This window comes from Pontibacter deserti, assembly GCF_023630255.1.
GTDB classification, from domain to species: Bacteria; Bacteroidota; Bacteroidia; order Cytophagales; family Hymenobacteraceae; genus Pontibacter; species Pontibacter deserti.
On sequence record NZ_JALPRS010000001.1, the window covers coordinates 1,787,812 to 2,018,497 of the forward strand.

At 44.2% G+C, this 230,686-nt stretch carries 216 protein-coding genes and 2 tRNA genes (2 of these 218 running past the window's edge); 118 read left to right on the forward strand and 100 right to left on the reverse strand.

Going from position 1 to position 230,686, the window contains the following annotated elements; translation table 11 throughout:
• From MJ612_RS07675 to MJ612_RS07685, 3 genes are all read right to left on the reverse strand, one after another.
• Positions 1-673, reverse strand: the 5' portion of a protein-coding gene (locus MJ612_RS07675; RefSeq protein ID WP_187032917.1) for a pirin family protein. 182 nt of this gene lie to the left of the window's left edge; only the first 673 of its 855 coding nucleotides appear in the window; the start codon lies at positions 671-673; the stop codon falls past the left edge of the window.
• A 198-nt stretch (positions 674-871) separates the two neighbouring features.
• Positions 872-1,570: a type 1 glutamine amidotransferase domain-containing protein gene (locus MJ612_RS07680; protein WP_187032918.1), complete on the reverse strand. Its 699-nt coding sequence runs from the start codon at positions 1,568-1,570 to the stop codon at positions 872-874.
• A 214-nt stretch (positions 1,571-1,784) separates the two neighbouring features.
• Positions 1,785-2,621, reverse strand: a complete 837-nt coding sequence (locus MJ612_RS07685; protein ID WP_187032919.1) for an oxidoreductase — start codon at positions 2,619-2,621, stop codon at positions 1,785-1,787.
• Between the two features lie 183 nt (positions 2,622-2,804).
• Between MJ612_RS07685 and dinB the strand changes: the two genes are divergently transcribed.
• The 12 genes from dinB to MJ612_RS07745 all read left to right on the forward strand — a co-directional run bounded on the left by dinB (position 2,805) and on the right by MJ612_RS07745 (position 15,361).
• Complete coding sequence (gene dinB / locus MJ612_RS07690; protein WP_222619724.1) at positions 2,805-3,887, forward strand: DNA polymerase IV; 1,083 nt, start codon at positions 2,805-2,807, stop codon at positions 3,885-3,887.
• Between the two features lie 76 nt (positions 3,888-3,963).
• Positions 3,964-5,025 carry a PA0069 family radical SAM protein gene (locus MJ612_RS07695; protein ID WP_187032920.1) on the forward strand — a complete coding sequence of 354 codons (1,062 nt, stop codon included), beginning with the start codon at positions 3,964-3,966 and terminating at the stop codon, positions 5,023-5,025.
• 330 nt (positions 5,026-5,355) lie between these two features.
• On the forward strand, positions 5,356-5,556 hold the full coding sequence (locus MJ612_RS07700; protein ID WP_187032921.1) for a hypothetical protein: 201 nt from the start codon (positions 5,356-5,358) through the stop codon (positions 5,554-5,556).
• 295 nt (positions 5,557-5,851) lie between these two features.
• Positions 5,852-7,465: a CTP synthase gene (locus MJ612_RS07705; protein ID WP_187032922.1), complete on the forward strand. Its 1,614-nt coding sequence runs from the start codon at positions 5,852-5,854 to the stop codon at positions 7,463-7,465.
• 29 nt (positions 7,466-7,494) lie between these two features.
• Positions 7,495-9,333, forward strand: coding sequence for a membrane protein insertase YidC (gene yidC / locus MJ612_RS07710; protein WP_187032923.1), 1,839 nt, complete (start codon positions 7,495-7,497; stop codon positions 9,331-9,333).
• 113 nt (positions 9,334-9,446) lie between these two features.
• Positions 9,447-10,034, forward strand: a complete 588-nt coding sequence (locus tag MJ612_RS07715; protein ID WP_187032924.1) for a hypothetical protein — start codon at positions 9,447-9,449, stop codon at positions 10,032-10,034.
• A gap of 120 nt (positions 10,035-10,154) precedes the next feature.
• Positions 10,155-10,652: a DUF6438 domain-containing protein gene (locus tag MJ612_RS07720; RefSeq protein WP_187032925.1), complete on the forward strand. Its 498-nt coding sequence runs from the start codon at positions 10,155-10,157 to the stop codon at positions 10,650-10,652.
• Positions 10,653-10,826: 174 nt separating this feature from the next.
• Positions 10,827-11,987: a hypothetical protein gene (locus tag MJ612_RS07725; RefSeq protein WP_187032926.1), complete on the forward strand. Its 1,161-nt coding sequence runs from the start codon at positions 10,827-10,829 to the stop codon at positions 11,985-11,987.
• Between the two features lie 273 nt (positions 11,988-12,260).
• Positions 12,261-12,602, forward strand: coding sequence for a zinc ribbon domain-containing protein YjdM (locus MJ612_RS07730; protein WP_187032927.1), 342 nt, complete (start codon positions 12,261-12,263; stop codon positions 12,600-12,602).
• A 197-nt stretch (positions 12,603-12,799) separates the two neighbouring features.
• Positions 12,800-13,522 carry a VIT1/CCC1 transporter family protein gene (locus tag MJ612_RS07735; protein ID WP_187032928.1) on the forward strand — a complete coding sequence of 241 codons (723 nt, stop codon included), beginning with the start codon at positions 12,800-12,802 and terminating at the stop codon, positions 13,520-13,522.
• A 389-nt stretch (positions 13,523-13,911) separates the two neighbouring features.
• Complete coding sequence (locus MJ612_RS07740) at positions 13,912-14,439, forward strand: YsnF/AvaK domain-containing protein (RefSeq protein WP_187032929.1); 528 nt, start codon at positions 13,912-13,914, stop codon at positions 14,437-14,439.
• A 64-nt stretch (positions 14,440-14,503) separates the two neighbouring features.
• Positions 14,504-15,361: a YsnF/AvaK domain-containing protein gene (locus MJ612_RS07745; protein ID WP_187032930.1), complete on the forward strand. Its 858-nt coding sequence runs from the start codon at positions 14,504-14,506 to the stop codon at positions 15,359-15,361.
• Between the two features lie 65 nt (positions 15,362-15,426).
• Here MJ612_RS07745 and MJ612_RS07750 read toward each other — a convergent pair whose 3' ends face one another.
• The gene (locus MJ612_RS07750; RefSeq protein WP_187032931.1) at positions 15,427-17,103 is read right to left on the reverse strand and encodes an ABC transporter substrate-binding protein; all 1,677 of its coding nucleotides are present in this window, start codon (positions 17,101-17,103) and stop codon (positions 15,427-15,429) included.
• An 81-nt stretch (positions 17,104-17,184) separates the two neighbouring features.
• On the opposite strand from MJ612_RS07750, the gene MJ612_RS07755 reads away from it, so the two are divergent.
• From MJ612_RS07755 to MJ612_RS07790, 8 genes are all read left to right on the forward strand, one after another.
• The gene (locus MJ612_RS07755; protein WP_187032932.1) at positions 17,185-17,865 is read left to right on the forward strand and encodes a metal-dependent hydrolase; all 681 of its coding nucleotides are present in this window, start codon (positions 17,185-17,187) and stop codon (positions 17,863-17,865) included.
• Positions 17,866-17,872: 7 nt separating this feature from the next.
• On the forward strand, positions 17,873-18,655 hold the full coding sequence (locus MJ612_RS07760; RefSeq protein ID WP_187032933.1) for a ParA family protein: 783 nt from the start codon (positions 17,873-17,875) through the stop codon (positions 18,653-18,655).
• Between the two features lie 12 nt (positions 18,656-18,667).
• A complete protein-coding gene (locus MJ612_RS07765) occupies positions 18,668-19,582 on the forward strand; it encodes a ParB/RepB/Spo0J family partition protein (RefSeq protein ID WP_187032934.1) in 915 nt (304 codons plus the stop codon).
• 9 nt (positions 19,583-19,591) lie between these two features.
• Entirely contained in the window at positions 19,592-20,230 is a 639-nt protein-coding gene (locus tag MJ612_RS07770) for a DUF5683 domain-containing protein (protein WP_187032935.1), read from the forward strand.
• Positions 20,227-20,940, forward strand: a complete 714-nt coding sequence (dapB, locus tag MJ612_RS07775) for a 4-hydroxy-tetrahydrodipicolinate reductase (protein WP_187032936.1) — start codon at positions 20,227-20,229, stop codon at positions 20,938-20,940. The genes MJ612_RS07770 and dapB overlap by 4 nt, the downstream gene beginning before the upstream one ends.
• A 16-nt stretch (positions 20,941-20,956) precedes the next feature.
• Positions 20,957-22,063 (forward strand): signal peptidase I, encoded by a 1,107-nt coding sequence (gene lepB / locus MJ612_RS07780; RefSeq protein WP_187032937.1) that lies wholly within the window; start codon positions 20,957-20,959, stop codon positions 22,061-22,063.
• A 210-nt stretch (positions 22,064-22,273) separates the two neighbouring features.
• On the forward strand, positions 22,274-23,251 hold the full coding sequence (locus MJ612_RS07785) for a glycosyltransferase family 9 protein (protein WP_187032938.1): 978 nt from the start codon (positions 22,274-22,276) through the stop codon (positions 23,249-23,251).
• Positions 23,252-23,295: 44 nt separating this feature from the next.
• Positions 23,296-24,078, forward strand: coding sequence for a LolA-like protein (locus MJ612_RS07790; protein WP_250419092.1), 783 nt, complete (start codon positions 23,296-23,298; stop codon positions 24,076-24,078).
• Between the two features lie 76 nt (positions 24,079-24,154).
• Here MJ612_RS07790 and ung read toward each other — a convergent pair whose 3' ends face one another.
• The gene (ung, locus tag MJ612_RS07795) at positions 24,155-24,817 is read right to left on the reverse strand and encodes a uracil-DNA glycosylase (protein ID WP_187032939.1); all 663 of its coding nucleotides are present in this window, start codon (positions 24,815-24,817) and stop codon (positions 24,155-24,157) included.
• A 100-nt stretch (positions 24,818-24,917) separates the two neighbouring features.
• Between ung and apaG the strand changes: the two genes are divergently transcribed.
• Both apaG and MJ612_RS07805 read left to right on the forward strand, forming a co-directional pair.
• Positions 24,918-25,304, forward strand: coding sequence for a Co2+/Mg2+ efflux protein ApaG (gene apaG, locus MJ612_RS07800; protein WP_187032940.1), 387 nt, complete (start codon positions 24,918-24,920; stop codon positions 25,302-25,304).
• A 122-nt stretch (positions 25,305-25,426) separates the two neighbouring features.
• Positions 25,427-26,212, forward strand: coding sequence for an O-methyltransferase (locus MJ612_RS07805; RefSeq protein ID WP_250419093.1), 786 nt, complete (start codon positions 25,427-25,429; stop codon positions 26,210-26,212).
• Between the two features lie 80 nt (positions 26,213-26,292).
• Here the strand turns inward: MJ612_RS07805 and kdsA are convergent, their stop codons facing one another.
• Both kdsA and MJ612_RS07815 read right to left on the reverse strand, forming a co-directional pair.
• Positions 26,293-27,102, reverse strand: coding sequence for a 3-deoxy-8-phosphooctulonate synthase (gene kdsA, locus MJ612_RS07810; RefSeq protein ID WP_187032941.1), 810 nt, complete (start codon positions 27,100-27,102; stop codon positions 26,293-26,295).
• Between the two features lie 56 nt (positions 27,103-27,158).
• Positions 27,159-27,746, reverse strand: a complete 588-nt coding sequence (locus MJ612_RS07815) for a class I SAM-dependent methyltransferase (RefSeq protein WP_187032942.1) — start codon at positions 27,744-27,746, stop codon at positions 27,159-27,161.
• 96 nt (positions 27,747-27,842) lie between these two features.
• Here MJ612_RS07815 and MJ612_RS07820 point away from each other — a divergent pair, with 96 nt between their 5' ends.
• Positions 27,843-28,784 carry a hypothetical protein gene (locus MJ612_RS07820; protein WP_187032943.1) on the forward strand — a complete coding sequence of 314 codons (942 nt, stop codon included), beginning with the start codon at positions 27,843-27,845 and terminating at the stop codon, positions 28,782-28,784.
• A gap of 199 nt (positions 28,785-28,983) precedes the next feature.
• Here MJ612_RS07820 and cphA read toward each other — a convergent pair whose 3' ends face one another.
• The 9 genes from cphA to tsaD all read right to left on the reverse strand — a co-directional run bounded on the left by cphA (position 28,984) and on the right by tsaD (position 38,652).
• Positions 28,984-31,611, reverse strand: coding sequence for a cyanophycin synthetase (cphA, locus tag MJ612_RS07825; RefSeq protein WP_187032944.1), 2,628 nt, complete (start codon positions 31,609-31,611; stop codon positions 28,984-28,986).
• 359 nt (positions 31,612-31,970) lie between these two features.
• Positions 31,971-32,041: transfer RNA gene (locus tag MJ612_RS07830), tRNA-Cys, on the reverse strand.
• An 88-nt stretch (positions 32,042-32,129) separates the two neighbouring features.
• Positions 32,130-32,621, reverse strand: a complete 492-nt coding sequence (locus MJ612_RS07835; protein WP_187032945.1) for a cupin domain-containing protein — start codon at positions 32,619-32,621, stop codon at positions 32,130-32,132.
• A 231-nt stretch (positions 32,622-32,852) separates the two neighbouring features.
• Positions 32,853-34,733, reverse strand: coding sequence for a 30S ribosomal protein S1 (gene rpsA / locus MJ612_RS07840; protein WP_187032946.1), 1,881 nt, complete (start codon positions 34,731-34,733; stop codon positions 32,853-32,855).
• Between the two features lie 517 nt (positions 34,734-35,250).
• Positions 35,251-35,754 carry an HNH endonuclease gene (locus MJ612_RS07845; protein WP_187032947.1) on the reverse strand — a complete coding sequence of 168 codons (504 nt, stop codon included), beginning with the start codon at positions 35,752-35,754 and terminating at the stop codon, positions 35,251-35,253.
• Between the two features lie 79 nt (positions 35,755-35,833).
• A complete protein-coding gene (locus MJ612_RS07850) occupies positions 35,834-36,613 on the reverse strand; it encodes a C40 family peptidase (RefSeq protein ID WP_250419094.1) in 780 nt (259 codons plus the stop codon).
• Between the two features lie 114 nt (positions 36,614-36,727).
• Positions 36,728-37,195, reverse strand: a complete 468-nt coding sequence (gene smpB / locus MJ612_RS07855) for an SsrA-binding protein SmpB (RefSeq protein WP_187032948.1) — start codon at positions 37,193-37,195, stop codon at positions 36,728-36,730.
• Positions 37,196-37,591: a thioesterase family protein gene (locus MJ612_RS07860; protein ID WP_187032949.1), complete on the reverse strand. Its 396-nt coding sequence runs from the start codon at positions 37,589-37,591 to the stop codon at positions 37,196-37,198.
• Positions 37,592-37,644: 53 nt separating this feature from the next.
• Complete coding sequence (tsaD, locus tag MJ612_RS07865; protein ID WP_187032950.1) at positions 37,645-38,652, reverse strand: tRNA (adenosine(37)-N6)-threonylcarbamoyltransferase complex transferase subunit TsaD; 1,008 nt, start codon at positions 38,650-38,652, stop codon at positions 37,645-37,647.
• A 3-nt stretch (positions 38,653-38,655) separates the two neighbouring features.
• On the opposite strand from tsaD, the gene MJ612_RS07870 reads away from it, so the two are divergent.
• The 17 genes from MJ612_RS07870 (at position 38,656) to MJ612_RS07950 (ending at position 59,354) form a co-directional block, all read left to right on the forward strand.
• Entirely contained in the window at positions 38,656-43,185 is a 4,530-nt protein-coding gene (locus MJ612_RS07870) for a translocation/assembly module TamB domain-containing protein (RefSeq protein ID WP_449580851.1), read from the forward strand.
• Between the two features lie 102 nt (positions 43,186-43,287).
• Positions 43,288-44,184 carry a cell division protein FtsX gene (locus MJ612_RS07875; RefSeq protein ID WP_187032952.1) on the forward strand — a complete coding sequence of 299 codons (897 nt, stop codon included), beginning with the start codon at positions 43,288-43,290 and terminating at the stop codon, positions 44,182-44,184.
• 1 nt (position 44,185) lies between these two features.
• Positions 44,186-44,401 (forward strand): DUF3098 domain-containing protein, encoded by a 216-nt coding sequence (locus MJ612_RS07880; RefSeq protein ID WP_187032953.1) that lies wholly within the window; start codon positions 44,186-44,188, stop codon positions 44,399-44,401.
• Entirely contained in the window at positions 44,402-45,235 is an 834-nt protein-coding gene (locus MJ612_RS07885; protein WP_187032954.1) for an undecaprenyl-diphosphate phosphatase, read from the forward strand.
• 1 nt (position 45,236) lies between these two features.
• Positions 45,237-45,932 (forward strand): tRNA pseudouridine(55) synthase TruB, encoded by a 696-nt coding sequence (gene truB / locus MJ612_RS07890; RefSeq protein WP_187032955.1) that lies wholly within the window; start codon positions 45,237-45,239, stop codon positions 45,930-45,932.
• On the forward strand, positions 45,916-46,848 hold the full coding sequence (locus tag MJ612_RS07895) for a bifunctional riboflavin kinase/FAD synthetase (RefSeq protein WP_187032956.1): 933 nt from the start codon (positions 45,916-45,918) through the stop codon (positions 46,846-46,848). The genes truB and MJ612_RS07895 overlap by 17 nt, the downstream gene beginning before the upstream one ends.
• A gap of 176 nt (positions 46,849-47,024) precedes the next feature.
• Complete coding sequence (locus tag MJ612_RS07900; RefSeq protein ID WP_187032957.1) at positions 47,025-47,723, forward strand: CoA transferase subunit A; 699 nt, start codon at positions 47,025-47,027, stop codon at positions 47,721-47,723.
• An 11-nt stretch (positions 47,724-47,734) separates the two neighbouring features.
• Positions 47,735-48,391, forward strand: a complete 657-nt coding sequence (locus MJ612_RS07905) for a CoA transferase subunit B (RefSeq protein WP_187032958.1) — start codon at positions 47,735-47,737, stop codon at positions 48,389-48,391.
• A gap of 160 nt (positions 48,392-48,551) precedes the next feature.
• Entirely contained in the window at positions 48,552-50,111 is a 1,560-nt protein-coding gene (locus MJ612_RS07910) for a carbon-nitrogen hydrolase family protein (RefSeq protein ID WP_187032959.1), read from the forward strand.
• Between the two features lie 169 nt (positions 50,112-50,280).
• A complete protein-coding gene (locus tag MJ612_RS07915) occupies positions 50,281-51,660 on the forward strand; it encodes a lipopolysaccharide biosynthesis protein (protein WP_187032960.1) in 1,380 nt (459 codons plus the stop codon).
• Positions 51,661-51,766: 106 nt separating this feature from the next.
• The gene (locus MJ612_RS07920) at positions 51,767-52,954 is read left to right on the forward strand and encodes a glycosyltransferase family protein (protein ID WP_187032961.1); all 1,188 of its coding nucleotides are present in this window, start codon (positions 51,767-51,769) and stop codon (positions 52,952-52,954) included.
• Between the two features lie 2 nt (positions 52,955-52,956).
• A complete protein-coding gene (locus MJ612_RS07925; RefSeq protein ID WP_187032962.1) occupies positions 52,957-53,964 on the forward strand; it encodes a glycosyltransferase family 4 protein in 1,008 nt (335 codons plus the stop codon).
• A 135-nt stretch (positions 53,965-54,099) separates the two neighbouring features.
• Complete coding sequence (locus MJ612_RS07930; protein WP_187032963.1) at positions 54,100-54,942, forward strand: glycosyltransferase family 2 protein; 843 nt, start codon at positions 54,100-54,102, stop codon at positions 54,940-54,942.
• Between the two features lie 40 nt (positions 54,943-54,982).
• A complete protein-coding gene (locus MJ612_RS07935) occupies positions 54,983-56,173 on the forward strand; it encodes an O-antigen ligase family protein (protein WP_187032964.1) in 1,191 nt (396 codons plus the stop codon).
• Positions 56,139-57,191 carry a glycosyltransferase family 4 protein gene (locus MJ612_RS07940; RefSeq protein WP_187032965.1) on the forward strand — a complete coding sequence of 351 codons (1,053 nt, stop codon included), beginning with the start codon at positions 56,139-56,141 and terminating at the stop codon, positions 57,189-57,191. Before MJ612_RS07935 ends, MJ612_RS07940 begins: the two co-directional genes overlap by 35 nt.
• The gene (locus MJ612_RS07945; RefSeq protein ID WP_187032966.1) at positions 57,181-58,020 is read left to right on the forward strand and encodes a glycosyltransferase family 2 protein; all 840 of its coding nucleotides are present in this window, start codon (positions 57,181-57,183) and stop codon (positions 58,018-58,020) included. The genes MJ612_RS07940 and MJ612_RS07945 overlap by 11 nt, the downstream gene beginning before the upstream one ends.
• Positions 57,999-59,354, forward strand: a complete 1,356-nt coding sequence (locus MJ612_RS07950; RefSeq protein ID WP_187032967.1) for an O-antigen ligase family protein — start codon at positions 57,999-58,001, stop codon at positions 59,352-59,354. Before MJ612_RS07945 ends, MJ612_RS07950 begins: the two co-directional genes overlap by 22 nt.
• Before the next feature lie 28 nt (positions 59,355-59,382).
• Here the strand turns inward: MJ612_RS07950 and MJ612_RS07955 are convergent, their stop codons facing one another.
• The 7 genes from MJ612_RS07955 to MJ612_RS07985 form a co-directional block, all read right to left on the reverse strand.
• Positions 59,383-60,876, reverse strand: coding sequence for a sugar transferase (locus MJ612_RS07955; RefSeq protein WP_187032968.1), 1,494 nt, complete (start codon positions 60,874-60,876; stop codon positions 59,383-59,385).
• 409 nt (positions 60,877-61,285) lie between these two features.
• Positions 61,286-62,191 (reverse strand): alpha/beta hydrolase, encoded by a 906-nt coding sequence (locus MJ612_RS07960; RefSeq protein ID WP_187032969.1) that lies wholly within the window; start codon positions 62,189-62,191, stop codon positions 61,286-61,288.
• A 139-nt stretch (positions 62,192-62,330) separates the two neighbouring features.
• Positions 62,331-62,831 carry a hypothetical protein gene (locus MJ612_RS07965; protein WP_187032970.1) on the reverse strand — a complete coding sequence of 167 codons (501 nt, stop codon included), beginning with the start codon at positions 62,829-62,831 and terminating at the stop codon, positions 62,331-62,333.
• A 98-nt stretch (positions 62,832-62,929) separates the two neighbouring features.
• A complete protein-coding gene (locus MJ612_RS07970) occupies positions 62,930-63,511 on the reverse strand; it encodes a hypothetical protein (protein WP_187032971.1) in 582 nt (193 codons plus the stop codon).
• Positions 63,512-63,589: 78 nt separating this feature from the next.
• Positions 63,590-64,027 (reverse strand): DUF7683 domain-containing protein, encoded by a 438-nt coding sequence (locus tag MJ612_RS07975; protein ID WP_187032972.1) that lies wholly within the window; start codon positions 64,025-64,027, stop codon positions 63,590-63,592.
• A gap of 98 nt (positions 64,028-64,125) precedes the next feature.
• Positions 64,126-64,440 (reverse strand): hypothetical protein, encoded by a 315-nt coding sequence (locus MJ612_RS07980; protein ID WP_187032973.1) that lies wholly within the window; start codon positions 64,438-64,440, stop codon positions 64,126-64,128.
• 120 nt (positions 64,441-64,560) lie between these two features.
• Positions 64,561-64,932 carry a hypothetical protein gene (locus MJ612_RS07985; RefSeq protein WP_187032974.1) on the reverse strand — a complete coding sequence of 124 codons (372 nt, stop codon included), beginning with the start codon at positions 64,930-64,932 and terminating at the stop codon, positions 64,561-64,563.
• 489 nt (positions 64,933-65,421) lie between these two features.
• Here MJ612_RS07985 and hisS point away from each other — a divergent pair, with 489 nt between their 5' ends.
• From hisS to MJ612_RS08000, 3 genes are all read left to right on the forward strand, one after another.
• The gene (hisS, locus tag MJ612_RS07990; RefSeq protein WP_187032975.1) at positions 65,422-66,825 is read left to right on the forward strand and encodes a histidine--tRNA ligase; all 1,404 of its coding nucleotides are present in this window, start codon (positions 65,422-65,424) and stop codon (positions 66,823-66,825) included.
• 1 nt (position 66,826) lies between these two features.
• Entirely contained in the window at positions 66,827-68,317 is a 1,491-nt protein-coding gene (gene hutH / locus MJ612_RS07995) for a histidine ammonia-lyase (protein ID WP_187032976.1), read from the forward strand.
• A gap of 159 nt (positions 68,318-68,476) precedes the next feature.
• Positions 68,477-70,387 (forward strand): T9SS type B sorting domain-containing protein, encoded by a 1,911-nt coding sequence (locus MJ612_RS08000; protein WP_187032977.1) that lies wholly within the window; start codon positions 68,477-68,479, stop codon positions 70,385-70,387.
• Between the two features lie 50 nt (positions 70,388-70,437).
• Here MJ612_RS08000 and MJ612_RS08005 read toward each other — a convergent pair whose 3' ends face one another.
• Positions 70,438-74,061: an outer membrane protein assembly factor BamB family protein gene (locus MJ612_RS08005; protein ID WP_187032978.1), complete on the reverse strand. Its 3,624-nt coding sequence runs from the start codon at positions 74,059-74,061 to the stop codon at positions 70,438-70,440.
• A 472-nt stretch (positions 74,062-74,533) separates the two neighbouring features.
• Here MJ612_RS08005 and MJ612_RS08010 point away from each other — a divergent pair, with 472 nt between their 5' ends.
• Both MJ612_RS08010 and MJ612_RS08015 read left to right on the forward strand, forming a co-directional pair.
• Positions 74,534-74,869 (forward strand): YbaB/EbfC family nucleoid-associated protein, encoded by a 336-nt coding sequence (locus MJ612_RS08010; RefSeq protein WP_187032979.1) that lies wholly within the window; start codon positions 74,534-74,536, stop codon positions 74,867-74,869.
• Positions 74,859-75,881, forward strand: a complete 1,023-nt coding sequence (locus MJ612_RS08015; RefSeq protein WP_187032980.1) for a glycosyltransferase family 2 protein — start codon at positions 74,859-74,861, stop codon at positions 75,879-75,881. The genes MJ612_RS08010 and MJ612_RS08015 overlap by 11 nt, the downstream gene beginning before the upstream one ends.
• Here the strand turns inward: MJ612_RS08015 and MJ612_RS08020 are convergent.
• Entirely contained in the window at positions 75,876-76,094 is a 219-nt protein-coding gene (locus tag MJ612_RS08020; RefSeq protein ID WP_162426921.1) for a PspC domain-containing protein, read from the reverse strand. The two genes, MJ612_RS08015 and MJ612_RS08020, sit on opposite strands and share 6 nt — an antisense overlap.
• A gap of 133 nt (positions 76,095-76,227) precedes the next feature.
• On the opposite strand from MJ612_RS08020, the gene MJ612_RS08025 reads away from it, so the two are divergent.
• Both MJ612_RS08025 and MJ612_RS08030 read left to right on the forward strand, forming a co-directional pair.
• Complete coding sequence (locus MJ612_RS08025; RefSeq protein WP_187032981.1) at positions 76,228-78,003, forward strand: tetratricopeptide repeat protein; 1,776 nt, start codon at positions 76,228-76,230, stop codon at positions 78,001-78,003.
• Between the two features lie 85 nt (positions 78,004-78,088).
• A complete protein-coding gene (locus MJ612_RS08030; protein WP_187032982.1) occupies positions 78,089-79,072 on the forward strand; it encodes a pyruvate dehydrogenase complex E1 component subunit beta in 984 nt (327 codons plus the stop codon).
• Between the two features lie 30 nt (positions 79,073-79,102).
• On the opposite strand, the gene MJ612_RS08035 is transcribed toward MJ612_RS08030, so the two are convergent.
• The 3 genes from MJ612_RS08035 to MJ612_RS08045 all read right to left on the reverse strand — a co-directional run bounded on the left by MJ612_RS08035 (position 79,103) and on the right by MJ612_RS08045 (position 81,452).
• Positions 79,103-80,059 carry a YihY/virulence factor BrkB family protein gene (locus tag MJ612_RS08035; RefSeq protein ID WP_187032983.1) on the reverse strand — a complete coding sequence of 319 codons (957 nt, stop codon included), beginning with the start codon at positions 80,057-80,059 and terminating at the stop codon, positions 79,103-79,105.
• A 135-nt stretch (positions 80,060-80,194) separates the two neighbouring features.
• Positions 80,195-80,527, reverse strand: a complete 333-nt coding sequence (locus MJ612_RS08040) for a hypothetical protein (RefSeq protein WP_187032984.1) — start codon at positions 80,525-80,527, stop codon at positions 80,195-80,197.
• Between the two features lie 211 nt (positions 80,528-80,738).
• A complete protein-coding gene (locus tag MJ612_RS08045; protein ID WP_187032985.1) occupies positions 80,739-81,452 on the reverse strand; it encodes a class I SAM-dependent methyltransferase in 714 nt (237 codons plus the stop codon).
• A 234-nt stretch (positions 81,453-81,686) separates the two neighbouring features.
• On the opposite strand from MJ612_RS08045, the gene MJ612_RS08050 reads away from it, so the two are divergent.
• Both MJ612_RS08050 and MJ612_RS08055 read left to right on the forward strand, forming a co-directional pair.
• Positions 81,687-82,220: a DinB family protein gene (locus tag MJ612_RS08050; protein ID WP_187032986.1), complete on the forward strand. Its 534-nt coding sequence runs from the start codon at positions 81,687-81,689 to the stop codon at positions 82,218-82,220.
• Positions 82,221-82,285: 65 nt separating this feature from the next.
• Positions 82,286-82,894 (forward strand): DUF429 domain-containing protein, encoded by a 609-nt coding sequence (locus MJ612_RS08055; protein WP_187032987.1) that lies wholly within the window; start codon positions 82,286-82,288, stop codon positions 82,892-82,894.
• Here MJ612_RS08055 and MJ612_RS08060 read toward each other — a convergent pair.
• Positions 82,891-83,496, reverse strand: coding sequence for a hypothetical protein (locus tag MJ612_RS08060; RefSeq protein ID WP_187032988.1), 606 nt, complete (start codon positions 83,494-83,496; stop codon positions 82,891-82,893). The genes MJ612_RS08055 and MJ612_RS08060 overlap by 4 nt on opposite strands.
• 379 nt (positions 83,497-83,875) lie before the next feature.
• Entirely contained in the window at positions 83,876-85,051 is a 1,176-nt protein-coding gene (locus MJ612_RS08065; protein WP_187032989.1) for a thioredoxin family protein, read from the reverse strand.
• Positions 85,052-85,265: 214 nt separating this feature from the next.
• On the opposite strand from MJ612_RS08065, the gene MJ612_RS08070 reads away from it, so the two are divergent.
• On the forward strand, positions 85,266-85,739 hold the full coding sequence (locus MJ612_RS08070) for a nucleoside deaminase (RefSeq protein ID WP_187032990.1): 474 nt from the start codon (positions 85,266-85,268) through the stop codon (positions 85,737-85,739).
• Between the two features lie 57 nt (positions 85,740-85,796).
• Here MJ612_RS08070 and ffh read toward each other — a convergent pair whose 3' ends face one another.
• Positions 85,797-87,134, reverse strand: a complete 1,338-nt coding sequence (ffh, locus tag MJ612_RS08075) for a signal recognition particle protein (protein WP_187032991.1) — start codon at positions 87,132-87,134, stop codon at positions 85,797-85,799.
• 261 nt (positions 87,135-87,395) lie between these two features.
• Here ffh and MJ612_RS08080 point away from each other — a divergent pair, with 261 nt between their 5' ends.
• Entirely contained in the window at positions 87,396-88,721 is a 1,326-nt protein-coding gene (locus tag MJ612_RS08080; RefSeq protein ID WP_187032992.1) for a glycosyltransferase family 4 protein, read from the forward strand.
• Between the two features lie 554 nt (positions 88,722-89,275).
• Here the strand turns inward: MJ612_RS08080 and arsC are convergent.
• On the reverse strand, positions 89,276-89,617 hold the full coding sequence (gene arsC, locus MJ612_RS08085) for an arsenate reductase (glutaredoxin) (RefSeq protein ID WP_187032993.1): 342 nt from the start codon (positions 89,615-89,617) through the stop codon (positions 89,276-89,278).
• 133 nt (positions 89,618-89,750) lie between these two features.
• On the opposite strand from arsC, the gene MJ612_RS08090 reads away from it, so the two are divergent.
• The gene (locus MJ612_RS08090; protein WP_187032994.1) at positions 89,751-90,542 is read left to right on the forward strand and encodes an FRG domain-containing protein; all 792 of its coding nucleotides are present in this window, start codon (positions 89,751-89,753) and stop codon (positions 90,540-90,542) included.
• A gap of 187 nt (positions 90,543-90,729) precedes the next feature.
• Positions 90,730-91,689, forward strand: a complete 960-nt coding sequence (locus tag MJ612_RS08095) for a hypothetical protein (RefSeq protein WP_250419095.1) — start codon at positions 90,730-90,732, stop codon at positions 91,687-91,689.
• 221 nt (positions 91,690-91,910) lie between these two features.
• Here MJ612_RS08095 and MJ612_RS08100 read toward each other — a convergent pair whose 3' ends face one another.
• Positions 91,911-93,287 (reverse strand): alpha/beta hydrolase family protein, encoded by a 1,377-nt coding sequence (locus tag MJ612_RS08100; RefSeq protein ID WP_187032996.1) that lies wholly within the window; start codon positions 93,285-93,287, stop codon positions 91,911-91,913.
• Positions 93,288-93,555: 268 nt separating this feature from the next.
• Between MJ612_RS08100 and MJ612_RS08105 the strand changes: the two genes are divergently transcribed.
• Positions 93,556-94,449, forward strand: coding sequence for a transglutaminase domain-containing protein (locus MJ612_RS08105; protein ID WP_187032997.1), 894 nt, complete (start codon positions 93,556-93,558; stop codon positions 94,447-94,449).
• Positions 94,450-94,564: 115 nt separating this feature from the next.
• Entirely contained in the window at positions 94,565-95,731 is a 1,167-nt protein-coding gene (locus MJ612_RS08110; protein ID WP_187032998.1) for a sigma-54-dependent transcriptional regulator, read from the forward strand.
• A gap of 177 nt (positions 95,732-95,908) precedes the next feature.
• Here MJ612_RS08110 and MJ612_RS08115 read toward each other — a convergent pair whose 3' ends face one another.
• Positions 95,909-96,901 (reverse strand): acyl transferase, encoded by a 993-nt coding sequence (locus MJ612_RS08115; RefSeq protein WP_187032999.1) that lies wholly within the window; start codon positions 96,899-96,901, stop codon positions 95,909-95,911.
• A 76-nt stretch (positions 96,902-96,977) separates the two neighbouring features.
• On the opposite strand from MJ612_RS08115, the gene MJ612_RS08120 reads away from it, so the two are divergent.
• Positions 96,978-97,544, forward strand: coding sequence for a hypothetical protein (locus MJ612_RS08120; protein WP_250419096.1), 567 nt, complete (start codon positions 96,978-96,980; stop codon positions 97,542-97,544).
• 78 nt (positions 97,545-97,622) lie between these two features.
• On the opposite strand, the gene MJ612_RS08125 is transcribed toward MJ612_RS08120, so the two are convergent.
• Entirely contained in the window at positions 97,623-100,031 is a 2,409-nt protein-coding gene (locus tag MJ612_RS08125; RefSeq protein WP_187033000.1) for an alpha-ketoacid dehydrogenase subunit alpha/beta, read from the reverse strand.
• Between the two features lie 197 nt (positions 100,032-100,228).
• On the opposite strand from MJ612_RS08125, the gene MJ612_RS08130 reads away from it, so the two are divergent.
• From MJ612_RS08130 to MJ612_RS08140, 3 genes are all read left to right on the forward strand, one after another.
• Entirely contained in the window at positions 100,229-101,011 is a 783-nt protein-coding gene (locus MJ612_RS08130) for a DUF1573 domain-containing protein (protein WP_187033001.1), read from the forward strand.
• A gap of 210 nt (positions 101,012-101,221) precedes the next feature.
• Entirely contained in the window at positions 101,222-102,334 is a 1,113-nt protein-coding gene (gene ald / locus MJ612_RS08135) for an alanine dehydrogenase (RefSeq protein ID WP_187033002.1), read from the forward strand.
• Between the two features lie 351 nt (positions 102,335-102,685).
• Positions 102,686-102,937 carry a hypothetical protein gene (locus tag MJ612_RS08140; protein WP_187033003.1) on the forward strand — a complete coding sequence of 84 codons (252 nt, stop codon included), beginning with the start codon at positions 102,686-102,688 and terminating at the stop codon, positions 102,935-102,937.
• A 207-nt stretch (positions 102,938-103,144) separates the two neighbouring features.
• Here MJ612_RS08140 and MJ612_RS08145 read toward each other — a convergent pair whose 3' ends face one another.
• Positions 103,145-103,594: a type I restriction enzyme HsdR N-terminal domain-containing protein gene (locus tag MJ612_RS08145; protein ID WP_187033004.1), complete on the reverse strand. Its 450-nt coding sequence runs from the start codon at positions 103,592-103,594 to the stop codon at positions 103,145-103,147.
• Positions 103,595-103,683: 89 nt separating this feature from the next.
• Here MJ612_RS08145 and MJ612_RS08150 point away from each other — a divergent pair, with 89 nt between their 5' ends.
• Together MJ612_RS08150 and MJ612_RS08155 are read left to right on the forward strand one after the other, a co-directional pair.
• Positions 103,684-104,457, forward strand: a complete 774-nt coding sequence (locus tag MJ612_RS08150; protein ID WP_187033005.1) for an AMP nucleosidase — start codon at positions 103,684-103,686, stop codon at positions 104,455-104,457.
• Between the two features lie 8 nt (positions 104,458-104,465).
• A complete protein-coding gene (locus MJ612_RS08155; RefSeq protein WP_187033006.1) occupies positions 104,466-106,127 on the forward strand; it encodes an amidohydrolase in 1,662 nt (553 codons plus the stop codon).
• Positions 106,128-106,208: 81 nt separating this feature from the next.
• Here the strand turns inward: MJ612_RS08155 and MJ612_RS08160 are convergent, their stop codons facing one another.
• From MJ612_RS08160 to MJ612_RS08170, 3 genes are all read right to left on the reverse strand, one after another.
• On the reverse strand, positions 106,209-107,540 hold the full coding sequence (locus MJ612_RS08160) for an MFS transporter (protein ID WP_187033007.1): 1,332 nt from the start codon (positions 107,538-107,540) through the stop codon (positions 106,209-106,211).
• A gap of 62 nt (positions 107,541-107,602) precedes the next feature.
• On the reverse strand, positions 107,603-109,078 hold the full coding sequence (locus MJ612_RS08165) for a hypothetical protein (RefSeq protein WP_187033008.1): 1,476 nt from the start codon (positions 109,076-109,078) through the stop codon (positions 107,603-107,605).
• A gap of 8 nt (positions 109,079-109,086) precedes the next feature.
• Positions 109,087-110,559, reverse strand: coding sequence for a hypothetical protein (locus MJ612_RS08170; protein ID WP_187033009.1), 1,473 nt, complete (start codon positions 110,557-110,559; stop codon positions 109,087-109,089).
• 324 nt (positions 110,560-110,883) lie between these two features.
• Between MJ612_RS08170 and MJ612_RS08175 the strand changes: the two genes are divergently transcribed.
• The 5 genes from MJ612_RS08175 to MJ612_RS08195 all read left to right on the forward strand — a co-directional run bounded on the left by MJ612_RS08175 (position 110,884) and on the right by MJ612_RS08195 (position 115,474).
• The gene (locus MJ612_RS08175) at positions 110,884-111,039 is read left to right on the forward strand and encodes a hypothetical protein (protein ID WP_187033010.1); all 156 of its coding nucleotides are present in this window, start codon (positions 110,884-110,886) and stop codon (positions 111,037-111,039) included.
• A 65-nt stretch (positions 111,040-111,104) separates the two neighbouring features.
• Complete coding sequence (locus MJ612_RS08180; RefSeq protein ID WP_187033011.1) at positions 111,105-112,820, forward strand: ABC transporter substrate-binding protein; 1,716 nt, start codon at positions 111,105-111,107, stop codon at positions 112,818-112,820.
• A gap of 6 nt (positions 112,821-112,826) precedes the next feature.
• Positions 112,827-113,918, forward strand: coding sequence for an ABC transporter permease (locus tag MJ612_RS08185; protein ID WP_187033012.1), 1,092 nt, complete (start codon positions 112,827-112,829; stop codon positions 113,916-113,918).
• A complete protein-coding gene (locus MJ612_RS08190; RefSeq protein ID WP_187033013.1) occupies positions 113,915-114,988 on the forward strand; it encodes an ABC transporter permease in 1,074 nt (357 codons plus the stop codon). Before MJ612_RS08185 ends, MJ612_RS08190 begins: the two co-directional genes overlap by 4 nt.
• Before the next feature lie 237 nt (positions 114,989-115,225).
• The gene (locus tag MJ612_RS08195; RefSeq protein ID WP_187033014.1) at positions 115,226-115,474 is read left to right on the forward strand and encodes a hypothetical protein; all 249 of its coding nucleotides are present in this window, start codon (positions 115,226-115,228) and stop codon (positions 115,472-115,474) included.
• Positions 115,475-115,574: 100 nt separating this feature from the next.
• On the opposite strand, the gene MJ612_RS08200 is transcribed toward MJ612_RS08195, so the two are convergent.
• The 11 genes from MJ612_RS08200 to MJ612_RS08250 form a co-directional block, all read right to left on the reverse strand.
• A complete protein-coding gene (locus MJ612_RS08200) occupies positions 115,575-116,009 on the reverse strand; it encodes a SpoIIAA family protein (protein ID WP_187033015.1) in 435 nt (144 codons plus the stop codon).
• Between the two features lie 184 nt (positions 116,010-116,193).
• A tRNA-Ser gene (locus MJ612_RS08205) sits at positions 116,194-116,281 on the reverse strand.
• A 63-nt stretch (positions 116,282-116,344) separates the two neighbouring features.
• Positions 116,345-117,412, reverse strand: coding sequence for an asparaginase (locus tag MJ612_RS08210; RefSeq protein WP_187033016.1), 1,068 nt, complete (start codon positions 117,410-117,412; stop codon positions 116,345-116,347).
• Between the two features lie 2 nt (positions 117,413-117,414).
• On the reverse strand, positions 117,415-118,185 hold the full coding sequence (locus MJ612_RS08215; protein WP_187033017.1) for a TatD family hydrolase: 771 nt from the start codon (positions 118,183-118,185) through the stop codon (positions 117,415-117,417).
• Positions 118,186-118,314: 129 nt separating this feature from the next.
• Positions 118,315-119,406: a glycosyltransferase gene (locus tag MJ612_RS08220; RefSeq protein WP_187033018.1), complete on the reverse strand. Its 1,092-nt coding sequence runs from the start codon at positions 119,404-119,406 to the stop codon at positions 118,315-118,317.
• On the reverse strand, positions 119,403-120,011 hold the full coding sequence (locus tag MJ612_RS08225) for a polysaccharide deacetylase family protein (RefSeq protein WP_187033019.1): 609 nt from the start codon (positions 120,009-120,011) through the stop codon (positions 119,403-119,405). The genes MJ612_RS08220 and MJ612_RS08225 overlap by 4 nt, the downstream gene beginning before the upstream one ends.
• 179 nt (positions 120,012-120,190) lie before the next feature.
• Complete coding sequence (locus MJ612_RS08230; RefSeq protein WP_187033020.1) at positions 120,191-121,414, reverse strand: GAF domain-containing SpoIIE family protein phosphatase; 1,224 nt, start codon at positions 121,412-121,414, stop codon at positions 120,191-120,193.
• Complete coding sequence (locus tag MJ612_RS08235) at positions 121,407-122,585, reverse strand: ABC transporter permease (protein ID WP_187033021.1); 1,179 nt, start codon at positions 122,583-122,585, stop codon at positions 121,407-121,409. Before MJ612_RS08235 ends, MJ612_RS08230 begins: the two co-directional genes overlap by 8 nt.
• The gene (locus MJ612_RS08240) at positions 122,586-122,843 is read right to left on the reverse strand and encodes a hypothetical protein (RefSeq protein WP_187033022.1); all 258 of its coding nucleotides are present in this window, start codon (positions 122,841-122,843) and stop codon (positions 122,586-122,588) included.
• Positions 122,840-123,988, reverse strand: coding sequence for a glycosyltransferase family 2 protein (locus MJ612_RS08245; protein WP_187033023.1), 1,149 nt, complete (start codon positions 123,986-123,988; stop codon positions 122,840-122,842). Before MJ612_RS08245 ends, MJ612_RS08240 begins: the two co-directional genes overlap by 4 nt.
• The gene (locus MJ612_RS08250) at positions 123,985-124,974 is read right to left on the reverse strand and encodes a lysylphosphatidylglycerol synthase domain-containing protein (RefSeq protein WP_187033024.1); all 990 of its coding nucleotides are present in this window, start codon (positions 124,972-124,974) and stop codon (positions 123,985-123,987) included. Before MJ612_RS08250 ends, MJ612_RS08245 begins: the two co-directional genes overlap by 4 nt.
• A gap of 25 nt (positions 124,975-124,999) precedes the next feature.
• On the opposite strand from MJ612_RS08250, the gene ruvC reads away from it, so the two are divergent.
• The 5 genes from ruvC (at position 125,000) to MJ612_RS08275 (ending at position 128,947) form a co-directional block, all read left to right on the forward strand.
• Entirely contained in the window at positions 125,000-125,572 is a 573-nt protein-coding gene (gene ruvC, locus MJ612_RS08255) for a crossover junction endodeoxyribonuclease RuvC (protein WP_187033025.1), read from the forward strand.
• Positions 125,573-125,834: 262 nt separating this feature from the next.
• A complete protein-coding gene (locus MJ612_RS08260) occupies positions 125,835-126,050 on the forward strand; it encodes a hypothetical protein (RefSeq protein WP_187033026.1) in 216 nt (71 codons plus the stop codon).
• Between the two features lie 282 nt (positions 126,051-126,332).
• Positions 126,333-127,148, forward strand: coding sequence for an MlaE family ABC transporter permease (locus tag MJ612_RS08265; protein WP_187033027.1), 816 nt, complete (start codon positions 126,333-126,335; stop codon positions 127,146-127,148).
• 12 nt (positions 127,149-127,160) lie between these two features.
• A complete protein-coding gene (locus MJ612_RS08270) occupies positions 127,161-127,934 on the forward strand; it encodes an ABC transporter ATP-binding protein (RefSeq protein WP_187033028.1) in 774 nt (257 codons plus the stop codon).
• On the forward strand, positions 127,934-128,947 hold the full coding sequence (locus tag MJ612_RS08275; RefSeq protein WP_187033029.1) for an MlaD family protein: 1,014 nt from the start codon (positions 127,934-127,936) through the stop codon (positions 128,945-128,947). Before MJ612_RS08270 ends, MJ612_RS08275 begins: the two co-directional genes overlap by 1 nt.
• A 736-nt stretch (positions 128,948-129,683) precedes the next feature.
• Here MJ612_RS08275 and MJ612_RS08280 read toward each other — a convergent pair.
• The 6 genes from MJ612_RS08280 to rsmA form a co-directional block, all read right to left on the reverse strand.
• A complete protein-coding gene (locus MJ612_RS08280; protein WP_187033030.1) occupies positions 129,684-130,082 on the reverse strand; it encodes an HIT family protein in 399 nt (132 codons plus the stop codon).
• Positions 130,083-130,086: 4 nt separating this feature from the next.
• A complete protein-coding gene (gene greA / locus MJ612_RS08285) occupies positions 130,087-130,560 on the reverse strand; it encodes a transcription elongation factor GreA (RefSeq protein ID WP_187033031.1) in 474 nt (157 codons plus the stop codon).
• Positions 130,561-130,815: 255 nt separating this feature from the next.
• A complete protein-coding gene (locus tag MJ612_RS08290) occupies positions 130,816-131,244 on the reverse strand; it encodes a GNAT family N-acetyltransferase (protein ID WP_250419097.1) in 429 nt (142 codons plus the stop codon).
• A 15-nt stretch (positions 131,245-131,259) separates the two neighbouring features.
• Complete coding sequence (locus tag MJ612_RS08295) at positions 131,260-132,216, reverse strand: NAD(P)-dependent oxidoreductase (RefSeq protein WP_250419098.1); 957 nt, start codon at positions 132,214-132,216, stop codon at positions 131,260-131,262.
• A gap of 117 nt (positions 132,217-132,333) precedes the next feature.
• On the reverse strand, positions 132,334-133,686 hold the full coding sequence (mgtE, locus tag MJ612_RS08300; protein WP_187033033.1) for a magnesium transporter: 1,353 nt from the start codon (positions 133,684-133,686) through the stop codon (positions 132,334-132,336).
• A gap of 3 nt (positions 133,687-133,689) precedes the next feature.
• A complete protein-coding gene (gene rsmA, locus MJ612_RS08305; RefSeq protein ID WP_187033034.1) occupies positions 133,690-134,469 on the reverse strand; it encodes a 16S rRNA (adenine(1518)-N(6)/adenine(1519)-N(6))-dimethyltransferase RsmA in 780 nt (259 codons plus the stop codon).
• 149 nt (positions 134,470-134,618) lie between these two features.
• Between rsmA and MJ612_RS08310 the strand changes: the two genes are divergently transcribed.
• The 6 genes from MJ612_RS08310 (at position 134,619) to MJ612_RS08335 (ending at position 140,058) form a co-directional block, all read left to right on the forward strand.
• Positions 134,619-136,052: a leucyl aminopeptidase family protein gene (locus MJ612_RS08310; protein ID WP_187033035.1), complete on the forward strand. Its 1,434-nt coding sequence runs from the start codon at positions 134,619-134,621 to the stop codon at positions 136,050-136,052.
• 3 nt (positions 136,053-136,055) lie between these two features.
• Complete coding sequence (gene pdxA / locus MJ612_RS08315; protein ID WP_187033036.1) at positions 136,056-137,075, forward strand: 4-hydroxythreonine-4-phosphate dehydrogenase PdxA; 1,020 nt, start codon at positions 136,056-136,058, stop codon at positions 137,073-137,075.
• Between the two features lie 63 nt (positions 137,076-137,138).
• A complete protein-coding gene (locus MJ612_RS08320; protein WP_187033037.1) occupies positions 137,139-137,684 on the forward strand; it encodes a YceD family protein in 546 nt (181 codons plus the stop codon).
• 50 nt (positions 137,685-137,734) lie between these two features.
• Positions 137,735-137,932 carry a 50S ribosomal protein L32 gene (gene rpmF / locus MJ612_RS08325; RefSeq protein WP_163913685.1) on the forward strand — a complete coding sequence of 66 codons (198 nt, stop codon included), beginning with the start codon at positions 137,735-137,737 and terminating at the stop codon, positions 137,930-137,932.
• A gap of 51 nt (positions 137,933-137,983) precedes the next feature.
• A complete protein-coding gene (gene plsX / locus MJ612_RS08330; RefSeq protein ID WP_187033038.1) occupies positions 137,984-138,925 on the forward strand; it encodes a phosphate acyltransferase PlsX in 942 nt (313 codons plus the stop codon).
• Positions 138,926-139,059: 134 nt separating this feature from the next.
• Positions 139,060-140,058, forward strand: coding sequence for a beta-ketoacyl-ACP synthase III (locus MJ612_RS08335; protein WP_187033039.1), 999 nt, complete (start codon positions 139,060-139,062; stop codon positions 140,056-140,058).
• 89 nt (positions 140,059-140,147) lie between these two features.
• Here the strand turns inward: MJ612_RS08335 and MJ612_RS08340 are convergent, their stop codons facing one another.
• Positions 140,148-140,585, reverse strand: coding sequence for a tRNA (5-methylaminomethyl-2-thiouridylate)-methyltransferase (locus MJ612_RS08340; RefSeq protein ID WP_187033040.1), 438 nt, complete (start codon positions 140,583-140,585; stop codon positions 140,148-140,150).
• A gap of 112 nt (positions 140,586-140,697) precedes the next feature.
• Between MJ612_RS08340 and MJ612_RS08345 the strand changes: the two genes are divergently transcribed.
• The 5 genes from MJ612_RS08345 (at position 140,698) to MJ612_RS08365 (ending at position 144,809) form a co-directional block, all read left to right on the forward strand.
• Entirely contained in the window at positions 140,698-141,363 is a 666-nt protein-coding gene (locus tag MJ612_RS08345; protein WP_187033041.1) for an RNA polymerase sigma factor, read from the forward strand.
• 290 nt (positions 141,364-141,653) lie between these two features.
• Positions 141,654-142,217 carry an elongation factor P gene (gene efp / locus MJ612_RS08350; protein ID WP_187033042.1) on the forward strand — a complete coding sequence of 188 codons (564 nt, stop codon included), beginning with the start codon at positions 141,654-141,656 and terminating at the stop codon, positions 142,215-142,217.
• A gap of 3 nt (positions 142,218-142,220) precedes the next feature.
• On the forward strand, positions 142,221-142,712 hold the full coding sequence (gene accB / locus MJ612_RS08355; RefSeq protein ID WP_187033043.1) for an acetyl-CoA carboxylase biotin carboxyl carrier protein: 492 nt from the start codon (positions 142,221-142,223) through the stop codon (positions 142,710-142,712).
• A gap of 124 nt (positions 142,713-142,836) precedes the next feature.
• The gene (gene accC / locus MJ612_RS08360; protein WP_187033044.1) at positions 142,837-144,183 is read left to right on the forward strand and encodes an acetyl-CoA carboxylase biotin carboxylase subunit; all 1,347 of its coding nucleotides are present in this window, start codon (positions 142,837-142,839) and stop codon (positions 144,181-144,183) included.
• 188 nt (positions 144,184-144,371) lie between these two features.
• The gene (locus MJ612_RS08365) at positions 144,372-144,809 is read left to right on the forward strand and encodes a hypothetical protein (RefSeq protein WP_187033045.1); all 438 of its coding nucleotides are present in this window, start codon (positions 144,372-144,374) and stop codon (positions 144,807-144,809) included.
• A 78-nt stretch (positions 144,810-144,887) separates the two neighbouring features.
• Here MJ612_RS08365 and MJ612_RS08370 read toward each other — a convergent pair whose 3' ends face one another.
• Both MJ612_RS08370 and MJ612_RS08375 read right to left on the reverse strand, forming a co-directional pair.
• Positions 144,888-145,463, reverse strand: coding sequence for a DUF3109 family protein (locus MJ612_RS08370; protein ID WP_187033046.1), 576 nt, complete (start codon positions 145,461-145,463; stop codon positions 144,888-144,890).
• A gap of 196 nt (positions 145,464-145,659) precedes the next feature.
• Positions 145,660-147,312: an ankyrin repeat domain-containing protein gene (locus MJ612_RS08375; RefSeq protein ID WP_187033047.1), complete on the reverse strand. Its 1,653-nt coding sequence runs from the start codon at positions 147,310-147,312 to the stop codon at positions 145,660-145,662.
• A 303-nt stretch (positions 147,313-147,615) separates the two neighbouring features.
• Between MJ612_RS08375 and MJ612_RS08380 the strand changes: the two genes are divergently transcribed.
• From MJ612_RS08380 to MJ612_RS08405, 6 genes are all read left to right on the forward strand, one after another.
• Positions 147,616-149,868: an ATP-dependent helicase gene (locus MJ612_RS08380; protein ID WP_187033048.1), complete on the forward strand. Its 2,253-nt coding sequence runs from the start codon at positions 147,616-147,618 to the stop codon at positions 149,866-149,868.
• A 169-nt stretch (positions 149,869-150,037) separates the two neighbouring features.
• On the forward strand, positions 150,038-150,706 hold the full coding sequence (locus MJ612_RS08385; RefSeq protein WP_187033049.1) for a DUF4290 domain-containing protein: 669 nt from the start codon (positions 150,038-150,040) through the stop codon (positions 150,704-150,706).
• A 3-nt stretch (positions 150,707-150,709) separates the two neighbouring features.
• Entirely contained in the window at positions 150,710-152,014 is a 1,305-nt protein-coding gene (murA, locus tag MJ612_RS08390; protein WP_187033050.1) for a UDP-N-acetylglucosamine 1-carboxyvinyltransferase, read from the forward strand.
• A 204-nt stretch (positions 152,015-152,218) separates the two neighbouring features.
• A complete protein-coding gene (locus MJ612_RS08395) occupies positions 152,219-152,767 on the forward strand; it encodes a hypothetical protein (RefSeq protein ID WP_187033051.1) in 549 nt (182 codons plus the stop codon).
• 91 nt (positions 152,768-152,858) lie between these two features.
• Positions 152,859-153,287, forward strand: a complete 429-nt coding sequence (locus tag MJ612_RS08400) for a DUF1810 domain-containing protein (protein WP_187033052.1) — start codon at positions 152,859-152,861, stop codon at positions 153,285-153,287.
• Positions 153,288-153,551: 264 nt separating this feature from the next.
• Complete coding sequence (locus MJ612_RS08405; RefSeq protein ID WP_187033053.1) at positions 153,552-154,394, forward strand: 1,4-dihydroxy-2-naphthoyl-CoA synthase; 843 nt, start codon at positions 153,552-153,554, stop codon at positions 154,392-154,394.
• A gap of 144 nt (positions 154,395-154,538) precedes the next feature.
• Here the strand turns inward: MJ612_RS08405 and MJ612_RS08410 are convergent, their stop codons facing one another.
• A complete protein-coding gene (locus MJ612_RS08410) occupies positions 154,539-155,744 on the reverse strand; it encodes a THUMP domain-containing class I SAM-dependent RNA methyltransferase (RefSeq protein ID WP_187033054.1) in 1,206 nt (401 codons plus the stop codon).
• Between the two features lie 249 nt (positions 155,745-155,993).
• On the opposite strand from MJ612_RS08410, the gene murB reads away from it, so the two are divergent.
• From murB to MJ612_RS08425, 3 genes are all read left to right on the forward strand, one after another.
• Positions 155,994-157,010 (forward strand): UDP-N-acetylmuramate dehydrogenase, encoded by a 1,017-nt coding sequence (gene murB / locus MJ612_RS08415; RefSeq protein WP_187033055.1) that lies wholly within the window; start codon positions 155,994-155,996, stop codon positions 157,008-157,010.
• Positions 157,011-157,249: 239 nt separating this feature from the next.
• Positions 157,250-157,678 carry a lipocalin-like domain-containing protein gene (locus tag MJ612_RS08420; protein WP_187033056.1) on the forward strand — a complete coding sequence of 143 codons (429 nt, stop codon included), beginning with the start codon at positions 157,250-157,252 and terminating at the stop codon, positions 157,676-157,678.
• A gap of 174 nt (positions 157,679-157,852) precedes the next feature.
• Positions 157,853-158,269 carry a lipocalin-like domain-containing protein gene (locus tag MJ612_RS08425; protein ID WP_187033057.1) on the forward strand — a complete coding sequence of 139 codons (417 nt, stop codon included), beginning with the start codon at positions 157,853-157,855 and terminating at the stop codon, positions 158,267-158,269.
• Between the two features lie 65 nt (positions 158,270-158,334).
• On the opposite strand, the gene MJ612_RS08430 is transcribed toward MJ612_RS08425, so the two are convergent.
• On the reverse strand, positions 158,335-160,734 hold the full coding sequence (locus tag MJ612_RS08430; RefSeq protein ID WP_187033058.1) for an endonuclease MutS2: 2,400 nt from the start codon (positions 160,732-160,734) through the stop codon (positions 158,335-158,337).
• Between the two features lie 173 nt (positions 160,735-160,907).
• Between MJ612_RS08430 and MJ612_RS08435 the strand changes: the two genes are divergently transcribed.
• From MJ612_RS08435 to MJ612_RS08445, 3 genes are all read left to right on the forward strand, one after another.
• Positions 160,908-161,366, forward strand: a complete 459-nt coding sequence (locus MJ612_RS08435) for a YhcH/YjgK/YiaL family protein (RefSeq protein WP_187033059.1) — start codon at positions 160,908-160,910, stop codon at positions 161,364-161,366.
• A gap of 70 nt (positions 161,367-161,436) precedes the next feature.
• Positions 161,437-162,393 carry a tetratricopeptide repeat protein gene (locus tag MJ612_RS08440; RefSeq protein ID WP_187033060.1) on the forward strand — a complete coding sequence of 319 codons (957 nt, stop codon included), beginning with the start codon at positions 161,437-161,439 and terminating at the stop codon, positions 162,391-162,393.
• A gap of 67 nt (positions 162,394-162,460) precedes the next feature.
• Entirely contained in the window at positions 162,461-163,300 is an 840-nt protein-coding gene (locus MJ612_RS08445) for a sulfurtransferase (protein WP_187033061.1), read from the forward strand.
• A 26-nt stretch (positions 163,301-163,326) separates the two neighbouring features.
• Here MJ612_RS08445 and MJ612_RS08450 read toward each other — a convergent pair whose 3' ends face one another.
• Both MJ612_RS08450 and MJ612_RS08455 read right to left on the reverse strand, forming a co-directional pair.
• Positions 163,327-163,632, reverse strand: a complete 306-nt coding sequence (locus tag MJ612_RS08450; protein WP_222619727.1) for a hypothetical protein — start codon at positions 163,630-163,632, stop codon at positions 163,327-163,329.
• An 11-nt stretch (positions 163,633-163,643) separates the two neighbouring features.
• Complete coding sequence (locus MJ612_RS08455; RefSeq protein WP_187033062.1) at positions 163,644-164,450, reverse strand: CPBP family intramembrane glutamic endopeptidase; 807 nt, start codon at positions 164,448-164,450, stop codon at positions 163,644-163,646.
• 201 nt (positions 164,451-164,651) lie between these two features.
• On the opposite strand from MJ612_RS08455, the gene MJ612_RS08460 reads away from it, so the two are divergent.
• Complete coding sequence (locus MJ612_RS08460) at positions 164,652-165,107, forward strand: cupin domain-containing protein (RefSeq protein ID WP_187033063.1); 456 nt, start codon at positions 164,652-164,654, stop codon at positions 165,105-165,107.
• 100 nt (positions 165,108-165,207) lie between these two features.
• Here the strand turns inward: MJ612_RS08460 and fabD are convergent, their stop codons facing one another.
• From fabD to MJ612_RS08475, 3 genes are all read right to left on the reverse strand, one after another.
• Positions 165,208-166,089, reverse strand: coding sequence for an ACP S-malonyltransferase (gene fabD / locus MJ612_RS08465; RefSeq protein WP_187033064.1), 882 nt, complete (start codon positions 166,087-166,089; stop codon positions 165,208-165,210).
• A 146-nt stretch (positions 166,090-166,235) separates the two neighbouring features.
• Positions 166,236-166,658 carry a thiol-disulfide oxidoreductase DCC family protein gene (locus tag MJ612_RS08470; RefSeq protein ID WP_187033065.1) on the reverse strand — a complete coding sequence of 141 codons (423 nt, stop codon included), beginning with the start codon at positions 166,656-166,658 and terminating at the stop codon, positions 166,236-166,238.
• Positions 166,658-169,417 carry a T9SS type B sorting domain-containing protein gene (locus tag MJ612_RS08475; protein WP_250419099.1) on the reverse strand — a complete coding sequence of 920 codons (2,760 nt, stop codon included), beginning with the start codon at positions 169,415-169,417 and terminating at the stop codon, positions 166,658-166,660. Before MJ612_RS08475 ends, MJ612_RS08470 begins: the two co-directional genes overlap by 1 nt.
• A 222-nt stretch (positions 169,418-169,639) precedes the next feature.
• On the opposite strand from MJ612_RS08475, the gene MJ612_RS08480 reads away from it, so the two are divergent.
• From MJ612_RS08480 to MJ612_RS08495, 4 genes are all read left to right on the forward strand, one after another.
• Positions 169,640-170,311 (forward strand): succinate dehydrogenase cytochrome b subunit, encoded by a 672-nt coding sequence (locus tag MJ612_RS08480; protein ID WP_187033066.1) that lies wholly within the window; start codon positions 169,640-169,642, stop codon positions 170,309-170,311.
• Between the two features lie 21 nt (positions 170,312-170,332).
• Entirely contained in the window at positions 170,333-172,267 is a 1,935-nt protein-coding gene (locus tag MJ612_RS08485) for a fumarate reductase/succinate dehydrogenase flavoprotein subunit (RefSeq protein ID WP_187033067.1), read from the forward strand.
• Positions 172,268-172,377: 110 nt separating this feature from the next.
• Positions 172,378-173,133 carry a succinate dehydrogenase/fumarate reductase iron-sulfur subunit gene (locus MJ612_RS08490; RefSeq protein ID WP_187033525.1) on the forward strand — a complete coding sequence of 252 codons (756 nt, stop codon included), beginning with the start codon at positions 172,378-172,380 and terminating at the stop codon, positions 173,131-173,133.
• A gap of 145 nt (positions 173,134-173,278) precedes the next feature.
• Positions 173,279-173,803: an NADPH-dependent FMN reductase gene (locus tag MJ612_RS08495; RefSeq protein ID WP_187033068.1), complete on the forward strand. Its 525-nt coding sequence runs from the start codon at positions 173,279-173,281 to the stop codon at positions 173,801-173,803.
• A 90-nt stretch (positions 173,804-173,893) separates the two neighbouring features.
• Here the strand turns inward: MJ612_RS08495 and ftsZ are convergent, their stop codons facing one another.
• From ftsZ to mraZ, 13 genes are all read right to left on the reverse strand, one after another.
• Positions 173,894-175,420 carry a cell division protein FtsZ gene (gene ftsZ, locus MJ612_RS08500; protein WP_187033069.1) on the reverse strand — a complete coding sequence of 509 codons (1,527 nt, stop codon included), beginning with the start codon at positions 175,418-175,420 and terminating at the stop codon, positions 173,894-173,896.
• A 26-nt stretch (positions 175,421-175,446) separates the two neighbouring features.
• The gene (gene ftsA, locus MJ612_RS08505; RefSeq protein WP_187033070.1) at positions 175,447-176,751 is read right to left on the reverse strand and encodes a cell division protein FtsA; all 1,305 of its coding nucleotides are present in this window, start codon (positions 176,749-176,751) and stop codon (positions 175,447-175,449) included.
• A gap of 11 nt (positions 176,752-176,762) precedes the next feature.
• Positions 176,763-177,410, reverse strand: coding sequence for a cell division protein FtsQ/DivIB (locus MJ612_RS08510; protein WP_250419100.1), 648 nt, complete (start codon positions 177,408-177,410; stop codon positions 176,763-176,765).
• Positions 177,411-177,525: 115 nt separating this feature from the next.
• Positions 177,526-178,920: a UDP-N-acetylmuramate--L-alanine ligase gene (gene murC, locus MJ612_RS08515; protein WP_187033072.1), complete on the reverse strand. Its 1,395-nt coding sequence runs from the start codon at positions 178,918-178,920 to the stop codon at positions 177,526-177,528.
• The gene (murG, locus tag MJ612_RS08520; RefSeq protein WP_187033073.1) at positions 178,917-180,029 is read right to left on the reverse strand and encodes an undecaprenyldiphospho-muramoylpentapeptide beta-N-acetylglucosaminyltransferase; all 1,113 of its coding nucleotides are present in this window, start codon (positions 180,027-180,029) and stop codon (positions 178,917-178,919) included. The genes murC and murG overlap by 4 nt, the downstream gene beginning before the upstream one ends.
• Positions 180,022-181,185, reverse strand: a complete 1,164-nt coding sequence (locus MJ612_RS08525; protein ID WP_187033074.1) for an FtsW/RodA/SpoVE family cell cycle protein — start codon at positions 181,183-181,185, stop codon at positions 180,022-180,024. Before MJ612_RS08525 ends, murG begins: the two co-directional genes overlap by 8 nt.
• Before the next feature lie 25 nt (positions 181,186-181,210).
• Positions 181,211-182,554 (reverse strand): UDP-N-acetylmuramoyl-L-alanine--D-glutamate ligase, encoded by a 1,344-nt coding sequence (gene murD / locus MJ612_RS08530; RefSeq protein ID WP_187033075.1) that lies wholly within the window; start codon positions 182,552-182,554, stop codon positions 181,211-181,213.
• Between the two features lie 12 nt (positions 182,555-182,566).
• A complete protein-coding gene (mraY, locus tag MJ612_RS08535) occupies positions 182,567-183,787 on the reverse strand; it encodes a phospho-N-acetylmuramoyl-pentapeptide-transferase (RefSeq protein WP_187033076.1) in 1,221 nt (406 codons plus the stop codon).
• A 42-nt stretch (positions 183,788-183,829) separates the two neighbouring features.
• Positions 183,830-185,293, reverse strand: coding sequence for a UDP-N-acetylmuramoyl-L-alanyl-D-glutamate--2,6-diaminopimelate ligase (locus MJ612_RS08540; RefSeq protein ID WP_187033077.1), 1,464 nt, complete (start codon positions 185,291-185,293; stop codon positions 183,830-183,832).
• The gene (locus MJ612_RS08545; protein ID WP_187033078.1) at positions 185,293-187,392 is read right to left on the reverse strand and encodes a penicillin-binding protein; all 2,100 of its coding nucleotides are present in this window, start codon (positions 187,390-187,392) and stop codon (positions 185,293-185,295) included. The genes MJ612_RS08540 and MJ612_RS08545 overlap by 1 nt, the downstream gene beginning before the upstream one ends.
• The gene (locus MJ612_RS08550) at positions 187,382-187,798 is read right to left on the reverse strand and encodes an FtsL-like putative cell division protein (RefSeq protein ID WP_250419101.1); all 417 of its coding nucleotides are present in this window, start codon (positions 187,796-187,798) and stop codon (positions 187,382-187,384) included. The genes MJ612_RS08545 and MJ612_RS08550 overlap by 11 nt, the downstream gene beginning before the upstream one ends.
• A 54-nt stretch (positions 187,799-187,852) precedes the next feature.
• Positions 187,853-188,767, reverse strand: a complete 915-nt coding sequence (gene rsmH / locus MJ612_RS08555; RefSeq protein ID WP_187033080.1) for a 16S rRNA (cytosine(1402)-N(4))-methyltransferase RsmH — start codon at positions 188,765-188,767, stop codon at positions 187,853-187,855.
• Complete coding sequence (gene mraZ, locus MJ612_RS08560) at positions 188,767-189,234, reverse strand: division/cell wall cluster transcriptional repressor MraZ (protein ID WP_187033081.1); 468 nt, start codon at positions 189,232-189,234, stop codon at positions 188,767-188,769. Before mraZ ends, rsmH begins: the two co-directional genes overlap by 1 nt.
• Positions 189,235-189,587: 353 nt before the next feature.
• Between mraZ and MJ612_RS08565 the strand changes: the two genes are divergently transcribed.
• The 3 genes from MJ612_RS08565 to MJ612_RS08575 all read left to right on the forward strand — a co-directional run bounded on the left by MJ612_RS08565 (position 189,588) and on the right by MJ612_RS08575 (position 192,658).
• Positions 189,588-189,992: a hypothetical protein gene (locus MJ612_RS08565; protein WP_187033082.1), complete on the forward strand. Its 405-nt coding sequence runs from the start codon at positions 189,588-189,590 to the stop codon at positions 189,990-189,992.
• A 79-nt stretch (positions 189,993-190,071) separates the two neighbouring features.
• Positions 190,072-192,276, forward strand: a complete 2,205-nt coding sequence (locus MJ612_RS08570; protein ID WP_187033083.1) for a TonB-dependent receptor plug domain-containing protein — start codon at positions 190,072-190,074, stop codon at positions 192,274-192,276.
• Positions 192,277-192,307: 31 nt separating this feature from the next.
• Positions 192,308-192,658: a heavy-metal-associated domain-containing protein gene (locus MJ612_RS08575; RefSeq protein WP_187033084.1), complete on the forward strand. Its 351-nt coding sequence runs from the start codon at positions 192,308-192,310 to the stop codon at positions 192,656-192,658.
• Between the two features lie 72 nt (positions 192,659-192,730).
• Here the strand turns inward: MJ612_RS08575 and MJ612_RS08580 are convergent, their stop codons facing one another.
• The 11 genes from MJ612_RS08580 to MJ612_RS08630 all read right to left on the reverse strand — a co-directional run bounded on the left by MJ612_RS08580 (position 192,731) and on the right by MJ612_RS08630 (position 201,526).
• Positions 192,731-193,378, reverse strand: coding sequence for a hypothetical protein (locus MJ612_RS08580; protein WP_250419102.1), 648 nt, complete (start codon positions 193,376-193,378; stop codon positions 192,731-192,733).
• Between the two features lie 70 nt (positions 193,379-193,448).
• Complete coding sequence (locus MJ612_RS08585) at positions 193,449-194,138, reverse strand: fatty acid desaturase (protein WP_187033086.1); 690 nt, start codon at positions 194,136-194,138, stop codon at positions 193,449-193,451.
• A 5-nt stretch (positions 194,139-194,143) separates the two neighbouring features.
• Complete coding sequence (locus tag MJ612_RS08590) at positions 194,144-194,989, reverse strand: 4-hydroxy-3-methylbut-2-enyl diphosphate reductase (protein ID WP_187033087.1); 846 nt, start codon at positions 194,987-194,989, stop codon at positions 194,144-194,146.
• A gap of 5 nt (positions 194,990-194,994) precedes the next feature.
• Positions 194,995-195,693, reverse strand: coding sequence for a lycopene cyclase domain-containing protein (locus MJ612_RS08595; RefSeq protein WP_187033088.1), 699 nt, complete (start codon positions 195,691-195,693; stop codon positions 194,995-194,997).
• 17 nt (positions 195,694-195,710) lie between these two features.
• Positions 195,711-196,244, reverse strand: a complete 534-nt coding sequence (locus tag MJ612_RS08600; protein ID WP_187033089.1) for a hypothetical protein — start codon at positions 196,242-196,244, stop codon at positions 195,711-195,713.
• Complete coding sequence (locus MJ612_RS08605) at positions 196,244-197,077, reverse strand: phytoene/squalene synthase family protein (protein ID WP_187033090.1); 834 nt, start codon at positions 197,075-197,077, stop codon at positions 196,244-196,246. Before MJ612_RS08605 ends, MJ612_RS08600 begins: the two co-directional genes overlap by 1 nt.
• A gap of 21 nt (positions 197,078-197,098) precedes the next feature.
• A complete protein-coding gene (locus MJ612_RS08610; RefSeq protein WP_187033091.1) occupies positions 197,099-198,589 on the reverse strand; it encodes a phytoene desaturase family protein in 1,491 nt (496 codons plus the stop codon).
• A gap of 23 nt (positions 198,590-198,612) precedes the next feature.
• Positions 198,613-199,128, reverse strand: a complete 516-nt coding sequence (locus MJ612_RS08615; RefSeq protein ID WP_187033092.1) for an RNA polymerase sigma factor — start codon at positions 199,126-199,128, stop codon at positions 198,613-198,615.
• Positions 199,129-199,355: 227 nt separating this feature from the next.
• Positions 199,356-200,231, reverse strand: a complete 876-nt coding sequence (locus tag MJ612_RS08620; protein WP_187033093.1) for a MerR family transcriptional regulator — start codon at positions 200,229-200,231, stop codon at positions 199,356-199,358.
• On the reverse strand, positions 200,212-200,703 hold the full coding sequence (locus MJ612_RS08625; RefSeq protein ID WP_187033094.1) for a sterol desaturase family protein: 492 nt from the start codon (positions 200,701-200,703) through the stop codon (positions 200,212-200,214). Before MJ612_RS08625 ends, MJ612_RS08620 begins: the two co-directional genes overlap by 20 nt.
• A gap of 49 nt (positions 200,704-200,752) precedes the next feature.
• Positions 200,753-201,526 (reverse strand): enoyl-CoA hydratase/isomerase family protein, encoded by a 774-nt coding sequence (locus MJ612_RS08630; protein ID WP_187033526.1) that lies wholly within the window; start codon positions 201,524-201,526, stop codon positions 200,753-200,755.
• Between the two features lie 833 nt (positions 201,527-202,359).
• Here MJ612_RS08630 and MJ612_RS08635 point away from each other — a divergent pair.
• The 5 genes from MJ612_RS08635 (at position 202,360) to paaD (ending at position 205,889) form a co-directional block, all read left to right on the forward strand.
• The gene (locus tag MJ612_RS08635) at positions 202,360-202,926 is read left to right on the forward strand and encodes a TetR/AcrR family transcriptional regulator (RefSeq protein WP_187033095.1); all 567 of its coding nucleotides are present in this window, start codon (positions 202,360-202,362) and stop codon (positions 202,924-202,926) included.
• Positions 202,927-203,010: 84 nt separating this feature from the next.
• Positions 203,011-203,997 (forward strand): 1,2-phenylacetyl-CoA epoxidase subunit PaaA, encoded by a 987-nt coding sequence (gene paaA, locus MJ612_RS08640; protein WP_187033096.1) that lies wholly within the window; start codon positions 203,011-203,013, stop codon positions 203,995-203,997.
• A 10-nt stretch (positions 203,998-204,007) separates the two neighbouring features.
• Positions 204,008-204,646: a phenylacetic acid degradation b gene (locus MJ612_RS08645; RefSeq protein ID WP_187033097.1), complete on the forward strand. Its 639-nt coding sequence runs from the start codon at positions 204,008-204,010 to the stop codon at positions 204,644-204,646.
• Positions 204,646-205,401 (forward strand): 1,2-phenylacetyl-CoA epoxidase subunit PaaC, encoded by a 756-nt coding sequence (gene paaC / locus MJ612_RS08650; RefSeq protein WP_187033098.1) that lies wholly within the window; start codon positions 204,646-204,648, stop codon positions 205,399-205,401. Before MJ612_RS08645 ends, paaC begins: the two co-directional genes overlap by 1 nt.
• Before the next feature lie 2 nt (positions 205,402-205,403).
• Positions 205,404-205,889: a 1,2-phenylacetyl-CoA epoxidase subunit PaaD gene (gene paaD / locus MJ612_RS08655; RefSeq protein WP_187033099.1), complete on the forward strand. Its 486-nt coding sequence runs from the start codon at positions 205,404-205,406 to the stop codon at positions 205,887-205,889.
• 65 nt (positions 205,890-205,954) lie between these two features.
• Here the strand turns inward: paaD and MJ612_RS08660 are convergent, their stop codons facing one another.
• The 3 genes from MJ612_RS08660 to MJ612_RS08670 all read right to left on the reverse strand — a co-directional run bounded on the left by MJ612_RS08660 (position 205,955) and on the right by MJ612_RS08670 (position 209,754).
• Complete coding sequence (locus tag MJ612_RS08660; protein WP_187033100.1) at positions 205,955-206,740, reverse strand: copper resistance protein NlpE N-terminal domain-containing protein; 786 nt, start codon at positions 206,738-206,740, stop codon at positions 205,955-205,957.
• Positions 206,741-206,838: 98 nt separating this feature from the next.
• Positions 206,839-208,569 (reverse strand): M3 family oligoendopeptidase, encoded by a 1,731-nt coding sequence (locus tag MJ612_RS08665; protein ID WP_187033101.1) that lies wholly within the window; start codon positions 208,567-208,569, stop codon positions 206,839-206,841.
• Positions 208,570-208,674: 105 nt separating this feature from the next.
• Positions 208,675-209,754, reverse strand: a complete 1,080-nt coding sequence (locus MJ612_RS08670; protein ID WP_187033102.1) for a ferredoxin--NADP reductase — start codon at positions 209,752-209,754, stop codon at positions 208,675-208,677.
• 267 nt (positions 209,755-210,021) lie between these two features.
• Here MJ612_RS08670 and MJ612_RS08675 point away from each other — a divergent pair, with 267 nt between their 5' ends.
• The gene (locus MJ612_RS08675) at positions 210,022-210,576 is read left to right on the forward strand and encodes an HNH endonuclease (RefSeq protein WP_187033103.1); all 555 of its coding nucleotides are present in this window, start codon (positions 210,022-210,024) and stop codon (positions 210,574-210,576) included.
• Between the two features lie 47 nt (positions 210,577-210,623).
• Positions 210,624-211,325 (forward strand): peptidoglycan DD-metalloendopeptidase family protein, encoded by a 702-nt coding sequence (locus MJ612_RS08680; protein WP_187033104.1) that lies wholly within the window; start codon positions 210,624-210,626, stop codon positions 211,323-211,325.
• A 105-nt stretch (positions 211,326-211,430) separates the two neighbouring features.
• On the opposite strand, the gene MJ612_RS18405 is transcribed toward MJ612_RS08680, so the two are convergent.
• Positions 211,431-212,645, reverse strand: coding sequence for an ABC transporter permease (locus MJ612_RS18405; protein WP_187033105.1), 1,215 nt, complete (start codon positions 212,643-212,645; stop codon positions 211,431-211,433).
• 35 nt (positions 212,646-212,680) lie between these two features.
• Between MJ612_RS18405 and MJ612_RS08690 the strand changes: the two genes are divergently transcribed.
• The 3 genes from MJ612_RS08690 to MJ612_RS08700 are packed head-to-tail and all read left to right on the forward strand — an operon-like array spanning position 212,681 to position 215,354.
• Positions 212,681-213,928: an exo-beta-N-acetylmuramidase NamZ family protein gene (locus MJ612_RS08690; RefSeq protein WP_394802021.1), complete on the forward strand. Its 1,248-nt coding sequence runs from the start codon at positions 212,681-212,683 to the stop codon at positions 213,926-213,928.
• A gap of 4 nt (positions 213,929-213,932) precedes the next feature.
• Entirely contained in the window at positions 213,933-214,862 is a 930-nt protein-coding gene (gene fmt, locus MJ612_RS08695) for a methionyl-tRNA formyltransferase (protein WP_187033106.1), read from the forward strand.
• A gap of 3 nt (positions 214,863-214,865) precedes the next feature.
• Entirely contained in the window at positions 214,866-215,354 is a 489-nt protein-coding gene (locus MJ612_RS08700; RefSeq protein ID WP_187033107.1) for a dihydrofolate reductase, read from the forward strand.
• Between the two features lie 53 nt (positions 215,355-215,407).
• Here the strand turns inward: MJ612_RS08700 and porU2 are convergent, their stop codons facing one another.
• Together porU2 and MJ612_RS08710 are read right to left on the reverse strand one after the other, a co-directional pair.
• Positions 215,408-220,477 carry a putative type IX secretion system sortase PorU2 gene (porU2, locus tag MJ612_RS08705; RefSeq protein WP_187033108.1) on the reverse strand — a complete coding sequence of 1,690 codons (5,070 nt, stop codon included), beginning with the start codon at positions 220,475-220,477 and terminating at the stop codon, positions 215,408-215,410.
• 11 nt (positions 220,478-220,488) lie between these two features.
• Positions 220,489-221,586, reverse strand: coding sequence for a putative type IX sorting system protein PorV2 (locus tag MJ612_RS08710; protein WP_187033109.1), 1,098 nt, complete (start codon positions 221,584-221,586; stop codon positions 220,489-220,491).
• 270 nt (positions 221,587-221,856) lie between these two features.
• Here MJ612_RS08710 and MJ612_RS08715 point away from each other — a divergent pair, with 270 nt between their 5' ends.
• The gene (locus tag MJ612_RS08715; protein ID WP_187033110.1) at positions 221,857-222,201 is read left to right on the forward strand and encodes a PadR family transcriptional regulator; all 345 of its coding nucleotides are present in this window, start codon (positions 221,857-221,859) and stop codon (positions 222,199-222,201) included.
• Positions 222,198-224,684 carry a PspC domain-containing protein gene (locus MJ612_RS08720; protein WP_187033111.1) on the forward strand — a complete coding sequence of 829 codons (2,487 nt, stop codon included), beginning with the start codon at positions 222,198-222,200 and terminating at the stop codon, positions 224,682-224,684. Before MJ612_RS08715 ends, MJ612_RS08720 begins: the two co-directional genes overlap by 4 nt.
• 219 nt (positions 224,685-224,903) lie before the next feature.
• Here MJ612_RS08720 and MJ612_RS08725 read toward each other — a convergent pair whose 3' ends face one another.
• From MJ612_RS08725 to mce, 3 genes are all read right to left on the reverse strand, one after another.
• Positions 224,904-226,331, reverse strand: a complete 1,428-nt coding sequence (locus tag MJ612_RS08725; RefSeq protein ID WP_187033112.1) for a CCA tRNA nucleotidyltransferase — start codon at positions 226,329-226,331, stop codon at positions 224,904-224,906.
• Between the two features lie 147 nt (positions 226,332-226,478).
• Entirely contained in the window at positions 226,479-227,057 is a 579-nt protein-coding gene (locus tag MJ612_RS08730) for an L-threonylcarbamoyladenylate synthase (protein ID WP_187033113.1), read from the reverse strand.
• An 89-nt stretch (positions 227,058-227,146) separates the two neighbouring features.
• The gene (mce, locus tag MJ612_RS08735; protein WP_187033114.1) at positions 227,147-227,548 is read right to left on the reverse strand and encodes a methylmalonyl-CoA epimerase; all 402 of its coding nucleotides are present in this window, start codon (positions 227,546-227,548) and stop codon (positions 227,147-227,149) included.
• A 115-nt stretch (positions 227,549-227,663) separates the two neighbouring features.
• Between mce and MJ612_RS08740 the strand changes: the two genes are divergently transcribed.
• From MJ612_RS08740 to MJ612_RS08755, 4 genes are all read left to right on the forward strand, one after another.
• Complete coding sequence (locus MJ612_RS08740) at positions 227,664-228,878, forward strand: IscS subfamily cysteine desulfurase (protein ID WP_187033115.1); 1,215 nt, start codon at positions 227,664-227,666, stop codon at positions 228,876-228,878.
• 97 nt (positions 228,879-228,975) lie between these two features.
• Positions 228,976-229,389 (forward strand): Fe-S cluster assembly scaffold IscU, encoded by a 414-nt coding sequence (iscU, locus tag MJ612_RS08745; RefSeq protein ID WP_185197531.1) that lies wholly within the window; start codon positions 228,976-228,978, stop codon positions 229,387-229,389.
• A 17-nt stretch (positions 229,390-229,406) separates the two neighbouring features.
• Entirely contained in the window at positions 229,407-229,814 is a 408-nt protein-coding gene (locus MJ612_RS08750; RefSeq protein WP_187033116.1) for a hypothetical protein, read from the forward strand.
• Positions 229,815-229,826: 12 nt separating this feature from the next.
• Positions 229,827-230,153, forward strand: coding sequence for a HesB/IscA family protein (locus tag MJ612_RS08755; protein WP_187033117.1), 327 nt, complete (start codon positions 229,827-229,829; stop codon positions 230,151-230,153).
• An 81-nt stretch (positions 230,154-230,234) separates the two neighbouring features.
• Here the strand turns inward: MJ612_RS08755 and MJ612_RS08760 are convergent, their stop codons facing one another.
• Positions 230,235-230,686, reverse strand: the end of a protein-coding gene (locus MJ612_RS08760) for a T9SS type A sorting domain-containing protein (RefSeq protein WP_187033118.1). 853 nt of this gene lie beyond the right edge of the window; 452 of the gene's 1,305 nt are visible here — the last part of the coding sequence; its start codon lies beyond the right edge, outside the window; the stop codon is at positions 230,235-230,237.

Sequence of the window (230,686 nt, forward strand, 5' to 3'; positions counted from 1 at the left end):
CAAACTCAACCAGGTGTAGTTTTTCAGCTGTTTCGCCATTCACTTTTACAGCGCCGCGAACTACATAAAAGAAAATATTACGATCCGAGGCTATACGTGTGGTAAAGCTGCCACCGGCTTTTAGTTCTATACTTGCCATGTGTATGTCGCTCAGCGACGGGATCGGACCTTCAGTAGCACCCCAATTACCAGAGATCACATTCACTTTTACATTGCCATTATCTTCTGTAACTACAGGTATAGCATCTTTTTGCAGGCCTATGTAATTTGGTTTGGCCATTTTATACTTTGCGGGTAGGTTAAACCATAACTGCAGAATCTCCAGCGGGCCTCCCTCCTTTTTAAACTTCTCCGAAGACACCTCTGCATGTATCAACCCTGAGCCGGCTGTCATCCATTGTACACCACCTGCCTCTATCACATCCTTTCCACCGCCGGTATCCTGGTGCATAATGTCGCCGTCAAGCATAAATGTAAGAGTTTCGAAGCCACGGTGCGGATGCGGCCCGAAAGGTAGCCCACGGTTACCCGGCTTATATACCTGCGGCCCATGGTGGTTCAGGAACAGGAACGGATCAATATATTCTACTTCCCGGGTTGGCAACGCCCGATACGTTACCAGGTCATCCATCGGGGCATAAACGGCTTTATATTTCTTTTTGATCTTTCTCATAGATTCTGATGTCAACTTATTCAATGTAGGTACATAAAACTAAGCATATTGTTTAAGATTGTTACGCGTCAACTATAAATTTATACTTGAGTGATGCACAAAACAGTAGCTATAGTTACCATAAAAAAATCCCACCAAAACTAAAGTAAGCCTGATGGGATTTTTCGCTACACTGATGTTATAGTATACGTTTATAGTTTATTTAGTGCTAACCTGCCGTTGCTGCAGCATTTTTAGCAGTTGCTCCGCAGCCGGCTCCGACGATGCCGGGTTCTGCCCTGTAATCAGCAATCCATCTGTTACCACATAAGGTTTCCAGTCGTCAGCTTTGCTATAGTTGCCGCCCAGTTCTTTTAGCCTGTCTTCTACCAGAAAAGGAACAATGTTGGTCAACTGCACTGCTTCTTCTTCGGAGTTTGTAAAGCCTGCTACTTTCTTGCCTTTTACAAGTGGTTCGCCACCCGGCGCTTTGGCTTCTGCCAATACAGCGGGTCCGTGACAAACAGCAGCTACTGGTTTCTGCAGTTTGGTAAACTCTTCAATCAGCCTGATAGAGTCCTTGTCCTTAGCCAGGTCCCACAGCGGACCATGTCCACCCGGATAAAAAACAGCATCATAATCTTCGGCGCGTACTTCGCTTAACTTTTTGGTACGGGATAGTTTATGCTGTAGGTCTTCGTCTTCGTAAAAGCGTTTGGTGGCAGGTGTCTGGGCATCAGGTTCGGTACTTTTAGGATCGATGGGCGGCTGACCACCTTTAGGCGAAGCCAGGTCGATCTTAACCCCTTCGTCGGCTAAGGTATAATAAGGAGCCGCAAATTCTTCAACCCAGAAGCCAGTTTTCTTACCGGTATCGCCAAGTTTGTCGTGCGAAGTCAGAACAAATAGTACTTTCATAGCTTATAGTTTTTAGTTGATATAAAAGAGCGTGTTTACTTATTATCTAACCCGTGTGCCTGAAATAAGTTTTACAGCTGTATCTGATTCTATTGCTTTTCAGCTGCCATACTTTACTTGCCGATATGCAGGCCATGTTTTGCACTTTAACTCACATCCTGCTAAACAATAAAGAAATAAATACAGGCGTAGCCACCGGAGTATTATACTTGCCTTACTGACTATATGAGGTATTGGCAGCTACTTCTTCCCATGCACTCAGATCCTGTTCTACCTGTTTTAGTTTGTTTCTTACAGCTGTGAATGCGGTGCTGCCAAGTGGCAGGCGCAACGGCGGGTTTTCAGCATTTACAACCTGAAGTATAACCTGTGCTGCTTTCTGAGGGTCGCCTTCCTGCTGTCCGGCATAGCCTAAAATGTTATTCTTGAACACACGAGCCGAAGCATCGTATTCCGGCATTTCCTGTTTTGCAGCCTTTATACTTGATCCGGCAAAGTTTGTGCGGAACGGGCCGGGCTCTACTATGGTAACGTGTATGCCCAACGGTGCAACTTCCAGGGCAAGGGCTTCGCTCATTCCTTCCAGGGCAAACTTACTGGCATTGTACACCCCAAACCCGGCAGTAGACCTGAACCCAGCCGCCGAAGACATCTGTATGATCCGGCCACTTCCCTGTTTTCGCATGTAAGGCAGCATAGCCTGCGTTACCTGAAGCGCCCCAAAAAAGTTAGTTTCCATTACCTCCCGGAAGTCCTTTATGGTTGCTTCTTCTACGGCTCCCAGAAACCCGAAACCAGCGTTGTTGACCAGCACATCCAGGCGGCCAAAATGGTTAAAAGCAGCGTCTATAGTTGCCTTTATACCGTCAGGGTTAGTTACATCCATCAGGTAAGCAAATGTGTTACCCGGCGATATGTCATTAAACTCCGCCAGTTGCCCGAGTTGCCTTACAGTGCCAATTACTTTATCGCCGTTGCGGGCAACTTCTTCGGCCAGCGTTCTGCCAAATCCGCTTGATACTCCTGTTATAAACCAGACTTTATCACTCATAATTAGTTAATTTATACTTCCGCAAACTATAGCTATACGATGAAGCTATGGTTATAGTAGTAGCAGATAGCAATAGTTAAACCTTGCTTAAATCAGTATAAAGTTTAATACAGAATCTGCCTGTTTTTAAAGCACATTTCTACACAGGATATTGTTAAATTTGTAGTTACAATCCACATTACCTTGAGCCAGCCCATCCGCAAGATTATTCATATAGATATGGACGCCTTTTTCGCGTCGGTGGAGCAGCGCGATAACCCGGAACTGCGCGGCAAACCGGTGGCAGTTGGTGGTTCCCGGGCGCGTGGCGTGGTGGCTGCGGCGAGCTACGAAGCCCGCAAATTTGGTGTTCATTCTGCCCTGGCATCCAAGATTGCAGCGCAGCGCTGTCCGCAGTTAATATTCGTAAAAGCACGCTTTGATGTGTATAGTGCCATATCCAGGCAGATCAGGGAGATCTTCTTTTCTTATACCGACTTGGTGGAGCCGCTTTCGCTGGATGAAGCTTACCTGGATGTGACGGAGAACAAGATCGGGATGCCATCGGCTACTATAATTGCCAACCAGATACGGCAGCGCATTTTTGAAGAAACCGGCCTCACGGCATCTGCGGGTGTGTCTTATAATAAATTCCTGGCCAAGATCGCTTCGGACATGAATAAGCCCAATGGTTTCACGCTCATCACCCCTGATAAAGCTGAAGAACTGGTTGCGAGCTTGGATATCGGCAAGTTTCATGGCATCGGTAAAGTAACGGCAGCTAAGATGCAAAACATGGGTATACTTACCGGTGCTGATCTTAGGGAGCGATCTGAAGAAGAACTGGTACGCAACTTCGGCAAGGTTGGCCGCTATTACTACCGCATTGCCCGCGCCCAGGACGACCGCGACGTACAGCCGCACCGCATCCGTAAATCTATTGGCTCGGAGCGTACTTTCGAAACCGACCTTGCCGAAGAAGAAGCCATGCTGGAACAGTTACAATACCTGGCTAAAGAAGTAGCCCATGATATGGAACGGCTAAAAGCCACTGCAAAAACTATTACCCTCAAAATCAAATATTTCGACTTTACCCTGAACACCCGCAGCAAAACGTTCCTCAGTGAGTTTAGTACCGAAGATGCGATCTTTACTGTTGCCCGCGACCTGCTGCGCACTCCACAACTACCACCATATCCTGTTCGCCTGCTCGGAATATCTGCTAGTTCCCTCCTCTACCAGCACGACCGCTTGCAGGAGGGTTATCAACTGACTATAGATTTTTAATTTCTTTTCTCGGTTTTCATTTTCAAAACTAATTTATTTAGTAAAACTAATTATATTAGCACAAGTATAACTAAGAATGAAACCGGAAGAATTTTTAAAAGGCCGAGGAGCGCAGTATAATCCGGCTAACAAATACCTGAAGCAGGAGTATGTGGCTGAACATATAGAAGGATTAGATGAGCCCATGCTTACAGATGCCAGAACTGAGTTTCTGCCAACACACCCTAAAACTATAGTTAACAATATTAGTAGCCCGGATTTGGGAAACGGTTATTCTTTAAACCCATATCAGGGCTGTGAGCATGGCTGCGTGTATTGTTATGCCCGCAATACCCACCAGTACTGGGGCTATGGCGCCGGTCTGGATTTTGAGCGCAAAATTATAGTTAAAGAAAATGCCCCGGAGTTACTGGTAAAACAACTCGAAAGCAAAAACTGGCAGCCCATGCCTATCATGCTCGCCGGCAACACCGACTGCTACCAGCCCATAGAAGCCAAAAAAAAGATCACGCGCCGTATCCTGGAAGTGCTGCTGAAGTATAAACATCCGGTCAGTATCATTACAAAAAATGCCCTTATCCTCCGAGACCTCGATATCCTGACGGAATTAAATAAACTGGATTTGGTGCACGTCAACATCAGCATTACCACCCTGGAAGAAAAGCTGCGCCAGAAATTGGAACCGAGAACTGCCACCGGTGCCAAACGCCTGGAAGTAGTGCGCCAGCTAAGCGCAGCCGGATTGCCAGTAAATGTTATGGTTGCGCCAGTAATTCCGGGTCTAAACGATTCCGAGATTCCACAGATTATAAAACAGGCCGCAGAAGCCGGAGCTAAAAATGCAGCTTATACTATAGTTAGGTTAAATGGCGAGGTTGGCCCTATTTTCGATGACTGGATAAAACAGGCTTTTCCGGACCGGGCTCAGAAAGTATTGAACCAGATAGCCGACTGCCACGGCGGCCAACTGAACGACAGCCGCTTCGGCACCCGCATGAGCGGCGAAGGTAAATTTGCCGAAACAATAGCTAAGCTGTTTAAGATGAGCAAGCAGAAGTACATGGCCGGCCGAAGCATAAAACCCTACAACTATAGCCACTTCTGTACTTCTAAGGGCAAACAATTGGGGTTGTTTTAATTTTGGATGAGTGATATTTGTCTGAATCTTTAAGTAGAGCCACTACCTAGGGATTTACAGGGTTTATGGATTGGCAGGATAAAGGCTTAGTTTTGTTTTATAGTTGCTGTGGTCCAACCACCCCTAGCCCCTCCTTATCTAAGGAGGGGAGTTTTTATTGTTACTGCTATAGTTGCTGTTATAGTTCTATAGTTGCTGTTTTAACACCCCTATAGTCCCCTCAAGGGGACAATTCTGTCATTGCTATAGTTTTGGTTATTGTTTTATAGTTACAGTACATGAGCAGACAGCTCGCGACCTGTCCCTACAGAAATACATTGCTGGAAAGCTATGACAACTATAACAGTTCTAATAACTAAGGTAGCAGCTATCGAAAGATCTCAGTCTTTGGGTGGAGCGCCTCGAGAGGTTCCGGTGCCGCTAAGGCATTGCGAGGCAGGAGCAAAGGAAGCGAAAGCAGCGCGATGCCCGAAGACGGGGCCTCCCGGCCATGAGGGCACCAAAGTCAACTATAGAACTGTAGGTGAGTAAAGCTCCTAGGATTAGAAGCAACTATGAAAGTATAGCTTGGTTATGAAAGTAAAACAACGCCAACTATAGGACAAATAAGATCTCTCGCTGTGGCTCGAAATGACACAGAAAAGGAATTTCAACTATAGCTTAGGTAATAGCAAGAGTTGATTATGTTGCCAGATTAAACTCTGCTAATCATAAACTCCCATTCAGACAAACCGACTCCATTAAAATTCATAACTATACTTTCCCTGTTTACCGGATAATCAAATAAATCCCGTACCTTTGTAGCCCATAAAGTTTAACCTAACTTATGGCTACTAAATATATCTTCGTTACCGGTGGTGTAACATCCTCGCTTGGAAAAGGCATTATTTCCGCTTCACTCGCTAAGTTGCTGCAGGCAAGAGGGTTCTCTGTAACCATCCAAAAATTCGACCCATATATTAATATCGATCCGGGTACCCTGAACCCGTACGAACACGGCGAATGCTATGTAACCGAAGATGGCGCTGAAACCGATCTGGACCTTGGCCATTACGAAAGATTTTTAAACGTACCTACCTCGCAGGCTAATAACGTAACCACCGGCCGCATCTACTATAACGTGATCATGCAGGAACGCGAAGGCGCGTACCTTGGCAAAACTGTACAGGTTGTGCCACACATCACCGATGAGATCAAGCGTCGTATGTTGCTGCTGGGTCAGTCGGGTGAGTATGATATCGTGATTACAGAGATTGGTGGCTGTGTGGGTGATATTGAGTCTCTGCCGTTTATTGAGGCCCTGCGCCAGCTGCGTTGGGAACTTGGTGTAAACGAGACATGTGTCATTCACCTGACGCTGGTACCTTACCTGAAAGCTGCCGGCGAACTTAAGACCAAGCCAACCCAGCACTCTGTACGTGACCTTTCAGAAGCTGGTGTGCAGCCGGATATACTGGTGTGCCGCTCTGAGTACCCAATCCCATCTGATCTTCGCAAAAAAATAGCCCTTTTCTGTAATGTTAAGGTAAATTCAGTGATCGAATCGCTGGATGCCGAGACGATTTACGATGTGCCGTTGCTGATGCGCAAAGAAAAACTGGACGAGCGCGTGATCAGCAAACTGAAGCTTGCCCAGAAAGGTGAGCCGGAACTGGAAAGCTGGAAAGAATTCCTGGGCAGACTTAAAAACCCTACTGCCGAAGTAAAGATAGGCCTGGTAGGTAAATACGTTGAGTTGCCGGATGCCTATAAATCTATAGTTGAGTCTTTTATACATGCAGGCGCAGCTAACGAGTGCAAAGTAAACCTGAAGTGGTTCCAGTCGGAAAACATTAACGACGAGAATGTGGCAAATACACTGCAGGGGCTAGATGGCATATTGGTAGCTCCTGGCTTTGGTGAGCGTGGCTTCGCAGGTAAACTGGAGGCTATCCGTTTTGCCCGTGAGTCTAAAATACCATTCTTCGGCATTTGCCTGGGTATGCAGTGCGCTACTATAGAGTTTGCCCGTAACGTGCTTGGCCTGGAGCGTGCCAATTCAACCGAAATGGACCCTGAAACGCCGCACCCGATCATCGACCTGATGGAAGACCAGAAGGAGATAACACAGAAAGGCGGCACCATGCGACTTGGCTCATACGCTTGTGAACTTAAGAAAGGCTCAAAAGCGTATTCTATATACGGTAAGTCAAAAATCACGGAGCGTCACCGTCATCGTTATGAGTTTAACAACCAGTACCTGCAGGCTTTTGAAGAAGCAGGCATGTTGGCTACTGGCAAAAACCCGGAAACAGGACTTGTAGAGATAGTTGAACTGCAGAACCACCCTTGGTATGTGGCAGCACAATACCACCCTGAACTGAAAAGCACTGTGCTTAACCCACACCCGTTATTCACTAAATTTGTGAGGGCGGCCATGAACTATACACAAACCAAATAACACCAATAACACTTTACACACTTTATTAAATGGATAGAAATCAAGCTATTGGCTTCGGACTGATTGCCCTCCTGCTACTGGCATATTCGTTCTTTTTTACCGGAACGGACGAAAAAGCAGCTACAAAACAGGCAACAGAACAGGTAGCCAAAGTAGAGCAACTGCAAAATACACCCGCAGTTGCAGACGATTCGCTGGCGCAGACGCGTAAGGCCGCTACGTTGGGCTCTTTTGCCACAGCCGCAACAGGCACAGCCAGCACAACTACTCTGGAAAACCAGAACATCCGCATCTCTTTTAACTCTAAAGGCGGACAGGTAGAAGAAGTTGTACTGAAGAACTATAAAACCTACCAGGGCGACCCGCTTATACTTATAGATAAGGAAAGCAGCAAAACTGATGTAGCTTTTACAACTAAAGATGGCAAAACCATTAAGCTGTCGGATCTGTACTTTACGCCTTCTGCTATCAGAAAAGGTACCGATAAGAATGTGAGCACGCAGGTTATCACTTTCCGTGCAAACGTGGGCAATGGTCAGTACATCGACCAGATCTATACTTTGTATGATGAGTCTTTCCAGTTAGGGTATAAGCTTGATTTTGAAGGCTTACAGGGCCAGATCAGTGGCAATAACCTGACCTTTACCTGGACTGACCGCATTAAGCAGTTGGAGCGCGACATTAAGCAGAACCGCGCTAAAACAACTATAAATTACGCAACTGTTGAAGACGGGCACGATTATCTGTCAATCTCGGAAGAGAAAGAAGAGCTTGCCTTGGAAGAGCCTGTAAAATGGATCTCGAACAAGCAGAATTTCTTTACAGCAGGTATTATTGCTGACAATAGTTTTGCAAGCGCTAAGCTGGAGTCGTCTTCAGACCTGGCTGATTCTACAATCGTAAAAACGCTGGCATCGCAGGCCCTTATTCCGGTGCAGGATGTACTAAATGATAAGGCTTCGTTTACGTACTACTTCGGTCCTAACGATTATAAAATACTGAAGCACGTTGGAGAGGACTTTGAAAAGAACCTGGACCTGGGCTGGGGTATTTTTGCGTGGGTAAACAAGTGGCTGATCATCCCGGCATTCGACTTCCTTGAAAACTACTTCAGCAGCTATGGTATCATCATTATTTTGCTGGTACTATACATCAAAACCATCCTGTTCCCGCTTACTTACAAGTCGTTCTACTCGATGGCAAAAATGAAGGTGCTGAAACCTGAGATTGATGCCATTAAAGAGCGTAACGGCGGCGACATGCAGAAAACGCAGATGGAGACCATGAAGTTGTACAACGAAATGGGCGTGAATCCATTGAGCGGCTGTATACCAATGCTGCTGCAGATCCCGATCCTGTTTGCGATGTTCAACTTCTTCCCGAACTCCATTGAGCTTCGCCAGGAGCCGTTTTTGTGGGCTACTGACCTTTCGACGTACGATGTATTTGCAAAACTGCCATTCACGATTCCGTTCTATGGCGACCACGTAAGTATGTTTACCTTGCTGATGACGGCTTCTACAATACTTTATACCTGGTCTAACAACCAGATGAACGCCCAGATGCAGGGTGCTATGAAGTTCTACAGCTACCTGATGCCGGTTATCTTTATGTTCGTTCTGAACTCGTTCCCGGCAGGTCTTTCTTTCTATTACTTTGTATCTAACATGGTAACATTTGGCCAGCAGGCTATCATCCGCAGATTTGTGGACGAAGGTAAAGTGCGCGCCAAACTTGAAGACAACAAAGAGAAGCGCAAAGACAAAAAGAAGACCAGCGGTCCATCTTTTACAGAGCGTATGCAGGAAGCAATGCGCGCAGCCGCTGAAAAAGAACAGCAGAAACGTAACAAAGGCGCTAAGAAATAAGCTTTCGTTATAGTTAAAAGTTATACTTAAAAAGCCTGTCCATAGTCCGGACAGGCTTTTTTGTTTAGCTATACTTGCTACAACTGCGTATGTAGGATTATAACAAAAAAGCTATGTATAAGAACCTGAAGTACCCGCTCCTGCTGCTCTTAACCATTTCTTTTCTGGGTTGCAACTCTGGCACCAACGAAGACAAAAGTATAAGCAGCACCCACCCTAAACTGGAGAAACAACTAGCACGCGATACTGCAAATCTTGCTATGCGCAACGAAGAGAATGCAGACCTATACCAGCGTTACCGCATTACCACCGAAGAATATGAGAAAAGCGGCAACTATAACGTGCCCAACATGTACCGGGGCAAGTTGGCCTCTGTAGATGAAAGCAGCCACACCGATGCCCGCACCTTTAAAACAGCCCTACGCGAAGGCTTAGCCAAAGGCGTTAATTTTGCCGGAAAGTATACTGTAGTTACAGTTGGTTGCGGAACCGCCTGTCAGCAACATTTTATAGTTGATCGTGAGAGCGGTAAAATTGTAGAGAAGATACAAGGAAGTGCCGGAGCCAGGTATAACGCAAACAGCCGTGTATTTATACTTAACCCACCCGACTCTACTATAAACTATAGAGATTGCCGGAACTGCACACCCCAGGCTTATGCAATGGAAAATGGTAAACTGAAAAGGATAGAAAAGAAATAGCTCAACGGCTGCTACTTGAGGTACTGATGTTTAGCTCAGCAAAGTATAAACAGCACCTGCAGCAGCTTTTATTGAAGATAACTTTATAGTCAGCATACTTTAATACTTATACCTGCTACCGTGAACAGCTTTATACTTAACATAACAAAACAACTACTGCTATTAACTATAGTGGTAGCAGGTATAAGTTTGTTAAGTTGTAAGAGTACAGGTGCAAAGGCTGCATCGGTTTCAGGAGGTGATGTCCCCCTGCTGATGTTCCAGAAAACTCCCTGCTTTGGTACCTGCCCCTCCTACGAAGCGTTGATCTACACAAATGGCCACGTACGGTTTATACCCTGGGAGCATGTACCAGTTACCGACACCCTCACCTTTCAGCTAACCGGCAAAGAACTAAATGAGCTAACAGCAGCTATTGTTGACCTAAACTATAAAACCCTGGAAAACCTGTATAAAACTGAGTGGACCGACATGCCTGCTACCCATTTATACTTTTATGAAGCCGGCAAAGAAGTAAAACACATCAAACACGAAGAAGGCGGACCCGAAAAGCTGATTAAGTTTAACGACAAAGTGCATCAGTTGATCTGGAAATATGTGGCTACGCCAGCTAAGTAACTATAGCTTCCAAAACCTTTATTTTCCATGATTATCTGGGTCTTGGTTATGGTAATAAATTCGATCAATCTCCATTTAAAGCTATAGTTCAGCGAAGCATTTGTTTCACTGCTGTCGAGTAGTTGGCGTTAATGAATAATTGACAAATTCTCAATCAGTTATGTTGCAACAAGGATGAAAAGAAAGAAGAAACATAGTTTTATTCTAACAATGCTTTTTGCTTTAGTGATAACCGTGGCAGTACTTACTCATTTTCTCACGCAGTACAAACATTTGGTCTGGATATCTATAGCCTTTGTTCTGCAGTTACTTGCTGGCATTTACTGCATTGTTAAAACGGCTAAAACAATCGGTGCGGTTTCACAATCGCTGAAATATCAGACTGGCATTGCAGCAGGGGTTCTGCAGGCTATCGGCACTGCCCTTCCTGATATGGCCATCGGTATATTGGCCGCTATCCTTAGCGTACGTGAAGCATCGGGCGATTATTACCGATCTATACAATATGGAATGGTTGCTGGCAGCACAACCCTGGGTTCTAACATTTACAACATCCTGTTCGCCTCTTGGTGTGTTTGGAGACAAGACAAATCGGACAGGGTAAAGCGGGAAGTATTAATGTTCCCCTTGATTAAAAAATGGGGAAGACTCACACCATTGTCACAACAGGAACTTAAACCAACCCTGAGAGAAATATCATCTTCATTAACGTTGCTTTTAATTCTTTCTGCAATTACAGCCCTGGTTGCCATTAGCGTAGTTTTCTCAGGAATCATTGAAAGCAGCCCCGAATTATTTCAGCAAGACATATATAAATTCGATAAAGGTATGGCATTGTTCATATTGATGGCCTGCCTTTTTCTCATATACGAATTCCGGAAAGCACAATCAAGCAGCAATGTTAAAGAAAAAACAAATCTAGAAGATACTGGCAATTCTGTGATCAGAAACTGGTTCTTTTTATTAGTTGCCACATTTATTCTTTTTATATCTGCATATATGGTTATCGAGGCAATTACCCGTATTTCAGAGCTTACCAATATCCCTATCGAAGTACTGGGAATGGCAACCGCCCTTGTCGGATGTCTGGGAGAAATGACTGTTATTTACGATTTTTCCATACATCAAAGCGGCACAATCATTGACGCAATTACTGGTGTGACTATGGATAATTTTTTTACGATTGTCGGTACATGTCTTATTGCCCTAATTGGTGGAATCTACTTAGGAAGTAGTACTGCCATTATAATTTTTATATGTATTATGCTGGCCAATACAGTTCTGATCGTGCAAACAGCCAAACTTAAAGATGAATATCTGGCCTTCAATGAATAAAAATAAAACGATAGGATAAAAACGTTGCCACTTATACTGTATTAGCGTTAGTAGGCTGACTCTAGGAATATAAACATTTGAGCAAGAAATTAACTTTGGTGTTGGTAGACGTTTACAGATATAAAGCCCCGACACATTGCCAAAACCATTAGCTACTCCCCCACTTCACCTACATAATTTATCAAATAAGCCTACCTTTGCAAGAGTAATACTTCTGATAGCAAGTATAACTACCAGTATCTAATTAGCTGTAAATTTAAACTGTACAACACGATGTCAGAAGAAATGAAACAATGCCCGAAATGTAATTCGCCTTATGGTTACGCGATGGGTGATGAACTATACGCTTGCCCGGAATGCGGAAATGAGTGGAACCCGAATGAAGTGGAAGAAGAAACCGGTCTGAAAGTAGTAGATGCAAATGGCAATATACTTCAGGATGGGGACTCAGTTGTTGTAATCAAAGACCTGCCGGTAAAAGGTGCTCCAAAACCAGTAAAGGCTGGCACCAAAGTAAAAAACATACGCCTGACAGACGGAGACCATAACATCGACTGTAAAATTGACGGCTTCGGCTCTATGGGGCTTAAATCTGAATTTGTAAGAAAGGCTTAGTAATTCATTAAAGTCTTATAGTTTGCTAACAGCCTGTCACTATTCTGTTCCCAGAAGCTCAGCAGATACTATAGGCTCAGTTTAAAAAACTGAAAGTATAAACTATACTTTCTAACCTGGAACAGCGCTGAACAACCAATGTTCAGCGCTGCTGCTTTACAGAGAGCAAATCGGTATAAGATGCGTATGTAAAAACTATGGCGCACAACGAAGACACTGCTCATAATCTCTTCTCAAAGTTTCAGGAGTACCTGGGTCAGTTCGTATATGGCGGCATCGATGGCTGCGTAACCACCTTTGCAGTTGTTTCAGGGGCTGTGGGCGCCAACCTCGATAGTTCTATCATTATTATACTTGGCTTTGCTAACCTGCTCGCCGATGGCTTTTCTATGTCGGTGGGTGCTTACCTTTCTGCCAAATCGGAGCGCGACAGCTACGACAAACACAAACGAACCGAATACTACGAGATAGAAAAGTATCCAGAAATTGAGGTGCAGGAAGTACGCGACGCTTACCGGGCCAAAGGCTTTGATGGAGAACTGCTGGAACAGGTGGTTGCTGTGATTACCAAAGATAAAGACCGCTGGGCCGATGATATGATGGCCAATGAATTACAACTAATTAAAGATTCTAAATCACCAATGGCTATTGGCCTGGTAACATATACTTCCTTCCTCCTGATCGGGATGATTCCTTTGTCGGTTTATGTCTGGGATTATATTGTTGGTTTTCCGGGGCAGGTATTTCTCTGGGCTTGTGTGCTCACTTTTACTGGTTTTGCCATTATCGGATTTCTTAAAAGCTATGTAACAGGCGTTAATCGTTGGCGCGGCATTCTGGAAACTTTAGCACTTGGCGCGTTGGCAGCAGGCGTCTCGTTTATAGTTGGCGATGTGCTGGAACGCTGGATCAGTAATTAACTTTATACTTCTCCTTTTTTACAATACTTTATCAAGTCATTACCAACTCATCCTATAAAAACACAACTACATAGTTAAACCATGTGACAAAAAATCATCATTTATTATACTTCAGAAAATATATAAGCAGGCACAGAGGCTCCTTCTTTCAGTTACCTGGAAAGAATTTAATTAATATATTTTAAATATTTTTAATGTCTGTGAATGCTTCCTTTACACAGGCTGTTACGCCTTTTCACTAAAATCTACAGCTTTATCTTCCCGCTTTTGTAGCTTCTTCAATTGCTTTTTATATAACCCCTCACCTGTGCTGCCGTAAAACAAACGAGTTATTTAAGAAGATTGCAATCTTAAAAAAAACATATTTAAATATATCATATTATACAAATATGAGCAAACAGTCTAAAAAAGTGCAACTATCCGAATTTGAAGAAAAGCTTCAGGAAAGCAGGTTGCAGGCAGAGAGAGCCGGGACACAGCCTGGTGCTCCTAAAGAGCCTTTCAGGATTGAGCGGGATGATGTAGCTGACAGGGAAGAGAAAGTTATACCAGTGATAGAAGAGCAGGTGCATGTAGAGAAAAGAACAGTAGAATCAGGTAAAGTTCGGATCTCTAAAAATGTGCGTGAAGACGAAGTAATGGTTGATATCCCGGTTGTACACGAAGAAGTGGACGTACAGCGCATACCTGTTGACCAATACGTTGAGCAGGCCCCTCCCGCTGTTCGCTATGAAGGCGATAAAATGATTATTTCAGTGCTGCGTGAAGAGCTTGTATTAGTTAAACGCATAAAGGTGGTAGAAGAACTGCACATAACAAATCGGCGGGTAGAAGACCATAAAACACAACCAATTAACCTGCGCCGTGAAGAAATTAACATAGAACGGTTACGGAATGATGATTTAAACACACCATAAGTATACTGATGAAACACAGCTACCCAACACATTAATCAATTTTTAACACAAACAATTTAAAACTATGGCACAAACAGTGATAGGAATTTTCGAGAAAGGTATAGATGCGCAAACTGCTGTGCAAAAGTTGGAAAGCAACAGAATTCCTTCAGATCATATAGATATTTCAAACCAGAGTTCTGCTTCGCAGGTAAGCGGTACTACTCAAACACACAGTTCAGATAAAGTAAGCAGCTTCTTTGGCTCTTTGTTCGGAAGCGACAAAGATGAAACAAGAAAGTATAGCGATGTGGCTCGTAAAGGCTGGGTTGTAACCGTACACGCAGACTCAAGACAGGAAGCTGAAAAGGCAGCCCAAACACTGGATGCATGTGGCGCAGTGGACGTGGATGAGCGTGCAAACCAGTTCCGTAGTGGAGCGACAGGCACAGCAACCGATACAACTGCACGCACCGGAAACATGAATACAAATCAGGCTATCCCGATTGTGGAAGAGCGCATGAATGTGGGTAAGCGTGAAGTAGAAACAGGTGGCGTAAGAATGCGCAGTCGTATAGTTGAAAGGCCAGTTGAAGAACATTTACGTTTGCGTGAAGAGCATGTAAACGTAGAGCGAAGACCGGTTAATCGACCTGCTACAGAGCGTGACTTCCAGAACTTTAAAGAAGGAAGTATAGAAATGACAGAGCATGCCGAAGTACCTATTGTAAATAAAGAGGCACGTGTGGTAGAAGAAGTTCGACTGAATAAAGAGCAGACACAACGCGAAGAAACTGTACGTGGCACGGTGCGCAAAACGGATGTGGAAGTAGATAAACTGAATCCGAAGAACAGGAACATCAGACCAAAAGATAATCTTCGAAACAATGATCCAAACAGAATGGATCCTAACAGAAACAATCCATCAGGCAGAGGCTTGTAATTAACTATAGTCCAACAAAAAAGCCCGACTGAAGAATCAGCCGGGCTTTTTTTATAAAGTATAAACTAAAGTTTCCGCACCCGCTCCAGTTTGAGCATGTTCATCGGGTTTGGCTCCAGGCCCTGTATGTTGTTCTGGGTCAGGCGCAGCACTTCGTCATAGTATAGAACGATAACCGGGCTCTCTTCCACCACTATCCTATCCATAGCCTGGTACATTTCCCAGCGCTTTTTAACGTCACGCTCTAGTTTTGCCTGCTCGTATAGTTTGTCAAATTGCTTGTTAACAAAGTGCGTCTTGTTCGGGCCAGCCGGTGAGAAATTCTTGCTATAGAACAGCGCCAGGTAATTTTCAGCATCCGGGTAATCGCCCAGCCAAGATTTCATGAAGAATGGTGCTCGGCCATTGTCCACAGTTTCCTGATGCGCCGGCCCCTGGTTAATGTCAATCTCTACCTGTACGCCTAGTTCGGCCCATTTCTTTTGCATGTATTCTGCCAGTTCTTTGTGCTCCGCTACCGTGCTCAGGCGCATTTTAAGTGGATTTTGTGAAGTATAGCCAGCCGCAGTTAGCAGTTCTTTCGCTTTTTGGGGGTTATAACTATAACCCGGCACTTTCTCTTCGCTAAACGATGGCAGCGATGGTGGCACCATTCCCGAGTGGCCCGGTATTCCTATGTTGTTCCGGAAATAGGCTACCATTTCCTTTTTATTGATCGCATAGTTCAGCGCCTGCCTTACACGCTTGTCCTGCACGGCCGGGTTCGGGTCTTTCAGGTTGGTTGGGTCGAGCTGGAAACCAATGTATTCTGTGTTAAGGTAAGGCTCTTTGCGGACAGTAAATTTGCCTTTAAAATCGTCCTGGACGGTTCCGTCGTTGTTCAGAATCAAATCACGGGAACCTTCTCTTACACCCGAAAGGAAATCCAGCTTGCCCTGCATAAAGGTCAGGAACTCCGACTTCCGGTCGGTTATGAAGGATATTTGTACGGCATCCAGGTATGGTAACTGCACTCCTTTTTCGTCTTTCTTCCAGTATTTCGGGTTGCGGTGCATGATGATCGCGTTGCCTTCGTCCCACTGCTTAAACACAAAAGGCCCTGTACCCACCGGGTTTGCTCTGAAGTCTTTGCCATACTTCTCAACAGCTTCCTGCGGAACTATAAAAGCATACGGCATCGTCAAAATCTCCAGGAATGCAATGAAAGGCTCGTTAAGGTAAATCTTAAACGTAGAGTCATTCACAGCCAGAAAAGCGGTATCGGAAATTACACCGTTTTTATCAGAAAGTACCTTGTCGTTAAAGATCCAGGCGCCGGTACTGGCTGTGGCGGGGTCTATGATGCGTTTAAAACTATAAGCTACATCCTGCGCTTTTACTTTACGGCCTTTACCACCTTTAAAAACTTCATGGTCGTGGAAGTATACATCATCCCGAAGTATAAAAGTATAGGTTCTGCCATCCTCCGAAACTTCCCAGCTTTTAGCTATGCCCGGCCCTATTTTCAGTTCCTGGTCCAGCTCTACCAGTCCGTTGTACAATTGCGTTGTAGCCCAGATGTTAGCCTGGTTACGGGCAAAAGCGGGGTCCAGCGACGAGAGCGCCTCTGGCTGATTATACCTGAAAACAGTTTTGTTCGTTCCATTTTTTCCGGCTTCAGTGCAAGACTGGCACAGGAGCAAAACGGTGGATAACAGGGCAAAAACGGTGGATAAATAATGGCGTTTTGTTGTGATTTGCATCCGGTAAAGTGGTCAAAAAAATGTATCTTTGTGCAAGATAAAGATAACTTGCGTAGATAAGTAAGCACTAATCAGTAAATCATGGAAATAACATACTACGGACAGTCTTGCTTTTTAATTAAGATCGGGCAGCACAGCATTTTGTTCGATCCGTTCATTTCGCCTAACGAACTGGCAAAGGATATTGATGTAGACAGCATCAAGGCAGATTACATTCTGTTGTCGCATGGCCACCAGGACCACGTGCACGATGCGGAGCGGATTACCAAAAACAATGGCTCAACTATAGTTTCTACTTTCGAGATTGCTACCTGGTATGGCGAGAAAGGTATTGAAAAGACTCACCCGATGAACGTAGGGGGTAAAGTAACCCTGCCTTTTGGAACGGTAAAAATGGTAACAGCAGTACATTCGAGCTCTTTACCGGATGGTACCTATGCTGGTGTAGCATCTGGTTTTGTGGTAGAAACCGAGGATAAAGCCTTTTATTTTGCAGGAGATACAGCTCTTACCTACGACATGAAGCTGATACCGGAGCAGTTCGACCTGGATTTTGCGTTGCTGCCGATCGGTGATAACTTTACAATGGATATACATGATGCTCTTATCGCTGCCGATTTTGTACAGGTAGATAAGTTCATCGGAATGCATTACGACACATTTCCATATATTGCCATAGACCACGAAGAAGTGAAGGAAGTAGCGCAGATGGCTGGTAAAGAGTTAATTTTGATGGAGATAGGTCAAACTATAAACCTATAAGTATAGAATGGGAAAAATAATAGCGGTTGCCAATCAAAAAGGCGGCGTGGGCAAAACCACCACAGCCATAAACCTGGCGGCAAGCCTGGCAGCCTTAGAATATAAAACATTACTGGTAGACGCTGATCCGCAGGCTAACGCCACATCCGGTCTTGGCTTCGACCCGGCTAGCATTACCTCCAGCATTTACGAGTGCATGGTAGAAGACGTAAAGCCGGAAGAAATCATACTTGCGTCTCCTAACATCGAATTCCTGGATCTGATCCCGTCGCACATCGACTTGGTTGGTGCTGAGGTGGAGATGATCAACCTGGATAACCGTGAAGAGAAGATGCGTGAGGCCCTGAAGCCGCTGCGCGATAAATATGATTTCATTATCATCGACTGTTCTCCTTCGCTGGGTCTGATAACGGTTAACTCGCTTACCGCTGCTGATTCTGTAGTTATACCTGTGCAGTGCGAGTACTTTGCATTGGAAGGTCTCGGTAAGTTGCTGAACACGATCAAGATCATACAGTCGCGCTTGAACACGGAACTGGCCATAGAAGGTATACTTTTAACCATGTATGATGTGCGCCTGCGCCTGAGCAACCAGGTAGTGGAAGAAGTAAAAACACACTTCCAGCAAATGGTTTTTGAGACCATCATCCCAAGAAATGTGAAGTTGAGTGAGTCGCCAAGCTTTGGTTTACCGGCTATACTTCATGACGCTGAGAGTAAGGGTGCGCTTAGCTACCTGAACCTGGCCCGTGAAATTGCCGAGAAAAACAGCGTGGCACTGGAGAAATAACCCTACCCTTACATGTCTGATAACAACAATAAAGCACCTAAACGCACAGGCGGTCTCGGCAGAGGCCTTGGCTCTCTTCTGGAGGGTAACAAGTACACAGGTAAAATTGATTCGAACACCATTAATGAAGTCAATACTATCGCAGATATAGCCATAGACCAGATCCAGACGAACCCATACCAGCCGCGTACCCACTTTGATCAGGGCGCACTGGAAGAATTGGCGGAGTCTATCAGAATACAAGGCATTATTCAGCCTATTACCGTTCGCCAGCTCGACCAGAAAAGCTACCAGCTGATTTCAGGTGAGCGCCGTTACCAGGCTGCTAAAATGGCCGGTCTTACAACTATACCGGCTTACATCCGCAAGGCTGATGACCAGCAGATGCTGGAAATGGCCCTGATCGAGAACATTCAGCGTGAAAACCTGAACGCCATCGAGATTGCCCTCTCCTACCAGCGACTTCTATCAGAGTGTAGCCTGAAGCAGGAAGAGTTGGGCGACCGTGTTGGTAAAAAGCGTACGACTGTAACCAACTACCTGCGCCTGCTTAAACTGCCACCAGATATCCAGATCGCCCTGCGCGACAACGTCATCTCGATGGGCCATGCACGTGCCTTGATCAATATCGATACCGTTGAGAACCAGCTTGAAGTTTTCAAGAAAGTGGTAAATGAAGAGTTGTCGGTGCGTAAGGTAGAAGAACTGGTACGTAACCTGCAGAATGCTAACAAAAAGCCGGATCCACAGCAGAAACTTGTATTTAACAAGTACGAAGAAGAAATAAAACAAGTAGAAACACGTTTGTCTTCTCAGTTTGGCACTAAAATTCAGGTTAAGGCAAACAACGATGGCAAAGGTGAGATCAAGATCCCTTTCATCTCTGTGGAGGAGCTGAACCGTATTTTAGAACTACTTAACTACTAATAAGCTGTAATGAGGCTAACCGTTAGCATTGCTCTACTTATAAGTATACTTGCATTTGCCGCACCCGCCCGGGCGCAGGTAATTACGGCTGGCCCCGATTCTGTTGAAGTTGTTGACACGGATACCATAAATGCGGATGATAACAGCTTCTTCCTGAGCAAATGGAACAGGCCTGCCAAAGCAGCCCTGTTTTCTGCAGTTTTACCAGGTCTTGGCCAAGCTTATAACAAAAGCTACTGGAAAATGCCCATCATTTATGCAACAGGTGGTGTTTTAGCTTACTTCTACATCAGCCATAACAACAATTATCAGGATTACCGGGAAGCACTTCTTATTCGTGTAGATGATGATCCGAACACTGTCGATAAGTTTGCAGACAGCAACATTTATGGGGAAAGCCGCCCGAACGGAACAGCTAACTTAAAACGAGCCCGCGACTTTTACCGCCGCAACCGCGACCTTACCATTCTGTTATCTATCGGGGCATACGGGCTGCAGGTAGCCGAAGCATACGTGCACGCACACATGAAAGAGTTTGACATCAGCGATGAGCTTTCGCTACGTGTTCAGCCAAGTATAATACCAGTTACAGCACACAGAGCTTTCACCCCAGGTGTAAGCTTAACTTTATACACCAAGTCAAAATGAGAATACTATTGATAGGCTATGGCAAGATGGGTAAAACCATTGAGCAGATGGCCTTAGCCAAAGGCCACCAGATTGCTGGCACTATAGACCACACTAACCTCGAGACATTAAGCAACTATACTTCTGATAATGTTGATGTTGCCATTGAGTTCACACACCCAGAAGCCGCTTTCGGAAACATTACTTACTGCCTTAACAACAACATACCAGTAGTAGTTGGCTCAACTGGTTGGCTGGACCGCTACCAGGATGCCGTCGCGCTTTGCGAAGAGAAGAATGGTGCTTTCTTCTATGCATCTAACTTTAGTGTAGGCGTTAATTTGTTTTTCCACTTTAACGAGTATATTGCAGCTAAAATGCAGGCTTACAAGGAGTACAGCGTAGGTATACGTGAGATACATCACCTGCAGAAAGTTGATAAACCAAGCGGTACAGGTATAACTACCGCCGAAGGTATACTTTATCATTATGCCGACCTGAGTGGTTGGGTGGCAGATGAAGAAAAAGAAGGCAAATTGAATATTATTTCGGAGCGTGAACCGGATGTAGTTGGCACACATATAGTTACTTATAGTTCCGAAGTTGATAAGATCGAATTATCGCATGTGGCGCATAGCCGCGCCGGTTTTGCCGAAGGCGCCCTGATGGCAGCTGAATGGCTGAAAGACAGAAAAGGCGTTTACGGCATGAAAGACATGCTGAACCTGTAAAACATAGCTAACCTGCATGAAAGTTAAGTTCTGGGAGAAGAAACCAGTTACCAAAGAGCCTAAAAAGAAGAAAAGCTTCGCCCGCGAATGGGGTGATGCTATACTTTTTGCTGTTGTGGCTGCAAGTTTAATTCGTTGGGCTACTTTTGAAGCCTATACCATCCCTACTCCTTCTATGGAAAAGTCGCTGCTGGTAGGTGACTTCCTGTTTGTGAGCAAGCTGCACTACGGCCCTCGTACCCCAATTACACCTTTGCAGGTACCGCTAACCCACCAGACCATCTGGGGCACTAACATTCCATCTTACTCCGATGCTATTCAGCTGAAGTCGTACCGTTTGCCGGGTTTTTCAGAGGTAAAGCAAGGCGATGTGGTTGTTTTTAACTACCCGCCGGAGGAGCAGCACCCTGCCGACCTGCGCACCAACTATATAAAACGGTGCGTAGCAGTAGCCGGCGATTCTATTGAGGTGCGCAACAAGCAGGTTATCGTAAACGGCAAGCCGATGAACAACCCTGAAAAGTTGCAGTATGCCTACTTTATGGGTACATCAAATGTCCTGAACGAGAACTTCTTTTTATCTCATGAATTGGATCTTACTAGTGTTTATACTTGGGAAGGAGGCTATAGATTTAATGCTACTTCGGAAAAAGCAGCTGAGCTTGCTAAACTGGACTTTGTAAAAGAAGTTACGCTTCTGGAAACGAAAAAAGGCGAAGAAGATACTCAGATCTTCCCGCATGTGCCAAGCAAGTATAAATGGAACCAGGATTTCTTCGGGCCGCTCTATGTACCTAAGGAAGGTGCAACTGTATCGATAACTCCAGAAACACTGCCCCTTTACGAAACTGTTATTCTGAAGTATGAGCACAACGAAAATGCTGAAGTACGCGATGGCAAACTATACCTGGATGGTAAGCAGGTAAACCAGTATACTTTTAAGCAGAACTACTATTTTATGATGGGTGATAACCGCCATAATTCTATGGATTCCCGCTTTTGGGGCTTTGTGCCTGCCGACCATATAGTTGGTAAAGCCGTTATGATCTGGATGTCTACAGACCCATATGGCAGTTTCCTGAATAAAATTCGCTGGAGCAGAATATTTGATATTATCGATTAAGGTATTTGAAACTATAAAAAGAAAGAGCCGGAGTAACATCCGGCTCTTTCTTTTTATAGTTAGATCTTTCCTAAAGTCTTGCCTCTCTGAATAGAACAGAGTTGATCTGATAATTAATTTTAAAACCTTTAGGTGTGGTTTCTGCAATTATATTAAAATTGTATATCTTAAATTTGCTTAAAATTACCCTTAACTAATTAACAACCTCAGTTGAATAAAGAAATAGTAAAGCGTATTGTAGTACTTGCTCCTAACAAACCTTTTTTTGGGGCAAACATTCTGCAACTCCCATTCTTCCAGCACCTTCGACACAATTTCCCCAATGCTGAAATCATCATCTGGTCTCCGGTAAAATCTTCGGCAATGATGCTGAACCAAGGCTTGGCGGATAAGCTCTATATTTATAAAAACTGGAAAGACTACTTTAAGATCATCACTCACTTATGGCGCTATTCACCTGATATTGTTTTTAACCTGCGCTGGTTCTCCGAAGGCCTTAACTTTACCACAGCTATCTCGGGCGCTCGCTTAAGAGCGGGTTTTAAAACAAGCTCTCTGTTTGTGAAGTTCTTTAATCGTACAGTAAAGTACAACGACGACATATATATGAGCCTTCGGTACCTTGAGCTGCTTAAAAATACCGGTGCCGATACTTTCTTTGGGTTTGATGAGATAGCAACTTTAGACAGGTCCTCAGAACTTGCTATACCTTCCGGTAGAACTATATTTTGTCTGATGCCTGCCGGCGGCGAAGGCGAGCACAAGCGCTGGGGAATTGATAACTATTGCGGCCTCGCTAATCTTATACTTCAGCAAGTTCCGGATGCATATTTTTACTTCGTTATAGGCCCCCAGGAAAACGATTACATAGAAGTCATCAAGCAAACATTACCTAATAATACCTATCATATATTGCAGGGTGGAAGCCTGGGCGATATAGTTAAGGTATCTAAAAAATCTAAACTGACAGTTGCCAACGATTGCGGTCCTTCTCACCTTGCCCAGATGAGCGGGGTAAACTATATAGGCGTGTGGGGCTGGAAAGAACAAAACCCCATAAAGCGGATAAATACCTGGACCATGGTAAGGCCAAATGCCGTTCATGTTGTTGCTACGTTAGGCGAAGATATTAAAACCGTTACTCCTGCTGAAGTAATGAAAGTAGCAAAAGGCTTTATCACTGAATAAATCGTCCTTGTAAGTATAGCTAACTGAACTCCAAACCTATAACTATGATAAAAACCATTTTAATGAACAGGGTACTTTTTGTTGCTCTCTGCATTTGTATGTCTATTTTCACCTTATCCTGTACAAACAGTAAACTTCCGAAAGCCACAGCTCCACAAGATGGCGCTGCAGTAGTACGAGCCATGTACAACCGCTGGCAGAACAAGTGGTATCCTAACTTTGCTTTTGAGCAGAAAGCCATTTTCTATAAAGACGGTGCCGTAACTAAAGAGGAAGTATGGCAGGAAATTTACAGCCAGCCAGGTAACCTGCACATCCGTTTCAATGGTTTTGAGAGCGGTAAAGGGGTAATCTTTAAATCAGACTCTGTTTATACTTTCGATAACAACCAGCTAAAGGCTAAGCAACGTACCATTCATCCGCTGGTATTACTCAGTTTTGATGTATACTTCTTCTCCCCTGACACAACTATAGCTAAACTAAAGGAGCTGAATTTTGACCTTAGTAAGCTAACTGAAGCCAAATGGCAGGGACGAGATGCTTACGTAGTTGGCACTACCAGCCCCGATGATAACAGCATCAGCCAGTTCTGGGTCGATAAAGAGCGATTGTACGTGGTAAGGGTTTTAACAAACAACAAAGGTGTAACCCGCGATGTGGAGATGAACAACTATCGCCAAATAGAGAACAATTGGGTGGCAACTGAGATCTTATTCAAAACCGACGGTAAGCTAACACTCAGAGAAGAGTACTTTAATATCTCTTTCCCGAAAACAGTTGATTTAAGTATCTATGACCCTGTAAACTTTACCACTGCACGTTGGTAACGAAGTATAACTAAAGCAAAACAGCCTCTGCAAAGTATAAATGCAGAGGCTGTTTTGTTTATACTTTAAACATAACTTACCAATCTATCGGTTCTTTGCCATGTTCAACTAAATAGGAGTTAGCTTTGCTGAAATGCCGGTTACCAAAAAAGCCACGGTCGGCAGCAAACGGTGATGGATGCGCTGACTGCAACACCAGGTGCTTTTGAGTATCTATAAATGCTCCTTTTTTCTGGGCGTAAGCTCCCCAAAGCATAAACACTACATTTTCCTTTAGGTCGTTTACTTTTTGCACTACGGCATCTGTAAACTCCTCCCAACCCTTTTTCTGATGCGAGCCTGCATTACCGGCCCGTACGGTGAGGGTCGCATTTAACAACAATACCCCCTGCTTTGCCCAGCGCTCCAGGTTACCGGTTGGTGGCAGGTCTTTGCCCAGATCGCTTTTAATTTCCTTAAATATATTGATCAGCGAAGGCGGCGTACGTACCTCATCGCTTACTGAAAAAGCCAGCCCATTTGCCTGGTTTGGCCCGTGGTAAGGGTCCTGACCAAGTATAACCACTTTTACTTCATCAAAAGGGCACATTTTAAAAGCATTGAAGATCTGGCTGCCCGGCGGATAAACTTTTTGGGAATTGTATTCGTCTTTAACAAAAGCTGCAAGGTTTTTAAAATATGGTTTTTCAAACTCATCTTGCAGCACATTTTGCCAGCTTTCTTCTATCTTTACATTCATAAACGATGGATGAAGGGTGTGAATAATACCTGAAACTTAGCCAAGGGTGGCAACACTTTTGCTCCCGGACAGTTTCTAAATATACAATAATCTCTGTAACATGGATACAAAAACGACAGAAGGAGTGAAAGTAACAGTCACGACCAACTACCTTCCAGATTATTCCAGTCCGGTACAGCAGCACTATGTATTTGCTTACAAGATAACGATAGAAAATAACAGCGAGTTTACTGTAAAACTACTCCGCCGCCACTGGTACATACACGATGCCACCGGCACGATGCGCGAAGTAGAAGGCGAGGGTGTTGTAGGCCAGCAGCCAACCCTGGAGCCCGGAGAATCGCATGAATATGTGTCGGGGTGTAACCTGAAAACGGGAGTTGGAAAGATGCTGGGCACTTACCTAATGGAGCGCCTGGTAGACGGGAAACAATTTCATGTATCTATACCTGAATTTACCCTGATCGTGCCTTACAAGCTTAATTAAGGGTTTAATTGCTAGATTATTTGTTGATTGATTAGTTATACTTTATGGTCTCATCCACAATCAGTTAAAATTAACCTGCAGCAGTTTAGCCATTCAATAATTTAAAGATTCAGCTCCACCCAGTGTCTATCACCCAACAAGCCTTGGAGTACCTGCTTTACAGGGTCAGATCATTTAAGCTGCATGGTGTGCATTCCCCTTTCGTGTTTAACCTGTACAACCAGGTTATACTTCACAATGGCGCTTTTTATGCTTATCCGCGGGTAGAAGCCGTTCGGGAGGATCTCCTTTTAGATAACAGAACTATAGAAGTAACTGATTTGGGTGCTGGTTCTAACACTATAAAGTATAAAAATCGAAAGATTTCTGACATTTCCCGCACATCTCTAAAGCCTGCAAAGTATAGTCAGTTACTGTTCCGGCTGGTTAATTATTATCAACCCAAGTATGTATTTGAATTAGGCACCTCGCTGGGAATTACAACTGCTTATTTAGCTGAAGCTGCCCGTAAAGCGCATGTTTATACTTTCGAAGGATGCCCTAACATCGCAAAAGAAGCAAAGAAGAACTTCGATTACCTGCACCTGCGCAACATTACCCAGATTAGCGGCAACCTGGATGAAACGCTTAAGCTGCAGTTAGAACAAATCCCGCAACTCGATTTTGCTTTTTTTGATGGTAACCACCGCTACGAGCCAACCATGTACTACTTTGAACAATGCCTGGCTAAAGCGCATGAAAAAAGTGTGTTCGTGATAGATGATATTTATTGGTCTTCTGAAATGAAGCGTGTCTGGCAGGAAATCAAAAAGCATCCGCAGGTTGGGCAAACTATTGATCTATACTTTGTGGGATTGGTTTTCTTCCGGACCTCTCAGCCTAAAGAGCATTTTACCTTAGCTTTTTAGATATTAGTACTTAGATATTAGTAGTTAGACTCTTTTATGCGCAAACTCTAATTACTAACATCTAAGTACTAAACTCCAATTTATATTACAGCCTGACGAATTCTGATTAACTTCAGTAGCAAGTCTTCCAGTTGGTCTAACGGCAGCATGTTCGCGCCATCAGATTTAGCTATACTTGGCTGCGGATGCGTTTCGATAAATAGGCCATCAGCGCCTACTGCAATGGCAGCTTTCGCTATTGTCTCTATTAACGCTGGCTTGCCACCTGTAACGCCTGAGCTTTGGTTAGGCTGCTGCAACGAGTGTGTTACATCCATCACTACCGGAGCGCCTGTCGCTTTCATTTCCGGCAGGTTACGGAAGTCTACCACCAGGTCAGAATAACCAAAGCTGTTACCACGGTCGGTAAGTATAACCTTATCATTTCCTGATTCGCGTACTTTATCAACAGCATAGCGCATCGACTCACCAGACAAAAACTGGCCCTTCTTGATGTTTACTACTTTACCTGTATTAGCAGCAGCTACTAAAAGGTCTGTCTGTCGGCACAGGAAAGCTGGTATCTGAAGCACATCCACGTACTCGGCAGCCATTGCAGCCTCATCCGATTCATGAATATCCGTAACAGTAGGTACATCAAAAGTCTGGCTTACTTTCTTAAGTATACGCAGTGCCTTTTCATCACCTATGCCAGTAAAAGAATCCAAGCGGGAGCGATTTGCCTTGCGGTAAGAACCTTTAAAAATAAGCGGAATCTCAAGCCTGTCAGTTATATCTTTCAGGCGTTCTGCAATCTGTAGTGCCATTTCTTCACCCTCAATGGCACATGGGCCAGCCATTAAAAAGAAGTTGCCGCTTAGTGTATGGTGTAGTTTTGGTATCTCGAACATAGTATAAGTTGATTGGTAACTATAGTACAAAAGTACACAATTAGAACCTGATGCGCTTACTTCTTTTGCAGGTTAATAAAAAGCTCACGCCCCTGCCGGGGTGTAATAGAGTTATATGCCCGCTCGAAATGTATAAACTTAAAGTATGGCTCAAAGTACTTTTTATACTCATCTGCCGATCCGCCAAACGGAGGGCCATCCTGGGTAAAAGTGGTATCGAACAGCAAACCCACCAACTTGCCGCCGGACACCAGTAACACCGCACATTTACGGGCATAAGCAGCACGCAGGTCCGGGTCCAGTGCACAGAAAAAGGTTTGCTCTATAATCAGGTCATACTCCCCTTTCAGATCAAAGAAATTCTGCAGCAACAAATGGTCTTTCGGGAAATCTGGCACCCGACCGGCAAAATGCTCTAAAGGTGCCGGTGCTACATCCGCAACGTATACGTGTGTAAAGCCCTGCTCAAATAAATATTCAGCTTCATAAGCATTGCCACAACCCGGAATAAGTATCCGCAGCTCTTTGTTTGTCAGCTGATCAAAATATGTCTTCAGGGGAGTCGTTATACTTTGGGTATCCCAACCAGTCTGTTTATTCTGATACCGTTGCTGCCAGTAATTTGCGTTAAAATCTTGTTTCATGAGGTTGAGATATATAATGCAAAAGTCTTATATTTGATACTTATAGAAAGCCTAAAGTATACACATTGGCTTAAAAACAAAAAACAATCTATACTTATGTCGACGAACACACCCGAGAACAGAGGTAACAAAAAACTCTTGATTGTAGGTTTTATCGTAATCCTGACCAGTATAAATGGTATCCTGCTTTACATGAACTACCAGAAAAAGGAGAAAGCGGAAGAGCAGGAGGAAGTGATTCGGGTGAAAAACACGGAGTTAGAGAACCAGATTAAAGTATACGAAGCCCTTAAAGCTGATTTTGAACGCCAGAGCCAGGAACTACAGGCGATGGGTCTTGAGAATGATTCGCTTGAGTCTAAGATTGCTGCCATTACCGCCGACCTGGAAAAACTACGTGGTTTCCGTACCAGCAGCTACAGCCTGGCCGACCAGCGAAAGTTCCGAGAGAGAGCTAAAGCTTTTGAGCAGCAGCTGGTTGAAAAAGACAGAGAGATTGTGAAGCTGAAAGAGGATAATGAGGTATTGTTTACAGAGAATACTTCCCTGAAAACAACACAGAACAAGCTTTCGGATAGCCTTACCACCATGAAGTCGACAAACCAGAACCTGACAGAAAAGGTAAAACTGGCATCGCGACTGGAAGCCAAGAACATCAGCGTAAACGTGGTGAACCAGCGTGGCAAAGAAAAAGACGACAACGATAATGAGTTCAGAGCCAAAACTGTAGACAAGATAAAAGTTGCTTTTAACCTGGGCCAGAACGACGTAGCTCCTAAAGAGCCTAAAACCATTTACATGCGCCTGATAGAACCAGACGGAGCAGCTTTATATAACCTTGCTACGGGTGCAGGTACGTTCCAGATTGATGGCGAAGACATGTACTATACTGCCAAGCGTGACATCGTTTTCGATAACACGCAACAGCAGGTAAGTTATGTATATGATAAAAATGCTGCTTATAAGAAAGGTCAGCATACTATAGAACTCTATGCTGATGGTTTCCTGATTGGCAGAACGTCTTTTATACTGAAATAAGAGACAGTTTAACTTATAGAAAAGCCCCTGCATCAGTAGGGGCTTTTTTATTTTAATGGACTTTATACCTTATTTCCTGCTAAGCCTTTAAAGTATAGCTATACTTCCCGGTAAGCGTACAGGTATAAAAAAAGCCCCTTCCTCAGGAAGGGGTCTTAGTCCATCGTTCACAAGTCAATAGCGCTAACAAACGTATAGTTTATTCAACTAGCATTTTTCTGTCCTGAATTACTTTAAAGCTTTCTACCATTCTCACCGATTCTGAGATGTCTTCTGTAAAGATGGCTACAAAAGAATCAGGTTGGGCATGCTCCAGAGCATAGGCAATAGCACGCATCTCTTCAGGTATAAGCTTAACTGGTTTTCCCGGGCTGGCATCTTCTATACCACGCATCAGGGGCTCAATTATCTCTTCGGCAGTTCTGCCACGCAGGTCGTTATCTAAACGCACAATTACTTCATGAAAAATATTTCCGGCTACCACACCTAACTCATAGAAGTCTTCTGTACGGCGGTCGCCTACCCCGGCAATAATCCCGACTTTATGGGTGGCTTCCAGGCTATCTACAAACTCTCCAATAGCCTTCATGCCACCTACGTTATGAGCGTAATCAACCAATACCTCGAAATGTGGGAACTTGAACAAGTTCATTCGACCCGGTGTTTTAGAAGGCGATGGAATAAATGTTCTGAGCGAAGTTTTTATTTCCTCAATCTCGAAATGAGAGATATAGCCTGCCAGCGTTGCCGCCAGAATGTTTTCAATATTGAATTTAGCACGTCCGCCAAAAGTTAACGGTACATCGGCTACGCGATCGATACGGATCTTATAGCTGTTCTTAAAGATGGAAATATACCCATTCTCAAACACAGCAGCCAGACCGCCCTTTGCAATATGCTTTAAGATGCGCGGGTTGTTCTCATCCATACTAAAGAAAGCCACTTTACACTGTAGCCCTTCAGCCATTGCATAAACCAGGTCATCATCGGCATTTAGTACAGCATAACCATCCGGGCTTACACTTTTCGGTATTACCGCTTTCACCTGTGCCAGCTCTTCTAACGTATGAATATCACGCAGACCAAGATGGTCGGAACTTACGTTGGTTACAATACCTATATCGCATTGCTGGAAGCCCAGCCCCGAACGGAGTAGGCCACCACGAGCACACTCCAGAACGGCAAAGTTTACAGTAGGGTCTTTTAACACAAATTCTGCACTAAAAGCACCAGTTGTGTCGCCTTTCTCCAGCAACTTATCCTGAATGTATATTCCATCGGTGGTAGTATACCCTACCTGATACCCTTTGTGCTTTACCATGTGCGCAATGAGGCGCGTAGTAGTTGTCTTACCGTTTGTTCCGGTTACTGCGATTATCGGGATTCGGGCTGGCCTGCCATGCGGGAACAGCATGTCTACAACAGGCTCTGCCACGTTACGAGGTAGGCCATATGTTGGAGAAATATGCATTCTGAAACCTGGGGCAGCGTTTACTTCCAGCACAGCACCCCGGGTTTCATTCAGGGGTATGGCAATGTCTGTAGTCATTATATCAATACCACAAATATCCAGACCAATGATTCCGGCTATGCGCTCAGCCATCAGTATGTTGTAAGGATCAACCAGGTCGGTAACATCAGTGGCTGTGCCCCCGGTGCTTATATTAGCTGTACTTTTAAGATAGATCTCCTCTCCTGCCGGCACCACTGATTGTGTGGTAAGGCCCATGTTCTTCAGCAGATTCTTGGTATGCTGATCGATCTTGATTTTGGTTAGTACTTTCTCGTGACCAATACCACGTCTCGGATCTTTATTCTCTTTATCTATAAGCTGTTTTATAGTTGATACGCCATCGCCTGTAACCATAGCAGGTGTGCGCTTGGCAGCTGCTACAAACTTGCCATTGATCACCAGTAATCTGAAATCGAAGCCGGTTACAAATTGCTCTACTATAACACCCTGAGAATACTTACGTGCTTCTGCAAAGCCTTTTTTTGCATCAACCAGATTTGTGATATTGATGGTGGCACCTTTACCATGATTACCGTCCAGTGGTTTAGTTACCAACGGGAAGCCAAGCCAGGTGGTAGCACGGCGTAGTTCTTCGTGTGAATAAACGGTAGTACCTTTTGGTACAGGTATACCGGCATCGCTTAACAGATCTTTAGTGGCATTCTTATCACCGGCAATTTCTACAGCAAAGCAGGCAGTGCTACACGTCATGGTAGCCTGTATACGCTTCTGATACTTTCCGTATCCTAGTTGTATCAGCGAGTGCCGGTCCAGGCGGATATAAGGTATCCCGCGGCTTACTGCTTCTGAAACTATAGAGTAAGTACTTGGCCCGAAATATTCGTCTTCACGTATCTGGTGCAGGCGCTCCAGGTCATCCCATAACCTATACTTATCACCTTTTATAAGTGCCTCTGAAATACGAACGGCTGCATGGGCCGCATGTTCTCCTGCCCTTTCTTCCTGGTACGAGAAAATTACAAATACATGGTTCTCGTCGCGTGATGGGTAGCAGCGGCCGTATCCACTTTCCATACCGGCCATTGTTTGTAGTTCCAGGGCAATATGCTGTACCACATGCCCGAAAGTGGTACCTTCTTCCACCATTTTAAAGAATCCACCTTCCACTCCTTCTAAAGACCGGTGGCTTTGCATGCCCGGAAACATTTTGCGAAGGCGGTTATTAAAGTTAGGGATATCAGAAGTTAATGTGTTTCCCAGTTCTACCAGATCGAGTTTGAGAACAATGATTTTAGGGTGTTTAACGGACCAGTAATTCGGGCCGCGCATTACACGTAGGTCTACTATTTTCATGTATGTGGTACTCGTAAAGTAGTTTTAGTTATATCAGCAGAAGTAACCTTAATATCACACCTTATTGTATTACAAACTCCTGTGCTTATTTCACGACTCAGAAAATGCAATTATGTGATCACTTGCATGGCCTCTGAAACTTATTTTGAAGGTTTATTTTGGTTTATGGCTTAGTTCATTACGATGAAACAGTACAAAAGATTAGCTTATAAATAAAAAAAGAATACTATATTTTATACTTACAGTTAAGTAACAGACATAGAGACAGATAAAGCAGGAAGGTGCTAAAACAGCAGATGGGTAGAGATAAAAACAAAATGCCCCAGCTACTTTAAGTATAGCTGGGGCATTCTAGTAAGAGGTAACGAGCGGATTCGAACCGCTGTAGCAGCTTTTGCAGAGCTGAGCCTAGCCACTCGGCCACGTTACCGTGATTGGGAGTGCAAATATACAAATCTGAGTATACTTGTCAAACTATAGAAGGTTATTTTTTAACATTAATAAATTTTTAGTCATGCTTATACTTCCAACCGTCTTGCTTTACCAATTAAGTTAAGTAACGAGACTATAAAATCAGGTGGGCTAACAGACACAATCTCCTTCGGATACTTTTTCATGAGCATCGACATGTAGGTGATTGTATTAAAATTTGGCTCAAGCTTTTGATGCCCTTGGGCCGACAGCCTTGCTACAACTTTATTTAAGTCTTTAAAATAGTTATCAAACTGCATGGCAGGAGAATGGGTATTGTATACTTTAGTGATATAATCGGTTGGGTTTCGAAAAGTATGGGGTATACCTGCAGGCACTGTTATTTCTTCGCCCTGGTGCAAATGATGCCATTCACCGTTAACATTAACCTCTATCTGCCCTTCAAGTACACGGTATGTTTCCTGCGCTTCAGGATGCAGATGCACGGGCGTACCATCAGCTTGTGGCAATATCTCCCACTCCATCTCCAACGACTGTCCCTTGGTTTCTTCTGCCGTACGGATTATCCGAAGAATCATTCCGATAGGGGTAAGATCTAGCGTTTGAGTAGGGTGCGGCATAGGCTCAGGTCAAGGGTTTGCAGAGTTAAAGCATAGTGCTGGCCTATAAGTATACTTTAAAGTATAAACCCTATATACCACTTCCTTAAATATACTATTTTTTATATAAATTGTTACAAAATATAAATTATAGGTATAAAAAAAGCCCCGGATCGCTCCGGGGCTTTTTGCTATGTAACAAGCTTATTACTAAGCGTTGCTCTCTTCTTCAGAAGCTTCTTCGTCAGAACCTTTTGCTTTTTTAGCAGCAGCTTCTAACTTTTTAACACCAGCTTCTTTCTCATTCTCCATCATTTGCTCTTTCAGGGCAGAAAGGGCATCCAGGTCGCCAAGAGTAGATTTGTTTTCTACTTCTTTTGGAGCCTTAGGAGCTTTCTCTTTCTTCTCACCAGCAACTGGAGCTTTCTTAGTAGCTTTCGCTACACGGGCTGCATCAGCGCTTTCAGTGTGAGTAGCTGTATGAGAAAGGATGATCTTACGATCTTCTTTAGAGAACTCAGTTACTTTAAAGTCAAGGCTCTCGCCTGCTTCAACCTGAGAACCGTCTTCTTTCGTTAACGCTTTAGGGAAAGCAAAACCTTCGATACCGTAAGGCAACTCAAGAACTGCACCACGCTCAGACTTCTCGATTACAGTAGCTTTATGTACTGAACCGATGTTGAATACTGACTCGAAAGTATCCCAAGGGTTCTCTTCAAGCTGCTTGTGCCCTAATGCAAGTCTTCTGTTAGGAACATCAAGCTCCAGAACAACTACATCAAGGTTTTCACCAACTTTAACAAACTCAGATGGGTGCTTGATCTTCTTAGTCCAGGAAAGGTCAGAAACGTGTACAAGACCGTCAACACCTTCTTCAAGCTCTAAGAACAGACCGAAGTTAGTAAGGTTACGAACTACGCCAGTGTGCTTAGTGCCTACTGCATATTTCGTTAACACATCTTCTTTCGTCCATGGATCTTCAGTAAGCTGCTTAATGCCCAGAGACATTTTGCGCTCTTCTCTGTCAAGTGTCAATACAACTGCCTCAACCTCGTCGCCTTGCTTAATGAAGTCTTGTGGGTTGCGCAGGTGCTGAGACCATGACATTTCAGAAACGTGGATCAGACCTTCAACGCCTGGCATAAGCTCAAGGAACGCGCCGTAGTCAGCAACGTTAACGATCTTACCTTTAACTCTAGAACCAACTTCAACCTCAGCAGGAAGCGCATCCCACGGATGTGGAGTAAGCTGCTTCATACCTAGAGAAATACGCTTCTTGTCATCATCAAAGTCAAGTACTACTACCTGTACTTTCTGATCAAGATTCAATACTTCTTCCGGATGGTTGATACGGCCCCATGAAATATCTGTAATGTGAAGCAGACCGTCTACGCCACCAAGGTCGATGAACACACCGAAGTTTGTCATGTTCTTGATAACACCTTCCAGTACCTGACCACGCTCTAAGTTGTTCAGGATAGCTGCACGCTGCTGCTCCAGGTCTTTCTCGATAAGTACTTTGTGAGATACAACCACGTTGTCGAAAGCGGCGTTGATTTTCACAACTTTCACTTCCATTTTCTTACCTACAAACACATCGAAGTCGCGGATTGGCTTAACGTCGATCTGAGAACCTGGTAAGAACGCTTCAACACCATAAAGGTCCATGATAAGACCACCTTTGGTTCTTCTCTTAACAATGCCTTCAAGAATAGTATCATTCTCAAGTGCATCGTAGATTTTAGCCCAGGCAGAAACGATTTTCGCTTTCTTGCGAGACAAGATAAGCTGACCGTTTGGATCTTCCTGGTCTTCAATAAATACTTCAACTTCGTCACCAATTTTCAGATCAGGCATGTCTCTGAATTCTGAAGTAGCAACCAAGCCGTCAGATTTGAAACCGATGTTCAGGATCACGTCACGATCAGTGATACCAACAACAGTTCCTTTAACAACCTCCTGCTCCTGTACGGTAGTCAGGGTGTCGTCATACATTTTTTCCATTTCGGCTTTCTCTTCTTTGCTGTAGCCACCGCCGAAACCTTGAGACTCAAACTTGTCCCAATCGAAATTTTCTGGAGAATTACTCATATTGTTCTGTTGCTCTGGAGAAGCCACCGGCTTAGAGCAATGGGCCGGTTTGGTTTAGTTTTACATTTCCTGCTGATTTACAGGTCCATTCACCTGAATGAGCCGCAAAAGTAACTCTTTTTCAGATTAAAAACCAATGCTTATTAAGGGAAAGTATAAGTACTGTTAGCTAAAAGAAGTATAAGCTTAGGGAAAGTATAGATTTTATCCCCATCCCGGCTTCCTGATTATAGTTCTATAGTTGGTGTTTTACTTACCCCACTCCTCTCTTGAGATGCGACTTACAGCAAGACCATGATTGCATTTATAGGTCTATAGTTACAGTCTATGGGGAACAAGTCACGGCGTTTACTTTCAGTATTTTGCCAGGATCATTAAGCGAAATGGCTGGTTTAGAATTTAATCATCCGCTTATAATTTTACACTAAAGCTATACTTTACACCAACAAGTAATACTTACTGGTTTACTATACTTTATATATAGCAAACTAAATATTTTAGCACAGCTATAGTTACATTATTCCTTCACACCCAGGTACATTCCCCAATCCTGATTAGCTGGTGTTAGCTGCATTTTAAGGAAATACTGAAGGGATGGCTTTATAGGTTTTTGCATCAGTTTCAGCCCCGCCTCTTCCGGGGTTCTGTCGCCTTTCCGGATGTTGCAGCGGGAGCACGCCGTAACCAGATTCTGCCAGTTACTCCCTCCTCCCCTGCTTCTGGGCAACAGGTGATCTAAGGTCAGGTTCTTTACAGTACCGCAGTACTGGCAAGTATAGTTATCCCTACGCATGATGTTATGTCGGCTTAAGGCAATACCATGGTAAGGCACATGCACATAGCGCTGCAACCGGATAACAGACGGAACGGGATATACTTTGGAAATAGTGTGGAGCTGCTCAGTTTCCGATTTAGTCACCATTTCAGCTTTATCGAGGTATACGAGCAGGAAGGCCTTGTGCACCGAGCACACTGCAATGGCACTGAAGTCCTGATTAAGGATGAGAACTTTGTCTTTCATAGGTTGCACACTGTACTGAACTATAAGCTTCTACGGAAAAAACCGGCAGCTTACGGTAAAGTTCAATGGAAATAGCAGCCTATGCCTGAAAAATCCGTTTTATGATGCGAAGTTTATGGGAATAGCGTTTGCGGTCGGCGTTATAAATGCCATTATGATCCAGGGTATCAATACGCACTTCGCCACTGGCATGCATTATCTTCTGATCTTCTAAAACGATGCCTACGTGTATAATACGCCCTTCCTCATTATCAAAAAAGGCAAGATCGCCGGGTTGGGTCTGGTTCACAAAATGTACTTCTTCGCCACTAGTAACCTGCTGGTAAGCATCGCGGGGCAGCTGCACGCCACAGATACCATATACCTGTTGGGCAAAGCCTGAGCAGTCTATCCCGAACACTGATTTACCACCCCACAGGTAAGGTGCCTTCATAAAATTATGGGCTACTTTAACCAGTTGGGCAGTATTAGACTCTACGCCAGGGTTAGAAGCACGGCCGCTATAATGGTACATCTGTTCGCCAATGCGCACGTTGATACCATCAAAAAAAGGCAGATAAGCACCTATACCTACTGGTATGCGCCCATCAGCATTACTTACTATCTGCACCAGGTCCAGAGCGCGCGGGTGTTGTGCTTGTTTCCACTCCTGGTAATATTCTTTTGAAACCGGCGTATGCTGATTCTGGTCAACCCAGCCTTGGTAACCATCTGTGGCTAGCTGTATGCGCACCCATTTCTCCTGGCGACTTATGATCTCATAGCACTCCCCAAAGAGCAACTGTGTTACCAGTTCGGCCCTGTTAGATGGTTCGGCGCGCATCGGCACCAGGCTCAGCATACTTATTCCGTAGTCCAATTTCTTTAATTTTGAATGAGTGAATTTTGAATAACTGAATATCTAGGAATTGAATTCTGAAGGTGTGTAGGAATTTAAATATTCACTCATTCACTCCGTCAAAATTCAAAATTATTAATAGCCACTTCTGTCCAGCTCGCGTTTGATGTCTTTGGCTTTGATGTCTTCGCGCTTGTCGTATAGTTTCTTACCGCGTGCAAGGGCAATCTCTACTTTGGCAAAACCTCGGTCGTTAATGAAAAAACGAGTTGGGATGATGGTTACCCCCTGCTCTTCGGCACCTTTCTCCAGTTTGCGCAGCTCCCGTTTGTTAAGCAACAATTTGCGCGGGCGCATGGGTTCGTGGTTATAGTGCGTACCTTCGGTGTAGGTAGAGATATGCGTGTTATGCAGCCACAACTCTTCGTTATGGAAAACACAGTACCCATCCTGCATGTTCACTTTGCCTTCGCGTATCGATTTGATTTCGGTACCCATCAGCATAATACCGGCGGTATACTTCTCCAGGAACTGGTACTCGAAGGAGGCCCTGCGGTTAACAATGTTTACGTGTTTCTGTATTCTGTCCTTGTCTTTGGCCATTTATACTTGCTTTGGTGCCAAAACTTTGGCTAATTTTTCTTTTTTCAAAATTTTCTGACCGGTTTCTCCGTCTGCTACTAACCTGTCTCCTACGCGGGCTTCATAACTGCAGATCACTTCGTGGCCGTTCACTTCTTTTAAAGTGGCAGTTATAGTTATAGTTTCACTTTCAAAAGCAGGTCCTTTATGGTTGATCGTCAGAAAAGTACCTATCCCTTCTTCATCCTTTTCTTTCATCTCCAGCACAAACAATCTACCGGCCCACTCCGCAGCCTGAGCCAGCGAAAATGTAGAGCAAACAGCATGTACCAAGCCATCCTCAAAACGGGCAAAGTCCGCAGCAGTTACAAGCTTCTGGTATACTTTGGTGTCGCCTAACTGGAAAGGGTTATGCATTTTTTATGAATCTGGATTTACAGGATGAATAGATTTCAGTTACTATCCTAAAACTATAATTTCATTCTCGGATCAGGGCTGGCATACTGGTCAGCGAAGTCTCCTTTAAGGTACTGGTAATGGGCAGCCATCGCAATCATACCTGCATTGTCGGTACAGTATTGGAAGGCGGGGATATACACATTCCAGTTATACTTCTTGGCATAGTCCTGCAGGGCAGCACGCAAGCCAGAGTTAGCCGACACCCCACCGGCAATCGCTACTTCTTTTATACCTAAGTCCTTTGTGGCCTGCACCACTTTCTTCAGCAAGGTCTTGATTAACGTATGTTGCACACTGGCGCAAATATCGTTTATGTTTTCCTGTACAAAGTTCGGGTTCTCCTTCGTTCTATCTCTCAGGAAGTATAACACAGAAGTTTTGATACCACTGAAAGAGTAATCGTAGCCGGGCATGTTACCCACCGGGAACTCGAACGCTTTCGGGTTACCCTGGGCAGCTGCTTTGTCCAGCATCGGTCCGCCCGGGTAAGGCAGGCCTAGCATTTTGGCAGTTTTATCGAAGGCCTCTCCTACTGCATCGTCGGTAGTTTGCCCGATGATCTCCATATCCAGGTGGTCTTTTACCAACACGATCTGGGTATGGCCACCGCTAACGGTCAGGCACAGGAACGGAAAGTTTGGTTTCGGGTCTTCTATAAAATGGGCCAGAATGTGTGCCTGCATGTGGTTTACATCGATCAGCGGGATGTTTAAACCCAGTGCAAACGACTTGGCAAACGAGCAGCCAACCAGCAAGGCACCTAAAAGGCCGGGGCCACGCGTAAAAGCCACTGCACTTAACTCATTTTTAGTTACATTTGCTGTGTTTAAGGCTTCGGTTACAACAGGTATAATGTTTTGCTGATGTGCTCTGGAAGCAAGTTCTGGTACCACGCCGCCATACTTTTCGTGAACGGCCTGAGTAGCAATTATATTCGACAAAACTTTGCCGCCGCGAATAACGGCTGCCGAGGTCTCGTCGCAGGAAGATTCAATAGCTAAAATTGTAGGTTCGGTCATCTTTTGGAAAAAGAACAGTCCATAAATTACTTCAAAGTTATAGGAAAAGCTATTCTTAAAATAGTTTTGGGGCTGTTTGCATTCCTTTTGTTGCTATTTATACTTGTTTTTTTTGCTATCCGCATACCTGCCGTTCAGACTAAAATAGCCCAACGCGCCGCTACCTGGCTCTCCGAAGCTACAAATCATGATGTATCAGTAGGCCGTGTCGACATTGAGTTTTTCAGTAACGTGATTCTGGAACGGGTACAGGTACGCGACTATAAACAGAACGAGCTCTTCTACGTTGGCCGCATCGAAGCCGATATTGCCGCTTTCTCAATCCTGAACCCGAACTCGCTGAGTATAGCCACCCTGGAGCTGCAGGAGCCACGCGCCAACCTGGTATACTATCAAGGATCAGATACCCTGAATGCCGGTGCCTTCTTCAGCGCTCTCAGCGATCTGTTTGTAAAAGACACCACCAAAGTTTCCAAACCCTTTAAGTTCGACCTGCAGGAGCTTATACTTAAGAACGGCCGCTTTACTTACGACGATTTTAACAAGCCACTATCTGAGCATGGCATGGACTATGCCCACCTGACCGTGGACAGCATTTACGGCCATTTCGATGAGCTTGTACTTGCTGATACGTTAAAAGCCAACATCTCCAACTTCAGCGCCATCGAGACACGCTCCAATACCAACCTGCGCCGCCTCGATACAAAGATGACCTATTCCGCCACGTTCTGGGAATGGGCCGACCTGAATTTAAGGGTGCAGGATAGCCATGTGCGGGACTATGTGCGTTTCGACTTCAAACGGTTTGGCAACTTCAGGAATTTTAACGACAGCGTTACCATGACGGCCAACCTGCACGATTCGTACGCCTACGCCCGCGACATCTCCATATTCACAACGCTGCTGAAAGGTTATGAGAACGAAGAGATACAAATAAACTCCATCAACTATAAAGGAAAGGTATCAAACTTTAAAGCTGATAGTGTTGATCTTAAGTATGGCCAGAACACGCATATAGTAGGAAGTATAAGTGCCGATGGATTACCAAACGTACGGGAAACTTTCGCCAACCTGAAACTGCAACCATCCACGATAGATGCCGACGACATTAAACAGTTCCTGCCACGCGATGCTTATGAAGTTGTAGATCGTTTGGGAATCGTAAAGCTGGATGGCCGTTTCCTGGGTTTTTACAACGACTTTGTAGCCAACGGTAGTTTTGTAACGGCTCTGGGCAATGTTCGTTCCGACATCAACTTAAAAATAGACGACGACAAGCGCAGCTCCTCTTATAAAGGATTTGTAAGCACCAACGGCTTTAACCTGGGCAAACTCATTAACCGCACCGACCTAATCCAGACCATTTCGATGAGCGGTAAGGTGGCCGGATCGGGCTTTACCCTGGAGGACGCCAACGTAGATATGGATGCTACTATCCGGCAGCTATACTTTAAGAACTATAACTATCAGAACATAGTAGCCAACGGCAACCTGAGCCGGCAGAAGTTTGTAGGTGAAGTCTCTGTAAACGATCCGAACCTTGTAATAGCTGCTGATGGTGAAATTTTCCTGAACGATGGCGAGCAGGCTTTTAATGTTATGGCGAACCTGCAGAAGGTAGACCTTAGAGCTCTCGGCTTATCCAAAGATCCGTTTACCGTCAGCGCCAACGCTAACCTCGATTTCAAAGGCCTGCGCCTGGATGACTTTGTAGGTGTAGCCAGCTTTGCCAACGCAACTATAAATTATAAAGGAAAAGAGCTGGCCTTAGATTCACTTTATATTAACTCAGAAATTGTGGAAGGACAACGGGCGCTAAATCTTGTTTCAGATCTGGTAACCCTGAACCTGGATGGCAACTTTGCTTACTCTACGCTTATAGATGACCTGACCCAACTGGCAGAAGAGTATAAACTCAATTTTGAAAGTATAGATGCCGCCACCCAAGCCTATTACCGACGCAAGGCAAAAGGCGATGCAAAGGATTATGCCCTGAACTATACTTTATACCTGAAGGATGCCAACCCGCTTCTTCAGCTATTTGTGCCTGACCTGGCCATATCTAAGAATACAAATATTGAAGGTTCGTTTACGCATGGCAACACGGTTATAGTTAACATGTTCGGCACAATAGATACCATCTCCTATGCCGACTATAACCTCTACCGCAATACGTTCGACATTACTTCTTCTAAATTACAGCACAGCCCTGATGTGCTCGCAAGTATAATTTATACTTCGGAGCAGCAACAATTGCCAACTGCCGGCCAGACACAGGATTTTTACCTGGAAGGCATCTGGAGTGAGCGTAAGATAGACTTTGCCACCAGCGTGCGGCAGCCAGAAGAAAACAACCGCGCTACCATTACCGGCGACCTCAATTTCCTGGAGAACCAGATACAGCTGGTATTTGATAAATCTAACATTGTGCTCCGCGATATGCCCTGGGCCTTTACACCAGGCAACACTATAGTTATCGGTGATGCGGGCAGAACCATTAACTTCGAAAACTTTGCAGTAACCAACCAGGAGCAGGTAGTACGAGCAGCAGGCACTATTTCCGAAGACCCGAACAGCAGGCTTACCTTAAATGTAGAACAGTTTGACCTGCGCAACCTGAATACCCTGATGACCGAAAAGATTGCCGGAACGCTTAACGGGCAGATTGTGGCACAGGATATTTACAACCGTGCTCTGCTCAACATTACCGCACGTGTTGATTCCTTTCATTTGGATGACTTCCTGATTGGGAATATTGACGGCACAGCCAACTGGAACAATACACTGAAGCAAATGGTGGTAGATGTGGGCATCGACAGGAATAACAAAAAGGTGCTGACAGTAACAGGTAACTATAACCCTAATGCCACCGAAGACCAGCTGGACCTGCTTGCCGTGATGGACCAGGCACAGCTCAAAATGGTAGAGCCACTCATCAAACCTATACTTTCTGACCTTGAGGGAGACATGGAAGGGCGTGTGCGTATACTTGGCAGGCTCGGTGCACCAATTCTGAAAGGCTCGGTGATGGTATCAAACGGGCAGTTTAAATTCGATTACCTGAACACCACTTACCACTTTAACGATCGTGTTTACCTTGGCCCGAACAGTATCAGTTTCCGGAATGCTCAATTGAAAGACCTGTTTGGCAACTCTGCAACTGTTACAGGCGGCATTGCCCACGACGGGTTCGAAAACATGGTAATAGACCTGAGCGCCCGCTACCGCAATTTCATGATACTGAACACAACGGCTGAGCACAACGAATTATATTACGGAACTGCCTTTGGAACAGGAACTGCCAGTATACTTGGTCCGGTAGATAACCTGCGCATAAACGTGGATGCCCGCAGCGAAGAGAACACCCGTCTTGTTATTCCCTTGGATAACCAGGAAAGTATAGCCCGCAAAGACTTCATTAATTTTGTTACCCGCACCCCGGATAGCCTGGCAGTGGCCGTAGATGATCAGAAAGTGGACCTGTCAGGCATCAACATGAATTTCAACCTGGATGTGACCGATGATGCTTATTTCGAGATCATTATAGATAGAACAACCGGTGACGTAATTCGCGGATCCGGCAGCGGCGATATAAGAATGACCATCGACACACGCGGGGACTTTAACATGTTTGGCGTGTTTGAGATCTCGAAAGGGGCATATAACCTGAATTTGCTGGAAGGACTGGTAACCCGCGAATTTAACGTACAGCCTGGCAGTACCATCACCTGGAACGGAGATCCATTGGGCGGCATCATGAACATTACAGGTAACTATACCCAGATGGCATCGCTGCCGGTACAGGAAACAAGCACCTTGCAAGGCCGCTACCCTATAACTGCCGTTATTGACCTGGATGGACCATTGCTTACGCCGCAGATTACTTTGGGGTTAAATTTTGACCAGGTACCTCAAACTGCAGAAACCGAAGCCTTGACGAGCGCCATACAAAGTGATGAAGCCGAGCTGAACCGGCAGGTATTCAGTTTAATGGTTTTGGGCAGATTATCACCACAAGGAACATTTAGCACAGTAGATGCGGGCTCCACGGCGGTAGGTGGTAGTTTGGGTAGTTTGCTCTCAGGCCAGCTAAGCAGCTTCCTGAACAGTATAGACAGTAACCTTGAAATTGATATAGGTCTGGGAAATATTGACCAGGATGCACTTTCGTCGTTACAGGTACGTTTAAGTTATTCGTTTTTCCAGGGCAGGCTGCGTGTAACAAGCGAAGCAGGTTTAGGTACAAGTAACGTAGTGGGCACCACAAGCGACAATAGTTACCAGGGAGACTGGTCACTGGAGTATTATATAACAAAAAGCGGTGAGCTACGCGGACGTTTAGAGTATAACACCATTCCGCGCGGGCTGGTAGACAGGCGAACAAACCGCCAAAGTTTTAGTTTACTGCATACCAAGCGCTTCGATAACCTGAAAGAACTGTTTATGAGCAACCGACGCCAACGAAGGCTCGAAGAACAGGAACGAGAGCAGATCATACTTGACTCCGACCCAAGACTGAACCTGGAACAATAAATAAAAGCCCTGCCAGTTACTTGTGCAGGGCTTTTTGTTTTACCACTAACTCCTTTCCTTATTTTTAAAATATATTCCTAATTTTGTATGGAAGGAGTACCTATGGCAAAGCAACACAAATCTGTTAAAAAGAAGAAGCTCGGAAATTACCCACATACCATGGTGGTGTTTAGTATCTCACTCGCCCTGTTCGTGATCGGGCTGTTTGGGTTGCTGCTCATCCACGCCAGTAAATTATCCGAAAAAGTGAAGGAAAGTATTGAAATGCAGCTTTACCTTGACAAGAACTTAACGGGCGTACAGCTTGCCAATATCCAGAAAAAATTAGCCGCTAAAGAATACGTGGCAGTAAAAGGCGATACGGCTCAGGTTCGTTTTGTTTCGAAAGAAGAAGGCGCCAAAGCCTTTTTAGAAGAAACCGGCGAAGATTTTATGTCCTTTTTAGGGGAGAACCCGCTGCGCGATGCCTATGTGCTTAAAATAAATGCTGATAATGCGACCTCTGCCCAGCTTAAGGGTATAAAAAACGACCTGGAAGGAATAGAAGGCGTGCACGAAGTACAGTATGTAGAAAGCCTGATCGAATCCATCAACACCAACATTAAAAAGATCAGTATTATACTGCTTGGCTTTGCAGCGATACTTTTATTAGTAGTAACTATACTTATTAATAATACAATAAAACTGGCCTTATACTCGCAACGCTTCCTGATCCGAAGTATGCAGTTGGTTGGTGCTACCGGTTACTTTATACAGCGCCCTTTCCTGAAGCGGGCAGCATGGCAGGGCGTTATGAGCGGGGTCATAGCCTCTCTACTTCTTTTTGGCCTGATGCAATACGCTTATACCCAGATCGAAGAACTGAAACTGCTCCGCGACGACGAGCAGACCTATATCCTGATGGGGGCACTACTCGTAATTGGCTGCATTATCGGGTTCCTGAGCTCTTACCGCTCGGTGCGCAAATACCTGCGCTTATCACTAGATGAACTATATTAACATGGAAAATAAAGACAGACTTGCCTTTGGCAGAAAAAATTACATCCTGATGCTGGTTGGCATTGTGGTACTGGCAATCGGTTTCATCATCATGACACTGGATACTGAGCAGTACGGACTTGGCTTTATGGGAATTACCTTAGGCCCTATCGTTGTATTCACCGGATTCATCATCGAATTTTTTGCCATCCTTGTAAAAGACAAAAACCACCACTAAATGAGCGTTTGGCAGGCTATACTTTTAGCCATTATTGAAGGACTTACCGAGTTTTTACCTATTTCCTCTACCGGGCACATGATCATTGCATCAGCCCTGATGGGAATAAATGAGTTACCGATTACCAAAATCCTGACAGTTAATATCCAGTTTGGGGCTATACTTTCGGTGGTGGTGCTGTACTGGCGCCGCTTTCTGCAAAGCTTCGAGTTTTATAAAAAGCTGCTGATTGCCTTTATACCTGCTGCCGTAATTGGCTTTGCGCTAAATGATGTGGTAGATGCCATGCTGGAGAGCGTAGTGATAACTGCTGTTTCACTGGTTATAGGTGGTGTGGTGCTGTTATTTGTAGACAAGTGGTTTGCTTACGCTGAAAAGACCTCTGTAAACTATAAAAATGCCTTCCTGATAGGTTTAGCGCAATGTGTGGCTATGATACCAGGCGTTTCGCGCTCGGCTGCATCTATTATAGGTGGTATGGCACAGGGCATAGATCGTAAAACAGCTGCAGAATTCTCCTTTTTCCTGGCGGTGCCTACTATGCTGGCTGCAGCTACGTACAAACTTCTCACAGACCTGTTGCAACTGGAAATATCCGATATCGTGAAATTCGATTGGGAGAAAATTCAGAATAGTTTTGAAATAATTACTCCTAACGACCTAAAGCTGCTGTTGATCGGTAATTTTGTAGCCTTTATAGTTGCCATGCTGGCTATCCGCTTTTTTATAAGTTTCCTGACCAAGTATGGCTTTAAGATGTTTGGCTACTACCGAATAGCATTAGGTATTCTGCTGCTGGCGCTGCTGGCATTGGGAGTAGATTTAAAAGTATAAAATGGCCTATAACTTTGAGGCAGGCGAAGTTCTGCTAATAGATAAACCGCTGACCTGGACATCGTTTGATGTTGTAAAGAAGGTGCGTAATACATTAAGGGTTAAAAAGATCGGCCATGCCGGCACGTTAGATCCGCTTGCCAGCGGTTTGCTTATACTTTGCACCGGTAAATACACCAAACGCATCGATGAGATACAGGCACAGGAAAAAGAATACACCGGCACCATTATACTTGGCCAGTACACCCCATCCTACGATAAAGAAACCGAGGTAACCGAAACTAAGGACATCAGCCACCTTACCCCTGAAAGTATAAAAGCCGCTGCCGAAGGTTTTGTTGGAACTATAGAACAAGTGCCTCCTATTTACTCTGCGGTGATGGTGGATGGCAAACGTGCCTACGACCTGGCGCGCCGTGGAAAAGCTGCTGAACTGAAGCCTCGTACTATAACCATAAAAGCATTTGATATCACTGCCATTGAAGGCGATGTAGTATCGTTCCGGGTAGTTTGCACCAAAGGCACCTACATCCGTAGCCTGGCTTATGACTTGGGTGTAAAACTGAATGTTGGCGGTCACTTGGGTTCTTTGGTTCGTACGCGCATTGGCGAGTATAAACTGGAAGATGCTTTGACCATAGAAGATATTCAGGAAATCAGAAAAGCACAGCTGGAAGCGAATGGAAGTAATTCGTGATATAGCCGAATTTCCGCAGCTTAGCTATCCGGTGGTTACCAGCGGCACTTTTGATGGCGTGCACGTAGGTCACCAGAAAATTCTTAAGCGTGTAATCGAGCGTGCCCGCCATAGCAATGGCCAGAGTGTGGTCATTACATATTGGCCGCACCCGCGCCTGGTTCTTTTCCCCGAAGACAACGACCTGAAGCTGCTTTCTACTATAGATGAACGCATTGAACAGCTACGCAGCTTTGGAATTGACTACCTGCTTATCATTCCGTTTACCAAAGACTTTTCGCGTACCAGTTCACGCAGCTTTATTACCGATATTCTGGTAAAAGCATTGCATACCAAAGTACTTGTGATAGGGTATGACCATAGGTTTGGCAAAAACCGAGAAGGCAGCTTTGAACACCTGAAATCGCACAGCAGCAAGTATGGCTTTGAAGTAGAAGAGATACCCCGCCAGGATGTGGACGACGTGGGGGTGAGTTCAACCAAAATACGCAAAGCATTGGAAAGTGGCGACCTTGAAACAGCTTCCAGCTACCTGGGCAGAAACTATACGTTAAGCTCTGTTGTGGTAGAAGGCAACAAGCTTGGCCGCACCATTGGTTACCCGACTGCAAACCTGGCCTTACCAGGCCCTCATAAACTGATTCCGGCTAACGGAGTGTATGCTGTATGGGCAACTATAAATGGCGAGCGCCACCCTGGCATGATGAACATCGGCATGCGCCCCACTGTAGATGGCACTCACCTTACATTGGAAGTTCACCTGCTCAACTTTAACCGCGACATCTATGGCGAAACGCTTACTGTAGATTTTGTAGCTCAACTACGCCAGGAAGAAAAGTTCAGCAGCTTGGATGCTCTGAAAGCACAGTTAGCCAAAGATAAAGAAGCAACTGAGCGTATCCTTTCTACTGTATAATTTCACCTGTTCTGTAACCGATTTCACCCAAAAAAGTAAAGCCATATTTCCATATGGCTTTTATTATATATAACTTACCTACCTATAGAACTATATTATATCGCTGTTTTGGGTATGGTGCTTATGTGTAGCAAAGCGAGGCATGACTAACCAAAGTAAAAGCTCATTAAATAACTATGATCAATAAAACTGTAAAAAATGCTCAGGAAGCCTTACAAGGTGTTCAGGATGGCATGACGCTGATGTTGGGTGGGTTTGGTTTGTGTGGCATTCCGGAAAACTCTATCCAGGAGTTGTTGCGCCTTGGCGTTAAAGACCTGACTTGTATTTCTAACAATGCGGGTGTTGACGATTTCGGAATTGGTTTGCTGTTGCAGAAGCGCCAGGTGAAAAAAATGATTGCCAGCTATGTTGGTGAAAACGCTGAATTCGAACGTCAGCTATTGTCAGGTGAGCTGGAAGTAGAACTGATACCACAAGGTACATTGGCAGAACGTTGCCGAGCTGGTGGTGCTGGTATACCTGCTTTCTTTACGCCGGCAGGATATGGTACCGAAGTTGGCGAAGGAAAAGAGAGCCGTGAGTTTAATGGCAAGATGTACCTGATGGAGACCTGGCTAAAAGCTGACTTCGCGTTTGTAAAAGCATGGAAAGGCGACACGGCCGGTAACCTGATCTATAAAGGTACTGCCCGTAATTTTAACCCGATGATGGCAACAGCTGGCAAAATAACTGTTGCCGAAGTAGAAGAACTGGTGCCTGCCGGCGAACTGGACCCGAACATGATCCATACGCCAGGTATTTATGTGCAGCGCATCTTCCAGGGCGAAAAGTACGAGAAGCGCATTGAGCAGAGAACGGTAAGACAGGCTTAAATCAGAAAGACATGGCTTTAGATAAAAATCAGATAGCGAAACGTATTGCAAAAGAAGTTAAGAACGGCATGTATGTAAACCTGGGCATCGGGATACCGACACTCGTGGCAAACTATATTCCGCAAGGTATTGAGGTAGTGTTGCAGTCGGAGAACGGGCTGCTGGGTATGGGTCCCTTTCCTACCGAAGACCAGGTGGATGCCGACCTGATAAACGCTGGTAAGCAAACTATAACTACACTGCCGGGTTCCTCTATTTTTAGTTCTGCCGATAGTTTTGGCATGATACGCGGTGAGCATGTGGACCTGACTATACTTGGCGCGATGGAGGTATCAGAAGACGGCGACATAGCCAACTGGAAAATTCCGGGTAAAATGGTTAAAGGCATGGGCGGTGCTATGGACCTTGTAGCATCAGCTAAAAATATTATTGTAGCGATGCAGCACACCGCCCGCGACGGATCATCAAAACTCTTAAAAGAATGTACCCTGCCTATAACCGGCCTGAAATGTGTGAAGAAAATTGTGACTGACTTGGCAGTATTGGAAGTAACCGATAAAGGTTTTAAGCTACTGGAACGGGCACCAGGCGTAACCGTGGAAGACATTCAGAAAGCAACAGAAGGCACTCTCATTGTAGAAGGCGAAATCCCGGAAGTGCAACTATAGTTGTTATTAAACCTATACTTTATAAAGCGCAGCCTACCATAGCTGCGCTTTCTTTTTTAACTTTGGTACTGCATGTGCATCAAGTATTCAGGTTCATAAATTATATCGAAACTATACTTACTGCACGTATACCTGTAGCATAAAAGCGAAAAACTTACCTATGAGCGATAAGAACGAAGAAAGTACAGAACATACAGAACACAAATTATTACTCCGCCAGCTCCAGCTCAAAGACTACAACGAAGTAAAGGAGATCATGGAAACGGTTTACTCCAATATGGGGGGCACCTGGACCAGGAAAGAATTCTCAAACCTGCTAAAAAAGTTTCCGGAGGGGCAGATATGTATTGAAGATAAAGGACGTGTAGTTGCCGGAGCGCTAAGCCTTATTGTAGATTACTCTGAGTATGGTGATAAGCACACATACGAGCAGATCGTAGACCGCGGTACCTTCAAGTCACACGACCCGGAGGGTGATACATTGTATGGGATAGACGTGTTCGTGCACCCTGACTACCGGAACCTGCGCCTTGGTCGTCGTTTGTATGATGCACGCAAAGAGATGTGCGAAAACCTGAACCTGCGTGGCATTATTGCCGGTGGCCGTATACCTGGTTATAAAGACTATGCCAATAAGCTAACGCCTGCCAAGTACATTGAGATGGTGCGTAACAAGGAGCTTTCAGACCCGGTGCTCTCTTTCCAGCTGAGCAACGAATTCCATGTGCGCAAAATCATGAAGAACTACCTGCCCGATGACAAGGATTCGCGTGCCTATGCCACATTACTGGAGTGGGTAAACGTATACTTTGAAGAGAAAGAAAAGCTAATTGGCGGTAAGAAAACCGTTGTGCGCATTGGTATTGTGCAGTGGCAGATGCGTGCTGTAAAGTCTCTGGATGATATGATGCAGCAGATCGAGTTTTTTGTAGATACGGTGAGCTCTTATAAATCTGATATAGTGGTGTTTCCGGAATTCTTTAACGCACCGCTGATGGCGCTAACCAAGGAAGATTCTCCGTCGGAAGCGATCAGAAGTATGGCCGAATATACCGATGAGATTCGGGAGCAGATGATACACCTGGCGCTGTCGTATAACATCAACATTATTGCCGGAAGTATGCCGGAGTACTACGATAATAAGCTATACAATGTAAGCTACCTTTGCCGCCGCGATGGTACTTATGACAAGCAGTATAAACTACACGTTACACCGGATGAGTCGCACTACTGGGGTATGCGTGGAGGCCATAAACTGAAGATCTTCGACACGGATATTGGTAAGATCGGTATCCTGATCTGCTACGATGTGGAATTCCCGGAACTGGCGCGTATGCTGTCGGATATGGACATGAAGATACTTTTTGTGCCCTACTGGACAGACACCAAGAACGCTTACCTGCGTGTGCGCCGTTGTGCCCAGGCACGTGCCATCGAGAACGAATGTTATGTAGCCATTACCGGTAGCGTAGGCAACCTGCCGAAGGTAGAGAACATGGACATCCAGTACTCGCAGTCTGCGGTCTTCTCCCCTTCTGACTTCGCATTCCCGCACGATGCTGTGGTAGCAGAAGCCACACCTAACACGGAGATGACCCTGATCGCTGACCTGGACCTGGACCTGCTGAAGGATCTGAACACGGCCGGCAGCGTGCGTAACCTCCGCGACCGCCGCAAAGACCTGTACAACCTGAGCTGGGTTACCCGCAAAGAGGATTAAAAGTATAAATTACTTTAAAACAAATAGTGCCACCTGCAGAATCTGTAGGTGGCACTATTTGTTTTAGGCACTTTCTGTTGCAATTATACTTCTGTAAAAAACATAGAGCCTATACAATATCGTTCGGTAATGCTTAGTTTTGCAAATTAAAGTTACCATCACCACATCTATGAGGGCATCCCTTGATCAACTTATCAGAGCAACAAAAAGCAGGTTCTTTTCTGATCAGGATGAACTTACCTGGCGGGCTTATAAAAACATTTTCCTGTCGTTTCTTTACAAGGGTTTTGGCGTTATAGTTGGCTTGTTGCTTGTGCCCCTTACGCTTAGTTACCTCTCCCCTGTTAAGTATGGCATCTGGCTCACTTTAAGTGCTATACTGCAATGGATCACCTTCTTTGATGTAGGTTTGAGCCACGGTCTCCGGAATAAATTTGCTATCGCGTTGCTCAACAAGGATGTACGTGCGGGTCGTATTTATACCAGCACAACCTATGCTACTGTTGGGGCAATTGCCTTTATACTTATTCTACTTGCTATCAGCTTCTATTTTTTAAACAGCTGGCACTCGTTTTCAAACTTGTCTTTTAGTTTAACTCCGGAAGTTCAGGATCTTCTGCTGGTAGTACTCGTATTTTTCTCAGTGCGTCTGGTGGCAAGCCTTATTTTCGCTTTACTTGCCGCGGAGCAAAAAGTAAGTGCTATCGGGTTTCTTGACCTGATTGTAAGTTCGCTGTCTTTACTGGCTATTTTTATACTTAAACAGTTTACCGAGAACTCTCTTTTCTGGGCGGGTGCGTCGTTAAGCTTTATAATTATGGTTGTGCCTTTTGTAGCAAACATCTGGTACTTCAATAAAGACTATAAACCATACACACCAGCGTTGAAGTACGTTAACTTCAGTTATGCAAAAGACCTGCTGACCCTTGGTGGCAACTTCTTTCTACTTCAAGCAGCTGCCATTATACTTTTCTCCAGCAACAACTTTATCATAGCTGCTTTATTAGGTGCAGAAGACGTTACCATTTTTAACATACCATTTAAGTATATGGCTATGGTTACGATGGTATCAGTTATCATTTTAAATCCGTACTGGTCGGCGGCTACAGAGGCCTATAAAGCGAAGAACTATAGTTGGTTTCAGAAGACAATCCGAAACCTTATGCTCTTCTGGTTGCTTATGGCTGTTCTGCTAATAGCTATGGTCCTGCTCTCTCCTTTTGTGTATGAAATCTGGCTTAGTGATAAAATAACTATACCTTATTCGGTTACTGCACTTATGGCCACATATGTAGGAGTATTGGCCTGGAACAATATATTTGTATACCTGATAAACGGCATTGGCAAGATCAGGCTACAAGTATACACCTACCTGTTTGCAGCCTGCTTTATCGTACCGCTTGCCTACCTGTTTATAAAAGAATTTAACTGGGGACTGAATGGAATCCTGATCGCTAATATTATTTGTATCTTGCCAGCCAGTTTTCTGATGCCACTGCAGCTTTGGCTGATCATCAGGGAACGGGCAACAGGTATATTTCTGAAGTAATAAAGTCAATTCTCTGTTGCTTAGACAAACCATAAGTAACATTGCAAATCAATAAAGCAGCTTTTCTCTTTTGACCAATATTGCTACATCGGTAACTAAAAACAGTATGATCTTTCTCTCGGAAGATCCGCCCCTAAAGAGAAAAGGACATGGCTTGTCTGTGCTTCTTTACAATATGCTGTCCGGTTTACAAAAGTATAATCCTGCTGTTGTTACTTTTATACCTTCCGCTGAGATTACCCGCACAGATATAATAGATGATGCTTCTTGGAAAGTACATATTTGTGATAACCTGCTGCATCGGGTTACAAAGAGCCGTTATTTCTCGAGTTCCAGTTTCCCGGTCAGGCTGCTGAACTTTCTGCTGCATTTGCCAGCCATCCTCAGGCTGGCCCGAAAGCAACCTGACGCACCTGTGTTAGTAAGTGTAGGTGCATCTGCCAAGCCTCTGGTATTTGCATCAATGTTAAAAAAACTGCTGAAGAACCCGGTGTGGTTGTACATTGTCGATGATTTTGAGATGATAAACGAGCTCAGCACAAACAAACTCGAGCACTACTTAACCCGCAAGTATACAAAACCTATACTTACCTCCGCCGATAGGCTAATTGTGATCAGTGAGGGTCTGAAACAAGTATACCAGCAAAGGTATAATGTTACTGCTGACGTGCTGTTGCCATGCTTTAACCCGGTAACACCTGAGGTAAAAGATAAGTCCGGCAAAAGCGACATCTTTACTTTTGTTTTTTCTGGTGGCCTGAACCTGCTTTACAACGACACGCTTAAACTTTTTGCTGATAAACTGCAGGAGTTAAACAAGTATAGCAGCAGGCAATACAAGCTTATCATCCAGACCTACTCTTCGCTCGAACAGTTCGATTCCTTAGGATTTGATGAGTCTGTTGTAAGTTACTGTACTTCCGCTGAACGTAGTTCTTCCCTTCCTTCTTATCGCGAAGCCGATTGTTTTCTGGTACCTTATACTTTTGCAGCGGCCAAACAGGACCTAGTACGAACATCTTTTCCGCAGAAAGTAGCAGAACTCATTCAGCTAAAAAGACCGGTTTTGTTTCTGGGCCCGGGCTATAGCTCTGTAGTCAGTTTCTTTAAAGAGCAGCAGGTACCTTATGTAGTAGATGAACAGACTATAAAAGCTCTTCCGGAAATCATTGCACAGATGGCCGCTTCAGAAACGAACGAAGCACTACAGGAGAACTATAGCCGCATTTATCAGAATCACTTTTCAGAGGTAAACGTGAAAAGAGTGCTTCTTGGGAAACAAACGTACGCGTAACTATGAAAATAAAGTTTTTACCCTACCAGCCTCATTGCTTTGCCTTTGGCGGTTTTGAAGTGCAGACACTAAGCACCCTGCAGGCACTTCAGGAATATGGCGTGGATGCAACAACCTTAGATGTGTGGGGAAGAGACAGCAACTTTGATGTGCTGCATTGCTGGGGTCTGGGCGTTGCGAACTACGAGAATGTTTTCTGGGGAAAAAAAGCCGGGAAAAAGGTAGTTATTACAGCCCTGCTCCCCTACTACGAAACTATACTTGAGAAAGCAAAGCATTACCTCTCGCTGGGAGTTTACAAAGCACGCCTTTTTAAAGAGATGTTGCAGGTTGTAGATAAAGTAGTGCTTGTAAATGAGTTGCAGGCAGATGTTTGTAAACGCTTGTTTGGGGTACCCTCGTCAAAACTGGAAGTTATACCAAATGTAGTGCAGCAGCTATACTTTGATGCAGGTAAATACACCGGTAGTCCGTTTAAGCAACAGTATAATCTTTCTGATTTTATACTTACAACCGGAAACGTGTGCTCCCGAAAAAACCAGCTTAGCCTGGCTCGTGCAGCAGTTAAAGCAGGTGCAAACCTTGTAATTATCGGCAAAGTAATGGAAGGCGAAGAAAAGTATAGAGAAGCGCTGGAGCAGTTTGTGCAGGCAAATCCAACTATAACCTGGATAAAAGGATTGGAACCCGGATCTGATGATTTAGTGAATGCCTATGCCGCCTGCGCTGCCTTTGCCCTGCCAAGTTACGTAGAGCAACAACCCATTTCTTTGCTGGAGGCTGCCGTTATGCATAAGCCCCTTCTTATCTCAGACAGAGCCTATGCCCATCAGAAATACTATACCAATGCCCGTTTAGTGAATCCTGGCTCTACAGACGAAATCGCCAAAGGTTTACAGGATGTACTTAACAATAGCAGCAAGTATATAGTACCTCATCAGTTTTTGCAGGAGTGTAAAGCCCATCATGTTGCTGAAGCTTACGCTGATGTTTACAAATCCCTTTACTAAGCTGGTTTGTTAAGGCACAACCACGTTTATTTAAAGTTAATTAAAGATAACTTTGTATTTTTGCCAGCTACTAAAGGTATAGCAGATTTAAATTTATCATCCTGGCAGTAAACACTTTACCATTACAAGACATACATGAGCAGAATTAAGGGAGGCTATAGATTACGAAATATTTCATCTGTACAAGCAGATGGGCTTCCGCTGGTGTCTGTTGTAACTGTTGTATATAATGGCCAGAAATCGCTGGAACAAACCATTCAGAGTGTACTGAACCAGACGTATCCGAACCTGGAGTACATTATAGTAGATGGAGGCTCTACAGACGGCACTTTGGATATCATCAGGAAGTACGAAGAAAGTATAGCTTACTGGAAAAGCGAAAAAGACAACGGTATAAGCGACGCCTTTAACAAGGGGATTTCGCTGGCGACCGGCGAACTGATTGGCTTACTGAATGCGGATGACTGGTATGAACCAGATGCGCTGGAAACTATAGTTTCGGCCTATAAGCCGGGAAGTGTGGTGCATGGCAACATGCAGTATTGGAACGAAGATGGCAGCAAAGGCTTGTTTTTTAAGCCAAACCAAAAGCTGCTGCCAAAAGAAATGACCATCAATCACCCAACGGTATTTATTTCCAGGTCGCTGTACGAGCAGTATGGCACGTTCAGTACCAACTATAAATTGGCCATGGACTACCACCTGTTGCTGCGTTTATACTTAGCATCCGTGCCGTTTATTGAAGTAGACAAAACAATAGCCAACATGCGCTCCGGCGGTTTTTCCGGCAACTGGATAAATTGTTACAGGGAAGTTTGCAGGGCAAAAAACGAACTGTTAGGGAATAAGCGCCAGAACCAGCTATTCTATACCTGGCAGGTACTCCGCCGAAGCATTTCAGAAACATTGGCCAACACGCCACTTTCTTTTATTAACCGCCTTTACAGGAGTTATTTTTCTCCTATGAAAAAAGCATAATCCTATACTAAAGCGCTTTTACAACATGCTAGCATTATCTATGAAAACCATCGCACCGGCTAAAACCAACATCTATTACCTGGCACTTCTGCTGTTAAGTATAGGGGCTATTTTCCTGAAAACTCCTAAATTTTATGGTGTAAGCATATCTGATGTAGCCGTACTTTTCACAATTGTGGCGCTGGTTTTTAACGGAGACTGGGCTGCTTTAAGACTCAAGAATTACCTTCTACCCGGGCTGATATTCTTATTCCTGTTATACCTGTTACCCAGTGTTTTTGTAGTTCCTGATAAGCTGCTGTTTCTCAAATACTTTACGCGTCTGGCAAAATCAGCTTTAATGGGCATGCTGGCGTATGTGCTCATGAAAAACCTGGACGAAGACCTTCAGTTTCGTTTTATTAAGTTCTTTTTCTATTTCGCCATCATCTGTATTTTAATTGACACGGTTTATTCGTTCATTTTATACTTCGTGAACCTGGAGCGAAACATGCAGTTCGAGAACAGCATTTGGGTCATTTATGCTGCCCTTAAAGCAAGCTTTTTATACTCCGAAAAAAACATGGTGGCGTTTACCATGTCGTTGCTAATGGTTATGTCCTGGAGGTTTTTTGATGGCAAATTCCTGTTTCTGCTGTGGTTGCTTACGCTGATCTTTTTATCCAGGAGCGGCATGGTGGTTAATACCTTACTGCTATTCTACTTCATAGGAGCTAAATTATTTAAGCCAAAGTATATGCTCATGCTACTGGGTACGCTGTTGCTTACTGTTGCTTTGGTATACCTGTTTAACATGCAGGAGCTCTTTATTAACCGCCTTACACTAACCCAGGACCTTAGCATGCAGGGCAGGCTGAACCTGCAAAAGATAGGTATAAATTTATGGCTGGAATCACCCCTGTTCGGTAAGGGGTTAAGCGGCTACGAACAGAATTTTGCCAGACACTTTACAGGAGGTGAGTATAATCCATACCCGCATAACCTGTTCATCTACATTTTGGCCGAGTTTGGTATAGTTGGCTTTTTACTGCTTGGCACCATTTTCTACCTGCTATACCAACGCTTAAATAAAAGAAAGTTAGGAATGCTGCTGGTAGCTTACCTACTCTTCGGCATTTTTCTATTCAACCTTACAGAATATCATTTCTTTTTCCTGGCCGGTGTGCTGGCAGCTTTTACCCCAAAACTAACACGCGTTGAAAATAGCATACATACTCCCGTCGTTAGCTAACCAGGGGCCAATACTGGTTGTGCGGGATATCGTACGATATCTTCACCAGTTAGCTGATATCACTGTCTTTTACTTCGATCCCATTCTGGAAACAACTTTTGATTGCCCTACCCGCCAGATAAGTATATGGGAAAAAATAGATTTATCCAGATTTGACATTGTGCACTCGCACATGTTAAGGCCGGATGCTTTTGTATGGCTAAACCGGAAACGTATAAAAGGGAAGGCCGTCAGCACCATCCATAATTATGTTGAAGACGACCTACGGTACCGCTACAACAAAGCTGTGTCAGTTATATTCTCTAAAGTATGGGATATCCTGCTCCGTAAGCATAACCTGCTGGTTACATTAACAGCCGACATGGAGGGCTATTACCGAAAGCTTTACAGGAACCAACAGATCTGCTATGTGCACAACGGACGCTTTGTGGATGTTGCGCAGGAAGATGTAAAACCAGTTCCGGAAGAAGATCAGATTTTAGCTTTTAAGGACCAAAGTATATTGATAGGCATAGCTGCCCTGTTAACGCATCGTAAAGGTATAGATCAGTTATTACATCTACTCCAGCGCAACAGTAAGTATAAACTGCTTATCATTGGCGACGGACAGGTAAAAGAAGAACTGGAACAACTAGCCCGGCAACTACAGGTAAGTGAACGATGCATGTTCCTGGGGTACAAAAAAGGTGCGGACAGGTATTACAAGTATTTTGATGTTTACGCAATGCCTTCCCGTTCCGAAGGTTTTCCGCTGGCATTAATTGAGGCAGCTGCTTATGGTTTACCAACTATCTGCTCTGACTTGCCTGCATTTAAAGAGGTTTTTACAGATCAGGAAGTTGCTTTTTTTGAGTTAGATAATATCTCTGATCTGGAGTACCAGCTAGAGAATCTGCTAAACAACAGCGGTACGTTCTCGACTCATATTAAACAGAAGTACCAGAAGGACCTTACGGCACAGGCTATGGCCAATCGTTATTTAGAAGTATACAAGCAGCTACTCTCCTATGCAGTATAGTATAACAGCATCTATCGTAACGTATAATAATAACCCTGAAGTGTTACAGGAAGCTATAGCTAGTTTTCTGGATACCGAGCTTCCGGTGCAGCTATACCTGGTAGATAATTCACCGACGGATGCGTTACGCGCTTTATGCACTGATGCGCGTATTATCTATATCTTTAATAATAAGAATGTAGGATTCGGGGCTGGGCACAACATTGCGATGCGTGAAGCATTGGACAAAGCGCCTTACCACCTCGTGCTCAACCCGGATGTATACTTTGAGCCCGGTACGTTAGAGAGACTGTATGAATTTATGACTCAGCATACAGCAGTTGGATTAGTGATGCCTAAAGTGTTGTATCCGGATGGAGAAGTGCAGTATTTGTGTAAGCTGCTTCCTACGCCACTGCAGTTTATTGAGCGCCGCTTTATGAAGTGGAACAGGAAAAGGCTGGAGCAGCAAAACGAAATGTTCGAATTACGCTTTACAGGGTATAACAAATTAATGGATGTACCTTATCTTTCGGGCTGCTTCATGTTTCTCCGGACAAGCGCTTTAAAAGAAGTGGGGCTGTTTGATGAGCGTATTTTTATGTACTCTGAGGACGCTGATCTGTCACGAAGAATACATCAGAAGTTTCGAACTGTTTTTTACCCTGAAGCCAGGATCTATCATCATTTTGCGAAGGGTTCGCACAGAAGTATAAAACTGTTGTGGTATGCGATACACGGTAACTTGGTATACTTTACAAAATGGGGGTGGCTGTTCGACCGGGAGCGTGACCGAATTAACAAAAATGTGCTTTCTAAATTAACTGCATGTACCAACTCTCACCCATAAATGTAAAGCGCTTCTATACTGTTACGCTTTGCCTTATTGCCTTTACGCTGCCCTTATCCGTCAGCTACAATAGCATGTTGCTTATTGTGCTGGCACTGGTATGGATTGCCGAAGGCCGTTGGGGCAGGAAATGGGAAATTGCACGTTCAAACAGATGGGTATTTCTATTCAGCTTCTTTTTTATCTGGCATGTGGCGGGGCTTGCTTACTCCCAAGATATTGCTGAAGGACTGCATGAGTTAGAGAAGAAAGCTTCTTTGTTACTCTTCCCGCTGGTATTAGGTACAGCTACGATACAACGCAGAGGTATAACTATAAAAGTTATCTGGTCTTTTGTGGCAGCAAATTTTCTGGCAGCTGTTGCCTGTTTGGTTGGAGGCTTGTACAGGTACTCGAAAGGTATTCCGCCTAGCAGTTCGGTTTATGGCGGGCACGATGCCACGCTTGCATTCCGGAAAGCACATACCCAAACTTCTGCCATCTGGGAATATATAACCTATACAGAACTAACAACACCTGTTAAAATTCATCCTACTTATTTTTCGCTTTACATCCTGTTTAGCCTGGTATTCCTGTTCTATACTTTGCTTAAAAGCTACAGGGCACAGGAAAAGATGGACTGGAAGAAAGGAGGAATGGTATTCCTGCTCTTGTTTTTTAGCGGCTTCCTGTTTTTACTGTCATCCAGGATTGCTATTGTAATGTATGTGCTCTGCCTTATCTCTATGCCTGTTGCGGTATTTTACAAGAGATTAAATAAAGTTAAGCTCATTGCATTAATTGCCAGCCTTATACTTGTAACCAGTATTTTAGTAGCACAGATTCCTGTTGTGCAACACCGCTTCCTGAGCGATCTGAAAATGTTTACGGAAGGTACTGTGGCCGATAATCCGGGTACAGGCATGTATCAGCGGCTCAACATATGGCGGACGTCTGTTACGCTTATAAAAGCTGAACCGCTGACGGGCGTAGGAACCGGTGATGCTCAACTAGCTTTTGATGCCGAGTATGCAAGGCTGTGCCTGGAGTTGTGTGGTTTAAATGCGCATAATCAGTTTTTACAAACAGCCATAACGCTTGGTTTGCCGGCCATGCTGCTGCTATTGTTGTTTTTTATAGTTCCGTTCAGGTTTGCCCTCCGCGACAGAGATATTTTGTATGCTTATTTCCTGTTGCTTGTTTTTACAGCAAGCTTAACCGAGGCTATGCTGCAGCGGCACAAAGGCATAGTATTTTATGCTTTGTTTAATGCATTGCTTTTCTTCTACAAGTATGGCAGTAAAACAGAGGAGCTATTAGAGGAAAAACCTGAACCTAAAAAAGAATTACATTAAAAAGCTGCTTCTAAAGCAGTGTTATACTTTAAACACCCTTAAAGCGGATAATAACACTGATAGTTTTAAGTATAACCTTCAGGTCCATCAAGATCGACCTGTTCTTTAAATAGTATAGGTCGTACTGTACTTTCGTGAGCGCATCTTCGGCTGTTGAGCTATACTTGTATACTACCTGTGCCCAGCCTGTAATACCAGGTTTTGTCAGGTGCCGGGTTTCATAAAAAGGAATGGTAGCTTTTAACTGTTCTACAAACACAGGCCGTTCCGGTCTTGGCCCGATCAGGCTCATCTCTCCTTTTAAAACGCTCCATGCCTGAGGCAGTTCATCTATTCTGGATCGGCGCAGAAACTTTCCGAACGGAGTAATACGGCTATCATTCTTTTGTGCCCAGGCAGCTCCATTTGCTTCAGCATCTACTACCATTGACCGGAACTTAGTGATCATAAATGTATTGCCATACAACCCCACCCGTTCCTGGCTATAAAAAAGTGGACCGCGATTACTGAAACAGTTTGCTATATAAACAAATGGAATCAGTAGCAAGCACAATACTACCCCTATAATACCAAACAGAATGTCCACTACGCGGGAAAACAAATGGTGTGCTCTCCGGAAATGACTTTTATTATAAGGGAAGGTCAGGTAAAAATCGCTGCCATCCTGCTGTACGAGTACCCTGCCGGTAAGCTCTTCATAAAAATCGCCTAATGCAGTTACTTCTATTCCCTGCATACGGCAGTTGGCTAGGTCAACAAGTTCTTTGCTGCTCACACTCTTCCGCATCGACTCATCCACTACAATTTCGTCTACCCGCATGCGCTGTATGAACTTTGGTAGATTGTTTGTGTGACGGATGATCCTGACACCTTTGTAAACTGAATCTTGTGCGTCTGTATCTAGAATACCCACTACCTTATACCCAAGATGGTAGTTAAAGATATCGCCGTTTACAAAAACATCTATAAGCGATTTACTGGAGCTTCCAGAGCCAACAACCAGTACGCGTTTTAAAAAAATAGGCCTGTTAAACAACCGGGAATACAGGTATCGCCACACCACCAGTGATGTAAGTGCCTGGAAAATAAAAAGCAAAATGTCATACTTGGAGGTAGGCAACTCTGGTGTATGCCAGGGAAAGAACAGGTAACCTATAATAGTTATAGTTGTGGCAACAGTGAGGTATTTAACTGTAGTATAAAACTTGTTTATGTACTCCAGGTTATAAAGATCGAAGATATAGGAAAGCAGGCTCCACCACAAAATAACAGAAACAAGCCAGGTAAACTTTTCACCCAAGAAAACCTCCAGGGTAAAGGAGTTGTAAACAGCTACACAATAGGTAAATGCTGCCGTTACAACTAAAAGCAGATCTACAGTAAACAACAGATACTTTCTGTCTGTTACTTCAAAAGACAGTGATTTCTTGTTATTGGTAAGAAGAGCTAATACTCTGATAAATAAAGTATAGCCTAATGTATTGCTTACCTTGTTATCAGCAACAGTAGTAGTAGAATTCATGTACTTAAATAAGTTTGTTTCAAATAGTGCGCGCAACTGGCATCCATTGGTATAATACTGACCCAGTTTTTAAACCTATGGTTGCATCAAATCAAACGGGAACAATCCAAATTAATCCATTAACGAGTTAAAATATTCCGCAATTGCTTCTCAACTTATTGTCAGCAACCAGTTTTGTTTAGGCAAAAATACCTATTTTGTTTATATATTAAACTTTTAATATTGGCAGTGAGCAGTCCACCTATTTGATTTAAGAAGGTTCCCGTGTCTTTAGTGGGTATAAAACAGAAACTTCGCCGGCAAGAATTTTTAGCATGAGCAAAGCCCGTAAGCATAAACTTTGCACCTAGTAAGGAGGAATATAAACTGTAATTTATACTTCAAAATGTTATTTTGCGGTTTTCAGCATTTACTTAATGCCCAGCAAAAACAACAAAGGCAGGTGCAAACGTTTGCTCCAGGCTTTTTCTGAATGGCCCTCTCCTGCAAACTCCTTTGTTACCCAGTTCTTATTGCTATAGCCTTTCTGTTTCATCACTTCATCCACCAGTTGCTGGTAGGGTTTATATAAGGCATCGAGGGTTGCCGTGCCGTAATCGAAATATAGTTTGTGGGTTTTAGGGGAAGGTAGTTTTTGTTTCAGGTAAGTAATAATACCGTTAGGTATAGCCGTATTTTGTAGCCGTAAGCTACCAGGCCAGTGGGTAGAAAGGCAGGCTGCCCCGCCAAAAACTTCAGGGTATTCGCAGATGGCATAGAGTGAGATCAGCCCACCCATGCTGGAACCTGCAATAAGCGTATTAGCCCTGTCGGGGTACGTTGAGTAAGTGCTGTCTATAAATGGTTTGAGCTCCTGCGTCAGGAAGAGCAGGTACTCATCGGCCTGCGGTTCTCCCATCAGTTCGTTCTGCACTAGGCTTAGGCTTATACTATCAGGTAAGTTTGGCAGCGCCTTTTCCGGGAAGTACTCCGAAAACCGGTAAGCTCCGTTGTTCCATACAGCTACCACAATGGTGTTTTTAATCTGCTTTTTAGCCAGCAACCCCGACAATGTTTCATCTACTTTCCATTCCTGGCTGTTCCAGGTGTTGGTGCTGTCGAATAGCATTTGGCCGTCGTGCATGTATAGTACCGCATATTTCTTTGTGGCACTATAGTTTTCCGGTAACCAAACCTCTACTGTTCTGGGTGTTATGTGTTTAGAGGCAAATCTCTCATAGCGCTTTAGGGTACCACCAGCTATTTTTGGCAACTGCGCGAAGCAGCTTGTTGTAGCAAGTATGGCAACTATAATAGCAAGTATGTTTCTATGCATCGTAATCCCACTCCTTTAAATGGTTAAACTCTTTTAAGCCGATGTAAACTTGTTTTTTATATAAGATTAAAATCACTGTTTATACTTTAAAACAAAAGCGCTCCCCCTGATCAGAGAAGCGCTTTTGCTTTAGTATACTTTAAGAATTCTTAACTATAAAATCCCGTAGCTCCCCTTTTTCCTTTAGCTTAATATACTTCTCTACGGCTTTATCTTTGGGCAGGTGCTCCCGGTTTTTTGTATAAAAAGCTATAACTGACTCTATACCTGCCAGGCTACCTTCTATTTTATTGTCATAGTCCTTGGTAGTGATGGATCGTTTTGCCCAGCCGCCTAAATATACTAGTAACAGTTCCGGCGATGTACCTATAAACGTAACCACTTTATCGTTCAGTTCTACATGTACGTTCGGGCTACCGGATACCCATTTAAACAGAAAAGCATTGGCTTCCTGTCGCTTGTCAGTTTCCTGGTTCACAGGGGTTTCAGCCAGCCAGTTTACACAGTTCACAATATCCTGTTCGTAGGGTGCATAGTCTTCTTTGGCCACTAGTTTATAGTTCTGCGGCACTTCAAAGTTCTGTGCATAAGCGCTGATAGATAGTGCTGAAATCAGTAGGGTAAAGATTGCTTTCTTCATTTGGGTGTGAATAGGTATTGTTAGGGTTTATGGTTGTTTAACGGCCTAGGCCATAAGGCGGCGTAGCTGGCTTATGGGTGTGGTTAGCGTTTTGTTGTTTATGCCATTATACAGCGCTCTTTCTTTACTATCACCCACTTCCCATTTACTTTCTTTATGTACAAGATGCAGCCCTCCCCGCACAATGATCCACAATTATACCAATAACTCAATACACCTTTTGTATAAGATTTATCAAATGCTATTCTTGAGAGCGAGAAGACTTCAATAGTTGGCTTAAATTCCTTCCTGTATTTCCGGTATAATTCTTCCTGTTCGTTATTTTTATTAGTAGCTGAAGTATCTGGCAGAGCTAACAAGACCTTTAAGTTTTCATATTTATTGATTTCGTGCAGGTCGAGCTTTCTTGCTTTAAGTTTTCCATAAAGGTATCCTTCACCGTCGTTGGTCTTTTCGAAATCATTTAAGCTGTCCTTCCTGACAAAAAATAAGAACTTACGGGGCTTCTCATCTCTATCGTAGCTTGATGGTTCACTAATTTGCTCAAGCAAGTGAGCATAAGCCATAGTTTCTTCCTGCTTATACTCTTCAGAATCAAAAACTCTTTCATTAAGCTTGCTTTGAATCCAGCTACAGCTTGAGAGTAAGAGTACTGTGATTAGAATGTATACTTTTTTCAAATGATTTTCTATTAAAGCTAACGTACTAAGCTAAACGACGGGCGAGGCCGTCGGCCGAAGGCTGACGTTTAGGTGTTGTTAGCTGTTGTTTTTCTTCTCTTTAGCTGAGTTGTCAAAGTATGCTTCTAAATAATAATCATACTTATCAAAATCAAAGTCAATTCGGTATTTGTCGGTGAAATGAATTGAGTTTTCAGAATTTAGCTGGTAGCATTCATAGAATAATGGGTCACTTAGATGAGGTAACAATATTTTATCTATTTCTTCTACTGCTAAATCAGGGAGTTCAAGCAATTTTACCAGCTTCTCGTCTTCTTTGCTATAAACTGCTATTTGCCTTCCTGTCGAATAATATTTATCCCAGATGTATACGACTAAACCTTCCTCAATTAGCTTTTCTATAGATTTCTCAATCAAAGATGATTCCGCTTCTCCTATTGCCATTTGCAATTCAGATGGACTTACCCCTTTGGAAGACTCTATGATTTGGTGAATCCGTTCTTTGATTCTAGACATTTAAATTAATTTATAAATAACAGCTAACGGTTAGTGTAAAAGTCGGCGGAGGCCGTCGGCCTGAGCTGACTGTTACGCAATGTTAGCTGAAGCTTCTTTTAAAATTTTTCATACGCATATAAATCATCATACACTACGTCTGAGGAATTTAGAGCTTCTACGAACAATCTTTTATAGTGCTTTGTCTCCTTTGACGTTTCCCATTCGGTTTCTTTATCATAAGGAGATATAAATTCAATTTCAATCGGGTGGAGTCCTTTTCTATCGAGCGATTCCGATATTTTCTCTAAAGCATCTCTTACATCAAAGGCTTTAATGAAAACGTAAGCAAATCCGCCTTTTAATTTTTCAGGATTATCAGATGCATCTCCGTACTTGTATTCAATCGAAGACCAATAGACTTTGCTTTCCATGATTCTATCTGTTATTCCTGATTTTATAGTAATTAAAGTTAAAGCTAACGTCTAGTATAGAAGGCGAACGAGGCGTAGCCGAAGAGTGGCTTATATACCTTGTTGGCACTAAGTTGTTCTTTATGATTCGGGAAACCACCAGCCTTCATGTCTATGCCTGTATATCTTCCCCCTGTCATCAACTATGCTTATTTCGCAGTAGAAAGGACTCTCTAATAAGTTATTATTTCCTGCATAAGCCCTTTGTTTCTGAAGGTCAAACTCTATGACCATTGTCGCTTGTTTAACAAATTCCATTGTTGAACCACTACTATCAACCAATTCAGGAAACCTTTTATTCCAATTGTCTATTGAACTACGTATCGGTTTAGTTAGCAATTCTTCTGGCTCTGCTGTATTGTTCAAAATATCCACTTCAAGCCTATTCAACTTAGTTGCTCTTGCCTGCTTCAACAGATGACCTAAGAAGTAGTCATCATTTATGTAGTTCATGAGACTAATAAATGAATGACCGAAATTATGTGATACACTTCTTAATGGCTTGTGACTTGGCATTTTCTGCTTTTTGTTACTTTCAATTTGTGCCAACTACTGGATAAACGAAAACATACGCTTATCTGCACTATGTGCGAAGGTGGTTTTTATTTTATTAACAGCTATATTTCACATTATTCTGCTAGTACAACCATACAACAAGTTAAGTAAAGTATTCAAATTTTGCTATACTTCTGGATTAGCTTTTCTGAATCCTGCCCAAATAAAAGCTAACTGCTTTCATAATTTTGCTCTCACCTAAAGAAAATCGGGCTTTGCAAACTATAAAACTGCCATTAAAAGCTGTTAGAGGTTTATGAATAGCCGCGTTATAACGCGAATGTAAGCGGGTAATAACACGGGTAACTTCGCTATAAACTATAAACTGCCACTTTCCCGTGTCTTTTATGGGCATAACTTAGTAACTTCGCCGGCAAAGTAGTAAGCATGAGCAAAGAGAAACCAAGTATACCGAAAGGAACCCGCGATTTTGGCCCGGCTGTGGTCGTTAAGCGTAACTATATTTTCAGCATCATCCGCCGCACCTTCGAGAAGTTTGGCTACCTGCCCCTCGAAACCCCGGCTATGGAACAACTGTCGGTGCTGACCGGCAAGTACGGCGACGAAGGCGACCAGCTGATCTTTAAGATCCTGAACTCCGGCGATTACCTGGGCAAAACCACCCCTGCCGATATTGAGCAGGGCTCGAAACACCTGATCCGTAAGATATCCGAAAAAGCACTGCGTTACGACCTTACCGTGCCCTTTGCCCGTTTCGTGGTAATGAACCGTAACGAGATCACCTTCCCGTTCAAGCGTTACCAGATTCAGCCGGTATGGCGTGCCGACCGTCCGCAGAAAGGCCGTTACCGCGAGTTTTACCAGTGCGATGCCGACGTGGTAGGCACTAACTCCTTGCTTTGCGAAGCCGAAATTGTGCAGATGATCGACGAAGTACTGACAACGCTAGGCCTGACAGATTTCACGATAAAAATAAACCATCGTGGTGTGCTGGCAGGTATAGCCGAAGCCATCGGCGAAAAAGGCCGTGAAGGCGACATTTGCGTGGCCATAGATAAGCTGGATAAAATAGGTAAGGAAGGTGTGCGCAAAGAGCTGCTGGAGCGTGGCATTTCGGCAGATGCAGTTAGTAAACTCGAGCCTCTTTATACGTTGGAAGGCAACAACCAGGAACTGCTGCAGCAACTACAAACTATATTGGGCAACACCGAAGAAGGCAAGCGCGGCCTGAAGGACCTGAATGATGTATGGACTTACCTCGATAACCTGGGCAGCAATGCGTTAACAACAGCAAACCCATCGGGTAACCCACGCCTGCAACTGGATGTAACGCTTGCCCGTGGCCTCTCCTACTACACCGGTTGCATTTTCGAAGTGAAGGTAAACAACGTGAGCATGGGCAGCATCAGCGGTGGTGGCCGTTACGATAACCTGACAGGCATGTTCGGTTTGCCGGGCGTATCGGGTGTGGGCTTCTCGTTTGGCGTGGACCGCATTTACGATGTGCTGGAAGAACTGGATCTGTTCCCGGTAAGCGCGCAGCTGAGCACAAAGGTACTTATCGTTCAGTTTGATAAAGAGTCGGAACTATACGCGCTGCCGTTGCTGCAGAAACTCCGCGATGCCGGCATCTCGTCGGAACTATACCCGGAAGCTGCAAAACTGAAAAAGCAGATGGGTTACGCTGATCAGAAAAACATACCGTTCGTGCTGCTGGTTGGCTCCGAAGAAATGGCAAGCGGCAAGCTAAAGCTCCGCGACATGCAGACCGGCGAACAGGACGAACTATACATCGACGACATCATTGCCCAGCTGAAAGAAATAGCCTAACATGAGCAACGTACACCACATCTCCGGCGAGCACCTGAGCCTGGAGCGCATACAGGAGATCATTTCCGGCAACTATAGTTTAGCTTTATCTGCAGATGCTGAGCAGCGCATACAGAAATGCTACGACTACCTGCAGAACAAAATGAAGCAGAACGACCGCAGCATTTACGGCATCAATACCGGTTTTGGCTCGCTGTATAAAAACAAGATCTCGAACCACGACCTGGAGCAGCTGCAGCGCAACCTGATGATGTCGCATGCATGTGGCACGGGGCAGGAAGTACCGCAGGAAGTGGTGAAGCTGATGTTGCTGCTAAAAGTGCAGTCGCTGGCGTATGGGCATAGTGGTGTGCAGGTGCAAACTGTAAAAAGACTGATTGATTTCTATAACCGAGACATTTACCCTATAGTTTACCAGCAAGGCTCTTTGGGTGCCAGCGGCGACTTGGCTCCGTTGGCGCACCTTTGTCTGCCGCTGATTGGCTTAGGCGAAGTACATTACCAGGGTTATAAACTCGAAAGCCGCCACGTGCTGGAGATGTTTAGCTGGGAACCGATTGCCCTGAAAGCAAAAGAAGGACTGGCCCTGCTGAACGGCACACAGTTTATGAGCGCATACGGCGTGTACAACCTGCTACAAGCTCGTCGTTTATCTGCACAGGCTGACCTTATCGGTGCACTTTCGCTGGATGGTTTTGATGGCCGTATTGAGCCTTTTAATGAACTCATCCATAAAGTTCGTCCGCATAAAGGGCAGCTGCAAACCGCTGAGACATTCAGAAATTTACTGGAAGGAAGCGAGCTTATAGTTCAGGATAAGGTGCATGTACAGGACCCGTATTCGTTCCGTTGCATCCCGCAGGTGCATGGTGCCAGCAAAGATGCGCTGCGCTACGCCGAAGACGTTTTCCTGACCGAGATTAACTCCGTAACCGATAACCCGAACATCTTCCCCGACGAAGACGAGATCATTTCAGGCGGTAATTTCCACGGGCAGCCATTGGCGCTGGCGCTGGATTTTATGGCGATCGCACTGGCAGAACTTGGTAGTATTTCTGAACGCCGCAGTTATTTGCTGATTTCCGGAACGCGTGGGTTGCCTGATTTTTTAGTTGCCGAGCCTGGCTTGAACTCCGGCTTTATGATCACACAGTACACAGCCGCATCCATCGTAAGCCAGAACAAACAACTTTGTACGCCAGCTTCTATTGATACCATTCCGTCATCTAACGGGCAGGAAGACCACGTAAGTATGGGTGCCAATGCTGCTACCAAACTATACCAGGTGGTGCAGAACCTGGAACGCGTATTGGGTATAGAACTGATGCACGCTGCTCAGGCGATAGATTTCCGCAGACCATTGAGAACTTCTACGGTGCTGGAGCAACTTTATACTTCATTCCGCGAAACTGTGCCATTTGTGTCTACAGACCGTGTGCTACACGACGATATTGTGAAGAGCATTAACTTCCTGAGAAAATATAAGGTCTGAAACAGGGCTTGCAGGATTAAAGGATTAATAGGGTTCTAAAGTTTCAATCAACTAGAGAGCGGCTATACTTTACAAAAAGTGTAGCCGTTTTGGTTTTATACTTTATACTTCTGCGATTTTAGGTAAATTCGTACATCAACTGTTTCAACTAATATTGCCTTGAAAAAGCATCTGTTCCTGTTTCTGGTTTTTCTGCTGGTAGGCTTTGCTGCAAATGCCCAGAACAGGTGCTTTAAAGCGTATGACAGGCTGGGCAGGGAAGTAACAAAGTTCTGTGTGGGAGAGCGCATCACGTTTCGCGACTGTGCCGGTGTGGATGCCGATAAAGAATATTATGACTATGATAAAAGTAATGGTCTTGACTTTACCACAGCTGAAGCAAAACAGAAGTATTATACTTTCACACAACCCGGCCCGGTAACTGTTACCCAGCTAGGCAACCTGAACGGCATTACAGACCAGTTTGAGCAAACTTTTGAAGTAGTTGCCACTCCTACACCAACTTTCACAACTACCGCCTGCGCCAACAAAACGTTTCTCATCAACATCACAGACACACAGTACGACTTTTATAACGTCAGTTTCGGTGATGGAACCAGTGCCATAGTTCTTAAAAAGGATGTCGGAAGCCCGGTTTCGCATACCTACACGCAGAAAGGCCCTTATACAGTAACAGTAACAGGAAAATATATTGGTGGTTTCTGTACTTCTCCCGCTGCCATTCAAACCATAAACGAATTGCCTGTTTATACTCCTCCGGTCATAAACACGCTTAAAGTACAGAAACAGGATGCCGCTACCGGTACTATCGATTTTACATTCAGCAACTTGTTAGCTGGCTATACTTATACTTTAAAAAGTAAGCAGGAAACCGAAACCAGCTTTAAAACAGTAACAACTATAGCTCAGAATCAAACCAGCTATACTTTAAACAATACCAACACTACAGTAAAAACGGAATACCGGCTAGAAGCTACTGATGCATGTGGCACCGTTTTGCCTTCCTCTAACAAAGCGGCTATTCTTATACTTGCTACCTCCGGCGGAAACGAACAGGTAACTATAAGCTGGCAAAGTATAGCCGGTTTTTTTCAGCAATATGACCTGTACCGCAACGGCGTTTTACTGAAATCTTTCGGAGGTGGTATTTCAACTTATACAGATACTGATGTGAGTTGCGGGCAGAACAATTGCTATGAGGTGAAAGGTATAACTACCGATGGCAAGGCCACTGCTGTAACGGCACAAAGCTGCATTACTGTTACTTCTTCGGCCACGCCTCCAGCTGCTACTTTGTTAACTTCTTTTAACCTGCAGAATGAGGTAGAAATCGCCCTGCAATTACCCAACGGGCAAAGTATAAAATCGGCAACTTACCAGCGAAGTATAAATGGCGCAGCTTTTAAAGACATTGCTACAACCCAGCAAACTTCCATTACAGATAAACTGAATACGCTTACACCTGTTTGCTACCGCGCTTCTTATATAAATCCCTGCGATAAAACTTCGGTAGCCAGTGCGCCCAACTGCCCGGTTATACTTACTGCCAAACTTAACCCGGATGACAATGCTGTTCTCACCTGGACCAATTATACCGGCTTTACAAGTGGTAAAACAACTTATTTGTTAGAAGTACTGGATGAAAACAGCAACGTGACCAGAAGTATAATTGTAACCGGTAATTCTTACACAGATCAGCTGGCCGATCTTCAGGAACAGGTATTCCGTTATCGTATAAAAGCTACCTCCAGTGCAGGTATGGTAACTTACTCCAATACCGAAACTATAAAGCTGGAACTGGCCCTGTTTATCCCAAGTGCATTCACGCCAAACGGCGACGGGCTGAATGATGTATTTGAAGTTAAAGGAAAACGCTTCGAAAAATTTACCATCCGGATTATGAATGGTGCCGGCCAGGTAGTTTATACTTCTGACGACCGCACTACTGGCTGGGATGGTGTATACAATGGTAAACTGCAACCTGCAGGAGTATATGCTTACGAAGTAGTGGTAAATTTACAGGATGGCACCACTAAACGCCGTACCGGTACAGTAACCTTGCTAAGATAAAAGTAAAAAGGGAGCCCATCACGACTCCCTTTTCTGATTGTATTCTTTAGTTACCGTTGCAGCACCATCTTTATACTATACGACCCTTTATCTCCTATTAATCTGGCTATATAAATTCCTTTCTGAAGTTCTGAACCATCCAGCTCATAACTATAATTTCTACCAGCTTCTGCTCTGCCTGTACTTAGCGTCTTAACTAGTTTTCCCTTCATATCATACACTTCAAGCGTATAGTTGCCAGCCTGTTCCAGTGAGAAAGTAATCGTTGTCTTGTCTGTAAATATGTTCGGGTAATTGTAAAATGCCGCCTGCTTGCCAGTTACGTTGTTTACTTTAGCTGTTTGTTTAGCTGCCACCCCTGCTCCATGAATAATGATCTGGCCACGGGCAATGTTTGGCGCAGCAGTGCTCATGTCATAGATGTCTCCGGCTGCCTGGAAGTTGTCATACACCACGGTGTTGCCGGCATTCAAATCCCAGATGCGGATGCGCAGCTGATCGCCTGTATCATCCGTCCCGGTACCGCCCGCATCTCTGCCCGAAGCAATAAAGCCATAGTTGCCCTTGCCGCTCAACGTACCTGTACCTTGCCACACAGCCTGGTCGCCGCTTACCACCAGCCATTCAATATTGCTGCTTCTGAATACGCCCTGCTGTCTTAAGTTCAGCTGCATCTGGCCTTGCGGAGTGGTGTCGGTGGCTTTGTTATACTTGATGTTGAGGCTGTACTGGGCGTTAAGTTGTTGGCTCATCCAAGGGAAAGCAGCTTGCGGAGAATTGATCTGGCCACCACCTGTCACCGAGCCTGCGCCTGGATCATAAATCACCACCCATTCTTCGAAATCATAGCTTTCAGGCACCAGGCAGCTTTCGCTAAAGTCCAGGCTCACGCGGTAGATGCCGGCCTGCTCATACTTGTGCTCGCCGGTGATGTGGTCGTCGCCGGTGGCAAAGTACGCTTCCACCGGCGCAGTGTTATCGCCCCACACCCAGCGGATGTTATGGACATCGCCTAAGATGTAGCCGCCGAAGCGGGCCGTGGAAAGCACCGTCTCCCCTGCCTGCACTGCATGTGGCGGCAGACTCAGCTGCACGGTTAGGGGCAAATAACATGGCTCTCCCTCTCCCGATTCTTGGCTGTATTTGATCGCCAGGAAGTCAAACCCAGAAATCTGATTAAGAACTGCTCCCGCTATAATTACATTATTATCTTTATCTAAAGTAAACAATGGCCTGTCTGCATCAGTATCAGCTATAATTTCCCAAACTTTGCTTCCATCGTCGGTGCTATACTTAGTAACTCTGATATCTCCATTAATTAGGTTTGGCACATAAACTCCTCCAATACCATCAATTAAAATGTAATCAATAGTACTTTGTATTTCACCTATCCTGCTTACAATAGGCTCAATGGTGTTTACCTTAAAAACATGCTCACTAGAACCAAGCTGATCATTAAGTTGTGAGCCTCTCAAATAAACATTCCCGAAGTTATCAGCTACTAAACTGCTTGCCTCAATTACAGGACTACCGTTAAAAATCAGTTCTTGGTACAGCAATTGGCTTCCATCAGGGGAATCGTATTTTACTATATAAAATTTTCTTGTTTCATCGTCAACATCAGTGAAGCCTAAAATATAAACACCATCTGCTTCATCAACCGCTAATTCATTAACTCTATCGGAAGCACCACTATTATATACTTGCTTCCACAGCCTGCTGCCATCTGTTCCGCTTAATTTTATAACAGCTACATCTTGCATGGCCGCCATAGGCTGAGCTGTTACGCCTGCCACATATATATCACCAGCAGCATCAACTTCTATATCAGCAATACTGCTTAGCTCAGCTGCTGTAAAAAAATCAGAGAATGTTACTTCCCAAAGTAATGTACCATCAGCGGCGTTATACTTTTGCAGGAAGATAGTAGTTAGCCCTGGCTGTGCCGGATGTACTAGTGTACCTGTAATAAAAATGCCACCCTCATTATCAGCTTTGATGAATTGTGGTGTATTGAAACCACCTCCTTTTATTACTGTCCAGATAACAGAAGCATCATCTCCGCTAACCTTTCGTATCATTAGTTCGGTTCGCCCATCTCCGCCAACCCTCGTGCCAAGAACATACAAATCACCTGCGTCGTCAAAAACGTTTCTTCCTTCTATTAAGCCCGGAAAATCATCTGACAATTCTTCTCCTTCAGGGGAATACTTAACGGTAACTGGTCTGCTACTACCTCCAATGAATGGCGTAATCATGCCAGACACATAGATATTTCCAACACCATCAGTGGTGAGGTAGGTGGGTCTGTCATTTGTATTCAGGCTATCTTCAAATCTTACATGCCAAAGCTGTGTTCCGGTTTCAGTTTCGTGTTTTGCTATAAAAACCCCTGTTAGACCAGTGCTTACTTCTGTACTCAGACCAGCCACAGCCACTTCACCAATCTCATTTACTTCAAAATCAATGGTTGTGTAACTATAGCCAAGGGCAGTGCTTCCTGTTTGTTCCCATAAGTTTACTCCCGTTGAGGCAGCATATTTACTGAGGGTGTAAATATGTCGAGGATGATTACTGATAGCATATACATCTCTGGTCTTATCTGTGTCCAGCTTAAAGATGGTTCCGCTATGAGGTGATGACCAGATAATAGAGCCGGTGTCAGTGTTATACTTTAATATATAATTAGTGCCACCTATAATACCGGAACTAAATAATTCTTCAGCGCTACTAACTACAAGATTTGCTATACCAGAAACAGGGTCTCCGCTAACTACAGGATTGCTGGTCCAGTACTGCTCACCAGTTGCTGCATTATACTTTAACAGAATGCTTTCGGCAGAACCAGCAGCATTACTAGCAGAAACATATACACCTCCTGATGTATCAAGGGCAATACCCATAATACGGTATAACTGTTGTGTTTCAAAGTTCTGCCTCCATATTTGTTCCCCAGTCACACCACTCATTTTTATAGTTAAGACATCCTTGTCTATACCTGATGCACTATTATGTAATGCTCCGGTTAAGTACACATCTCCATTGATATCCAGTACATAATCTTCGAAGTTCAGTAAACTATCAAAGTCATTCTTTATGCCTGATTCTGTGATATTGTTTGTCCAGAGCAACTCACCATTCGTACTACTGAATTTTGATAAAAAGTAAATTCTAAAACCTATTGGGGAAAAACCAATAGTAAGTATATCTCCATTCTGATCAACCAGAATTCTCCTCCCCCGGGTACCTGGAAATAGACTCTGGGTTTTTACCCAAAGCTGTGTTCCATCCGATCCATTGTATTTAACTACCAGCAAAGACCCACGGGTAAACCCAGCAGCATCATCTGAACCGACGATATAAACATTACCCGACGAATCAACTGCTATGCCATTAACTTCTGCCCTGAAGGGACTAACATAGTGGTTAGCCCATAGCTCCTCACCTGCCGGCGAGAATTTAGCAGTTACAATATGTACTCTGTTAAAAAGAGAGTCAAAACTGATAGCTGTTACAAAACTGTTACCATCAGCATCAACAGCTAAATGTATAGAACTTGTACTGTCGGTATCCGGTATAGGCACAGGTCGGATATCACCAGTTACTCTGCCCATGTATTGCCGCGCCCATTCCTGCTTTACCTCCTGGGCAGAGGTTACTAAAGGATTAATCAAAAAGGAGAATAAAAGGAACCATGTTGGTAAAAGCCAAAGCCTTTCTAAATTAGAAATGCAATACTGTAAATTTGGTTTCATAGCTCTTAATTTTGTAGTGTTAAAGCGGTACATGCACAAAGCACGGTTCTATACTTCTGATAATAAAACAATTAAGCACTTGCATCAGGCAACTTGTTATTGAAACAGTTAGTCGTATACCAACTCATTTATACTATAATGATTTATACTTGGACTTAGCATGATTCAGAATTTCACTGCTTCTTAGTAAAGCTTAAAGAGGAATTGGTAGAGCCGTCGGACGAGTAAGGGAAGAGTAGCCTGGCTTTTGCACATAAGTTCTTCGGCAAAACTTATACCCTGCCAAGTAATTCTGATACTTTTTCTGCAATCTGATATTTTGCCTGTATATTTGATGTGCGGATGCGTTATAGCGAGTAATACTGTAATAACACCCAAAAAAGACACAACTATGTTTGATATGATGGGCATGATGGGCAAGATGAAAGAAGTCCAGGCCAAACTGAAAGAAGCTCAAGAAAACTTACAACACATTACTGTATCTGCCGAAGCCGGCGCCGGACTGGTGAAGGCAACGGTAAACGGACAGCGCAAACTCCTGAAGATCGAGATCGACGAGTCGATACTGAATGCAAACGACCGTGAAATGGTAAACGACCTGGTGGTTGCAGCCGTGAACAATGCCATGCTGACCGCTGCAGAGCGTGCGCAGGAAGAAATGAAAAAACATACTTCCGGTCTTTTACCGAATATACCAGGTTTAGATCTCGGCAGCTTTGGCTTATAGTACCAGCCGTACGGCTATTGTTATACTTAACTGGAACGGGCAGCGCTACCTGCAACAATTTCTGCCGTCGGTGCTGGCAAACAGCTCCGGCTGCGAAATTATAGTTTCCGACAATGCCTCTTCCGATGATTCTATACTTTATCTGGAGCAGCATTTTCCGCAGGTTCGCATCATCAGGCACACACAAAACTATGGCTTTTGCGAGGGCTATAACCTGGCGCTGCAGCAGGTAGAGGCCGATTATTATGTGCTGCTGAACTCGGATGTGGAAGTGACGCCGGGTTGGGTAGAGCCTATAGTAGCCATGCTGGATGCCGACCAAACTATAGCCGCTGTTCAGCCAAAGATAAACTCACAGCAGCACCCTGATTTTCTGGAGCACGCCGGGGCCGCCGGTGGCCTGATAGATACCATGGGGTACCCCTTTTGTCGTGGCCGCCTGTTTGAAACCGTGGAAGAAGACCGGGAGCAGTACAACGATGTGCAGGAGATATTCTGGGCGACCGGGGCCTGTATGTTTGTGCGTGCTGAACTATACCATAAACTGGGCGGCCTTGAACCCGCTTTTTTTGCGCACATGGAAGAGATAGACTTGTGCTGGCGCGCCAAAAATGCCGGGTATAAGATCATGTATAACGGGCACAGCCAGGTATTTCATGTGGGTGGCGGCACGTTGCATAAATCGAACCCGCGCAAAACATACCTTAACTTTAGAAACGGGTTGGCGCTGCTTTACAAAAACCTGCCGGGTTCGGAGCTGATACCAACTATAGTTTTAAGAATTCTGCTGGATTGGTTGGCAGCTTTTAGAATGGTGCTGGCCGGGCAAACAGCAGATGCACGCGCCGTGCTGGATGCGCACGCCGATGTGTTGCGCAACAGCAGTTACTGGCGCAAGCGCAGAAAGGCACAACAACCCAAAGGCAATTTTGCCCGGATGACCGGCGTTTACAAAGGCAGTATTGTGTGGGCGTATTTCGTTAGGCAGAAAAGAACCGTGCAGGAACTATAAATCCCAAACGGTGCTTCGCTCGCGACGAAGACTCTTTTGCACGTTCATCCAGAAGGCCAGCATCAGGTAAATAAGTACCGGCGAGCCCATGGTCAGGAACGACACATAAATAAATGACAGGCGAATGCTACTGCTGGCGATGCCTAACTTTTCGCCCAGCATCGTGCACACGCCAAAAGCCTGAGACTCTATAAAATACTGGATTCGTTTCATTAGCATTTCCAATTGGGTCTATAAAATTATAGTATTAACTTTTTCCATCAAAATTTGTCGCCGCCTATAGTTAACCTATAACGTCGAAATTAAGGTCCTGATGTACTTCTACGAACAAACTTTATAAGCAGCTATGCCTTGTTATAAAAAAAAGTCATTATCACTTTTGCCTTATGTTCTCCTGATAGGCCTTGTTACCAGCAGCTGCACCTTGCAGAAAATGGTACGGCTGGCTAAAAAACAGGAAATAACAGTGCAGCCTACCCCTCTTGTGGCTAACGGCCAGTTGGTGGAATTTGAGATAAAAGCTGCCATGCCACCCAAGCTTATTAAAGACGGATACAGGTACAAACTGGATGTATACTACGAGTATGGCGACCAGCAACGCGAGCAGATCGGGGCTTTAAATTTTGAATTCGGGGAGTTTTTATATGAGAACGGCAGGCCAATTATAGTTAAGCAATTCTCTTTCCCCTACACGCCCAAAAAGAACAAAGGCAAGCTGTTTGTGCAGGGCATGGCCATTGAAAAAGAAACGGACGATGTAAAGTATAGCGAGCCAAAACAGATAGCAACCGGCCTGGTAACAACCCCCCTGCTGATGGTGCGCAACAACGAGATACTTTTTATACCGGACAACTACGCCAGCGAAGCCGACAAACCTGCTTTACTTACTTTCTATTTTGAAGAGAACAATGCCAAACTGCGCAGCCACCTGGGCTCTAACCTGGCTGTACTGGATCAATACATTGCGGATAATATAAAAACGCAGGAGGTAACTATAACTGCATCGCAGGCTCCGGACGAAACAAAAGAGATGGCACAGAAGCGCCTGGCTGCCTTAGAGAGCTATTACCGAAGCAAACTGGACATCCTGAACTATACCAACAAGAAAGTAACTATAAAAACACTTCCTGTTAAAAGCACCTGGGAGCAACTGGTAACCAAAATAAAAGCTTCCGCGCTGCCAAAAGCCGTAATTCAGGAAGTTACAACTATAGCCAACAGTAAGTTATCAGACAAAGAGAAAAACGAAGCCCTGCAGAAAACCGAAGCTAACGAGTACCTGCAACTATACGTGTACCCTGCCCTGCGCTTTGCTGAGGTAACTATCAACTATAGCCGCGACAAAAAAGCTGATTACCAACTATACCTGCTGGCTAAACAAATTGCCGAAGAAAAGGCGCCTGCCGATGCCCTTACCGAACAGGAATTACAGCACGCGGCTACACTTACGCCACTTCTGGCTGAGAAAAAACAGATCTATGAAGCAGCGGTAAAAACCACCAACAAATGGCCTGCCTACCATAACCTGGGCAAAGTATACGTTGAGATGGCCCGCAAAGAATATCGCACCAAAGCAAAGCAGGCCCTACTGGCAAAGGCTATTCACAACCTGACCTACGCTGGTTTCCGAAACCCAACTGCGCCGGTATACTATAGTTTGGCAAGTGCCTACCATGTACGCGGCGATAAACTGGAAGCCCTGCAGTATTATGATTATGCTATTAAACTAGGTGGCAACCCCGAAGAGCTCAAACGTATTTTTGCCGACAAAGCTGCTTTAGAAATTGAAATTGGTCAGTTTGATGATGCCATTGAGAGCCTGAAATATTCCGGTAACAGCTACCAGACACAAATGAACCTGGGCCTGAGCTACCTGCTGAAAGAAAACTACGAAGGCGCACAGGAATTCTATAACAAGGCGCTGGAACTGCAACCTAACGATGCATTGGCAAACTATAGCTTAGCTGTAATTGCTGCCCGCACCAAAAACGAACAAATGCTGACCACACACCTGCGCCAAAGCATAAAAGCCGACAACAGCTATACTTTAAAAGCGATTGAGGATATGGAGTTTGATGCTTATCGTGAGCAGCAGGCTTATAAAGATGCATTTAGGCAATAACCGAAGTATAAATGCCGGAGCTCTCCTTGTAATTTGGAAGACTTATCTTAATTTTACCCACTGAATCGAGAATATAACATCTGATATGCGTACTATACAGTTTAGAGAAGCCCTGCGTGAAGCTATGTCAGAGGAAATGCGCCGCGATAAGAGCGTGTTTCTGATGGGTGAAGAAGTAGCAGAATACAACGGGGCCTATAAAGTTAGCCAGGGCATGCTGGACGAGTTTGGTCCGGAGCGTGTAATAGATACACCAATTGCCGAGCTGGGTTTTGCCGGTATCGGTGTGGGTGCTTCCATGAATGGCCTGCGCCCTATCGTAGAGTTCATGACATTTAACTTCTCACTGGTTGCTATCGACCAGGTGATCAACTCTGCGGCTAAAATGATGTCGATGTCAGGTGGCCAGTACTCCTGCCCTATCGTTTTCCGTGGTCCTACCGGTAGCGCCGGTATGTTGTCGTCGCAGCACTCGCAGAACTTCGAGAACTGGTATGCCAACACCCCAGGTTTGAAGGTTGTTGTGCCATCTAACCCTTACGACGCAAAAGGCCTGATGAAGTCTGCCATCCGCGATAACGACCCTGTAATTTTTATGGAGTCTGAGCAGATGTATGGCGACAAAGGCGAAGTACCTGAAGAAGAATACCTGATCCCGATCGGTGTAGCTGATATCAAGCGTGAAGGTACTGACGTAACTATCGTTTCGTTTGGTAAGATGATGAAAGTAGTACTTGCTGCTGCTGAAGAACTTGCTAAAGACGGCATCAACGCTGAAGTAATAGATTTGCGCTCAGTTCGCCCGATCGACTATAAAACCCTGATTGAGTCTGTTAAAAAGACAAACCGCATGGTGGTAGTAGAAGAAGCATGGCCACTGGCATCTATCTCTTCTGAGATCGCTTACCACATCCAGAGCAATGCGTTCGATTACATGGATGCTCCGGTGAAGCGTGTTACCTGCCGCGATGTTCCGCTTCCGTATGCGCCTACGCTTATTGAAGCTTCGTTGCCAAACGTGCAACGTACCATTGATGCGGTTAAACAAGTAATGTATAAAAAAGCGTAACCAGTTTTAAACCCAAATAAAGAAGGCGACTTATAATGAGTCGCCTTTTTCTTTTTCCTTTACCTCCACTTTGCCGGTATCGGTGTCAATCTCCACTTCTTTTTTTTTCACTTTTACGGCGGTGTCTTCCGGCTCAATGTGTTTTTCGTGCGCTTTGGAATATACCTGCGTAAACTCTGCTCCAAACAGAAAGATAACAGCCGTATAGTATACCCATACCAATATAAGCACCAGCGAGCCGGCAGCACCATAGGTATCGGCCAGCGGGTCATGCTGGAAGTAGATGTTAAGCACGTATTTGCCCAACACAAAAAGAATGGAAGTAACAAATGCTCCTACCCACACATTCTTCCACCGGATCTTGGCATCGGGTAGTACACGGTAAATAGCTGCAAAAATAATGGTACTGATGATAAGTGAGACCAGGATGTTACCTATCGTTATAAAGTAGATAGCTATGCCTGAGAATTTCTGCCGCAGAAAATCATACACAATGCCTAAGGCCACATCTATAGAAAGCGAAACCAGCAGCAGAAAACCCATACTTATCACCATCGCCAGCGACAGCACACGGCCAATTAACAGTTTCAGCCAGCCTTTTTCTATCTTGGCTTTCACTTCCCACATGGCATTTAGCGAATCCTGCAGGGCCACAAAAACCGTAGTAGCCGAGAAGATCATGGTGGCTACACCGACTATAGTTCCGATGGTGGTAGCATCTGAAATGGCAGCATTCTCGATAATATTCTGGAACTGCGCAGCACTGTTGCGCCCAACTATACCGCCCAATTGGTTTACTACTTCGCCTTTAACAGCCTCCTGGCCAAAAACCGCCCCCGCTATACGAATGGTAATAATAAGCACAGCCGGCAACGAAAAGATGGTATAAAAGCCGATAATGGCCGCATAATCCAGCGGATTATCGTCCACGAACTCTTTAAAGGTCTGTTTGGTGATCTCCCAGGTGGAGGCAACACGTTTGTTCATGCGCTTATAGGTATACCTTTTATTCAGCTGATGCTGGAGCCGTAAAACAGGTATACATACGGGAGATTATAGTTTGTTGATACCTAGATAAAGCTTTGATTGTATCAGCTACAAAAGTATGGTTCCGCTTATTTGTTAATTAGATTCAATATTGGTGAACAACTTTTCTGCTTTTGCTAGGAATTGTTTATGCCATTCTGGGTTCTTATATATTTCATTCATACAATTAGCCATTCCATTCCGAAAAGATGAAACCAGATCTTCAATTCTAACTGCTACTGCATTTTTGCCAGAATCCTGAATTACATTTTCCAGAATAGTTAGTTCAGCATTTTCATAAACATAATATATCTCTCTGGCCTTATTAGCCTTTGTTAATTCAGATTCACTGATATGTTGATGTAACAAACCACATCTTGCTGAATATAGATCATCTTCATTGAGTGAAAAGCTGGTGTCTTTTAACATCCATAATTTTACCCAATTTTAAATACTTGCCTGCCTGTATTTTCCCCAAGATTAGCGAGAGAACTAAAGCTATCTATGGCTGAATACAAAAGTATAAGTGCTGGAACAATTCGTTTCTTACTAATAGATTCGTCTATAGTCTCAAGAATATCATAGTAAGTCTGGTAAACTGTCTGCAATTTTATACTTCAAGGTTAGTATTACTTTATTTTTACGCCTGCAACACCAGCTTCGCCAGGTAATTTCCGTTTTCGCCTTCGTACAGTACCTCAAAGCTAAAGCCATGTTCTTCGGCGTATTGTTCCAGCAGGCCGGCATCTATAAAGAGCCATTTAAAGTTGCCGCTTTCGTGGGTTTTATACTTCATGTTATACTCTACTTCGCCATAGTAGCCGGCATTCAGATCAAGCAGTACAGAGCCGTCTTCTTCCTCATACATATACAGTATATCCGACGACTCCAGCAGAATCTGTCCGCCGGGGTTAAGTATAGTTTTAGCATGTACCAGGAATTTATAAAGCCCGAACAGATCGCCAACTATACCTATGCCGTTCATCAGCATCAGCAGCGTGTCGTATTTCTGGTCTTTCAGTTCATTTACATCGCCAAGCAATACCTGCTCTATACCCCGCTCGCGCATGGCCTCCACAGCACCTTCCGATATATCCAGCGCCGTAACCTGCAGGCCGCGCTCCTGCAACAATAAACTATGGCACCCGGCACCGGCTCCTATATCCAGCACATGGCCACGGCATTCCTGCAAGGCTATAGTTTCCAGCTCAGGCATTTCTTCCTGCTGCCTGAACAGGTAATCAACAGGTATAATATCGTCTTCAGTCAGGTTGCAGGAAACAGTTATACTTCCCTTTCTTTTACCATGCAGGTAATCTTTTATGGCAGCCCCAATCGGGTCGTTCTTAATCATACTTTTCTATTACGTACTGCGAAGTACGGCAGATTTTTGGTTTTAGAAAACACTTTTTTGAACAATACTAATTATAGCAAACTACTAATACCTATACACTCACTTATGTATCAACCGGTTACACAAAAAAGAAGCATCCACAGGCTTGTATTTAATAAAAAAATATGTAGCTTTAGCAGCGTTCCAATCACTTTTAGCCCTATGAGTTCAGCAGTTTTTAGCCCCGTTCTGTTTATGAATCCGAAACTGGAATCCAAATACCTGTTCCTGGAGAAGTCGCGCAACAAGCTGCTGAACAGCCTGGAAGAGATAGACGAAGAAACACTGAATACCATTCCATCCGAGGGAAAATGGTCTATTGGTCAGATAGCGGCGCACCTGTTGCACGTAGAACAGCTAACTATTGGCTACATCCAGAAAAAACTGCAGAAAGAAGAAGAACATCAAACTTCTTCGCTTAAGCATATGGTGAATTCAGTTTTACTTAAGCTTGCTTTAACCTCCGGCATGAAGTTTAAGGCCCCTCAGGTTGCCGCCGACGTACCGGAAACAGTATCTTTAAGTTCGCTTCGTACGCAGTGGGATGATACCCGCTACAAACTGGAAGACCTGCTTACTGCCTTGCCACCCCAGATGCTGGATAAGTGCCTGTTCCGCCACCCATATGCCGGTATGCTGACCATTTCGCAGACGCTAACCTTTATGCAGGATCATTTTAACCACCACCTGCCCCAGATAAACCACCTGAAACAGCAGCTTACCAAGTAAGCACCAGCCTGTACTTACCTAATACCAGCTTACTACGTAAGTAGCTATACTTATATTTTGCAGGTATGGCTCCAGAAAATAAACCCAACTTTATGGGCGTAGACTATGGCTCTAAATTAGCGGGCACAACAGCCGCTGCCATGGTAGAAAATGAACAATTACATGTTTGGCAAAGCGCACGCGGGCAGGATGCTGATGAGTTCCTGCTGAAGCTGATACAGGATAAAAGGCCAAATACTGTTTTCATAGATGCCCCGCTAACCTTACCTAAAGTATACAGCCAACTACCTTATACCTCCGGGGCTGATTTCTTTTACCGCACCTGCGACCGCGAGGTACAAGCTATGTCTCCGATGTTTATTGGCGGATTAACCGCAAGAGCTATAAAACTACGAACTATACTTTCAGAACAGGGAATCGCTTTACTGGAAACTTATCCTTCGCAGTTGGCGCACGTGCTCTTGCCAGACGAGAAGGGATATAAAAAAGATCTTGCAACGTTGCCTGTAATAGCACAACTGCTGCAAGATCAGATAAGACCCATATCGTTTGCCCAACCACCCCAGGACTGGCACCAGTTCGATGCGCTGCTTGCCTGGTACAGTGGCTACCGGCACCACTCCGGAGAAGCTATACTGTACGGCGATGCCCAGGAAGGCCGGATTATAGTCTAATTATTCCCTCCCAAATCGCCACCTGTTTCCAGGGTTGTAAACTCCATTTGCAGGGCTTTGATTTTAACTTCATCGTCGGTTGACAGGTCTTCATCTACTTCGTCTTTGCGGTCATTTAAAGACTGCATTACCAGCTTTGCCATTTCCCAGTCTTCGTTGGTCCAGGTGCTGCGTTGGCTGCGCACATTCTCTAAAAAGGTGATGTATACCTGCCGTACATTGTCGCGGGTAATAGTTGTTTTATCTGCGTAGGTTCCTAGCAGTTTCTGCTCCCATTCGGTTAGCCTGGCAGCTCGGCGGTTACGTTCATATTCTTCGTCCGCTTTGTTGAATTCATCTTTCAGGTTCTGATAGTCCTGCTTCAACTCATCAGAGAAATTTTCCTGTTTCTGATCCAGTTCCCTGGTGCGGGTGGCAAAATCTTCTTTTGCCCGTTGCCAGTCTTCTTCGGTGCGGTCGGCAATGTTTGCTGTTGATTGGTTTACCCATGTTCTGAAATCGCCAAGTTCGTCTTCTACTTCGGCTTCTTTAGAGGCTGAGCAGCTACTTAGCAGTGCCACTGTAAAAAGTATACTTAATAGTTGGTATGCTCTCTTTTTCATGATGCTTCGTGTTACAATGTTTTATCCACATACGCAACAAATAAACATAAGATACTATATTCCAGAGACTTAATACCACAATATTTAAATACAATTAATGCTTTATTGTAAACCTGTTACCTGTAACACCGTACATTTAACAAGACAAACCCATCGCTTATGATATAGCTCAACCAGTACAATTTAAAAATATACTTCAATAGAAATTTTATACCCTGCCCTCACTACCGGGGGTGAAGACCGTAATAACCTATGCTACGAGTATGCGCGTTTTTAATGCACAAGTGTAGCGTAGGTTATGTCTTTAAGGAGGAAACTATAAAAAAAGTGGCGGCCCCTGTTTTGCAGGGGCCGCCACTTTTTTTATACTTACTATAGGCTATAGCTTGTTGATCTTAGCCAGTAGTTCTTCTGTGCTTTGCACATCATCACCGTTCCTCTTTCCTGCGGCAATGGCTTTTTCGGCTGCTGCACGGGCTTTGTCTTTCTGGCCAAGTTTATAGAGCAATGCTGCATGCGTATCGAGGTTAGCGTAACCTGGTGCTATACTTACCGATTTTCTGGCCCACTCCTCCGCTTTCTGCAGCATGGCTTTGTCATCTATCGTTTCATAGTATTTCCAGGCAATACTGTTAAGCCGGTTGGCGTCGGTGCTGAAGTAAGTATCATAAAGCTTAGCGTTTGCAGCATGGTACTTTGGCAGATCCTGCTTGCGCTCGTAGTAGATAGCATCCGAGAACAACAATGATCTTTCAGCATCTTTCAGTTTCAGGTTAGCTAATTCTGATTTCAACTTATTAAACTCAGCATCTCTACCTTCATAAGCAGCTTTGTTCATACTTCCTTCATACACGCTCAATATTTTTCTGTCAACAGTATCAGCAGAATACTTTTTAACAAAAGCTTCTCTGTTTTTAACCAGGTGTGCAAAGGTTGGCGACTCTACAGAGTTTATGTTGCTAAGGATCAGTTTCCAGTTTCCGCGCTCCAGTAGTTGCTCTGATTTCTGTGTTGCAAAATATGCTTCGGCTACTTTACCGGCATCCAGGGCGGCTTCGTTCAACACTTTCAGGTAGCCCATCATAAAGTCAGCAGAACGGTTACCGGCATCAAATTTCTTCTGGTACGATGCAAAGTTCTGTTGTGGATCGTTGGCAATAGAAGCTACCTGCAAAAACATTTCAGCAGGCCTTGCTCCCACTGTGCGGTGCATTATACTACCATCTGCTGCTAAAAACAGAAAGCTCGGATAAGCCTGTACCTGGTATTTTTTAGCTATTTCAATGCCTTCGCCTTTTTCCATGTCCAGTTTATAGTTCACGAAGTTCTTATTGAAGTATTCGGCAACTGCATCATTCACAAATACATTCTTATCCATCCACTTGCACGGCCCGCACCAGGTGGTATAAGCATCAATAAAGATGGGTTTCTTTTCAGTTTTGGCTTGTGCCATTATTTCAGCAACCGTACCTTTCCTGAAATTGATCTCTTTTGTTTGCGCCCAGGCACTACTGCTTACCAGCAATACCAGCATCCATAGTACTGTTTTTTTCATATGGTTTTAGATGAAATGAAGGGATTTGTCTTATTTGTAAACGTACTGCTATTACAGCCGAAATATTTATAGTAGCCTATATATAGCTCTAACGTAAACTATAAATAAAATTATACTTTTTTATGGATTAATTGACAGTACCACAACCTTTTTTATCTTAACAGGTTGATTGCACAGACGAACATCACACTTATTGATATAAACACTTATTCATATGGAGCAGCAGGAAGAATTTATGAGGGAAGCAATTAAGCTTTCGATAGACAAAATGGAAGCTGGTTTTGGCGGACCATTCGGGGCTATAGTTGTTTGTGATGGACAGATTATAGCACGAGGCTATAACAACGTACTTTCCTCCAACGACCCTACTGCGCATGCCGAAGTCGATGCCATCCGGAAAGCCTGCCAGGCTCTGGGTACTTACCAACTGGATAACTGCGAACTATACACCAGCTGCGAACCCTGCCCTATGTGCTTGGGAGCCATTTACTGGGCCAGGCCCAAAAAAGTATACTATGGTAATACCAAAGCAGACGCGGCCCGCATAGGGTTCGATGATCAGTTTATTTATGATGAAATTGAAAAACCTCTTACCGCACGCGCTATACCTATGGAACAGTTGCTACCCGATGCAGCCAAAGAAGCGTTTGACCGGTGGGAAGCTAAAGTTGATAAGAAAGGATACTAAATAAAAAGGCTGAGCTATACCTGCTCAGCCTTTTCAATTCTATATTTTATAGTTTGCTTAGCGGCGACCCATCATTTTAGCAAGGTTACCTAAACCGCCACGTGTTCCGGCCATCTTGTTCATCGACTTCATCATTTTGCGCATGTCGTTGAACTGCTTCATCAGGTTGTTTACCTGCGTAATGTCGGTACCAGAACCTTTGGCAATTCGGATACGGCGGCTACCGTTGATCATATCCGGGTTTTCACGCTCAGCTGGTGTCATCGAACGGATGATCGCTTCGATAGGCTTGAACGCGTTATCATCTATCTCCACATCTTTCAGGGCTTTGCCAACACCCGGTATCATACCTACCAGGTCTTTGATATCACCCATCTTTTTGATCTGCTCCAGTTGTGTCAGGAAGTCGTCGAAGTTGAACTGGTTCTTACGGATCTTCTTGTTGATACGCTTCGCCTCGTCCTCATCGAAAGCCTGCTGGGCACGCTCCACAAGGGAAATAACGTCACCCATGCCCAAGATACGCTGCGCCATACGATCCGGGTAGAACAGATCTAGGGCTTCCATTTTCTCACCAGTCGAGATAAATTTAATCGGCTTCTCCACAACAGCACGGATTGAAAGTGCCGCGCCACCACGAGAGTCACCATCCAGTTTGGTAAGTACAACCCCGTCGAAGTTGATGCGATCGTTAAAGGTCTTGGCTGTGTTCACCGCATCCTGACCGGTCATGGAATCCACCACGAATAAGGTTTCGGTTGGCTTAACAGCAGCTTTGATCTCTGCTATTTCTTTCATCATCGCTTCGTCCACGGCCAAACGACCGGCGGTATCGATGATAACTACTTTCTTATTTGTCTTTTTAGCATGCTCGATGGCATTCAGGGCAATCTGAACCGGATTTTTGTTTTCCAGTTCGGTATAAGCCTCTACGCCTACCTGCTCAGCCAGCACCTGCAGCTGGTTAATCGCGGCCGGACGGTACACGTCGCAGGCAGCTACCAGTACATTACGGCCCTGCTTTTTAATATGGTTTGCCAGTTTACCGGTAAAGGTTGTTTTACCAGAACCCTGCAGACCTGCGATCAGAATGATAGCCGGATCACCTTTCAGGTTAATATCCTGCTTTTCGCCACCCATCAGCTGGGTCAGCTCTTCATACACGATCTTTACCATCAACTGGCCCGGCGAAACAGAGATCAATACATCGCGGCCCATGGCCTCGTCTTTGATCTTATCGGTTACAGTTTTGGCAACTTTATAGTTAACATCGGCATCTACAAGGGCGCGGCGCACCTCTTTTATAGTTGCTGCTACGTTTATTTCGGTAATGCTTCCCTGGCCTTTAAGGGTTTTAAAAGCTCGGTCTAGTTTGTTACTTAAATTATCAAACATCTCTTTCTTCTGGATTTACCTACAAAAATAAACAAATTTTACTTGTCTGAACCACTGATTAAAAATGATTTGAGGGATTTACCTGATTTCAGTCAACAGATAAAATCAGCAAAGTTCTATTCTCAAATCCAGCAATATACATCCAGACAATCTCTTATTAATCTAACCAATCATTTCAATCACTGGTTCAAGCAATTCGTAAAGCCATAATTAGTATATATATTTCTTATATTTGAAACGACAGCTAAGCAAATTACCGCTTTGGAAAAGACCGACACAACAAACTTACTATACATATCTTATTACTGGCCTCCTTCCGGTGGTCCGGGTGTGCAACGTGGCTTAAAATTCTGCAAATACCTGCCGCAGTTTGGCGTGCAGCCCGGCGTACTTACGGTAGATGAAAAACAGGCATCGTATGCCCTCCTCGATCCTACGTTTGAGAAAGAAATTCCGGAAGGTTTGGAAGTATACCGCACTGCTACCTCAGAGCCTTTTGAATATTATAAAAAGTTATCTGGTAAAAAAGAGATTCCTTACAGCGGCTTTGCTAACCAGAAAACAAAAGACTCTTTTGTAGATAAGGTGTTTAAGTTTGTGCGCGGTAACCTTTTTATACCTGATGCCCGTGTTGGCTGGAACAAACATGCCCTTAAAAAAGCTGAAGAACTTATAGTTGCTGGCAAGTATAAAGCCATACTTACCACCAGCCCGCCGCATTCTACGCAGCTGATAGGGTTGAAGTTAAAGCAAAAGTATAATCTGCCCTGGGTAGCCGACCTCCGCGACCCCTGGACCAATATACATTACTACGACCAGCTACTGCACACACCGATTGCCAAACGCTTAGACGAGAAGTATGAGCGGCAGGTGCTGGAGCAGGCCGACGCTATAATAGTTACCAGCGAAGACACCAAACGCCTTTTCCTGAACAAGCCGGCTAACATTCACGCTGATAAGATACACGTCATCCCGAATGGATACGACGAAGACGACTTTGTTTTCCCGAGCAACCCACCGGAAGATACTTTTCTGATAACTTACACCGGCACCATTACTGAGCAGTATAACATTGATGTTTTCCTGAAGGTGATTGCCAATTTGCTTTCCACGCACAGTGAGATAAACTATAAACTCAGGTTTGTAGGCAAAGTATCAGAGGGTGTGAAGCAGCGGATTATGAAAGCTGGTCTGGAAGGTATTACAGAATATATTTCGTACGTGCCGCACCAGGAAGCCATTAAATATATGATGGAAAGTACTGTGCTGCTGCTCTCTATTGCGGAAGTAGACAGTGTGTACGCCAATGTTCCCGGCAAATTGTTTGAGTACCTGGCATCTAATAAACCTATAGTCGCGCTTGGTCCTGTTCATTCTGCCATGGACCAGATCATAGACGAATGTGGTGCAGGCCGCCTGTTCCACTACACCGCCTACGACCTGATGCTGGATCACATGACCCAGATGAGCAAAGCGTGGAAGATCAACCCGAACCTAGACCTGCCTTTTATAAATCATACCCGTTTCTCCAGAAGAGCCCTCACAGAAGAACTGGCGAAGGTGGTGGAGGGATTGGTGAAGAAATAGGGCTGGCTGGAGTAGTGTTATCTAACCACCCCTTTATTCCCTCCTTGTATAAGGCAGGGAGCTTTCTTTATTGCTATAGTTAGAGCTATAGTTCTATAGTTGCCGTTTCTACACCCCTATAGTCCCCTCAAGGGGATAATTCTGCTAAAGGAGGGTTGTAGCTATAGTTCTATAGGTACAGACCACAAGCGGACAGGTCGCGACCTGTCCCTATGAATAAACTATTATGCTAATAAAAGCTATGCAAATATAGATTCTCAATCTATAAGAACTATAGCTATCGAAGTGTTTTCAGTCTTTGGGTTGAGCGCCTTTGATTTGTTGCGGTGCCGAAGGCAACACGAGCACAGCGAGGGTAGCTTCAAATCAGCAGCGCGATGCCCAACGACGGGGCCTCGCGGCCTTGAGCGCACCAAAGCTAACTATAGAACTGTAGGCAAGTAAAGCTCCCAGGAAATCAAGAAGTTTGAAGGTATAGCTAGGTCAGAAAAGTTTAAAACCTAACTACAGGACAAATAAGATTTCTCGCTAAACTAGAATTGACGAAAATAAAATTATAGCAAACTCAATACATTTTCCGGTGGGCGGCCAATAACCGCTTTATCACCCTTCACTACAATCGGTCTCTCAATCAGAACCGGATTATCAACCATTGCCTGAATCCATTCTTCATCAGATAAAGTTTTACCGGCGAACTGCTCTTTGTATACTTTCTCGCCTTTACGTACCAGTTCTTCAGGTTTTATGCCTAGCTTCTGAAGTATAGCTTTTAATTCTGCTGCTGTAGGTGTTTTCTTCAGGTACTCTACCACTTCAAATTCCTGGTTATTTTCTTTCAGAAGATCAAGCGTACAGCGGCTTTTACTGCACATGCTATTATGATAGATCGTTATCATAGTCTCAAGATTTCGTACATCGTAAAAGTAGGTATTTCTTCCGAATCAAAGTATAATACCTCACATTCCATAAGCAATTGTAACATCTGAAAACAGATGTAGTAAGAAGCATAAACACTACACATCACCCTTTATGCAGGCAGGCACCGATATTGAAGTAAATTCCTGGCTCGAGCTGCAAGCAGCGCTCTTCGACCATAGCTGGGATCCATCTCTGAATCGTTTCCGCTCATCTTATGTGTACCGGGGCAGCTGGAACAAATCCTATGACCTGAGTACCAGCATTACGCGCATAGGTCCGGAATACGAGAAACTGGAAACGCATATTCTCCGCAACTTTCGGAAGTATGCGCATGGCATGGCCGCACAAAGCGATATGATCTGGAATTGGCTGGCACTGGCACAGCACCATGGCCTGCCTACCCGCCTGCTCGACTGGACCTACTCCCCTTACGTAGCCCTCCATTTTGCTACGCAGAACCTTGAAAAGTATGATGAGGATGCGGCTGTGTGGTGTGTGAATTATGTAAAATCTACAGAATACTTACCGAATGCGCTGAAAAAAGCGATAGACGAAGAAGGATCAAATGTATTTACACCAGAAGTACTTGCTCCTGTGTCGCCCTCCTTTAAATCATTATCCAGTTTCCATAAAGATGATTATGTTATTTTTCTGGAGCCGCCTTCATTGGATGCACGCATTATGCAGCAGTACGCTTTGTTCTCGATGATGTCGGACGTGAAGGCAGAATTAAGCCAGTGGTTGCAGCAACGCCCGGAGTTATACTTCAGAGTAATTATACCTGCAAAACTAAAGTGGGAAATACGGGATAAATTAGATCAGGCTAACATTACAGAACGGGTACTCTTCCCGGGCCTGGCAGGGTTGAGCCAATGGCTGAAACGCCATTACACGCATACCTGAGCCAGCAGAAAATTTAAATAAAATTGATCGTATAACTTAATGTGTGTATGTATAAAATGCTTAATTTAAGCAACCAATACACCCTTACACGTTATTTATGCTTACCCGCTTACTTCCCAACTTTAATCCAACTAAGAATTGCTTAACTCTTATTCTTTGCTCCACTACCGTGCTTGCCAGCAGTTGCATGCAGGAGCGCGAAGCACAGCAGGCAGCCCAGGCCGCTACACCAACGCCACCTGAAACAACTATTGCACAGGATACCGCAGCCAGAATCAAAACCAACCCGGCGGATACTGCAACGTTGGCTTCTCAGCCTGCTGCAGATACTTCCTGGACTTATCCGGGCCCTAAACCATTACCAGGTGCTATACTTCCGGAAAAGCGGATATTGGCATTTTACGGCAACCCGCTATCAAAACGCATGGGTATTTTAGGGGAACTTCCTCCTGACAAAATGCTTCAGAAGCTTGATGAAGAAGTGGCTAACTGGAAAGCGGCCGATCCAGCTACGCCTGTTCAACCGGCTTTGCATGCCATAGTAGTTACAGCCCAGGGCAAGCCAGGCCGTGGCAGCAAGTATAGGTTGCGCATGACGGACAAGATGATAGAGGATGTGCTGGATATGGCCAAACAACGCGATGCTATTGTGTTTCTGGATGTGCAGGTAGGCCGAAGTACCTTGCAGGAAGAACTACCACGCCTTGTAAAATACCTGCAAATGCCTAATGTGCATTTAGGTATAGATGCTGAGTTTGCCATGAAGAACGGAGGTGTACCTGGCCGCAGGATCGGATCGTTCGATGCCAAAGACATTAATTTTGCAACTGGTTTTCTTGCTGACCTTGTAACAGAACACCAGTTACCACCAAAGTTACTGATCGTTCATCGCTTTACGCAGGGCATGATCACCAATACTGAAAACATTAAACTAGATCCACGCTACCAGGTAGTAATGCATATGGACGGATGGGGTGGCCCGGCTCTGAAAAAGGATACCTATCGCCGCTATATTAAAAACGAGCCGGTACAGTTTACAGGATTTAAGCTGTTCTATAAAAATGATACACGCGGCGGTCATCGCCTGATGACTCCGGCAGAAGTGCTTGCTCTTACACCAAAGCCGATGTATATCCAGTATCAATAAGTTTAATTTTGAATTGAGTAATTTTGGAATGATTGAATGCATTATCAAGCTTGTCATCCTAGTGTAATGAGACCTTTAACTATAGTTTGAAATAGATCTCTCGCTACACTCATAATGACAGTAAAGTAAAGAATAAATCAACTGTAAAGTATAAGGCAGCCAGAAAACCAGCTGCCTTATACTTTATCAGATATTCGTAACTCAGCATTCAAGACTCAGAACTATCTCTTTAGTTTGTCTTTCATCCATTCATCCAGCATATCCACCAGTTTCTGATTAAAGTGAGTAGCAGCAAAGGCATCGTACGTTCCTTCGTTTTGCATGCGCAGGTATTCTTTCTGCGTACCTGATTCTGCAAAAGTATGGTCGGTGCGGGGCACCAGTTTATATTCTGCCTTGCCCGGGTAGTAGCTATTCACAACATCTGCAATAATTTTGGCCCCATCTTCGTCTATGGCTTGCACATCGGCCTCCCCGAACAAAGATAAAGTATAAGCATTTGCTTCTTTCCAGGCTCTGTTTACCGGTACATCGTGTAGTTCCTGCAGGTAAGTATAGTGGCGACCAAACAAGTGTCCTTTACCATCATACTCATAGTTCTGCTCCAGGTAGGCTTTATACTTCGGGTTTTCGGCTAGCTGTTGCGGAGTTTTCTTTAGTACCATCAGCTCATACAGCATCGGCAACGATGTTTTCATATCCTCATCTACCTGTACATAATCTATACCTGCTATCGGGCGCTGCTCTCTACCTAATTCTATCATGTACTCCAGCCATGGTTTGCCAGTAGAGCCGTACGTTATAATACCCTTTACTTTATTCTCCATGGCTATGAGCGGAGCTGTAGTTGCACCCAGCGAGTGACCGAACAGGAACACGTTATCTTTATCTACAAAATCATAGGTTTTCAGCTTTTTAAGTCCGGCGGCAAAGGCAGCCAGTTCTTCATTATACCCAATTTCTGCGCAGGGCTTCGTGCCTTTGGCATCGCCCATACCCGGTTTCTCCATCCTGAATACGGCATAACCTTTTGCAACCAAACCATCTATCAGGCGGCGCTGGGTGTCGTGTTCGGGCATATTATCTAAAGAGTAGCAGCTAAACCCTTGAATAAAAAATACTGCCGGAAACCTGCCTTTGCCCTTAGGCTTTTTCATGATGGCACGTGCATAACCATTATTTTCCAGTGCCACTTCATCGTAAATCACATCAGCCTTTGGGTCGGTTTCGTAGGGCATGGGCTTTACCTTTCCTTTTACCTGCATCCTTTTACCGTTGCGGTACAAGTTTATACTCACTTTCTCATCTGCTGTAAAGGCTTTAGCTGTGGCCACTACCTCTTGTGCATTGGTTACTTCTTTTCCGTTAATGCTTACAAGCACATCCTGTGGTTGCAACTTTAGCGAAGCCGCGGTGCTGTTAGGTATAACAGCCATCACGATAGCCCCTTTTGCGGAAGGTACATTTTTAGCAGCAGCCACGGAATCGGTGAGCGGTGCCACCTGCACTCCCAGAAAGGGTCGTCGTTTCAGGTTTTGTGCAGTTACAACCGGGGTACAAAGCAGTACTGTCAGGAGTAAAAAGATCGGATTTCTCATAGTTTATAGTTAGTAGCTTTTAATCAGGGGACAGGTTGAAGATTTATACTTCCACCTAAAGTATAAAATTCATCACTTCACTTAAATTATCTTTTTAAAGTTAAAAATATTCCATAACTTATAAACATGTAAGGTGCACAACATAAAATTCAGAAAGTTTGCACCTGCCGGGAGCAAAAAGGCCCGGATTTTGCGTTAGGAGATTACAAACAAGCTGGTGCAGAAGTATAACTTCTAAAAGACAGCGTTTTAGCGAGAGGGGAAATTTATGGCGCAGTTCTTACAAGCCTCGTCGGCACTGAAGTTTGCCGTACGGTTTATCCAGATCATCATCGTGTTTCCGATGGCGGTGTTGCTCAGTTTTTATGTGCCACCGTACAAGTCTATGGACTATGAGCTTCACTTTTTACTATGGCTAATGGTTTCGGCAGCTATTTCTGTTGTAGTTACCCGTTTCAGCCCGAAGCTTATCGTGTTCACATTCTTTATTATTATGGGCGTGTTCTTTTATAACAGTAAGTTCCCGGGCATTACATTCGGCGATATTTATTCAGATTATAATGCAGCGTTGGTAAACATGACCAGCAATCCGCATAAGGTATCTTACTTTAAGCCGGTTAAGGGTACATACTTTCAGGAAGAACGTGTTAAAAACGCTATGCAGCCAACCCACCCGAAGCTGCGCAACTTTGCCGTAGAAAATTCTACCCGTTATTTTCATGATGAATATTACCGCAAGTATGGCAAGCTGGCCCGTTATTTCTCGCTGTTTAAATATGTGCGACAGAACTGGAAATACGTGAACGACCCGGTAAATATGGATTATTACTCTCCTCCTGTTGAAAGTATGGAACTGCTGGCCGGAGACTGTGACGATTACGCTATTCTGATGGCATCATCGGTAATGGCCATTGGTGGCGAAGCGCGTGTGGTTATCTCAGAAAGCCACATGTATACGGAAGTAAAAGTAGGTGAATCGGAAGATATTGATGAGGTAAGCCATGTGGTGAGAACGTTGTTTCCGGATGAAGTGAACAGCGGCAAAATACACTTTCATGAAACCAATGATGAGCTCTGGATCAACTTTGATTATACTGCCCGCCACCCGGGTGGTTATTTCCTGGAGCCTGAACTATACAGCGTAATTACTTTTGCAGAATAAGCCTATACTATAAGTACAGCTAAATCAGTTTTATACTCGTACAAGTGCAGCAGCCACCTTGCCGGTGGCTGTTTTATTATTTAATTTAGCCTGATAACCTAAACTGATTCTACCTATGCCCAAAATTCTGATTATAGATGATGAGCGGGCCATCCGTAGTACCCTGAAGGAAATTCTGGAGTTTGAGAATTACGCCGTAGACGAAGCCGAAGATGGCGAAAAGGGACTGCAGCTCCTGAGCAAAAGCAAGTATGATGTAGTGCTATGCGATATTAAAATGCCTGGCATGGATGGACTGGAAGTGCTTGAAAAGGCGATGGAGCTTTCACCAGATACACCGTTCATCATGATATCGGCACACGGAACGATAGATACTGCCGTGGAAGCCACCAAAAAAGGTGCCTATGACTTCCTGCAGAAACCACCGGATCTGAACCGTTTGCTGGTAACTGTTCGCAACGCGCTGGATAAAGCTACACTGGTAACCGAAACCAAGATACTTAAGAAGAAGATCTCCAAAACCTATGAAATGGTGGGTGCTTCGGAAGCACTTGGACGTGTGAAACAGGCCATCGAAAAAGTAGCCCCAACCGATGCCCGCGTACTTATAACCGGCCCTAATGGATCTGGTAAGGAACTGGTAGCGCGCTCTATACATGAGCATAGCAACCGCGCCAACGGCCCATTAATAGAAGTTAACTGCGCGGCTATACCTAGCGAACTGATCGAGAGTGAATTATTTGGCCACGAAAAAGGCTCGTTTACATCGGCAGTAAAGCAACGCATCGGTAAGTTTGAGCAAGCCAACGGCGGCACACTGTTTCTGGATGAAGTTGGGGATATGAGCCTTTCCGCTCAGGCCAAAGTGCTGCGTGCCCTGCAGGAACATAAGATTACCCGCGTTGGTGGCGACAAAGACATTCAGGTGGATGTGCGCGTGATTGCGGCAACCAATAAAAACCTGTTGGAGGAGATCGAAGCCAAAAATTTCCGTGAGGACTTGTACCACCGCCTGGGTGTTATACTGATACATGTGCCGCCACTTAACGAGCGACGCGAAGACATTCCGGACCTGGTAACCAAGTTCCTGAACGACATTGCCAACGATTACGGTAACAAGCCTAAAACGATTGCTGCGGATGCCATGCAGTACCTGCAAGGGCTGGATTGGCGAGGAAATGTGCGGGAATTGCGCAATGTGGTAGAGCGCCTGGTGATTATGAGCGGAAACGAAATCACCTTGGAAGATGCCAAAGCCTACGCCCGCCCGGTTGTAGCATAAACTTATACTTTGTAAACTATAAACCGCAGATCAGAAGTATAAAAGCTTCCGCTCTGCGGTTTTATAGTTTAGGAGAATTGATCCTTATTTGCTGACGCAGGTTTGTAACTCCACAGGGGCAGAGGCCCAAACTATAGTTCGTCACGAGCGAAGACGCCTGAGCCATTGTTAACCACTCTACACCACCAACAAATTACATCCCCGGATATCTGAATTATCAAAACGACCCAGTACTTCAAAACTCCCATCTTCATGTTGCCTGCCGATGTCTTTAGTTTCGATAAAAGCGCATGAATCTACATTGGCTAAGTCGATTACATTAATGCCACCTGAGCGGTGATGACTGCCGATATCGAATGGATCGTTAAGGTCGCGGAGCAGGGTCTGCATGGTTTGCCCGGCCTTGAAAAGCCCCTCTCCCATCGAATAACCTTGAGACAGTAGTTCCGTCATACCATATTCGGAGTGGATAGCATCAACGCCAAACCCCTGTTTTAAATAGCTATGCAGCTCTTCACGAACCATTTCACGGTGACGGCCTTTCATGCCACCAGTTTCCATGATTGTAACACCACTAAAATCATACTTTCCTTTCAGTTTTTCGGCCCAGTTTAATAAGGCGTAACTTACTCCGATAAGCAGTACTTTTTTGCCACGGGTGCGGGCTTTGGTTATACTTTGTAGCAGTTTACTATGATTATGTAGGTAAAAACCTTCTTCATGCTGCCTGGTCTGTTTTACAAAATAATCTACCATCGCAACCAAACTCGAGCCACCTTGCTCCAAGTAAGAAGGCAAAAGCGCCAGTACTACATATTGCTCCAGTGGCCCATAGAAGTGCTCAAAAATGTACTTTGTGTTTGCGTTATACCAGTTTAAGTCGGCAATATAGTGCTTGCTTCTGGTTTGCTGCGTTGTACCGCTACTTAAGAAGGTTATTTCAGGCTCAAAATCTCCTGTTGCAACCTTTTGCTGTTTAAAGAACTCTATTGGTAAAAAAGGAATTTGTTCTAAGCTGTTTATCTGGTCTGGCTGACAGTGCAGGTGTTTCAGATAAGCTTTGTAAACAGGATTATTTTCTGCCTGGTATCTGAAGAGCGACAGCGCCATCTGCGTAAAATCGACTGGTTGCCGGTGAAGCTGTTGTTTGAACTGTGCCTTGAAATCCATCAAATAAACTTATAACAAATCCTATATCTAATCGTTTGATTTAGTAAATTTAGCTTCATTTTTCTGATTTCCCTGTATGAACTATATGCTAAAGTATAGCTTTGCCTGCCTGCTGTTGTTGCTGGCCTTCACCTCCTGCCGCGAAGAGCCTAACTACCCGGATGAACCTCAGATATCGTTTAAACGGATAGAAAAATTTAGTCATGAGCCTTCAGGTGTAAAAACAGACACATTGACATTCGTTATTGGCTACCAGGATGGTGATGGAAATCTGGGTCTCAGACCATATGATTCAAGACAGGAGGCAACTGATCCGGACAGCCAGGCTCCTTTTAACTTTGGCTCGCCTTACTATAACAACTTCTTTCTTAAGTTTTACGAAGAGATAGAGCAACCTGATGGAAGCAAAGAATTTGTACCATTCAGAGGTGGATTTGAGTTACAGCAGCGCTTTCCCAGAATATCTTCAGATGAACGTGAGGAACCACTTGAAGGGGAAATCAGGTTTAAGTTCGCTTTTACTGAACTGGAAGTTAATCCCGGTACTGTTATGCGTTTCGAAGCTTATATTTACGACAGAACTACGCCGGTACCACATAAGAGCAATGTAGTAATTTCTGAACCTGTAACGCTCCTGGAGTAGTAGTAACAATATTTTAAACCAACAAAGAGGCCCTGCAACTATAGCTGCAGGGCCTCTTTGTTAGCTTATACTTTATACTTAGTAGATCGTAGGATATGCTTCCGGATCAGCTTCGTTCATAATGTCGTACACAGCTTCAAATACATCTTCTGTGTTAGGCTTAGAGAAATAATCTCCATCAGAACCATATGGCGGACGGTGCGCTTGTGCAGCTAAACACTGTGGTTTCGAATCCAGCCATCTCCAGGCGCCTTGCTCATCTACTACCTGCTGCATCATAAACGCAGTTGCACCACCCGGTACGTCTTCGTCTGTAAACAGCACACGGTTAGTTTTCTTAATAGAGTCTGTAATCACATGCTCAATATCGAACGGCAACAGCGTCTGCACATCTATTACTTCCGCAGAAATACCGAATTCCTCCAACTGGCGGGCAGCTTCCATGACGATACGGCACATAGATCCATAGGTAACTATAGTTACATCCGAGCCTTCTTTCAGGATCTCTGGCTTGCCAAGTGGCACGGTAAACTCCGCAATATTATTTGGGATGCGCTCTTTTAATCTGTAACCGTTTAAGCACTCAATAATAAGCGCCGGCTCGTCAGACTTCAGCATGGTGTTGTAGAAACCTGCTGCCTGTGTCATATCGCGCGGTACCAGCACGTGCATACCTCTTATGCTGTTCAGGATCATACCGATTGGAGAACCAGAGTGCCAGATACCTTCCAGGCGGTGACCGCGTGTGCGAACGATAAGCGGCGCTTTCTGGCCACCTTTGGTACGGTACTGCAAGCAAGCCACGTCATCGCTCAGGATCTGGATTGCATACAACAAGTAATCTAAATACTGGATCTCAGTTATCGGGCGAAGGCCACGTAGCGCAGCACCTATACCCTGACCAACTATAGTACATTCACGGATACCGGTATCTGTAACGCGTAACTCGCCATATTTTTCCTGTAAGCCGGCAAATGCCTGGTTCACGTCACCAATTTTACCAACATCTTCGCCAATGGCAAAAACACGTGGGTCGCGGGCTAGTATAGCATCAAAGCAAGCCTGTAATACTTCGCGACCATCTACAACCGGAGAATTATCATCAAACTCAGCTTTTACTTCTTCTACCAATAAAGCAGATTCCTCAGACTGGCTGTATAAGTAAGAGTTAAAACGGTCAGCATTCTCGCCAATCGTTTGCTCCAGCCAACCTACCAGTTCACGTTTTGCTGCATTTCGCTCATCACGTACGTAACGTAGCGCTTTACGAACTGCCCTAACTGCATCGCTACGGATAGGCACCGTTACTTTGCGGAGTTCTTCCGTTATAGTTGCAATTTCGGTGATATGCTCGCTGGCAGCAGCCAAATTATCCAGTAATCTTAATGCTTCGGCGTGGTCTTCTTTTATACCTGCATCAAAAGCAGTCCAGGCATTAGTGCGGGCCACACGTACTGCATCTTTCGCTTCATTCTCGATCTGGTCCAGCTGCTCCGTAGTAGCAATACCGTTAGCCAGTATCCACTCACGCATTTTCTTTAAACAGTCAAAATCAGCTTCCCAATCCAGCCTTTCTCTAGACTTGTAGCGCTCGTGTGAGCCAGAAGTTGAGTGTCCCTGAGGCTGAGTTACTTCTTCGACATGTACCAGTACCGGCACGTGCTGCTCACGGCAAACGCGCACAGCTGCTTCGTAAGTCTCGCAAAGGGCGGCATAATCCCAGCCTTTTACTTTAAATATCTCGTAGCCCTGCTCCCCTTCTGCGTTGCGCTGGAAACCGGCTAATATTTCAGATATACTTCCTTTAGTGGTCTGGTACTCAGCTGGCACAGAAATACCATAGCCATCGTCCCAAACCGAAACCAACATTGGCACCTGCAATACGCCACCTGCATTTATGGCTTCAAAGAACATCCCTTCAGAAGTAGAAGCATTACCTATAGTTCCGAATGCTACCTCGTTACCATTAACCGAGAACTGCTGTAAATGCTGCAATTCAGGATTCTGGCGGTATAGTTTGGATGCATAAGCCAGACCTACAAGGCGAGGCATTTGAGAAGCAGTAGGCGAAATGTCAGAGCTAGAGTTTTTCTGCTCCATAATGTTCTTCCAGTTCCCTTCCTCATCCAGCAGGCGGGTACCAAAGTGGCCATTCATGGCACGACCTGCTGTGGATGGTTCTGCTTCTACATCGGTGTGGGCATATAGTTGTGCAAAGTATTGCTGCAGTGTAAGTTCGCCAATGGCAAACATAAAGGTCTGGTCGCGGTAATAACCTGAACGAAAATCACCGTTCTGGAAGAATTTAGCCATGGCCAACTGGGCCACCTCTTTTCCATCTCCGAAGATACCGAACTTGGCCTTGCCCATAAACACTTCCTTGCGACCTGCAAGGCTGGCTTGGCGGCTTTCCCAACCTATTCTGTAATCCTGAAGTATTTCTTCAGCTGTTAATTTTTGAGTTATAGATACTTCAGCGGTTTGCATGTGATATCAGGGTATATACTTGTGGTATAATTTCATTCAAAAGTACAGAACATTAGCCTAAACTTCAAATTAAGCCCGTTCTTCACTAAATTTGGCACGATAGTGGAATCCGTTTTGTGAAAGATTTCCTATCTTTGTTTTGCTCCAAAAAATAAAGAGCAATTGTTTTACGTTAATTTGCTTCTCAATTTTTTGAAATGAGAAAAAACATATACATTATTGCGTTACTTTACCTGCTGCTGATTAGCTTTGGTGCCAGTGCACAAGGCGAACTTACCTTTGAAAAGGAAAGTCATGATTTTGGCAAGATTGCAGAAGGCACTCAGGCAACTTATGAATTTAAGGTAAAGAACGTGGGAAATCAGCCGGTGGTTATTGCCAATGTACAACCATCCTGTGGATGTACCACGCCGGATTGGACTAAAACTCCGATTTTACCAGGCAAAACAGGTGTTATAAAAGCCGTTTATAACAGTGCAGGGCGCCCGGGGCCGTTCCATAAGTCTATTTCGGTTACTTCAAATGCCAAAACTCCGAACACTGTTATTTACATAAAAGGAGAAGTTGGACCAAAAGATTTGAAAACCAGTTATACTCAGGAACAAAAACTGATGTCGCCGCGTTTGGCAGTTGGAAGTACAAACTACAGCTTTGGAAAACTTGAAAAAGGACAAAAAGCAGTAGCTAAATTCATAATAAAAAACACAGGTCGGCAGGACCTTGTAGTGCAGGGAGTGCAGAGCAAATGCAATTGCGTGAGCTATAAAGTATCTAAGCCTGCAATAAAAGCGGGAGAGCAGGCAGTTTTGGAACTTACATACATTCCTGTGATGTTAAAGGAGCAAAACGAGCCAGTAACCGTTTTATCAAACGATATTATAATGCCAAATCTCAGACTAACGCTGAAAGCAGATATAGTAGAGAGCCTGGCTAACAGAAATATGTTAAGGGAAGGCGAACAGCTGGTACCTTTCAGATAGTTTTTTTCATAGTTTTATTTTGTACTAACGGCAGTGATTTTATCGCTGCCTTTTTTCATTTTATACTTTTCCCTTTCTTCATTCATCCTACTTTCCGATACAATTTCTGTAGGTTTCCTAGGCCATTAAAACGTTGTTGTATTTGTTCTTTTAATTAGCTGAAGTTGTGGTATATTTGCGCAGCTTTTCCAAAACTAAATATAGAACGACATGATTATTGGTGTTCCTAAGGAAATCAAGAATAATGAGAACCGCGTAGGTGCAACGCCTGCAGGTGTAAATGAACTGGTACGTAACGGCCACACCGTATATGTACAGGCTACTGCCGGCGAAGGCAGTGGTTATGCTGACGAAGATTATCAGAAAGCAGGTGCTACTATACTTCCAACTATAGAAGAAGTATATGCCATTGCTGAGATGATTATCAAAGTAAAAGAGCCGATTGAATCTGAATACAACCTGATCAAAGAAGATCAGTTGCTGTTCACTTACTTCCACTTTGCATCTTACGAGCCGCTTACACACGCTATGATCGAGCGTAAAGCAGTTTGTCTTGCTTACGAAACTGTTGAGCGCCCAGACAGAAGCCTGCCTTTGCTGGTTCCTATGTCTGAAGTTGCTGGCCGTATGGCAATACAGGAAGGTGCTAAATACCTTGAAAAACCGTTGAAAGGCCGTGGTATACTTTTAGGTGGTGTACCAGGTGTGCGTCCTGCTAAAGTGTTGATACTTGGTGGTGGTGTGGTAGGTACAAACGCTGCTAAAATGGCTGCCGGTATGGGTGCTGATGTAACTATACTTGATACTAACCTGGCACGTCTGCGTTACCTGGATGATATCCTTCCTGCAAACGTAAATACGCAAATGTCGAATGAGTACACCATCCGTGAGCTTGTTCAGACACACGACCTTATCATTGGTGCAGTACTTATCCCGGGTGCAAAGGCTCCAAACCTGATCACACGCGACATGTTGAAGACCATGAAGCCAGGTACCGTCTTGGTTGACGTTGCTGTTGACCAGGGTGGTTGCATCGAGACTTGTAAGCCTACTACGCACGAGAACCCGACTTTCATTATTGATGATGTAGTTCACTACTGCGTGGCTAACATGCCAGGTGCTGTACCTTTCACGTCTACTCAGGCGCTTACTAACGCTACATTGCCTTATGCAGTGCAGTTAGCCAACAAAGGCTGGAAACAAGCTTGCGCTGATAACGCTGAGCTGAAAAAAGGTCTGAACGTTGTGAACGGTAAAGTAGTTTATCCAGGTGTAGCTGAAGCTTTTGGCTTAGAATATACTGATGTAGCTGCTGTACTGTAAGTATAACAGAACTATAATTAAACGCCTTCCGGAGTAAATCTGGAAGGCGTTTTTGTTTTTACCTCACCCCAGCCCTCTCGTTTTAAAGAGGGCCCCTACCCCCAGAACAGGAGAGGGAGCTTTAACTGCTTCATTTGTCATTTCGACCAGCGGGAGAAACCTGGGTTCTATAGTAGCCATTACCACCCCTGTGACCTGCGGTCGCAAGTAACGAACTCCCGTTCTCACTTGTCCTCAAGGGGACAGTTCTGCTGTTGCCAATTAACCAGCTATAGTTTTGTAGTTACTGTGGTCCAACCACCCCTAACCCCTCCTTATCTAAGGCGGGGAGCTTTCTGCAAATGGCTATAGTTGGGTTGGAGCTATAGATCTATAGTTACAGACCATGAGCGGACAGGTCGCGACCTGTCCCTACGGAACTATAACCACAGGAGAAACGATGCAACTACAGCTAAGCAATCAACTATAGCAGCTACTATCGAACGGTCACAGTCTTTGGGTGGAGCGCCTTTGATTTGTTGCGGTGGCGCAGCCAACCCGAGGCAACGAGGGGAGCTTCAAATCAGCAGCGTGATGCCCGAAGACGAGGCCCCGCGGCCGTGAGCGCACCACAGTTGGATATGAAACTATAGGTAAATAAAGCTCCCAGGATTTCTAGTGGCTATGAAAGTATAGCTAGAAAAAAACCAGACGCTAGCAGGAGCTGCGCACGCTGCTAGGTCTTTAGAACCCTGATTCAGAATTCTCACTAAAGCTCGAGATGACAAATACTATACTATACTATACTATACTATACTATACTATACTATACTATACTATACTATAAACCGGAATCTCCTGCAGTGGCTGAAACTGGCGCGTTTCGAAATCAACCTGCCAGCAATAATGCGCTAACCCATTTGTAATAACCACATACTTAGCTTTTATTGTTTGATTATAGACAGACACCTGTTTTACAACATCCTGCGTAATAGGCACGGAAGCCGCTTTACATTCAACTAACAAAAAAGGATTGCCACTGTTATCGTATACACATAAATCCGTGCGTTTCTGGAGTTTATTGTAATTGGTGCCGCGCTCTATACTTATCAGGCTTTTAGGATATTGCAGGTTATTGATGAGGTAATGCAGAAAATGCTGACGCACCCATTCTTCCGGTGTAAGAACTATATTCTTCCGGCGGAGTATATCAAAAATAAGATAATTAGCCCCGGATTTTGTAATTTTGTGTTCGAATGGTGGCAGATTAAGAGCATCCATGATGCAATTTAGCCATTTTCTGACGCTCCGCCCCAGTAGCACAGGCTACTAAGGCGGATTTTTTATATCTAATTGAGTATATTTAATTTATGAAGACGAAAGAAGAGATCGTAAACGACTGGCTTCCCCGATACACGGGTGTGCCACTGGATGAGTTTGGAGAATATATCCTGCTTACGAATTTTATAAACTATGTGCGCATGTTTGCCGATAGGTTTGGAGTAGAGATAAATGGTTTCGACAAGCCAATGCAGACAGCCACTGCCAATAACATTACTATTATCAACTTTGGTATGGGTAGTGCTATGGCGGCAACCGTAATGGACTTACTTTCAGCCATCAAGCCTAAAGCAGCCTTGTTCTTGGGCAAATGCGGTGGCCTGAAGAGAAAAACACAGTTGGGCGACCTTATACTTCCTATAGCAGCTATCCGCGGCGAAGGTACCTCAGACGATTATTTACCACCTGAAATTCCGGCTCTTCCTTCTTTCCGTTTGCAGCGTGCGGTTTCATCCATGATCAAAAAACATGAGTTGGATTACTGGACTGGTACAGTGTATACTACCAACCGCCGCGTTTGGGAACATGACGAAGACTTTAAAGATTACCTGCGCCAGATCCGGGCAATGGGTATTGATATGGAAACAGCCACCATTTTTACCGTAGGCTTTGTGAACGAGATTCCTCATGGGGCGCTTCTGCTGGTTTCCGATAACCCGATGACTCCAGAAGGTGTTAAGACTTCAGCCAGCGACAAACTGGTAACCACCTCTTATGTAGAAAAGCACCTGAGCATAGGTATTGATTCTTTGATTGAACTTCAGAATTCAGGAGAATCTGTTAAACACATGCGCTTCGAATAAACAATACAATGAAGAATACATTACGCACTTTTGCTGCGGTTGTACTGCTTGGCTCCACCCTGCTCGGCGGTTGCACCAGTACCCAAACAGCAACCGAAACCGCTGACCTTATAGTTTATAACGGTACGGTTTATACAGTTAATAATAACTTTGATAAAGCTGAAGCCTTTGCTGTAAAGGATGGTAAAATACTGGCCGTAGGAACATCAGAGGAGATCAGGAATAAGTATAAAGCAACCGAAGAGCTTGATGCCCAAGGAAAGGCAATATATCCCGGCTTTAACGATGCCCACTCCCACTTCTACCGTTATGGCTTGTCGCTACAGTCGGCTGACCTGGTAGGAACAGAATCCTACAAAGAGGTAGTACAGAAAGTAACCGAGCAGCGCGAAAAGTACCCGGACACCGAATGGATTACCGGCCGCGGCTGGGATCAGAACGACTGGGCAGTGAAGGAATTCCCTACAAAGGATACGCTGGACTCGCTTTTCCCGAACACACCGATTATACTTACCCGTGTAGATGGACATGCTGCTATAGTTAACCAGAAAGCTTTGGACCTGGCAGGTATAAAACCAACCACTAAAATGGTGGGCGGCCTGGTTGAGGTGAAAAATGGTAAAATGACCGGTATCCTGATCGATAATGCCATTGACCTGGTATCGGCTAAGATACCCGAGGCTAGCGAAGATGAACAGCGCCAGGCTCTAAAAGCTGCTGAACAGAATTGTTTTACTGTTGGACTCACTTCGCTTGCCGATGCCGGTTTGGATAAAAGTACAGCTGATCTGATGGATGCCATGCATAAGAGTGGCGATCTGCAGATGCGCGTGTACGTGATGCTGAACCCAACCAAGCCAAACCTGGACCACTACCTAAAGAATGGTATTTACAAAACTGAAAGGTTGAATGTTCGGTCTTTCAAGATTTATGGGGATGGTGCGCTAGGATCTCGTGGTGCTGCTTTACTTAAGCCATATCAAGATAAGGCAGGGCATTATGGCTTCCTATTAGCTACAGAACAAGAGTTTAGAAGTATAGCCGCGCAGTTGGCAAAGTCTGATTTCCAGATGAACACCCATGCTATCGGCGACTCTACAAACCGTTTGTTGCTGGATATATATGGCGAAGTGTTAGTTGGTAAAAACGACAAACGCTGGAGAATTGAGCACTCCCAGATCGTAAACCCTGCTGACATGGACAAGTATGGCAAGTATAACATTGTGCCGTCGGTGCAGCCAACACATGCCACATCAGATATGTACTGGGCCGGTGACAGATTGGGCAAAGAGCGTATTGCACATGCATATCCGTTTAAAGAGCTGATGCAGCAAAACAACTGGATTCCGCTAGGTAGTGATTTTCCGGTTGAGCATATCAACCCGCTTTATACTTTCCATGCGGCAGTTGCACGCCAAGATGCTAAGAATTATCCAAGTGGTGGTTTCCAGATAGAGAACGCACTGACACGTGAAGATGCTCTGCGCGGCATAACAATATGGGCAGCAAAAGCGGCTTTTGAAGAAAATGAGAAAGGAACCATAGAAGCCGGTAAATTTGCTGACTTTGTGATTATGGAAGATGACCTGATGACAGTTGCTCCGGAGAAGATGCGTAACATGCAGGTGCTTTATACTTATGTAAATGGTAAACAGGTTTACAAGAAGTAAACCGCAACTATTAACTATAAAAAATGCCGCTGCAGTAATTTGCAGCGGCATTTTTTTTAAGAGCTATAGTTAATCTATAGTTTACGAAGCTACATTAGCTTTTACTTCCTGCTCCGCTCCTATGGCTCGTTTCCAGCGCACCATTGACAAAAAGATCAGCCCAAGCGCAAAGAAAATAATAAGCGCCAGAATACTGTTTCGCATAGAGCCGGTAAGTTGTGCTACCAAACCGTAAGCCAGCGTGCCTAAAACGATAGATACTTTCTCGGTCACATCATAAAAGCTGAAGAAAGAAGCATGATCTATAGTATGAGCAGGTATCAATTTGGAATAAGTAGAACGTGAAAGAGACTGAACACCACCCATTACGGTGCCAACTATAGCTGCCAGCACATAAAAGTCCATCTCTCCTCTTATAAAATAAGCTCCTATACAAATGCCAATCCAGATGATGACTGCAACTATAAGTGCCCTGATATTACCATACCTGCTGGATAAGACCGCAAACGCATAGGCACCGGCAATTGCTACCAGCTGGATAATGAGAATCGTAAGTATAAGCGCATCATCAGCCAGTTTTAATTCTTCAATTCCAAAAATAGTGGCCACATACATTACCGTCTGCACACCCATGTTATAAAAGAAATAAGCCAGCAAAAAGCGCTTCAGCATAGGCAATTGCTTTACCTGATTATATACTTTCTGCAACTCCTTGAAACCGTTCAGGATCCAGCTGCCCTGAGGTTTGCGGTTGTATACATTGCCCGGCAGGTGGTAAAAGGAGTACTGGGCAAAAACAAACCACCAAAGTCCGGTCGTCAGAAAGGCGATGCGTGGTGGCAGACTTTTGTTTTCGGCGGCAATGCCAAACCACTCCGGCTTCATGATCATGGCCAGGTTAAATATCAGTAGCAAAACACTACCTATATACCCCATCGAAAAACCGCGAGCACTCAGCTTATCAAACTGATCTTCGGTAGCAATTTCGGGCAGGTAAGCATTATAGAAAACTATACTTCCGCTAAAACCGATGGAGGCCAGCACAAAAAGTATAACTGATAAAGTAAATGTATCGCGGGTAAAGAAGTATAAACCAATGCAGGAAAGTGAACCCAGGTAACAAAACAGCTGCATGAACAACTTTTTACGTCCGCTATAGTCAGCAATAGACGTCAGGAATGGACTAAGCAACGCAATGATCAGGAAAGCACCTGACACTGCATAAGAGAATAGTACTGAGCTCTCCAGGCTAAAGCCCAGGAAATTAACTATAGTAGATTTGGTATCCGGGTCAGTGGCTACGGCACTATAGTAGATCGGGAAGATGGTAGACGTAATAACCAGCGAATAAACCGAATTGGCCCAGTCGTAGAAGCACCAGGCGTTGGTTATCTTAGGATTGTTCTTTTGCATGCATCAAGATATTAAAAATCTAAATCATGCCGTTGATTCCGAAGTATAAAGTATAGTTGTTTCTATTTATTAGATCCCATTTTATGGAGTATGAGCTCCCACAAGTGCTCAAAAGGCATAATTTCGGTTTCGGCGTAGGCTATACCTGCTGCCGGAGTTTGTTGCAGCTTGTTGAACAGGTAACTTCCTTTTCGCTTGCATGCTTTAACATCCGGATACTCACGCCCTGCTATAAGAAGCAGTTTAAGAAAGAGCTTAGTGCGGGCATCTTCTGTAGCACCCAGATATTTAGTTATAAATTTCCTGACCCTGTCTATTTCTCGCTCTATTAGTTCTGGTTGTTTCTTTTCAAGTACAAGTACAAAGTCCAGTATCAGATTCCAGACATTATATCCTTTTTTATCCCGGGGAATATGTTTGTATTTCAGATCTTTTTTAACTGGAGTTGTATACCCTGTTATATAATTTAAAAATCTATAAAAAAGGTACCAACGTTCCTGTGCAGCATATTTTAATTCATGATAATATTTATGCATCAGTACTTCTGTTAAAAGTTCTTCTGCAATAGGATAACTTTTAGAATGCACTGCTAATTGAAAGTAATTCTCCATATGCATGAACCAGTTGTTCGTGCCATTCTCTATATTATATTTTAGTTTTTCTGCTTCCACTAATCCTTCCTTGTATTGTTGAGTCCGGAGGTAAGCAAATACAAGAAGGAACCTATTAAAGTTTTCTGAAAAGTAGAGCCTATGTACCTTGCCTGAATTGTAAAGTGTAAATGTACTATTTATATAACTGATGGATGAATTGAAATCTCCCACTACTTCATAGTACATAACTTTGAGTTGGTGATATCTTTTAAAGACTTGACTTGATTCTGAAGCTTTCCAAAAATCTTGAAGTTCATTGATATAACTTAATAACTTCTGCTGGAACTTATAATTTGTCTCAACTCCTAACTTGATGTCAAAACGAATGTCAAAATATCTTTTGTCCGCTTCTCTTTCTATTTCCTGAATTCTGTAAAGTTTTTCAAGTCTGGAGGTACATTCATCAAATTCCTTCCTATTGTATTTTTTCTCAGCTAACAAAGTTCTTAACTGCTCTAATCCATCAATTTGATATTTTACAAATTGAGCATCTTGTGCAATTGTTAATACTTTTTTTAGTTGCTGTTCAGACAAAATGGCTTCATCAACCCATCTCAGAGCATCAGCCAAGTATAAAATTTTACGGCACTTGATTTCAATTCCCCCAATTTCATCTACAAGCTTTAGGTTATCAGTATCCAAGAAAAGTAACTGGTTATAAAGCTTCCTTTTAACCCTTGACTTAAGCATCTTATAAGCTCCTTGCTTTCCTGGCTTACCATATAGTTTATCTATTAAGAATGCTTCATCTTGTGGCTCTTCATCTTTAATTGATTGATATAAGCGGGCTTCGAGACTTATATTATCTGAATAATTAAGTAAGGCTGAGGTAGATGATTTGCCCTTACGCTCCAGTATATCAATGAGCTTTTTAATTTCTTCCATTGATTTTCTTATTTAGGCATTGATTCTAAAATCAGCTCCCATAAGTGTTCGTAAGGAACAATCTCAATTTCGGCATAGGCATCTCCTGGGGTTGGAGTTTCAATAAGTTTCTGATAATGTTTTGCCCCTTTTATTCTGCATGATGCGGCATCATAGTCTTCTGTTACAGTTAGCATTAGAAGTTTTAAAAACAATTTACTTCTGAGACTAAAAGTATCTTTCAAATGCGTTAAAATATACTTTTTAAGGCTTTCAATCCGATAAAGTAAACCCTCAGTATCTCCTTTTTTTAGGAAATACATAAACTGTAGTATAAGTATGGCTACGTTAAAACCTTGCTTATCTTTACTATATTCATTAACCGAAGTAACGAAGTTCTGATAATTAAATCCTTCTAATACAGGTGATTTAGGTTCCAAAAAATATAAGTAGGCAGTATATAACTGCCATCTTTCTGTAGCATCATTCGAAATGGTAGTAAAGCTTGTGTTAGTTCGAACTCTATGCAGTAAAACTGTTGCTAACTCGTATTGCCTTGCATGTACAGCTAACAGGAAATAATTTTCCATATAAGCGAACCAGTTTTTAGTAGTTGAATCAAACAAACTATAAAAATCATTCGCATAAATTAGACCCTTTGCATATTCTTTTGTTCGCAAGTGAGCGTAAATTAAAGTATAAGCGTTATACTTAATATCAAATCTAGCTGGGTTTATTTCTCCCTGCTGTACCCTTTCAAAAGCATCTTTGGTGATATTCATTATCTGCACAAAATCTCCTATGAGTTCATAATAAAGGATGGAGGTTTTGTATAATGACAAGAATGAGTCAAAAGTGTTAATTTCTGATACAATGTTTTTTAATCTGAGAATTGTTGAGGGTAATTCATTTAGTAGGGACTTCCTGACTTTAACTGTGCTCTTGAGATGTGCTTTGGACATCTGGTGTAATCCAATTGCCTCCTTCTCTAAACCAACTAGTTGCAATTGATCCAAATATCTTTTCCTTTTTTCATTGAATGATTTTAAAGACCCTTGGTTGGTTAGAGCTGTTAGTTCAATCTCATATGCATTAAGCAGAATATCATTGAATTCATACTGAACTGCTATAGGTATAACTTTATTACATATCCCAATAGAAAGATGATATTCCGTTTGTTTAAGCAATATCTTAGCTATATTTAGTAATCGGCTACATTCTGTTTCCTTATAGAAAGCAACGTTGGTATTATTTATATCAATAGTTAAAAGAGTGTTATAAAGCTTCTTTTTAACTCGATGTTTGAGCATTTTATAGCGTACATCACTTTGGTCTGTCCCATAAAGTTTATATGCCGCTTCCACATCGGAATTAAATTCACCTTGTGTTATACCATTAACATAACACCCCTCTAGGCTTTTACCTTTTTGCAAATAAGAATTCAAAAGATTTTTAGAGGAAATCTTTTGAAGCACTTTTAGAAGTTGCTGTATTTCCTGCATGAGTTGTTAGTTATATTATGATAAATTTTTGATATTATTATAAACTTGAAGCTTCTGCATTAAGAGCGAAAAAATATTTTAATATATATTCAATAATCAGTTTTAATAAATTTATTTGAGCTTTGACAAGAATGTTACTATTTATTAGTATCTAAACTAAAAATTAGTCACTACATCCCCATATGCATAACGCATTGCTTTATTCAACGGAAATATATATATATTTTCCAAAACAATTATAGTTACTTATTGTAAATAATATTCCTTGGCTTTTAGCTATCATTAATAAATATTTGTTTCAATAAACTCTTAAAAATAAAAGCCATGATAGAAATAGTAGTTGCAATAATCTTACAAATAACAACAATCTTAGGTGGTGGCGATTCTGATAAAGAAAAAGCTGAACAAAAAGAAAAAGAAGCAAAGGCTAAAACAGAGCAGTCTGCAGCAGAGGGTGGTGCAGGTAACTGGAATGACTAAGGAAGATATATAGTCTTAAAATTATTATCTTGCTCCTGAATACTTTTAGCCAAAGGACATTTCAGATGAGGAAGATTTACCCGTTACTTTTTAGCTTACTCTTTTTATTATCTTTTTGCTCGCAACCACAGCGCCAGCCAGATGAGGTAAGGATTCGTTTAGCTTCTGATCCGCAAACGCTTAGTCCGGTAAACTATAGCGATCCATCCGGGCTTCAGGTTATTAACCTGTTATTCCAGAGCTTATTGGGGGCTGATCTAGCTGATGATCAATTAAAGCCTGTGCTGGTTAATAGTTTACCAATTATTGAGCAGAAAGATTCTGTAACGCTTATAACTTATGAGCTTAGAGAGGAAGCTGCATGGACAAATGGGTCTCCCGTAACATCAGACGACATTGCCTTTACGCTAAAGGTATTAAAAGCACCGGTAGTACATAATGAAATGATGAAACCGCAGGTTGCGTTCATTCGTGACCTGATACAGGATAAAGAGAACCAAAGAAAGTTTACGCTTGTCTGTGATGGGTATACGCCTGAGATGGAGTTACTATCCGGAGACTTCTTTATTCTACCTTCTTATTTATTTGACCCTAAAGATCTATTAAAAAATATACCTGTAGCCGCATTTACAGACAGCCTTTCCAAGCTAGAAAACAATAAAAACATAAAGGCTTTTGCGGCCCAGTTTAATATTCCGGCGTTTAACAACAACGGACAAAAATTACAAGGTAGTGCCGGTTATCTATTGGAGAAATGGGTACCCGGACAATACATTACGTTGAAGCAGAAAGAAAACTGGTGGGGTAAAGAAACTGGTGCTCCGAATTTAACTGCAAGTCCTAAGCAAATTACATTACAGGTTATACCCGATAACACAACAGCTTTACTTGCTACTAAAAATGGCCAGTTAGATGTGCTAAGCGATATTCCTGCATCAGAGTTTGATCAGCTAAAGAGCAATCAGAGCTTTTTAAAAGATTATGAGCTTCACACACCTCAGTCTTATAGCTCTTTGTATGTAGGTATTAACAGCAGGCTGCCTAAATTCTCAGATAAAAAAACCCGGCAAGCAATAGCCTATTTACTGGACGTTACTAACTTTATTAAAGTAACGCAACAGCAGTATGCAACACCTACCGTAGGCATTATACCGCCTAATATTAAAGACTATTATAACTCTGATCTTAAACCTTATACTTTAAACACAGCTAAGGCAAAACAGCTTTTACAGGCAGCAGGTTGGCAGGAACGTAAAAACGGATGGTTTAAATCTTTTGATGGCAAGGAACAACAACTAACTATAGCCGCAATTTATAAAGCCGGAAATACTATTTTGGAGTCCACAGCTTTAATATTTCAGCAGAGTGCCACTAAACTTAACATACCTGTGCAGATTGAAGCACAGGAGAGCAGCTTATTCTCTCAAAACTCCAGGGAACAAAATTTTGAATTGTTCTTCCGTACATTAACCGGTAATCCGTTTGCCTTCAATTTTACTACTTTATTACATACTTCATTTGCTGAAAAAGGAGGCACCAACTATACAGGTTTTGGTAATACTGAAAGTGATGCTTTATTGGAGGCCATTAACACTTCTAAAAACAGAGAGCAAAAAGCTCCGCTTCTGAAAAAATTGCAGAAGGTAATGCAGGAAGAGGCTACCTTTATTCCATTGTATTACCAGAAAGAGCGTTTAGCAATACACAAGCGCTTTGGTAATACCAAAGTTTCTGGTCTTAAGCCGAACTATGATGTAAGTGCTTTCCTGCTTAAAAAGTAGTAGTTAATGCTGCGCTATACATTTCAGCGGCTCTTTATTGCCATACCTATACTTTGGGTTATGGCATCAGTTATTTTCCTCTTCAGCCGTATATTACCCGGGACCTTTGGCGAACAGCAGCTACTGCAAACGGATGCAGAATTTTATAGCAAGGCATCTAAACAAGAACGCGACGCATCATATCAGCAGCTACTGGAGCGCACTAACCAGCAACTACCAGTTTTCTATGTCAGTTTAGCGCCTATCTCTGTTAATCCGGATCATAACTATAGTTACCTTATACCTGACCTGGAGTGGCATGGCACCAAAAACCAATATCATTTATGGGCCTCAGATGTACTACAAGGTAGCCTGGGAGAATCATTTGTAAAGGCGCAACCTGTCAACAGTTTAATCTATGAGGCAGCCGGTAATACTATCTGGGTGCTAGGCATAAGTATAACTCTTACTGTAGCTTTGGCTATCCTTTTAGGTACAGGTTTAATGCTGGGCAAAGGAGGTAAGTTACGGCGTATTATTTTACCCTCGCTGGTTATAGTTGACAGCATTCCTTTCTTTGTGTTAGCTCTACTGTTATTGTTGCTTTTTGCTAATCCAGATACTTTGCAGTTATTTCCTGCTTTTGGCTTAGGCTATACTTCCGCTGCAGAACAACATTGGTGGGCATCCCTTCTTTCTGAGTTCCCTTACCTGGTTTTACCTATACTTTGCCTTACTTTATCTTACTTGCCCTACCTTACAAACCAGGTTTACAGCTCTCTGGCAGGCACAATGCAGGCTGATTTTATTAAGACAGCCCGGGCAAAAGGGCTCTCCTCTTACAAGGTTGTTACAAATCATGCTTTAAGAAACGCCCTTTTACCAGTCATCACAACTCTATCAGATATGTTACCGACATTAGTCGCAGGCACTGTGGTGATAGAAGTAATTTTTGCCATACCTGGTATCGGGCGCTTACTCGTAACCAGCGTGCTTGCCCGGGACTTTCCGGTTATTGTTGGTATTGTAGTGGTAATAGCTTTAGCTAAAATGCTTTCTAATGTGGTGGCAGATATCTGTTATTCAATTGCTGACCCAAGAATAAGGTATACCAAATGAAAGTACTTTGGCAAGATATCTTATACTTATGGCGCAGCATTTGGGTGCTCCGGTTGGCAATGTTATACCTTGCGGGCTTAACCCTGCTAATTGTAGCGTTACCTATACTTCCACTGGCGTATACTCCCAATCATATGGACTTGGGGAATACATTTCTTAAACCTTTCACCAGCCAGTTGCATTGGTTAGGCACAGACCAGCTAGGCAGAGATGTATTAGTTAATATACTGTATGGGGCACGCAATGGTCTATTGATAGCTATTCCAGTAATGCTTATTTCGTCTTTGCTAGGCACAACTATAGGCGCTGTTGCAGGGTACTTTGGCAACTATAAATTACAGCTTAAGCGTAGTTCATTTCTTGTAATCCTTTGCTCGGTATTTGTAGCAATATACTATCTGCTATACTTACCTCTTCAGGTTTCAGGCCGAGACCTGCCTACTTCTGTAACTTATACTTCTGTGGGAATGGGGGCAATTATAATCCTATCGTTTTGGCTTTTGTTACGACCTCTCCTATCTCAGCTCTCCTTCTTTCAGAAACAGCTTACCTTTCCTATAGATAGTTTTATACTTCGCACAATAGAACTTGTAACCAGTCTGCCAAAGCTTCTGATCCTGATAAGTGTATCTGCCTTTGCTCCTCCTTCGGTGCTGTTACTTTCAATTATTTTTATTTGCACCTACTGGACTGTTACTGCCAGGCTTGCGCGTGCCGAAATGTTACGTATCCGGCAATTACCATACATGGAAGCAGCTGTAAGTATAGGCATGAAGCCTAGACGCATAATTATAAATGAAGGGATTCCAAATATGATCAGTCCTATAGTGGTGGCATTCATCTTTGGAACGAGTGGGTTACTAGCGATAGAATCAACCTTATCCTTCTTAGGAATTGGCCTGCCAGCTACTTTTCCAAGTTGGGGCAGAACAATTGCGGGTATACGTTCTAACCTTTCTGCGTGGTGGCTGGTGGCATTTCCGGGTGGTTTGTTAAGTATTACAGTGCTTGCTTTGCAGATTTGCAGCTATTATCTGGTGCGTATAACACAGGAAAGACAGAGGTCATAAATGTTACTTTCCACCTCTTCTTTACAAGATATCCGTTTAAAAAATTGCTTTACTCCCACCTCTACAAACCTACAAAACCTTAACTACGTGACACTACAGCTTAAGCTGCAAATCACATATCAAGTTAAACACAATTTAATATTTAAAATACCCTAGTTAATATCTATTATTAGATTTCCTGTTCTGTAGTATAGTAAATAGGTAATATTGTTTCAATCAAACTTAGTTACTCGCTGCATGAACTCAACTTATAGCATCCTGAAGGAATCTGATAGCTTAAGCCGGTCAGTTTCACCTGCATCATTCAACGGTGGTTTATCATCTGATGACCTAATGGAATATGCCACTATAGATGGTGGTGTTGTGGATTATTATGCCTGCGAACAGGCAGTGAGTAATGGAGCCGGAATCTTTATTGGGGGCTATTTTGTAGGCGTTACTGAATTCTCGCATTGCTATAGCCAGCAGACATTTTTGCGTTTATAAATTCCTTTATATAGTTAGCCTTAGAAGTAATTAAAATTAGTTGTTGGTTGTTTGTGTTAAACAATAAGCCCTGTAGTTGCCGCTGCAGGGCTTTTGTTCTTTATATAGTTGCATACAGCCAATCTAAGGCAGCTTCACGATCGTTAAAGGAACGCATAATACATCCGAAATATTCTTCGCCCTGCACATAGCTTAACAAGCTATCGATAATAGCATGAGTAAACACGTCGGGTTCGGTAATACGGGCAAACTTAACTATAGATGATGTGCTTAATGCAGGCAAAAACGAATGTTTTACCCAATTATGATCTTCAGTACCAAGGCTGTTTAAACGGCGAGTATCAGCCAAAAGGTAACGAGGTTGCTTGTCTTCTATCACTTCTATTAAATGCGTGAGGGCCGCTTGTAAGCCCTGAGAAGTAACTAACCCATTCCAGGTGATTTCAACTAAACTTAGAGGTTCGCTGTACCGTATGCTATAAAGCGATTGGTCGGTTGTAACCGTTTCGGAGATTAACGCGTGCTGCAAGATCATAAAACACTAATACGCATCTGTTACAGTAAATACTTGTATTAAAACCTGAATATATATTATTGCGTAAAGTATTTTCTGCTATTTTTAAATTATTTGTCTTAGCTACAGAGATTTACTTCTCCGCAGTATCAACTAATATGAAAAAAGCCCTGACCAATTATCATGGTCAGGGCTTTTAATTATGCAGAGAGCAAGGGATTCGAACCCTTGATACCCTTGTGGGGTATACACACTTTCCAGGCGTGCTCCTTCGACCACTCGGACAGCTCTCTAATTATGTGCAAAGATACACTATTAATATCTATACTTGCAAATTGAAGGTTCCTGCTTCCTGCTTAAATAGTAACTTCTCCGCGCAGGTTCTCAGAAAGCAATTTTATAGTTTCCTCTCTGGGTAAATTCTGTCCCAGCACGAACATCAGTTTTGTAATTGCTGCTTCGGTAGTAATATCAGCGCCGCCAATCACTCCCATATTCAGCAGGTATTTGCTTGTTTCGTAGCGGCCTTGATCCACACGACCTTCGTCACATTGACTGACATTAAGTATAAACACACCCCGGTCAATTGTTTCTTTAAGCAGATTCAGGAACCAGGTTGAGGTAGGCGCATTGCCTGAACCAAAAGTTTCCAATACTACACCTTTAACATCCGGTGCCAGAAGTATACTCTTTACTACCTGCTCAGTTATACCCGGAAAAAGTTTAAGTATAACTACATGAGGCTCCAGGTTGTGATGCACTTTTAGTGGTTGAAGCGGGCAGGGCAGGATGTTCTCATCATAAAAGTCGATGTCTATACCGGCTTCTGCCAATGGAGGATAGTTCTCTGATTTAAAGGCGTCGAAATGGCTGCTCTCTACTTTTTTAGCTCTGTTACCGCGCAACAGCAGGTTATGGAAGAAGATACTTACTTCCGGCACACGGCAACGCACGTGCGCCTTGCTGCCGGCTATCTGCAACGCTGTGATCAGGTTCTCGCGGGCATCAGTTCTGATAAGACCGATCGGCACTTGGGCTCCTGTAAAGATTACTGGTTTCTGCAGGTTCTCCAGCAAATAACTCAACGCCGATGCACTATAGCCCATAGTATCGGTACCGTGCAGCACCACAAAGCCATCGTAGTTATCATAGTTCTCTTCTATCAGCTTTGCCAGCATCAGCCAGTCAGCTATAGTTATGTTTGAGGAATCTATAACAGGCTCAATGCTGATAACGGTGAGCAGGTAATTGAACTGCTTCAGCTCCGGCACTTTCTCCAGTATCTGGTTAAAATTGAAGGGCACCAGGTGCTGCGCTTCTTCGTCAAACACCATTCCTACAGTACCACCTGTATAAATAATAAGTATAGATGCTTCCGGGTCGTCTGGGGCTGCGGTATCGATGTGTACTTTTACCGTTTGCATGGTTATAGTTTAAACAGGTTCAGGGCGTTTTGGGTAGTGGTGCTGGCAACTTCTTCTTCGGTTTTCTGCATCAGCTCAGCCATCCGTTTCAGTACCAGCGGAATGTAAGCAGGCTCGTTGCGTTTGCCACGGTGAGGCACCGGCGCCAGGTAAGGGCAATCAGTTTCCAGTACCAGGTCTTCCAGGGCAACATGTGGCAACACTTTATCAAGTCCGCCATTCTTGAAAGTAGCTACACCTCCTATGCCCATTAAAAAGTTTAGTTCTTTTACTTTAGCCGTCTGCTCTACAGTACCCGAAAAGCAATGGAAAATACCTCTCAGTGTACCATCCTGGGCAGCAGCAACCAGTTCATAGGTTTCATTAAAAGACTCGCGGGTGTGCAGTACTATAGGCAGGTTGTGCTTCTTGGCCAATTCGAGCTGCACTTTCAGGGCTTCCTGCTGCTCCGAAAAAAATGTTTTATCCCAATACAGGTCGATACCACATTCACCAACTGCTGCAAAAGGGCGCTTGTTCAGCCACTCTTCCACTAAGTATAGCTCACGCTCAAAATCCTTCTTCACATAAGCCGGGTGCAGGCCCATCATCGAAATACATTGTCCCGGAAAAGCAGCCTCAGCTTCCAGCATCGCATCAATAGAGGTATGGTCGATGTTGGGCATGTAGATCTTCTCTATACCTGCCTCGGTAGCCCTTGCCACAGCATCTACCAGATCATCCTTAAACTCTTCTGAGTAAATATGTGCGTGCGAATCAACTAATTTCAACATTCAATTATCAGTTAACAGTGATCAGTAACCAATGTGGCACTATAGTTTAAAGCTGCAAGTTAAGTTAAATTGCTGATTGTTAATTGTTGATTGTTGTTTAAGGAGATGAATTCGTAATTCGTAACTCTCTTAATATTTCCTCCCCTTCCAGATGGTTTTGACTGGTAGAAAGAAGTAGATGATGAGAATGACGGATGATACGACCAGGTACAGCTCGAAAAGCAGGTAGTAAAGCCAGGGCACTGCAAGGTTCAGACGGCGCAGGCAGATGTGCACGAACAAGCTCTGGAATAACATTTTCAGCGTAAAGATGGCACCCATTACCCCCACCGAAGTATAAGCAAAGAACGGGATAAGCACCGGGTAATAAGCTGAGTGCAGTATAAGTATAATAGCCATGTATAACGGCAGGTGCATGGAGCCACTCATCCAGCGTTTGCGCTGGTGCATGTATTGCCCCAGGCTGGCAGCCGGCAACGAGAAGGCAAGTGTATGGCGGGTATAGATGTTGCTGAAACTCCAGCCTTTGTTCAATATCTCATTAAAGATGGCAATGTCTTCGGTTATGGAGAATCTTATACTTTCAAAACCTCCAACTGATTCATACGCCTGCCTGCGAAGCAGCATGTTGTTCCCCATCGTTGAGACTGGTAATCCAATATCTGATACCACCTGCATCAGCCCCAGCGCATACAGCCAATCCAGGGCCTGCATTTTATGGAAAAAGTGATTACCTGTTATAGTTGTGATGCCTGTTACTACACCTACATTTTCCTTCATTTCAGAAAGCATGGCCTGCACCCAGGTTTCTGGAACAGCGATATCGGCATCAGTGTAAAAGTAATAGTCGGTTGTGGCGTGTTTTGCCAGGTGTGCCAGTACATTAGCCTTACCCCGCGCATTACCTATGTTTCCTGTAATATCAATGCAGCTATAGTTCGGCTTATCCTTTATAAACCCTTCAATAACAAGGCGTGTTCTGTCGGTAGAAGCGTCGTTCCCGATTAACACTTCTATCTTATTTTTTGGGTAATTGAGTGCATCTATAGCCAGAAGGCAACGCATAATAGTATGCTCTTCGTTACGTGCAGCTATCAGGATGCTGATGCGGGGTTCTTCAGTAAGTGTAAGAGTATAGCGCCTGCGGTTAAAAAGCAGCAGGCCCAGCAGTGCCAGAAAAATTGAGAAGTAAACTATAAAGTAGATGACCGATACGATCATAAAGTCTCGAAAGTATAACCCAACCCGGTGAAATGCTCCAGAAAACGTGGAAGGGCATACCTCATATTTCGTTCCGCTTTCAGGCTGTCGTGGAATACGATGATGCTACCACTTTGGGTTTTGCCTATACTTTGCTTCAGGCATTCTTCAGGCGCAAGTGTGGCGTCATAATCATTCGTCAACACATCCCACATGATTAGCTCATACAGGGGGCGTAAAGCTTTTGCCTGTGCCGATGTAATGCGCCCGTATGGTGGCCTGAACAATAACCTCTCCCCTACTTCAACAGGGTTTATTTTATTTAGCGCCTCCTGGCACTGCTGTACGTTCTGCAGGTATAAGTCCAGCGAAGTTTGCCAGCCCTTCAGGTGGTTATAAGTATGGTTGCATAGTTTATGTCCGCCTGCTAATACCTGCTGTGCTATATCCGCGTGTTTCTCCAGGTTATCGCCTACGCAAAAGAACGTAGCCTTTGCATTATACTTTGCGAGTTGCTCCAGCACAAACGTCGTAACCTCCGGAATGGGGCCATCATCAAAGGTCAGGTATAGCTTATTACCTGTAGGCTCACGATGCCAGGTATAGCCAGGCAGCAGTTTTTTCATCAGGTAAGGCGTTTTAAAAAGGCGGAGCACTTCGTTAATTTGAATATTTGAAGATGTGGGGATTTGGAGATTTTAACTTCAGAAAGCTGGCAACTTAAAAACTGATGAAACAGAACTAAAAATTACTCTTTCCATTTATTTTCAAATTTACACATCTTCAAATCTCCAAATCTGGAAAACTATTTAAACCTGCAGGATAACAACGTGATGTCATCATTCAGGGTAGCGTCTTCGTTGTAGAGGTTTATCTCGCGGAGCAGTTGCAGGTGCAGCATTTTAGAGCTCAGGAAACGGTGCGTCTGCAGGAAATTTATAGTGCGTTCAATACCAAACTCCGAATCATCTTCGTCAAAAACTTCTGTCAGACCATCGGTATAGCACAACAGCATTGAGTTTTCAGGAACTTGAATGCGGGTAACCGACATAAAAGGCAGCACATCAAAAGCGCCCAACATAGTGCAGCCTTCGTTTAAAAGTTGATGCGTATTGTTTTCGAAAAGCAGGATTGGCGAGTTATGCCCGGCATTTACATAACACATTTCACGTGTCTTCCGGTTATAAAGTGCCAGGAAAGTAGTGATAAACTTCTCCGCAATCGCATTCCGGTAAATCAGGTTATTCAGTTCGGCAACTACAGTGTTGAGGTCCGATGTCTGGCGAAGTATAGTGCGTAAGCCTGCCTGAAAGTTTGACATCAGCAACGAGGCAGGTACGCCTTTACCCGATACATCCGCCACACAAAACAGGACCTGATCCTGGTCAATTTCGATATAATCATAATAATCTCCGCCTATAGACGAGTGTGGAATATAACTGGCATGTATGGCAATGTCCTTATCGTTTGGCAGAGATTTCGGGAACAGCATTGCCTGCACTTCCCGGGCAATCTCTATCTCACGACGGATAGATTCCTGGGCAAGTCGCTGGCGGGCCATTTTATGGTTTTCGATAGCAACAAGCATAATATTACTCACCGTCTGCACAAAGTTCAGGGCCTCCACGTTAGTATAGTAAGGCTGTATCTTTCCTATCATCACAAAAGCTAGTACTTTACCGTTATGCAGTACAGGAATCACGATCTCAAAGGCACGCCACTTCTTATCAACCTGTAGTTTTGAAGTATATGTGATCTCCTTCAGCGAGGTGATAGCTTCTGGCAAATCCTGCTTTTTAAAATCCTGCTGTGTACCAAAATCCGCTTTACATTCCCACTCTTCGTCGTGCACATAGAGTACTAACCGGCTAATCTGAAGTTGTGCAAGCAGTGTAAAACGGTAAATTTTATACAAAGCGGCCTCAGGCAGGTTATCGTTGATAGCCTGCGTGATCTCCAGCAGCGCTGACAGCTCCAGTTTTTTGAGATTGAGTTCCTGTTGTATATTTGGTGTGCTACTTTCAGCCATTGGTTAAGGGTATTTTCGGATCATATGCATCGCGTAAGCCGTTGCCCAGCAGGTTAAATGCCAGCACCAGTATACTTATGCATAGACTCGGTAAAAGAACTAAATACAAACCAGCCTTCGCTCCTATCAGCTGAAAACCTTCATTCACCATCATGCCCCAACTCGGAGCCGGTGGTTGTACACCCAGCCCCAGAAAGCTCAGACCTGCTTCAATAAGTATTGCCGAGGCAAAGTTTGCTGTGGCAATAACGATTAAGGGCCCTATCATGTTTGGCAGCAGATGACGGAATATAATCATTTTTTCCGGAACACCCAGTACCTGAGCAGCTTCAATGTAAGTCTTTTCTTTAAGGCCTAAGATCTGCCCGCGAACAACCCGCGCAACTTCTACCCACATGGTTAAACCAACCGCCACAAATGCCACCCACACGCCTTTACTATCCAGGGCAAGGCTGATGGCAATTACCAGCATAATGCTTGGCACCGACCATACCACCGTCATCAGGAAAGTCATCAGTTTATCAACCCGGCCGCCAAAGTAGCCTCCTGCAGCGCCAACCACAATACCAACAAATAACGATATTAGGACTGCTACAAATCCGATACCCAGCGAAATACGCGTACCAAGTATAAGCCTGCTAAGTACATCACGCCCCGCCTTATCAGTACCTAACCAATAGGTTTTGTTTTGGATGTATTTATCCTGTATAATCTGCTGCATTTCTGAACCTGCAGTATAGTTCTCAGGATCAGCTATGATCTCTTTTAATGCGAACGTTCGGGGTTGGTCGGCCAGGGCGTTGTTGCTGCGAAGCGGCTGCACCTGCAAGCTGTCACCTTTAAAAGTATAGCTTTCGATAGGGATTTCGGTGTAATCCTCAGGCGCTCCGGAAAGTATAAACTCAATTGGGTTTACAGCGGCGGCAGGGGTTGGGCTGGCAATGCGCAGCACCTGTGTAGCGAAGCCTGGATTCTTTTTCTGGATCTGCACGATGCCGTTGTTTGCATTTGGTGTGCTATCAGGCATAATGGCATAACCAAGTATAGCTACAAGTATAGCTAGCACAATAATGCCAAGCCCCACCATAGCAGGTTTGTTCTGCACAAGGCGTTGCCTGATGTAATAGGAAGGCGGACGGGTAGCAGCTTTATTTTGTTGTAGTACGGCCATCTAAATTGAGTTATGTACTACTAAGCCTGCTTTGGTAGCAAGGTAAAAATACTCATGGCAGTGCCTCCCGAAGTTTTCAGCATTATAATCATGCTCTGTATCCTGGTCTGGGTACATAATGCGGATATAACCTTTCTCTAACAGAGAACGAAGCCCCTGGCAAAGCTCTTCATCAGAAAGCGAAAGCGTGCTGCGAAGGTCTGGGTAAGATACTACAAAGTATAGTTCGTCAAGTATATCGAATTCGTTTTCTGTCATCGGTTGTGTATGGTTCTTCCTTTCCAGGTATAGCGCCCGGAGAGGCCCAAAATTGCTGTTACCACTACGTACGGGATGTATACCAATTGCAGCGGCAGCATGTACCAGATGTACTTCTTCCGCCCCAAAAACTCCAGTATCCGAGATAAAAATAAGAAATCTACGGCGAACTTGGCAATTATAGCCCCAATAAATACCAACGCTGGCATTTTCCCGACTATCGCCATTAATAACACCACAAAAAGTAGCAGATTAACCATAAAAACGATAAGCGCCAGAAGTTTTACATTCAGATCCTGATACGCCCGCCACTTACTTGCCCACCTGATGCGCTGGCTCAGGAAACTAGAGATGGATTTGCATGCTTCGGTGTATACAACAGCGTTTTTATGTTTCAGAAAAAAGGTTTTGCCCGGAAACTGCTTATGGATCTTGTGCAGCAAAAATTCGTCGTCGCCGCTTGCTATAGTTTCATTGCCAGCAAAGCCGTTTACTTCTTCAAAAGCCTGTTTGGTATAAGCCAGGTTAGCACCATTGCACATGTTTGGTTTGCCCAGTCCTATCGATGCCCCACCAATCCCTATCAAACTGGCAAACTCTACCAGCTGCATCCGTTCCAGCAACGAATTGGTATTTTTAAAACTAACAGGACCACTAATTAGCAAAGGCTGATGTGCCTGGTAAGTATAAGCAAACAGTTGCAGCCATTCAGGTTGTACGCGGCAATCGCCATCGGTAAAAACGAGAACATCGCCTTCTGCCAGCTCCACTCCTTTTTGGACGGCAGCCTTTTTGCCGCTATACTTAACATAATTAATCAACTTAACACATTTTATAGTTAAAGCTGACGTATGTCTGAATTGCTCAACTATAGATAGAGTCTCGTCTTCGGAATGATCGTCTACAAATATAACTTCGAAAAGACTTTTAGGATAAGTTTGATTTTCAAAATCCTGCAGCAAGTGTAAGATGTGAGTTGCTTCGTTACGTACCGGAATGATAACGGAGAGTTTTGTAGTTGGCGTCCAGCCTGCCGGTACAGTTACATTCGGTAATTTTGCCCAGGCAGCCCACCTGCGAAGTATAACCCAGCTATAGGCCACCAACGAAACCATAACTACAAGTATAAATAGCTCCCAAATCATGCAGTTACTCCCTTCCTGAAAAAGCGCAGGCGCAGCACAAAGTATAAACCCAGCACGCTCGGCACTGCAATATTCAGCAACCACAAGCTCAGGCTCGCGCTCAGCACCTGCAACCGCTCCTGCCCCAGCAACCCAAACAAGTACATCGCCGACAACTCCCGCACACCCAGATCAGAGAGTAAACTGACCGACGGAACTATAGATTTTATAAAGAACGTACCGGCCACACCACATACATATTGCAAAACGCTCAGTTTCACATCAAATAATATCAGCAGAAGTATAAACTGCAACAGGAACACAATATATCGCCCCAGGGATAGAAAAAGCACTTTTGAAATTTCGGCAGAAGTATAACGCCCCATAATAGCTACATACCCAACCAACTTCCGCAAAGGTTTAACAGCAGAAATTACAGCCACCATAGCCTGTGCATTATATAAAAGCAGCAGCATAGCAGCAGAGATGGCAGTTAACAGGAACACCAGACTCAGCGAAACACCCGGATAATCTGCCCAAAAGAAACCAACTATAAAGTATAGCAAGCCAACAGAGCCAACTATAACGGTAGCTACCAACTGGCAAAACCTGCCAATGAAAATAGCTCCAATGGCATCTAGGCGTTGCTTACTTTTTAATTCAAGTACACGGCCGGCATAATCTCCTATTCTGTTTGGAGTGATAAAGCCTAAAGTTAAGCCAACCATAACAGCCCTGTATGCACGCAAAAAGGAGATGGGTTCCAGTTTCTGCCCCAGCAGCTGCCACTTTTTAGCTTCGAAGCCCCAGTTCAGGGGTATAAGTATAGCAGTAACTATAAACAGCCAACGGTACGGACTTGCCAGGGTATTATGAAGTATGGTTTGCCAGTTCAGGAAGGTATCGGGTGCTGTAAAAATGGCCTGCCACAAAAGATAAAGTGTGAGCGCTACCACCAGCAATTTACCGGAGAGCAAAAGGAACCTTCTGTTAGCAGCAATGTTCAAGATATTGTCTTATTTTTGTAGCCTTATGGTTTACTCTTCTGCGCTTCCGCCCAACAAACTTATTCTTGGTATTGACCCCGGCACCCAGGTTATGGGTTATGGCCTTATCGAAGTTACCGGTTCTAAAGTAAAGGTAGTGCAGTATGGCGTTATTCACCTGAAAAGCTACAGCAACCACGCCATCAAGTTAAAGAAAATTTTCGACCGCATGATACAGCTCATCGACGAATACCTGCCCGACGAGCTGGCCATCGAGTCTCCTTTCTTTGGTGTGAACGTGCAGAGTATGCTCAAACTGGGTCGCGCCCAGGGAGTTGCCATTGCAGCCGCCCTCTCCCGTGATATCCCCTACGTAGAGTATGCCCCTAAAAAAGTAAAGCAATCAGTAACCGGAAATGGTAATGCCTCTAAAGAGCAGGTTGCCAGCATGCTTGTGCAGATCCTGAAAATTGAGCCAGACCCTAAGATGTTTGATGCGACGGATGCTTTGTCGGTTGCGCTCTGCCATCATTATCAGAAAGGTAATAATGCTAAATCCGGTGCTAAATCCTGGAAAGGCTTTTTAACAGATAACCCGGACAGAGTCGTATCGAAGTAAACTTTTGTCTGCACCACAGATTAATTGGATTTGATTGATGGACTGAACTTGTCTTTCCTTGTAGCAAGCGGAGCTCGTGCGAACGTCTGTTTAGTTTTATAGCTGATGTTATCCAACCACCCCAACCCCTCCTTATCTAAGGCGGGGAGTTTTTCTGCTACTGCTATAGTTCAGACTATTGTGGTAAAACACCCCTCTAGTCCCCTCAAGGGGACAATTCTGTCATTGCTAAAGTTAAACTATAGATTTATAGTTGCAGCCTATGAGCGGACTGGTCGCGACCTGTCCCTACGGAAATACATTGATGGAAAAGCTATGCAACTATAGCATCTCAAACTATAAGAACTATAGCTATCGAAGTGATTTCAGTCTTTGGGTGGAGCGCCTTATAGATTTCCGGTGCCTAAAGGCATTGCGAGGTACGAGCAAAGGAAATGTACACCGCGTGATGCCCGAAGGCGGGGCCTCGCGGCCGTGAGCGCACCAAAGTTATCTATGGCAACTATAGGCAAGTAAAGCTTCCAGGATGTAAGTATAAATGGAAGTATAGCTTGACAGCGAAAAGTATAAATCACTAATTAAACTTTACTTTATCCGGAATATACTATATAACCGTTGATACGTTAGGCATAAAAAAGCTTTTGGGTTACCTTTGCCTTTTCAGTGAGTCTCACGTAAGATGAGTTAATTGTAAAACAACTGCCCCAAATTCACATTTTTGTAGTAAACTTGAGCAAAATTCGGCACCAGCAGATAGCCAATGGATTATAGTAACAGAGATAAAAACCCTACACGTCGCCGTAAATACATTATTACCAAAAGGTTAGACCGCCTGTTTCTGGAAATCTACCAGATTTATGCTTTCGTTTCACGGTTTTTTCGCGAAGTCTTTTTCCCTCCTTACGAATTAAGAGAGATCATAAAGCAGTGTTATGAGGTTGGAGTAAAATCGCTTCCGCTTATTACAATTACTGCTTTTATTATAGGTATAGTATTTACAAACCAGTCGCGCCCATCACTTGCTGATTTTGGAGCTACTTCGCTGCTACCTGCCCTTATTTCGGTAGCGATTGTGCGTGCCATGGGCCCGCTTGTTACTGCCATTATTGCATCTGGCAAGGTTGGTTCAAGTATAGGGGCTGAGTTAGGCTCTATGCGCGTTACCGAACAGATTGATGCCATGGAGGTTTCGGCCACTAACCCTTATAAGTTCCTGGTTGTTAGCCGCGTATTAGCTACAACGCTTATGATACCGGCCCTGACGATGTACACAACATTAGTAGCGCTTTTAGGGGGTTATGTAAACGTGCATCAAAATGAGCTTACTACGCTTACCACTTTCTTCACGCAGGTTTTCGATGCTATCACCTTCCTGGACATTATTGCATCATCTGTAAAATCTGTTTTGTTTGGTTTTACAATCGGGATGGTAGGTTGCTATAAAGGATATCATTCTTCTAAAGGTACCGAAGGAGTGGGTAAAGCGGCCAACTCATCAGTGGTTACTGCTATGTTCCTTATTTTTATTGAGGAATTGCTGACCATGCAGATCATTAATGCTATTCGTGTAATGTAATTGCTGCAACTGATGAAGAAACCAAACTCTAAGATAGATCCGAACGAGAAAGTAATTACCATTAAAGGTCTTACAAAAGCCTTTGATGATTATGAAGTTTTAAGAGGAGTAGACCTGGATCTTTATAAAGGTGAAAACCTTGTGGTTCTTGGTCGTTCCGGTACAGGTAAATCTGTTCTGATCAAAATTATTTCGGGTTTGTTGCGCCCTGACAGTGGCTATGTAAATGTGCTGGGCCAGGAAGTAAATAAGCTTACGCCGAAACAACTGGATGCGCTACGCCTGAAGATCGGTTTTTCGTTCCAGAACAGCGCCCTTTATGATAGTATGACAGTGAAGGAGAACCTGGAATTCCCGCTGATCCGACACTCCACAGAAATGACAGCACGCGACCGGAAACGTATTATTGATATCGTTCTGGAAGCTGTAGGATTATCACAAACTATAAACCAAATGCCTTCTGAGCTATCAGGTGGCCAGCGCAAGCGTATTGGTATAGCCCGTACACTTATACTACGCCCGGAGATCATGCTCTACGATGAGCCCACCGCAGGACTGGACCCGATAACAAGTCAGGACATAAATAACTTAATTAACGAAGTACAACGACGCTTCAATACATCATCAATCATCATTACCCACGACCTTACCTGTGCAAAAGCAGTAGGTGATCGCATCGTGATGCTGCTGGACGGCCAGTTTCAGCGACAAGGTACCTTTGATGAAGTTTTTGATACACAAGACGAGCGCGTGAAAGCTTTTTACAATTACAACTTTACAGAATAATGAGCACGGAAGATAATAAACGTTCTATTATAGTTGGCATTTTCGTACTTCTTGCCCTTATAATACTGATTGCAGGTATTTTTACGCTGGGCGGGCAGCAGAAGCGCTTCATTAGTACGGTAGCTGTTAAAGCCGTTTTTGATGATGTGGCTGGCCTTAAAACAGGTAACAACGTCTGGTTCTCCGGGGTAAAGATCGGCACTATCAAAACGATCAATCTCTACGGCGACTCTCAGGTAGAAGTAATCATGAACATTGAAAAGAACGCGCAGCAGTATATTCACAAAGATGCTGTTGCCCGTATCAGTTCTGAAAGTTTTATAGGTAACAAGAACATCATTATTGAAAGCGGAAGCCCACAGGCTCCAGTAATAGAAGATGGCGACCGAATTACCGCTGTAAACCCGCTGAACACCGACGACCTGATGGAAACGCTGCAGCAGAACAACAAGAACCTGGTAGCTATTACGGGCGACTTTAAACAGCTTTCTTCTAAACTCGTTAATGGCGAAGGAACAATTGGTGCTATACTTACCGATACAGCTATGGCACAAAACTTTAGAGCAATGGTAGCAAATCTGCAGCGTGTGTCGCAGAACACCATGCGTGCTTCAAACGACCTGAACCGTTTTACAGCCCAACTTAATACACCAGGCAGCCTGGCCAGTGAGCTTCTGACAGACACAACTGTATATAATCAGTTACAGGCTTCGATGACACAGCTTAAACAGGCCACTACATCAGCAGCTACCCTTACACAAAACCTGCAGAAGGCCAGCAACAATATAAATAACCAAAACAGTGCATTAGGCGTGCTTCTAACGGATAAGGAGTTTGCACGCAACCTTCAAACCACGATGCAAAACCTGGAAACCAGCACCCAGAAGTTTGACCAGAACATGGAAGCGCTGCAAAGTAATTTCCTGTTACGCGGATTCTTCAAAAAGCAGGCAAAAGAGCAAGAGAAGCAGAATGGTCAGCAACCAGCACAGCAAGACACGACAAAATTATAGTTCTCTTTTATAACCGAAAAGGGCAGCAAGTATAAACTTGCTGCCCTTTTCGGTTTCGTTTTAGGTTATACTTTCTCCTATTTTGTCATCCCGAGCGTCAGCAGAGGAATCTTAATTGTTCTATAGTTGAGGTTTATAGTTCTTTGCCCCTAGCTACCCTTTCATAGCCACCCTTCATCCTGGAAGCTCTACACACCTATAGTTTCATCTTCTGCTTTGGTGCGCTCACGGCCGCGAGGCCCCGTCTTCGGGCATCGCGCGGTGTACATTTCCTTTGCTCGTACCTCGCAATACCTGACGGTACCGGAAATCTACAAGGCGCTCAACCCAAAGACTGTGATCACTTCGATAGCAGAAGTTATAGTTGTTTGGAGTTACTATAGCTCTTAGCTCTTCCTGCTATATATTTCTGTTAGGACAGGTCGCGACCTGTCCGCTCATGGTCTGAAACTATAGAACAATAGTTCAAACTATAGCTAAGGCAAAACTGTCCCCTTGGGGACAAGTGAGAATAGGAGTTCGATACTTACGACCGCAGGTCACAGGGGTGTAAAAGCAGCAACTATAAAACTACAAGTCAGACCCTCGCAGGAGCTAAAGAACGCTGCGAAATCTTCATACGTCCTGCTCATTCATTAATCCTGTAAAACTTACTCAGACAACTAGGTAAAACAAAATCGCCGGAACAAAGCAATACACTTCATTCCGGCGATACCTATACTTAGATACTTTATGCTTAGCCTTGGTAGGTAGCCTTTATCTTTTCAAGTGTTTCTTCAAATTCCTGCTGACTGAATTGCTTTTTGTTGGCAAAGTTCATGTCCTGCATGCTGTTTAGCGGGATAAGGTGCACATGCGCATGTGGTACTTCCAGGCCAACTACAGCTATACCTACACGCTTACACGGCACAGCTTTTTCAATAGCAGCAGCTACTTTTTTAGCAAAGGCCATTAAACCCAGGTACATCTCATCATCCAGATCAAAGATGTAGTCTATCTGCTGCTTCGGTATAACTAAGGTATGGCCCTGAGTAGTCGGGAACACATCCAGAAAGGCAAGGTAGCGATCATCTTCTGCAATTTTGTAAGCAGGTATCTCACCATTCACGATCTTAGTAAATATCGAAGCTTCCATAGTTTTATCGGCTTATTTCTAAAATTTCAAACTGTAGCTTACCGGCAGGCACTGTAATTTCAGCAACCTCTCCAACGGATTTGCCCAACAGACCTTTACCGATCGGAGATTTAACAGAAATTTTACCTGAAGCCAAGTCCGCCTCTTCTTCAGCTACTAAAGTATAATCTACTACCATATTGTTCTTCAGGTTTTTGATCTTTACTTTAGAAAGTATCAGTGCCTTGCTGGTGTCCAGACCAGACTCATCTATCAGGCGGGCGTTACCTACCACTTCTTCCAGTTTGGCAATCTTCAGCTCCAGGTGGCCTTGTGCATCTTTGGCAGCATCGTATTCCGCATTCTCACTTAAGTCACCTTTGTCACGGGCTTCGGCCAGTTGGCGTGCCACTTCTGAACGGCCTTTCGTTTTAAGCTCCTGTAACTCTTCTTTCAGTTTCTGTAAACCCTCTGCAGTGTAATAAGATAATTTGCTCATACTCTATTCTTCTTGTTTAAAACACAAAAACAAAGAGAACGGTTATGGCATGCATAACCGTTCTCTTTGCAAACTATGTAAATTATATCAGTTCTTTTCTTGGTGCAACACCACCTTTAGCGGTGAAGCTAATTCTATACCATATGCTGGTATTTAGGTAATTAATCTGTTCCGGTGGCCAGGCTTTCCAGAACGCTGTTAAGGCAAATATAATAAATTTTTAATTACAAGTGACTTTACCGGCAATTTTAAAATTTATACTTCCTGAATCAGCAAAAGGGTTTTGCTTGGGTAAGTTTTATTACACCATTCCCACTTTTGCAGCACCTTTTCCGGTACATGTTCCAGGTTGGTTACAGGCGCAAAACCACAGCTTTTATAAAAATCCTGAAGATGTTCGAAGGCCAGGCAATACAATGTTTTACCTTCCACCTGCGAGAGCAGGAACTTAACTATACTTCTGGCTATGCTATGTTTACGAAAAGCCTTTAGTACATACATACCGCCTAGTTCCAAAGCATTAGCATTGATAGTTACCAGTCGCCCAACCCCTGCCCTTTCACCGCTTACATCAGCAATGGCAATCAGTTCGTTGCTATAGTTCGAAAGCTGAAAGCTAATCTTCTGATACTGCGCATTAACCCAGTCCATATCCTCTAGTCCGGCTTTCCTGATGCTTAACACAAGTATAAGATATAGTTAAAGTATTGCCTTTATTTTCTGTACCAGCACTTCGTTTATCTTGATGTACGACTCGTGGGTCCAGCCACCAATGTGCGGGGTAAGCACTACATTTTGCGCTTGCGCTAAGAAATTATAGTTGGAAAGTTGTTTTTCGGTAAGCGTTTGTAGCTTTTCGTTTTCCAGTACATCCAGGGCGGCACCTTTTATAGTTCCGTTTTTCAGGTGTTCTACCAATGCAGTCTGATCAACCACTTCGCCACGTGATGTATTCAGAAACCAGATCGGCTTTTTGAAACCGTTAAAGAAAGCATCATCTGCGAAGTGATGGTTTTCAGGTATAAACGGAATGTGCAGGCTTACTACATCTGCTTCGGCTAGTAAAACATCCAGAGAAACCTGCTCTACTGGCGCAGAAACTTTTTCAGGGGCAAACTTATCGTAAGCTATAATATGGCACCCGAAACCCTGTAATACCTTTGCAAAACTCTGCCCCATATTGCCATACCCAATAATACCAATGGTTTTACCGCTTATCTCTTCGCCACGGTTCTCTTCGCGGAGCCATACTTTGTTGCGTACTTCGCGGTCGCCGCGGGCAATGTTACGGGTAAGCGAAAGCAGCAACCCAAGTGTAAACTCCCCTACTGCCTGGCGGTTTCCCTCGTTTGCTGCCAGTAAAGCTATACCGCGTGCTTCAAGCACCTCAGCATCAATATTATCTACACCGGCACCGGCTCGTGCTACAAACTTCAGTTTATCAGCATACTTTATAGTTTCTGATGTGATGCGCATTTTGCTGCGCACTATAAGCCCATCAAATCCTGCCAGGGCTTCGCAAACTTCTATTGGTTTTATAGTTGGTCTGTAGTCTGCTTCCACGCCTATACTTTCCAGCATCGGAAATATACTTGGATGCATCTCGTCGATGATCAGGACTTTTGTTGTAGTTCTAAGTGCTGAGTTCTGAGTCACGAGGCTTTGGAGTTTGAAAGTTAAAGAGTTGATTAAATAGTTACGAGCCTTGAGTTCTGAGTTACGATTCGCAAATCTATAGTTGTTTAAGGAAATGAATTCGTAATTCGTAATACTTTACAAACTATACAGCAGGTGTGCTACACCAAAGTATATGGCTAACCCGAGTAAGTCGTTTGCAGTCGTAATAAACGGACCAGCAGCTACTGCAGGATTTACTCCTACTTTATCTAATAACATTGGGGTTAAGGTACCCATCATGGATGCAAGCATTACCACTGAGAATAATGCTACAGAGACCACCATAGCCAGCGTAAAATCGTTCCAGAAAAGGAATGTGAATACAAAAACAAGGCTGGAAATGATCAGGGCATTAAGCAGAGCCACCATGATCAGCTTAAAGATACGTTGTGCGAAGTTATCGAACATTACAGCGTTTGATGCCAGTGTCTGGATAATGATAGACGAAGACTGAATGCCTACATTACCGCCTGTTGCTGTAATAAGCGGCACAAAAAGGGCAAGTGCCGGAAGTATAGCAATGTCATTTTCGAAAAAGCCCATAAATTTTGCAGCCAGCAAACCGCCCACCATTCCGATTAACAACCACGGTATACGTGAGCGCGAGATACGGAAAACACTATCATCTTCTTCTACATTCTCGGTGATACCCGTCATGAGCTGGCGGCTGAGTTCGGCCTGCTCCTGCATTACGTCTACCACGTCGTCGATGGTGATGCGACCCAGCAAACGGCCTTGTATGTTAACTACAGGTATAGCTTCCAGGTCATACTTGCGCATTACGCTTACTACCTCTCCTTCATCCCTAAAAGACTCGATCGATATCACATCAGTGCTATAGATATCTTTCACCAACTTATCATCACGGGAAAGCAAAAGTGCCTTTACACTCACACGGCCAACCAGTATATCGCGGTTATCAACTACATAAACAGTATAGATGCGCTCAACATCTTCAGCCTGCCTTCTGATCTCCTCAATACATTGCCTAACGCGCCAGTTCAGGTTAACTTTTATAAGTTCCTTCGCCATCAGACCACCGGCACAATCCTCTTCGTAGTGCAGCAGGTCCAGTATGTCTTCAGCTTTTTCTTCGTTGTCCAGCAGGGCCAGCACTTCCTCGCGGGTCTGCACCGATTGCTCGTTGAGTATATCCACGGCATCATCGGAGTGCATCAGGTTAATATAGCGCGCAATCTCGGCTGAGGTAAAGTACTGCAGAAAATCAGTACGGATGTCATAATCCAGGTCACTCAGGATCTCTGCTCCCACTTCGGGCGGCAGCAAATCCATTACATATTTGGATTCGTTGGCATCCAGTTCGTAGAGCACTGTGGTGATATCGGCCGGGTACATTTCGGCCATCGTACTCAGTATAAACTCTGAGTCCTTGCGTTCAATGGCTTCCTCTACCTGGTCAATATACTCTCTTGTGATCTCTACCTGCATACGCTATTTATTCTGCTCTACCAGCTGGGTTAAGGCTATAAAATCCTGCACCGAAAGTTGCTCGGCACGTTTATCGAAAACGGGCTGCGCCTGTATTTCAGGCGGCAAGTTATAACTTTTGAGACAGTTACGCAGCGTCTTTCTGCGTGTTCCGAAACTCAGTTTCACTACTTCAAAGAATAGTTTCTCATTACAAGGCAGTTCTTTCACCTCGTTCCGGATCAAACTGATTACCCCGGACTTTACTTTTGGCGGCGGATGAAACACGTGTTCGTGCACCGTGAAGTTATACTCTATTTTATAGAAAGCCTGCAGCAGCACGCTAAGTATACCATAGGTTTTAGAGCCCGGAGGTGCGGCAATGCGCTCAGCCACTTCTTTTTGTATCATACACACTACTTCCGGTATCACGTCGCGGTACTTTAACACAGTAAAAAATATCTGGCTGGAGATGTTGTAGGGAAAGTTACCGATGATCGCGAATTTGCCTGGAAACAACTTGCTCAGATCTGTCTTCAGAAAGTCCGCAGAAATAATGCGGTCTTCAAGCTGAGGAAAATGTTCTTTTAAATAAGCGATAGACTCGCGGTCGATATCCACTACCGTAGTTCTGTATTCTTTGTGCTGCAACAGGTACTGCGTGAGCACGCCCATACCCGGGCCAATTTCCAGCACATCCTGCACGCCTTCAGGCATTGTCAACTGGTCCACTATCTTCATAGCGATATTCTGGTCTACCAGGAAGTGCTGGCCTAAATGTTTCTTCGGACTTACTTTGCTCACGGTGTATACTTTATAGTTTGCGGCCGGATATTATACTTTTTGCCGGAAACCCGTTATAACTCTATTGTGCGATAAACTGCTACGGCTGCTTGTTTTCGCATTACGTTTTATAGTTACTATATTGCAGCCTTCAAAGATACGAACGACAAATGCCAACACAACTTAAATACGACACAAGCTTAGCTAAAAATACCGATCTGGCACTTATTATAGCTGCAGACAAGGTAAACCAACTGCAGGAACTGCAGCCTGAAGAGCAAAACTATGTGCAGCAGCAAGTAGCGCAGGAAGCCAAGTTCATTTACCTGAACCGCTATTCGCACCGCGTGTATGTGGTGGTTACACCAGAAGCTAAAACCGAAGACCTGAAGAACGAAGCACTTCGACAGGCTGGGCATGCGCTGCTAAAACAACTAAAAACAGATAAGTCTGAAAGTATAACTATACTTGATAAATCCGGCAGCAATGCCAGTTTATACTTGGCCGAAGGCTTATACCTAAGCAACTATCAATACTTTAAGCATAAAACCAAAGACACCAAGGAAACCACGCTTAAAACAATAACTATAGCTGACGAAACTATAGATGCGCAGCAGGTGCAGGAACTGGCTAATGTACTGGAAGCAGTGTATAAAGTACGTAACTTAATTAACGAGCCACACAGCCATCAGTCGGCGCCGCAGTTTAGCGAGCAACTGGAAGAATTGGCCAACGAAGCTGGTTTCGATATTGAGATTCTGGATGAGCTAAGAATTCAGTCGCTGAAAATGGGTGGTCTGCTGGCCGTAAACCAAGGCAGTGAGGAGCCTGCTACCTTTAATATATTAGAGTGGAAGCCTGAGAAGGCCAAGAACAGTAAACCTTATGTGCTGGTAGGTAAAGGCGTAGTTTACGATACCGGTGGTTTAAGTATAAAGCCAACCCCAATGTCGATGGACTATATGAAGTCTGACATGGCGGGCGCGGCGGCTGTAACCGGTGTATTGTATGCTGCTGCCAAAAACAAGCTGCCGCTTCATATCATAGGTCTTATTCCGGCAACAGATAACCGTCCGGGCGGACAGGCAGTAGCTCCAGGAGACGTAATTACCATGCACAGTGGCCTAACTGTGGAAGTACTGAACACCGATGCCGAAGGCCGACTTATACTTGCCGATGCCCTAAGCTTTGCTAAAAAGTATAACCCCGAATTGGTAATTGACCTGGCTACTTTAACAGGTTCTGCTATGCGTGCCTTAGGTAAAGAAGCCCTTGCTGCCATGGGAACTGCCGGCGATGAGGTGATGGCTGACCTGAAAAGGATTGGTAATAAAGTACACGAGCGTATAGTGGATTTCCCGTTGTACGATGAGTATAAAAAGCAGCTGGAGTCTGATATCGCTGACCTGAAAAACATTGGTGGTGCTGATGCAGGCCATATTACAGCAGGCAAGTTCCTGGAGGCGTTTACATCTTACCCTTGGGTACATTTTGATATTGCCGGCACAGCTTACCTGCACGCCGAAGATTCTTACCGCGGAAAACTGGCTACCGGCACAGGTGTACGCTTAGTGTATAACTTCCTTAGCGAGAAGGCTAACTAAAACATGGACAACAGATTTAAAGCCAGACTGGGCTTAACTATAGGCGACACCAATGGCATTGGCCCGGAAGTGATCATCAAAACATTATCAGACCAGCGTATACTTAACTTCTGTACGCCGGTTATTTATGCATCTGCCAATGTGCTCAACAGAGTACGCAAAGCCCTGAGTGCAGAACATTTCCATTACCAGCAGGTGCAGGCTAATGCCCTGATACCACGCAAGGTAAACCTGATCAGCTGCCTGGACGAGACCCTGGAAGTGAACCTGGGTAACCCGACACCGGAATCTGGTAAAGCTTCTCTGGACTCATTAATGGCTGCATGCCGTGACCTGAAAGCAGGTTTGCTGGATGGTATCGTTACAGCGCCTATCGATAAGGAGAATATACAGACAGAAGAATTCCGTTTCCCGGGCCATACAGAATTTCTGACATCTTATTTTGATGCACCTGAAAGCCTGATGCTACTGGTAAGCGGTGATCTGCGTGTAGCTACTGTAACTGGCCACATGGCTGTTAAAGATGTATCTGATAAGATCACATTCGACCTGATCATCCGGAAGGTGACTATACTTTTAGAATCGCTGAAGAAAGATTTCGGAATTTTAAAACCACGCATAGCTATACTTGGCCTGAATCCGCATGCCGGTGAAAACGGTTTACTTGGTACTGAAGAAGTGGAAATTATACGCCCTGCCATCATGCACCTTAAAGAAAAAGGACATCTGGTATTTGGGCCTTTTCCTGCCGATGGCTTTTTTGGTATGCAGCAGTACAAGCAAGTGGATGCCGTAGTATCTATGTACCACGACCAGGGGCTTATACCATTTAAAACACTGGCTTTTGAGAGCGGCGTTAACTTTACAGCAGGTTTGCCGGTAGTGCGCACCTCTCCTGACCACGGCACAGCATACGATATTGCAGGCAAACACATCGCCAGTGAAACGTCTTTCCGGGAAGCATTGTTCTTGGCCTGCGACGTAATAAAAAAGAGAACTGCCGAACAAATGCCGGTTGTTTAATACACAGGTATTTTATTTGTCAGAATAATGTTCTAATTTTGCAACTTGCAATAAAAAAAGGTAGTGAAGAAGCTAAAAGAATACGAAATCAACATTGCCAAACTCAGCAATAAAACGCACCAGTACGAGTTTGATATGGATGATTCTTTCTTTGACCTTTTCAGCGGAGAGATCATTCATGGCGGCAAACTGCATGCTGATGTAGAGCTTGAGAAGACCGAAACGCTGCTGACACTGCATTTTGATATTAAAGGAACCGTACGCTTAACCTGCGACAGAAGCTTGGAAGAGTTTGATCAGCCGGTAGATGTGCAGGAAACATTCCGCATGAAGTTTGGTCCGGAAGATAAAGAGCTGGACGAAGACCTGTGGCAGATAGCAAGCGATACGCAGCAGATCAATGTAGCACAGCACCTGTACGATTATATAGGTTTGTCGCTGCCGATGAAGAAGCTGCACCCTCGGTTCCTGGCTGAGATGGATGAAGACAGTGATGAAGATATCCTGATCTACTCCTCAAAGAATACCGGTGACACAGACAGCGGCAGCGATGATGATGACGATGATGACATTGACCCGCGCTGGGACGCTCTGAAGAACCTGAACTAGTAATAGCTTAACGAATTATAAACACAGTAAATAAATTATTTAACTAAAAAATGGCACATCCTAAACGTAAGATTTCGAAGACCAGAAGAGATAAGAGAAGAACTCATTATAAACTTTCTGAGAAAGCCATTGCGATCTGCCCTACTACAGATACTCCGCACCTGTTCCACCACGCTTATGTTGTAGAAGGTGACCTGTACCACAAAGGCAAACTGGCAATCAAAAATTATACAACTAACGCCCAGTAAGCATTAGCTGCTTTTAGTTTTAGTTCTGTATAGTTTAACATCAACCACTACATGAGGATCGCCTTAGATGCAATGGGCGGCGATTATGCACCGGAAGCAATTGTTAAAGGTGCTATACTTGCCGAAAAGCAGCTTGACGAACAATATGAGATTTTGCTGATAGGCAAAGAAGATGTTGTAAAGTCGCTGTTACAAGAATATGGGTATACTGGTACAGGCATTAAAGTGGTTAATGCTACCCAGGTTATTGAAATGGGGGAACACCCCACAAAAGCCCTTACCCAGAAACCTGACTCCAGCATAGCTGTTGGTTACGGACTCCTGAAAGCTGGAAAAGCAGATGCTTTCTGTAGCGCAGGAAATACCGGAGCCATGCTTGTGGGAGCAATGTTTAGCGTTAAAGCTATAGACGGTATACTTAGGCCATCTATAGCCGGGCTTGTTCCGAAGCTAAATGGTGCCTATGGCATTATGCTGGATGTTGGCGCAAACGCAGACTGCAAACCGGAAGTACTGGAGCAGTTTGCCGAACTTGGCTCGATCTATGCCAAGTATGTGCTCAATATCGAGAACCCAAAAGTTGGTTTGATGAACCTGGGCGAAGAGGAAGGCAAAGGTACTGTGAACACGCAGGCTGCTCACCAACGCTTAAAGGTAAACCAGACAATCAACTTTATCGGCAACATAGAAGGCCGCGACGTTTTCAATGATAAGGCAGACGTTATTGTTTGCGACGGTTATACCGGTAACATTATCCTGAAAATGGCGGAGTCGATTTACGACATCTTAAACGAGAAGAACATGCACGATCCGTTCTTCGATAAGTTTAACTATGAAGCCGAAGGTGGTAGTCCTATTCTGGGTATCAACGGCAATGCTGTAATTGGTCATGGGGTCTCTACTCCAAAGGCTATATGCAATATGGTGCTGCAGGCTCAGAAAATGGTAGCAACTAACTTATCAGAGCGCTTCAGAAGGAACTATAGCGAATAATATCAGTGGCTACTTATTGCCACACCTTTAACTTGGCACACGCTGTTTCAGTTATCTTTTTATAGAACTGAGAGCATGTGCCAAGTTTTTTTGTATCTTGCCCGCCTTAACCAATAAACCTAATACCTTTTAAAATGAGTAAGATTACTGCCGCGATAACAGGTGTAGCAGGCTACGTACCCGATTACGTGCTAACCAACAAGGAGCTTGAAACAATGGTGGAGACCAATGATGAATGGATAACCTCCCGTACCGGCATTAAAGAAAGGCGTATTTTAAAAGGTGAAGGGAAAGGTACCTCACATATTGCAGTGCCTGCAGTACTGGACCTACTCAAAAAAACAAATACAAAACCAGAAGAAATAGAGTTACTGATTTGTGCCACTACCACTCCGGATATGGTGTTTCCGGCAACAGCTAACCTCATTACGGCTGAGGTAGGTGCAATTAACGCTTTTGGTTACGACCTTCAGGCGGCCTGCTCAGGCTTTCTTTTCGCATTGGTAACTGCTTCTAAATTCATAGAATCTGGCCAGTATAAAAAAGTGATCGTAGTAGGCGCTGATAAAATGTCTTCTATTATAGATTATAATGACAGAGCAACGTGTATCATTTTTGGTGATGGCGGTGGCGCAGTAATGCTGGAGCCTAACACTGAAGGCTATGGTATACTTGACTCTGTTCTGAAATCGGATGGTACTGGCGCCCAGTTCCTGCACATGAAAGCTGGTGGTAGCCGCAAGCCGGCCACTGTAGATACTGTTCTGGCAAGAGAGCACTTCGCTTACCAGGAAGGTCAGCAGGTATTTAAATTTGCTGTAAAAGGCATGGCAGATGTATCGGCGGAAGTGATGGAACGCAACCACCTGACAGGAGAAGATGTGGCATGGCTTGTACCGCACCAGGCAAACAAGCGTATTATTGAAGCTACTGCTAACCGCATGGGCCTGAGCAACGAAAAAGTAATGCTGAATATCCAGAAGTATGGCAATACCACCAGCGGCACTATTCCACTTTGCTTATGGGAGTATGAAAGTCAACTTAAAAAAGGAGATAATCTGGTATTAGCAGCATTTGGCGGTGGTTTCACCTGGGGAGCTATCTACCTGAAGTGGGCTTACGATCCGAAATAACGATATCAACTATAACAGAAAAGCGGCCTTTCAGCCGCTTTTTTTGTTTCTGTAAATCCCTCCTACCTGATATTACAATAATTTATACTTTAGCCAAGCATTTGCTCGGTACCATATCTTGATGCCACTCCCCCTTCAGGTTTATCTGCCTCAGAGAGTTGTGCCAGGCAGAAAGCTCCGACAGCCATTACCAGATCCCGAACCGCAATATCAAAATACTCTCCTGTAGTGATCAGGTTTATAGCTATACCTACCAGCCATAGTGCTACAATGTAACCACCAATGCGTGGCCGCAGCAGCACAATAACCCCGGCTATTATCTCGATAACTCCAACTATAAGCATAAACGTGTGCGGGCTAAACGGAATGATGTCTGCAACTATTGGGCTCAGGTATTTGTCCCAGTCGGTAAGTAAATGTGTGAACTTATCTATACCTGCCACTATAGGCACTATAGCGTAAGTATACTTTAAAAGCGACCATACTGTATGCAGGCGGTCAGTTGAAATACTTGTTGCTGTATTCATGGCTTTATCCTCCATTTTAATTAATGATTTTTGTAGTTAGATGCTTCACTCAAAAATCCGTTACAAAAAGTGTAACCCTCTGATAAGAAACTCATCCAATTATAAAAAAGCCATGCAAGCACTACATTATAGTATACCATTAGATAGGCAGCTACCGGATGCAGAAGTGATAACAAAAGTATTGGCGGGAGAGAAAGAGTTGTATGAACTCCTGATGCGCCGGCACAACCAGAAGCTTTATCGTGTGATCAGGAGCTACCTGAAAAATGAACGGGAAGTGGAAGATGCCATGCAGGATACTTACCTAAAAGCTTACGAAAAACTTTACCAGTTCAGGCAGGACTCCCAGTTCTCGACATGGTTGATTCGGATAGGTATAAATGCGGCACTGGGCAAATTACGGAAGTATAAACAATTAGCCGAAGCTCCCTCCGACCTGATTGACTACGATGTACTCCCCTCTTCAGAAACCTTACCTATGGACCCTGAAAATATAATCATCAGAAACGAAGCAAAACTATTACTGGAGAAAGCCATAGATGCCATACCAGAAAAGTATAGAATTGTATATACGCTCCGGGAGTTGGAAGACTTGAGTGTGCAGGAAGTAATGAATTGCCTGGAGCTCTCTGAAAGCAATGTAAAGATTCGCCTGCACCGTGCCAAAGCTTTGTTAAAAGACAATCTGTATAAACTTACACAGGATAAGCAGGTATTTGAATTTGGAAATAAACGTTGCGACGCACTCGTGCACCAGGTATTGAAGGCACTGCCGTAAACTCTTCCTTTATAGTTGCTCCACATCATTCCCGGACCTGCTACAGGTAGTATTACAACTATAGCTTTACGGCCTAATTAGTCTTGTTTAAACTGTAACTATAACCGGGAACAGCGGCCCTAAAATATGTTGCGCATGCATAACATATTAAATAAAAGCATAAAGCACAACTTAAAATCATACCTTTTTTCAGGACAAATCAGGTAGAATAACTAACTTTGTTTGCAGAACATAGTTTTCCGCTATACTTTTATCGTTTCATTTAAGTACAACACGATTCAGAATACTATATGGCAACTACAGCTGATATAAAAAATGGCGTTGTGATCGAGTACAACAACGACCTTTACCAGGTAATAGATTTCCAGCACGTAAAGCCAGGCAAAGGCCCTGCATTCGTAAGAACAAAACTACGCAATGTAAGATCGGGCAAAGTGGTGGATAACACGTTCTCAGCTGGTCATAAAATTACAACTGCCCGTGTAGAGCAGCGCCCGCACCAGTTCATTTACAAAGATGACATGGGCTACAACTTTATGGACATGAACACTTTTGAGCAGGTAACCCTGAACGAAGCCATGGTTCCATTTGCCGACCTGATGAAAGAAGGACAGGAAGTAACTATACTTTTCCACGCTGAAACGGAAACGCCGCTTACCTGCGAGATCCCTCCTTTTGTAGAGCTTACTATTACGTATACTGAGCCAGGCATTAAAGGCGATACAGCAACAAATGCATCAAAACCAGCCATTGTAGAGACAGGTGCAACTATACAGGTGCCTCTTTTCATTGGTCAGGACGAAAAAATAAAAGTAGACACTCGTACTTATTCTTACGCAGAAAGAGTAAAATAACACATGAAAGCTAAAGAAATCCAGGACCTTATCGACTTCATCGCCAAATCCGGCCTGAACAAAGTCAACATCGAGACAGAAGAATTCAAGATATCGGTACAGCGCGAGCCAAACCAGAAGGTAAAGTATGTTAGCGAGCCGGCACACCATGCTGCTCCTGCTGCTGCACCAGCTCAGATGGCTGCTCCACAGGCTGCTCCTGCTCCATCGGCACCTGCTGCTCCTGCTGCTGCACCAGCTTCAGAAGAAAGCAAGTATGTAGCTATCAAAGCGCCGATGATCGGTACATTCTACCGTGCATCAAGCCCGGAAGCTCCGATTTTTGTTAACGTTGGCGACGAAGTGAAAAAAGGACAGGTGATCTGTATTATCGAAGCCATGAAGCTGTTCAACGAGATCGAGTCTGAAGTATCAGGTAAGATCGTGAAGGTGCTGGTAGATAACGCCACTCCTGTTGAGTACGATCAGCCGCTGTTCCTGGTAGATCCTAGCTAATAGTTCAAATTTGAAAATTTGGAAATGAGAAAATTTGGAGATGGAGATGGTGTGAAAAACGTCTCCATTTTCATTGTTCATAATTTTCAAATCTACAAATCTTCAAATCTTCTAATCTGACATTATGTTTAAGAAAATATTAATTGCCAACCGTGGCGAGATTGCGCTGCGTATCATCCGTACGTGCAAAGAGATGGGTATTAAAACGGTGGCCGTATACTCAACCGCTGACAAGGAAAGCCTGCACGTGCGCTTTGCTGACGAAGCTGTTTGTATCGGTCCGGCTCCAAGCTCACAATCTTACCTGAACATACCGCACATTATTGCAGCTGCCGAAATTACGAACGCAGATGCCATACACCCGGGTTATGGTTTCCTGTCTGAGAATGCTGAATTCTCCCGTATTTGTGCTGAAAACAATATCAAGTTTATAGGTGCTTCGCCAGAGATGATCAACCAGATGGGTGATAAAGCCTCTGCAAAAGACACCATGAAAAAGGCTGGTGTACCTACTATACCTGGTTCTGATGGTTTATTAAAGAATGTAGAAGAAGGTATAAAGCTTGCCAAAAAGATCAAATATCCGGTTATCATCAAAGCTACAGCTGGTGGTGGTGGTCGTGGTATGCGTATCATCAAAGAAGAATCTGAATTCGAGAAAATGTGGAATGATGCCCGTACAGAAGCTGCTGCAGCTTTTGGTAACGATGGCATTTACCTGGAGAAGTTCATTGAAGAGCCGCGCCACATCGAGATTCAGCTGATAGGTGACCAGCATGGTAATGTAGCTCACCTTTCAGAGCGTGACTGCTCTATCCAGCGTCGTCACCAGAAACTGGTGGAAGAAACCCCTTCTCCGTTTATCACTGACAAACTTCGCGAAGAAATGGGCCAGGCTGCTATTGCCGGTGCCAAAGCCATTAACTACGAAGGTGTTGGAACAATAGAATTCCTGGTAGACAAGAACCGCGATTTCTATTTCATGGAGATGAACACACGTATACAGGTGGAGCACCCGATTACAGAGGAAGTTATTGATTACGACCTGATTAAGGAGCAGATTAAGGTTGCTGCCGGTGAGAAGATCACAGGTAAGAACTACTATCCTAAAATGCATGCTATTGAGTGCCGTATTAATGCTGAGGATCCAAAGAACGGTTTCCGTCCGAGCCCGGGTAGAATTACCAACCTGCACGTACCAGGTGGCCACGGTGTTCGCGTAGACTCTCACGTATACTCAGGTTACTCTATCCCGGCTAACTACGACTCTATGATCGCTAAATTGATCGTAAGTGCTCAGACCCGTGAAGAAGCCCTTGTTAAAATGAAGCGTGCCCTGAGCGAATTCGTGATTGAAGGTATTAAAACAACAGTACCTTTCCACCTGAAGCTAATGGATGACGAAGGTTTTAAAGCAGGTAACTTTACAACTGCTTACCTGGAAAGCTTCGACTTCAGTAAAATCGACTAAGTTAAAAGAACTTATACTTAAAAAGCCGGTGCATCAGTACCGGCTTTTTTGTTAGACGAAAGTTTATTTAACATAATTAGCAAACTTCAAAAATTACTTGTTCCGGTTTATAGTTTTCCCTTTTCTACATTAACTAAATATAGTTTATGCTATATTTGAGATTATATTTCCAAGCTATACTTAAACAAATGAAAAACCTTCTACTCCAATTTGCCCTTATACTTATTGTATTCCTTAGTCTTACTTCCTGTAGCAAAGATGAGCCAACTCCTGACTATGAAAAATTACTGACTGCCCATACTTGGGTTAAAGGAAATATCAGAGCAGAGAGTGACAGCAAAGAAGCACTAGAATTCTTTGATGGTTACTTAATGTTGCACGATGATTATAAAATCACTTTTAATGAAGATGGCACTTATGAAGTAAATGGTGGCAAAGGTACTTGGGAATTGTCCGCTGATAAAAAGAAAATAATGTTTGACCAAGCATCCTGGAGTAAATCATATTTTCCTATACATGAGTTAAAAGCAAACTCGTTAAAAGTAAGCTGGATCTCCCGTTTTGCAGGCGCAGAAGGAGCTGTTTATGAAGCCAATATTTATTTGGATTTGGTACCTCAGGAGTAATGTTAGCCTAATCGTAAAGCATAAAAAAGGGAAGCAAGTATAAGTTTGCTTCCCTCTTTATTTTAATACTTTTATAGTTTATACCTTCTCCGGTTCCTCTTCCATCAGCTGTGTTAACTCATTATACCAGCCTTCCCCATACTTTCTGATTAGCGGCTCTTTCAGGAATTGGTAAACTTTTACACCTAAGTCCTGACCAAAATTACAGGCGGCAGCGCAAATGCTCCAGCGATCATAATTCAGGGCTTCAAAATCATCGTACTTGGTAATCCGAATCGGGTATAAATGACAGGAGATTGGTTTTTTCCAGCTGATCTTGCCATCATAGTAAGCCTGCTCAATGGCACATTTTAGTATTCCTTTTTCATCGTAAAGGGCATAAGCACACTCCCGGTTTTCTATAGTTGGGGTAGAAAAATCGCCTTCAAAATCGGTAATATATAAGCCTTGTTCTTCCACAGCCAGCTTGCCGGCACCGGTCATGTAAGGTTTAATGTGCTCGTAATTTTCAGCAAGTATAGCCAGTTCACTTTCCTCTAATGGGGCGCCAAGGTCACCTTCAACACAGCAGGCACCTTTACATTTCTCAAGGTTACAAACAAAAAAATTATCGCGGATGTCGTCGCTGATGACGGTTTTCTGAAGGACTATCATAGTAATCTAAATGCAAGTATAGCAGTGTAAAAGTTATAGTTACTGCCTGTTTAAGAGAGACAAAGGTAATGAGAAAATAGTTTAGAAGGTGTTTATGTTATACTTCTCAATAGGTTTATGAAGTATAGCCGTTAAAAAAGGAGTACATGTTTCAACACATACTCCTTCAAAATTAAGGATCTAACTTTTATACTTGCTAATTCTTCCTCTGCGGTGAGCCAGCTGCCATTAGGATGTTCGTTACATTCTCCTGCTTGGTATAATCAATGGCAGCTTTACCGGATTGATCAAGCAATTTAGGATCTGCGCCAGCTTGTACCAGCGCAAGTATAATTTCAAAATTAGCGTTCAGTTCGCAGGCCAGCATTAATGGTGTTTTACCCTCATTGTTCTGCAGGTTTGGGTTAGCTCCGGAAGCCAGTAATTTTTCCAGCTCCATAATACCAATATGCTGCCCGTTGGTAGATTGCAGAGCTGCGGTAAGTGCTGTGTTGCCTTCTTTATCCTTCAGGTTAAGATCTGCTTTATACTTTAACAAGGTATCTAATAACTGTACCTGCTCCTGTTCAAATAACTGCGAATTACTAATCCGGGCACCTGCAACGGTATAGTGCAAAGCTGTTCTGCCGTCTGCGTCCTGTGCATTCACATCAGCACCATTTTTCAGGAGTTTGCCAATCATGGCCGGACGTACTTCCGGTTCGTAGATCACACCGAACTCTTCCAGTAAAAGCGGGATATATAACGTATGCATTAAAGGTGTACGCTTGCCCAATTCTTCTGCCTCATAATCATCAGGTACAGCCAGTGTATTTGCATCTGCCTTGTTTTTAAGTGCACGCTCCAACATTTCCGGGTTACGGGTAATAGATGCGATCACCAGTTTCTGATCAGGAGTCTGGTTCATGTAACGTAGCTGCTCGTAGGCACTTACACTACCTTTTGAGATAGCCTGTCGGTACAGTTTGCGGGCTTCGCCCAGGTTAGGCTCTCCTATAGTTCCTTCTTCGTATAGTAAACCCAAAGTATAAAGTGCTTCGCGGTCGCCGGCAGCAACCCCTTTTTTGAGCCAGAAAAGCGCTTTCTCATTGTTCTTCTCCACTCCTTCCCCATCCAGGTATAAGTTTGCCAGGTAAGTATAAGCTACAACATCGCCTTTATTGGCAGCACGGTTCAGGTAGTTAAAAGCATAACCAAGATCCTTCATCTCGCCGTAGCCGGTATAGTACATACTGCCTAGCATACGGTTACTGAACGCATCGCCTTCTACAGCTTTCTCCCGGATAACCACAGCTGCCGTGCGCATCTTCTGCAAAAAGTTCTGCTTGTCTTCTTCAGATTTAAGGATCATCAGCTCAGCCATACCTAACTGGCCCAGCGGACTGTTTTCTTCTATGGCACGTTCGTAGTAGTAGCTAGCTGAATCGGTGTTGGCAGAAAAGAACTTGGTACGGTTCTGTAATTCTGCCAGCGTATCTATCTGCACCGTGTCATACTTCAGCTCACGGTACTGGTGCATGCGGCCCAGAAAGTATAAAGCCTCCGGTTCGCCTTGTGCTGCTGCTTCCTTAAACTTTGCATGTGCCTCCTTATACTTCAGCGAAGTATAAAATGCCATCGCTTCCTGCATTGCCGGAGTGCGCCAGATTAATTTCTCAGGAGCCTTCTCTACAGGTTTAGCAGTTACAGGTGCTGTTTTGGTTGTAGTTGTTTTCTTTTTAGTTGTTGCCGATTTGGTAGTGGCTGTTTTCTTTACAGGTGCTTTGCCACTCTTTTGTGTCGATTTACTTTGTGCAGGGCTTAACTGCGCGCTAAAAACGAACAGGGCAAGCAGCAATAGTTTTTTCATGGCAGATATCGTAGGGCGGTATTTTTGATAGATCATCAGTAAAAATTCTTCTTTTGCAGAAGCTTGTTATGAAGCAAAAGTAGCCATAACCTGCTTCTAATTCAAACGGGCAAGTATAGCCTGTGTTCTGATTGCAATTTCCGGGCCTGTTTAATTGGCCTGTTATAAAACGCTTTTGAGGTTGCTATTGTTCATATGGTAACAGTTGCAGGTATAGCAGCACCAATTTGCAAAGGCAATTCAGAAAACGGATTTGTATTCGTAAATTGCATAGTTTTTAAAGACGCACGCTGAAGAGAAGAAATGGATTATATCAGTTTATTGAACGAGTCGCAACGCAAGGCGGTACTTCACACCGAAGGCCCGGCCATGATCATTGCGGGTGCCGGCTCAGGCAAAACAAGAGTACTTACCTATCGGATTGCTCACCTTATAAGTTTAGGTATCGATCCCTTTAATATACTAGCGCTTACCTTTACCAACAAGGCGGCCAAAGAAATGCGTCACCGTATCGAGAAAGTGATTGGCAACGAAGCCAAGAACATCTGGATGGGTACATTTCACTCGGTTTTCTCTCGTATACTTCGCGCTGAGGCCGACAAAATTGGCTACCCGAAAAGCTTTACCATTTACGATACCGATGACTCCAAAACGCTCATTCGCAATATTGTGAAAGAGATGAACCTGGACGACAAACTATACAAGCCGAACGTGGTGCTGGGCCGTATCTCGTCTGCCAAAAACAAATTGATTTCGCATAAGCAGTACATGAGCGACCCGGTGATACAAGCCGACGACGAAGCTGCTATGCGTCCTAAAATCGGTAAGATATACGAGCAGTACCAGAACCGTTGCTTTAAGGCTGGTGCCATGGACTTCGACGACCTGCTGTTCCAGACCAACGTGCTTTTCCGCGACCACCCCGATGCGCTGAACAAATACCAGAACATCTTTAAGTTTGTGATGGTGGATGAGTACCAGGATACAAACTACTCGCAGTACCTGATCACGCGAAAACTGGCTGCCCAAAACAGAAATATTGTGGTGGTGGGTGATGATGCCCAGTCTATTTATGCGTTCCGTGGCGCCGATATCCAGAACATATTAAACTTTGAGCGCGACTACCCGGAACTGGAAGTATTTAAGCTGGAGCAGAACTATAGATCAACCAAAAACATTGTGCATGCGGCCAACTCAGTTATTAAAAATAACACGGCACAGCTACGCAAAGATGTTTTCACTGATAACGAGCAGGGCCCGCTGATTGAAGTAATAAAGGCCAACTCTGATAACGAAGAAGGCAAACTGGTGGCTACAACCATTTTCGAAGAGAAGATGAACAACCACCTCTCCTACGACGATTTTGCTATACTTTACCGTACCAATGCGCAGTCCAGGGCCATGGAAGAAGCGTTGCGTCGCATGAACATCAAGTATAAAATCGTGGGTGGCTTGTCGTTCTATCAGCGTAAGGAAATTAAAGACCTGATTGCCTACCTGCGCCTGACGGTTAACCCGAACGATGAACAGGCGCTACGTCGCGTTATAAACTACCCGAAACGTGGTATTGGTGAAACTACGGAGTCGAAGCTTTTTGTGACGGCTGACGAAATAAACCATAGCGTTTGGGAAGTGGTACAAAATGCAACAGAGTTCTTAGGTAACCGTGTAGGTACTGCCATCGAGAACTTCTCACTCATGATTCGCGAATTTGCGATTATGGCCGAGCAGAACGATGCCTTTGAAGTTGCTAAGCACGTAGCCAAGCGCTCAGGTATAGTAGATGATCTGTACCAGGACAAGACCGTGGAAGGCCTTGCCCGATACGAGAACATCCAGGAATTGCTGAACGGTATTAAGGAATATGTAGATGACCCGGAGAAGGAAGATAAAAGTCTATCCGCGTTCCTGCAGGACATTGCCCTTATTACCGACGCTGATACCAAAGCAGACGATATTGGTGAGCATGTAACGCTTATGACCATTCACTCGGCCAAAGGTCTGGAGTTTAAGAACGTATTTATAGTTGGTATGGAAGAGAACCTTTTCCCGAGCCAGATGATGCTGAACTCCCGCGCCGATTTGGAAGAAGAACGCCGCCTGTTTTATGTGGCCATTACCCGTGCCGAAAAGAAATTATACTTAACGTACGCTACCAGCCGCTACCAGTGGGGTAACCTACGCGCCTGCGAAAAGAGCCGTTTCCTGGATGAGATCGATCCGAAGTACCTGAACTTTAAGTATGGCGATACAGGCAACGTAGCCACCAACAGCGTATTCGAGAGAGTATTGCAGCGTAAGAGTAGTGTCAGTAGTTTGGTACAACAACCTGCCCGTAAACAGGCAGCTACAGCTTACACTGCCCCAGCCGATTTTAAGCCAAGCGATACAAGCAACCTGGCTGTCGGCATGAAGGTAGAACACCCTAAATTCGGATTTGGCGTAGTAACACTTGTAGATACTCAGGGCAACAGTACAAAAGCAACTATAAACTTCGACGAAGTAGGCGAAAAAACCCTGCTCCTGAGCTTCGCCAAGCTACGCATACATGAGTAATTAGGAATTAAGAATTAGAAATTACGAATTAAGAATTTAGAATAGTGGTTTAGCCGTTGGCGAAACTATAAAGGTAGTTTTACTCTCTTCGAACATTCATTTATACCTATTATTCGTAAATCTGATTTTTTAATTCGTAATTCGTAATTCATAATTCTTAATTAATAGAATGGAAGCAAGTACCTCCTTTAAACAAGAACTGTTGTTGCGCGAATATGGCCGCAACGTGCAGGATCTTGTAAACCATATACTGACCATACAAGATAGGGCCGAACGTACACGCCTTTCGCAGTTGCTGATAAACCTGATGGCCAAACTTAACCCGCAGCTCCGCGACACACAGGATTACCAGCAAAAACTCTGGAACCACCTGTTTGTAATGTCGGGCTCGCAACTGGACGTGGACTCTCCTTACCCGCTTAGCGCGATGGAGTACCTTAACGATAAGCCTCAGCGCATGCGCTACCCACTCGAAACGCCAAAGTACAAGCACTACGGCCAGAACGTGGAACTGCTGATACAGCGTGCAACCGAGCTGGAAGATGAAAAAGAGCGCGAATCAGCCATCATCTCCATCGGTAAACTGATGAAAACGCTGTACCGCTCTTACAACAAAGACAGCATAACAGACGATGTGATCCTGAGCGACATCCGCCAGTTATCGAAAGGTAAACTGAACATGGACCTGGCTTATATTGAGAGCAATAACCTGTTCGAGTCTAATGTAGGTGGCAGCAACAGGCAGGATAACCAGCAGCGTAGCCAGCAACAAAACCGCGGCGGCGGCGACCGCAACCGCAACAAGAATACAAGATCTTCCAATCAAAGAAATAAATAGTAAATGGCTTCATTTGAAGTAATTGGTGGTAACAAGTTAAAAGGCGAGATTATACCGCAGGGAGCAAAAAACGAAGCACTGCAGATTCTGTGTGCAGTACTCCTGACTTCCGAAACAGTTACCATTTCCAACATTCCTGACATACGGGATGTAAATAAGCTTATCGAATTGCTGCAGGGTTTAGGAGTAGCTGTTGAAAGAATAGCACCTGATACCTATACTTTCCGAGCTGATAATGTAGATCTGGATTACCTGGAAACAGATGCATTTGTAGCGCAAGGTCGTGCTATACGTGGCTCGGTAATGATTGTAGGCCCAATGCTGGCCCGCTTTGGTAAGTCTAAAATGCCTAAGCCGGGTGGCGATAAAATTGGCCGTCGCCGACTGGATACCCACTTTGAAGGTTTTGAGAAATTAGGTGCTAAGTTTACTTATAACGCTGCTGATAATTTCTTTATCGCAACTGCTGATAAATTGAAAGGTGCTTACATGCTGCTGGATGAGGCGTCGGTAACTGGTACAGCTAACATATTAATGGCTGCTGTACTGGCTGAAGGTACAACAACCATATACAATGCTGCCTGCGAGCCTTACGTGCAGCAGCTTTGCCGTATGCTTAACCGCATGGGCGCTAAGATTAGTGGCATCGGCTCTAACCTGCTGGTAATTGAGGGTGTGGAGAGATTAGGTGGTACTGAACACCGCATGCTGCCTGACATGATCGAGATCGGCTCGTTTATTGGCCTTGCTGCCATGACGGGTTCAGAGATAACTATAAAAGATTGCCAGATACCGGAACTTGGTTTGATTCCAGACACATTCCGACGCTTAGGTATAAAAATGGAGTTCCGTGGTGATGATATTCATATTCCGGCGCAGGACCATTATGAGATTGATACTTATATTGACGGCAGCATCCTGAACATATCAGATCATACCTGGCCGGGCTTAACTCCTGACCTGCTGAGTGTGGCGCTGGTAGTAGCAACGCAGGCAAAAGGTACGGCGCTTATCCATCAGAAAATGTTTGAGAGCCGCCTGTTCTTTGTTGACAAACTGATAGACATGGGTGCTCAGATCATACTTTGCGACCCGCACAGAGCTACGGTTATCGGCCATAACAACAACATTCCGTTACGCGGCATCCGCATGACCTCCCCGGATATTCGTGCCGGCGTGGCCCTGCTTATTGCAGCGCTTTCCGCAGAAGGTACCAGCATCATCGACAACGTAGAGCAGATCGACCGTGGTTACCAGAACATTGATGGCCGCCTAAATGCCATTGGCGCGCAGATAAGAAGGATATAAAGTATAGATTTATACTTATACAAAAAAAGAGCACCTGGAAATGGGTGCTCTTTTTTGTGGTGAGATTATAGTTTGTAGTTGTTATATTAGCTAAAACATATACGTTGGTTCATTTAACAATAGTAATTCCGGCAGGCTTTGGAAGTTACGTACATAGTGCAGATAAGCGTATGTTTTCGTTTATACTATAGTTAGCATTAATATATGACATATAAGTTCTATGCTTTTAGGGAAGACTTTGAAGAAATCGTAAGGTTCATTTACGGAGAATTAGGTCTTTCTGTATTCCAAAGCTATTCACAGCCTGAAAAGCCTTTGCAGGAATACGGAACTGCCGAACAACTTTTAACAGAACTAGAAACTGGACAAAATCAAATTCAACTTGCGCTTTGGAAAAAATCTTTCGGCTTTGATTATCGAATCAACAAAATTGACCTGAACCCAAAATACTGCAACGGTCATACCTTCAGATACAGAATTGACGGATGGGGATTGATTCATTTTCAAATAAGCGGACTAACGGGAGAGCGGCTAGAAACTTGCTCAATTTCCCACAACACGGAAAAGCGAGCAACTACATGGGAATCGACTAATCCCGATATTGGAAAAGTAAGTGAGGTAAATTGGGAGGAAGTAAACAAGACCTCCAGAAAACTAAAATATTTAATCAGTAAAAAGTTGGCCAAAACTAGAATCAATGAGATAGATACACTATCACAAGCAAAAGAATACTTAGAGTTGGCAAAAGCATAAAGAGAAATACTAATGCTAACAAGGTGTAAACGTCAGCTTCGGCCGACGGCCTCCGCCGCCGCTTACACTAGCCGTTAAAAAACTATTCACTATGCCCGACAACTATAACCTTAACCGTTTTTTAGAAGCCCAAGAAAGTACCTACCAGGCAGCATTGGCAGAAATCAGAAATGGGAGAAAGCGTAGCCATTGGATGTGGTTTATATTTCCGCAGTTGGCTGGTTTGGGTTTTACTGAAACATCTCAGTTCTACGCCATCAAAAGTATAGACGAAGCCACTGCCTATTTACACCACCCTGTTTTAGGGAAGCGCTTGTTAGAGATTACAGAAGCATTGCTAACTATAGAAGGCAAATCAGCAAACCAGATCTTCGGCAGCCCCGATGATGCCAAACTAAAATCTAGCATGACGCTATTTGCTGCTATCAGCGATGAAAACTCTGTGTTTCGTAAAGTGTTGGAAAAATATTTTAACGGCCAGAAGGATACAAAGACCTTACAACTTCTGGAGAGCAATTAACTTTTCAAAATATAAAATTGCTATGGCGCGAGTGTCCTCGCTCGTGACGAACTATAGTTGGGCCTCTGGCCCAGTGGAATTACAATTCAGTAGAACTATACTTATTGAATTGTGGGTTGTGGCCAGAGGCCACCCTATACTAAACACGAGCGAGGACGCTCGCGCCATTATGTTATAACGATAGTTTTGCTTCTTATACAAGAAGCTGAAAACCATTTGAGCTAAACTATAGAATACCTTACCTTTGAGGTAAATAATTGAGATATGAGCAAAGCAAATTGGATAACCGCTAAGGAATACGAAGATATAACCTATAAAAAGTTAGGCGGCGTAGCCCGCATAGCCTTTAACCGACCGAACGTGCGCAATGCGTTTCGCCCTAAAACGGTGTTCGAGCTTTTCGATGCGTTTCTGGATGCGCGTGAGGACACAAGTATAGGCGTGGTGTTGCTTTCTGCAGAAGGCCCGTCTACAAAAGATGGTGTTTATAGTTTCTGCAGCGGCGGCGACCAGAATGCCCGTGGTTTCCAGGGATATGTGGATGAAGGTGGTATTCCGCGCCTGAACATACTGGAAGTACAGCGCCTGATCCGTTTTATGCCGAAAGTAGTTATTGCTGTTGTTCCGGGTTGGGCAGTTGGTGGCGGCCATAGTTTGCACGTAGTCTGCGACCTCACACTTGCCAGCAAAGAGCACGCAATCTTTAAACAAACCGATGCCGACGTGACCAGTTTTGATGGTGGTTATGGTTCGGCTTACCTGGCTAAAATGGTAGGTCAGAAACGTGCTCGCGAAATCTTCTTCTTAGGCCGCAACTACTCTGCCCAGGAAGCTTACGACATGGGCATGGTAAATGCTGTTATTCCGCACGACGAACTGGAAGATACTGCCTACGAGTGGGCTCAGGAAATATTGGCTAAATCACCTACATCAATCAAAATGCTGAAGTTTGCCTTTAACCTGACCGACGATGGCATGGTAGGTCAGCAGGTTTTTGCCGGCGAAGCTACCCGCCTAGCTTACATGACCGAAGAAGCCAAAGAAGGTAGAAATGCCTTTTTGGAGAAGCGTAAGCCAGATTTTAAGAACATTCCGTGGATTTCTTAACCCACCCCTGCCCCTCCGAGGAGGGGATTTATACTATAAAAGCCTGCTACTTAACTGTAGCAGGCTTTTGTTTTATAGAATCATACTTGTATTTATAGCGTGAGCGTCTTCGCTCGCGTCATTTACTATACTTCAAACTATAAATTATACTACCTTCTTCTGCTCTTCTCCCCTTTTGCTGCCGCCATATAGTTCATACTTCAGCAAACGGCAATCTATAGCGCCATTGTAGAGCGGCGTGCGGCGTGATGCGCGTAGGCCTATACTTTTAGCTGCATCCAGATTACCGGTAAACACGAAAGCATCGAAGCCCTGGTAGTTATTCTTCAACGTATCACCGATGTTTTTATACAGCAGGTTAATGTCATCTGAAAGTATACGCTCGTTATATGGCGGGTTCATCACCAATACACCATGGTCAGCAGGAGCATTCGTCTTGAAGAAGTCAGCCTGTTCTACTTTAATTACTTGCTCCAGGCCAGCATTGGCAATGTTGGTACGGGCAGCTTCCACGTAATCTTCATCAATATCATAACCAATAATTTTGGCTTGCGGCTCACGCTTTTCTTTGGCTTCGGCGGTGCGCCACACCATTTCAAACAGTTCTTCGTTGTAGTCATTCCACTTCTCGAAGCCAAATGGGTCGCGGCGGAAAAGACCAGGCGCTATGTTCTGAGCCATCATCGCAGCTTCAATCAGGAACGTACCAGAACCAGCCATCGGGTCTATGAACGTAGCTTTCTTATCCCAACCGGAAAGCGAAATAATGCCCGCAGCCAACACTTCGTTTAGCGGTGCCACGTTAGTTTGCAAGCGGTAACCACGGCGGTGCAGCGAGTCTCCGGACGAATCCAGCGAGAGCGTAACCATGTTTTCGTGCATGTGCAGGTTCAGGCGCACATCCGGCCTTATCTTATCTACAGAGGGGCGCTCACCGGTTTTCTTACGGAACTGGTCAACTATAGCATCTTTAGTAAGCTGGGCCACAAACAGCGAGTGTTCAAAAGTAGAATGGCTCACCACCGCATCAATGGCAAAGGTTTGGTCAAGGCCAAAAAACTCAGACCAGTTTGTTTTCTGCACCTGTTCGTACAGGTCGTCTTCGTTGCGGGCCTTAAAATTACGGATGGGTTTAAGTATACGAATAGCAGTGCGGCACCACAGGTTAGCCTCGTATAGTTGGCGCAGGTTACCAGAGCAGGTTACTACGCGGTTCCCGACCTTTACATATTCCATTTCCAGAGCGCGCAGCTCTTCAGCCAATACCTCTTCCAGCCCGGCCAGCGTAGTGGCAATTATATTAAAGTTCTCCGTTGGTTTCTGCTTCTGTTTTGGCTTAGGTTTATGCATGGCATGTAAGTATAATCTTGCAAAGATAGGCATTGCAGCCAGAAAGTTGGGAAGTTATAAAGCTAGAAAGGGTTTTATAGTTACAATTATACTTTAAAACGAGTGTTAGCGCTTTTTAACAAATATTTGATATGTTGCATCACTGCTTTGCGCAGGGCTACTTTTGTCTATTGTCTAACTACCTTTCTAACTTCCAAACTTTCTGACTTTCTAATTTCAATGACTTATCTTTGCAGTAAATACGTGCCTATGAAACTGCAGTCTGATTTCCCACTTAAGCCTTATAATACGTTTGGTATAGATGTAAAAGCAAAGCTTTTTGCCCGCTTCGATAGTGTGCAGGAGTTGCAGGAATTGCTGCAGATGCCTGAACTAAAGCAGGAACAGAAACTTATACTAGGGGGCGGAAGCAACTTGCTCTTTACAAAAGACTTTGATGGCGTAGTGCTGCAGAATGGTATAAAAGGTATTGAGGTTGTACACGAAGATGAGAACTATACTTATGTAAAAGCCGGTGGCGGCGAAGTATGGCATGAGTTTGTACTTTATACTTTAGAGCATAATTTAGGCGGCGTAGAGAACCTGTCGCTGATACCGGGCACGGTAGGTGCAGCACCGTTGCAAAATATTGGCGCCTATGGCGTGGAGCTGAAAGATGTATTTTATGAACTGGAAGCCCTGCACCTGGAGACTGGCCAGATGCATACTTTCAGCAACGAAGATTGCAAGTTTGGCTACCGCGAAAGTGTATTTAAGAACGAGCTGAAAGGCCAGTTTATAGTTACTTCGGTTACGTTCAGGCTGCACAAAAACCATAAAGTAAATACCAGCTACGGCGCCATTAAAACCACCCTGGAAGAAATGCAGGTTACGCAGCCAACTATACAGGATGTTAGCGCAGCCGTTTGCTACATTCGCCAGAGCAAGTTACCTGATCCCAAACAGATCGGAAACGCTGGAAGCTTCTTCAAAAACCCTGAAATACCGATTATACTTTTCGATATCCTGAAAGAGCACTACCCGGATATGCCTGCTTACCCGGTGTCGGAACTAACCGTGAAAGTACCTGCAGGCTGGCTGATTGAACAGTGCGGCTGGAAAGGGAAAGTAATTGAAAACTATGGCGTGCATAAAAACCAGGCGCTGGTGCTTGTAAACTATGGCGGTGCCTCCGGCGAAAAAGTACGTCAACTGGCCTACGACATCATACACTCAGTAGAAGAAAAATTCGGAATACATCTGAATCCTGAAGTAAATATCATGTAATCTTCTCTAAAAGGTAGATCAGTTTTTTACTATACTTGAAAGACATTTAGGTTTCTTTCTGGTATTCTTCTTAACTTAAAACTTTCTAGCCCATTCTTTATTAGGTTAGTAAAAACATTTACCTTGTTTAATTTAAGCTCAGGTTAAGCAATCGGTTAACTGCTTCCTGTAGCTTTCGTATAACTCCAATCCGAAACTAACACGGACTATCTTCATTTAAAACTTAAATAAAATAGAACATGAAAAAACTACAGTTCCTTACTTACCTATTTGCTGCACTGCTAATGGTTACTACAGTTAGCTGCGATGAAGACGATGATGATACAACTCCAGATAAAGAGTCCCTTTTAACTGCTGGGGAATGGACTGGGGATAAAATTTATGTTCAGGGAGTTGACGCAACTGACGATTTTGCTGAACTTTTTGATTTTGATGTAAAGAATTCAACCATTAGTTTTAGTGCAGATGGTACATATACAGCAGATAGTGACTTTGGTTCAGATGAGGGAACCTGGGAATTCTCAGAAGATGAAACCCAGATTATTTTAGATGAAGGAACAGATGACGAGACAACCGTGGAAGTTAACAGACTCACTAGCTCCGAATTTTGGGCCGAGGGCGACTTAGCTGATATGGGTCAGGATGTTGAGATTCGATTTGTACGCTAACACATAACGTTTATAAAAAAGGCTCCTGTTAAAGGAGCCTTTTTTAATGCTATAAACTATAAACATAAGGTTTAGCAAATCAAAATTGCGTATTTTTAAGTACATACCATTATTAACACATAGCTATACCCCATTGCCATAATATTCTGCTTTGTTATACTTAAATTATATTTTATGAACAGATATCAATTACGTTACTTTCTGTTAGCCATTCTGTTTCCGCTATTTCTGGTAAGTTGTGGAGACGATGATGACGATGATGTTTCACCAAATATAGCACAGCTAACTGCTGGAGAATGGACAGGGGACGCCATAATAGTTGACGGGGAAGATATTACAGATGAGTTATTAGAAGAAGAAGAGCCTTTTGATTTCAGGCAGTATACATCTCAATTTGAAAGAGCTGGCACTTATAATGAAAGTTATCAGGGTAGAACAGTAGCAGAAGGAGATTGGGAATACCAAAATAATGATAGAATAATCGTGTTTGACGAAGGGACTAGTAGAGAATATTATGTTGTTATCGCGAAGTTAGATGACGATGAACTCTTTTATGTTCAGGATGGTGTAGAATACAGATTTGTAAGGTAATCCTACTGACAAAACCGTAAAAAAGGCTCCCTTACCGGGAGCCTTTTTTTATCTATATTTTATACTTACTTCAATACTGCCAGTGTAGCACCATCGCCGCCTCGTTCTTCAGCTTCGCTGCCCAGGCTGGCTACTTCCGGCACCGAGTAAAGGTAATCACGCACTACCTGACGCAGTATACCGTTGCCACGGCCATGTATGATCTTGATTTCCGGAATGCCCAGCATTATCGCCTCGTCGGTAAAGTTCATCACTTTATTAAGCGCATCTTCTGCATACTCTCCACGAATATCCAAGGTACTTCCAAAATCAGCCATGCGTTGGGTAATGTTCATGCCGCGGGTATAGCCTTCTTCGGCTTTGGCAGCTGCTTTCTTCTGCTTCGCGGCCTGCGCATCTACACGCTCCAGGTTATCAATCTTAACTATAGTCTTCAAGCCACCAAACATTACCTCGGCAGTCTTACCTTTTACACTTACGATCTGCCCTACCGAATCCTGGCCCACTAAGGCTACATTGTCTCCTTCTTTTAATGGGCCACCCGTTGTAAGGCGTTTATGTGCCGGGCGCGGCTCTTCTTTGCGCACCTGCTCGTTGGCAAATGTTTCGAGGTCGCGGCGTGCTTCCTTGGTCTTTTCCTTTTCGGCCTGGCTCTGCTTTATCTGCTGTATAGTTGCTTCTATTTTCTGGTTGGCATCCTTCAGCAACAGCTTCGCTTTGCCCTTGGCTTCACGCATCACGTCCTGCTTGCTCTCCTCCAGGAAGTTCTTCAGGTCGTTATACTCTTTTACATTGCGCTTCAACTTCTGCTCCAGTTTGGTAGCTTCGGCAAGTTTCTTCTCCAGTTCCTGCTTTTCAGTTTCCAGTTCTTCCAGCAGGCGGTCGTATCGGATCTTGTCTTTACCTACCAAGCTACTGGCTTTGTCAACTATAGCTTTTGGCAAACCAATTTTACGAGCAATTTCGATAGCAAAAGACGAACCTGGCTTACCAATCTCCAGTTGGTAAAGCGGCTGCAGGTGCTTATGGTCGTAGCGCATGGCACCGTTCACAATACCCGGCGTTTTCTCGGCAAAGTTTTTCAGGTTAGTATAGTGCGTGGTTATCACACCGTATACTTTACTGTTATTAAGCGTTTGTAACACAGCTTCGGCAATGGCACCACCCAGCACTGGCTCTGTACCTGTACCAAATTCGTCGATCAGCACTAAACTCTTGTTATCCGCCACCGTCACAAATTTCTTCATGTTGGTGAGGTGCGAACTATAAGTACTCAGGTCGTTTTCAATAGACTGCTCATCCCCGATGTCGATAAAGATGTCGTGGAAGATACCAGCCTCAGAGCCTTCTTCTACAGGTATCAGCATACCCGTTTGCAGCATATACTGCACCAGGCCTACTGTTTTTAAGCTCACCGATTTACCACCTGCGTTCGGACCAGAGATCAACAGGATACGCTGGTCACGGGTGAGTTCCAGGTCCATTGGCACAGTTGGCTTACCCAGCTGGCGGTGCGACAAGTATAGCAACGGATGAATGGCTTGTTTCCAACTGATGTGCGGGAACTTGTGCAGTTGTGGCATTGTGGCCTCTACCCTACGCGCAAATGCCGCCTTGGCACGGATAAAGTCCAGCAGACCCAGGTACTGGTATGCCTTGCGCAACTCCGGTATGTGGTGACGCAACGTATTGGTAAGGCCAGTTAAAATACGAATGAGCTCACGGTGATACGCATTCTCCAGATCCTTGATATCGTTGTTAAGTTCAAAGATAGATTCCGGCTCAATGTAAACCGTTTGCCCTGTATTCGACTCATCATGTATCAGACCTTTGATACGGCGTTTGTGCTCGGCAATAACAGGTATAACCAAACGGCCGCCACGTATCGTTGGCTCCACATCGCCGGGCGTCCAGCCTTCGTTTTTGGCGTGGCGGATAATGGAGCTGATCGTTTTGCGAAGTATAGCCTGCTGTGCGATCAGGTCGCGTTTCAGACGCTGTAGTTCCGGCGTGGCATCGTCGCGCACGGCTCCGGCATCGTCTACCACTTTATCTAACGCAGCAATCAGTGAGCGTTCTACCGTTACGTCGGCACCCAGAGCTTTCAAGGCTTCAAATTTCCCTTCTTCTGTACCCGAAATAAAGCGTTGCGAATCGCGGATGGTACGCAACGACATCTTGATCTCGAAGAACTGACTCACATCCAGGAATGTACCAGGAATGGCAGCCCGGTCAAGGTAGGCAGTTACGTCGAAGTAATGGCTCAGCGGAATCTCGGCTTCGGATTCCAGCAGTTGTTTAAATTCGTTTGTTTGTTGTAACAGTCGCTGTACCAGGTCGTGGCGGTTCAGAAACTGCATGCGGTTTACGAACTGGCGGCCCAGCGGACTTAAGCAAAGCTCAGCCAGCATTTCGCGCACTTGTGCAAACCCAATCTTTATTTCAAAATTTTCTGGATAGATCAATTGTTATCTCTTAATTTAAGGCAAATTTAGCATTTTATAACAAGTAAAACCTGTGGTTTAGTTCTGAGTCTCGAGTTATGAGTTACGAGTTTTTTCGCACACATAACTCGAGACTCAGAACTCAGAACTTTTAACTCGTTAACTCTTAAATTCCTACACTCTTAATTACAAATATGGTTCTCGATAAACTCACCAATGCCGACCGATACGTTTGTATGCACCCGCTTTTTGCACAGGCTTTTAAATTTTTACAGGAAACTGATCTGGCAACTATAGAAACCGGTGTTTTGGAGATTGAAGGCAGAAAGCTTTTCGCCATAGTTTCGGAAGCGGCCGGCGTAACCAAAGACAACTATAAACTGGAAGTGCACCGCAAGTATATTGATATTCAGTACGTGATTTCAGGTACCGACCACATGGGCTGGAAAGACCTGGCACTTTGCGATGAACCCAACGACCCTTACAACGAGGAACGCGAAGCCGCTTTCTTCCCGGACAGAACTGATAACTGGTTTGATGTGCCGGCAGGCTCTTTCACTATTTTTTACCCAGATGATGCACATGCAGCTATGGTAACCGGTGAGCACGTGGTAAGAAAAGTGGTGTTAAAGATTGCAGTAGAAAATAAATAAACTTTGTTCAAAGGGTAAAGAAAGGTATTCTTACTGTTATCCAGTAGTTGGTGGTATTGAAATGAATATATTGAAAAACATAGCATTCTACTCTTGCCTGATTTTGTTGCCCATAGTACAAGTTCTAAGAGCGCAGGACATAAGTGGCAGTAATTTGCTCCTCTTGTTACTATTGAGTGTCTTGTTCATATACTTCGCAGTACAGGCTGCTAAAGAGATCATTCATAGGAAAGTTAGTATCAGCAATGTTTCGATTTATACTTTACTGCTCCTATCAACTATCACGCTTTTTGCAAAGTACTTCGGAAGAACTTTCTGGGACTACCCTTCTTTTCTGATAATACCTTCCTTTATCATTTTCTTTATCTACTTTATAAGGAAGAAAGATGAGCCTGTCAAACTCAAAGCGGTAACATCAGTTTACATGTTGTTCATGGTCCCTTTATTTCTCCTTATCTATGGAGGGGCGTTAGGCGATCACGTCCCCAGTTGGTGGTATCAGCGTTACCAGGTAGGCGAATCAAGTGCTGTGGAATTGCCCTATAGTTTTGAATATGCTGAGGCTGAGAATCTGAGCGTACAGGGATTCGAACTCAGAAAGCAGGAGAAGTATGAAGAAGCAATTCTTGTTTACAAACATGCTTTACAGATAGAGCCAAAGAACCCAAGATTGTATTTTGATCTGTCTACGTGCTACGCCTACACTAACCAGTTGGGGAAAGCTGTATCTATGCTAAACACGGCCATCAAGTTAGATAGCGCTTTCGCACCTTTTTACAACAACAGAGGATTGTTGCATTACCAACTCTACCAGAACAAATTAGCTATCAGGGACTATAAAGCCGCTATTGCTTTAGATTCAACGGAAGGCACATATTATGCTAATCTCGCACTGGCACAAAATGATCAAGGGCTTATATCTGAGGCATGTGTGTCAGTCCAAAAGGCAACAGTCTTAGGTACAGACGTTGATAATTATGATCAGCTAAAGAAAATAATTAACAACTGCCACCAACAAAAACTATAGTGCATAAATGTACTATAATCAAGCGTTTACTCAACATTCTTAATTCACCACAATAAAACTATAGCCAATGGTCCCAATCATTAAACCGCAGGAGCTAACTGCCATTTACCCGGACAAAAACCTGGTATTGATAGATGCTCGAACCGGAAAAGATGCTTTGGCAAAGTATAAAGCTGAACACCTGGCTGGCGCACTATATGTCGACCTTGAAACAGATTTAGCTCAGAAAACAGCAGACCCAGCAGAAGGTGGCAGGCACCCTTTACCTCCTATTGCAGATTTTGCGACGCTACTCGGCAAGTTGGGCATTACTCCGGAGAGCCATGTAGTGGTTTACGACGATAAGAACGGGGCAAACGCAGCTGCGCGTTTTTGGTGGATGTTACGGGCTATAGGACATGAACGGGTGCAGGTACTGGATGGAGGCTACAATGCAGCAATTCAGGCTGACATTCCTACCAGTTCAGGTTCAGAAAAACCAGCTATACTTTCGGCTTACCCACACAGCAAATGGCTGCTGCCAACTGCAACTATCACTGAAGTGGAGCAATTAGCGCAGAATCCAGACTATTTAGTGATTGATGTACGGGAAGCGGCACGTTTTAAAGGCGAAACAGAACCTATCGATCTGGTTGCCGGGCACATACCGGGTGCGGTAAACATTCCGTTTAGTACAAACCTTACTGGTTCTGGTGCCTTACTTACTCCCGAAGAACTAAAAGCAAAGTATACTTCAGCACTTGGTAACCGAAACCCTGAAAACATTATTGTGCATTGCGGCTCCGGTGTTACTGCCTGCCATACCTTATTAGCCATGGATTATGCCGGCTTGGGAATACCTAAATTATACGTAGGCTCCTGGAGCGAATGGTCGAGAAGTGACCGCCCGATAGCCACTGGTGGTTGATAGTTGTCCTAAATAAAATTTACAGGTTATTTCAGAGAAGTAATACTTTCATCTACGAGAGCTGCTGCTCCGGCGTAATTTCCATCAGGGAAAAACTCTGCACTAATTTTAAGTATGGCAAACAGGTGGTTCTTCAGCGAAGTCTCTCTTATCGTGTCACCTTTCAGCGCGTCCTGTGCCAAATGTAGCGCCAGGTCAGCTAATAAAAGCCTGCGCTTTTCGGCCCACTGCGGTGTGTCTTTGTAAACAGCTTCTTCCGGGTAAAATGATTCTACTTTGGCGTGGGCGGTATCCACCAGTTTCAATATTTCTCTTCTGTTTTCCTGGTTCATAGTTTACACGATTAAGCAAATTGTGATGTAGCTATAGGCTGATTTTCAGGTATAGTTGCGTTGGTCTTCCTGTTTCGGAGCAGCAAGTATAAAACCGGGAACAGGTGCGCTGTAACCAGCAGGCTGATGTATTCATATTGCACTCCCTCGGTTACGTTCTCTACCTTCCATATCCCCTGCCCGTCAAAACCAGACATCATGCGATACATCACGTTACTACCCCAGTGTATGCCAATCGTCATCCAGATAGAGCCGGTCTTCAGCACCGTATAAGCCAGCGAAATGCCCAACACAGCTGAAAAAACCAGGTTCATCACATCTATTCCTTCGTTCCAGGAGTCGTCTAAAGCATAAAGCACTGTGGCAAGTAGTAGGTACCAGCGCAATAGGTTCTCTTTTTTACAGAAAGCAAAGCTGTATCCCCGGATCATCAGGTCATTAATAGCAGAGGCAAAGAACATCCCGAGCAGTGCCTGCGCAAGCATTGGGTAAATGTAGCTGGCCTTCATCATACCTGTTACTTCAAACTTACCCATACTATAAAACACCAGGTTTTTAAGGCTCCAGATGCCAAAGCCAAGTATAAAACCGATCAGCAGATTCCTGCCCCAGCCTTGGTGCAACTGCATCCCAAGCGATTGCAGCCCTTTAAGCCGGAGTACATACCTGCCCAGCAGAAAAGCCACTACAAAGAAACCGACCGCCCAGCCCAGCCAGGGCAACGGACTCAGTTGAAACAGTTTCGGGACCAAGTTGGCGTATAGGTTCAGAAGTATGAACCCGGATATCCAAAATATAAGGACAATCTTATTTTTCATAGTCTTACATGAGGTATCGGAGACCTGCAAAATACTATAACTTTTTCAACATAATCTATAAGCTTTCGTTATTATTTATATAGATTCTTTCTATGTATAAAATATCTGTCTATGGAAAGGGGAAATATAATTTGTGCGGCTGGCTTACTAATTTTAATGTTGCTGTTTGGTTGCGATGAGGCCAGGACAAGCGGGGCAACTATGGAAGCAAACATCGCCCAAACAAAGCAAGCTACTCCAACAGCAACGCAGCAAGGTGGAGATATGGGGAAAAAGCCCTGGGTGATTGACATAGAACAGGCAACGTTAAACAACCCGAACTACCGCCAGGTACAGTGGACAGGCGAACACTTGCAAATGGTGCTTATGTCGCTTAAGCCAGGTGAGGAAATAGATCTGGAGTTACATGGAGATGTGGACCAGTTTCTACGGATTGAGCAAGGCCAGGCGCAGGTACGCATGGGAAAGTCAAAAGATAAACTTAGCTTTGACAAAAAGGTGTCTGAGAACTGGGCAATACTTATCCCCTCCGGCCATTGGCATCATATAAAGAACATAGGCAAGGAGGAGCTCAAATTATACACCATCTATGCTCCTGCACAGCACCCGGCAGGCACGATACACAAGACATACAAAGAAGCTAAGGAACACGATTAACTATTTTGGCTGATCATAGGAAAGCATAAGTTATCAAAAGCAACGCCCTCTCTGGTTTAGCCAGAGAGGGCGTTTATACTTTGTATGTTCAGCTTAAGCCTTACTCTACTGAGCTAACTTCAGCTGTACGTTCGATCTTCTTAACCAAGCCTTGTAACACTTTGCCCGGACCACACTCGATAAAGTGCGTAGCACCATCGGCCACCATCTGCTGCACCGACTGTGTCCAGCGAACCGGCGCTGTTAATTGCTTTATCAGGTTTTCTTTGATCTCTGCCGGGTCGGTATGTAGTTTGGCATCCACGTTCTGGTAAACCGGGCATATACCTTTGCTAAATGTAGTTTCGTTGATAGCTTTTGCCAGTTCTTCTTCAGCCGGCTTCATCAGCGGCGAATGGAAAGCGCCACCTACCGGTAATGGCAAGGCACGCTTGGCACCGGCTTCTTTCATCTTTTCGCAGGCAATCTCGATACCTTTGTTTGATCCTGAAATTACCAATTGGCCCGGGCAGTTATAATTGGCTGCAACCACTACTTCGCCTTCTATAGATGCACAAACCTCTTCTACTTTCTCATCTTCCAGGCCAAGTATAGCTGCCATAGTTGATGGGTTTGCTTCGCAGGCAGCCTGCATGGCCAACGCTCTTTTAGAAACTAGTCTAAGGCCATCTTCAAAGCTCAGAACCTTACTCGCCACCAGTGCAGAGAACTCACCCAGCGAGTGACCGGCTACCATATCCGGAGCAAAATCTTTGGCAACTGCCGCCTGCGCTACCGAGTGAAGGAAAATAGCTGGTTGTGTTACTTTAGTTTGCTTCAGCTCTTCGTCGGTACCGTTAAACATGATCTCGGTGATATTGAATCCCAGTATCTCATTTGCCTTATCAAACAGTCTCTTTGCTTCTTCGTGCTGCTCGTACAGGTCCTTGCCCATACCTACAAATTGAGAACCCTGTCCCGGGAAAACGTATGCTTTCTTCATTCTTATTGTTAATTGATAATTGGCTGTTAGATGTTAGTATAGACACAAGATTTAAGACACAGACCACCAGACAAAGCTTAAATTAAATCAGATGACCTTGTTAAGCTTAAAATCAGAAGTCTATTATCTTTTGTCTATTTTCCTTTTTAACCTATAAACCGTGCCCGCTGCTCAGGTGCCGGAAGTATACAGGAATCCTGCCGGCCGGCAATTTTATAGCGGTGCTTAGCTACAAAGCTATACACTTTATCGCGGAAAGATACTGGAATAAACCTGAAATAGGAAAGTATAGAAAGCGGAAAGTTAAGATGACGGGCAATTTGGAGGGCTGCATCGGAGGCTGCGTATAGTTTACCATGTTCATAAAACAAAACTGCATCGGGCAAAGGATCAGGTACTTGATTTAGCGGCACTATCTGCTCTAATACTCCACTTTGCAGCGATGAGAAGTATAAATCCTGATGCTTGTTATACTTTAAAACCAATTGTACGCTGACCTGGCAAAAGCCACAGGAGCCATCATAAAACACGATGGATTTATCCTGCAGCTTTTCCCGGTCAGTTACCATTAACGTACAATCTCTACCCAGCCTTTATACTTCTTAAAGGTATTAGCCGGATCTATTGAGAAGAATTCTACCTGTGCTTCGTAGTAATAAATACCATCACTTAAGCGCTTGCCGTCAGTGTCAGTACCAGCCCAGTTTATACTTTTATCGTTGCCTTCATACACTCTTACGCCCCAACGGTTAAACACCGTAAACTTGATTGTCTTGATAAAGCGAGCTTTTTCATCAGGTCTGAACACTTCATTTTTATCATCACCATTCGGAGTAATGATATTTGGAAGCATAAAGAAGAAGCAGTTGTCTTTACATTGTTCGTTGCTGAAATCGCTCTCAGTACCATTTACATCCGTGGCAGTTACCTTGTAGCAACCAGCAAAAGATTCCAGACCGGTGTGCGTGAACGTAGTCTGAGGTGCCGGTACTTGTGCCAACGCTGCGTATTCTGTTTGTCCGGGTCCTCTAAAGTAAATGGTATAGAACGCGATATCAGGAGTACAGTCGCCGGTTAATTGCGGTACCCACGTCAGCACGTTCTGATAAGGCGGATCCGTCGGATTTGCCAAAAATTCATCGCAATTCAGTTGATCTATACTTAGCTCAGGAGGACATACCAGTTTTGGCAGCAGTGCACAAATTTGCTGGCTTCTGTTTTGCAACGGTTCTTTTATTTCTGATAACTGGTAGGTACCGTTTGCACGAACATAATAGCAGTAGGTTTTACCTCGTTCCAAAGGGGCAGCCTCCGTACCCACATCCGTAAAGGTACCACCGCTCGTTGAAGCCATTACATCTGCTATTTTAACGAAACCGCCGCTGGTACCTTCGCGTCTGAAAATTTCATGTTGCAGCACTTCATTTCGCCACGGCACATTATAAGTCCAGTTTAATACGATGTTTTTAGTTTCATTATCAGATGGTGTCACCGTCAGGAAAACACTTGAAGCCGAGGTACTATCGTGCAGAATATTTGGAGGCCCCGCTGATGTAGCAGACTCATAGAACTCCAGTTTATACCTGTAAGATTTCTCTAACGTATTCAGGTTTTTGTCAGTAAAGGTCGTATCAATAAGCCTGTTGAAGGTAGTTATTAAAGTATAGGCACCACCTGGCTGCTGACCTTCTTTACGGTATAAGCGATATTGGAAAGGTCCGGTCAGGTCATCTATCTCGCGGGGTTGTGTCCAGGCTACGAATATCTGGCCGGCTGTAGTGCTGGTACTTGTTACATCCACATTTGTCAGGTAAGGTATATCCTGATCAACCATGATACATACTTCACGGCTCGCTATACTTTTACCTCTGCCCGGCGATGGGAACTCAGCATAAATGATATAACAGTATTGAACACCTGCCTTTAAGTTCTGATTATCTGTAAAAGTTGTAGCCCATGTACCATTGGCAGCTTTACGCACTTCACCTATCCGCACATAACCTGTACTGGATGGCACACCGGTTTCGCAATCGTCAGGCACAAAGTTAGATGGCCCCTCGCGGCGGTAAATATACATTACCTCCGCATTCTGGCAAACATACCTGTCCCAGTTCAGCACTACGGCTTTATCCCCACTTTCAGCACGCAGATTTTGAGGAGGTGGCCCAACCACCCTGATGTTCCATGGTTGCAGGTCAGCTAACTTGATTGCACCCGTTTGCTTTACGTCTTCAGCTTTAAATATAACCTGGTAAGGTCGTTCACGCACATCCAGGCATTCTGTACCCCAGGTAAAACGGCCGGTGGCAAGGCCAGGTGTATTCGTAAGCTGACTAAAAGTTGCAGGAGGGATAATTCCACTTGTTGCAGTAAGTGTTATCAGGTCTTGGTCAGGGTCAGTTGCCCGTATTACCCCTGTTAAAGTTGTTCCCGCTATTACACAGGTATCAAGCGGTTCCAATACAGGAGGACGGTTTGGGGTTTCCTTTACCAGTATCTGCATATCACGCACTACTTCGCCTAATTTTACAGCGCCCCCGTTAGGTGCTACGCGCCATTCTTCTACTACAAAAGCTACGTTGTATTCGCCTTGTCTGCAGGGAGCATCCCAGACTAACTGACCGTCTTCCAGGTCTAGTGTAAATATTGCCGCCCCACTGCCCGTAGAAGTGTTACAACCAAATATACGGTTAGGTAAAGCATAGCCTGGTACTGGTACAATATTGCCAGCGGCATCTGTACGAAGAGGGACTCTTAATTTAAAGGCAAGGCTATCACCATCGCGGTCGAAGGCACCCGGGTTATGCACAAACTTCTCTCCTACTGCGGCCAGATCTATAGGTGCTACCGTTAGTACCGGCGTACTGTTAAACCCGCGTAGCGAGTTAATATTGATGGTGGTAGATATAAGAAAGGAATATTGATCAGTTGGAGGTGTCATGTTTAGGATACCGCCATTTCGGTTCACACCGTTCCAGGAAATAGTATAGGTACCATCTGCTCCGTAGGTATACTCCCAGGTAAATACTTCTTTATCTGTTTCGTTACCAATTGGAGTAACTGATTTTCGTGGTACTGTAATGGTGTTACCATCCCCCATCGAGATCTGCACCTGCGGGTCATCAGCCTGCGAAGCCTGATCCGTGTACATGATCATGGTAAAGAAAAACCGGCGGGGATTAGGGTTGGCAGTAGTATCACGTTTGGCTGTGATGTCTCCAGCTCTAATATGCGTAGCCTGTGCCTCAGTAAGTGAACCCAACAGCAGTATCAACACCCACAACAAACTACCCGGCAACAGGTACCTTAAGCGTAGACTTTTTGGCATATAGGTAGGGTTAGGCGGTAAACAAAGGTATAACTTTAACTTAAAATTTCATTTTTTATTGCTAACAAATGCAGGTATAGCAGGTTATTAAGGTAAGATTCTTTGTCCTACGCATTGCAATTTAGATTGATTCAAAATACGATATTAAAATTGTTTTATATAACACGCGCTAGTACCTTTGAGAATTAAAAAGCTTATAAACTTAACCTTTAACGAATACAGATGAATTGGTTTACTAAAACGTTTTCCAGTACAGTCGGACGCAAGATCATCATGTCGATCACGGGTCTTTTCCTCTGCTCTTTCCTGGTGGTTCACCTGATCGGTAACCTGCAGCTCTTTAAAGACGATGGAGGCCTTGCCTTTAATGTTTATTCAGAGTTTATGGGGCACAACCCGGTAATCCGCACTATGGAAATCGTGCTGCTACTGGGCTTTTTGTTCCACATTTACGATGCTTTGGTGCTTACCCGCCGCAACAAAAGTGCGCGCCCTGTAGGTTACGCAAACAATCATCCTGAAGAAAACAGTACCTGGTCATCCCGTAACATGGGTCTTCTGGGCACCGTGATCCTGGTGTTCCTGATCATTCACCTTTACAACTTCTTCTGGCGTGCCCGCTTCGGCGAACTTGCCCTTGACAGCGCAGGTGTACCAGATCTGTATATTGTAGTAAAGGAATCATTTCAGCAGTGGTGGTATGTTGCCTTATACGTAATATCTATGATTGCGCTTGCATACCACTTAATTCATGGTTTCCAGAGTGCTTTCCAGTCATTGGGCCTTACCCACAAGAAGTATACACCGTTCATTCAGCAGTTTGGTTACGCGTTCTCTATCATCGTGTGCCTTGGTTTTGCTGCTATGCCGCTATATTTCTTTTTCTTCGAATAATAACAAGATTCTATAGTTGATATGATATTAGATTCTAAAATCCCTGAAGGGCCGTTGGCCGATAAGTGGGAAAAGCATAAATTCAATGTAAAGCTGGTGAACCCGGCTAACAAGCGTAAATATGATGTTATTGTAGTAGGTACTGGTCTTGCCGGTGCTTCTGCTGCTGCAACCCTGGGCGAGCTTGGCTATAACGTTAAAGCATTCTGCTTCCAGGATTCTCCACGCCGTGCACACTCTATTGCGGCACAGGGTGGTATCAATGCTGCTAAAAACTATCAGAACGATGGTGACTCAGTTTTCCGTCTGTTCTACGATACTATAAAAGGTGGTGATTACCGTGCCCGTGAAGCTAACGTTTACCGTTTGGCTCAGGTATCTGTAGATATCATTGACCAATGCGTGGCACAGGGTGTTCCTTTTGCCCGTGAATATGGTGGCTTGCTTGCAAACCGCTCCTTTGGTGGTGCACAGGTTTCCCGTACGTTCTATGCCCGCGGTCAAACTGGTCAGCAGCTTCTTTTAGGTGCTTACTCAGCCCTTAACCGCCAGATTGCTTATGGTAAAGTAAAGATGTTCCCTAGAACTGAAATGCTTGACCTGGTAATGGTAGATGGCAAAGCACGTGGTATTGTGGTACGTAACCTGATCACAGGTAAGATCGAATCGCACAGTGCACATGCAGTAGTATTAGCAACAGGTGGTTACGGTAACGTATTCTTCCTTTCTACTAACGCAATGGGCTCAAATGCTACGGCAGCCTGGAGAGCACACAAAAAAGGCGCGTTGTTCGCTAACCCTTGCTTCACGCAGATCCACCCTACCTGTATTCCGGTTTCAGGCGATTACCAGTCTAAGCTGACGCTGATGTCTGAGTCGCTTCGTAACGATGGCCGCGTATGGGTACCTAAAACTGTAGAAATTGCCCAGAAATTAAGAAGAGGTGAAATCCGGGTATCTGATATTGCTGAACAGGATCGTGACTACTACCTGGAGCGTAAATACCCTGCTTTCGGTAACCTTGTACCACGTGACGTGGCATCACGTAACGCCAAATTGATGTGCGACGAAGGACGTGGTGTGGGTGCCTCTGGCCTTGCAGTATTCCTCGATTTTGCTGATGCTATCAAGCGTGACGGACAGCCTGCCATTGCTGCCAAGTATGGTAACTTGTTTGAGATGTATGCGAAGATCACAGATGAGAACCCATACGAAAGCCCGATGCGTATTTACCCGGCTGTGCACTATACTATGGGTGGCCTTTGGGTAGACTATAACCTGATGACCAACATCCCTGGTTTATATGCAACTGGTGAATGTAACTTCTCTGATCACGGTGCTAACCGTCTAGGTGCATCTGCGCTGATGCAAGGTCTGGCTGATGGTTACTTCGTTATACCTTACACTATCGGTGATTACCTGGCACAAACTCCTTATGACAGAGTAAGCACAGATCACCCTGCCTTTAAAGAGGCGGAGCAGGCAGTAATTGCTAAAAATCAGCAATTGCTTTCTATAAACGGTACCCGTACTGTAGATGACTTCCACAAAGCACTTGGTTTACTGATGTGGGATTACTGCGGTATGGCCCGTAACGCAGAAGGCCTGAAGTTTGCTAAACAGGAGATCCGTAAGCTGCGCGATGAGTTCTGGAGAGATGTTAAAGTAACTGGTGTAAACGAGGAGCTGAACATTACGCTTGAGAAAGCTAACCGTGTTGCCGACTTCCTGGAACTTGGTGAACTGATGGTAGAAGACGCGTTGCAAAGAAACGAATCTTGTGGTGGTCACTTCCGTGAAGAATACCAGACACCTGAGAACGAAGCTCTACGCGACGATGAGAACTATGCTTATGTAGCTGCCTGGGAGTTTACAGGTGTTGGCAATGAGCCGGTGCTGCATAAGGAAGACCTCAAGTTCGAGAACGTGAAGCTAACACAGCGTAGCTATAAATAATTGATAATGAATAATTATGAATGATCAATAACTATAAACTCATTCGTAATTCTTAATTCGTAATTCATAATTGAAATAAAATGGCTGGAAGTAATCCAAATGCTAAACCAATGGACCTGACACTAAAGGTTTGGCGCCAAAAAAATAAAGATGCGGCAGGTGCTATGGTAACATACCCTGTTAAAGGTATTTCCCCGGACATGTCATTCCTGGAGATGCTGGATGTACTTAATGAGGACCTGTTGCGCCGTGGTGATGATCCTATTGCTTTCGACCACGACTGTCGCGAAGGTATTTGTGGTATGTGTAGCTTGTTCATTAACGGTCGTGCGCATGGTCCTGAGCGTGGGACAACTACGTGCCAGCTGCACATGCGCCACTTTAAAGATGGCGACACTATTACCATTGAACCATGGAGAGCAGCTGCGTTCCCGGTACACAAAGACCTTGTTGTAGACCGTTCAGCTTTTGACCGTATTCAGCAGGCTGGAGGTTATGTATCGGTTAACACAGGTGGTGTACCTGATGCCAATTCTATTCCTATTCCAAAAACCATAGCTGATAAAGCATTTGATGCTGCAACCTGTATCCAATGCGGTGCTTGTGTAGCGGCCTGTAAAAATGCATCAGCAATGCTATTTGTTAGTGCAAAGGTATCTCAGCTTGCTTTGTTACCACAAGGTCAGGCAGAGCGTAAAACTCGTGTTGAGAACATGGTGGCTCAGATGGATGTAGAAGGATTTGGAGCATGTACAAACATCGGATCTTGCGCTGCAGAATGCCCAGTAGGTATCTCACTGGAGAACATTGCCATGTTGAGAAGAGAATATATTTCAGCTAAGGCTACTTCAGAAAACTTAGCTTAATATTAAACTAAATCACAAAAGAGGCGAAACAGCAATGTTTTCGCCTCTTTTGTTTTAAGGGCTTTACTGCTTATTATTGCCACTCCAATCACTTAAGTATAACTTTACTCTTATTTGGGGGTTAAATAAGTAAAAACACCACCGTATGATCACACTTATTTCAGGAACAAACAGACCTGAATCTAATAGTATAGCCATTGTAAAAATGTATGCTAAGCTCCTGCAGAAGCATGATATACCTTATCAGATATTAGACTTAGCTGAACTTCCTTCTGATTTTATTTCTACGGCCCTTTACGATAATACAGGAAAGAATGAGCAGTTCAACAAACTGGCAGACATGATTTCTAATTCAGATAAGTTTGTTTTTGTAGTACCAGAGTATAACTCATCCTACCCGGGCGTGCTAAAAGCCTTTATTGATGGTCTCTCCTATCCTAACACGTTTAAGAATAAAAAGGGAGCTTTAATAGGCTTATCTTCGGGCATGCAGGGCAGTGGGCTAGCACTTAGCCACTTATCTGATGTGCTGAACTACCTTGGAATGCATATAATGGCTATGCGCCTTAAATTAGCTCATATTGAAAAGAACTTCGATGGCACGCAATTGACTAACCAATTATACCAGGAGTTATTGGAGCAGCACGTAGAGCAGTTTCTGAAATTTTAAGTATAGCACCAGATACGAATAAGATACGTCTACCATAAAACAGAAAAGGCTACCGAAATCGGTAGCCTTTTCTGTTTTATGGTAGATCACTTAGTCAACGTTATCGTGTAGAAAACGGTTATCGCCAAGTATTTCGTTATCATCGTTCAGGTTGAAGCGGGAAATGTTACGCTCAGAAGAGTGTGCAACAGACTCCAATGCTACATTACGACGCAAGTAAGCAGGAACCTCTAACTTTTCTTTGATCGCTTCAGAAGTAATCTCAGAGCTTAGCCTGCGAAGGCGCTCACGGCGCTCTTCCTGCCTGCGCTGCATTAATTCACGCTCTTCCAGTTCACGTGCAGCACGGGTATCAACCTGTGGAGCATAGAAGGAATCCGCTACGTTTGAAGAACCCAGATCAAACACTATACGGTTTGGCTGTGGTTGCTCAACAGGTTTACGAGCTGCCTCATACTGTGGTGCTGGAGCAGGTGCAGGGATTGGAGCTGGTGCTGGTGCCTGAGCTACAGGAGCTGGCGCAACAACCTGCTTGGGTACAAAAGTAGTAACTTCTACTACCTCTGGCTTAGCCGGCTCTACAACTTCAATTTTTTTTTGGCTTTCCAGGTCAAATACTGTCTTCTTTGGCTCCATCAGGTTATCTGAACTGCTGGCAAAGCCTGTTGCAATTACAGTAACACGGATGCTCTGACCCAGGTCAGCATCGATACCATGACCAAAGATTACCTCAGCCTCCTGGCCAGCTTTATCCTGGATATATTCTGTGATCTCAGTCAGTTCGTCCATTTCAAGTTCTGCCTGCTCACCAGACATGATAGATAGAAGGATTTTCTGAGCACCGTGGATATCAGTGTTATTCAATAACGGAGATGAAAGAGCTTCTTCAGCTGCACGTAACGCACGGCCTTCGCCTTCTGTTATCGCAGAACCCATCACTGCGGCACCAGAATCTTTCATTACCGTTTTAACGTCTTCAAAGTCCACGTTTACTTCAGCTGTTACTGTAATAATCTCAGCTATAGATTTAGCAGCTGTAGTTAACACGTTATCAGCTTTTGCAAATGCTTCACGAATGGTCAGGTTACCGAACATCTCGCGCAACTTGTCGTTCAAGATAACCAGGATCGTGTCGCAATTCTCGCTTAGTTCTTTAACACCGTCTTCAGCAGCCTGCTTTTTCTTACGGCCTTCGAAGCCAAATGGGGCTGTAACTATACCTACAGTAAGTATACCAAGCTCTTTGGCAACTTTTGCGATAACCGGGGCAGCGCCAGTACCGGTACCACCACCCATACCAGCTGTAATAAATACCATTTTGGTATCATTGCTCAGCATTTCACGGATCTCTTCTTTACTTTCCAGAGCGGCTTGGCGGCCTTTCTCAGGGTTGGCACCAGCACCCAGACCTTCCGTCAGGTTTTGGCCAATGGCTAGTCTTGTAGGAACGCTGCTGCTTTTAAGGGCCTGCGCATCGGTATTACATATGATAAACTCAACATCTTTAATGCCCTGGTTATACATATGGTTCACAGCGTTGCTTCCACCGCCCCCGACACCAATCACCTTAATGATAGACTTACTGCTTGACGGTAAGTCGAAAGTGTACATGCTCATGCTAATTTCTCCTGCTCGGTTATGGGTTAATAACTTTGTTTGTTGTTGTCTATGTCATCTGATAAGAAGCCTTTGATCATGCTAATGATACCGCCTTCTTTATTGCCAGATTTCTGTGCTGGCTTTTGATATTCTTTTCTTTCTGGTACTTCAGTGATCTTTTCTGCTCCACGCTGATCCAGTGACTGGTAACCTGCAAGCACAAGGCCTACGCTTGTAGCATACATCGGGCTCTTAACAGCATCTACTTTAGATTTACCTAAGTGCTCGTTCGGGTAACCAATTCGGGTATCCATACCAGAGATATACTCTACTAACTGCACCAGATTCTGAAGCTGAGCACCGCCACCTGTAATTACAATACCTGCTGCCAGGCTGTTTGCGTAGCCACTACGAACGATCTCTGCATATACCAGCTCCACGATCTCTTCCATTCTTGCCTCGATAATATAAGCAAGATTTTTCAAAGATATCTCTTTAGGTGTACGGTCTCTTAAACCTGGTATCGAAACAATCTCATTTTCAGACGCTTCGTCTGCAATAGCTTTACCAAATTTAACTTTCAGCTGCTCAGCCTGGTTCTGCATTACCATGCAGCCCTGCTTAATATCAGAGGTGATGATGTTACCGCCGAAAGGTAGAACTGCTGTATGACGTATAATATTGTCTTTAAAGATAGCAACATCTGTTGTACCGCCACCAATATCAACCAAGGCTACACCAGCTTCTTTCTCTTCTTCACTCAGCACCGACATGCAAGATGCCAATGGCTCAAGTATAAGCTGATCGATCTCGAGGCCAGCACGGGCAATACATTTGTTTATGTTGCTGATAGCATTTGACTGAGCGGTTATGATATGGAAGTTACCTTCCAGACGCACCCCAGACATTCCTACCGGATCTACAATACCTTCTTCGTAATCAACTTTGTATTCCTGTGGCATTACATGGATGATCTCGCTGCCCGGAGGTGTAACCAAACGGTACATATCGTTGGTTAAGCGGTTTACATCTTCCACTGTAATCTCATTATCCGTAACGGCACGGGTAATGCTGCCATTGTGTTGCAAACTCTTGATATGCTGACCGGCAATCCCCACATTCACTACACCAATGTTGATATCTGCCTGCGCTTCGGCCTGACTTACAGCTTTTCTAATAGCTTCTACCGTCTTGTCGATGTTGCTGACCATACCACGTACCACTCCCTCAGAAGCTGCTTTTCCCATACCCAGGATCTCCAGCTTACCATACTCGTTTCTCCGACCTACCAGTGCGCAAACTTTGGTTGTTCCGATGTCCAAGCCTACTACTATTTTGTCGTTCTGCATATCTGTATATCTTATTCGCAAATTATCTGATCTTCGTACTCTACATTCACTCTTTTATATTTGTCCCAACCCATTACAGGCAGCACTTCCTTATAAAAGATCATCAGCTTCTTAAATTTCTGCTCCGGGTTAAATGGCTTTCCAAACTCTATGGTATGGTCGCCAACCTGCGGCAGAAAAGAAACTTTACCCTTGCCATCTATATGCATTTGGGCTAATTGGGCCTTCCAGAACTCGTCGTTCTCAATGAACTGTAGTAATGAAAGGTAAGCTTGGCCGGTCGAATCCTGAAAAAACTCCTGGTTCAGGGGTTTTAAAAGAGCCGACTTTGTAATAGGGATTACACGAGCGGTGTATCGGTCTGAAAGGGGCAGGATGTGCCCTTCTACATCGATGTATACATCTTGATCTGGTCGTATAATTCTTGCTATAGGCCTGTTTTGTTTAACATTTACTTTGATATTGCCATCGAGTCCCCGGTATACTTCTGCATCTTCCACAAATTTATGTGCTTCAATGCGTTTTTCAAGGTTCTTCAGGTCAATGTTTTTATTGGAAATGCCTTCTAATTTTCGCTCGCCATCTCGGGTTAGCAGGTCTTTTATTTCTTTATCCCCAATAAAGTAATTATTGTATTCATTATCAATATTTATTGACACTTTTTTACAAGTTTTTTCATTTTGCTTAGATGCGGCAAAACCTGCAAGTGTGCCAATTGTAATGATACTACAACCTGCAAAAATTAAAGATTTTATTTTACTATTCAAGCCCATGCTACACTTTTTCTAAAATATTTTTGATAGGCTTTACCAATGTATCAATATCCCCTGCTCCTATAGTTGCCAACACTTCAAAATCAATGTTTAGAGCTAATTTATCCACAATTTCGGCCTTTGTTATCAACGATTTTACAGGGCAGGTTATCCGCTCCAGAAGCATCTCAGAAGTTACTCCAGGTATAGGTTTTTCGCGGGCCGGGTATATGTCCAGCAACACTACTTCATCCGCCTTGCTTAGGCTCTCTGCAAACTCATTTGCGAAGTCGCGGGTGCGGGTATAAAGGTGCGGCTGAAATATCACTTTAATTCGCTTGTTTGGGTACAGGGCACGCACCGAAGACATGAAAGCATCAATCTCTTTCGGATGGTGTGCATAGTCGTCGATGTATACTACACCTTTGCCTTCATATACAAATTCGAAACGTCGTTTTACTCCATTATAAGTTTCCACTCCGCCACGAATCTGCTCTTCAGGCACTTGCAGAATTTGCGCTACAAGTATAGCTGCCAGTACGTTCTCGGCATTATGAAAACCAGGTACTCCAAGGCTAAGTGAGCCTATGTTACCAAATGTACTTTCAACATCAAATTTAAACCAGCGACCATCTATAGTAAGCCCCTGAATATGAGCATCTCCGGCATCTAAACTATAGTTTATGATGCGAACACCAGGCTGAATCTGGGCTGTTAAACGTGGATCTGTATTCTTATTCAGTAACAAAAAGCCTCTTGGTTTTATCTGGCTTATGAACCTCTGAAAGGTGCGTATCAGTTCCTCGCTGTCACCATAAATATCTAAATGGTCTGGGTCTGCGGAAGTTACGATTGCAATATCCGGAAACAGGGTCAGGAAAGAACGGTCATATTCATCAGCTTCTACCACTACCATCTCCTTTTCGCACTCCCCTTTACTGATGAGCAGGTTAGAATTAATGTTAGTAGCGATACCACCTAAAAAAGCGGAAGCATCTACCCCGGCATGGTGCAGCAAATGTGTGACCATAGACGAAGTAGTTGTTTTACCATGCGTACCAGCCACTGCAATTGTAAACGCATTGGCTGTAATGATGCCCAACACTTCAGAACGTTTCTTTATAGTATAACCCTGTTCTTTCAGGTAAGCCCATTCAGTGTGCTCGGCAGGTATGGCCGGAGTAAGTATCACCAGCGTATTTTCTTTATCCCGAATAATTTCCTGCGGAAGATTTGCTACATCATCATCGTAATGCACTTTTATACCTTCCTGCTCCAGCGCCTGGGTGAGCGGAGTACTGGTTTTATCATAACCCCACACCGGAAAACCTTTGGCATGAAACCATCTGGCAATGGCGCTCATACCAATACCACCAATGCCTAAAAAGTAGATATACTTGTAGTCTTCCAGTCTCACTTTATCAGTTTTACAAGTTCGTTTACAATATCGGCTGCCGCGTTAGGGCGCGCCATTGTTTTTATGTTTTCAGAGAGTTGTTTTTGCTCCTGCTCGTTTTGTGCCAGTTGTAAGGTTGCCTGCACTAACTTTTGCGACGCTTCTGCATCCCGTACAAGTATAGCTGCATGCTGCTGCACCAGAGCCATTGCATTTTTTGTTTGATGGTCTTCTGCTACATTTGGCGATGGCACAAGTATAGCTGGTTTGGCAGCCAGGCACAGTTCCGAGATTGATAGCGCACCAGCTCTTGACACCACTATATCTGCTGCTGCATAAGCCAGGTCCATGCGCTTGATGAAGTCAAACACGCGTACCCCCTGATCTGTATAGTTTTTCTCAAGCCCTTTTGCTTCAGCATAAAAGCCTTTACCCGTCTGCCAGATGAGCTGGTAGCCAGCATCTGTGATTTGTTTTAAACCTGCTGCTATACTTTGATTTATAGTTCTGGCTCCCAGGCTACCACCTATCACCAGTATGGTTTTCTTCTCTGAAGTTAGCCCGAAATGCAACAGTGCTTCCTTTCTTTTGGCTGATACATCCAGGATATCCTGGCGAACCGGGTTACCAGTAAGTACAAGTTTATCTGCCGGGAAGAAACTACCCATGTTTTCGTAAGCCACGCACACCTTGTTCACACGCTTTGCCAGTAGCTTATTGGTGATACCGGCATAAGAGTTTTGCTCCTGTATAAGCGAAGGAATACCTTGTGCAGTAGCTGCATACAGCAACGGACCACTGGCATAACCACCCACGCCAACTACAGCATCGGGTTTAAAGTCTTTTATGATCTTGTGCGACTTGCGTATACTTGATAACACTTTCAGCGGAAATGAGAGGTTATCCATTGTAAGCCTACGCTGTAACCCGCTGATCCAGAGCCCTATAATTTTGTAACCTGCTTCCGGCACGCGTGTCATCTCCATACGGCCCTGGGCTCCCACAAACAGGATCTCCGACTCAGGGTTAATAGCTTTAATCTGGTTGGCAATAGCTACCGCCGGGTAAATATGCCCACCTGTGCCACCTCCGCTGATGATGATGCGATATGGTCTTTGTATATTAGGCATTTACAGGAATTTTAGCATTTATATCTTTCGCTCCAACTGCTGCGCGGGTCACTTCACTATCGGTGCGGCTTACACTAAGTATAATACCCAACGATATACCTGTAAAGATCAGAGAGGTACCACCCATACTTAAAAGCGGTAAGGGCAAACCTGTGATCGGGCCTAGCCCGACTGCTACCCCCATGTTTATCATACCCTGTATCACAAGGCTAAAACTTAACCCCGCAGAAAGAAGTCCGCCAAAGGCACCCGTACTGTTCACAACCGTAACCATCCCTCTGTAAAGCAAAGCCAGGTATAAGAATAAAACAGCGGCACCTCCCCATAAACCATATTCTTCAATAATAATGGCAAAAATAAAATCTGAGTACGGGTGCGGCAGTATATCACGTTGGTCGCTATTACCCGGCCCTTTGCCTACCACGCCACCTGTTGCTATGGCAATGTAAGACTGCTCTAACTGGAAAGGAGTTTCTGATTCATCCAAAAAAGCTTCAACACGACTAACAGCTGTACCAAGTCGCTGACCAGCTGCCAGTGCCCCACTACCCACTACCAATACAATTACAAAAACGGTCATCAGGTATCTGAAAGGTACACGCCCAATAAACATGAGCAACATACAGGTAGCAAATAACAACACCGCCGTGGAAGTATTGGTAAGTGCAATCAGACCGCAGATAGCCACTGTCCAGAGCAGCATCGGCACCAAGGTTTTTCGCCAGTCTTTTACCTGCAGCTGTACTTTTGCCAGCATACTTGCCAGGTAAGAGATCAGGGCCAGCTTAGCTAAATCTGAAGGCTGAAAAGTCTGGTTAATAACTGGGATAGTGATCCAACGGGAGGCATCGTTAATATTAGATCCCCAGAAAAAAGCAAACAGAAGCAACGGCACCGAAAGCACCAGCGCAACCAAGGATAATCTGGAGTAATAGCGATAATTGATTTTATGTGCAGCCCACATAAATGCCAGACCTACTAAGATCAGGGATGAATGCTTTAGCAGGAAGTACTCCGTATTGCCTTCATGAGATTTGTAAGCAAGCGTACCTGTGGCAGAATATACCACTGCCACGCTTATCAGCGAGAACATCAGGACAATTCCCCACAACACGGGATCTCCCTGCAGGTTTTTCTGTAACCACTGCTTTACCATAACCTTTGGCTAAAAATTGTTATGCCTATCTCTTTAAAACTATTTTCTCTACTGCTTCTTTAAAGCGTTCTCCACGGTGCTCGTAGTTGTTGAACAGGTCGAAACTTGCACAGGCCGGTGACAACAGCACTACATCACCAGGCACCGCCAGTAATTTTGCCATGCGCACCGCATATTCAATCGAATCTGTTTCGGCAATAATTGGCACAACCTTGTTAAATGATCGCTCCAGTTTTTTGTTATCCTTGCCCAGGCAGATCAGCACTTTCACTTTTTCGCGAGCCAACGGCTCCAGCGTGGTATAGTCATTACCTTTATCTACCCCACCCGCAATCCAGATGATCGGTTGTTTTATACCTTCCAGTGCATACCACACTGCTTCCACGTTGGTTGCTTTCGAGTCGTTGATGTAGCTTACATCTTTGGCCACACCTACCAGTTGCAATCTGTGATCTGCGTTCTGGAATGTCTCCAGCGATCTGGCTATACTTTCTTCGGACACCTGCAGCAATTTTGCTACCGCCACAGCGGCCATGGTATTGTATTGGTTGTGCTTTCCAATAAGACTGGATTTGGAGGCATCTATACTTGCTTCAGAAGTATTAATACCCAGCTTTATAGTTGAGCCGTCGTATTTTATTTTGGCACCTTCCGCACCCTCCAGCGAGAAAGGAATTGTTGTCCCTGCAAAAGCTGCTGCATCAAAAGCCTTCCGGATATTCTGGTCATCTGCATTGTAAATGAAGTAGTCGCTGCCGGTCATGTTCTGGGCTACACGTAATTTTGACGCTGCGTATTTTTCCATGCTATAACCGTAGCGGTCCAGGTGATCTGGTGTAATATTCAGTAAAACCGCAATGTTGGCTTTGAACTGGTACATGTTATCCAGTTGGAAACTACTCAGCTCCAGCACATAGTAATCGTGCTTATCGTCGATCACTTTTTCTGCCAGGCTCTCGCCTATGTTGCCTGCCAGGCCTACATTCAAGCCAGCACTCTTCAGCAGGTGATAAGTAAGCAAGGTTGTAGTGGTTTTGCCGTTAGTACCTGTTATGCAGATAAACTTGGCATCAGTATACCTGCCGGCAAACTCTATTTCTGAAATTACCGGTATCTGTCTTTTGGCTGCTTCTTGTATAATTGCAGCTTTATCAGGAATGCCAGGACTTTTAATGATTTCGTTAGCATCTAAAATTCTATCAAGGGTGTGTGTTCCTTCTTCGAATGGGATAGCAGCTGTCGCCAGCTTGGCTTTATACTGATCTTTGATCTGCCCCATGTCCGACACAAAAACATCAAGCCCTTTGGCCTGTGCCAGTAATGCGGCTCCAACGCCACTTTCTCCCGCTCCAAGTATAGCTATCTTCATTGTTTTGTTGTCTTAGCGAAGTTTAAGAGTTGCCAGTGTTAAAATGGCCAGCATGATACCTACAATCCAGAAACGGCCAACGATCTTAGACTCATGGTAACCCAGCTTCTGATAGTGGTGGTGCAATGGTGACATTTTAAAAATGCGGCGTCCTTCGCCATACTTCTTTTTTGTGTACTTAAAGTAACTTACCTGCAGCATCACCGATAAATTTTCGATCAGGAAAATGCCGCAAAGTATAGGTATAAGTAGTTCTTTTCTAACGATAAGGGCCAGCACTGCAATGATACCACCAATAGATAAGCTACCTGTATCGCCCATAAAAACCTGCGCCGGATAGGTATTATACCACAGGAAACCAACACATGCCCCTACAAAAGCCAGACAGAAAATAGTAAGCTCACCTGAGTTCGGAATGAACATGATATCCAGGTAATCAGCAAAAATGGTGTTACCGGAAACCCATGCAAAAATAGCCAGCGTCAGACCAATAATTGCCGAAGTACCAGCTGCCAGACCATCAATACCATCGGTTATATTAGCGCCATTTGATACAGCTGTTATCACCAGGATAACGAAGGGAATGTACAGGTAGCAAGACCAGCCCTGGAACAACGGACCAGCAAATGAGAACAGGTTACAGTAGTCTAATTCGTTATTTTTGCGGAACGGGATGGTCGTGATCATGCTGTGCACATCCATGTACTTTTTAGATGCGTTTACAGCTGAAGTTCCACCATCTGAAAAGATATACTGACGCACTACCACGTCATCGTTAAAGTATAAGGTAAGGCCAACTATAAGCCCAAGCCCGATCTGTCCCAGAATTTTGAAGCGACCTGCCAGCCCCTCCTTGTTCTTTCTGAATACCTTGATATAATCATCGAGGAAACCTATGATACCTAACCAAACTGTAGATACCAGCATCAGGATGATATAGATATTGTCCAGTCTTGCAAATAGGAGTGTAGGTACAAGTATAGCTAACAGAATGATAAGGCCACCCATTGTTGGTGTACCCTTTTTCTCCATCTGTCCCTCCAGGCCCAGATCGCGGATACTTTCACCCACCTGCTTGCGCTGTAATACTCTGATTAGTTTACCGCCAAAAATCATCGCGATCAGCAGCGACACCAGTACGGCCATACCAGCACGGAAGGAAATGTACTGGAACACGCCGGCTCCAAACAAATCATATTCCCGATCCAGGTAAGTAAAAAGGTAGTATAGCATTTAAATTTATTCGTTACTCTTGGCTAAAAGATGTAATAAGTTTTATTTCCCCAGTTGCTGAAAAGTTTCCTGCAGCACCTGCTTGTCATCAAAAGGATATTTCACCCCTTGAATTTCCTGGTAAGTTTCGTGGCCTTTGCCAGCCACAAGTATAATATCGTTTGGTTCGGCCAGCATACAGGCTGTTTTAATCGCTTCCTTTCTATCCAGCACCGACAGCGTCTTTTTATAATCCAGCGGTTTCACGCCTTTCTGCATGTCAGCAAGTATGGTTTGCGGCTCCTCAAAGCGCGGATTATCAGAAGTAAGTATAACCTTGTCGCTCAGGCGGCAGGCAATATCCGCCATAACCGGGCGTTTGGCTGCATCGCGGTTACCACCACAACCAACTATGGTTATTACTTTCTGCAACGGCGTACGGATCTGTTGCACTGTATTCAGTACATTCTCCAAGGCATCAGGCGTATGTGCATAGTCAATTATACCTGTTATCTGTGTATCAGAAACGATATAATCAAAACGGCCGGCAGCTGAATCCAGGGCAGAAAGTATAGTTAAGGTTTCTGTCGGATCTTCACCTAACAATACAGCCACGCCATAAGCACCCAGCAGGTTGTACGCGTTAAAAGTACCGATCAGTTTGCACCAGATCTCATTCCCATCAATCTCAAGGTGTAGTCCCTGAATGGTATTATCGATAATTCGCGCTTTAAACTCTGTGGCTTTGCGGAGGGAAAACTCGTGTATACTTGCCTTTGTATTCTGCACCATTACAGAGCCACGCTTATCGTCAGCATTTACCAGTGCAAAAGCACCTTTCGGTAACATATCGAAGAATGATTTCTTTGCTTTGATATACTCGTCGAAGCTACCGTGGTAGTCCAGGTGGTCGTGGGTGATATTGGTAAAAACACCACCTGCAAAAGTTAACCCAGCCACACGGTGCTGCACCATAGCATGCGAACTCACCTCCATAAAGCAATGCGTACAACCAGCTTTCACCATTTTAGCCAGCAGTTCATTTAGTGTTACAGCATCAGGTGTCGTATGCGTGGCAGGTATAACCTCCTCATCTATCTGGTTTTGCACCGTAGAAAGCAAACCTACATGGTAGCCCAGCTCACGGAACAACTTGTGCAACAGCGTTACCGAAGTAGTTTTACCGTTTGTACCGGTAACGCCTACCAATTGCAGTTTAGCAGAAGGATTATCGTAGAAGTTGGATGCCATCTGGCCTAAAGCTTCTGCCGAATCTTTGACTACTACATAGGTAACAGCCGCATTTTTCTCTTCCGGTAACTCTTCGCAAACTATAGCTACTGCATTTGCCTCAGCCGCCTTTGCCATATAAGCATGACCATCTGCCTGCACACCGCGCACTGCTACAAACAACACACCCGCCTGCACCTTACGCGAGTCAAAAGTTATACTTTCAACAGGCACGTCAAGGGAGCCAATTGTGTTAAGTACCTGTACTTTGTGTAATAATGTTTGCAGCAACTGCATTAGCTTAAAACTATTGTTATCTGTTTTACTTTATTTATTGGCGTACCAGCCTCTAACGACTGTTTTTCTACACGCTTGCCTACTCCCTGCACATTCACTTTCAGGCGCTGGTTACCAAGTATAAACAAGGCATCACGCAAGGTTAAACCTACTACATCCGGTACTTTTCCATCTAGCACAGGATTAGGCACAAAATCAAGTGAACGCAGATTTGGATTTACTTTAACCCATTCTTCATCTGAATTTTTAGGATGGCTGCTGATACCAAGGCGGTTACAGATCGTGGAGAGGTCATCCAAGCTACCTGCTTTTACCTGTGGCAGGCTGTCTTTATTTGGTACTACTCGAGCACGAAGCGGTTTGTGCATTCCCAGGTCACGGGCGTAGGCTTTATCTGCCAGCTCTTTAAATACCGGTGCTGCTACATCAGAGCCATACACATTCACCCCTTTAGGGCTATCGATGATCACAATGCAGCTATACTTCGGATTATCAGCAGGGAAATAACCAGCAAATGAAGTAGAGTATTCCATTACATACTTCCCGTCTTTTACTTTTCGGGCTGTACCTGTTTTGCCTGCAACTTTATAATCGGCGCTTTTTATGTTTTTGGCTGTACCGTTCTCCACAACCCCTTCCAGCATCAATTTGATTTTTTTCAACGTCTCATCCGAGCATACCTTATCAACCAGCACTCTTGTTTTAAAAGTCTGAATTACTTTATCCGATTTGCGGATTTCCTTTACAATAATAGGCTGAATCTTTGTGCCGTTGTTAGCAACTGCATTGTAAAAAGCCAGTGTTTGCAATGGCGAAAGCTTTGTTTCATAGCCAATTGCCATAGAGGTAAGGGTAGTGCCATACCAGGTTCTGTCCTGCGGATGCTTAATAAACGGACGAGCTTCCCCATCCATCTGGAAACCTAGTGTATTGCCTAAACCAAACTTATCCAGGTAATCTACATAAGCTTGCTGGTTGGCACTGAAGTGCTTCTCCATCAGCTTGGCTACCCCAATATTGGATGATTTCTCGAATACTTCCTGCACAGTTATTTTTCCATAACCACCTGTCTTAGCATCGGTCATGTACGTATTTTTGATGCGGTATTTCCCGTTACCTGTATCAATAGAATCTGTCAGCTTTACTCCCGGAGCATATTCGAACAAGGCCATCATAGAAGCAAGCTTAAAAGTGGAGCCTGGCTCAGTACGTCCCTGATCCCCTACAGCATAGTTATAATCTTCTATATAACCGCCCTTGGTCTTCCCCAGATTAGCTAATGCCTTAATTTCCCCTGTCTTCACCTCCATCATAATCACTGTACCATATTCAGCATCTGTTTTCTCCAGAGCTTTGTACAGCGCATTCTCTGCTACGTCCTGCAGGTTAATATCAATTGTTGTTTTGATATCGTAACCATGCTGCGGCTTTACTTCGGTACCATCGTAAATTGGCTTGCTACCTCCGGCAATACGTTCAAAAAGCGCTTCGCCATCCGTACCTGATAAATCGTTGTTGAAGCTGAACTCAAGTCCTGCTCCGTTTTTATCTTCGTTTATAAAACCAATGGTGCGCTCAGCCAGCATACCAAAAGGCTTAAAACGCTTCTCTACTTTTTCAAAGATCACTCCACCTTTATTTTTACCAGACCGGAAGATCGGCCATTTCGCCATCATCTTCTTATCCTGGTAATTAATCTGACGACTATTCAGACGGATATACTTGCGTCCGGAAAGGCGTGCATTTTTGATCTTGCGACGGTAATAATCTTCTGACCTGTCTCCGTAAAAGCGCGACAGTAATAAAGCCAGCGAATCGATTCCGGCATTAAAAGTTCTGGCCTCAGCTATAGTAGGATCAAAGGCCACACGGTAAAATGGCAGCGATGTAGCCAGTATACTTTCATTATCAGAGTAGATGTTTCCGCGGGTAGCAAACACCGGCTGGTAATGGATGCGGCGCTCTTTGGATATCGCTTTCCACTTTTCGCCATCCTTAAACTGGATCACTCCAATTTTGTAAACTATGGCGCACGCAAAAAGGCAGATAACCAAAAAGGCTAACCGTATACGTATAACTATGGATTTCTTAATATTCATCTGCCGGCACTATAACTTGATAAGGTGGAGATGAACTTTCTTCGAGGCCCAGCGGCGCCACATTACGGGCAACTTCTGATTGCTTGCTGGCTTCCATGTAGTCTGACTTCAAAGTAGTATAGTCAGCGCGCAGGTCTTCGGTTTCTACTTTAACCTTGTCTATTCTGCGTATGGTTTTTTCGGCATAATGGGTATTACCGATATAGAAAAGGGTAAGCAGTGTTAGAAATAAAATTCTTGGCAGGTACTTAAGGGGAACACCTTCTTCAAAAAGAGCATCTACGTTGGCATATTTCTCCAGTAAACCAAAGATACTGAAGCCTTTGCGCTTTTTAGGCTTTGGAGCCTTCTCTTCTGGCTTCAGACGCACCGTGTTTGCTCTTGGTGCGCTTGCTTTCTTAGTCATAAGGTTAGAAGCCATAGTTACTCTTTAAAAATTACAGCCTTTCAGGCCAGGTGTTTAATCATCTAAATGTCTTTTCTCTGCTATTCTTAGCTTAGCGCTTCTGGAGCGACTGTTTATAAGTAGTTCTTCTTCTGTAGGCACTACCGGTTTCCGGCTTACAGCATCCAGGGGTTTTATCTCATTCCCAAACAGATCCTTCTCTACCTCCCCGAAGAACTTACCTTTTGCGATAAAGTTCTTTACTAACCGGTCTTCAAGTGAGTGATAGGAGATCACTGCTAACCTTCCGCCGGGTTTCAGCACTTCTGCCGCTTGTACCAGCATTTCTTCCAGCGCCTTCATCTCGTCGTTTACCTCAATCCGGAGCGCCTGGAAAACCTGCGCCAGGTATTTATTCTCCTTCCCTTTCGGCGTACAGGAGCGTATGGCCTGTTTAAAATCCCCTATTGTCTCAATTGGCTTTCTAGCCCTTTGCTCAACTATAGTTCTGGCCAGCGTTTTGGCATTTTTAACTTCACCGTAGATACCGAAAATGCGGTGCAGCTGCTCTTCCGAGTAATTCTCCACTACATCCTTAGCCGAATCACCATGCTCATAGTTCATGCGCATATCCAAAGGGCCATCAAAGCGGGTAGAAAAACCACGGCTTGCTTCATCGAACTGATGCGATGAAACGCCTAAGTCAGCCAGTATGCCATCCACCTCTTTTACACGGTACAGCCGCAGGTACTTTTTCAGGTCGCGGAAGTTGGCCCTTACAAACTGAAAGTTTGGTCCTTCCAGCTTTTTAGACTGTTCTTCTGCGTCACGGTCCTGATCAAAACTATAAAGCTTACCGGTCGTAAGCTTACTAACTATAAGTGCCGAGTGTCCGCCACCACCAAAGGTCACATCCACATACACACCATCCGGTTTTATCGCCAACGCTTCAACCGACTCTTCCAACATTACGGGACGATGGTATTCCATTACTGCAACGGTTCGGTTTCCTGTTTATCACCTAAAAACTTCTGGGCCAGCTGCGAGAAGTTCTGCTGATCCTTGATCAGGAACTCTTCATACTTATCCGGATTCCAGATCTCTACGCGGTTACCTAATCCAACTATAATCACTTCCTTATCCAGCTCGGCAAAGCGCGCCATCGTACGCGGAAGTATAAAACGACCTGTACCATCCAGCTCAATCTCAGTGTTTCCTCTAAAGAAGTTACGCTGAAAGTGGCGATACTCTTCATTAAACTCATTCAGGCCGGCTACCTTATCATAGATCACTTTCCACTCTGCCTTTGGGTATAACACCAGGCAGGGCTCAAAACCACGCATCAGCACCACATGATTGCCAGACGCCTCCGGCAGGTTGGCTTTTATCTTTGCAGGTAAAACCAACCTTCCCTTAGGGTCTATCTTGCATTCAAATTCGCCTGACAGGAAGTTCATGTTTTTCTATAGGTTCGTCCGTATAGTTTTCGGAGTATACAAATGTAGCGATTCAACAAAACACCACAACCACAATCTCCCACTTTTTACCACTTTGTGGATAAATTATGGTAATCCACACCACTTATCCACATTATCCACATACGTTTCAACCCACTTTGGGTATAACTATATTTGAATATTTGAATGTTATCTACTATTATACGAGGCATTTAAATATTAACAAATTGATTACCAGTACCTTATAAACCATCAGTACATAAGAGGTTAAAGTGGAAGGCATTTCCACAGCAAAAGTGGAACAAAGTGGGGATTGTGGAAGAAAGTGGAAGATATTACCTAACTTTGCAACGATGATTAACCTGATCAGGCATAGCGTCCTTTTACTACTTACGCTAAGTATAGCACTGGGCTCAGTGGGCGTTGCCATAGGTCAGCAGTTGTGCCAGATGGTAATGGTTGGCAGCCACGAAGTACCTGAAAAGGAAATGGCTGGTTGCTGCTCTGAATCAGAAAGTTCGGACTCGGAAGATGATTGTTGCACCTTAGAGGTAACCTACAAAAAGCTTGACCTGGTATCGACAGCTATGGTTGACGTTTTAAAGAAAGTATACCTGGCCTACACGGCTATAATTCCACAGCCTGCTTATGAGTTACCAGTTCCGGCAATTATACAAGCTGTACTTACTTTTTCTGATAGTTCTCCCCCGCTCTCCGGGCGTAAAATACTGCTCTTAAAGCGCACCCTATTGGTATAAACCTGATTTGTAAACACTAAAGTTGCCATAACGGTAACTGTTATTCCCTTTTTGTTTACTTCATCAAGTTTATACTTACATGAAATCCCCTATTAAGAAATATACTTTACATCTGCTGCCGGCTTTACTGGTTATACTTATAACTATACCTGTGGCAGCACAACAACTTACCGGCAAGGTTACAGATGCAGCCAACCCCGGGCAACCCATTATAGGTGCCAGCGTGGCCTGGAAAGGCACCACCCATGCCACCACTACCAACGCCACCGGCGACTTTACACTTACCTTTTCTGATTCCATTATTTCAGAGATTATAGTTAACTATGTTGGCTATACTTCGCAGACCATAAATGTAACTGGCAAGCAATCGGTTATAGTTAGCCTGAGCCCAAACAGCACCCTGAAAGAAGTAGTGATAGAAGGCCAACAGGAACGGTTTTCTTCCATATCGCCAACTAACTCCCAGATTATCACGAACCGCGACCTCGAGAAATCAGCGTGCTGTAACCTGGCTGAAAGCTTCGAGACCAGTGCATCAGTTGAAGTGTCGACCACCGATGCCGTTTCAGGAGCGAAGCAGATACAGATGCTGGGTTTAGATGGCGCTTATACTTTACTGACAACAGACAATGTGCCGGCACTGCAAGGACTGGCCACACCTTACAGACTTAATTACCTATCCGGTACTTTTATCGAATCCATTGACATCATAAAAGGAATGGGATCTGTACTGAATGGGTATGAATCGATTTCGGGGCAGGTGAACGTGAAACTGAAAGATCCGGAGAAAACAGAACGGCTATACCTGAACCTGTATGGCAACACGCAGGGCAAGTTTGATGCGAATGTAAATGTAGGCGTACAGGTAAACAAAGTATGGTCTACGGCGCTGATGCTGCATACGGCACAACTGCATCACCGCTCCGACCGCAACAACGATGGTTTTATGGACCTGCCCCTGAACAGCCAGTACAATGTGTACAACAAGTGGAAGTATAACAATGGCAATTTTATATCGGAGTTTGGGGTAAATGCCTTGCGCGAAGACCGTATAGGTGGCCAGATGGATTTTGAAAAAGGCTCTGAAGTATACTATGGTACCACTTCCGAAACAGAGCGCGTATCGGCTTACAATAAAACATCTTATACCTTCGATGGCAAACCTTACCAAAGTATAGGCCTGATCAGCTCAGCTTCAAACCACGTGTTCGACTCAAAGTATGGCAACCGGATTTATGATGGCAACCAGCAAAACTCGAATGTGCGTTTGATTTTCCAGTCAATTATCGGACACACAGGGCATACTTATAAAACTGGACTAAGCTATACCTATGATAACACAGAGGAAAAACTGGACCTTACCAGATTTAAAAGAACGGAACATGTACCGGGCGCTTTTGCTGAGTATATCTTTAACAATTCTAACAATCTAACTATAGTTGCCGGCAGCCGTGTGGATTTCCACAATCTGTATGGCACTGTTTTCTCGCCACGCCTGAACGTAAAGTTTGATGCCACCAGGAACACCATTTTCAGGATAGCGGCAGGCAAAGGCTTCAGGGTAGCCAACCCAATAGCCGAAAACACAGCCAGTCTGGTTAGCAGTCGTGCCTTTGTTTTCGAAAATAACTTAAAACCAGAAGAAGCGTGGAATATTGGCGGTTCTTTCACCCAGTACTTTGAACTTGCCGGCAGACCGGGCGCCTTCATCACAGATTATTATTACACCAATTTCACAAATCAGGTAGTGGCCGATATGTACACCACCCACGGGCAGGTGCGGTTCTCAAACCTGGATGGAAAGTCGTTTGCTAAGAGTTTTCAGGCAGAGTTGCAATATGAAGTGCTGAAAGGCTTTGATGTGAAAGCAGCTTATAAGTACTACGATGTAAAAGCAACTTATAACGGAGAACTGCGCCAGAAACCCATGGTACCGGAACATCGCTTTTTTGTAAATTTAGGTTTTGCTACCCCGTTCGATAAATGGCGCGCCGACCTGACTACACAATACTTTGGTGTAATGCCGCTGGCTTATTCGGAGAAGCAAAATGGTGCTGAGATGCCCCGCGCCTCTGAGCAGTTTGTTGTGCTGAACGGGCAAGTTTCGCGCGCATTTAAGCGTTGGGAACTATACACTGGCGTTGAGAATTTACTAAATTACCGGCAGCCTTCGCCTATAGTTGGCGCTTCTGATCCGTTTGGCCCTGATTTTGATGCCAGCATGGTTTGGGGGCCAATTGCAGGAAGAGTAGTTTACGCCGGACTCAGATTCAAAATAAATTAAATAACTAAATACTCCATTCAAATCAAGAACCATGAATAAGCTAAAAGTATTATTACTTTCGATGGTACTGGCATTGGTAAGCTTTGCCACGCAAGCGCAAACTCAGGACGCTAATCAAAAAACTATCACGATCAAAACATCAGCTGTTTGCGACATGTGTAAAAGCACTATTGAGAAAGCTATGGCCTACGAAAAAGGAGTAAAATCTTCTTCACTGGATGTAGATTCTAAATTGCTAACTGTTGTTTTTGATACCCGCAAAACCGATGCAAACAAGTTAAAGAAAGCAGTAACAGAGGTTGGTTATGATGCAGATGAGCTACCTGCCCAGGAGCGCGCCTATAACAAACTGGACGATTGCTGCAAAAAAGGAGCACACTAGTGATTCAGTTAAGTATAAAATAAAAGGGAGCCGAATGGCTCCCTTTTATTTTATATATCTAAGTCTTCTATTTTAGAACTTAAAGCCGACATGCAAACCTATTGCAAATACAGGAGTACCTTTTGAGTAATATAAATATTCTATACGGCCACCGGCAATTCCATTTCTACCAAAGTTAAAGTCATTTTCAAGGAAACCGTTGAACCCGACATCTCCTGTTCTTATATGTGCTACCGAACCATCAAAAGTACCTTCTCCTTCAGGATCAGAATTAATTTCGGAACGATGTCTTGCCGATCCACCTGCGCCTATACGCAGGTTAACAGTTTCGTTGCTGAGCAGGTCAAAGCTGGCTTCAATCCCTCCCATGTAAAAAGTGTTTTTGATGGAGTAGAGCTGTTTGCCCTCGTCATACCGGGAAGCAGTTAATAAACCCAGGTTTAGACCTACTGCTACACGCTCACCTAAATAATGATTAAACCTATTACTGAACATTAACCCCTGACTATCGAAGTCTGAGAGCCATACAAAGCTTACACCTGCCTTAAATGCATTAGGATCTTTACTGGTAGCGCGTTTATAGCTATCTGCATAGCTATTAAAGCTGGATAAAAGAAAGAAGCACAAAAATATAAGGCAAAGTTGTATTGGGTGGCGCATAGAAGTGCTGTATAAGGGTATAAATTGCTTGTAGGTTTTAGAGGGTAAGTTTGTCCTCATACGCAGGCCGCTTACCTACTGTTACACCCTTAATAATATTAAAAATTTACAAATATTATACGGCTATAATTCAACCCTTTACCTTATAGAGCTGCCACCATGGCAAGTAAGGTTTATCGTGGTGCTCGTAATGATAACCGAAAAAATAGCAACTTATAAATGCCCAGAAATGATTTTTATGCTGTGTTCCGGATTTATGCAGATTATCCGGAGCATGTTCTCCACGGTGCGGCAGGTAGGTTCCAAAATAAAATAACTGGAATGTAGCAAGTATAGCTGGAAGCATCCAGAACATCACCACATTCTCTACCGGGAAAAAAAACTTCAGCAGATTAAACGTAACAGCCATCATTAGTAATTGCCACCAAGTTATGTACTGCTTCAGAAAACTGAAATACCAGGGCCAGAATGAGCCATGATAATAGTCCGGGTCTTGCTCTGTAGCTACATGTTTGTGGTGCTGGTGGTGGCGAGGCAATAACCTGGGATACCAGTTATAGGCAAACAGAAAGGCCGTTATAGTTCCGATAGCTTTATTTAATTTGCGTCTGCCAGGGGCAGCTACGCCATGCATGGCATCGTGAGCAGTAATGAAAAGGCCGGTATACAAGTGCATCTGCACCAGCATAAAAAGGTAAGGAAGCGGAGATGTTAAATCAACTTTAAAAAACGCCAGCAGGTAAACCAGTAATGCTGACCAGGTAACAATTATAGTCGCCGCAATCGCAATTCCCCTGCTATCTTTCTTTATTGTTGCCATTCCTGTTATTCTTGCAGCAAAGCATCACGCACTTGCTCCATTAGCCACATGGGTGTAGATGTTGCTCCACATATACCTACAGTATCTCCGGCGTTAAACCACTCGGGTCTGAGTTCGTCGGCTTTTGAAATAAAGTATGTATTCGGGTTTGTGTTTTTGCATACCTGGTACAGTACCCGCCCATTTGATGACTTGGTACCTGAGACGAATACAATCTTATCGAACTGAGCAGCAAATTTTCGCAGTTCTTTATCGCGGTTTGAGACCTGCCTGCAGATCGTATCATTTGCTTCTACTTCAAACCCCTTGGTTTCGAGCTGACTTTTAATGTTATAAAAGCTATCAGTACTTTTAGTGGTTTGGCTGTAAAGCGTAATTTTTGAAGGCAGTTTGTGCTGGAGCAGTTCGTCTATACTTTCAAAAACCACGGCCTTGTTATTGGTCTGTCCTAACAAACCAAGCACTTCGGCGTGGCCATGTTTGCCGTAGATAAAAATCTGATCGTCTTTGTCGTAGGAGGTTTTAATTCGATTCTGCAATTTAAGCACTACAGGGCAGCTGGCATCTATCAGTGTAAGGTTGTTGTTAAGTGCAGTCTGATACGTTTCAGGGGGTTCGCCATGCGCCCTGATCAGTACAGCTTCGTTTTGTAGTTCTTTAAACTGCTCATGATCAATAATGCGTAGCCCGCGCTGCTGCAGTCGCTCAATTTCTTCATCGTTATGCACAATGTCACCCAGGCAATAAAGATAGCCCTGTTCATCCAGAATATCTTCTGCCATCTGGATAGCATATACTACCCCAAAGCAAAATCCGGAATTTGAATCGATGGTGACATTCAGGCGCTGCATACTGATTATACAGTTAAAGGCTGATATTGTTTTACCGTCCGTCGCTGTCGCAAACCTTCATAAACAGAGATAGTTAACAACAGCATCAGCATAGAGTACATGGTATCTTCTACAGGTATTGTTACGATGCGAAGACCCAGGTTATAGGCATCGTTATACCATACTACAGGCAAATAGGTAAGCACACCATTTACCAGCAGAAACGGCACCAAATGCACCAGGTAAGCCAGGTAAAAGCGGCCTAAATACTTTGTTTGGAAGAAGCGCAGATGTACCAGGTGCAGCATGGCCAGAAACATAAAAGTAATAGAAGTATACCAGCGCTCCATGTTGAAAACGGCTATCGCTGGCAGCGCAAGTATCAACACCAGTGCTATGCTTTTAGCGTAAGGTTGCAGCAGGTCTTTGCTTATGTAAGCATTCAATACATCGTAAATAAAGACACACGCATATGGCACTGTTATAAAGAACAGGATCTCTTCCAGGGGCAAGCCAACCAGGTAAATTCCAGTCAGGTATTCTTCATTAAAACCCCAGATACCATTTTTAGTAAAAAGTGCATCCCAAACTATAAATACTGCGGCATTTACAAGTATAGCAGGTAGTAAAGCCGGCCAGTTTCTGTAAAAAGCTACTTTTCTGTCGAATGAGAGCAGCAGCGGAAACAGAATGGTAAATATGTTCAGGTATAGGTAGATGTACACTTTTTATAAGTATGAATTTAAATCTTCAGGCTTTTTAAAAGCTTTTTCTCTTCTTCAGTAGAGCGGTCTCTTTCCAGCATTACATCACGCATGGTGCGGGCGAGTTGCGTATTTATTCCTGATTTAGGATGCTCCACCAGGCTTTCTATAATTATGGCTTTATCTTCTTCCAGGTGCTCACTCATGTTAAGGTAGCGCGGCACATGGTATTCCACTACAAATCGCAGAAACCGTATTTCAGGATGGTCTTTATCTAAGGCAACAGCCTCATTAAACAGGTCCATTGCCGTATTCAGGTGTTTCATCTTGAAGTATGGGTTCCAAGCGTATTTTGCCATTACTGCTTCGGATGCAGCTTTATAACCCAACACTACAGGATCTTTACCTGTGTATTTTTCCATTTTAGCATAAAAGTCTTTAGCTGCTTCTTCGTCTTTGCTTGCTGCCAAATATTCTACGCGTAGTTCGGGTAATTTATAGTTGGTTATGCCTGCAGCCTGAGCCATTTGCAAGCACACCATCAGAAGGGTGATCAATAAGAACCTGCTCATTAAATTGCGTTTAGTCTATACCTGAGATATGAACTGACCAACAGGGCCAGCTTTGTGTTATCAGGTACTCTTACGCGTTGTTTAAGTATGTGGGTTGCAGGCAGGTTCTGTATTTTGCGGAAGAGCTTCATGTAATACTTGTAGGCCAGGTACACTCCCAGCCGTGCTGTTCGGGGCAATTCCATTATCCCTTTATAGGCATCTTCAAAATCCTGGCAGATATCTGCTTCTATTTCTGCTTTACTGATGTTATTAAATTGTGTGAACTCTACTTTAGGGAAATATACACGGCCCCGCTCCAGATAGTCGCTTTGCATATCGCGCAGGAAGTTCACTTTCTGAAAGGCAGAGCCTAAACTGCACGCTGGCTTTTTCAGGCGTTTAAACATTTCGTTGTCGCCTTCACAAAAAACCTTCAGGCACATTAATCCTACCACCTCGGCAGAGCCATAGATATAGTCATCGTAAAGCTGATGATCGTATTGCTGCTCTTCCAGGTCCATTTCCATACTTCTCAGGAAAGCCTCGATATAGGCATGATCTATTTTATACTCATTTACAACGCACTGAAAGGCGTGCAGCACCGGGTTCAGACTTATACCTGTTTCTATGGCCTTATAGGTCTGCTCTTTAAATTCCTGCAACAAAGCCTGCTTGTCATATTCATGAAAAGTATCAACAATCTCATCAGCGCAACGCACAAAACCATAAATGGCATAGATCGGAAAATGAAACTTAGCATCAAGTGTTTTGATACCCAACGTAAACGAAGTACTGTAAGCTTCTGTAACTACTTTGCTGCACTTCAGGCAGGTCTGTTTAAATAAATCCATAGGTGCGGTGTTTAGTACTGGTTATATTACTACAGGTGACCTGAATTCCTTCGCCACTTCCGTTGCTACCACCTGCCCTGATATAAGGGATGGTGGCACACCTGGTCCGGGCACTGTTAACTGTCCGGTATAAAACAAGTTCTTTATTTTTTTGCTTTTCAGGCTTGGCTTAAGCAGCGCGGTTTGCAGAAGGGTGTTTGCTAAACCATAGGCATTGCCTTTAAAGGCGTTATAATCTTGTATAAAATCGTTGTGTGCATAACTGCGCTTATATATTACGTTATGACGTATTTGCTGGTTGGTAAGCTTCTCCAAACGGTCCATTACCAGCTTATAATACTTCTCGCGCATTTCATCTGTGTCCTGCAGATCCGGGGCAACCGGTATAAGTATAAACAGGTTCTCACAACCCTCGGGAGCTACACTAGGGTCGGTGACAGATGGTGCTGACACATAAAATAAGGGCTTGGTCGGCCACTTCGGATCAGTATAGATTTCGCGGGCATGTGGCCCGAAATCTTCGTCGAAGAATAGGTTATGGTGGCGGAGGTTTTTCAGGCGTTTGTTAATGCCCAGGTAAAAGATCAGCGAGGATGGCGCCATTACGCGAGTGTTCCAATACGCTTCCGTATAGCTTTGGTATTGCTCCGGCAACAGGTTTTTCTCTACATGGTGGTAATCGGCGCTGGCAACTATAACATCCGTTTCAAAAACATCAGTGGCTGTAATAACACGGGTAGCTATACCTGCCGATACCTGGATTTCCTGTACAACCTGGTTATATTTAAACTCCACTCCTTTCTCCTGAGCCAGCTGTACCATGCCTTCAATTATCTTGTGCATCCCTCCCATAGGGTACCAGGTACCCAGGCTGATGTCAGCATAGTTCATTAAACTATAAAGTGCAGGCGTATTTTCAGGCAGAGCTCCCAGGAAAAGTATAGGAAACTCCATTAACTTGATGATCTTGGGGTGCGAGAAGAAACTACGGATATGCTTATGGAAAGACTGGAAAACATCCATCCGCAACACATCCAGCAGTAAACGCAGGTTTATGAACTCAGCAACTGAGCGACCGGGTTTGTATACCAACTGGTTTATACCTACTTCATATTTATAGGCAGCCTGTTTTAAGAACCGGTCAAGTTGGTGCGCACTACCTGGCTCCCATCTCTCAAAAAGTGCTTTTAGTTCTTCTAACGAGGCCGGCACATCTACAAAATCATCTTTACCAAAAACAACTGTGTAAGACGGATCCAGGCGGGTTAGCTTGTAGTAATCTGTCGTGCTTTTACCAAACTTTTGGAAATAAGATTCAAACACATCCGGCATCCAGTACCAGCTGGGTCCCATATCAAATGTAAAGCCTTGGGCAGTATAACTTCTGGCGCGGCCGCCGGGCGTGCTGTTCTTTTCCAGCACAGTCACCTTATAGCCTTTGTCAGCTAAGCTTGTAGCCGCCGACAAACCGGAAAAACCAGCTCCAATTACTATTACATTTTTTTCTTCCATAGTTCAGGCATTTGGCCTTAGTGTTATGCGTTCTGGCGGTATACTTTAAGAGATTGCTTCAGTTCTTTGCGCGCAATGTGTATCCTGTTTTTAACTGTACCAATCGGGATCTGCAGTTTCTCAGCAATTTCAGTGTACTTATAACCGATGTAGTACATCATAAAAGGAGTGCGATGTTCTTCGCTGAGACTGGCGATAGCTTTATTAATATCGTTCATGACGAAAGTCGACGTGCCTTTGTTTTGCGTGATGTAATTTTCATCAGTGTTCAGGTACTGAAGGTACTCTGAGCTGTCGATATTGCTGCTGCGCTTAGTGATCTTGTTATAGTTGTTGATGAACGTGTTGCGCATAATGGTATAAAGCCATGCTTTCAGGTTAGTACCAGTCTTAAACTTTTCACGGTTCATCAGGGCCTTCAGCATTGTTTCTTGTACCAGGTCCTTGGCATCATCTGCATCACGGGTGAGGTTAAAAGCCACAGGCCGAAGAGATTGCGTTACACGCTGTATCAGGTTACTAAATTCTATCGCTGTCATAACTTTGTTTATACTTTACTCAAAAACTATAAACAAATATACGTACAGATTTTAAAATGGAAACAATTCTGTTTAATTTATTTTAGCAAAATATTAAACAAAACCTCAGCAAGCCCTTTTTATTTGGTAAGCGACTAAAAATAAGGGGGTTAAATAAATAAAAAAGAAAGCCTGCCTGTAATCACAAACGATACAGGCAGGCTTCCGGATTGGGTACAGGTAAATAATTAACTAAACAGTTTTGTAAATTCTCTCATGCAGGCTAAACGTTTTACATTTTCAGGGAACTGAAGCTGCTCCTGCTGCACCAATAAGCCATAAATGTAAATTGTGGTTTCCGGGAAGCGCTGGGCCAGTTTATACAGGTAATTCTGTACCTGGTCACGCTCGGGAGCCGATGTAAGTACCGTGCAGATAAATTCGGGTTTTGATAAGCTATACGTAAGCTCCAGGTCTGAGAATGGCAGGTTTTGTCCCATATAAATTACGTGCTGGTTGTGCATCCGGATCACGTAGTTCATATAGAGTAGTGCCAGTTCATGCAGTTCACCTTCCGGTAAGTATAACAGGTATGACGAAGCCCCCGGCTGACGGCGCACTACCTGACCATCGATAGCAACTATAAGCTTCTGGCGGATCAGGTTACTAACAAAATGTTCGTGGGCAGGCGTAATATTACCGGTTTGCCAAAGTATCCCGATCTTGTGCAGGAAAGGATAAATCAGCCTGTTCATAGCTTCTGCAAAACCTAGTTGAAGCGATACGGTAGAGATCGCTTTATCAAAAGCCTCTTCATCCAGATCCAGCATTGCTGCCATCATGTTATTGATGTGCTGAGAGCACTCGCCGGGAATTTCGCAAAGCTGCTGTACTTTCTCTATCATTTGCTCCGGCTGCATTTGGGCTATTTTAGAGATTTTGTAACCCTTCTCGTTCAGCAATGATACGTTTAGGAGAGTTTTCAGGTCCTTGTCATCGTAGTACCTGATGTTGGTTTCCGTACGCTTGGGGCACAGGATGTTATACCGCTGTTCCCAAATCCGGATAGTATGGGCTTTAATGCCCGAAAGATGTTCCAGTTCTTTAATGGTGTACTGCGCCATGTTTATCCTGTTCTCGTTTTCTTACTACTTCACTTGCTGCCTTAAAATATCTTGGCGACACCCACAACATTCCAAACGACTCTGACCCATACTTTCCGGCTACTTTATGATGTACCTTATGCGCCATGTTTAATGCTTTTAGATAAACATTAGACGTACGACCAAACGCTTTTATCCGTCTGTGAATAAATACATCATGGATCAGAAAATAGGCAATGCCATATAATGTAATGCCTGCCCCGATCCAAAACCTATAATCCAATGGTTCGCTGCCGAAAATAAAGAACAGCATTGCCAATGTGCCATACCAAGCAAAAAACAGGTCATTCCATTCAAATGTGTGCTGGTGCCGGGTGTGATGCGATTTGTGCAGGAACCATAAAAAACCGTGCAGCACGTACTTGTGCATGGCCCAGGCCACGACTTCCATTGCCACAAAAGTTAAGAGCATGATTCCGATTCCTGTCAGCATACCCAAGAAACAGCAAGTTTAAGAAATAGTTTTAAAAGTTAAACAGAAATTACCAATTGATAGGCTCTTTATTCAGGAATGCAGCTATACCACGCTGGCAATCTTCGGAGCCACGCGCTACCGCATTCATTTCGGCAGCATATTGCAACCCTTCTTCCAGGCTCATTTCCTGCACGCGTGCTATCATTTCCTTTGTTACTTCCATCGACTGTCGCGAATTCTCTATGCATAGTTTCTGGGCAAAGGCAAAAACACGCTGCTCCAGTTCTGCTGCCGGCACTATGTAGTTTACCAAACCATATTGCTCTGCCTCAATTGCTGACACCAGGTCGCCGGTAAGCAACAGTTGCTTGGCCCTTGACTCCCCTATTTTGCGCAGCAGGAACACTTTAACTATAGCAGGTATAAATCCGATCTTAACTTCGGTGTAGCCAAACTTCGCTTCCGGTACGGTAAACCCGAAATCACAGATAGCAGCCAAACCACAGCCACCAGCAATAGCATGGCCATGTATCTGGGCAATCACGACTTTCTTTAAAGTATAAATCAGGCGGAAAAGCTCCATCAGGTGCGTAGAATCGGCAAGATTTTCCTGGTAATCGTTATCCTGCAGTTTCTGAATATATTCCAGGTCAGCGCCGGCACAAAACACTTTACCTTCTGCACGTAACACCACTACTTTACAGGCTTCATCTTCTTCCGCGGCAGCAAAAGCACGCTTCAGTTCCGATACCACTTCGTAGTTAAGGGCATTTCTTTTCTCTGCTCTGGCAAGCGTGATGTAACCAACTCTGTCAAGCACGTCATAGTGCACGAAGTCCATTTTCAGTTTTTCAGCAGATGCTGCTGTATCGTTCATATTAATTAGATTTATAGTTTGGAATGTAAAAAAGGCTGGAGTTCAAATATACGTAAGAGTTTATCTAATGCTCGGGAGTTTGTGAAGAAAGTAATTATGAGTGCTTGGGTTTCTGTTCACTATTGTCATTTCGAGCCTTAGCGAGAAATCCATTACAAGTTTATGTTGAAGTCTATACTTGTTAGTACAAGCTATCCTTCCATAGCCACTTCTAAACCTAAGAGCTTTACCTGCCCATTGTTGTTTTAGTTGGCTTTGGTGCCCTCACGGCCGGGAGGCCCCGTCTTAGGGCATCGCGCGGTGCAAATCTCTTTTGCTCGTGCCTCGCAATGCCTTAACGGCACCAGAACCTCTCGAGGCGCTCCACCCAAAGACTGAGATCGTTTTGATAGAAACTGCTTTTATACTTTAGACTGCTAAGCTCTTAGCCTTTCAGCAATATAATTCCGTAGGGACAGGTCAAGCCCTGTCCGTTCTTAGTCTGTAACTATAGAACTATAGTTACAGCTATAATTAAAGCAGCAATTCCCCTCTTGAGAGGGGCAGGGGTGTGTTAGTTCGTTCACATAACCTACAACCGTTTCTCAACAGACCTCCGAGCGTTTGTAAAACCTCGGTGCGTCTTGTGGATTAGCCTTTACTCCGTGGCTAGATGCTCATAGGAGTTGCGCACGCTACGAGGTCTAAATCCTACTTAATCTAAGGTTCAGACAAAACTTACCTTTCAAAATCTTCGTTTAAAACTTGCTAACGAACGTTAGGTTGTTTACATTTGTTAGCTATATATAGAAGTAACCTTGAGCAGAAAAGAACAGATAGAACAAACCGCAACTGCACTCTTTAAAAACAGGGGCTTTTCGGCTACGTCTATGCGCGACCTGGCTAACCAGCTGGGTATCGAAGCTGCCAGCATTTACTCCCATATAAAGTCTAAGGAAGAGATTCTGCAGCGGGTTTGTTTTAGAATGGCCAATGAGTTTTTCGAAGCTATAGACAATGCTGATGTACGCCATGCTTCTGCTTCTGAGAGACTACAGACTGCCATTACAGCGCACGTAAAAGTGCTGACCAAAAACACGGAGGCATCAGCTGTATTCCTGCACGAGTGGCGCCACCTGAGCGAGCCGCATCACGCTGAGTTTCTGGCACTACGTAACCGCTACGAAGAGCACTTTAGAGAAATGATCCGGGAAGGAATTAAAGCCGGCGAGTTTAAAGTGCCTGATGAGAAATTTGCTGTTTTAACTATACTTTCTGCGCTGAACTGGATACACACCTGGTTTAAGCCCGAAGGAAAAATGAATGCTGAAGAAATTGCCGCTAACTTGGCAACTATGCTACTAAACGGACTGAAACAAACTTAATACACGCCCAAACACAAACTAACTAATCGCCGGGCCGCTACCTACGGCCCGGCACTTTTACTGAACCTTTAAACTATAAATAATATGTACGGAGGAGGAAACGTTTTTGAAGCGACTAAATTCGATGATGTGCAGACCGAAGATCCTGCAAAATTAGCCGAATTTGAAGCCCGCATTGCCCGTGGCGAAAAGATCGAACCAACCGATTGGATGCCCGAACTATACCGCAAACAGCTGATCCGCATGATCGAGCAGCACGCGCATTCAGAAATTATTGGCGCCCTGCCTGAAGGCACATGGATTACCCGAGCTCCTGGTTTCCGTCGTAAAATGGCGCAGATGGCAAAGGTGCAGGACGAAGTAGGCCACGCACAACTGCTATACTCTGCTGCAGAAACCCTTGGCAAATCGCGCGAGCAAATGCTGACCGACCTGATCAGCGGTAAATCAAAATACTCGAACGTATTCAACTACCCTGCCTTTACTTGGGCAGATTCTAATATAATTTCCTGGTTGATTGATGCGGGAGCTATTGTGAACCAGATGGCTAACGCCAAAGGTAGCTACGGCCCTTACTCACGTGCGCTGGAGCGTATCTGTGCTGAGGAGGCTTTCCACTTAAAGTATGGTCACGATGCCGTGGTGCACATGGCAACCGGCACACCAAAGCAGCGCGAAATGATTCAGGCTGCACTTAACCGTTGGTGGCCACCGATCATGACGTTCTTCGGACCATCTGATAAAATGAGTACGCACACCGAAACGCTGATGCGCTGGAAAGTGAAGATGGCTTCTAACGACGAGTGCCGTCAGCAGTTCCTGGATATGTACGTGCCTAAGATTTGGGAGCTTGGCCTGACTGTGCCGGATCCGAAACTGAAGAAGAACATGGAGACCGGCCAGTGGGAATATACCGAGCCGGATTGGGATGAGTTTAAGCGCGTGATCAACGGTGATGGGCCTTGCAACGCCGAGCGCCTTGCTGTACGCCGCACCGCCGAAGAACGCGGTGCCTGGGTACGCAGAGCCCTACTTAACCCGAAAGCAAAATACGTGAAGCCATTAGCTTAATAATAGAACTATGAGCTTAAAGTCACTTGACCCGAGAGTAACTAGATTGAACTTACCGGAAGGTGAAGTTCCTGCCATGGAGCCAAAGCCGGAACTGGATCAGTTTGAAACATATGAAGCCTTCCATCAGAAGAAAGAAGGTACTGCCTATACTTACGTTGGCCCTGTTCATGCGCCAAACGAAGATGTGGCTTTCCTGTTTGCAAAAGAGCAATACAGCCGCCGCTTTGCCTGCACCGGCCTATGGATCGCACGCACCGAAAACATACAGGTAACGCCTTATGGCAACGATAACGAGAATGTATACGACACTATTCAGTTTGACGAGCCAACCCAGCGCAGCGAACAGCCGGAGCCTTACGAAATCTTTCACCTGAAAAAACGCGGCAAAGCACATGTGCATGCTGGCCGCGTGATGGCAACATCTTACCAGGATGCGCTACAAGAAGCTAAAACAGCGTTCGGCGACAAAGGCCCGATCGTGAATGTGTGGGTAGTGAAATCGAAAGATATGCTGCAGTCTGCGGAAGAAGACAAGGACATGTGGACTACTATTCCGGAGAAGAAATACCGCGAAGCCATTGCCTACAAGGTGATGGACAAGATCACGAAGTATAAAGAAGAGAATAAACCTACAACTTCCCAATAATGAACGAGCAAGCGATAAAAGACCTGTTATACAAACTGGCCGACGACCAGCTTATACTTGGCCACCGCAACTCTGAGTGGACCGGCTTCGGCCCGATACTGGAAGAGGACATTGCTTTCTCGTCGATGGCGCAGGATAAAATTGGCCATAGTCTGGCATTTTATACGTTGCTGCAAGAACTTGGCGAAGCTGAGCCGGACACCGTTGCCTTTACGCGCAACGCAAACCAGTTCCATAACAGCCAGTTGGTAGAGCTGCCAAACGGCGAGTATGACTTCAGCTTGATCCGCCACTTTTTGTACGACAACGCCGAGATCATCCGTTTCGAGATGCTGGCGCAGTCGAGCTACGAGCCGATTGCCAAGGTTGCTACCAAACTGAAAGGCGAAGTAAAATACCACGTACTGCACGCCAACACCTGGATCAAGAATCTGGGCTCCTCTACAGAAGAAGCTATACTTCGCTTGCAGTCTTCATTAAATGAGGCATTGCCTTATGCACTCGGCATGTTCGAAAAATCAAAGTATGAGCAGGAGCTGATAGATGCTGGTGTTTATGCTGGCGAAGAGTCTGTAAAAGCGGAATGGCTGAAGCGTATCCAATCAGTTATCGAAAAAACTGATTTGAAACTACCTGACCTGGCAACTATAGAACCTAAGTTCGGTGGCCGCTACGGCGAGCACACAGAGCATCTGCAACCGCTGCTTGATGAAATGTCTGAAGTATTTAAGATTGATCCTACTGCTGAGTGGTAATTATGCCATTAACCAAGGAAAACATATTAATCCTGCTGGAGGAGGTAAAAGATCCTGAGATACCAGTATTGTCGCTGGTGGACCTCGGTGTGATTACAGGTGTAGAAGTATTGGAAGATGGCCATGTAACGGTAAACATGACCCCTACTTTTGCCGGTTGCCCTGCTATGGACTACATGAAAAAAGATGTAGAACGTACGCTGGAGAAACACGGCATCAGCAAGTATACAGTTAACATGACCTTCGATAAGCCCTGGGATAGCAATAAACTCTCAGAGAAAGGTCGTCAGCATTTAAAGGAGTTTGGCTTGGCACCACCGCCCAAGTATGATCTTATATTGGATCTGGATATTCTGGAACATGTAAAGTGCCCTTACTGCGACAGCGATAACACGGATTTGAGAACACCTTTCGGCCCTACACTTTGTCGCTCTATGCACTACTGCAACAATTGTAAGCAGATGTTCGAGCAGTTTAAGCCGCTTTAAGCAAACCAAAATAAAACAGAAAGGCCAGCTAAACTATAGCTGGCCTTTCTGTTTTATAGGATAGGTTACTTCTCTTCAGTCTTCGTGCTTAGAAACTTTCCGCAACCGTTGAATTCTATTCCTTTTGCCTTAACACGAACAGTATGCGTTGATCTTTTACCCGACATGGTGTCCTCGCAAGGTTGGGCCGTTAATTCAACTATAAGATCACTGGTTTCGGAAGTGGCTTTGTAAGTGATGGTTTTACCGTTAGTTACAATCTCTGGTTTTGCTGTCTCTAAAGCTATAGTTTCGGAAGGCAGTGTTTTAAAGTACATTCCTTTTTCAAGATCAATTTCCAGCGCCCAGCCAGGTTCGTTACCGGTTGCAATAAAGTCTATTCCCAGTTTTCGTTTCTCATTCCAGAGTTCAGGATTGTCTTCTGTTAAGTTGGTGCCTTTTCTTAATTTATACTTATCAGTCAGGTTCGTATTTATTCTTTTCCCTTGCTTGTCAAGCATATGCAACTCCCCACCTATTGACATGTCAAACTGAGTTGAAGTGGAATCATTGCCGTGAAGTTGAAGAATGCCATTCGCTATTTGCCAGGTTCCAGTCCGGGTATAAGGTTCTACATCACGCTCCTGGTAGACCATTGTTTCCTCAAAAGTATTGTCTTCGTTCAGGCTCAGAGTATAGTTTATGCCCGGACAATCAGCACATGGTATAACGCCGCCCCAGACGCCTATCACACCGCCGGGTAACCTGCTCTCTCCCGCTTCCACATCTACAGGCTCCGTCGAAAGCTCACTTGTAGTGCATCCCGAAACTATAGCCGCCAACATCAGAAACACCCAAAACCTACTTCTCATACTTATACTTTACGCCCTTGAATTAATGCTGATCTTCTACTTAAACTAAAAAGCCCTGCTACGGATAGCAGGGCTCAAAATTAGGCAAATTTTATAGTTTATAGTTGCTCCATTTCGTGCTGCACGAAATCAACCAGGCTTTTAATATACGCTGTACTGAAATCGAATTTGATACCTGCAGCTTCGTATACTTCACCGATTGAAACGGTGTAGCCCAGGCTTAGCGCACGTTTGTAAGCAGCCAGTCCTTCGGCAGGATTCTCTTTATAGTTCTTCCAGACAGCAATAGCGCCCAACTGTGCCATGGCATACTCTACATAATAGAAAGGTACTTCGAAAATATGTAGCTGTTTCTGCCACATGTATGGTTTGTACTGCTCCAGACCGGTCCAGTCTACTAACTGGTGGTTAAACTGGTCGAAAATGTTAACCCATTCCTGTTTACGGTCTTCAGTAGTCTGCTCCGGATGCTCATAAATCCAATGCTGGAATTTATCGACTGTAGCCACCCAAGGGAAGGTCTCTAACACACTTTCCAGGTGCGTTTTCTTGGCTCTGCGCAGCTCGTCTTCATCATCAAAGAACGTATCCCAGTAATCCATCGAGATCAGCTCCATGGACATAGATGCTAGCTCTGCTACTTCTGAAGGTGGATGTTTGAAAGAGTTAAGTGTCAGTTCGCGCGTCAGGAAAGAGTGCACTGCGTGACCGCCTTCGTGCAGCATAGTAATTACATCGCGCAGGCTGGAAGTGGCATTCATAAAAATGAACGGAACACCAATTTCATCCAGTGGATAATTATAACCGCCCGGCGCTTTTCCTTTTCTCGATTCCAGGTCCAGGTGGCCCATGGCGCGCATTGTAGCAAGGCAATCACCTAAGTATGTATCCAGTTTATAGAATACCTGTACGGTTTTCTCCAGCAGCTCTTCGCCTGATGTAAATGGTTCTAACGGCTTTCTGCCTGACGGATCAACATCCAGGTCCCAGGGTCTAAGTTTATCTACTCCCAGTTTCTGCTTGCGTTCTTCATCAATCTTAGTAAGCAGCGGAACTATAGTTTCTTTTATCGAAGTATGGAAATCGAAGCAATCCTGCGGGGTATAATCAAAGCGACCCATGGCTGCAAACATGTAGTCGCGGAAGTTTTCGAAGTCAGCGTTCTTAGCTACTTGTGTGCGCAGTTTCAGCAATTCGTTGAATAACTCATCAAGCTTGTCTTTGTCCTGAACACGGCGCTCCTGTATGGTTCTCCAGGCAGTTTCGCGCACAGTGCGGTCGTTCTGCTTCATGTGGTCGGCAGCGCGCTGCAGCGTCATTTCTTCGCCATCCAGCGTTACCGTCATGGCACCAGTTATGGCGGCGTACTGTTGCTGCTTTGTACTGATTTCGGTGTTAAGTGGAATATTTTCTTCCCGGAAGATCTCCAACGCACGCTCCACACCCCGCAGGTAAATTCTATACTTGTCCTTATCCAACGCATTCACATAAGGCGAGTGCATCAGCTTCTGGTTCAGCTCGTGGTCGTAAGGCGCAATCTTGGGGTCAATTTCCGATACAAAATATTGGAAGGCTTTGGTGCTTTCTTCATTTTGTGTGTCGCAGGTCATGCGGATATAGCGCCAGCCCATATCTTCTGAGAGCATACTTTCGAGTTCGCTGCGGTCGGCCATCCACTTCTCCAGTTCCTGTACGTTCTCATTGTGCCTGCTTTTTAGTTCTTCAAAGTATGGCTGTAAGGCTTCCCACGTTTCAACCTTAAAATCTTCGGGTATATAAGTGCGTGGCTTTCGTTTAGGTATAGTTAAGTTTGCTGATAGTTCTGTCATAGTGCTAACATATATCATAAAAGTGTAATATAAGTACTTCAGTTGAAAGTACAAAAAAAGCCATATCTAAAAAGATATGGCCTATGATTTATACGGGACTTTACGCTATCCGATCTCAATAACTACGTCGCTCGTTAGCGGATGGCCAACACAGTTCAACACATATCCTTCGTCAAGCTCCGCATCCGACAAGCCTTCGCGCTCATCTAAATGCACTTTACCGCTCAGGCATTTACCACGGCATGCGGTACATAAACCCGCCTGGCAAGAGTAAGGCAGATCCACATCCTGCTCCAGTGCTGCTTCCAGTATAGTCTGGTCCGGATTTACGGTTACACTGTACTCAGAGCCTTCGTATATTATAGTTACCGTCTGGGTAGTTATCTCGTCTTCGTCTGAAGCGCTTACATCGCCATGTTTTTCAGCATCATGCTGTTCTACCAGCTTATTGCTCACAAAGCTTTCTCTGAAGATACTCTCTGCCGGAACATGCAACACATGCAGCGCCTTGCGTACTTCATCCATCATGCCTTCAGGTCCGCACATAAAGTATAACCCGTTGCTGATCTTGGATAATTGCAGTCGCTCCAGAATCTTGATGATCAGGCTCTGGTTCATACGGCCGCGGTATTCGCAATTATCCTTCGGCTGACTATAGATGTAAGCGATCTGTAAACGGTCCGGGTTCTCGGCGCGAAGCTGCTCCAGCTGGTCTTTAAAGATCACAGAGTTCTCATCGCGGTTACCGTAGAGCAGTGTTACTTTACTGTTTGGCTCTTCGCGCAGCACCCCTTTAAGTATAGACATGAGCGGCGTAATACCACTACCGGCACCTAGCAGTATAACATTGCGGGTTTCAGAGGCATCACAGGTAATACAGAAGTTACCAAGCGGCTCCATTACTTCTATTTCCTGGCCCACTGCTGCATTATCCAGCAGATAGTTAGACACTTTACCACCCGGCACACGCTTTATAGTTACCGATAAGATATTCTCGTGCGGGGTGCTGCTAAGCGAGTAAGAGCGGCGTTCTTTTTTACCTTCAAAAGGAATGATAAGGGTAAGAAACTGGCCGGGCTTATAGTTTATAGTTTGATTCTGAGGTTGTTCAAAATGAAGGGTAACAGCATCTGAAGTTTCGCGGGTGATGTCCGCAATTTTCAGCGTGTGGTAGGAGTTACTCATTTTAGTTTATAGTTTATGATGATGATTTATGCTTTTGAGCCTGTTTGGAAGCGGAAAGTTACAATAAACTTAGTTGTTGTCAGAAAGTTTTTACTAAAACACAACGCTTTTCTATAAAGTATACGTACAAGAGCAAATCTGAAAACAGCCAGTATAAAGATTGGAAAAAAAACTGCAACTTTGTGCTGTTGAGCTGTTTCAGAAACAAAATGGGTAAAAGACCCCAGCTCAATTACCGTTCTAACACCTTACTACAATAAAACTGTGATGCTTTATAAACTCACGCTCAAAAACTGTGAAAAAACCGTAGTGGTAGATGACCACACTTACGAGTACATTCAGAAAAATGCATATCTGCAGCAGATCGAATTCCTGAAGCACCTGCGCATCCACTCTAACGGCTATGCCTTCTTCCAGAAGAACTGGCCGCTAAAGAATGGCAAGTACCGCAACGAAACGATTTACCTGCATAAACTTATCGGCGAACAGCTCCTGGAGAAGCAGGAAAGCAACATTAAGCTGTACGTGCACTTCAAAAACGGCAACAAATTAGACTGCCGTCGCGAGAACCTGGAGTGGGCACCGCTTTGCAAAATTGTGCGTAACACCACCAAAACCGAGAATAAACTTGGCGTACGTGGTGTGCACAAAGAAGCCCAAAAGTACAGAGCCATCATCCACCATAACAAGCAGCGTATCAACCTTGGTACTTTCGAGACTCTGCAGGAAGCCGCCATGGCCTACAGCAGAAAATCGGAAGAGCTGTTTGGTAAAACTAAAAGTTTAAAAACACTCTCTAAGTTTGTGGAAGAAGTAAATTAACTTCTTATACTTGCGTCTGCAGCTAAAACCGCTGCACTATAGAGTGAATGAAAACAACAACAGAACTTAGCGAACTGCTGAGACGGCACACTACTGCCTTTGCCCCGGTTATCGACACCGACCTGCAAAGCAATGTAGTGTGCCGTCTTGATTTTACGGCTGAAAACACGCTGCTGCAGCAAACCGATTTAGTTGATACTGCGACTTTTAACGAAGCGGTTAACCAGATGCTAGCCGAGCAAAATGCTATAGTTGGCGTAGGTGGTTATTTTGAAGACCGGTCTATTTACAGACGCAGCTCACACTTCGATGCCGCTGCCGAAAGTCGCAACCTGCACTTAGGCATTGATATCTGGATGGAAGCCGGAACGCCGGTTTATACACCGTTGGATGCTACAGTGCATAGTTTCCAGGACAACAATAACTTCGGAGATTACGGCCCAACTATAATTCTGCAGCACGAACTGGAAGGCGTTACTTTTTATACTTTGTATGGCCACCTGAGCCGCAAATCGCTGGAAGGCCTGGAAGTTGGAAAGACGCTTAAGAAAGGCGACAGAATAGCCTGGCTTGGCAACTACCCGGAGAACGGCGACTGGCCACCGCACCTGCACTTTCAAATAATGGCAACTATGGAAGGCCGGTCAGGAGATTTCCCGGGTGTAGCTGCAGCATCTGATAGAGCGCATTTTGAGCAAATCTGCCCGAATCCGAATCTTATACTTCAGTGCCCGTTGCTGCCGATGTAGAATCACAGACGCTAGCAGGAGCTGCGCACGCTGCTAGGTCTTAAACTATAAAACAGAAAAGCCATACTTGCGGTATGGCTTTTCTGTTTTATAGTTGGTTATACTTTAATCAAACTTAATAGCTTTTACCGGTTTAATGCGGGCTACCATGGCGGCAGGTATAAGTATAGCCAGCATCGTCATGGCAAGGGTAATGATATTTAGCACAACTATAATCCCAAAATTCCAGCTGATCGGCACAGTATCCATGTAATAGTTTTCCGGGTCTAACGGGATGAACTTAAAGTAGTACTGCAACGCGCAAAACCCGAGTCCAACTATATTTCCCCAAAGCATCCCGCGAAGTGTTAAATGCAGTCCACGGAAGTAGAAAACCTTACGTATCTGCGCGTCGGTTGCTCCCACTGCTTTCAGTACTCCGATCATGTTTATCCGTTCGATGATCATGATAAATACAGTAGAAACCATGTTGAAGGTGGCTACAAAAATGATAAGTACCAGGAAAATGACTACGTTCTTGCGGAGCAGTTTCAGCCAGTCGAAAAGCTGGGCGTGGCGATCCGTTATCTTTTCTAGTTGCAGGTCGTAATTCATTTTCTCGAACACCCGGTCTGCTACCTGGTCAATCTTCTCAAAATCATTGATCATGATCTCCATTCCACCTGAAATAGAGTCCGGCCAGTTGTTCAGCTCCCGGATCAGCTTTATATCACCGATCACAAACACTTCATCAAACTCCTCCAGGCCTGTATTAAAAATACCGGCTATTTTTAGTTTGCGCGCGCGCGGTGGGTTCTGTATAAAATAGAAAATAGCTTCATCACCTACTTTTAAGCGTAGCTTCTCGGCTACACGCCGACTCAGCATTACTTCTTTAGATGATGCGGTATCGTTGTATGCCAGCAGCTGCCCATCATCAAGGTTATGCTTCATCGCGCTCAGATCGTAGTCTTTGCCCACTCCTTTCAGCACAACGCCCAGCACCTCTTCTTCCGATTTTACGATAGCCGTTTTGCGGGCAAATGCCTGTATTTGTTTTATACCTGGTATAGAGTCTGCTTCCGTAAGGCCGATGGCATTGCTGATGGGAGCTCCTTCGTAAGAATTGTTGGTATCGTATTTGTTAATTTGCAGGTGCGCACCAAAGCTGAAGATCTTGTCACGGATCTCGTTACGGAAGCCTTCCAGTATTGCGAACGACACAATCATGATGGCGATGCCGGCAGCTATACTTATAATTGCTATTTTTGTAACCGACGCCGTAAACGAACCGGATTTAACTTCTGAGATCTTCTCGGATATGTACTTGGATATGTTCACGCGTTAAAACAGGATAAACTGCCTTAAAGATAGGTATGAAATTTGAATTCTCCCCTATTACGATGATACAGCCAATTGTTATACTTTTTACTTCGTTGCTGGCTTTAAGTAGCTGCGCCCCAAAGCAGGCTCCTGAAGCTCCGCAACAGCCAGCTGTAGTTGATGCTATGCCACCTACCCCTGAAGTAAAGCCATTACAAACCGGAGCCGAGCAACTGGATTTATACTTACCTAAACTGCAGGGCAAGCGTGTAGGCATGGTGATAAATCAGACATCTATAGTTAGCAAAACCCATTTGGTTGATACGTTGTTGAGTCGAGGCGTAAAGATCACAACCATCTTTGCACCCGAGCATGGCTTCCGTGGCGAAGCCGATGCAGGTGCTTATGTGAAAGATGCTAAAGACACCAAAACTGGTCTACCTATTGTTTCGCTGTATGGTAAAAACAAAAAACCGTCTGCAGAGCAATTGCAAAGTATAGATGTGCTGGTTTTTGATATCCAGGATGTGGGCGCGCGCTTTTATACTTACATCAGCACGATGCATTACGTAATGGAAGTCGCCGCTGAGCAAAACAAGGAAGTACTTATACTTGACAGACCAAACCCAAATGGTAGTTATGTAGATGGTCCGGTACTGGAGCCGGCGCATAGATCCTTTGTAGGTATGCACCCAATTCCAATCGTTCACGGACTTACAGTTGGCGAACTGGCACAAATGATAAACAGCGAAAAGTGGCTGGAAGGTCAGCGACAGGCTAAAATTACAGTTATACCTGTTGCCAACTATACACACAGCACACCTTATACCCTGCCGGTTAAGCCATCACCTAACCTGCCAAACCAACAAGCCATTATACTTTACCCATCGCTTTGCTTGTTCGAAGGCACAAATGTTAGTGTGGGACGTGGCACGCCAACACCGTTCCAGGTTATTGGCAGCCCAAACTATACTTTTAAGGATTTTTCGTTTACGCCTGTTAGTACGCCCGGTGCTACCGAACCGCCTTACAAAAACCAGGTGTGCTATGGCAAAAACTTAACCGACCCAGCTGCAGCACAACCATTTACGCTGTCTTACCTGATCGACTTTTACAAAAATTCTACTGAACAGGATAAATTCTTCAACAACTTTTTCGAGAAGCTGGCTGGTACTTCTGAACTAAGAAAGCAAATTATTGCCGGAAAAACTGAAGCCGAGATACGCGCCAGCTGGGAGCCTGCTTTATCGAACTATAAAACCTTACGCAAAAAATACCTGCTCTACCCCGACGCAGAATAACACTATGCCGAAAGACTTACGCATCATTTTTATGGGTACTCCCGATTTTGCGGTACCCACTTTACAGATATTAGTTGAACACAACTATAAGGTAGTTGCTGTAGTTACCGCCCCCGATAAACCAGCCGGCCGCGGTCAGAAAATTCAGCAGTCTCCGGTAAAGGAATATGCTGTTTCGCAGAACATTCCGGTGTTACAACCAACTAACTTAAAGTCTGAGGTTTTCCTTGAAGAGTTGCGCAGCTACAAAGCTGATCTGCAGATTATAGTTGCTTTCCGGATGTTACCAGAAGTGGTTTGGAATATGCCGCCGCTGGGCTCTTTCAACATTCATGGGTCGTTGCTGCCGCAGTACCGTGGCGCCGCCCCTATCAACTGGGCGATCATCAACGGCGAAAAGGAAACCGGTGTTACTTCTTTTTTCCTTAAACATGAGATCGATACCGGCGACCTGTTGCTGCAAACAAGAGTACCTATACTTGAGGAAGATGATTTTGGTTCGATGTATGAAAAGCTGAAGTATGAAGGCGCAAAGCTGGCGTTACAAACGGTACAGGCTATAGAGCAGGACAATGTAAAGCCGATGCCGCAGCCGGAATCCGGAGAGTTGAAACATGCACCGAAGATATTTAAAGAAACCTGCGAGATAAACTGGAATCAACCGGCAGAACAGGTTTGTAATTTTGTGCGTGGCCTTTCCCCTTACCCAACCGCCTGGACTAAATTAGGCGATAAAACTTTCAAGATATTTAAAGTACAGGCACTGGAAAACGCAGGATATGATGGAGCCCCGGGCACTGTTTATACAGACAATAAGACGTTTGTGCACGTAAAAACTGCCGACACAGCCGTAGCTATACTTGACCTGCAGATGGAAGGCAAAAAACGCATGCCGCTGGCCGACCTGTTACGTGGCTATACTTTTAACCTGTAAGATATGATTGCTATAGTTGTAGCCGTTGCCGAAAATAATGTGATTGGGAAAGATAACCAGCTGATCTGGTACCTGCCCGCTGACCTTCGGTTTTTCAAGAACCTGACCATGGGCCACCCGATTATAATGGGTCGCAAAACTTATGAGTCTATTGGAAAGCCACTGCCGGGTCGTACGACGGTTATTATCACACGCCAGCAGGATTTTGAAGCACCAGGCTGTATAGTTGTAAACTCCATTGACGAGGCCATTGCCGAAGCTCATAAGCTGGACCAGGACATTTATATTATCGGTGGTGCCGAGATCTACAAACAAGCTTTAGCTAAAACAGATACTATTTACCTGACGCGCGTGCACCATACTTTTGACGGTGATACTTTTTTTCCGGAAATAAATGAAAGTGATTGGGAAGTAGCATCTGAGGACAAGCATGAGCCTGACGAGAAGAACAAGTGTAGCTATAGTTTTATTACACTAAAGCGAAAGGCATAAAATATAAAGGAGCAACTTTAAAGCTGCTCCTTTATATTTTATAGTGGCTATACTTAGCGAAGTATGTAGATTTTACCGTAGCCGTTCTTAAAGGCTTTATCACCAAATTTCTGCTTGTGTTTCATCTCTTCTGCTCCGCGGCTAATCACAACACGGTATAGGTATACACCATTAGCCAGCTTGTCGCCATACATATCCGTACCATCCCAGGCATATTCCGTTTTATTGTTTCCGATACGCAGCGGCCCCAGTTCTTCTTTCATGATCTCTTTTACTACTTTACCGGTTACTGTCAGTATCTGGATCTTGATGTGATCCGGAATGGTAGTACCGGTAAGCGTAAATATAAAATTGGTTTTGGTTGAGAACGGGTTCGGGAATGGATAGAAGTTAGTTATAGTTGCCTCATTTTCTACTTCAAACCCAATCCGGTAAGGCGAAATACCTGACTGCTTTCCAGCTACGTCTTTCGCACGAACTTCCATTGTATACCGGCCATTTTCCAGACGTTTCGGCTTGAATTCAACTCTGAAATCGTTTTTCTCTGTTGCCTGGTAAATTTCTAAATGGTCTATATCTGCAGATGTCTTCTCAAGGGAAATTTCCTTCTCACCTCCATTTTCGTCAAGTAAAACCACCGACATACCAGATGCATCTTCCAGGAAAGCCTGCTTGTTTTCATCTTTAACAGTTACACTGATCATTGGGCTTGGTGAGATCAGTTCGCCATCCATAATATGCACGCCATCAAATGCAACATCCATTATCGGGTGTAACTTAGTTTTTACTTTGAAAGGGACAACATAAATGTTGTTGAAATAGTGTTGCTCCGGCTGCAGACGCGGGTTTACATAAACACTCACTCTATAGTTGCCATCCAGTGCTGTAGTATTCAGCTCATAATTAAAGTTAACAGTAGCATTGCCCGCAAGTGCTGCCAGCTTTAGTCGCTTCTGGATAGGTTGTATACCATCGCCGGTCACTGTTACATCTACTGCCAGTGAATCGCGGAAGGCGAACGGCGTAATATTCTGGAAAGCCATTGGCAACGTAATCTTTCCTCTGTTTGCCTGCTCAGTAAGTATAGCTTCGCTAACCTGTACCAGGTCCGGCCTGATCACACCTTCAGGAGCTGCCTCATAGAATACCATCCACTGATCCAGTTGTGGTGCAGAGCGGTCTGTAGCATCTGACAGCGTAGCCTGTAACTGTAAATGCGGATAAACAGCAGCGTCAATATGAGACAGGTCAAAGCTTTTGGAGGTCACATCTTCTGCGAGCACAGCAGGAACACCTTCCGTATTAACTCCTATCAGGCGCAAAGTATAATCGTCGTTTCCGGCTTTATAACGCTCTATATTATGGTGCAGGGTTCCCCAGCTTAATGCCGGTCCGATCAATGATGATGTAATTTCGCCTGAGGCTTGGTTAGAACGTAATGTTACCCGTAATGCTACCTCTTGTTGGGTAGGTACTATTCCACCTGTTGTTGCAGTTGCCTCATGCATGGTGCCTGGCGTGGCTCCTTTCTTACCCAGTAAAGCATAAGGGTAACCGTTTTTCAGGTTATCGATCATTCCGGCACCTATACTCTTAAAGGCCGCTTTCTGACTAGCCGTAAAACTTTCGAAAGGTACTTTGTTTATACTTACCACCGCCACATAATACCCTTCAGGTACCTGGTTGAGGAAGGCCTCAACGTTAGCCCTTACAGTGGCATTGTTCATGTCCCTGAACTGGTACAGGTAATCGTAGCCATTACACGGTGTTGCAAAATTAAGGCCTCGCACCAGTTCCAGCGTCTTATCATTGATCACCACCATGTACAACCTCGATAAAGTGCTGCTCTCAGGATAATCGCAGGATACGCTCAGCAGGTGCTTATCATTGAGGAATATACCGTAAGGCGGGTTTGTATAACGAAGATCTCCACCACGTGTTTTAATAGAAACATCGGCAACACCGGGTATAAATTTAAAGTGAGGGGTGCTTTCATTGATCAATACCTTATTGCCGGTAATGTCCTTAAACTGCCCGGCGTGGCTCTGTGACCAGCCTGATTTGGTTCCGTTTATTACTCTGAAGGAGCTAGTGGCATATAAGGTATCCTCTCCGGCTTCGTAGTGCTGAAAACGTGCCCGCCAGTAATACACTGTACTATCAGGTAAGTTGCCTAAGGTTGCTACATCTACATCCCAGGTAGGTAATATAGAATTGGCAGTTGTAAAAGACCTCTTAAGATTGCTGTTAAAAGCATCCGTTGTATCTACTTCCAAGTAAAAACCTTGCCTGTTTTCAGCAAGCTTTGTGGTTTGCACCACCACCTTTACATTTTTACTGTTTACTATACTAAAGTTAGCAGGTGCAATGGCAGTTAAACCATTTGCAGGGAAGTAATGCTGGAAAGTGGCCACGTTATTCGTCTCATCCAGTTCATCCACAGCCTGATCCCCATCCAGCATTACCTCAAAGGTATTCATACCTAAAGCAGCGATATCTTTGTTACTTAAAGGTATAGTAATACTACCCTTCTTCAGGATTGGGGCTACTTTTAGCTTTACAGGATCAAGTACGGTATTATCAGCCAGCGTACGTTTTACCGAAATCGTAACGGAGTCTGTAATGGCTTTACCAAAGTTGTTGACTCCCAGCGTTACATTAAAACTTTCTACATCAGCGGTTACTATACTTCCCGGCACTGCACTTACCACATCAGATTCGCTCTCAATGGCAGCATAGTCAGGTTTGGAAGGATTGTAAATTCTGATAGCCGGGTCGCCCTGCAGCACCATTTCCATCGCCATAGCGGTCGCCAAGTCGCTGGACGAAGTTTGCAGTACATTTTTTATTGTTTTCTGCTGTACCTCGCCTATCGTTTTACCATAATATTCAGGGTCCTGAAAGGCGGTATGATAGAAGTTGGAACTATAAATATTAAGGAAACCTGGATAACCTGCCTCGGCATGGGCTATAAAAGCAATGGCACCTTTATCCGGGGTATTTATCCAGTCTTCGCCAAACGATCTGTTGTTGGGTATAAATGAATCGCCGGAGTTACAGCCATTCATCAAAATCACAGGATATTTGTCTTTATTGTTATACCCGTTAATTGCGCTGGATACATAGCCTATATCCAAATCGGTTACACCCGGAGAGCTATGGCCAAAGAAAGTAAGTAGCGAAAGGCCGGCATTTACTTCGTTGGCAACATTTATACTTTCTACTACTTCACTTACATTCTGTCTGTATTTTTCAATAACATTTGCACCTAAGAACGGACCTTCTGCTATCTGTTTATAGTTTCTCAGGTACCCGGCTATCTGGTTGATTTCAGAAATGTTACTGCCACCACCTAACTGAAGTATATTTTTTCGCCATGGCAATCCTTCAGGCAAGGCTTCATAGGCAATTACTTTATTAAGGTAATTGATGATATCTTCTGGTTTTGTAGCAGCCAACCTGCCCGTCGACATAGAAGGCACATAGGAGTTCTGTTCGAAGTCGGCTGTAAAAAACACATCAGAAACCGGAGCTAATCCAGTAGGTACCAGATCAACCTCATGAACCTTGTTAAAGCGCGCGCCTATATGATAGTAGCTATACTTACCGCCATAGATGTTGATATACTCCGGTGAGCCATACTTTACACCTTTGCCTATTATAAACAGGTGTTTCGGCCGCTCCGATTTCTTCATATACTTCATCATTCGGCGTATACCATTCACAGAGTATTCGCCATAATGAAACTGATCTATGACCTGGTCCATATGTACCAGCAACGTATCATAACCGCCGCCCGCCTGAGAAGCCCTGTAAGCAGCAAATTGTTCCGGTGCACGAAATTCAGTTCCTGCTACCTTCTTCATCAGTCGCCTGTTTGTAACTATAATATAGTTATGTGCCTCAGGTGTTATTTGCCTGAAGCGGATGTTCTTTTCGCGTCGGGTTGGTTTCCAGGGCTTAGCAGCATTTGCTACTAAAATTTTACGGGTAGTTGCGTTACCATCTATTACAAAGCCTTTACCGGAGCCTGCAACACTTCCTTCAATCCTGATCGGATTATAAGGGTCGGTTACATCATAGGCTATACTTGCAGCCGGTGCGCCTGCCAACTCATAATAAGGAGCAGCGCCACGGGTAGAGTCTGTATAAAATATAAGTTGATTTTGTGTGGCCGGAAAACTGGTACGTTGCGGGTATATAACTTTTGCATACCCGAAACTTACCTGGTTCTGTGTATAGTTAGGATCCGGGAGGTCAGGTACGGTTTGTATAGTGATCTGGCCTGAGGAAGAAATATCCGTAAACTCCAGCGTCGCATTGCCTTTCGCAAAATTATCTCCAAAAACCTGGAAACGACTTAGCTGCTTTGCTGTACTACCTACCAATAGGTTTACAACAAAATCGTGCATGATCTGATTTGATGTACCCACCAGGTACTCCAGACGTGGTTTCGGGCCTGTATTAACAACGTTGGTTAAAATGCCGGCACCGCTGGTAGTATAGGACTTTGGATAACGGGAGGAATTAGAATAATAACCTTCTCCTTCATCCAGCCACGGCATTCTGTTTTCGCCATATGCCTTACCAAGGTAATACCGGTCTGTATTTAAGAATAATGCCTGTTGTAAATGGTATGGTTCCGGTGTTTTACCAGCCACTGCCGGATTATTCTGGCGCATGCGCTTTCCGGGTGTGGCCGCTACAGTCAGAAAATAAGAAGCTGTATCGGTATATAGGCTGTATAGTTGATGAGGCTGATGTGTTGGGTTCTTGTATAACTCTTTGTCAAGGGCGCCATCGTTTCGTTCGCCAAAAAACTCCAGGTAATCCTGTGCATCAAGGCGCCCGTCCTGCTGGCCGGCAACATAAACAGCTACTTCTTTTCCTCTCCTGAACAGTTGCAGGTTCTGCGGATTTATAGCTCCCAGCCCAAGGCTATCCAGGTAACCATAGCTCAGGCGGTGCAACCCTGTATTTGTTACTTTTAATTTATGGTATGTCTGCTGATAATTAATCCATTCGTTGCCGTAGGTACTTTGTGCCTGCACCGTAATAGTGGCAACTCCTATCAAAAGGAAGAACAGGAAGCAGATGCGTTTAATAATAGTAGCGATACGCATAGTTCAATACCTTATTTAAAAGAATAGCCCATCGATATTATAATAGAAGAAGTGTTGGCATTAGAGATGGAGTTTTTCTCTCTGTCGCTCATGCGCGAAAGTGCCAGGTCCAGGTGGAAGCCATTTGATAAAAAGCCCACGCCAAAATTCGGTTGCACCTGTGTTGCAGTGCTGCCATCAAAACGGGTTGTTTGCTGGTAATTGCTTAACCCGCCTCGCACAAATACAGATTTAGCATAAACAAGTTCCACCCCTACATGCGGATCCACAGATACAACATCAGACTTAAGCAGCACATTACGCTTACCATCAAAAGTAAAATCTATGTCTGTTGAAAGGAGTGCAGAGAATTTATCATTGATCTGGAAATTTCTTCCGACCCCAACTATAACACGCGGCAAGGTAAGTTCAGCTGTATTTTCAGGCAGGTCGTTCCCAGTTTGCTCATAGGCATCTTCCAGTTCTTCAACGTTGTGGGTCCAGGCAGTAAAGGTGGTGGTAATATCTTTCGCCATTACACCAAATTGCCATTCGTCACGCTGTAACTGTGCGCCTGCATCTATGCCAAACCCCCAAGCATTTGCAAAATCACCAACATTGCGGTAAATAATCTTAGCACTGGCTCCTAACTGTAGTCCTTGTATAAGATTGCTGTGCCGCGCATAGGATAATAGTACGGCATAATCGGCTACTGAGAAAAACTTTATACTATCGTACTGGATATGGCCGAACTCATTCTGCAGGCGGCGGGTATCTGCAATATCATCTACGCCAAGCCTGATTATAGAAACAGCCAGTGCGCTGTTTGTATCAATAGGCATGGCAAAGCTTCCGAAATCGTTTTTAGCTATACCTGCAAATAATTCGGAGTGCATCAGCGCTATGTTATACTTATCAGGCAGGCGCAGCAAACCAGCAGGGTTCCAGTAGCCGGAAGTAGCATCGGTGGTAATGGCAGACTGTACATTACCCATACCCAGGGCACGTGCACCTACACCTATATTAAGAAACTCATTGCTATACTTGGGAGCAGTTACCTGGGCCTCTACGGTAAAACAGGACGCAAGAAACAACACTACCAGCAGGCACTTAAGAGTAAAATTGTGCATAGACAAAACAAATTGTTTGCAAACTTAACCAGATCAGCCGGATAAAGCCGGATGGGAAGCAATATTACCTGATTTTCCCTCTAACACCACATTACCTGAATAAGTTGTGTTTTGGAGAAATATATTTTTAATTCAAAAATACAACATAAAAATATAATTAATCCCTCCTTTTAAACCCTTCTAAAAAAGTTACGTAATTATTTTTACACAGTACCTTGCTTTACATAGTACCTTATATTATATTTGTCTCAACATTATAACCTCATCATCATGAAAGTAGAAAACACACAAGTGCAGATGCGGAAGGGAATTCTGGAATTCTGCATACTGGAGATTATCTCTCGTGGTGAAGTATATGCGTCCGATATGTTGGAAGAGCTGACAGCAGCCAAGATGATCGTTGTGGAGGGAACCCTTTACCCGTTATTAACCCGCCTCAAAAACGCGTCACTTCTCGACTATAGCTGGGTAGAATCCACTTCGGGGCCTCCCCGCAAATACTACACCTTAACAGAAACCGGCCGTGCCTTTCTGGAGCAGCTTCGCGATACCTGGCAGGAACTGGTAGAATCAACAGACTTCATTATCCAAAACAAGAAAGCCCAACAGTCATGAAAAAGAATATAAGCATCAACTTACAAGGCATCATCTTTTATATAGAAGAGGATGGCTATGAGCAGCTGAGCAGATATTTGGCTTCTGTGCGCTCGTACTTCTCAAACTATGAGGGGCACGAAGAAATAGTAGCAGATATCGAGTTGCGCATTGCTGAAATCTTTTCAGCACGACTTTCTCCGGCAAAACAGGTTATAACACAAGAAGACGTGCAGTACCTGATTGCCAGAATGGGTAATGTTACGGAGTTTGAGGTAATGGACCCTGTTGAGGAAGAAATTCCTAACTATGGCACAGGTGGCGCTGCTACTGCCTCAGCCGCTTATGCCGCACCTGGCACTAAAAAACTATACCGTGATGTAAACCGCAAAGTAATAAGTGGGGTTTGTGCAGGTATAGCCAATTACCTTAATCTGGATGTGGTATGGGTACGTCTGTTCTTTATACTGTTCCTGGTACTGGGTATCTTATCTGCAGGCATATCTGCGGCAGCTGCCGTTATACTTTATATTGTGTTATGGATAGCCATGCCGGAAAGCCATGAGCTACCGGACACAACCGTTAAGAAGTTATTCCGTGACCCTGAAGACAAAAAACTGGGTGGTGTGGCAAGCGGTATAGCCAAGTATTTTGGTGTAGATGTAGCTGTCGTGCGCATCCTGTTTCTGGTATCCATCTTTTTGGGTGGCTTTGGTCTGATCTTATACATTGTGCTTTGGATAGCGGTACCGGAAGCGGTAACGCTAACCGAGCGCATGCAAATGCAGGGAAGCCCTGTTACGCTGGCAGGTATAGAACATACGCTTAAGGAAAACCTGAACATGAAAGACCAGAATGGCCAGGAAAGTACACTTGCTAAGGTCATCTTGCTGCCTATACGCCTTATTTCCCAGATCATTACCTGGATGGGAAGAGCTCTAGGACCTATACTAGCTTTTCTGGTTGTACTTATTCGCGTAGCAGCCGGCATATTCCTTTTACTGGTTTCTGTAGGGTTAACTGTTGGCTTGTTCAGCGCTTTCTTTGCCTCAATGGGCTGGTTAGACAACACAGACATGATTCAGATGGGACCATTTTCGTCTTCTATCTGGCTGGGCGGATTTCCCAGATTCGGATTGGTTGCAGGTCTTGTTGTAGGCCTAATCCCCCTTTTGTTCCTTATAATGCTTGCAATCGGCTTACTTGCTAAACGCTTCTTTATGCGGCCTACTGTAGGCTGGTCGTTGTTCGGTGTTTGGATAGCAGCTCTTATAATCATGATTGCTTCTATAATATCGTATAGTGCCAACTTCCAGAGAAGTGGTGAGATAGAAATAACCAAAACTATACCTGCTGCTGGTGTAAGGGTACTGGATGCGTATGACCTGGACCTAGAATACAATAATCTTTACATAGATGTAAGAGAGCATGCAGGTCCTAACATTGAAGTTATCCAGCAAATAGAAGCTAAAGGTCGCACTGAAGCAGAAGCCAAGCAGAACGCACGTATGGTAACTTACCGTGTAGTACAGCAGGATTCTACCCTTCGTTTCGATAACAGCTACGAATTTAAAGAAGGTGCCCGTTTCCGTGACCAGGACCTGACTATTGTGTTAAGACTGCCGAAAAACAAGCCGTTCCGCCTGACCCGTGAATTTGTATACTTGCTTCCTAGCGCCACATTCGACCAGGATTATGGTTATGACAAAATTGAGAGAAATACCTGGCAGGTAAAAGGCGATATGCTGGAATGCTTAACCTGTGCAACTGATACACTTGATACCGAAGATACAGAAACTGACTTTAATGTAGATGCTGACTTTGAAGACTTCGGAAATAATGAAAGCGTGCTACTGGATATGCAGGATTATGGCTCTAACAGCAAAGCTTTCCAGGTATCTGATTTTGAGCGTATCAGTATTTCAGGTCCTTACCATGTTCAGATCAAGGAAGGCAAAACGCATAAAGTAACTGTGCGTGGCCCCGAAAGAGAGATCAGACGCATGGAAGTAGATACGAACAGCGGCGAACTTACTATAGAATCTGAAGACAATGTGATAAACCTGTTCGAAAACCATGATCCGGTATTAATACAGATTACTGTACCCGAACTGGAGAGCCTGCACCTGGGTGGTGCCATTAAAGCTGATGTAACGGGCATTAATGCCAACGAACTTTACTTAGGATTAGCCGGGGCAACAAAAGCAGCCATTAATGTAAGAGCCAAAACATTACGTGCTGATGTTGCAGGTGCATCTAATACCCTGTTTACAGGTACCACCGATAAGTTTGAACTGGAAGCAGCAGGAGCCTGCAAAATAGATGCAGACCAATTACGTGCCAGCGATGTGGTTGTAGAAGCTTTAGGTGCCACCAAGGCCGACGTATATGCTACTGGAAGTCTGCGTGCAGAAGCATCTGGAGCAAGTCGTATTACTTATAAAGGCAACCCACGCAGCACTCAAATAGACGCTGATGGTGCAAGCAAGGTATCGCGGCAGTAGACTTTTACTTCCAAAGCTTTTAATAAAAGCGGGCTAAATCAACATAAGTCGACTTAGCCCGCTCCAAAATTGCTTAAGTACAAAATAAAACTTTTATACTTAAAGTATAAGGTAATACGTTAAGTATTCAATCACCCTGTTTGTTTAGTTGTTTGATGATTCTGCTAAAGCTTCTTCTCAATATCAGGGGAGAAGCCTAAGCAGATTTTTTTCTTTTAACTATAAGGTTTTCTTATTCACAACCGCCAGCCCCTTCTGCTCTCCAATCTGCAATAAGTAAGCATAGGCATCTTCAAACTCATTTTTTACTTTCCCTTCTAATATAGCTTCTGTAAGCACCTCCTTCAACTCCCCTACTGTTTTAGAAGGTTTCAGGTCAAATGTTTCCATGATGATCTCGCCGGTAATAACAGGCTGGAAGTTGCGTAGTTTGTCGCTTTCCTCTACTTCAACCAGGCGTTTCTCAACTTTATCGAAATTCTGGATATAGCGTTTTACTTTTGCGTCGTTTTTGGAGGTAATATCAGCGCGGCATAAAGCCATTAAGGCATCAATATCATCACCGGTTTCAAAAAGTAATCTGCGGATAGCAGAATCTGTAACGGTTTCTTTCACCAGCGCGATGGGGCGCAAATGCAGGCGCACGAGTTTCTGTACGAACTTCATGTGCTCGTTTAGAGGCAGCTTTAAATCTTTAAATATCTTAGGCACCATGCGTGCGCCGCGGTCTTCGTGCCCATGAAAGGTCCAGCCTACTTTTGGCGAATAGCGTTTGGTATCTGGTTTGGCAATATCATGAAGTATAGCCGACCAGCGCAACCACAGATCATTTGAAACCTGCGCAACATTGTCGAGCACCTGCAGGGTGTGGTAAAAATTATCTTTATGCGAGTTGCCGTTTCTGGTCTCTACACCCTGCAGTTCTACCATTTTCGGGAAGATCAGGTGCAGTAAGCCGGAAGTAAACAGCAGTTTAAAGCCATAGCTAGGCACCGACGCAAGTATAATCTTATTCAGTTCATCCGTTATCCGCTCCTGCGATACTATTTTAATGCGTTCTTTATTATCAATAATGGCATCAAACGTATCAGGGTCGATGTCAAAACCAAGCTGCGTGGCAAAACGGATGGCGCGCATCATACGCAACGGGTCATCAGAAAAAGTTATACCTGGTTCTAAAGGGGTGCGAATAATCTTCCGCTTCATATCCTTCAGGCCATCAAATTCATCTATCAGCTCACCATAGTTGGCTTTATTTAAACTTATACCCAGCGCATTGATGGTGAAATCTCTACGCTTCAGGTCATCATCCAAAGTGCCTTGTTCTACTTCAGGCTTGCGCGAGTGCTCTCTGTAGGACTCTTTGCGGGCACCTACAAACTCTACTTCCCAATCGCCGGAACGGAGCATGGCAGTACCAAAATTCTTGAAAACAGAAACCTTGGGTTTATGATGCATTTTCTTGGAAACCAGCTCTGCTAGCGCAATTCCATCTCCGATGCAAACAACATCTATGTCTTTTGAAGGTCGCTTTAAAACAAGGTCGCGTACAAACCCCCCGATTACATAAGCATCTACACCAAGCTCTGCCGCCGCAGTAGCTACAACATCAAAAACAGGATTATCGGGCAGTTTTATAGTTTCCATCAAAAAGTAAAACCTCAGGTGGTTTTGCCACACCTGAGGCACAAAAATAAGGTAATAAATCGAAAGCGCCTTAGCAGGACAAAAGACAATTAGGTAAAGTATAAGCTCAAATACTTTGTTATTTGTCAGAAAAACCTTTGCTTATAGTTACTCCCGTATAGTTTCTGTTTCGCCGTTGGCCTTTATCTTAACGATGCGCGATGGCTTAGCCGCTGTATCTTCGTCCTGGCGCCAGCGCACTACATAATCAACCCGCTTTTTAACTTCTTCGTCTATCTCGGCAAATGTAGCCGGAGATTTACCACCACTCAGGTTAGCAGACGTGGATACCAGTGGTCTGTCAAGTTGCCGTATCAGGCGATGGCAGAACTCATCTTTTACCACACGTATAGCTATACTTCCGTCTGGGGCAATCACTTCTTCTGGCAGGTTTCGGGCTCCTTCAAAAATATAGGTAGTTGGTTGGTCCTGCTCTTCCAGCATTTTCTCGAAGTTCTCAGGCACTTCCTCCACATAATGTCTTACCATGTCAGCGTCTGCCACCAATATAATCATCGACTTTGAAGGATCGCGCTCTTTTATCTTGAACACTTTTTGCACAGCTTTAGCCTCTTCCGCATCGCAACCTATTCCCCAAACTGTATCTGTAGGGTAAAGGATTACATTCCCCATCAGCAGCTCCTCTTCGGCTGCCTGTACTTCCTTAAGTAATTGATTTAAACTCATAGTTTTAAATTGCTTATTGTTGATTGTCAATTGTTGGTTTATTCAGCTGAACCTGTTCCCACTTACTGTAGCAGAGAAACAATCAGCAATTAACGTATCTCCTGTGTCAGTTCTACCAGCACGCCGTTGGCACTTTTAGGGTGCACAAAACAAACCAGTTTATTATCCGCGCCTTTTTTGGGTTGCTCGTTCAGAAGTATAAATCCCTCCTGCTTCAGGCGCTCCATCTCTGCTATAATATCTTCTACTTCAAACGCGATGTGATGGATACCTTCACCTCGTTTTTCGATAAATTTAGCAATAGCGCTATCTGAGTTTGTAGCTTCCAGCAGCTCTATTTTGGTATCGCCAGCTCTGAAGAACGATGTATTTACACCTTCTGACTCTACATACTCTGTTTTATACGGTTCTACGCCCAACAATTTATAATATAAGGCATTTGCTTCGCTAAAATTTTTTACGGCTATGCCAATGTGTTCAACCTTCTTCATTTTTTATTTGTAATTAGTCTAAGTAACCTTTTTTTAGTAATTTTGCACCGAATCAAAACTAATCATTTCTGCAAACTGTTTAGTTAACAGTATAAAAAGAGATATAAAAAGTGCTATGCTAACATTTCCGATATATTTAGATAACAACGCTACTACGCCACTAGACCCGCGCGTACTTGATGCGATGATGCCTTACCTGACAAACAAGTTTGGTAATGCTGCCTCTCGTAACCACGCTTTTGGCTGGCATGCAGAAGAAGCCGTTGATTATGCCCGCGAGCAGATTGCAGCACTTATCAACTGCAATCCTAAAGAAATTATCTTTACATCTGGTGCTACTGAGTCTGACAACCTTGCTATCAAAGGTGTATTCGAGATGTATGCATCTAAGGGTAATCACATTATTACAGCTACCACCGAACATAAAGCTGTACTGGATACGTGCAAGCATATCGAGAAGATTGGTGGTAAAGTAACTTACCTGCCAGTTGACAGCAAAGGCCTTATCGACCTGAAGCAACTGGAAGAGGCAATTACAGATAAGACTATACTTATCTCTATTATGTATGCCAATAACGAAGTTGGTGTCATTCAGCCGATCAAAGAAGTTTCTGCTATCGCTAAAAAACACGGTATTTTATTCTTTACTGATGCTACGCAGGCAGTAGGCAAAATACCTGTGGATGTAGAAGCTGACGGCATCGACCTGATGGCTTTCTCTGGTCACAAAATGTATGGCCCTAAGGGTGTTGGTGCATTATACGTACGCCGTAAAAACCCACGTGTTAAAGTTACTGCCCAGATGGATGGTGGCGGACACGAGCGTGGCATGCGTTCTGGTACACTTAACGTGCCGGGTATTGTTGGTCTTGGTAAGGCTGCCGAGATCGCGAAGCAGGACATGGAAAAAGATACTGCCCGTATTTCAGCTATGCGTGATCGTTTAGAGCGTGAGCTCTTAACTATAGAAGAGTCTTATGTAAACGGTTCTGTAGAGCACCGTTTACCACACGTTTCAAACATCTCCTTTAAATATGTAGAAGGTGAAGGTTTGATGATGGGTGTAAAAGACATCGCCGTTTCTTCAGGATCTGCCTGTACTTCAGCTTCCCTAGAGCCATCTTATGTACTGAAGGCACTAGGACTGAGTGATGACCTGGCGCACTCTTCGCTACGTTTCGGTTTCAGCCGATTTACTACGGATGAAGAAGTGGACTATGCGATTGACCACGTAAAAGAAGCGGTTTCAAAACTTCGTGAAATGTCTCCGCTTTGGGAGATGTTCAAAGAAGGTATCGACTTGAACTCTATTGAGTGGGCAGAACACTAGGAGGTAATTAAGAATTAGGAATTACGAATTAAGAATTGTTCGTGGTTCCTGATTCAACTCATAATTCTTAATTAATAATTTGTAATTAAACAAAGCTATGGCTTATTCAGATAAAGTAATTGATCATTATAACAACCCACGCAACGTTGGTACGCTTGATAAAGCGAAGAACAATGTGGGTACCGGCCTTGTAGGTGCACCTGAGTGCGGCGACGTAATGCGCCTTCAGATTGAAGTAGACGAGAACCAGGTAATCACTGATGCAAAGTTCAAAACTTTTGGTTGTGGTTCTGCTATCGCTTCTTCTTCGCTGGCTACTGAGTGGCTGAAAGGTAAAACTGTTGACGAGGCGTTGGCCATCGACAACATGGACATTGTGGAAGAACTGGCATTGCCTCCGGTTAAAATTCACTGCTCTGTTCTGGCTGAAGATGCAATTAAATCTGCCATTAACGACTACAGAGTAAAGAACGGTTTACCAGCTTTAGAGCTGCCTAAGTCTCACCACTAAGAAACCCGGACTCGCGAATGGAGTCGAAGACAGATGTGCACGTTGAGAGTGCACGCATTCAGAAGCAGATTGAGAACCACTTAGGAATAAGCGGAAGCAGTCTGCTTTTTGAATTCCGGCAGATGGATGACAAAGTTCGTCTGGACCTGATCACAGTAAATCCGCGCCACCACCAGTCGTTCCTGTTCCATACCGAAACTGGTTACGACCGTGTGGATGTGCTTCGCAAAATGCTGGAGTATGTGCAGAACTACCGTGATAAGGAAAGCTCTTTTACAATACAGTGGATGTCCCGTGGCGATAAGGAATTGAATACTTCTTACTTCCGGGCTCGTAATATGTATGAAGCGCTTGATAAATTATACTTTGGCCGCGACATGAACACTATCACTGTATTTAGTGTTGTAATGAATCCGGTATCTTAAAGATTTATAGTTATGATAACAGTATCAGATAAAGCAAAAGAGAAAGTTATAAAGCTGAAGCACGATGCGCAGCTGGATGATACCTTCCGTTTGCGTGCATCTGTTGCAGGCGGTGGTTGCTCCGGCCTGTCCTACCAGCTCGACTTTGATGACGAAGTAAAGCCAATGGATCAGGAGTTTGAAGATAAAGGAGTGAAAGTGGTAGTAGATATGAAAAGCTTCTTGTACCTGGCCGGTACAGAACTAGATTTTTCTGACGGACTGAATGGCAAAGGCTTCTTCTTTAACAACCCCAACGCCAGCCGTACCTGCGGTTGTGGCGACAGTTTCTCGGTGTAATAAAATAACGCAGCTTATATACAGAGCAAAAGGGCAGCTACTTTAGAGTAGCTGCCCTTTTTGTTTTACTCCAAATTATACCTAGCGTTTTATAAACCTGAGTACCTGGCGCTGTCCAGTCTTGTCGAAAATAAGCAAACTATAAATACCAGCTTGCAACGTATTTACTGCTATAAGGTGTTGTGTATCATTCGCAACTAATTCCTGCTTATATATTTCACGGCCAGCCAGATCAACTATACTTATACTTTGTCCTGCACTTTGAGGTATCACCAGGTTTAAATTCTCTGAGGCTATAGTTGGAAAAAGTATAGCATTATTATGGGGTTGCACATTTACTTCTACCAATTTAGAATAAGTAAAAGAGCCATCAAGATCTACCTGCTTTAATCTGTAATAAGACAACTCTGCAAGTGGATTGGCATCTGTAAAGCTGTATGCAGTACGGGTAACGTTATTTCCTTTGCTTTTTACTGCAGCTATACTTGTAAACTCTTTGCCGTTCTGGCTACGCTCAATTATAAAATGCTTAT

Excerpts from the sequence above, each read along its gene's own strand:
- MJ612_RS08570 (WP_187033083.1), top strand. The coding sequence starts at position 190,072 with ATGAAATCCCCTATTAAGAAATATACTTTACATCTGCTGCCGGCTTTA.
- MJ612_RS08660 (WP_187033100.1), bottom strand. The coding sequence starts at position 206,740 with ATGAGAAGTAGGTTTTGGGTGTTTCTGATGTTGGCGGCTATAGTTTCG.
- MJ612_RS07905 (WP_187032958.1), top strand. The coding sequence starts at position 47,735 with ATGGCTTTAGATAAAAATCAGATAGCGAAACGTATTGCAAAAGAAGTT.
- MJ612_RS08675 (WP_187033103.1), top strand. The coding sequence starts at position 210,022 with ATGCTTTATAAACTCACGCTCAAAAACTGTGAAAAAACCGTAGTGGTA.
- ald (WP_187033002.1), top strand. The coding sequence starts at position 101,222 with ATGATTATTGGTGTTCCTAAGGAAATCAAGAATAATGAGAACCGCGTA.
- paaA (WP_187033096.1), top strand. The coding sequence starts at position 203,011 with ATGTACGGAGGAGGAAACGTTTTTGAAGCGACTAAATTCGATGATGTG.
- MJ612_RS08055 (WP_187032987.1), top strand. The coding sequence starts at position 82,286 with ATGGCTCCAGAAAATAAACCCAACTTTATGGGCGTAGACTATGGCTCT.
- hisS (WP_187032975.1), top strand. The coding sequence starts at position 65,422 with ATGAGCAAAGAGAAACCAAGTATACCGAAAGGAACCCGCGATTTTGGC.
- accC (WP_187033044.1), top strand. The coding sequence starts at position 142,837 with ATGTTTAAGAAAATATTAATTGCCAACCGTGGCGAGATTGCGCTGCGT.
- MJ612_RS07985 (WP_187032974.1), bottom strand. The coding sequence starts at position 64,932 with ATGAACTACATAAATGATGACTACTTCTTAGGTCATCTGTTGAAGCAG.
- MJ612_RS08340 (WP_187033040.1), bottom strand. The coding sequence starts at position 140,585 with ATGAATACAGCAACAAGTATTTCAACTGACCGCCTGCATACAGTATGG.
- MJ612_RS08030 (WP_187032982.1), top strand. The coding sequence starts at position 78,089 with ATGCGTACTATACAGTTTAGAGAAGCCCTGCGTGAAGCTATGTCAGAG.
- MJ612_RS08665 (WP_187033101.1), bottom strand. The coding sequence starts at position 208,569 with ATGACAGAACTATCAGCAAACTTAACTATACCTAAACGAAAGCCACGC.
- MJ612_RS07760 (WP_187032933.1), top strand. The coding sequence starts at position 17,873 with ATGGGAAAAATAATAGCGGTTGCCAATCAAAAAGGCGGCGTGGGCAAA.
- MJ612_RS08490 (WP_187033525.1), top strand. The coding sequence starts at position 172,378 with ATGGACCTGACACTAAAGGTTTGGCGCCAAAAAAATAAAGATGCGGCA.
- MJ612_RS08550 (WP_250419101.1), bottom strand. The coding sequence starts at position 187,798 with ATGACTAAGAAAGCAAGCGCACCAAGAGCAAACACGGTGCGTCTGAAG.
- MJ612_RS08395 (WP_187033051.1), top strand. The coding sequence starts at position 152,219 with ATGACATATAAGTTCTATGCTTTTAGGGAAGACTTTGAAGAAATCGTA.
- mgtE (WP_187033033.1), bottom strand. The coding sequence starts at position 133,686 with ATGCAGGTAGAGATCACAAGAGAGTATATTGACCAGGTAGAGGAAGCC.
- MJ612_RS08615 (WP_187033092.1), bottom strand. The coding sequence starts at position 199,128 with ATGACAGCGATAGAATTTAGTAACCTGATACAGCGTGTAACGCAATCT.
- MJ612_RS08115 (WP_187032999.1), bottom strand. The coding sequence starts at position 96,901 with ATGGATTTCAAGGCACAGTTCAAACAACAGCTTCACCGGCAACCAGTC.
- MJ612_RS08110 (WP_187032998.1), top strand. The coding sequence starts at position 94,565 with ATGCCCAAAATTCTGATTATAGATGATGAGCGGGCCATCCGTAGTACC.
- MJ612_RS08310 (WP_187033035.1), top strand. The coding sequence starts at position 134,619 with ATGCCAACACAACTTAAATACGACACAAGCTTAGCTAAAAATACCGAT.
- MJ612_RS07790 (WP_250419092.1), top strand. The coding sequence starts at position 23,296 with ATGATAAAAACCATTTTAATGAACAGGGTACTTTTTGTTGCTCTCTGC.
- truB (WP_187032955.1), top strand. The coding sequence starts at position 45,237 with ATGGCCTATAACTTTGAGGCAGGCGAAGTTCTGCTAATAGATAAACCG.
- MJ612_RS08755 (WP_187033117.1), top strand. The coding sequence starts at position 229,827 with ATGATAACAGTATCAGATAAAGCAAAAGAGAAAGTTATAAAGCTGAAG.
- ffh (WP_187032991.1), bottom strand. The coding sequence starts at position 87,134 with ATGTTTGATAATTTAAGTAACAAACTAGACCGAGCTTTTAAAACCCTT.
- MJ612_RS07695 (WP_187032920.1), top strand. The coding sequence starts at position 3,964 with ATGAAACCGGAAGAATTTTTAAAAGGCCGAGGAGCGCAGTATAATCCG.
- MJ612_RS07745 (WP_187032930.1), top strand. The coding sequence starts at position 14,504 with ATGGCACAAACAGTGATAGGAATTTTCGAGAAAGGTATAGATGCGCAA.
- MJ612_RS07845 (WP_187032947.1), bottom strand. The coding sequence starts at position 35,754 with ATGAAAGACAAAGTTCTCATCCTTAATCAGGACTTCAGTGCCATTGCA.
- MJ612_RS08400 (WP_187033052.1), top strand. The coding sequence starts at position 152,859 with ATGCCCGACAACTATAACCTTAACCGTTTTTTAGAAGCCCAAGAAAGT.
- MJ612_RS08365 (WP_187033045.1), top strand. The coding sequence starts at position 144,372 with ATGAAAAACCTTCTACTCCAATTTGCCCTTATACTTATTGTATTCCTT.
- MJ612_RS07955 (WP_187032968.1), bottom strand. The coding sequence starts at position 60,876 with ATGAATTCTACTACTACTGTTGCTGATAACAAGGTAAGCAATACATTA.
- MJ612_RS08195 (WP_187033014.1), top strand. The coding sequence starts at position 115,226 with ATGAACTCAACTTATAGCATCCTGAAGGAATCTGATAGCTTAAGCCGG.
- MJ612_RS08240 (WP_187033022.1), bottom strand. The coding sequence starts at position 122,843 with ATGACAGAAAACGAATTCGATATACTTGACGAACTATACTTTGTAGTA.
- MJ612_RS08525 (WP_187033074.1), bottom strand. The coding sequence starts at position 181,185 with ATGGTAAAGCAGTGGTTACAGAAAAACCTGCAGGGAGATCCCGTGTTG.
- MJ612_RS08495 (WP_187033068.1), top strand. The coding sequence starts at position 173,279 with ATGATCACACTTATTTCAGGAACAAACAGACCTGAATCTAATAGTATA.
- MJ612_RS07770 (WP_187032935.1), top strand. The coding sequence starts at position 19,592 with ATGAGGCTAACCGTTAGCATTGCTCTACTTATAAGTATACTTGCATTT.
- yidC (WP_187032923.1), top strand. The coding sequence starts at position 7,495 with ATGGATAGAAATCAAGCTATTGGCTTCGGACTGATTGCCCTCCTGCTA.
- MJ612_RS08170 (WP_187033009.1), bottom strand. The coding sequence starts at position 110,559 with ATGCAGGAAATACAGCAACTTCTAAAAGTGCTTCAAAAGATTTCCTCT.
- hutH (WP_187032976.1), top strand. The coding sequence starts at position 66,827 with ATGAGCAACGTACACCACATCTCCGGCGAGCACCTGAGCCTGGAGCGC.
- plsX (WP_187033038.1), top strand. The coding sequence starts at position 137,984 with ATGAGGATCGCCTTAGATGCAATGGGCGGCGATTATGCACCGGAAGCA.
- MJ612_RS08545 (WP_187033078.1), bottom strand. The coding sequence starts at position 187,392 with ATGAATATTAAGAAATCCATAGTTATACGTATACGGTTAGCCTTTTTG.
- MJ612_RS08105 (WP_187032997.1), top strand. The coding sequence starts at position 93,556 with ATGGCGCAGTTCTTACAAGCCTCGTCGGCACTGAAGTTTGCCGTACGG.
- MJ612_RS07880 (WP_187032953.1), top strand. The coding sequence starts at position 44,186 with ATGGAAAATAAAGACAGACTTGCCTTTGGCAGAAAAAATTACATCCTG.
- MJ612_RS08435 (WP_187033059.1), top strand. The coding sequence starts at position 160,908 with ATGGTTCTCGATAAACTCACCAATGCCGACCGATACGTTTGTATGCAC.
- MJ612_RS07715 (WP_187032924.1), top strand. The coding sequence starts at position 9,447 with ATGTATAAGAACCTGAAGTACCCGCTCCTGCTGCTCTTAACCATTTCT.
- MJ612_RS08190 (WP_187033013.1), top strand. The coding sequence starts at position 113,915 with ATGAAAGTACTTTGGCAAGATATCTTATACTTATGGCGCAGCATTTGG.
- pdxA (WP_187033036.1), top strand. The coding sequence starts at position 136,056 with ATGGACAACAGATTTAAAGCCAGACTGGGCTTAACTATAGGCGACACC.
- MJ612_RS08625 (WP_187033094.1), bottom strand. The coding sequence starts at position 200,703 with ATGCTGACAGGAATCGGAATCATGCTCTTAACTTTTGTGGCAATGGAA.
- MJ612_RS08725 (WP_187033112.1), bottom strand. The coding sequence starts at position 226,331 with ATGGAAACTATAAAACTGCCCGATAATCCTGTTTTTGATGTTGTAGCT.
- MJ612_RS07705 (WP_187032922.1), top strand. The coding sequence starts at position 5,852 with ATGGCTACTAAATATATCTTCGTTACCGGTGGTGTAACATCCTCGCTT.
- cphA (WP_187032944.1), bottom strand. The coding sequence starts at position 31,611 with ATGAAAATAGTAGACCTACGTGTAATGCGCGGCCCGAATTACTGGTCC.
- rpsA (WP_187032946.1), bottom strand. The coding sequence starts at position 34,733 with ATGAGTAATTCTCCAGAAAATTTCGATTGGGACAAGTTTGAGTCTCAA.
- MJ612_RS08480 (WP_187033066.1), top strand. The coding sequence starts at position 169,640 with ATGAATTGGTTTACTAAAACGTTTTCCAGTACAGTCGGACGCAAGATC.
- MJ612_RS08700 (WP_187033107.1), top strand. The coding sequence starts at position 214,866 with ATGATTGCTATAGTTGTAGCCGTTGCCGAAAATAATGTGATTGGGAAA.
- MJ612_RS08680 (WP_187033104.1), top strand. The coding sequence starts at position 210,624 with ATGAAAACAACAACAGAACTTAGCGAACTGCTGAGACGGCACACTACT.
- MJ612_RS07895 (WP_187032956.1), top strand. The coding sequence starts at position 45,916 with ATGGAAGTAATTCGTGATATAGCCGAATTTCCGCAGCTTAGCTATCCG.
- rsmH (WP_187033080.1), bottom strand. The coding sequence starts at position 188,767 with ATGGAATACCATCGTCCCGTAATGTTGGAAGAGTCGGTTGAAGCGTTG.
- MJ612_RS08040 (WP_187032984.1), bottom strand. The coding sequence starts at position 80,527 with ATGTTAAAAGACACCAGCTTTTCACTCAATGAAGATGATCTATATTCA.
- MJ612_RS07755 (WP_187032932.1), top strand. The coding sequence starts at position 17,185 with ATGGAAATAACATACTACGGACAGTCTTGCTTTTTAATTAAGATCGGG.
- MJ612_RS07925 (WP_187032962.1), top strand. The coding sequence starts at position 52,957 with ATGAAAATAAAGTTTTTACCCTACCAGCCTCATTGCTTTGCCTTTGGC.
- paaC (WP_187033098.1), top strand. The coding sequence starts at position 204,646 with ATGAACGAGCAAGCGATAAAAGACCTGTTATACAAACTGGCCGACGAC.
- MJ612_RS08425 (WP_187033057.1), top strand. The coding sequence starts at position 157,853 with ATGAACAGATATCAATTACGTTACTTTCTGTTAGCCATTCTGTTTCCG.
- MJ612_RS07700 (WP_187032921.1), top strand. The coding sequence starts at position 5,356 with ATGACAACTATAACAGTTCTAATAACTAAGGTAGCAGCTATCGAAAGA.
- MJ612_RS08370 (WP_187033046.1), bottom strand. The coding sequence starts at position 145,463 with ATGATAGTCCTTCAGAAAACCGTCATCAGCGACGACATCCGCGATAAT.
- MJ612_RS08280 (WP_187033030.1), bottom strand. The coding sequence starts at position 130,082 with ATGGAAGCTTCGATATTTACTAAGATCGTGAATGGTGAGATACCTGCT.
- MJ612_RS08420 (WP_187033056.1), top strand. The coding sequence starts at position 157,250 with ATGAAAAAACTACAGTTCCTTACTTACCTATTTGCTGCACTGCTAATG.
- MJ612_RS08265 (WP_187033027.1), top strand. The coding sequence starts at position 126,333 with ATGGATTATAGTAACAGAGATAAAAACCCTACACGTCGCCGTAAATAC.
- MJ612_RS07910 (WP_187032959.1), top strand. The coding sequence starts at position 48,552 with ATGAGCGATAAGAACGAAGAAAGTACAGAACATACAGAACACAAATTA.
- MJ612_RS08600 (WP_187033089.1), bottom strand. The coding sequence starts at position 196,244 with ATGAGCAGGTTCTTATTGATCACCCTTCTGATGGTGTGCTTGCAAATG.
- MJ612_RS08160 (WP_187033007.1), bottom strand. The coding sequence starts at position 107,540 with ATGCAAAAGAACAATCCTAAGATAACCAACGCCTGGTGCTTCTACGAC.
- MJ612_RS08210 (WP_187033016.1), bottom strand. The coding sequence starts at position 117,412 with ATGCAAACGGTAAAAGTACACATCGATACCGCAGCCCCAGACGACCCG.
- MJ612_RS08385 (WP_187033049.1), top strand. The coding sequence starts at position 150,038 with ATGGAAGCAAGTACCTCCTTTAAACAAGAACTGTTGTTGCGCGAATAT.
- MJ612_RS08455 (WP_187033062.1), bottom strand. The coding sequence starts at position 164,450 with ATGAAAAATAAGATTGTCCTTATATTTTGGATATCCGGGTTCATACTT.
- MJ612_RS07730 (WP_187032927.1), top strand. The coding sequence starts at position 12,261 with ATGTCAGAAGAAATGAAACAATGCCCGAAATGTAATTCGCCTTATGGT.
- MJ612_RS08710 (WP_187033109.1), bottom strand. The coding sequence starts at position 221,586 with ATGCACAATTTTACTCTTAAGTGCCTGCTGGTAGTGTTGTTTCTTGCG.
- MJ612_RS07735 (WP_187032928.1), top strand. The coding sequence starts at position 12,800 with ATGGCGCACAACGAAGACACTGCTCATAATCTCTTCTCAAAGTTTCAG.
- MJ612_RS08180 (WP_187033011.1), top strand. The coding sequence starts at position 111,105 with ATGAGGAAGATTTACCCGTTACTTTTTAGCTTACTCTTTTTATTATCT.
- MJ612_RS08470 (WP_187033065.1), bottom strand. The coding sequence starts at position 166,658 with ATGGTAACTGACCGGGAAAAGCTGCAGGATAAATCCATCGTGTTTTAT.
- ung (WP_187032939.1), bottom strand. The coding sequence starts at position 24,817 with ATGAATGTAAAGATAGAAGAAAGCTGGCAAAATGTGCTGCAAGATGAG.
- lepB (WP_187032937.1), top strand. The coding sequence starts at position 20,957 with ATGAAAGTTAAGTTCTGGGAGAAGAAACCAGTTACCAAAGAGCCTAAA.
- MJ612_RS08215 (WP_187033017.1), bottom strand. The coding sequence starts at position 118,185 with ATGTTGAAATTAGTTGATTCGCACGCACATATTTACTCAGAAGAGTTT.
- MJ612_RS08450 (WP_222619727.1), bottom strand. The coding sequence starts at position 163,632 with ATGAACCAGGAAAACAGAAGAGAAATATTGAAACTGGTGGATACCGCC.
- MJ612_RS07950 (WP_187032967.1), top strand. The coding sequence starts at position 57,999 with ATGTACCAACTCTCACCCATAAATGTAAAGCGCTTCTATACTGTTACG.
- MJ612_RS08475 (WP_250419099.1), bottom strand. The coding sequence starts at position 169,417 with ATGCCAAAAAGTCTACGCTTAAGGTACCTGTTGCCGGGTAGTTTGTTG.
- MJ612_RS08630 (WP_187033526.1), bottom strand. The coding sequence starts at position 201,526 with ATGGACTTCGTGCACTATGACGTGCTTGACAGAGTTGGTTACATCACG.
- MJ612_RS07980 (WP_187032973.1), bottom strand. The coding sequence starts at position 64,440 with ATGGAAAGCAAAGTCTATTGGTCTTCGATTGAATACAAGTACGGAGAT.
- efp (WP_187033042.1), top strand. The coding sequence starts at position 141,654 with ATGGCAACTACAGCTGATATAAAAAATGGCGTTGTGATCGAGTACAAC.
- dapB (WP_187032936.1), top strand. The coding sequence starts at position 20,227 with ATGAGAATACTATTGATAGGCTATGGCAAGATGGGTAAAACCATTGAG.
- MJ612_RS08565 (WP_187033082.1), top strand. The coding sequence starts at position 189,588 with ATGATTAACCTGATCAGGCATAGCGTCCTTTTACTACTTACGCTAAGT.
- MJ612_RS08050 (WP_187032986.1), top strand. The coding sequence starts at position 81,687 with ATGAATCCGAAACTGGAATCCAAATACCTGTTCCTGGAGAAGTCGCGC.
- MJ612_RS08335 (WP_187033039.1), top strand. The coding sequence starts at position 139,060 with ATGAGTAAGATTACTGCCGCGATAACAGGTGTAGCAGGCTACGTACCC.
- MJ612_RS08375 (WP_187033047.1), bottom strand. The coding sequence starts at position 147,312 with ATGAAAAAACTATTGCTGCTTGCCCTGTTCGTTTTTAGCGCGCAGTTA.
- ruvC (WP_187033025.1), top strand. The coding sequence starts at position 125,000 with ATGGTTTACTCTTCTGCGCTTCCGCCCAACAAACTTATTCTTGGTATT.
- MJ612_RS08270 (WP_187033028.1), top strand. The coding sequence starts at position 127,161 with ATGAAGAAACCAAACTCTAAGATAGATCCGAACGAGAAAGTAATTACC.
- MJ612_RS08095 (WP_250419095.1), top strand. The coding sequence starts at position 90,730 with ATGCAGGAGCGCGAAGCACAGCAGGCAGCCCAGGCCGCTACACCAACG.
- MJ612_RS07920 (WP_187032961.1), top strand. The coding sequence starts at position 51,767 with ATGATCTTTCTCTCGGAAGATCCGCCCCTAAAGAGAAAAGGACATGGC.
- MJ612_RS08580 (WP_250419102.1), bottom strand. The coding sequence starts at position 193,378 with ATGAGGACAAACTTACCCTCTAAAACCTACAAGCAATTTATACCCTTA.
- accB (WP_187033043.1), top strand. The coding sequence starts at position 142,221 with ATGAAAGCTAAAGAAATCCAGGACCTTATCGACTTCATCGCCAAATCC.
- MJ612_RS08120 (WP_250419096.1), top strand. The coding sequence starts at position 96,978 with ATGAACTATATGCTAAAGTATAGCTTTGCCTGCCTGCTGTTGTTGCTG.
- porU2 (WP_187033108.1), bottom strand. The coding sequence starts at position 220,477 with ATGCGTATCGCTACTATTATTAAACGCATCTGCTTCCTGTTCTTCCTT.
- MJ612_RS08010 (WP_187032979.1), top strand. The coding sequence starts at position 74,534 with ATGTTTGATATGATGGGCATGATGGGCAAGATGAAAGAAGTCCAGGCC.
- MJ612_RS08200 (WP_187033015.1), bottom strand. The coding sequence starts at position 116,009 with ATGATCTTGCAGCACGCGTTAATCTCCGAAACGGTTACAACCGACCAA.
- MJ612_RS08540 (WP_187033077.1), bottom strand. The coding sequence starts at position 185,293 with ATGCAGTTGCTGCAAACATTATTACACAAAGTACAGGTACTTAACACA.
- fmt (WP_187033106.1), top strand. The coding sequence starts at position 213,933 with ATGCCGAAAGACTTACGCATCATTTTTATGGGTACTCCCGATTTTGCG.
- MJ612_RS08345 (WP_187033041.1), top strand. The coding sequence starts at position 140,698 with ATGCAAGCACTACATTATAGTATACCATTAGATAGGCAGCTACCGGAT.
- apaG (WP_187032940.1), top strand. The coding sequence starts at position 24,918 with ATGGATACAAAAACGACAGAAGGAGTGAAAGTAACAGTCACGACCAAC.
- MJ612_RS07875 (WP_187032952.1), top strand. The coding sequence starts at position 43,288 with ATGGCAAAGCAACACAAATCTGTTAAAAAGAAGAAGCTCGGAAATTAC.
- MJ612_RS08460 (WP_187033063.1), top strand. The coding sequence starts at position 164,652 with ATGGAAGCAAACATCGCCCAAACAAAGCAAGCTACTCCAACAGCAACG.
- MJ612_RS08715 (WP_187033110.1), top strand. The coding sequence starts at position 221,857 with ATGAAAGTAGAAAACACACAAGTGCAGATGCGGAAGGGAATTCTGGAA.
- MJ612_RS08025 (WP_187032981.1), top strand. The coding sequence starts at position 76,228 with ATGCCTTGTTATAAAAAAAAGTCATTATCACTTTTGCCTTATGTTCTC.
- MJ612_RS08220 (WP_187033018.1), bottom strand. The coding sequence starts at position 119,406 with ATGATCGTATCGGTCATCTACTTTATAGTTTACTTCTCAATTTTTCTG.
- MJ612_RS07975 (WP_187032972.1), bottom strand. The coding sequence starts at position 64,027 with ATGTCTAGAATCAAAGAACGGATTCACCAAATCATAGAGTCTTCCAAA.
- kdsA (WP_187032941.1), bottom strand. The coding sequence starts at position 27,102 with ATGTTCGAGATACCAAAACTACACCATACACTAAGCGGCAACTTCTTT.
- MJ612_RS07815 (WP_187032942.1), bottom strand. The coding sequence starts at position 27,746 with ATGAAACAAGATTTTAACGCAAATTACTGGCAGCAACGGTATCAGAAT.
- MJ612_RS07930 (WP_187032963.1), top strand. The coding sequence starts at position 54,100 with ATGAGCAGAATTAAGGGAGGCTATAGATTACGAAATATTTCATCTGTA.
- MJ612_RS07945 (WP_187032966.1), top strand. The coding sequence starts at position 57,181 with ATGCAGTATAGTATAACAGCATCTATCGTAACGTATAATAATAACCCT.
- MJ612_RS08100 (WP_187032996.1), bottom strand. The coding sequence starts at position 93,287 with ATGAGAAATCCGATCTTTTTACTCCTGACAGTACTGCTTTGTACCCCG.
- MJ612_RS08020 (WP_162426921.1), bottom strand. The coding sequence starts at position 76,094 with ATGAAACGAATCCAGTATTTTATAGAGTCTCAGGCTTTTGGCGTGTGC.
- MJ612_RS08150 (WP_187033005.1), top strand. The coding sequence starts at position 103,684 with ATGAAGACGAAAGAAGAGATCGTAAACGACTGGCTTCCCCGATACACG.
- MJ612_RS08065 (WP_187032989.1), bottom strand. The coding sequence starts at position 85,051 with ATGAAAAAAACAGTACTATGGATGCTGGTATTGCTGGTAAGCAGTAGT.
- murB (WP_187033055.1), top strand. The coding sequence starts at position 155,994 with ATGAAACTGCAGTCTGATTTCCCACTTAAGCCTTATAATACGTTTGGT.
- MJ612_RS08035 (WP_187032983.1), bottom strand. The coding sequence starts at position 80,059 with ATGAACAAACGTGTTGCCTCCACCTGGGAGATCACCAAACAGACCTTT.
- MJ612_RS07935 (WP_187032964.1), top strand. The coding sequence starts at position 54,983 with ATGAAAACCATCGCACCGGCTAAAACCAACATCTATTACCTGGCACTT.
- MJ612_RS08380 (WP_187033048.1), top strand. The coding sequence starts at position 147,616 with ATGGATTATATCAGTTTATTGAACGAGTCGCAACGCAAGGCGGTACTT.
- MJ612_RS07765 (WP_187032934.1), top strand. The coding sequence starts at position 18,668 with ATGTCTGATAACAACAATAAAGCACCTAAACGCACAGGCGGTCTCGGC.
- MJ612_RS08445 (WP_187033061.1), top strand. The coding sequence starts at position 162,461 with ATGGTCCCAATCATTAAACCGCAGGAGCTAACTGCCATTTACCCGGAC.
- MJ612_RS08070 (WP_187032990.1), top strand. The coding sequence starts at position 85,266 with ATGGAGCAGCAGGAAGAATTTATGAGGGAAGCAATTAAGCTTTCGATA.
- mraZ (WP_187033081.1), bottom strand. The coding sequence starts at position 189,234 with ATGAACTTCCTGTCAGGCGAATTTGAATGCAAGATAGACCCTAAGGGA.
- MJ612_RS07820 (WP_187032943.1), top strand. The coding sequence starts at position 27,843 with ATGTCGACGAACACACCCGAGAACAGAGGTAACAAAAAACTCTTGATT.
- MJ612_RS08175 (WP_187033010.1), top strand. The coding sequence starts at position 110,884 with ATGATAGAAATAGTAGTTGCAATAATCTTACAAATAACAACAATCTTA.
- MJ612_RS08610 (WP_187033091.1), bottom strand. The coding sequence starts at position 198,589 with ATGGAAGAAAAAAATGTAATAGTAATTGGAGCTGGTTTTTCCGGTTTG.
- tsaD (WP_187032950.1), bottom strand. The coding sequence starts at position 38,652 with ATGACCGAACCTACAATTTTAGCTATTGAATCTTCCTGCGACGAGACC.
- MJ612_RS07900 (WP_187032957.1), top strand. The coding sequence starts at position 47,025 with ATGATCAATAAAACTGTAAAAAATGCTCAGGAAGCCTTACAAGGTGTT.
- MJ612_RS08670 (WP_187033102.1), bottom strand. The coding sequence starts at position 209,754 with ATGAGTAACTCCTACCACACGCTGAAAATTGCGGACATCACCCGCGAA.
- MJ612_RS08230 (WP_187033020.1), bottom strand. The coding sequence starts at position 121,414 with ATGGCTGAAAGTAGCACACCAAATATACAACAGGAACTCAATCTCAAA.
- MJ612_RS08730 (WP_187033113.1), bottom strand. The coding sequence starts at position 227,057 with ATGAGTTTAAATCAATTACTTAAGGAAGTACAGGCAGCCGAAGAGGAG.
- ftsZ (WP_187033069.1), bottom strand. The coding sequence starts at position 175,420 with ATGAGCATGTACACTTTCGACTTACCGTCAAGCAGTAAGTCTATCATT.
- MJ612_RS08405 (WP_187033053.1), top strand. The coding sequence starts at position 153,552 with ATGAGCAAAGCAAATTGGATAACCGCTAAGGAATACGAAGATATAACC.
- mraY (WP_187033076.1), bottom strand. The coding sequence starts at position 183,787 with ATGCTATACTACCTTTTTACTTACCTGGATCGGGAATATGATTTGTTT.
- rpmF (WP_163913685.1), top strand. The coding sequence starts at position 137,735 with ATGGCACATCCTAAACGTAAGATTTCGAAGACCAGAAGAGATAAGAGA.
- MJ612_RS07835 (WP_187032945.1), bottom strand. The coding sequence starts at position 32,621 with ATGATTCTTCGGATAATCCGTACGGCAGAAGAAACCAAGGGACAGTCG.
- greA (WP_187033031.1), bottom strand. The coding sequence starts at position 130,560 with ATGAGCAAATTATCTTATTACACTGCAGAGGGTTTACAGAAACTGAAA.
- MJ612_RS07885 (WP_187032954.1), top strand. The coding sequence starts at position 44,402 with ATGAGCGTTTGGCAGGCTATACTTTTAGCCATTATTGAAGGACTTACC.
- MJ612_RS08245 (WP_187033023.1), bottom strand. The coding sequence starts at position 123,988 with ATGATTTGGGAGCTATTTATACTTGTAGTTATGGTTTCGTTGGTGGCC.
- ftsA (WP_187033070.1), bottom strand. The coding sequence starts at position 176,751 with ATGCAGAACGACAAAATAGTAGTAGGCTTGGACATCGGAACAACCAAA.
- MJ612_RS08740 (WP_187033115.1), top strand. The coding sequence starts at position 227,664 with ATGCTAACATTTCCGATATATTTAGATAACAACGCTACTACGCCACTA.
- MJ612_RS07740 (WP_187032929.1), top strand. The coding sequence starts at position 13,912 with ATGAGCAAACAGTCTAAAAAAGTGCAACTATCCGAATTTGAAGAAAAG.
- MJ612_RS08720 (WP_187033111.1), top strand. The coding sequence starts at position 222,198 with ATGAAAAAGAATATAAGCATCAACTTACAAGGCATCATCTTTTATATA.
- MJ612_RS07960 (WP_187032969.1), bottom strand. The coding sequence starts at position 62,191 with ATGCATAGAAACATACTTGCTATTATAGTTGCCATACTTGCTACAACA.
- MJ612_RS07685 (WP_187032919.1), bottom strand. The coding sequence starts at position 2,621 with ATGAGTGATAAAGTCTGGTTTATAACAGGAGTATCAAGCGGATTTGGC.
- MJ612_RS08260 (WP_187033026.1), top strand. The coding sequence starts at position 125,835 with ATGAGCGGACTGGTCGCGACCTGTCCCTACGGAAATACATTGATGGAA.
- MJ612_RS08155 (WP_187033006.1), top strand. The coding sequence starts at position 104,466 with ATGAAGAATACATTACGCACTTTTGCTGCGGTTGTACTGCTTGGCTCC.
- MJ612_RS08690 (WP_394802021.1), top strand. The coding sequence starts at position 212,681 with ATGAAATTTGAATTCTCCCCTATTACGATGATACAGCCAATTGTTATA.
- MJ612_RS07725 (WP_187032926.1), top strand. The coding sequence starts at position 10,827 with ATGAAAAGAAAGAAGAAACATAGTTTTATTCTAACAATGCTTTTTGCT.
- MJ612_RS08060 (WP_187032988.1), bottom strand. The coding sequence starts at position 83,496 with ATGAAAAAGAGAGCATACCAACTATTAAGTATACTTTTTACAGTGGCA.
- MJ612_RS08750 (WP_187033116.1), top strand. The coding sequence starts at position 229,407 with ATGGAGTCGAAGACAGATGTGCACGTTGAGAGTGCACGCATTCAGAAG.
- iscU (WP_185197531.1), top strand. The coding sequence starts at position 228,976 with ATGGCTTATTCAGATAAAGTAATTGATCATTATAACAACCCACGCAAC.
- MJ612_RS08585 (WP_187033086.1), bottom strand. The coding sequence starts at position 194,138 with ATGGCAACAATAAAGAAAGATAGCAGGGGAATTGCGATTGCGGCGACT.
- MJ612_RS07915 (WP_187032960.1), top strand. The coding sequence starts at position 50,281 with ATGAGGGCATCCCTTGATCAACTTATCAGAGCAACAAAAAGCAGGTTC.
- MJ612_RS08575 (WP_187033084.1), top strand. The coding sequence starts at position 192,308 with ATGAATAAGCTAAAAGTATTATTACTTTCGATGGTACTGGCATTGGTA.
- arsC (WP_187032993.1), bottom strand. The coding sequence starts at position 89,617 with ATGATAACGATCTATCATAATAGCATGTGCAGTAAAAGCCGCTGTACG.
- MJ612_RS08590 (WP_187033087.1), bottom strand. The coding sequence starts at position 194,989 with ATGCAGCGCCTGAATGTCACCATCGATTCAAATTCCGGATTTTGCTTT.
- MJ612_RS07750 (WP_187032931.1), bottom strand. The coding sequence starts at position 17,103 with ATGCAAATCACAACAAAACGCCATTATTTATCCACCGTTTTTGCCCTG.
- MJ612_RS07965 (WP_187032970.1), bottom strand. The coding sequence starts at position 62,831 with ATGAAGAAAGCAATCTTTACCCTACTGATTTCAGCACTATCTATCAGC.
- MJ612_RS08145 (WP_187033004.1), bottom strand. The coding sequence starts at position 103,594 with ATGGATGCTCTTAATCTGCCACCATTCGAACACAAAATTACAAAATCC.
- MJ612_RS08235 (WP_187033021.1), bottom strand. The coding sequence starts at position 122,585 with ATGGCCGTACTACAACAAAATAAAGCTGCTACCCGTCCGCCTTCCTAT.
- MJ612_RS08165 (WP_187033008.1), bottom strand. The coding sequence starts at position 109,078 with ATGGAAGAAATTAAAAAGCTCATTGATATACTGGAGCGTAAGGGCAAA.
- MJ612_RS08485 (WP_187033067.1), top strand. The coding sequence starts at position 170,333 with ATGATATTAGATTCTAAAATCCCTGAAGGGCCGTTGGCCGATAAGTGG.
- MJ612_RS08225 (WP_187033019.1), bottom strand. The coding sequence starts at position 120,011 with ATGAAAAAACTGCTGCCTGGCTATACCTGGCATCGTGAGCCTACAGGT.
- smpB (WP_187032948.1), bottom strand. The coding sequence starts at position 37,195 with ATGGCCAAAGACAAGGACAGAATACAGAAACACGTAAACATTGTTAAC.
- paaD (WP_187033099.1), top strand. The coding sequence starts at position 205,404 with ATGCCATTAACCAAGGAAAACATATTAATCCTGCTGGAGGAGGTAAAA.
- murD (WP_187033075.1), bottom strand. The coding sequence starts at position 182,554 with ATGAAGATAGCTATACTTGGAGCGGGAGAAAGTGGCGTTGGAGCCGCA.
- murA (WP_187033050.1), top strand. The coding sequence starts at position 150,710 with ATGGCTTCATTTGAAGTAATTGGTGGTAACAAGTTAAAAGGCGAGATT.
- MJ612_RS08605 (WP_187033090.1), bottom strand. The coding sequence starts at position 197,077 with ATGGATTTATTTAAACAGACCTGCCTGAAGTGCAGCAAAGTAGTTACA.
- MJ612_RS08045 (WP_187032985.1), bottom strand. The coding sequence starts at position 81,452 with ATGATTAAGAACGACCCGATTGGGGCTGCCATAAAAGATTACCTGCAT.
- MJ612_RS08410 (WP_187033054.1), bottom strand. The coding sequence starts at position 155,744 with ATGCATAAACCTAAGCCAAAACAGAAGCAGAAACCAACGGAGAACTTT.
- MJ612_RS08275 (WP_187033029.1), top strand. The coding sequence starts at position 127,934 with ATGAGCACGGAAGATAATAAACGTTCTATTATAGTTGGCATTTTCGTA.
- MJ612_RS08125 (WP_187033000.1), bottom strand. The coding sequence starts at position 100,031 with ATGCAAACCGCTGAAGTATCTATAACTCAAAAATTAACAGCTGAAGAA.
- MJ612_RS07860 (WP_187032949.1), bottom strand. The coding sequence starts at position 37,591 with ATGCATAACCCTTTCCAGTTAGGCGACACCAAAGTATACCAGAAGCTT.
- fabD (WP_187033064.1), bottom strand. The coding sequence starts at position 166,089 with ATGAAGAAAGCATACGTTTTCCCGGGACAGGGTTCTCAATTTGTAGGT.
- MJ612_RS08090 (WP_187032994.1), top strand. The coding sequence starts at position 89,751 with ATGCAGGCAGGCACCGATATTGAAGTAAATTCCTGGCTCGAGCTGCAA.
- MJ612_RS08620 (WP_187033093.1), bottom strand. The coding sequence starts at position 200,231 with ATGGCGCAGTACACCATTAAAGAACTGGAACATCTTTCGGGCATTAAA.
- MJ612_RS07680 (WP_187032918.1), bottom strand. The coding sequence starts at position 1,570 with ATGAAAGTACTATTTGTTCTGACTTCGCACGACAAACTTGGCGATACC.
- MJ612_RS08645 (WP_187033097.1), top strand. The coding sequence starts at position 204,008 with ATGAGCTTAAAGTCACTTGACCCGAGAGTAACTAGATTGAACTTACCG.
- mce (WP_187033114.1), bottom strand. The coding sequence starts at position 227,548 with ATGAAGAAGGTTGAACACATTGGCATAGCCGTAAAAAATTTTAGCGAA.
- MJ612_RS08130 (WP_187033001.1), top strand. The coding sequence starts at position 100,229 with ATGAGAAAAAACATATACATTATTGCGTTACTTTACCTGCTGCTGATT.
- MJ612_RS08185 (WP_187033012.1), top strand. The coding sequence starts at position 112,827 with ATGCTGCGCTATACATTTCAGCGGCTCTTTATTGCCATACCTATACTT.
- murG (WP_187033073.1), bottom strand. The coding sequence starts at position 180,029 with ATGCCTAATATACAAAGACCATATCGCATCATCATCAGCGGAGGTGGC.